General features: G+C 47.4%; 198 protein-coding genes, 1 tRNA gene, 3 pseudogenes, 2 riboswitches and 1 other annotated feature (2 of these 205 only partly in view). Of the genes and pseudogenes, 86 read left to right on the top strand and 116 right to left on the bottom strand.

What is annotated here, in order from left to right:
• Positions 1 to 139, bottom strand: partial view of a tRNA dihydrouridine(16) synthase DusC gene (dusC, locus tag TSUB_RS11680; RefSeq protein ID WP_087016494.1) — the 5' portion only. 821 nt of this gene lie to the left of the window's left edge; only the first 139 of its 960 coding nucleotides appear in the window; its start codon is at positions 137 to 139; the stop codon falls past the left edge of the window.
• Between the two features lie 64 nt (positions 140 to 203).
• Positions 204 to 866 (bottom strand): NAD-dependent epimerase/dehydratase family protein, encoded by a 663-nt coding sequence (locus tag TSUB_RS11675; RefSeq protein WP_087016495.1) that lies wholly within the window; start codon positions 864 to 866, stop codon positions 204 to 206.
• Between the two features lie 375 nt (positions 867 to 1,241).
• Between TSUB_RS11675 and TSUB_RS11670 the strand changes: the two genes are divergently transcribed.
• The gene (locus TSUB_RS11670) at positions 1,242 to 1,865 is read left to right on the top strand and encodes a YecA family protein (protein WP_087016496.1); all 624 of its coding nucleotides are present in this window, start codon (positions 1,242 to 1,244) and stop codon (positions 1,863 to 1,865) included.
• Positions 1,865 to 2,245 (top strand): (deoxy)nucleoside triphosphate pyrophosphohydrolase, encoded by a 381-nt coding sequence (locus TSUB_RS11665; protein WP_087016497.1) that lies wholly within the window; start codon positions 1,865 to 1,867, stop codon positions 2,243 to 2,245. Before TSUB_RS11670 ends, TSUB_RS11665 begins: the two co-directional genes overlap by 1 nt.
• Positions 2,246 to 2,376: 131 nt before the next feature.
• Here the strand turns inward: TSUB_RS11665 and dsbB are convergent, their stop codons facing one another.
• Positions 2,377 to 2,916 (bottom strand): disulfide bond formation protein DsbB, encoded by a 540-nt coding sequence (gene dsbB, locus TSUB_RS11660; RefSeq protein WP_192867812.1) that lies wholly within the window; start codon positions 2,914 to 2,916, stop codon positions 2,377 to 2,379.
• A gap of 207 nt (positions 2,917 to 3,123) precedes the next feature.
• A complete protein-coding gene (nhaB, locus tag TSUB_RS11655) occupies positions 3,124 to 4,707 on the bottom strand; it encodes a sodium/proton antiporter NhaB (RefSeq protein ID WP_087016500.1) in 1,584 nt (527 codons plus the stop codon).
• 798 nt (positions 4,708 to 5,505) lie between these two features.
• Between nhaB and fadR the strand changes: the two genes are divergently transcribed.
• Positions 5,506 to 6,363, top strand: a complete 858-nt coding sequence (gene fadR, locus TSUB_RS11650) for a fatty acid metabolism transcriptional regulator FadR (RefSeq protein WP_087016501.1) — start codon at positions 5,506 to 5,508, stop codon at positions 6,361 to 6,363.
• Positions 6,364 to 6,437: 74 nt separating this feature from the next.
• Here the strand turns inward: fadR and TSUB_RS11645 are convergent, their stop codons facing one another.
• Genes TSUB_RS11645 through TSUB_RS11635 form a run of 3 tightly spaced genes read right to left on the bottom strand, consistent with a single transcriptional unit; the run spans position 6,438 to position 11,215 of the window.
• Entirely contained in the window at positions 6,438 to 7,964 is a 1,527-nt protein-coding gene (locus TSUB_RS11645) for a SpoVR family protein (protein WP_087016511.1), read from the bottom strand.
• A gap of 26 nt (positions 7,965 to 7,990) precedes the next feature.
• Entirely contained in the window at positions 7,991 to 9,259 is a 1,269-nt protein-coding gene (locus TSUB_RS11640) for a YeaH/YhbH family protein (protein ID WP_087016502.1), read from the bottom strand.
• A gap of 21 nt (positions 9,260 to 9,280) precedes the next feature.
• Complete coding sequence (locus TSUB_RS11635; RefSeq protein ID WP_087016503.1) at positions 9,281 to 11,215, bottom strand: PrkA family serine protein kinase; 1,935 nt, start codon at positions 11,213 to 11,215, stop codon at positions 9,281 to 9,283.
• A 125-nt stretch (positions 11,216 to 11,340) separates the two neighbouring features.
• On the opposite strand from TSUB_RS11635, the gene TSUB_RS11630 reads away from it, so the two are divergent.
• Complete coding sequence (locus tag TSUB_RS11630; RefSeq protein WP_159064762.1) at positions 11,341 to 11,562, top strand: hypothetical protein; 222 nt, start codon at positions 11,341 to 11,343, stop codon at positions 11,560 to 11,562.
• A 76-nt stretch (positions 11,563 to 11,638) separates the two neighbouring features.
• Positions 11,639 to 12,016 carry a VOC family protein gene (locus TSUB_RS11625; RefSeq protein ID WP_087016504.1) on the top strand — a complete coding sequence of 126 codons (378 nt, stop codon included), beginning with the start codon at positions 11,639 to 11,641 and terminating at the stop codon, positions 12,014 to 12,016.
• A gap of 30 nt (positions 12,017 to 12,046) precedes the next feature.
• On the opposite strand, the gene TSUB_RS11620 is transcribed toward TSUB_RS11625, so the two are convergent.
• Both TSUB_RS11620 and gap read right to left on the bottom strand, forming a co-directional pair.
• Positions 12,047 to 12,913, bottom strand: coding sequence for a D-hexose-6-phosphate mutarotase (locus TSUB_RS11620; RefSeq protein WP_087016505.1), 867 nt, complete (start codon positions 12,911 to 12,913; stop codon positions 12,047 to 12,049).
• A 280-nt stretch (positions 12,914 to 13,193) separates the two neighbouring features.
• Complete coding sequence (gene gap, locus TSUB_RS11615; protein ID WP_087016506.1) at positions 13,194 to 14,189, bottom strand: type I glyceraldehyde-3-phosphate dehydrogenase; 996 nt, start codon at positions 14,187 to 14,189, stop codon at positions 13,194 to 13,196.
• Between the two features lie 624 nt (positions 14,190 to 14,813).
• Here gap and msrB point away from each other — a divergent pair.
• Entirely contained in the window at positions 14,814 to 15,212 is a 399-nt protein-coding gene (msrB, locus tag TSUB_RS11610; protein ID WP_087019181.1) for a peptide-methionine (R)-S-oxide reductase MsrB, read from the top strand.
• On the opposite strand, the gene TSUB_RS11605 is transcribed toward msrB, so the two are convergent.
• Positions 15,185 to 15,997 carry a DUF2989 domain-containing protein gene (locus TSUB_RS11605; RefSeq protein ID WP_087019179.1) on the bottom strand — a complete coding sequence of 271 codons (813 nt, stop codon included), beginning with the start codon at positions 15,995 to 15,997 and terminating at the stop codon, positions 15,185 to 15,187. The two genes, msrB and TSUB_RS11605, sit on opposite strands and share 28 nt — an antisense overlap.
• A gap of 230 nt (positions 15,998 to 16,227) precedes the next feature.
• Here TSUB_RS11605 and TSUB_RS11600 point away from each other — a divergent pair, with 230 nt between their 5' ends.
• Positions 16,228 to 16,500 (top strand): YeaC family protein, encoded by a 273-nt coding sequence (locus tag TSUB_RS11600; RefSeq protein WP_087019177.1) that lies wholly within the window; start codon positions 16,228 to 16,230, stop codon positions 16,498 to 16,500.
• 51 nt (positions 16,501 to 16,551) lie between these two features.
• Here the strand turns inward: TSUB_RS11600 and ansA are convergent, their stop codons facing one another.
• A complete protein-coding gene (ansA, locus tag TSUB_RS11595; protein ID WP_087019176.1) occupies positions 16,552 to 17,565 on the bottom strand; it encodes an asparaginase in 1,014 nt (337 codons plus the stop codon).
• Between the two features lie 129 nt (positions 17,566 to 17,694).
• Entirely contained in the window at positions 17,695 to 19,542 is a 1,848-nt protein-coding gene (gene sppA / locus TSUB_RS11590; RefSeq protein ID WP_087019174.1) for a signal peptide peptidase SppA, read from the bottom strand.
• 161 nt (positions 19,543 to 19,703) lie between these two features.
• Between sppA and TSUB_RS11585 the strand changes: the two genes are divergently transcribed.
• The 3 genes from TSUB_RS11585 (at position 19,704) to TSUB_RS11575 (ending at position 24,528) form a co-directional block, all read left to right on the top strand.
• Entirely contained in the window at positions 19,704 to 21,740 is a 2,037-nt protein-coding gene (locus TSUB_RS11585) for an NADPH-dependent 2,4-dienoyl-CoA reductase (protein WP_192867835.1), read from the top strand.
• A 162-nt stretch (positions 21,741 to 21,902) separates the two neighbouring features.
• Positions 21,903 to 22,451, top strand: a complete 549-nt coding sequence (locus TSUB_RS11580) for an NAD(P)H nitroreductase (RefSeq protein ID WP_087019170.1) — start codon at positions 21,903 to 21,905, stop codon at positions 22,449 to 22,451.
• A gap of 124 nt (positions 22,452 to 22,575) precedes the next feature.
• Positions 22,576 to 24,528 carry a DNA topoisomerase III gene (locus TSUB_RS11575; protein WP_087019168.1) on the top strand — a complete coding sequence of 651 codons (1,953 nt, stop codon included), beginning with the start codon at positions 22,576 to 22,578 and terminating at the stop codon, positions 24,526 to 24,528.
• 25 nt (positions 24,529 to 24,553) lie between these two features.
• Here the strand turns inward: TSUB_RS11575 and TSUB_RS11570 are convergent, their stop codons facing one another.
• Both TSUB_RS11570 and TSUB_RS11565 read right to left on the bottom strand, forming a co-directional pair.
• Positions 24,554 to 26,173, bottom strand: coding sequence for a GGDEF domain-containing protein (locus TSUB_RS11570; RefSeq protein ID WP_087019166.1), 1,620 nt, complete (start codon positions 26,171 to 26,173; stop codon positions 24,554 to 24,556).
• 285 nt (positions 26,174 to 26,458) lie between these two features.
• Entirely contained in the window at positions 26,459 to 27,154 is a 696-nt protein-coding gene (locus tag TSUB_RS11565; RefSeq protein ID WP_087019164.1) for an SDR family oxidoreductase, read from the bottom strand.
• A 114-nt stretch (positions 27,155 to 27,268) separates the two neighbouring features.
• Here TSUB_RS11565 and TSUB_RS11560 point away from each other — a divergent pair, with 114 nt between their 5' ends.
• Positions 27,269 to 27,547 carry a hypothetical protein gene (locus TSUB_RS11560; protein WP_087019162.1) on the top strand — a complete coding sequence of 93 codons (279 nt, stop codon included), beginning with the start codon at positions 27,269 to 27,271 and terminating at the stop codon, positions 27,545 to 27,547.
• A 19-nt stretch (positions 27,548 to 27,566) separates the two neighbouring features.
• Here TSUB_RS11560 and TSUB_RS11555 read toward each other — a convergent pair whose 3' ends face one another.
• Both TSUB_RS11555 and TSUB_RS11550 read right to left on the bottom strand, forming a co-directional pair.
• Positions 27,567 to 29,387 (bottom strand): DUF3413 domain-containing protein, encoded by a 1,821-nt coding sequence (locus TSUB_RS11555; RefSeq protein ID WP_087019161.1) that lies wholly within the window; start codon positions 29,385 to 29,387, stop codon positions 27,567 to 27,569.
• A gap of 34 nt (positions 29,388 to 29,421) precedes the next feature.
• Positions 29,422 to 29,643, bottom strand: coding sequence for a YejL family protein (locus TSUB_RS11550; protein ID WP_087019159.1), 222 nt, complete (start codon positions 29,641 to 29,643; stop codon positions 29,422 to 29,424).
• A gap of 75 nt (positions 29,644 to 29,718) precedes the next feature.
• Between TSUB_RS11550 and yejK the strand changes: the two genes are divergently transcribed.
• The 8 genes from yejK (at position 29,719) to TSUB_RS11510 (ending at position 40,096) form a co-directional block, all read left to right on the top strand.
• Complete coding sequence (gene yejK, locus TSUB_RS11545) at positions 29,719 to 30,735, top strand: nucleoid-associated protein YejK (RefSeq protein ID WP_087019157.1); 1,017 nt, start codon at positions 29,719 to 29,721, stop codon at positions 30,733 to 30,735.
• Between the two features lie 309 nt (positions 30,736 to 31,044).
• Positions 31,045 to 32,553 (top strand): Hpt domain-containing protein, encoded by a 1,509-nt coding sequence (locus TSUB_RS11540; RefSeq protein ID WP_087019156.1) that lies wholly within the window; start codon positions 31,045 to 31,047, stop codon positions 32,551 to 32,553.
• Complete coding sequence (locus TSUB_RS11535) at positions 32,550 to 35,066, top strand: hybrid sensor histidine kinase/response regulator (RefSeq protein ID WP_087019154.1); 2,517 nt, start codon at positions 32,550 to 32,552, stop codon at positions 35,064 to 35,066. The genes TSUB_RS11540 and TSUB_RS11535 overlap by 4 nt, the downstream gene beginning before the upstream one ends.
• Positions 35,067 to 35,111: 45 nt before the next feature.
• Positions 35,112 to 35,468 carry a nitrous oxide-stimulated promoter family protein gene (locus tag TSUB_RS11530; RefSeq protein WP_087019152.1) on the top strand — a complete coding sequence of 119 codons (357 nt, stop codon included), beginning with the start codon at positions 35,112 to 35,114 and terminating at the stop codon, positions 35,466 to 35,468.
• A 334-nt stretch (positions 35,469 to 35,802) separates the two neighbouring features.
• On the top strand, positions 35,803 to 36,792 hold the full coding sequence (locus tag TSUB_RS11525) for a TRAP transporter substrate-binding protein (protein ID WP_087019150.1): 990 nt from the start codon (positions 35,803 to 35,805) through the stop codon (positions 36,790 to 36,792).
• 43 nt (positions 36,793 to 36,835) lie between these two features.
• The gene (locus TSUB_RS11520) at positions 36,836 to 37,381 is read left to right on the top strand and encodes a TRAP transporter small permease (RefSeq protein ID WP_087019148.1); all 546 of its coding nucleotides are present in this window, start codon (positions 36,836 to 36,838) and stop codon (positions 37,379 to 37,381) included.
• Positions 37,382 to 37,386: 5 nt separating this feature from the next.
• Positions 37,387 to 38,787 carry a TRAP transporter large permease gene (locus TSUB_RS11515; protein ID WP_087019146.1) on the top strand — a complete coding sequence of 467 codons (1,401 nt, stop codon included), beginning with the start codon at positions 37,387 to 37,389 and terminating at the stop codon, positions 38,785 to 38,787.
• A gap of 826 nt (positions 38,788 to 39,613) precedes the next feature.
• On the top strand, positions 39,614 to 40,096 hold the full coding sequence (locus TSUB_RS11510; RefSeq protein ID WP_087022660.1) for a hypothetical protein: 483 nt from the start codon (positions 39,614 to 39,616) through the stop codon (positions 40,094 to 40,096).
• Between the two features lie 96 nt (positions 40,097 to 40,192).
• Here the strand turns inward: TSUB_RS11510 and TSUB_RS11505 are convergent, their stop codons facing one another.
• From TSUB_RS11505 to TSUB_RS11495, 3 genes are all read right to left on the bottom strand, one after another.
• Positions 40,193 to 41,314: a M20 family metallopeptidase gene (locus TSUB_RS11505; RefSeq protein WP_087022657.1), complete on the bottom strand. Its 1,122-nt coding sequence runs from the start codon at positions 41,312 to 41,314 to the stop codon at positions 40,193 to 40,195.
• 105 nt (positions 41,315 to 41,419) lie between these two features.
• Positions 41,420 to 41,875 (bottom strand): YjiG family protein, encoded by a 456-nt coding sequence (locus TSUB_RS11500; protein ID WP_087022654.1) that lies wholly within the window; start codon positions 41,873 to 41,875, stop codon positions 41,420 to 41,422.
• The gene (locus tag TSUB_RS11495; protein WP_087022651.1) at positions 41,875 to 42,591 is read right to left on the bottom strand and encodes a nucleoside recognition domain-containing protein; all 717 of its coding nucleotides are present in this window, start codon (positions 42,589 to 42,591) and stop codon (positions 41,875 to 41,877) included. Before TSUB_RS11495 ends, TSUB_RS11500 begins: the two co-directional genes overlap by 1 nt.
• Positions 42,592 to 43,140: 549 nt before the next feature.
• Here TSUB_RS11495 and asd point away from each other — a divergent pair.
• The 4 genes from asd to TSUB_RS11475 all read left to right on the top strand — a co-directional run bounded on the left by asd (position 43,141) and on the right by TSUB_RS11475 (position 47,229).
• Positions 43,141 to 44,259 (top strand): aspartate-semialdehyde dehydrogenase, encoded by a 1,119-nt coding sequence (asd, locus tag TSUB_RS11490; RefSeq protein ID WP_159064939.1) that lies wholly within the window; start codon positions 43,141 to 43,143, stop codon positions 44,257 to 44,259.
• Positions 44,260 to 44,507: 248 nt separating this feature from the next.
• Positions 44,508 to 44,732, top strand: coding sequence for a FeoA family protein (locus TSUB_RS11485; RefSeq protein ID WP_087022648.1), 225 nt, complete (start codon positions 44,508 to 44,510; stop codon positions 44,730 to 44,732).
• The gene (feoB, locus tag TSUB_RS11480) at positions 44,729 to 46,999 is read left to right on the top strand and encodes a Fe(2+) transporter permease subunit FeoB (RefSeq protein WP_087022645.1); all 2,271 of its coding nucleotides are present in this window, start codon (positions 44,729 to 44,731) and stop codon (positions 46,997 to 46,999) included. Before TSUB_RS11485 ends, feoB begins: the two co-directional genes overlap by 4 nt.
• Positions 46,996 to 47,229: a FeoC-like transcriptional regulator gene (locus TSUB_RS11475; RefSeq protein ID WP_087022641.1), complete on the top strand. Its 234-nt coding sequence runs from the start codon at positions 46,996 to 46,998 to the stop codon at positions 47,227 to 47,229. The genes feoB and TSUB_RS11475 overlap by 4 nt, the downstream gene beginning before the upstream one ends.
• Before the next feature lie 137 nt (positions 47,230 to 47,366).
• Here TSUB_RS11475 and TSUB_RS11470 read toward each other — a convergent pair whose 3' ends face one another.
• A complete protein-coding gene (locus TSUB_RS11470) occupies positions 47,367 to 48,836 on the bottom strand; it encodes an amidohydrolase family protein (RefSeq protein WP_087022638.1) in 1,470 nt (489 codons plus the stop codon).
• A 138-nt stretch (positions 48,837 to 48,974) separates the two neighbouring features.
• On the opposite strand from TSUB_RS11470, the gene TSUB_RS11465 reads away from it, so the two are divergent.
• Positions 48,975 to 49,880, top strand: a complete 906-nt coding sequence (locus TSUB_RS11465) for a LysR family transcriptional regulator (RefSeq protein ID WP_159064938.1) — start codon at positions 48,975 to 48,977, stop codon at positions 49,878 to 49,880.
• A 69-nt stretch (positions 49,881 to 49,949) separates the two neighbouring features.
• Here TSUB_RS11465 and sodB read toward each other — a convergent pair whose 3' ends face one another.
• Positions 49,950 to 50,534 (bottom strand): superoxide dismutase [Fe], encoded by a 585-nt coding sequence (gene sodB, locus TSUB_RS11460; protein WP_087022633.1) that lies wholly within the window; start codon positions 50,532 to 50,534, stop codon positions 49,950 to 49,952.
• Between the two features lie 243 nt (positions 50,535 to 50,777).
• On the opposite strand from sodB, the gene TSUB_RS11455 reads away from it, so the two are divergent.
• Positions 50,778 to 51,116 (top strand): Grx4 family monothiol glutaredoxin, encoded by a 339-nt coding sequence (locus tag TSUB_RS11455; RefSeq protein WP_087022630.1) that lies wholly within the window; start codon positions 50,778 to 50,780, stop codon positions 51,114 to 51,116.
• 112 nt (positions 51,117 to 51,228) lie between these two features.
• Here the strand turns inward: TSUB_RS11455 and TSUB_RS11450 are convergent, their stop codons facing one another.
• From TSUB_RS11450 to rnt, 5 genes are all read right to left on the bottom strand, one after another.
• Positions 51,229 to 52,551, bottom strand: coding sequence for a Na+/H+ antiporter family protein (locus TSUB_RS11450; protein WP_087022627.1), 1,323 nt, complete (start codon positions 52,549 to 52,551; stop codon positions 51,229 to 51,231).
• A gap of 318 nt (positions 52,552 to 52,869) precedes the next feature.
• Positions 52,870 to 53,829 carry a ribonuclease Z gene (locus TSUB_RS11445; protein ID WP_087022623.1) on the bottom strand — a complete coding sequence of 320 codons (960 nt, stop codon included), beginning with the start codon at positions 53,827 to 53,829 and terminating at the stop codon, positions 52,870 to 52,872.
• A 565-nt stretch (positions 53,830 to 54,394) separates the two neighbouring features.
• Positions 54,395 to 56,869 (bottom strand): VolA/Pla-1 family phospholipase, encoded by a 2,475-nt coding sequence (locus tag TSUB_RS11440; RefSeq protein ID WP_159064937.1) that lies wholly within the window; start codon positions 56,867 to 56,869, stop codon positions 54,395 to 54,397.
• 51 nt (positions 56,870 to 56,920) lie between these two features.
• Complete coding sequence (locus TSUB_RS11435; protein ID WP_087022618.1) at positions 56,921 to 58,171, bottom strand: OmpP1/FadL family transporter; 1,251 nt, start codon at positions 58,169 to 58,171, stop codon at positions 56,921 to 56,923.
• A 293-nt stretch (positions 58,172 to 58,464) separates the two neighbouring features.
• Positions 58,465 to 59,136: a ribonuclease T gene (rnt, locus tag TSUB_RS11430; protein WP_087022615.1), complete on the bottom strand. Its 672-nt coding sequence runs from the start codon at positions 59,134 to 59,136 to the stop codon at positions 58,465 to 58,467.
• A 198-nt stretch (positions 59,137 to 59,334) separates the two neighbouring features.
• Between rnt and motY the strand changes: the two genes are divergently transcribed.
• Together motY and TSUB_RS11420 are read left to right on the top strand one after the other, a co-directional pair.
• Positions 59,335 to 60,186 (top strand): flagellar protein MotY, encoded by an 852-nt coding sequence (gene motY / locus TSUB_RS11425; RefSeq protein ID WP_414718381.1) that lies wholly within the window; start codon positions 59,335 to 59,337, stop codon positions 60,184 to 60,186.
• A gap of 285 nt (positions 60,187 to 60,471) precedes the next feature.
• Positions 60,472 to 61,107, top strand: coding sequence for a LysE family translocator (locus TSUB_RS11420; protein WP_087022609.1), 636 nt, complete (start codon positions 60,472 to 60,474; stop codon positions 61,105 to 61,107).
• A 90-nt stretch (positions 61,108 to 61,197) separates the two neighbouring features.
• Here TSUB_RS11420 and TSUB_RS11415 read toward each other — a convergent pair whose 3' ends face one another.
• The 12 genes from TSUB_RS11415 to TSUB_RS11360 all read right to left on the bottom strand — a co-directional run bounded on the left by TSUB_RS11415 (position 61,198) and on the right by TSUB_RS11360 (position 74,495).
• A complete protein-coding gene (locus TSUB_RS11415) occupies positions 61,198 to 62,490 on the bottom strand; it encodes an L-lactate MFS transporter (protein ID WP_087022605.1) in 1,293 nt (430 codons plus the stop codon).
• Between the two features lie 493 nt (positions 62,491 to 62,983).
• The gene (gene gloA, locus TSUB_RS11410) at positions 62,984 to 63,400 is read right to left on the bottom strand and encodes a lactoylglutathione lyase (RefSeq protein ID WP_087016348.1); all 417 of its coding nucleotides are present in this window, start codon (positions 63,398 to 63,400) and stop codon (positions 62,984 to 62,986) included.
• A 104-nt stretch (positions 63,401 to 63,504) separates the two neighbouring features.
• Positions 63,505 to 65,073 (bottom strand): tetratricopeptide repeat protein, encoded by a 1,569-nt coding sequence (locus tag TSUB_RS11405; RefSeq protein WP_087016347.1) that lies wholly within the window; start codon positions 65,071 to 65,073, stop codon positions 63,505 to 63,507.
• 295 nt (positions 65,074 to 65,368) lie between these two features.
• A complete protein-coding gene (gene nth, locus TSUB_RS11400) occupies positions 65,369 to 66,013 on the bottom strand; it encodes an endonuclease III (RefSeq protein ID WP_087016346.1) in 645 nt (214 codons plus the stop codon).
• A 219-nt stretch (positions 66,014 to 66,232) separates the two neighbouring features.
• A complete protein-coding gene (locus TSUB_RS11395) occupies positions 66,233 to 66,931 on the bottom strand; it encodes an electron transport complex subunit E (protein WP_087016345.1) in 699 nt (232 codons plus the stop codon).
• Positions 66,928 to 67,563, bottom strand: coding sequence for an electron transport complex subunit RsxG (gene rsxG, locus TSUB_RS11390; RefSeq protein ID WP_087016343.1), 636 nt, complete (start codon positions 67,561 to 67,563; stop codon positions 66,928 to 66,930). The genes TSUB_RS11395 and rsxG overlap by 4 nt, the downstream gene beginning before the upstream one ends.
• Positions 67,564 to 67,573: 10 nt before the next feature.
• On the bottom strand, positions 67,574 to 68,620 hold the full coding sequence (rsxD, locus tag TSUB_RS11385; protein WP_087016326.1) for an electron transport complex subunit RsxD: 1,047 nt from the start codon (positions 68,618 to 68,620) through the stop codon (positions 67,574 to 67,576).
• 2 nt (positions 68,621 to 68,622) lie between these two features.
• The gene (gene rsxC / locus TSUB_RS11380; RefSeq protein WP_221274524.1) at positions 68,623 to 71,334 is read right to left on the bottom strand and encodes an electron transport complex subunit RsxC; all 2,712 of its coding nucleotides are present in this window, start codon (positions 71,332 to 71,334) and stop codon (positions 68,623 to 68,625) included.
• Positions 71,334 to 71,912, bottom strand: coding sequence for an electron transport complex subunit RsxB (gene rsxB, locus TSUB_RS11375; RefSeq protein ID WP_087016322.1), 579 nt, complete (start codon positions 71,910 to 71,912; stop codon positions 71,334 to 71,336). Before rsxB ends, rsxC begins: the two co-directional genes overlap by 1 nt.
• Positions 71,909 to 72,490 (bottom strand): electron transport complex subunit RsxA, encoded by a 582-nt coding sequence (gene rsxA / locus TSUB_RS11370; RefSeq protein WP_087016320.1) that lies wholly within the window; start codon positions 72,488 to 72,490, stop codon positions 71,909 to 71,911. The genes rsxB and rsxA overlap by 4 nt, the downstream gene beginning before the upstream one ends.
• A 540-nt stretch (positions 72,491 to 73,030) precedes the next feature.
• Positions 73,031 to 73,106: transfer RNA gene (locus TSUB_RS11365), tRNA-Asn, on the bottom strand.
• A 111-nt stretch (positions 73,107 to 73,217) separates the two neighbouring features.
• Positions 73,218 to 74,495 (bottom strand): serine hydrolase domain-containing protein, encoded by a 1,278-nt coding sequence (locus tag TSUB_RS11360; protein ID WP_087016318.1) that lies wholly within the window; start codon positions 74,493 to 74,495, stop codon positions 73,218 to 73,220.
• Positions 74,496 to 74,648: 153 nt separating this feature from the next.
• On the opposite strand from TSUB_RS11360, the gene TSUB_RS11355 reads away from it, so the two are divergent.
• Positions 74,649 to 75,590 carry a LysR family transcriptional regulator gene (locus TSUB_RS11355; RefSeq protein ID WP_087016103.1) on the top strand — a complete coding sequence of 314 codons (942 nt, stop codon included), beginning with the start codon at positions 74,649 to 74,651 and terminating at the stop codon, positions 75,588 to 75,590.
• An 87-nt stretch (positions 75,591 to 75,677) separates the two neighbouring features.
• Here the strand turns inward: TSUB_RS11355 and TSUB_RS11350 are convergent, their stop codons facing one another.
• The 5 genes from TSUB_RS11350 to TSUB_RS11330 form a co-directional block, all read right to left on the bottom strand.
• Positions 75,678 to 76,856, bottom strand: a complete 1,179-nt coding sequence (locus TSUB_RS11350) for a carbohydrate porin (RefSeq protein ID WP_087016105.1) — start codon at positions 76,854 to 76,856, stop codon at positions 75,678 to 75,680.
• 271 nt (positions 76,857 to 77,127) lie between these two features.
• On the bottom strand, positions 77,128 to 77,664 hold the full coding sequence (locus TSUB_RS11345) for a hypothetical protein (protein ID WP_087016107.1): 537 nt from the start codon (positions 77,662 to 77,664) through the stop codon (positions 77,128 to 77,130).
• Positions 77,665 to 77,980: 316 nt separating this feature from the next.
• On the bottom strand, positions 77,981 to 78,514 hold the full coding sequence (locus TSUB_RS11340; protein WP_087016109.1) for a hypothetical protein: 534 nt from the start codon (positions 78,512 to 78,514) through the stop codon (positions 77,981 to 77,983).
• Positions 78,487 to 79,218, bottom strand: a complete 732-nt coding sequence (locus TSUB_RS11335; protein WP_087016111.1) for a winged helix-turn-helix domain-containing protein — start codon at positions 79,216 to 79,218, stop codon at positions 78,487 to 78,489. The genes TSUB_RS11340 and TSUB_RS11335 overlap by 28 nt, the downstream gene beginning before the upstream one ends.
• Positions 79,218 to 80,393 carry a hypothetical protein gene (locus TSUB_RS11330; RefSeq protein WP_087016113.1) on the bottom strand — a complete coding sequence of 392 codons (1,176 nt, stop codon included), beginning with the start codon at positions 80,391 to 80,393 and terminating at the stop codon, positions 79,218 to 79,220. Before TSUB_RS11330 ends, TSUB_RS11335 begins: the two co-directional genes overlap by 1 nt.
• A 114-nt stretch (positions 80,394 to 80,507) precedes the next feature.
• Here TSUB_RS11330 and TSUB_RS11325 point away from each other — a divergent pair, with 114 nt between their 5' ends.
• A complete protein-coding gene (locus TSUB_RS11325; RefSeq protein ID WP_087016115.1) occupies positions 80,508 to 81,014 on the top strand; it encodes a hypothetical protein in 507 nt (168 codons plus the stop codon).
• Between the two features lie 44 nt (positions 81,015 to 81,058).
• On the opposite strand, the gene TSUB_RS11320 is transcribed toward TSUB_RS11325, so the two are convergent.
• The gene (locus TSUB_RS11320; RefSeq protein ID WP_159064738.1) at positions 81,059 to 81,331 is read right to left on the bottom strand and encodes a cold shock domain-containing protein; all 273 of its coding nucleotides are present in this window, start codon (positions 81,329 to 81,331) and stop codon (positions 81,059 to 81,061) included.
• Positions 81,332 to 81,620: 289 nt separating this feature from the next.
• Between TSUB_RS11320 and TSUB_RS11315 the strand changes: the two genes are divergently transcribed.
• The 6 genes from TSUB_RS11315 (at position 81,621) to TSUB_RS11290 (ending at position 91,530) form a co-directional block, all read left to right on the top strand.
• On the top strand, positions 81,621 to 82,973 hold the full coding sequence (locus tag TSUB_RS11315; RefSeq protein ID WP_246616358.1) for a TolC family outer membrane protein: 1,353 nt from the start codon (positions 81,621 to 81,623) through the stop codon (positions 82,971 to 82,973).
• A gap of 138 nt (positions 82,974 to 83,111) precedes the next feature.
• Entirely contained in the window at positions 83,112 to 84,170 is a 1,059-nt protein-coding gene (locus tag TSUB_RS11310) for an efflux RND transporter periplasmic adaptor subunit (RefSeq protein ID WP_087016117.1), read from the top strand.
• Between the two features lie 8 nt (positions 84,171 to 84,178).
• Positions 84,179 to 87,292, top strand: coding sequence for an efflux RND transporter permease subunit (locus tag TSUB_RS11305; protein ID WP_087016119.1), 3,114 nt, complete (start codon positions 84,179 to 84,181; stop codon positions 87,290 to 87,292).
• A gap of 217 nt (positions 87,293 to 87,509) precedes the next feature.
• Entirely contained in the window at positions 87,510 to 88,271 is a 762-nt protein-coding gene (locus TSUB_RS11300) for a hypothetical protein (protein WP_087016121.1), read from the top strand.
• 116 nt (positions 88,272 to 88,387) lie between these two features.
• Positions 88,388 to 89,482 carry a BamA/TamA family outer membrane protein gene (locus tag TSUB_RS11295; RefSeq protein ID WP_159064739.1) on the top strand — a complete coding sequence of 365 codons (1,095 nt, stop codon included), beginning with the start codon at positions 88,388 to 88,390 and terminating at the stop codon, positions 89,480 to 89,482.
• Between the two features lie 155 nt (positions 89,483 to 89,637).
• Entirely contained in the window at positions 89,638 to 91,530 is a 1,893-nt protein-coding gene (locus TSUB_RS11290) for an amidohydrolase (protein WP_087016125.1), read from the top strand.
• A 65-nt stretch (positions 91,531 to 91,595) separates the two neighbouring features.
• Here the strand turns inward: TSUB_RS11290 and TSUB_RS11285 are convergent, their stop codons facing one another.
• The 5 genes from TSUB_RS11285 to TSUB_RS11265 form a co-directional block, all read right to left on the bottom strand.
• Positions 91,596 to 92,477, bottom strand: coding sequence for a LysR family transcriptional regulator (locus TSUB_RS11285; RefSeq protein ID WP_159064740.1), 882 nt, complete (start codon positions 92,475 to 92,477; stop codon positions 91,596 to 91,598).
• 188 nt (positions 92,478 to 92,665) lie between these two features.
• Positions 92,666 to 93,061 (bottom strand): DUF2799 domain-containing protein, encoded by a 396-nt coding sequence (locus TSUB_RS11280; protein ID WP_087016129.1) that lies wholly within the window; start codon positions 93,059 to 93,061, stop codon positions 92,666 to 92,668.
• Positions 93,062 to 93,449: 388 nt separating this feature from the next.
• Complete coding sequence (locus tag TSUB_RS11275; protein WP_202819716.1) at positions 93,450 to 94,691, bottom strand: phosphatidylserine decarboxylase; 1,242 nt, start codon at positions 94,689 to 94,691, stop codon at positions 93,450 to 93,452.
• 218 nt (positions 94,692 to 94,909) lie between these two features.
• Positions 94,910 to 95,392: a copper resistance protein NlpE gene (locus TSUB_RS11270; protein WP_087016131.1), complete on the bottom strand. Its 483-nt coding sequence runs from the start codon at positions 95,390 to 95,392 to the stop codon at positions 94,910 to 94,912.
• A 224-nt stretch (positions 95,393 to 95,616) separates the two neighbouring features.
• Positions 95,617 to 96,249, bottom strand: coding sequence for an energy transducer TonB (locus TSUB_RS11265; RefSeq protein ID WP_087016133.1), 633 nt, complete (start codon positions 96,247 to 96,249; stop codon positions 95,617 to 95,619).
• Between the two features lie 809 nt (positions 96,250 to 97,058).
• On the opposite strand from TSUB_RS11265, the gene TSUB_RS11260 reads away from it, so the two are divergent.
• Positions 97,059 to 97,343 (top strand): hypothetical protein, encoded by a 285-nt coding sequence (locus TSUB_RS11260; RefSeq protein WP_087016135.1) that lies wholly within the window; start codon positions 97,059 to 97,061, stop codon positions 97,341 to 97,343.
• A gap of 251 nt (positions 97,344 to 97,594) precedes the next feature.
• Here the strand turns inward: TSUB_RS11260 and TSUB_RS11255 are convergent, their stop codons facing one another.
• The 3 genes from TSUB_RS11255 to TSUB_RS11245 form a co-directional block, all read right to left on the bottom strand.
• The gene (locus TSUB_RS11255) at positions 97,595 to 97,909 is read right to left on the bottom strand and encodes a hypothetical protein (RefSeq protein WP_159064741.1); all 315 of its coding nucleotides are present in this window, start codon (positions 97,907 to 97,909) and stop codon (positions 97,595 to 97,597) included.
• 337 nt (positions 97,910 to 98,246) lie between these two features.
• On the bottom strand, positions 98,247 to 99,644 hold the full coding sequence (locus TSUB_RS11250) for an amidohydrolase (protein ID WP_087016138.1): 1,398 nt from the start codon (positions 99,642 to 99,644) through the stop codon (positions 98,247 to 98,249).
• Positions 99,645 to 99,880: 236 nt separating this feature from the next.
• Positions 99,881 to 100,849: a sensor domain-containing diguanylate cyclase gene (locus TSUB_RS11245; protein ID WP_087016140.1), complete on the bottom strand. Its 969-nt coding sequence runs from the start codon at positions 100,847 to 100,849 to the stop codon at positions 99,881 to 99,883.
• A 921-nt stretch (positions 100,850 to 101,770) separates the two neighbouring features.
• Between TSUB_RS11245 and uvrB the strand changes: the two genes are divergently transcribed.
• From uvrB to TSUB_RS11230, 3 genes are all read left to right on the top strand, one after another.
• On the top strand, positions 101,771 to 103,789 hold the full coding sequence (uvrB, locus tag TSUB_RS11240) for an excinuclease ABC subunit UvrB (protein WP_087016142.1): 2,019 nt from the start codon (positions 101,771 to 101,773) through the stop codon (positions 103,787 to 103,789).
• A gap of 405 nt (positions 103,790 to 104,194) precedes the next feature.
• Positions 104,195 to 105,670: a sigma-54-dependent transcriptional regulator gene (locus TSUB_RS11235; RefSeq protein ID WP_087016143.1), complete on the top strand. Its 1,476-nt coding sequence runs from the start codon at positions 104,195 to 104,197 to the stop codon at positions 105,668 to 105,670.
• Positions 105,670 to 106,032: an Hpt domain-containing protein gene (locus tag TSUB_RS11230; protein WP_087016145.1), complete on the top strand. Its 363-nt coding sequence runs from the start codon at positions 105,670 to 105,672 to the stop codon at positions 106,030 to 106,032. The genes TSUB_RS11235 and TSUB_RS11230 overlap by 1 nt, the downstream gene beginning before the upstream one ends.
• Here TSUB_RS11230 and yvcK read toward each other — a convergent pair.
• Together yvcK and TSUB_RS11220 are read right to left on the bottom strand one after the other, a co-directional pair.
• Positions 106,000 to 106,878, bottom strand: a complete 879-nt coding sequence (gene yvcK, locus TSUB_RS11225) for a uridine diphosphate-N-acetylglucosamine-binding protein YvcK (RefSeq protein ID WP_087016147.1) — start codon at positions 106,876 to 106,878, stop codon at positions 106,000 to 106,002. The two genes, TSUB_RS11230 and yvcK, sit on opposite strands and share 33 nt — an antisense overlap.
• A 166-nt stretch (positions 106,879 to 107,044) precedes the next feature.
• On the bottom strand, positions 107,045 to 107,620 hold the full coding sequence (locus TSUB_RS11220) for an LON peptidase substrate-binding domain-containing protein (protein ID WP_087016149.1): 576 nt from the start codon (positions 107,618 to 107,620) through the stop codon (positions 107,045 to 107,047).
• A 438-nt stretch (positions 107,621 to 108,058) separates the two neighbouring features.
• Positions 108,059 to 108,191: riboswitch (molybdenum cofactor riboswitch) on the top strand.
• Here TSUB_RS11220 and moaA point away from each other — a divergent pair.
• From moaA to oppF, 12 genes are all read left to right on the top strand, one after another.
• The gene (moaA, locus tag TSUB_RS11215) at positions 108,180 to 109,169 is read left to right on the top strand and encodes a GTP 3',8-cyclase MoaA (protein ID WP_087016151.1); all 990 of its coding nucleotides are present in this window, start codon (positions 108,180 to 108,182) and stop codon (positions 109,167 to 109,169) included. It overlaps the preceding riboswitch by 12 nt.
• A 29-nt stretch (positions 109,170 to 109,198) precedes the next feature.
• A complete protein-coding gene (gene moaB, locus TSUB_RS11210) occupies positions 109,199 to 109,726 on the top strand; it encodes a molybdenum cofactor biosynthesis protein B (protein WP_087016153.1) in 528 nt (175 codons plus the stop codon).
• A complete protein-coding gene (gene moaC, locus TSUB_RS11205; RefSeq protein ID WP_087016155.1) occupies positions 109,714 to 110,202 on the top strand; it encodes a cyclic pyranopterin monophosphate synthase MoaC in 489 nt (162 codons plus the stop codon). The genes moaB and moaC overlap by 13 nt, the downstream gene beginning before the upstream one ends.
• Positions 110,199 to 110,441, top strand: coding sequence for a MoaD/ThiS family protein (locus TSUB_RS11200; RefSeq protein ID WP_087016157.1), 243 nt, complete (start codon positions 110,199 to 110,201; stop codon positions 110,439 to 110,441). The genes moaC and TSUB_RS11200 overlap by 4 nt, the downstream gene beginning before the upstream one ends.
• Before the next feature lies 1 nt (position 110,442).
• Positions 110,443 to 110,883: a molybdopterin synthase catalytic subunit MoaE gene (moaE, locus tag TSUB_RS11195; protein WP_087016159.1), complete on the top strand. Its 441-nt coding sequence runs from the start codon at positions 110,443 to 110,445 to the stop codon at positions 110,881 to 110,883.
• 15 nt (positions 110,884 to 110,898) lie between these two features.
• Positions 110,899 to 111,441, top strand: a complete 543-nt coding sequence (locus TSUB_RS11190; protein ID WP_087016162.1) for a hypothetical protein — start codon at positions 110,899 to 110,901, stop codon at positions 111,439 to 111,441.
• Positions 111,442 to 112,055: 614 nt separating this feature from the next.
• Positions 112,056 to 112,208: a hypothetical protein gene (locus tag TSUB_RS11185; RefSeq protein WP_192867807.1), complete on the top strand. Its 153-nt coding sequence runs from the start codon at positions 112,056 to 112,058 to the stop codon at positions 112,206 to 112,208.
• A 445-nt stretch (positions 112,209 to 112,653) separates the two neighbouring features.
• On the top strand, positions 112,654 to 114,273 hold the full coding sequence (locus TSUB_RS11180; RefSeq protein WP_087016163.1) for an ABC transporter substrate-binding protein: 1,620 nt from the start codon (positions 112,654 to 112,656) through the stop codon (positions 114,271 to 114,273).
• 282 nt (positions 114,274 to 114,555) lie between these two features.
• Positions 114,556 to 115,476: an oligopeptide ABC transporter permease OppB gene (oppB, locus tag TSUB_RS11175; protein ID WP_087016165.1), complete on the top strand. Its 921-nt coding sequence runs from the start codon at positions 114,556 to 114,558 to the stop codon at positions 115,474 to 115,476.
• A gap of 9 nt (positions 115,477 to 115,485) precedes the next feature.
• Complete coding sequence (gene oppC, locus TSUB_RS11170; RefSeq protein WP_087016166.1) at positions 115,486 to 116,403, top strand: oligopeptide ABC transporter permease OppC; 918 nt, start codon at positions 115,486 to 115,488, stop codon at positions 116,401 to 116,403.
• Between the two features lie 10 nt (positions 116,404 to 116,413).
• Positions 116,414 to 117,379 carry an ABC transporter ATP-binding protein gene (gene oppD / locus TSUB_RS11165; protein WP_246616357.1) on the top strand — a complete coding sequence of 322 codons (966 nt, stop codon included), beginning with the start codon at positions 116,414 to 116,416 and terminating at the stop codon, positions 117,377 to 117,379.
• Positions 117,380 to 117,394: 15 nt separating this feature from the next.
• On the top strand, positions 117,395 to 118,390 hold the full coding sequence (gene oppF, locus TSUB_RS11160; RefSeq protein WP_087016168.1) for a murein tripeptide/oligopeptide ABC transporter ATP binding protein OppF: 996 nt from the start codon (positions 117,395 to 117,397) through the stop codon (positions 118,388 to 118,390).
• Positions 118,391 to 118,472: 82 nt separating this feature from the next.
• Here oppF and TSUB_RS11155 read toward each other — a convergent pair.
• Positions 118,473 to 119,288, bottom strand: a pseudogene (locus tag TSUB_RS11155) (MOSC domain-containing protein); the annotation flags it as partial.
• 605 nt (positions 119,289 to 119,893) lie between these two features.
• On the opposite strand from TSUB_RS11155, the gene TSUB_RS11150 reads away from it, so the two are divergent.
• Positions 119,894 to 121,981 (top strand): methyl-accepting chemotaxis protein, encoded by a 2,088-nt coding sequence (locus TSUB_RS11150; protein ID WP_087016172.1) that lies wholly within the window; start codon positions 119,894 to 119,896, stop codon positions 121,979 to 121,981.
• A 57-nt stretch (positions 121,982 to 122,038) separates the two neighbouring features.
• On the opposite strand, the gene TSUB_RS11145 is transcribed toward TSUB_RS11150, so the two are convergent.
• The 5 genes and pseudogenes from TSUB_RS11145 to rluE all read right to left on the bottom strand — a co-directional run.
• Positions 122,039 to 123,133, bottom strand: coding sequence for a ribosomal protein uL16 3-hydroxylase (locus tag TSUB_RS11145; RefSeq protein ID WP_159064742.1), 1,095 nt, complete (start codon positions 123,131 to 123,133; stop codon positions 122,039 to 122,041).
• A gap of 111 nt (positions 123,134 to 123,244) precedes the next feature.
• Complete coding sequence (gene purB, locus TSUB_RS11140; protein ID WP_087016176.1) at positions 123,245 to 124,612, bottom strand: adenylosuccinate lyase; 1,368 nt, start codon at positions 124,610 to 124,612, stop codon at positions 123,245 to 123,247.
• Positions 124,613 to 124,711: 99 nt separating this feature from the next.
• Positions 124,712 to 125,332, bottom strand: coding sequence for a high frequency lysogenization protein HflD (gene hflD / locus TSUB_RS11135; RefSeq protein ID WP_087016178.1), 621 nt, complete (start codon positions 125,330 to 125,332; stop codon positions 124,712 to 124,714).
• A gap of 14 nt (positions 125,333 to 125,346) precedes the next feature.
• Positions 125,347 to 126,453 (bottom strand): tRNA 2-thiouridine(34) synthase MnmA, encoded by a 1,107-nt coding sequence (gene mnmA, locus TSUB_RS11130; RefSeq protein ID WP_087016180.1) that lies wholly within the window; start codon positions 126,451 to 126,453, stop codon positions 125,347 to 125,349.
• 422 nt (positions 126,454 to 126,875) lie between these two features.
• Positions 126,876 to 127,508 (bottom strand): annotated as a pseudogene (rluE, locus tag TSUB_RS11125) (23S rRNA pseudouridine(2457) synthase RluE); the annotation flags it as partial.
• Positions 127,509 to 127,651: 143 nt separating this feature from the next.
• Here rluE and icd point away from each other — a divergent pair.
• Positions 127,652 to 128,902: an NADP-dependent isocitrate dehydrogenase gene (gene icd, locus TSUB_RS11120; RefSeq protein ID WP_087016184.1), complete on the top strand. Its 1,251-nt coding sequence runs from the start codon at positions 127,652 to 127,654 to the stop codon at positions 128,900 to 128,902.
• 324 nt (positions 128,903 to 129,226) lie between these two features.
• Here icd and cspD read toward each other — a convergent pair whose 3' ends face one another.
• A complete protein-coding gene (gene cspD, locus TSUB_RS11115) occupies positions 129,227 to 129,448 on the bottom strand; it encodes a cold shock domain-containing protein CspD (RefSeq protein WP_087016186.1) in 222 nt (73 codons plus the stop codon).
• 217 nt (positions 129,449 to 129,665) lie between these two features.
• Here cspD and clpS point away from each other — a divergent pair, with 217 nt between their 5' ends.
• Both clpS and clpA read left to right on the top strand, forming a co-directional pair.
• On the top strand, positions 129,666 to 129,986 hold the full coding sequence (gene clpS, locus TSUB_RS11110; protein WP_087016188.1) for an ATP-dependent Clp protease adapter ClpS: 321 nt from the start codon (positions 129,666 to 129,668) through the stop codon (positions 129,984 to 129,986).
• 38 nt (positions 129,987 to 130,024) lie between these two features.
• A complete protein-coding gene (clpA, locus tag TSUB_RS11105) occupies positions 130,025 to 132,307 on the top strand; it encodes an ATP-dependent Clp protease ATP-binding subunit ClpA (RefSeq protein WP_087016190.1) in 2,283 nt (760 codons plus the stop codon).
• A 74-nt stretch (positions 132,308 to 132,381) separates the two neighbouring features.
• Here the strand turns inward: clpA and infA are convergent, their stop codons facing one another.
• From infA to aat, 3 genes are all read right to left on the bottom strand, one after another.
• Positions 132,382 to 132,600 (bottom strand): translation initiation factor IF-1, encoded by a 219-nt coding sequence (infA, locus tag TSUB_RS11100; RefSeq protein WP_005298441.1) that lies wholly within the window; start codon positions 132,598 to 132,600, stop codon positions 132,382 to 132,384.
• A gap of 210 nt (positions 132,601 to 132,810) precedes the next feature.
• Positions 132,811 to 133,500, bottom strand: coding sequence for an arginyltransferase (locus TSUB_RS11095; protein WP_087016192.1), 690 nt, complete (start codon positions 133,498 to 133,500; stop codon positions 132,811 to 132,813).
• Positions 133,497 to 134,201, bottom strand: a complete 705-nt coding sequence (gene aat / locus TSUB_RS11090; protein WP_087016194.1) for a leucyl/phenylalanyl-tRNA--protein transferase — start codon at positions 134,199 to 134,201, stop codon at positions 133,497 to 133,499. Before aat ends, TSUB_RS11095 begins: the two co-directional genes overlap by 4 nt.
• A 715-nt stretch (positions 134,202 to 134,916) precedes the next feature.
• On the opposite strand from aat, the gene TSUB_RS11085 reads away from it, so the two are divergent.
• Both TSUB_RS11085 and TSUB_RS11080 read left to right on the top strand, forming a co-directional pair.
• The gene (locus TSUB_RS11085; RefSeq protein ID WP_246616356.1) at positions 134,917 to 135,381 is read left to right on the top strand and encodes a DUF3015 family protein; all 465 of its coding nucleotides are present in this window, start codon (positions 134,917 to 134,919) and stop codon (positions 135,379 to 135,381) included.
• 49 nt (positions 135,382 to 135,430) lie between these two features.
• Positions 135,431 to 137,221, top strand: a complete 1,791-nt coding sequence (locus TSUB_RS11080) for an Lnb N-terminal periplasmic domain-containing protein (RefSeq protein ID WP_087016196.1) — start codon at positions 135,431 to 135,433, stop codon at positions 137,219 to 137,221.
• A gap of 46 nt (positions 137,222 to 137,267) precedes the next feature.
• Here TSUB_RS11080 and cydC read toward each other — a convergent pair whose 3' ends face one another.
• The 3 genes from cydC to trxB all read right to left on the bottom strand — a co-directional run bounded on the left by cydC (position 137,268) and on the right by trxB (position 141,823).
• Positions 137,268 to 138,992: a heme ABC transporter ATP-binding protein/permease CydC gene (cydC, locus tag TSUB_RS11075; RefSeq protein ID WP_087016198.1), complete on the bottom strand. Its 1,725-nt coding sequence runs from the start codon at positions 138,990 to 138,992 to the stop codon at positions 137,268 to 137,270.
• Entirely contained in the window at positions 138,985 to 140,757 is a 1,773-nt protein-coding gene (gene cydD, locus TSUB_RS11070) for a heme ABC transporter permease/ATP-binding protein CydD (protein WP_087016200.1), read from the bottom strand. Before cydD ends, cydC begins: the two co-directional genes overlap by 8 nt.
• A gap of 109 nt (positions 140,758 to 140,866) precedes the next feature.
• A complete protein-coding gene (gene trxB, locus TSUB_RS11065) occupies positions 140,867 to 141,823 on the bottom strand; it encodes a thioredoxin-disulfide reductase (protein ID WP_087016201.1) in 957 nt (318 codons plus the stop codon).
• Positions 141,824 to 142,466: 643 nt separating this feature from the next.
• Between trxB and lrp the strand changes: the two genes are divergently transcribed.
• The 8 genes from lrp (at position 142,467) to TSUB_RS11025 (ending at position 153,577) form a co-directional block, all read left to right on the top strand.
• Positions 142,467 to 142,961 (top strand): leucine-responsive transcriptional regulator Lrp, encoded by a 495-nt coding sequence (lrp, locus tag TSUB_RS11060; RefSeq protein WP_087016203.1) that lies wholly within the window; start codon positions 142,467 to 142,469, stop codon positions 142,959 to 142,961.
• A gap of 113 nt (positions 142,962 to 143,074) precedes the next feature.
• The gene (locus TSUB_RS11055) at positions 143,075 to 146,002 is read left to right on the top strand and encodes a DNA translocase FtsK (protein ID WP_087016205.1); all 2,928 of its coding nucleotides are present in this window, start codon (positions 143,075 to 143,077) and stop codon (positions 146,000 to 146,002) included.
• Between the two features lie 3 nt (positions 146,003 to 146,005).
• Positions 146,006 to 146,599, top strand: coding sequence for an outer membrane lipoprotein periplasmic chaperone LolA (gene lolA, locus TSUB_RS11050; RefSeq protein ID WP_087016207.1), 594 nt, complete (start codon positions 146,006 to 146,008; stop codon positions 146,597 to 146,599).
• Between the two features lie 6 nt (positions 146,600 to 146,605).
• Positions 146,606 to 147,946 carry a replication-associated recombination protein A gene (locus TSUB_RS11045; protein WP_087016209.1) on the top strand — a complete coding sequence of 447 codons (1,341 nt, stop codon included), beginning with the start codon at positions 146,606 to 146,608 and terminating at the stop codon, positions 147,944 to 147,946.
• A 107-nt stretch (positions 147,947 to 148,053) separates the two neighbouring features.
• Positions 148,054 to 149,346: a serine--tRNA ligase gene (serS, locus tag TSUB_RS11040; protein WP_087016211.1), complete on the top strand. Its 1,293-nt coding sequence runs from the start codon at positions 148,054 to 148,056 to the stop codon at positions 149,344 to 149,346.
• Between the two features lie 608 nt (positions 149,347 to 149,954).
• Positions 149,955 to 151,247: a group II intron reverse transcriptase/maturase gene (ltrA, locus tag TSUB_RS11035; RefSeq protein ID WP_221274589.1), complete on the top strand. Its 1,293-nt coding sequence runs from the start codon at positions 149,955 to 149,957 to the stop codon at positions 151,245 to 151,247.
• Positions 151,248 to 151,536: 289 nt separating this feature from the next.
• Positions 151,537 to 152,052: an outer membrane beta-barrel protein gene (locus tag TSUB_RS11030; protein ID WP_159065040.1), complete on the top strand. Its 516-nt coding sequence runs from the start codon at positions 151,537 to 151,539 to the stop codon at positions 152,050 to 152,052.
• Between the two features lie 148 nt (positions 152,053 to 152,200).
• Positions 152,201 to 153,577 carry a magnesium transporter gene (locus TSUB_RS11025; RefSeq protein ID WP_159065041.1) on the top strand — a complete coding sequence of 459 codons (1,377 nt, stop codon included), beginning with the start codon at positions 152,201 to 152,203 and terminating at the stop codon, positions 153,575 to 153,577.
• Between the two features lie 28 nt (positions 153,578 to 153,605).
• On the opposite strand, the gene TSUB_RS11020 is transcribed toward TSUB_RS11025, so the two are convergent.
• The 10 genes from TSUB_RS11020 to TSUB_RS10975 all read right to left on the bottom strand — a co-directional run bounded on the left by TSUB_RS11020 (position 153,606) and on the right by TSUB_RS10975 (position 164,398).
• Positions 153,606 to 154,505: a cation diffusion facilitator family transporter gene (locus tag TSUB_RS11020; protein ID WP_159065042.1), complete on the bottom strand. Its 900-nt coding sequence runs from the start codon at positions 154,503 to 154,505 to the stop codon at positions 153,606 to 153,608.
• 124 nt (positions 154,506 to 154,629) lie between these two features.
• On the bottom strand, positions 154,630 to 155,499 hold the full coding sequence (locus tag TSUB_RS11015; protein WP_087025838.1) for a hypothetical protein: 870 nt from the start codon (positions 155,497 to 155,499) through the stop codon (positions 154,630 to 154,632).
• A gap of 197 nt (positions 155,500 to 155,696) precedes the next feature.
• The gene (locus TSUB_RS11010; RefSeq protein ID WP_087025840.1) at positions 155,697 to 157,535 is read right to left on the bottom strand and encodes a V-type ATP synthase subunit A; all 1,839 of its coding nucleotides are present in this window, start codon (positions 157,533 to 157,535) and stop codon (positions 155,697 to 155,699) included.
• Positions 157,536 to 157,556: 21 nt separating this feature from the next.
• A complete protein-coding gene (locus TSUB_RS11005) occupies positions 157,557 to 158,237 on the bottom strand; it encodes a DUF2764 family protein (RefSeq protein ID WP_087025845.1) in 681 nt (226 codons plus the stop codon).
• A gap of 45 nt (positions 158,238 to 158,282) precedes the next feature.
• The gene (locus TSUB_RS11000; RefSeq protein ID WP_087025847.1) at positions 158,283 to 158,966 is read right to left on the bottom strand and encodes a hypothetical protein; all 684 of its coding nucleotides are present in this window, start codon (positions 158,964 to 158,966) and stop codon (positions 158,283 to 158,285) included.
• An 11-nt stretch (positions 158,967 to 158,977) separates the two neighbouring features.
• A complete protein-coding gene (locus TSUB_RS10995; RefSeq protein WP_087025850.1) occupies positions 158,978 to 159,427 on the bottom strand; it encodes an ATP synthase subunit C in 450 nt (149 codons plus the stop codon).
• A gap of 3 nt (positions 159,428 to 159,430) precedes the next feature.
• Positions 159,431 to 161,236 carry a V-type ATP synthase subunit I gene (locus tag TSUB_RS10990; protein WP_087025853.1) on the bottom strand — a complete coding sequence of 602 codons (1,806 nt, stop codon included), beginning with the start codon at positions 161,234 to 161,236 and terminating at the stop codon, positions 159,431 to 159,433.
• On the bottom strand, positions 161,233 to 161,856 hold the full coding sequence (locus TSUB_RS10985; protein WP_087025855.1) for a V-type ATP synthase subunit D: 624 nt from the start codon (positions 161,854 to 161,856) through the stop codon (positions 161,233 to 161,235). The genes TSUB_RS10990 and TSUB_RS10985 overlap by 4 nt, the downstream gene beginning before the upstream one ends.
• Positions 161,857 to 161,859: 3 nt before the next feature.
• Positions 161,860 to 163,233, bottom strand: a complete 1,374-nt coding sequence (locus TSUB_RS10980; protein ID WP_087025858.1) for a V-type ATP synthase subunit B — start codon at positions 163,231 to 163,233, stop codon at positions 161,860 to 161,862.
• A gap of 733 nt (positions 163,234 to 163,966) precedes the next feature.
• Positions 163,967 to 164,398: an HIT domain-containing protein gene (locus TSUB_RS10975; RefSeq protein WP_087025861.1), complete on the bottom strand. Its 432-nt coding sequence runs from the start codon at positions 164,396 to 164,398 to the stop codon at positions 163,967 to 163,969.
• Between the two features lie 124 nt (positions 164,399 to 164,522).
• Between TSUB_RS10975 and TSUB_RS10970 the strand changes: the two genes are divergently transcribed.
• Positions 164,523 to 165,128: a DUF924 family protein gene (locus TSUB_RS10970; protein ID WP_087025864.1), complete on the top strand. Its 606-nt coding sequence runs from the start codon at positions 164,523 to 164,525 to the stop codon at positions 165,126 to 165,128.
• 102 nt (positions 165,129 to 165,230) lie between these two features.
• Here TSUB_RS10970 and TSUB_RS10965 read toward each other — a convergent pair whose 3' ends face one another.
• Together TSUB_RS10965 and argS are read right to left on the bottom strand one after the other, a co-directional pair.
• Positions 165,231 to 166,250 carry a GGDEF domain-containing protein gene (locus TSUB_RS10965; RefSeq protein ID WP_087025867.1) on the bottom strand — a complete coding sequence of 340 codons (1,020 nt, stop codon included), beginning with the start codon at positions 166,248 to 166,250 and terminating at the stop codon, positions 165,231 to 165,233.
• 118 nt (positions 166,251 to 166,368) lie between these two features.
• Positions 166,369 to 168,099 carry an arginine--tRNA ligase gene (gene argS, locus TSUB_RS10960; protein WP_087025869.1) on the bottom strand — a complete coding sequence of 577 codons (1,731 nt, stop codon included), beginning with the start codon at positions 168,097 to 168,099 and terminating at the stop codon, positions 166,369 to 166,371.
• Between the two features lie 321 nt (positions 168,100 to 168,420).
• Here argS and TSUB_RS10955 point away from each other — a divergent pair, with 321 nt between their 5' ends.
• Together TSUB_RS10955 and TSUB_RS10950 are read left to right on the top strand one after the other, a co-directional pair.
• Positions 168,421 to 169,251: a phosphate/phosphite/phosphonate ABC transporter substrate-binding protein gene (locus TSUB_RS10955; protein ID WP_087025871.1), complete on the top strand. Its 831-nt coding sequence runs from the start codon at positions 168,421 to 168,423 to the stop codon at positions 169,249 to 169,251.
• 36 nt (positions 169,252 to 169,287) lie between these two features.
• Positions 169,288 to 171,963 (top strand): hybrid sensor histidine kinase/response regulator, encoded by a 2,676-nt coding sequence (locus TSUB_RS10950; protein ID WP_087025873.1) that lies wholly within the window; start codon positions 169,288 to 169,290, stop codon positions 171,961 to 171,963.
• A 22-nt stretch (positions 171,964 to 171,985) separates the two neighbouring features.
• Here TSUB_RS10950 and TSUB_RS10945 read toward each other — a convergent pair whose 3' ends face one another.
• Together TSUB_RS10945 and TSUB_RS10940 are read right to left on the bottom strand one after the other, a co-directional pair.
• Positions 171,986 to 173,704, bottom strand: coding sequence for an ATP-binding protein (locus tag TSUB_RS10945; protein ID WP_087025875.1), 1,719 nt, complete (start codon positions 173,702 to 173,704; stop codon positions 171,986 to 171,988).
• Between the two features lie 3 nt (positions 173,705 to 173,707).
• A complete protein-coding gene (locus TSUB_RS10940; RefSeq protein ID WP_087025878.1) occupies positions 173,708 to 174,241 on the bottom strand; it encodes a heme NO-binding domain-containing protein in 534 nt (177 codons plus the stop codon).
• Positions 174,242 to 174,585: 344 nt separating this feature from the next.
• On the opposite strand from TSUB_RS10940, the gene TSUB_RS10935 reads away from it, so the two are divergent.
• A complete protein-coding gene (locus tag TSUB_RS10935) occupies positions 174,586 to 175,587 on the top strand; it encodes a glycosyltransferase family 4 protein (protein WP_087025880.1) in 1,002 nt (333 codons plus the stop codon).
• Positions 175,588 to 175,635: 48 nt separating this feature from the next.
• Here the strand turns inward: TSUB_RS10935 and TSUB_RS10930 are convergent, their stop codons facing one another.
• The 15 genes and pseudogenes from TSUB_RS10930 to TSUB_RS10865 all read right to left on the bottom strand — a co-directional run bounded on the left by TSUB_RS10930 (position 175,636) and on the right by TSUB_RS10865 (position 191,740).
• Entirely contained in the window at positions 175,636 to 177,126 is a 1,491-nt protein-coding gene (locus TSUB_RS10930; protein WP_087025883.1) for a response regulator, read from the bottom strand.
• On the bottom strand, positions 177,123 to 177,821 hold the full coding sequence (locus tag TSUB_RS10925) for a P-loop NTPase family protein (RefSeq protein WP_087025887.1): 699 nt from the start codon (positions 177,819 to 177,821) through the stop codon (positions 177,123 to 177,125). The genes TSUB_RS10930 and TSUB_RS10925 overlap by 4 nt, the downstream gene beginning before the upstream one ends.
• Entirely contained in the window at positions 177,818 to 179,902 is a 2,085-nt protein-coding gene (locus TSUB_RS10920) for an SLBB domain-containing protein (RefSeq protein WP_087025890.1), read from the bottom strand. The genes TSUB_RS10925 and TSUB_RS10920 overlap by 4 nt, the downstream gene beginning before the upstream one ends.
• Positions 179,903 to 179,911: 9 nt before the next feature.
• Positions 179,912 to 180,679 (bottom strand): OmpA family protein, encoded by a 768-nt coding sequence (locus TSUB_RS10915; protein ID WP_087025893.1) that lies wholly within the window; start codon positions 180,677 to 180,679, stop codon positions 179,912 to 179,914.
• Position 180,680: 1 nt separating this feature from the next.
• Entirely contained in the window at positions 180,681 to 180,983 is a 303-nt protein-coding gene (locus TSUB_RS10910; protein ID WP_087025896.1) for an STAS domain-containing protein, read from the bottom strand.
• An 82-nt stretch (positions 180,984 to 181,065) separates the two neighbouring features.
• The gene (locus tag TSUB_RS25250; RefSeq protein ID WP_343231777.1) at positions 181,066 to 181,743 is read right to left on the bottom strand and encodes a sugar transferase; all 678 of its coding nucleotides are present in this window, start codon (positions 181,741 to 181,743) and stop codon (positions 181,066 to 181,068) included.
• A 408-nt stretch (positions 181,744 to 182,151) separates the two neighbouring features.
• Positions 182,152 to 182,877 (bottom strand): annotated as a pseudogene (locus TSUB_RS25245) (glycosyltransferase); the annotation flags it as partial.
• A 78-nt stretch (positions 182,878 to 182,955) separates the two neighbouring features.
• Positions 182,956 to 184,035 (bottom strand): glycosyltransferase, encoded by a 1,080-nt coding sequence (locus TSUB_RS10900; protein WP_087025902.1) that lies wholly within the window; start codon positions 184,033 to 184,035, stop codon positions 182,956 to 182,958.
• The gene (locus tag TSUB_RS10895; RefSeq protein WP_246616354.1) at positions 184,032 to 185,480 is read right to left on the bottom strand and encodes a GumC family protein; all 1,449 of its coding nucleotides are present in this window, start codon (positions 185,478 to 185,480) and stop codon (positions 184,032 to 184,034) included. Before TSUB_RS10895 ends, TSUB_RS10900 begins: the two co-directional genes overlap by 4 nt.
• 2 nt (positions 185,481 to 185,482) lie before the next feature.
• Positions 185,483 to 185,818 (bottom strand): hypothetical protein, encoded by a 336-nt coding sequence (locus TSUB_RS10890; RefSeq protein ID WP_087025904.1) that lies wholly within the window; start codon positions 185,816 to 185,818, stop codon positions 185,483 to 185,485.
• A 53-nt stretch (positions 185,819 to 185,871) separates the two neighbouring features.
• Entirely contained in the window at positions 185,872 to 187,038 is a 1,167-nt protein-coding gene (locus TSUB_RS10885; protein ID WP_087025907.1) for a glycosyltransferase, read from the bottom strand.
• A gap of 3 nt (positions 187,039 to 187,041) precedes the next feature.
• Positions 187,042 to 187,737, bottom strand: coding sequence for an acyltransferase (locus tag TSUB_RS25195; RefSeq protein ID WP_281422910.1), 696 nt, complete (start codon positions 187,735 to 187,737; stop codon positions 187,042 to 187,044).
• The gene (locus tag TSUB_RS10875) at positions 187,700 to 189,049 is read right to left on the bottom strand and encodes an O-antigen ligase family protein (protein WP_087025913.1); all 1,350 of its coding nucleotides are present in this window, start codon (positions 189,047 to 189,049) and stop codon (positions 187,700 to 187,702) included. The genes TSUB_RS25195 and TSUB_RS10875 overlap by 38 nt, the downstream gene beginning before the upstream one ends.
• A gap of 88 nt (positions 189,050 to 189,137) precedes the next feature.
• Positions 189,138 to 190,601: a lipopolysaccharide biosynthesis protein gene (locus tag TSUB_RS10870; protein ID WP_087025916.1), complete on the bottom strand. Its 1,464-nt coding sequence runs from the start codon at positions 190,599 to 190,601 to the stop codon at positions 189,138 to 189,140.
• Complete coding sequence (locus TSUB_RS10865; RefSeq protein WP_087025919.1) at positions 190,598 to 191,740, bottom strand: glycosyltransferase family 4 protein; 1,143 nt, start codon at positions 191,738 to 191,740, stop codon at positions 190,598 to 190,600. The genes TSUB_RS10870 and TSUB_RS10865 overlap by 4 nt, the downstream gene beginning before the upstream one ends.
• Positions 191,741 to 191,905: 165 nt before the next feature.
• On the opposite strand from TSUB_RS10865, the gene TSUB_RS10860 reads away from it, so the two are divergent.
• Positions 191,906 to 192,826: a glycosyltransferase family 2 protein gene (locus tag TSUB_RS10860; RefSeq protein WP_087025922.1), complete on the top strand. Its 921-nt coding sequence runs from the start codon at positions 191,906 to 191,908 to the stop codon at positions 192,824 to 192,826.
• Between the two features lie 343 nt (positions 192,827 to 193,169).
• On the opposite strand, the gene TSUB_RS10855 is transcribed toward TSUB_RS10860, so the two are convergent.
• Both TSUB_RS10855 and TSUB_RS10850 read right to left on the bottom strand, forming a co-directional pair.
• A complete protein-coding gene (locus TSUB_RS10855) occupies positions 193,170 to 194,387 on the bottom strand; it encodes a response regulator (protein WP_087025925.1) in 1,218 nt (405 codons plus the stop codon).
• Entirely contained in the window at positions 194,371 to 195,381 is a 1,011-nt protein-coding gene (locus TSUB_RS10850) for a histidine kinase (protein WP_087025928.1), read from the bottom strand. Before TSUB_RS10850 ends, TSUB_RS10855 begins: the two co-directional genes overlap by 17 nt.
• Positions 195,382 to 195,598: 217 nt before the next feature.
• Between TSUB_RS10850 and TSUB_RS10845 the strand changes: the two genes are divergently transcribed.
• Together TSUB_RS10845 and TSUB_RS10840 are read left to right on the top strand one after the other, a co-directional pair.
• Positions 195,599 to 196,180 carry a VOC family protein gene (locus TSUB_RS10845; protein WP_087025931.1) on the top strand — a complete coding sequence of 194 codons (582 nt, stop codon included), beginning with the start codon at positions 195,599 to 195,601 and terminating at the stop codon, positions 196,178 to 196,180.
• A 100-nt stretch (positions 196,181 to 196,280) separates the two neighbouring features.
• On the top strand, positions 196,281 to 196,607 hold the full coding sequence (locus tag TSUB_RS10840; protein WP_159065043.1) for a hypothetical protein: 327 nt from the start codon (positions 196,281 to 196,283) through the stop codon (positions 196,605 to 196,607).
• Between the two features lie 51 nt (positions 196,608 to 196,658).
• Here the strand turns inward: TSUB_RS10840 and purU are convergent, their stop codons facing one another.
• Positions 196,659 to 197,492 (bottom strand): formyltetrahydrofolate deformylase, encoded by an 834-nt coding sequence (gene purU, locus TSUB_RS10835; RefSeq protein WP_087025936.1) that lies wholly within the window; start codon positions 197,490 to 197,492, stop codon positions 196,659 to 196,661.
• Positions 197,493 to 197,788: 296 nt separating this feature from the next.
• Here purU and TSUB_RS10830 point away from each other — a divergent pair, with 296 nt between their 5' ends.
• The 6 genes from TSUB_RS10830 (at position 197,789) to rnd (ending at position 204,632) form a co-directional block, all read left to right on the top strand.
• Entirely contained in the window at positions 197,789 to 199,708 is a 1,920-nt protein-coding gene (locus TSUB_RS10830; protein WP_087026261.1) for a DNA repair helicase YoaA, read from the top strand.
• A gap of 22 nt (positions 199,709 to 199,730) precedes the next feature.
• Positions 199,731 to 200,411 (top strand): tRNA (adenosine(37)-N6)-threonylcarbamoyltransferase complex dimerization subunit type 1 TsaB, encoded by a 681-nt coding sequence (gene tsaB, locus TSUB_RS10825; protein WP_087025939.1) that lies wholly within the window; start codon positions 199,731 to 199,733, stop codon positions 200,409 to 200,411.
• Between the two features lie 18 nt (positions 200,412 to 200,429).
• A complete protein-coding gene (locus tag TSUB_RS10820; RefSeq protein ID WP_087025942.1) occupies positions 200,430 to 200,729 on the top strand; it encodes a hypothetical protein in 300 nt (99 codons plus the stop codon).
• A 35-nt stretch (positions 200,730 to 200,764) separates the two neighbouring features.
• Positions 200,765 to 201,637, top strand: a complete 873-nt coding sequence (locus TSUB_RS10815) for an alpha/beta fold hydrolase (protein ID WP_087025945.1) — start codon at positions 200,765 to 200,767, stop codon at positions 201,635 to 201,637.
• A 46-nt stretch (positions 201,638 to 201,683) separates the two neighbouring features.
• A complete protein-coding gene (gene fadD / locus TSUB_RS10810) occupies positions 201,684 to 203,357 on the top strand; it encodes a long-chain-fatty-acid--CoA ligase FadD (protein WP_087025948.1) in 1,674 nt (557 codons plus the stop codon).
• A 147-nt stretch (positions 203,358 to 203,504) separates the two neighbouring features.
• Positions 203,505 to 204,632 carry a ribonuclease D gene (gene rnd, locus TSUB_RS10805; RefSeq protein ID WP_087025951.1) on the top strand — a complete coding sequence of 376 codons (1,128 nt, stop codon included), beginning with the start codon at positions 203,505 to 203,507 and terminating at the stop codon, positions 204,630 to 204,632.
• A gap of 308 nt (positions 204,633 to 204,940) precedes the next feature.
• Here the strand turns inward: rnd and gltS are convergent, their stop codons facing one another.
• The 4 genes from gltS to minC form a co-directional block, all read right to left on the bottom strand.
• On the bottom strand, positions 204,941 to 206,167 hold the full coding sequence (gene gltS / locus TSUB_RS10800; RefSeq protein ID WP_087025957.1) for a sodium/glutamate symporter: 1,227 nt from the start codon (positions 206,165 to 206,167) through the stop codon (positions 204,941 to 204,943).
• Positions 206,168 to 206,376: 209 nt separating this feature from the next.
• The gene (minE, locus tag TSUB_RS10795; protein ID WP_087025960.1) at positions 206,377 to 206,640 is read right to left on the bottom strand and encodes a cell division topological specificity factor MinE; all 264 of its coding nucleotides are present in this window, start codon (positions 206,638 to 206,640) and stop codon (positions 206,377 to 206,379) included.
• A 7-nt stretch (positions 206,641 to 206,647) separates the two neighbouring features.
• Positions 206,648 to 207,460 (bottom strand): septum site-determining protein MinD, encoded by an 813-nt coding sequence (minD, locus tag TSUB_RS10790; RefSeq protein WP_087025963.1) that lies wholly within the window; start codon positions 207,458 to 207,460, stop codon positions 206,648 to 206,650.
• Between the two features lie 18 nt (positions 207,461 to 207,478).
• The gene (gene minC, locus TSUB_RS10785; RefSeq protein WP_087025967.1) at positions 207,479 to 208,138 is read right to left on the bottom strand and encodes a septum site-determining protein MinC; all 660 of its coding nucleotides are present in this window, start codon (positions 208,136 to 208,138) and stop codon (positions 207,479 to 207,481) included.
• Positions 208,139 to 208,505: 367 nt separating this feature from the next.
• Between minC and TSUB_RS10780 the strand changes: the two genes are divergently transcribed.
• Positions 208,506 to 208,784: a YcgL domain-containing protein gene (locus TSUB_RS10780; protein WP_087025970.1), complete on the top strand. Its 279-nt coding sequence runs from the start codon at positions 208,506 to 208,508 to the stop codon at positions 208,782 to 208,784.
• A 40-nt stretch (positions 208,785 to 208,824) separates the two neighbouring features.
• Positions 208,825 to 209,784: a lytic murein transglycosylase gene (locus tag TSUB_RS10775; RefSeq protein ID WP_087025973.1), complete on the top strand. Its 960-nt coding sequence runs from the start codon at positions 208,825 to 208,827 to the stop codon at positions 209,782 to 209,784.
• A gap of 57 nt (positions 209,785 to 209,841) precedes the next feature.
• Here the strand turns inward: TSUB_RS10775 and TSUB_RS10770 are convergent, their stop codons facing one another.
• Positions 209,842 to 210,237, bottom strand: a complete 396-nt coding sequence (locus tag TSUB_RS10770; protein WP_087025976.1) for an H-NS family histone-like protein — start codon at positions 210,235 to 210,237, stop codon at positions 209,842 to 209,844.
• Positions 210,238 to 211,591: 1,354 nt separating this feature from the next.
• A riboswitch (Lysine riboswitch) is annotated at positions 211,592 to 211,771 on the top strand.
• An 85-nt stretch (positions 211,772 to 211,856) separates the two neighbouring features.
• Here TSUB_RS10770 and TSUB_RS10765 point away from each other — a divergent pair.
• From TSUB_RS10765 to TSUB_RS10755, 3 genes are all read left to right on the top strand, one after another.
• Positions 211,857 to 213,479: a Na+/H+ antiporter NhaC family protein gene (locus TSUB_RS10765; protein ID WP_087025979.1), complete on the top strand. Its 1,623-nt coding sequence runs from the start codon at positions 211,857 to 211,859 to the stop codon at positions 213,477 to 213,479.
• Positions 213,480 to 213,597: 118 nt separating this feature from the next.
• Positions 213,598 to 214,176: a thymidine kinase gene (locus TSUB_RS10760; protein WP_087025982.1), complete on the top strand. Its 579-nt coding sequence runs from the start codon at positions 213,598 to 213,600 to the stop codon at positions 214,174 to 214,176.
• 279 nt (positions 214,177 to 214,455) lie between these two features.
• Positions 214,456 to 216,003 (top strand): methyl-accepting chemotaxis protein, encoded by a 1,548-nt coding sequence (locus TSUB_RS10755; RefSeq protein ID WP_087025985.1) that lies wholly within the window; start codon positions 214,456 to 214,458, stop codon positions 216,001 to 216,003.
• Positions 216,004 to 216,058: 55 nt separating this feature from the next.
• On the opposite strand, the gene hisIE is transcribed toward TSUB_RS10755, so the two are convergent.
• The 10 genes from hisIE to TSUB_RS10705 all read right to left on the bottom strand — a co-directional run bounded on the left by hisIE (position 216,059) and on the right by TSUB_RS10705 (position 225,588).
• Positions 216,059 to 216,676 carry a bifunctional phosphoribosyl-AMP cyclohydrolase/phosphoribosyl-ATP diphosphatase HisIE gene (hisIE, locus tag TSUB_RS10750; protein ID WP_087025987.1) on the bottom strand — a complete coding sequence of 206 codons (618 nt, stop codon included), beginning with the start codon at positions 216,674 to 216,676 and terminating at the stop codon, positions 216,059 to 216,061.
• Positions 216,673 to 217,446: an imidazole glycerol phosphate synthase subunit HisF gene (hisF, locus tag TSUB_RS10745; RefSeq protein WP_087025990.1), complete on the bottom strand. Its 774-nt coding sequence runs from the start codon at positions 217,444 to 217,446 to the stop codon at positions 216,673 to 216,675. The genes hisIE and hisF overlap by 4 nt, the downstream gene beginning before the upstream one ends.
• Positions 217,447 to 217,456: 10 nt before the next feature.
• Positions 217,457 to 218,191: a 1-(5-phosphoribosyl)-5-[(5-phosphoribosylamino)methylideneamino]imidazole-4-carboxamide isomerase gene (gene hisA / locus TSUB_RS10740; RefSeq protein ID WP_087025993.1), complete on the bottom strand. Its 735-nt coding sequence runs from the start codon at positions 218,189 to 218,191 to the stop codon at positions 217,457 to 217,459.
• Between the two features lie 11 nt (positions 218,192 to 218,202).
• A complete protein-coding gene (gene hisH, locus TSUB_RS10735; protein WP_087025996.1) occupies positions 218,203 to 218,814 on the bottom strand; it encodes an imidazole glycerol phosphate synthase subunit HisH in 612 nt (203 codons plus the stop codon).
• Positions 218,814 to 219,884 carry a bifunctional histidinol-phosphatase/imidazoleglycerol-phosphate dehydratase HisB gene (gene hisB / locus TSUB_RS10730; protein ID WP_087026000.1) on the bottom strand — a complete coding sequence of 357 codons (1,071 nt, stop codon included), beginning with the start codon at positions 219,882 to 219,884 and terminating at the stop codon, positions 218,814 to 218,816. The genes hisH and hisB overlap by 1 nt, the downstream gene beginning before the upstream one ends.
• A gap of 10 nt (positions 219,885 to 219,894) precedes the next feature.
• Positions 219,895 to 220,944 (bottom strand): histidinol-phosphate transaminase, encoded by a 1,050-nt coding sequence (gene hisC, locus TSUB_RS10725; protein ID WP_087026004.1) that lies wholly within the window; start codon positions 220,942 to 220,944, stop codon positions 219,895 to 219,897.
• Positions 220,945 to 220,958: 14 nt separating this feature from the next.
• Positions 220,959 to 222,251: a histidinol dehydrogenase gene (gene hisD / locus TSUB_RS10720; protein ID WP_087026006.1), complete on the bottom strand. Its 1,293-nt coding sequence runs from the start codon at positions 222,249 to 222,251 to the stop codon at positions 220,959 to 220,961.
• Positions 222,252 to 222,257: 6 nt separating this feature from the next.
• Positions 222,258 to 223,154: an ATP phosphoribosyltransferase gene (gene hisG / locus TSUB_RS10715; protein WP_087026009.1), complete on the bottom strand. Its 897-nt coding sequence runs from the start codon at positions 223,152 to 223,154 to the stop codon at positions 222,258 to 222,260.
• A 69-nt stretch (positions 223,155 to 223,223) separates the two neighbouring features.
• Positions 223,224 to 223,361: a sequence feature (His leader region), on the bottom strand.
• Positions 223,362 to 223,891: 530 nt separating this feature from the next.
• Positions 223,892 to 224,368, bottom strand: coding sequence for a YchJ family metal-binding protein (locus TSUB_RS10710; RefSeq protein ID WP_087026012.1), 477 nt, complete (start codon positions 224,366 to 224,368; stop codon positions 223,892 to 223,894).
• The gene (locus TSUB_RS10705; protein WP_087026014.1) at positions 224,368 to 225,588 is read right to left on the bottom strand and encodes an EAL and HDOD domain-containing protein; all 1,221 of its coding nucleotides are present in this window, start codon (positions 225,586 to 225,588) and stop codon (positions 224,368 to 224,370) included. The genes TSUB_RS10710 and TSUB_RS10705 overlap by 1 nt, the downstream gene beginning before the upstream one ends.
• A gap of 204 nt (positions 225,589 to 225,792) precedes the next feature.
• Between TSUB_RS10705 and TSUB_RS10700 the strand changes: the two genes are divergently transcribed.
• Complete coding sequence (locus TSUB_RS10700) at positions 225,793 to 226,686, top strand: sulfite exporter TauE/SafE family protein (protein ID WP_087026017.1); 894 nt, start codon at positions 225,793 to 225,795, stop codon at positions 226,684 to 226,686.
• A gap of 68 nt (positions 226,687 to 226,754) precedes the next feature.
• On the opposite strand, the gene lpxH is transcribed toward TSUB_RS10700, so the two are convergent.
• Together lpxH and TSUB_RS10690 are read right to left on the bottom strand one after the other, a co-directional pair.
• The gene (lpxH, locus tag TSUB_RS10695) at positions 226,755 to 227,480 is read right to left on the bottom strand and encodes a UDP-2,3-diacylglucosamine diphosphatase (RefSeq protein WP_087026020.1); all 726 of its coding nucleotides are present in this window, start codon (positions 227,478 to 227,480) and stop codon (positions 226,755 to 226,757) included.
• 59 nt (positions 227,481 to 227,539) lie between these two features.
• On the bottom strand, positions 227,540 to 228,037 hold the full coding sequence (locus tag TSUB_RS10690) for a peptidylprolyl isomerase (RefSeq protein ID WP_087026023.1): 498 nt from the start codon (positions 228,035 to 228,037) through the stop codon (positions 227,540 to 227,542).
• 592 nt (positions 228,038 to 228,629) lie between these two features.
• Between TSUB_RS10690 and cysS the strand changes: the two genes are divergently transcribed.
• Complete coding sequence (cysS, locus tag TSUB_RS10685; RefSeq protein WP_087026026.1) at positions 228,630 to 230,009, top strand: cysteine--tRNA ligase; 1,380 nt, start codon at positions 228,630 to 228,632, stop codon at positions 230,007 to 230,009.
• A 175-nt stretch (positions 230,010 to 230,184) separates the two neighbouring features.
• Positions 230,185 to 230,686 carry the 5' portion of an HDOD domain-containing protein gene (locus tag TSUB_RS10680; RefSeq protein ID WP_087026029.1) on the top strand. It continues 320 nt past the right edge of the window, so only the first 502 of its 822 coding nucleotides appear in the window; its start codon is at positions 230,185 to 230,187; its stop codon lies beyond the right edge, outside the window.

Below are 230,686 nucleotides of genomic sequence, written 5' to 3'. Positions count from 1 at the left end.
GGAGTCGTCGATCGACAACACGGACAAACTCGGTAACGCAAAGATCATAATCATTGATCTCAGTGAGCATCTCTCGCATCAGTGCGTCTAGGACGCCTTCCATCGGCCCTAAGATAATGCGGCCACGTTTTTCAGTCATGAATTACTCTATGAATCTAACTCTATCAGGCCGCGATTGTAGAGAGGGTGTTGGGGTTTGTCATCTACTTCTGGGCGTGAAGCGTGGTCGCAGAGATAACGGAGACGCCTTTTTTAGGTTCAAACGTGCGGTTAAACAACGCGATAGCGACATCATCAGCATCAATAGGCTCGAAGGCCTTTAGGGGGCCTTTAAGCAGTGGTTTAGCGAGTTGTGTCACTTTATCGACTAAGGCTTCATCAGCACGAGGTTGATCACGTTCACCTCGAAGTGGCCCGGGGCGCACAAAACAGAGATGTTCGAATCCAAGAGACGAGAGGACCTCTTCCATTTTGCCTTTGCAACGCAGGTAGTGGCTAACGTGCCGAGAAGACGCGCCGTGGCTAGAGACGACCCCTAAACGTTTCACACCGAGATAGTGCATTTGCTTGGCAACCTCAATGACTAAATCCACATCGACTGCCTTTAAGGCTGCTTTGCTTCCCGCTTCTCTCAGTGTGGTACCAAGACAAATGAAGCCCGTATCGGGCGCGATATGGTTGTCATCCCATGCGGTGATTGCAAGTTGAGGATGAATAAATTCAACCAGTTGAGTGTGTGGCAGGTGAAGCGATCGCCGGCCAAGGCTATAGATAGTGGCGATATCTTCTTGTTGTAGTAGATGATGCAGCATGCTTTGACCCACCAAGCCACTGGCGCCGGCGATGATAACGTGATGCATGGTCATTTAATGATGTCCTTATTATCAACAACTTGAATATACTCAAACCGCCTCAAGATGCTTGTTCAGCGAGAATTTCTAGGTTTACCAGCGAGGCACTGCTTTGAAGGTTTAGTGGGCTAAATCAAAAAGTAGTAACAAAGGTGGTGAGCCTAGAAAACTCGCCCTTCGGGAAGCGACTAGCGCCTCGATTTCTGCGTTAAAGGTGCTAGAAAGGGAAAGCCATTCCTTCGCACTTTTGCCTTGAACTCGAAGCGCTAGTCAGCTTCTGAATCCTGCATTTTGAGGCGGTTTGAGTATAGAGGTTAACATTGCCCTCCTGTGAACGCTGCTTTTTTTCGATTACACTTGCGCTGTCTGAATAAGAGTAAAGAACAAATCATGATTAACAGCGATGTATTATCCGAACAATGGTCAGAAGTGACCCCTGCCATGTTGGAAGGTGCGTGTTTGGCGGCAAACTGTCATCCAAAGCCTTGTCCTCCGGAGGCTTGGTTAGCCCCTTTGTGGCAGGCAACCCAAGGCGACGATACGGCGCTAACCATTGAAAAAGCGGATATTGAGATCATCAGCCAACACTTTCAATCTCAGTTTCAGCAGATTCAGGGGGGCGATTATCAATGGCCTGCGAGTAACGAACAAGCGTGTCTTGACTTAGCAACGGGTTTTCTGATCGTTTGGCCACTCATAGAAGCCGCATGGCAAGCTGAATCTATTTCAGCGGCGACACAAGCGGTTATTGGTAACGTGCATTTAGGCCTTTACCTCGTTGTTGATGAGCGTGGGACGCTCGATCAGATGGATGCGGCTGGCATGAATCCGTTGCCAGATGTTGCTCAGTGTATTGCTGCCTTACCGCTGTTGATCCCTGAACTGGTGATGGCTGCCGCTGAAGTCTATCAAGGCCATCGAGCACAGGCGGTAAACCCATACAAAGCGGTGGGACGGAATGACCGCTGCCCCTGTGATAGCGGTAAAAAATTTAAACAGTGTTGTGGGGCTTGATGAAAGAAATCCGTGTGGTCGCTGGGGTGATCTGGGCTAATGATAAACTGTTTCTCGCGCAAAGAGCCGCTGAGGCAAGTCAGGCAAACCTTTGGGAACTGCCTGGAGGGAAAGTGGAATCGGGGGAAACCGATGCTGCGGCGTTGACTCGAGAGCTTGAAGAAGAATTGGGCATCAGCGTGGACGTTGAAGGTTTTGTCGGAGAAACCGTGATGCAATACACCGATAAGCGGGTTAGGCTGCTTGCTTATCATGTGACGTGGAAGAGTGGCAACATTTGCTTGCATGACCATCAAGCGCAACAATGGCTATCGCCTCAGGAGGCGTTATTGCAATCGTTGTGTGTGGCGGACATCCCCTTGATCGAAGCATTGCTTTAAGCCATGCCTTGCTGACAAATCTATAAACTCTCGCTGAACAAGCATCTTGCGGCTACTTGTGTATATTGCGTTAACTTATCACTAAAAACGCCCACGAGAATGTGGGCGTTTTTATGTAGATAGGGTGCAGGTTATCCGCGATGCTTCACCATGCCAATGATCTGACTCAAGACAATAATTGCAAACGCGCCGATGTTAAGGGCACTGATAATCTCCAACCATTGCGGCATCGATAGATCCATAAATTGCCAAACGATCTTGCTGCAATCCCCTGTGGCTTCAAAGAACCACGGAACCCATTCATTAAGCGGTGCCCAGTCAGGGAAATTGACGAAAATATCGCATTGAGCGCCAAACAGGTCATTGGGGTCAGGAAATTGATAGCCGACATGTTCATTGGCTAGCTGCCAACTGCGTACTGAACTGTATCCCCAGACACCGAGACCAAGCCAACGCACTATCGGATTCTTCGGGGCGATTAAACCGATTGCCGCACCTAAGCCCATGCCCACCATGGCGACACGTTCGTAAATACACATGACACAGGGGGCGAGCATCATGACATGCTGGAAGTACATGGCAGCCAACTCTAAGGCGATGATGATCAACAGTAAGATAAGCCAAGGTTGGCGGGTCTGGCTCCAACGATAAAGGGCGACAAACATGAGCAGTGATTTCCTTGCAAGTACGTATCAAGCAGCGCTCGGGGAAAAGTGCCTGATTTCCATAAAGTTAATGTTGTACATCAGACCTACTGTAAACGCAAAGGTTCAGCACGTATTGTCTTACTGTTTGTCTGGTTTTGAGGCTTGGGATCAGCATCAAGCTGGAGTTGTACACCAGCTTGGTTAGGTCGACGAACAGTGATTTTGACCTCATTAATGGTGGGATGTCGTTGTGTTTTCAGGGACGAGCGTTTGAGGATGAATCCACCCGAGTTCTAACATCCATTCGGTCATGGGCACCAAGGTGAGTTCTATACAGGCAAGACCGATAAGGGATAAAACCACGGTGTAGGGCAGCGCCATAATGACCATGCGGCTGTATGACAAACGCAGCAAAGGGGCAAGTGTCGAAGTCAGCAAGAACAGAAATGCCGCTTGACCATTTGGGGTGGCGACCGAAGGCAAGTTAGTCCCTGTATTGATCGCGACAGCGAGAATATCGAACTCGTCACGCGTTAACATGCCAGCCAGCAATGCCTCTTTGACTTCAAGTATGTAAACCGTACCGACAAAGACATTGTCGGATACCATGGATAATAACCCGTTGGCAATATAGAACATGGCAAGTTGTTCCGCGCCTTCCAGGTGCAGTACCCAAGTAATGATCGGGGTAAACAGCTCTTGATCAACTATCACAGCGACGATCGCAAAGAAAACCGCAAGGAGCGCCGTAAACGGCAAGGCTTCTTCGAACGCTTTTCCAAGTGCGTGCTCTTCTGTAATCCCAGTAAAAGAGGTGGCCAATACGATGACAGTCAGACCAATGAGGCCAACAGACGCGAGGTGCAGGGCCAAGCCGACAATCAACCATACGGCAATGGCCGCTTGCACCCAGAGTTTAGCTTTGTCTTGCGGACTACGACGGGTCGTTTGGTCGAGATCATATTCAATGAGAATCTGGCGAATTGAGTCCGGTAGTCGTGCGCCATACCCACATATTTTCGTCTTCTCAACAAAGAAACATGTTGCTAAGCCGAAGAAAAATACGGGTACCGTCACGGGTGCCATCCGCAACATAAATTCACCAAAGTGCCAGTTCGCTTGCCCTGCAATGATCAGGTTTTGAGGTTCTCCGACCATGGTCATCACCCCACCTAACGCCGTACCGACACCCGCATGGAGCAGGAGGCTGCGCAAGAAAGCGCGGTAGTGATTTAAATCATCACGGCTGATCTCTTGTACATGTTCATCACTGGTATGATCGTGTTTTGCTTGGAAGTCCTTGCCAGAGGCGACTTTGTGGTAAATGGCATAGAAGCCAGTGGCAACACTGATCACAACGGCGATGACGGTCAGGGCATCCAAAAAGGCAGAAAGAAAAGCGGATGCAACACAAAAAGCGAGCGACAGGACGGTTTTGGAGCGGATGTTAAGTAGGATCTTGGTGAAAATGAACAGGAGCAACTGCTTCATGAAATAGATTCCAGCCACCATAAACACCAGCAACAACAGGACTTCGAGGTTGCCTTCCAGTTCATGCATGACCATTTCTGGACTTGTCATACCAATGGCAACCGCTTCTATAGCCAGTAAGCCGCCGGGCTGAAGTGGGTAACATTTCAGCGCCATGGCTAAGGTGAAAATAAACTGGGCGACCAACACCCAACCCGCAATAAATGGATTTATTTTGTATAACAGCGGATTGATAGCGAGAAAAAGTAAGATAAGCACTTTATACCAGTCTGGGGATTTCCCAAGAAAGTTCTTAATAAAGGCTTGTGAGAATGACAATGCCATAACAGGAAGTTCTCATTTTATGTGTTCAAAAAAGACAAGCAGGATTTCACGCACTCAAACAGAGCGTGAAAATACAGATTGAAGTGCGGCTTCCATACTTGCTATCCCTTTATCCGACGAGCGTTTGCCACTGCGGATAGCCCATCAGCAGTAAGGCGTGGCTGATAGGTATTGCTTTGTTTTTATGTATTCTCAAATAACCTCAAAATGCGTGCGCAGTGAGTCTTTCTAGGGTTGTCGGCAAGGCTCTGTTTTGAAGGTCTAGTGGACTAAACCCAAAAACAGTAACGACGGTGGTGAGCCTTGAACTCGACACGCGAGGCCGCTGCTGAATTCTGCATCTTGAGGGGGTTTGAGTATTGTTATGCGTGTGATGGTAACACTATTTAATGGTTTGAAATATCTTGAAACATATTTCTTTGATTTCACTTTCTGTTAAAACGAGGGAAGGTTCACGCTTTGGGCTGTGGTGCCTTGGTTTTTTAAACGAGACTCAAAGACTTGATCGCATTCTCTACACGTATTTTGTTGACGGGTTTAAGGAGAGGGGATCTGTTTAGTTGGAATAGTGAAGGCGCTAAATTTTACTTTTATGTTGTTTAAGAGGCGGTTATAAGCATCAACTTAAGCGATAGCGCTTGCAAAGTGCGAGTGTCACGTCACTCTCTTGGCGGTTTTCTATGACAGGATTTCGAGATTCACTTTTTAGGTGGTATGATGAGTGGCTTAGCAGGGACAGCAGCAGCGATTGCGCGTATCTGCATCTAGATAACAAGAAGCATTGGATAAACAATCATTATGGTAATTAAGGCGGATAGCCCGGCATCATTTGCTGAAAAATACATTATTGAAAGCATCTGGAACAATCACTTCCCGCAGGGGTCGATACTCCCAGCTGAGCGCGAGTTGTCTGAACTAATTGGTGTGACGCGAACGACATTGCGTGAAGTACTGCAGCGCTTAGCTCGTGATGGTTGGTTAACGATTCAACATGGTAAGCCAACTCGCGTCAATGACTATATGCAAACGTCAGGCTTGAGTATTCTCGATACGTTAGTGACCTTGGATGGACAAGACATTCAAGGTGTTGTTGAAGGCCTACTATCTGCTCGTACTGATATTAGTTGCGTGTACATGCGCTACGCCGTGAAGTCGAATGGTGAGGCAGCACAAAGTACCGTAGCCGCGGTGATTGAAAGCTGTGAGCGTTTGATTGCGGCACAAAGTTTTGAAGCCTATTTAGAGACTTGTGAACCCAGTGAACGCCAAGCTTTACAACAAGAAGTGAAAAAGATTGTTGATAAGTACGGTAAAGATGACCCAGAGCTGTGTGAAGCGATTTGTCGTGGCCGAGCATTCAATTATCATGACTATCGTTTGTTCCAAGGTTTAGCGGCGCACTCGAACAATATGGTCTACGTGCTGACCATTAACGGTCTACGTAAAATCTACACCCGTATCGGTGGTTACTACTTCATGCAACCAGAAGCTTGTGAGTTAGCGTTGAACTTCTATAAAGCAATGCTAGCACTGTGTACCGAACGTCGTGCAGACGCAGTACCCGAAGTGCTGAAAACCTACGGTCGCGAAAGTGGTGGTATTTGGTTTAAACATCGTGAGCAAATCACCCATCTGATGGCGGAAGAAGAGAAATAAGCGCCGTACTGTCTTATTCCGCGGGATAAAAAGGCAAAATCACTGTGATTTTGCCTTTTTTGATCGCTGTGTATTTAGATTTCAGTGTTGTATTGATTACGCTTAGGGCAGGTGCCTAAGATCTGCACGCGACCATCTGGTAGTTCCTCTTCTAAAGTGATATCAAAGCCCCACAAGCGATAGAGGTGTTTGAGTACTTCATCATAGGTCTCGGCTAAAGGAATACGGTCGTGCGGTACATAACGTAACGTAAGAGAGCGGTCACCACGCAGAGCGACGTTCCAAACCTGAATGTTTGGCTCGTGATTACTGAGGTTATACTGTGCCGATAGCTTTTCACGTAGCAGGCGATACCCTTCTTCATTGTGTATGACATCAACTTCGACATAGTTGTGTTTATCATCATCTGTCACGCTGAATAACTTAAAGTCGCGCATCACTTTGGGTGATAAGTATTGGCTAATAAAGCTTTCGTCTTTAAAGTTCTGCATCGCAAAGTGCAGCGTATCTAGCCAATCTGATCCCGCAATATCAGGGAACCAGTGTTTGTCTTCTTCGGTAGGCTCTTCACAAATTCGCCGTAAATCAGTGAACATGGCAAAGCCCAATGCGTAAGGGTTGATACCACTGTAATAAGGGCTGTTATACGGCGGTTGTGCAACAACATTAGTGTGGCTATGAAGAAACTCCATAATAAACCGATCGGTGACCAGTCCCTCTTCATAGAGATGGTTCAAAATCGTGTAGTGCCAAAAGGTTGCCCAACCTTCATTCATGACTTGGGTCTGTTTTTGCGGGTAGAAGTATTGACTGACCTTGCGCACAATACGCACGATTTCTCGCTGCCAAGGCTCGAGTAATGGCGCGTGTTTTTCAATGAAATAGAGTAAGTTCTCTTGTGGTTCTTGAGGAAAGCGTGTGTGCTCCTCTTCCTGTTTTTCTTGTTGAACGGGAATAGTACGCCATAACGCATTGACTTGGGTTTGAAGGTAGTCTTCTCGCGCTTGTTGTCGCGCTTTTTCCTCTGCCATAGAGATACGCTCTGGGCGTTTATAGCGGTCGACACCGTAGTTCATCAAGGCATGACAAGAGTCCAATAACTTTTCGACATCTTCGACACCGTATTTTTCTTCACACTCTGTGATGTACTTCTTGGCAAACAAGAGGTAATCAATAATTGAGTTGGCATCGGTCCAAGCTTGAAAAAGATAGTTACCTTTGAAGAAAGAGTTATGTCCATAGCAAGCATGTGCCATCACCAACGCTTGCATGGTAATTGTGTTTTCTTCCATCAAATAAGCGATGCAGGGATCTGAGTTGATGACGATTTCATAAGCTAGTCCCATTTGACCATGCTTATATCCCTGCTCGGTTTCAATAAAACGTTTACCAAACGACCAGTGGTTGTAGTTAATTGGCATGCCAATCGAAGAATAGGCATCCATCATCTGTTCGGCAGTGATTATCTCGATCTGATTTTGGTAGTAATCGAGACGGTAGTGCTCTGCCACACGGCGTATTTCTGTGTGGTAGTCTTCAAGTAACGAAAAAGTCCAGTCCGGACCATCGCTGAGCGGTGTGTTACGCTTCTTGTTTGTCATCGCAACTTCCCCATAAAATTCGACCACTAACTGACTTGTTTTTTGAATAGCTCTCTGAATACAGGGAATATGTCTTCCGTGGAGCGAATATTCTGCATAGCAAAGTTTTCGTAGTTAGCTTGTAAGGTCTCGTATTCTCGCCATAAGGTTTGGTGAGCGCGGCGAGTAATTTCAATGTACGCGTAGTAGCGCGAGACGGGCAAAATCGATGTCTCAAGGAGCTCGCGACAGCCTGGTGAATCGTCTGCCCAGTTATCGCCATCAGATGCTTGCGCTGCATAGATATTCCACTCAGTGGGTGAGTATCGCTTCTTGACGATCTCATCCATCAATCTCAGCGCACTCGACACTATGGTGCCGCCGGTTTCTTGGGAGTAGAAAAACTCGTGCTCATCGACCTCTTTTGCTTGTGTATGGTGACGTATAAAAACCACTTCGACATTCTTATATGTTCTGTTCAAGAACAAATAGAGCAGTATGTAGAAGCGTTTTGCCATATCTTTCGTGGCTTGATCCATCGAACCCGAGACGTCCATTAAACAGAACATTACCGCTTGGCTACTAGGAATCGCTTTACGCTCATAGTTTTTGTAGCGTAAATCGAACGTATCCAAGAACGGCGTTGCGGCGATTTTATTTTTAAGTGCCTCGATTTGTTGCTTGAGCTCGTCCTCTTCAAACGGGCGCGCAGGTTCGGTGCTGCGCAACTCTTCGAGTTTGGCTTCCAGTTCACGCAGTTCGCGGCGTTTGCCCGCATTCATGGCAGTGCGACGCGCTAGCGAGTTTTGCAAAGAGCGAACGATCGCTATATTGGCGGGCACACCATTGGCCTTGAAGCCAGAGCGGAAGGTTTTCCACTCGACCAGTTTGTTCATCTGATTTTTCTGCAGATTTGGAAGCTCTAGATCCTCAAAGAGGAGATCAAGATATTCATCTTTAGATATCTGAAAAACAAACTCATCTTGTCCTTCGCCATCAGGGCTCGCTTGTCCCTCACCAGCGCCGCCTCCAGCGCCACCTTGCGGGCGTTCAATTTTGTCGCCAGGTACGAATTGGTCGTTACCTGGATGAACCATGTCGCGTCTACCGCCTTTGCCTTGACGAAATTGAGGTTCAGAAATGTCCCGAGAGGGAATGGAGATATTCTCTCCACTCTCTACATCGGTAATTGAACGGCTGTTTACCGCATCGGAAATCGACTCTTTGATCTGCTGTTTGTGGCGGCGCAGAAAACGTTGCCGATTGACTGTGCTCTTGTTTTTACCGTTGAGCCTTCGGTCAATAAAGTGCCCCATCAGCGTCTCCCATCAGCAAGATTAAGACGATTTACGCACGCGTAAATACCATTCAGACAACAGCCTTACCTGTTTGCGGGTGTAGCCTTTCTCCATCATGCGTGCAACGAAGTCATCGTGTTTCTTCTGCTCTTCCGTTGACGTTTTGGTGTTGAAGGAGATAACGGGTAGCAACTCTTCGGTATTCGAGAACATTTTCTTCTCGATCACGGTGCGCAGTTTTTCGTAACTGGTCCAGTTTGGGTTCTTGCCGGAGTTGTTGGCGCGCGCTCGTAAGACGAAGTTGACTATCTCATTCCGGAAGTCTTTCGGGTTACTGATACCAGCGGGCTTTTCGATTTTTTCTAACTCGTTATTGAGCGCAGAGCGGTCAAAAAGCTGTCCGGTTTCTGGATCTCGGTACTCTTGATCTTGAATCCAGAAATCGGCATAGGTCACGTAGCGGTCAAAAATATTTTGGCCGTACTCAGAGTAAGACTCGAGATACGCGGTTTGAATTTCTTTGCCGATGAACTCGACGTATTTCGGGATCAAGAAGCCCTTGAGGTGCTCTAGGTATTTTTCAGCTACATCAGCAGGGAATTGCTCTCGCTCGATTTGCTGCTCTAGCACATAGAAGAGGTGAACGGGGTTCGCCGCCACTTCTGAGTGGTCGAAGTTAAACACTCTAGATAGGATTTTGAAGGCGAAACGAGTGGAAAGACCATTCATGCCTTCATCAACACCCGCATAGTCACGGTACTCTTGGTATGACTTCGCTTTCGGGTCGGTATCTTTGAGCGTTTCGCCATCATAAACACGCATTTTTGAATAGATGCTTGAGTTTTCAGGCTCTTTCAAGCGTGATAGCACACTAAAGCGGGCGAGAATTTCCAACGTACTTGGAGAGCAAGGCGCTTGGTCTAATTCACTGCTCATGAGCAGTTTGTCGTAAATCTTGATCTCTTCTGAGATGCGCAAACAGTAAGGCACCTTGACGATGTAGACACGGTCTAGGAAGGCTTCATTATTTTTGTTATTGCGGAATGTTTGCCATTCAGACTCATTGGAGTGCGCCAGAATCATGCCATCAAATGGCAGCGCAGAGAGGCCTTCTGTACCGTTGTAGTTGCCCTCTTGAGTTGCGGTGAGCAAAGGGTGAAGCACTTTAATAGGGGCTTTGAACATCTCTACGAACTCCATTAGGCCTTGGTTGGCCTTACAGAGTGCGCCTGAATAGCTATAGGCATCAGGGTCATCTTGCGAGAAATGCTCTAGCTGGCGAATGTCGACCTTACCCACCAAAGAGGAAATGTCTTGGTTGTTTTCATCCCCCGGCTCTGTTTTCGCGACGCCGACTTGGTCAAGTATGGATGGACGAACCTTCACCACTTTGAATTTAGAGATGTCTCCCCCAAACTCATGCAGGCGCTTGGCAGCCCATGGGGACATAATCGAACGCAAGTAGCGCTGCGGGATACCATACTCTTTTTCAAGGATGTCGCCGTCTTCTGACGCGTCAAAGAGGCAGAAGGGGTGATCATTGACCGGGCTACGTTCACCGTCAGCGGTGAGAATGTAGATTGGCACCTTTTGCATTAAACTTTTCAGTTTTTCAGCAAGCGAGGACTTACCCCCACCAACAGGGCCAAGTAGGTATAAAATCTGTTTGCGCTCTTCGAGGCCTTGTGCGGCATGTTTGAGGTAAGAAACGATCTGCTCGATAGCCTCTTCCATGCCATAAAAGTCTTCAAAGGTTTTGTATCGGGAGATAACGCGGTTTGAGAACAAGCGACTGAGTCGCGGTACTTGCGCGGTATCAATCATTTCTGGCTCGCCAATCGCCATGAGTAGGCGCTCAGCGGCGTTAGCGTAAGCACTGCGGTCCTCACGGCAGATCTCTAAGAATTCTTGAATCGTCAGCTCTTCATCTTTAGCTGCCTCATAACGCTGGCGGTAATGGTCGAAAATACTCATGGTTTTGCCCCTTAAATCGTTCTCTGATCTACTGGAAAGGACGGCGCACAGTTTCTTTCTCATCCTCTCATTTAAGCCTAGTCTCTGCTGTGATGATTTGCGTGATTAGATTGTGGTACAGCAGATTGGAAAAACTGAAAAATATCAATTGGATTGTTCGCCCCCTGCCTTGGGCTTTATACATAAACTATTTGCCTAAAAAGCGTACTCCGCAAGTAAATAACGGAAAAAAACTATGGCTAATACTTTGTTTAGCAATAAGAAAAGTAGGTGATTGCACCGTGAAGCCAGAGCTGATGGGCATTGAAGAGAGGGAGGGGCAAAGCAGGGTTAGACCAATGGCTTAGTCAATTTGTGTTTATTTTTAGGGATGAAACAACAGAGTTGGCATAAGCTGATTGAGAATGCATATAGGAGCGTATTATGAATCTTTCGTTTGTCGATACCGTCTCGATCCCCGTTGCTGATCAGTCAAAGGCATTGAAATTCTACCGTGATGCGTTGGGCTTTATTTTGTTGAGAGATGTGTCTCAGCACAAAGATCGCTGGGTGCAACTGGTACCGCAAGGAGGACAAACGACAATTTCATTGGTAAAACCGTTTGCTTCGATGCAACCGGGTTGCGTGCAAGGTTTAATGGTAAAAACGGACGATATTCAACGGACGTGTGACGCATTATGTCAGCGTGGGGTTAACGTTTCAGAGATTTGTGCGACGATTGGTGGACGGTTTGCCACGTTCAACGATCCTGATGGTAATGGATGGGTTATCGTTGAAGCACAACAGGTCATGAGTGCCTGACCTGTTGTGAAAAGGCTATTTTATCGACCGTTAACTGGCGCTAACGTTGGTCGCGAGAGTATGGGACTCACCCGGTGCGAGCGTGACGGTTTCGCCACTAATTGTTGACTCGACACAGACCATGGTTTCGTAGCTGTTGTCAGCCATATCACCCATCGCAGTTGATAGCTCAACCCATGGGTTCCAAATGACAGCACAGTTGTCACCGCTATTTTCAACGGTTAGCTGGCGCTGGCCATCAGCAATGACGATGGCGTTTTCTGGTTGCGTGTAAACGCGGTCTGTTTCTGAATCGAAGCGCAGGGTTTCTCCGCCTTCAAAGGTATCGCCATTTTGAAGACTATCAATGTAGCTCGGACCCATACCGGTAATTGCTGTGTTTTGAATAGCATCGACTTGGAAGTAGCTATGCAAGGCGCCGCTGTAATCCCAGCTCTTATCATCGGTGTTGGTGGTGATGAGTTCTACCGACAATGTTTTGCCAATTTTAAAGAGCAGTTGGTTTTTGAACTTGTTAGGCCAGATATCGCGGCTTGCTTCGCTGTCTTGTAGGGTGAGAGAGACAATCACACCTTCATCATTTTCGCGATGTTCGTCCAAGGTCCACAAACTGGTGCGAGCAAAACCGTGAGAAGGATTAGCGACTTTACCAAACCAAGGCCAGCAAACGGGGATACCACCTCGAATGGCTTTAGCCGTATTAAACTCAGCTTTCTCACTCAGCCAGATGATGTCATCGTTGCCCGTCGGCTTATAGCCGATGAGGTGACCACCATGAAGTGAGATCGCGGCTTCTGCCAATGGGTGACGAACTGAGATAACAGGGATGCCGTCGAGATCGCAAATCGTCACGTAATCAGATAGTGCATTGACTGGCTTCAGAGATAATTGGTGCATCAGAACTCCTTGTCTAACAAATCAAGCGTAGGTGGATTGGATGGTTCTCACCTGTGCTAAATACCAGCCTAGAGAAGTGCCGTTTACAACATAGTGCTGTAATAACGTGCTCACCGTGACGAGAAAGCGCTCACAAGGTAATCCTTATGACCACTGATTTACCTTCGCGATGGCGCGCAAAACACAGCGAAAACGAACGGATACGTATGAAGCTGGAAAATATCGAGTCATAAAAAAAGCGGCTGTTAAGCCGCTTTTTATCAAGTCTTAAGACGATTGATTACTTAGAGATGTGAGCAATCAGGTCTAGAACTTTGTTTGAGTAACCGATTTCGTTGTCGTACCAAGATACAACTTTAACGAATTTGTCAGTTAGAGCAACACCCGCTTTTGCATCGAATACTGAAGTTTGAACTTCACCGATGAAGTCTTGAGATACAACTGCATCTTCAGTGTAACCAAGAACGCCAGCCATTTCGCCTTCTGAAGCAGCTTTCATAGCAGCACAGATTTCGTCGTAAGAAGCAGCTTCTTTTAGGTTAACAGTTAGGTCAACTACAGAAACGTTAGCAGTTGGTACGCGGAAAGCCATACCAGTTAGTTTGCCGTTTAGCTCAGGAAGAACAACGCCTACTGCTTTAGCAGCACCAGTTGAAGATGGGATGATGTTCTGAGAAGCACCACGACCACCACGCCAGTCTTTCGCAGAAGGACCGTCAACAGTCTTCTGAGTAGCAGTAGTAGCGTGAACAGTAGTCATAAGACCAGACTCGATGCCCCACTTGTCGTTAAGAACTTTAGCGATTGGCGCTAGGCAGTTAGTAGTACAAGAAGCGTTAGAAACGATGTCTTGACCAGCGTAAGAATCTTGGTTTACGCCCATAACGAACATTGGAGTTGCGTCTTTAGAAGGACCAGTTAGAACAACTTTCTTCGCACCAGCAGTGATGTGTTGACGAGCAGTTTCGTCAGTTAGGAAGATACCTGTTGCTTCAGCAACTACATCAACACCAACTTCGTCCCACTTAAGGTCAGTTGGGTTACGCTCAGCGGTAACACGTACAGTCTTACCGTTAACGATTAGGTTACCACCTTCAACTTCAACAGTACCGTTGAAACGACCGTGAGTTGAATCGTACTTAAGCATGTACGCCATGTAATCTACGTCGATAAGGTCGTTGATCGCTACAACTTCGATGTCGTTACGCTCAACAGATGCACGGAAAACGAAACGGCCAATACGGCCAAAACCGTTAATACCTACTTTGATAGTCATTATAGTTGCTCCACAACTTAATAGTTCTTGATGAAAGTAATTGGTAGTAAAATTACAAAATCCAACGTGACGCTGCAAGCAAAATTCGAACTTTTATTGCTTGAGGTCAAAAATCCTGACGGATTTTGTTTACATCTTGACTACATGATTGATATTTACTCGTCTTGTAACCTGATTCAGGTCACATTAAGCGTTAAGCAAACTATCAATACTCATAGATGCAGTGAGTTGCGGGTAGTTTCATATCGTTTATTTACTACCTGCAATAGTTTCAAGCGAAAAGTATGTGCCACAGTGTTGTAGAAATGCAACTACAACTTTAGTCGAGCTAAGCATTTCATTCGATAATCCTCCCTCAAAAGCCTGCTGTTTTTAACATCTACTATCTGCTTGCCACAGCATACTGTGGTGTTGTTTTGTCTATATTGAGTGAAAGCCACTATAGAAAAGGGGGTATGGGCGTTTGACATCACATTATGTACTAGGATGAGGGGAAAAAGAGAAGAGAGTGTAGTGAAAAAAGAGTAGGTATTATATTGTTACACAATGTGTGTGCTCGCGCCTTTTTTTACTTATATTTTATTGAATTAGAGTACATACCTTAGAAAATATGACAGGCAGAGTATGAACAAAACCGATCAAGAGTGGCGTCAGCAGCTCACAGATGAAGAATATCGCGTGTGCCGTGAGCAAGGCACCGAGGCCCCGTTTAGTGGCAAGTTGCTGCATAACCACAAGGATGGCGTTTACTACTGTACGTGTTGCCGTGCGCCGTTGTTTAAATCAGAAAGTAAATATGATTCGGGTTGCGGCTGGCCAAGCTTTGATGCACCAATTTCGAAAGAGGCGATTCGGTATCTTGAAGACTTCAGCCACGGTATGCACCGCGTTGAGATTCGTTGTAGCCAGTGTGATAGCCATTTAGGGCATGTTTTTCCCGATGGTCCACCAACCACTACTGAGCGATACTGCGTGAACTCGGTTTCGTTGAAGTTTCAAGATGTTGGTGGTGACAACACGTAGTTGCTGCGGCGGTAGTGGCCTCTTTTTAGGTCTTTCGCAATGCGTTTGGCTACATCGTTGAGGTATTTATATTGCTCTTCTGGCATTGGGTAGAGCTGCTCCAAGCGGGCTTGATTAGCCACGGGGAGTTCGAAATGCTGTGCGACCTTTGACCAAGTGTATGCTGCGTAGCGTTGCTTGAGCTGGTGGCTCATTGTTGCCAGTGTGATAATGAGGTCAGGCTCAAAATTCTCTTCCCCTTCAACGAGTTCTAGCCCGCGTTGAAGAATTCGTTGGGTACGTTTTTTATCAAAGCTTGCATAATAACTGGCAAGTGCAAGTTGCAACGCTGGAGTATCTAACTGCGGGGTGCCTTCTAAGGCAAGAAAACTCTGTTTCGCACTTTCGTCACCGTGGCTCCAGCGGTAGTAGATAATCTCTGGATCTGTCGAATCACTTAGCATCAACATTAAGCGCTCGATTTCTTTATAACTCTCTATTAATGCATCCGTACGTAGCGTTTTTCTCTCTTTCAACTCGGTGGGTTCGATTGGCGCGACGAGCTCCAAACAGCGTTGATACTCTTTGGTGAACTTGAGCGCCTTGAAGACATTTTGCTCAGTTGGATCATTTTTTACATCATATCGCTGCCAAATGAGATTGGTGCGTTGAATTCGGCACTGGCCATCACCGTTGTTCAGGTTGGCACACACTTCAGGGTTGGCCTGACAAAGGCTCTCCGTGGTGCGATGTTGCTCTCCACATGCAGTGAGTAAGAGCGCCGCAGTGATCAGATACTTTTTCATAGAGTATTAGGGGTATTCGCCAGTGAAAAACGGTGGAATTCAAGGGTTTTATCATCATGTGTTGTAAAAAGTGAAACCGCAAGCAGTTTGGTGCTTTTCCGTTACGCTTAAGGAGTAAAATTGGGTATCTTATTCAAAAATTAAAATAAACCTGTCAGCTAATTGCGTATGCAAATTTTAAAGCATGGCAATTTGAGGTGGCTTGAGGATAAAAAAGTAAAGGAAGCAAAATGGATATCGAGACGCTATTGAATGCGATGACGCCAGAGATTTTTGATCGCCTTCGCTATGGTGTGGAAACGGGAAAATGGCCAGATGGTACGGCGTTAACGCCGCAACAGCGCGAGCAAGCACAGCAAGCCGTGATGCTATACCAATCGCGTCATAACCATGAAGCAAGCCATATGTCTATCGCTGCCGGCGGCGAGATGAAGATCATGTCGAAAGCTGAAATGAAGCGAAAATGGCAAGGTGGCGAAGATATCGACGTGAAAGCGATCTAACTAAAAAACGCAGCCCAATGGGCTGCGTTTCTGTTTTTAAGTGCGGTGAGATTAGAGTGTCATTTCACCACGCAGGTCTTGTTGCATCTGCGTTCGGATAGTTTCCATCGGCAGATCTTTGCTCAGCAGGTAATGTAGCTTGGCTAAAGCCGCTTCTGGGGTCATATCATAACCACTAAGTACACCTGCATCGGCAAGTGCATTGCCCGTCGCATAACCACCCATGTTCACTTTACCTGATAGGCATTGAGTTAGATTCAGTACAATCACACCGCGCTCGTACGCTTCTCGAATATGACCGAGTAGGGCTGGGTTCTGTGGCGCATTACCCACACCAAAGGTCAACAGGATCATCGCGTTAACGGGTTGGCGCAGTGTATTTCTAATCACCTCGGGTGAAATACCTGGGTACATAGTGATCACGCCAACCGGTTGTGGCGTGATGTGATGGACTCGAAACTCGCCTTCTGGCTTTTTATCCAACTCAACATGGCTACTGACGCGAATGTTAATACCTGCCTCGAGCAGCGGAGGCAGGTTAGGGGAATCGAATGCATCAAAGCCGTCGGCGTGGGCTTTTGTCGAGCGATTACCGCGAATCAGTTTGTTATTGAAGAACAAAGTGACTTCGTTGATCGGATAGTTCGCGGCGATATGCAGGGCATTCAACAAGTTACTTTGGCCATCAGAGCGAAGCTCCGCAATCGGAATCTGTGAGCCAGTGACAATGACTGGTTTGCCAAGGTTCTCTAGCATAAATGACAAGGCAGATGCGGTGTACGCCATGGTGTCAGTACCATGTAGGATGACAAACGCATCGTAGTTGTCATAGTTGTCCATGATATCGTCAGCAATGCGCTGCCAATCTGCCGGGCACATATCCGAGCTATCGATCAGTGGATCGTACTCGTGGATAGTGAACTTAGGCATTTCAGGACGATGGAACTCAGGAAGATTGTCTAATTGGTTTTGCATGAACCCCGCAACAGGCACATAGCCTTGCGCTGATTTTTGCATACCAATGGTACCGCCAGTATAGGCGATGTAGATATGTTTTCTTTCCATTTGGATGTCACAGACTTAGAACAGGTGGGCGCATTATACGCGTGGTACATGGAATACCAAACTGGCGAAAGGCACATTTATTAGAAAAAAAGCCCGCCGAAGCGAGCTTTTTCATGATTTGTGATGGTATTAGCGAATTTCAGCGCAGTTTAAGCAGTAAGCCATCTGACCTTTTGGATCGTTCAATGTGTCCAACAAGGTCATTGCTTGTGTCACCTCTTTTGCGGGCTTAACCAAGCTAGTTGGCATCGCATTGGCAATGCTGTGCGCTAACGGTGCACTCACATTGTTTGCGATCTCTTGTAAGAAGGCTTCCATCGGTGCGAGCGGGCGGCGAATCCAGTTAATGCGATAGGTATCTAATTCTGCCAGTGAGGCGGCTTTTTCAAGGGCGTCATCAAAATCACCAACTTCATCGACTAAACCGAGTCTGAGGGCATCTTGTCCTGTCCAGACGCGTCCCTGAGCAACGTTATCCGCTTCTTCAAGCGACATGTTGCGATGTTCTGCTACTAGTGAGATAAAGCGGTGGTAACCATGCTCGATACCTAGCTGGAAGAGTTCAGCAACTTCCTGCGATAGCGCGCGCGTTACACCGACCCCTGCAAGCGGGGTTGTACCTACGCCATCAGTGTAGATTCCCCAGTTAGCAAGGCTGTCTTCGAAGGTAGTCAGCAGTCCAAAGATACCAATCGAGCCAGTGAGTGTCGTTGGCTGGGCGATGATAGCGTCGGCACTGCTGGCAATCCAGTAACCACCGGATGCAGCGGTTGAAGACATTGAGACGACAACAGGTTTGCCTGCGGCTTTGAGTGCATCGACTTCATTGCGAATCACTTCAGACGCAAACGCGCTTCCGCCCGGACTATTGACGCGAAGAACAACGGCTTTAACAGCATCGTTATTGCGCGCTTGAGCAAGCAGTGCGGCGGTTGTGTCACCGCCGATGGCACCTTGCTGCTCTTGACCGTCCATGATGGCACCGCTCGCAACAACAACGGCGATTTGATCGTTGCTGTAAAGTAGGTTCTCTTGTGGTGAGTAATCGTAGTAGCTAATGCGCTGATAGCTACCATCACCGTCGTCACCAAATAAGCTGACTAGTTTATCAATGGCTTCTTGGCGGGTGGTTAACGTATCTACGAGTCCTTGCTCTAAGCTAAACTTGGCGTAGTTACCGTTCACTTTACGCAGCGCTGCAAGTAGGTCATCTATTTCTGGTGTTAACGCGTCAGCCGTCATCTTGCGGTTACTCGCCACGTCATCCACGTACGCTTGCCATAACTGATCTAGCCATGCAGCATTGGCTTCCCGCGCTTGGTCAGACATGCTGTCTCGGGTATAAGGTTCGACAAAGGATTTATAGGTACCAACGCGAAAAACGTGAGTATTGATATCGAGCTTTTCAAATAATGACTTGTAGTACAGGCGATAGCTGCCATAACCCGTCAGCAAAACGCCACCATCTTTTGACATCATAATGGAGTCCGCGTAAGACGCGAGATAGTACTGGCTCTGAGTAAAAATCTCGCCGTAGGCGTACACAGGTTTCCCCGCCAACTTAAACTCGTCAATGGCCTTACCAATATAGCGTAACTGAGTCAGGCTGGTATCAGAGAGCTGACCTAATGACAGGACTAAGCCAGTGATATTGTCATCTGAGGCGGCAAAACGGATGGTTTCGACAATATCAAAAAGGACATTTTCCTTCGGAGGCTCTTGTCCAAATGCGGATTGCGTCAAGGTATCAAGCGCAGAGCTGTAAGTGCGCTTCTCAACGATTGTACCATTGAGGTTAAGCACCAGTGCCGATGGTGTGTCTAACATCGGCTCTTCCGTATCTTGCTGGGTAAGCGCAAAAAGCATCACACCGATAAAGAAGAAAAATAACAAGTTAATAATGAGTAGGCGAGTAAAGTTGATGCCTTTCCAGATCCAACGGAAAAGGGTCGCAATGCCTTTAAAGAGCAATTTCATAGCCTTAGAGCCTTATAGGTGTATTTGCTTCTATCCTAGCGCACTTGGCTGGGAAAAACAGTGTAAAAATGTAGCTGTGTTATCAATATGTAAACAGTCGTTTGAAATTTGTTAACGCAGCGCCTAAACTGGTCAGACCATACTAGATGAAAGGTGTCGTTATGGCTGGTTATCCAAACTTGTTAGCGCCATTAGACTTGGGCTTTACCACCTTAAAGAACCGGGTACTTATGGGCTCGATGCATACGGGGCTGGAGGATATGCGCGGTGGGTTTCCTAAGTTAGCCGCCTTTTATGCAGAACGAGCGAAGGGAGGTGTAGGGCTGATTGTCACTGGGGGCTTTTCGCCGAACTGGCGTGGCCGACTACACCCAATGGGCGCACAGTTTAGCCATGGTCGCCATCTCAGTAAGCATCGATTATTGACGGACGCCGTTCATCGCCATGATGGTAAGATCGCTCTGCAAATGCTCCATGCGGGGCGATATGCGATGCACCCTTTTGCGGTTGGCGCATCTGCGATTCGCTCACCTATTTCCCGTTTTTGTCCTGCCAAGATGTCTCAACGTCAGATTGCTCATACCATCATGGATTTTGCGAACAGTGCCGCTTTGGCAAAGCAAGCGGGTTATGACGGCGTTGAGGTGATGGGATCGGAAGGCTACTTGATTAATCAGTTCCTTTGCCAAAGAACCAATATGCGCGCCGATAAATGGGGAGGGAATAGTGAAAATCGGATGCGGTTGGCATTAGACATTGTGAAAGCGATTCGCACTCAAGTTGGCCCAGACTTCATTGTGATTTTTCGTATTTCCATGTTGGATTTGGTTGAACAAGGGAGTCATATTGATGAGGTGATAGCGTTAGCGCAAGCACTTGAAAAAGCAGGGGTGACATTGTTGAACACGGGGATCGGTTGGCATGAAGCAAAAGTACCGACGATTGCTACACAGGTGCCACGAGGAGCGTTTAGCTGGGTGACGGAAAAGCTTAAGCAGGCTGTCTCGATTCCTGTTGTGGCCTGCAATCGAATAAACACCCCTGATGTAGCGGAACACATTCTTCAAACCGGCCAAGCCGATATGGTCTCGATGGCGCGTCCTTTTCTAGCTGATCCCGAATTTGTGAGTAAGGCGGCAGCAGGCAAACCGGAGGCCATTAATACCTGTATTGGTTGCAATCAAGCGTGCCTAGACCATGTCTTTGCGATGAAACGCGCGACATGCTTAGTGAACCCTTTTGCTTGCTATGAGACTGAGTTGATTGTTTCTAAAGCCAAAACGCCGACTCGGGTTGCCGTAGTGGGAGGGGGGCCGGCCGGGCTGTCTTGCGCATTGACGGCCGCGCAACGCGGTATGGCGGTGACGTTGTTTGAGCGTAGAGAGGCAATTGGAGGCCAATTTCGATTTGCGATGAGGATTCCCGGAAAAGAAGAGTTTCGCGAAACGATCCGCTATTTCGAATATCAGCTTCACCAACACAATGTTGAAGTTGTGTTGGGTGAGACAGCGACAGTCGATCAGCTCGCCAACTTCGATCATGTCGTGCTAGCAACGGGTGTGAAGCCGCGCGTCCCCGAGATCGAGGGCATTCATCACCCGAAAGTGATTGATTATCAAAATTACATTGATAGTCAACCAGAGCTCGGGCGGCGAGTTGCGATCATGGGCGCGGGTGGAGTTGGGGTGGATGTTGCCTCGATGGTCAGTGAGTCGAGGATGGAAGATGGACAAACGCATAATGAAACGTTGTCTGATTGGTTATCAGAATGGGGGATCGATAAGGATCAGCGCGGCGAAGGTAGCCTCAAACGGCCCTTGCTAAGACCCTCCGCAAGGCAAATCTGGCTGTTGCAACGTAAGCAAGGCAAGATGGGTAAAGGGCCCGGAAAAACAACAGGCTGGATCCACAAAGCTACCCTTGAAAAACGGGGGGTTGAAATGCTTGCTGGTGTTCACTACGAAAAGATTGATGATGAAGGCCTCCATCTCTTAGTCGAAGGGCAGCCACGTGTGTTGGACGTGGATACGATCATTAACTGTACTGGCCAAATCAAAGAAGAGGGCTTAGTAGGGCGGCTCGCAGCAGAAAACATTGTCGCTCATGTCATTGGCGGGGCAAAGTTCGCTGGAGAGCTAGATGCAAAACGCGCTATCCGTGAAGGGGTGATCACTGCAATGGCGTTAGGTGAATCCTAACTGGGTAACTCCCCTAGAGCTATGTTAAGGTATTGTTATATACTCAAGCACCTTGAGGTGGCTTGAGTCTATGCCCAAGTTGTCTCAACAGGCTTGGGTTTCACTATTCTATTGATCTTCGAAGATGAAAGAACGTCATCTTGATATTGTTTTGGAGCAAAAATGGACGCATTGGAACTGTTGCTTGAACGTCGCTCACTACCCAAACTGGTTTCACCAGCACCTCAAGGTCGGGCGTTGGAAAACATTCTGAAGGCGGGTTTAAGGGCACCCGATCACGGCGCGTTAACACCTTGGCGCTTCATTGTTGCTGTCGATGATGGCTTGCAGCGTCTCGCGGATATCTTGGTGGCAGCGGCAACGGCAGATAACGCGGATGAAGGCGTGATTTCAAAGGCGAGTAAAGCCCCATTTCGTGCCCCAATGGTCATCACCGTGGTGGCCAAGGTCTCTGAGCACGACAAAGTGCCAGCGATAGAGCAGATTGTTTCTGCTGGCTGCGCGACTCACGCAATGCAAATGGCGGCGGTCGCACATGGCTTTGGTGGATTTTGGCGCACTGGGAACTGGGCTTATCATCCGGTTGTGAAAAAAGCGTTAGGCTTAAGCGGTGACGATGAAATCGTCGGTTTTCTTTATATCGGTACGCCAAACTGTGTCTCTGCAAAAGTCCCTCAGCGTGATATTGATAAATTCGTGAGTTATTTGTAAGCACAATAGTCGCGTTACCCCACATTGAAAGTGTATTCGAGCCCAGATTGTTCTGGGCTTTTTATTGCTTCTCATACTGGTTTTATATACAGTTTAGCGAACACTACTTTATTGTCACTTTGTTATGTCGCGTCTCTATATCGCAGAAAAACCCAGCCTTGGTCGTGCTATCGCTGCTGTTCTTCCCAAACCCCATAAAAATGAACAAGGTTATATCAAGCTAGGCAATGGCGACATTGTGACCTGGTGCGTTGGCCATTTGCTCGAGCAAGTGGAGCCTGACGCCTATGATGAGCGCTATAAGAAGTGGTCTTTGGCTGATTTGCCGATTTTGCCTGAACAGTGGCAGTTAAAGCCGCGCAGCTCTGCCTCGAAGCAGTTGAGCGTGATTCGAAAATTGGTGAAGTCGGCGAATGAGATTGTTCACGCGGGTGACCCTGATCGTGAAGGACAATTGCTTGTCGATGAGGTGATTGATTATCTAAAAGTACCGCAGACCAAAAAGCGCAGTGCGAAGCGATTACTGATCTCTGATTTAAATCCGCCTGCGGTAAAACGCGCACTTAACCAACTACGTGATAACAGTGAGTTCGTGCCGCTTTCGGTCTCCGCGTTGGCTCGCTCCCGTGCTGATTGGGTTTACGGTATGAACATGTCGCGTGCCTACACCTTGCTCGGTAAACAAGCAGGATACAATGGTGTACTGTCTGTGGGGCGAGTACAAACCCCCGTGCTAGGCTTGGTGGTACGTCGAGATGACGAAATCGCCAATTTTGTTCCTAAGGCTTATTTTGAGCTTGATGCGCTTATTCCCTATGAAGGTGCAGATATCAAAGCGCGTTGGCAGCCGAGTGAAGCCTGCCAGCCATACCAAGATGAAGAAGGGCGCGTGATCTTGCGGTCGTTGGTTGAGAACGTACAGCGCCGAATCGCGAATCAACCCGCAGAGGTGGTGGAGAGTGATCGCAAAATCAGTAAGCAGTCTGCACCATTGCCTTACTCATTGTCTGCATTACAGATAGATGCGGCAAAACGTTTCCAGATGTCTGCTGCGGATGTATTGGCGGTCTGTCAAAGCTTGTATGAGAAACATAAATTGATCACTTACCCGCGGAGTGATTGTCGCTACTTACCTCTGGATCACTATCAGCAGCGACAAAGTGTCATGGATGCTATTGCCAACAACAGCAGTGAACTTTCTAGCGGTGTGCATCAAGCAGATATGAGTTTGAAGTCGAAAGCGTGGAATGACAAGAAAGTCGATGCTCACCACGCCATTATACCAACGCCAAAGCAGCTAAAAAGTGCACAAATCTCAGGTAGAGAAGCGCAAATCTATGGATTAATTGCGCGCCAATACGTGATGCAGTTTTATCCGGCTGCGGAGTATAACGACGCCAAGTTGGTGTTTGAAATTGGTGGGGGGCGGTTTATCGCAAAAGGGCGTAGCCTCAAAAATCCTGGTTGGAAGGCACTGTTGGGTAAAGCGCAACAAGATGACGAAGTGATCGATGCGTTAGTACCTCCGTTGACGAAAGGCACAGTGCTGACCTGCCGTGAGGGGGTGATCTTAGACAAAATGACCGAGCCACCTCGGCACTTTACTGAAGCCACGTTACTGCAAGCCATGACAGGGATCGCGCGTTTTGTGGCGGACAAGTCATTGAAGAAGATACTGCGAGATACGGACGGATTAGGAACTGAGGCGACCCGGGCAGGTATTTTAGATACCCTGTTTAAACGTCAGCTATTATCGCGGCAAGGAAAAACCATACGTGCCACCGAAGCGGGTCGTGGGCTGATCTACGCATTACCAGAGCTTGCTGTTTATCCTGATATGACGGCGCACTGGGAGCATCAACTGCAAGATATTGCTGAAAAGCGTGGCGCGTACCAGCCCTTTATGGCTGCGCTCACTACGCAGATTGGTGAGTTTATGCATACGGCTCAGCATGATGCAGTACCGGCTAGTTTATACTCTTTGCCAGAGGTGAAGCGTCCGGCCTTTAAAAAGCGCAACAGAAAAGGGACGACAAAAGCCTCTACGAGAGGGAAATCGAAACCAAAAGCCAAGTAGTTGAGGTTGATTGAATGCTTACAGTCTATGCCGAGACGCGAATCGCCTCACAAGCTTGGTTTCTACCTTGGGTTTTGGCACGGTAAAGCGCTGTATCCGCCATGACATAGAGTTCTTGTGATTTCTGATTTCGCTGTGGTGTCATTGTTGCGACACCGATACTCACCGTCACTTTTAGTGAACCATCTGGGTGAGGCAGCCCTAGATTTTGCACGGCTTCGACCATTTTTTGTGCCGCATAGTGGGCGGCAGATTGATCGCAGCCCGGCAAGATATAGGCAAATTCTTCCCCACCAAGCCGAGCAAAGAGCGCACCTGCTCTGCGTTCACACTGTTTAAGGGCATGGGCAACTTTAATCAAACATTGATCGCCTTGCTGATGACCGTAGGTATCGTTGTAGCGTTTGAAAAAGTCGATATCGATAATCAACAGTGACAGGGGGAGTTGGTGACGTTCAGCTCTTCGCCACTCTTCTTGCAATACATCATCAAACACGCGTCGGTTGGCGACTGCGGTGAGCGGGTCCTCTTTGGAGAGCCTTTCAAGCTCGGTATTGGCAAGTTCAAGCTGCTTGGTGCGCTCTTCCACACGCTGCTCTAGCTGCTGGTTGAGTGACAAGAGGGCGTCTTCTGCGGCGCGTCTTACCATATGTTGTGAGAGTGTCGCGCCAAACTGCTTGAGGATCTGTTTATGGTAGCCTTGCAACGGCGCGCCTGAGACAAGGTTATCGACCGCGATCCAACCCAGTAAGGTCTTATCATTCCACAGCGCGACATAGCCGTTCCAGCCAAAGCCGACTGGCGACATATCTTGATAGAGAGGCACGTCTTCTTGGAAAAGCAGAAACTGTTTCTCTTCCAATGTTTTCTGAGCAAGCGGGTGATTGGTGAGCGGCGAACTAAAATAGCGCTCATCAATTGTTTCTCCCCTGACATCGGTGCCAAAGCTGCCTTGGACTTCCTTCGCTTCATCATTAAAAAGCAGGACGCCCATGCGGTCAATATGTAGCATACGCTTACCATCTTCGACGGCACAGCGGAGCAGAGATGTCATGTTTTCCGCACGAGATAACATAGAAGAGAGATCATGCAAGGCTTGGAGTTGTTCAAGTAGGGCGCGTTGTTGGTTTTGGCTATTGAAGAGTTCATTTTCGACATTGCGACGAGAAGAGTACTCATCATGGGCGGTTTCATTCAGTAAACGCCCGTCGAGCTCGGAGGCGAGCAACGCGGAGAGAATGTGAAAATCGTCGGCCAGCAAATGTTCGTTTGTTTTCAGATCGATGACCAAACAGCCAAGGGAGCGGGCTTTTCGTTCTAGGGGCAACCAGAGGCGTTGTGTTTTTCCCTCATCAACCAAATTCGGCTTATTGGCACGCATTGCCTGATTAATGAGATAGAAGGGAATGTCGATATTTTGGTCGATGTTAATGGGCGGGTAGTGATATTGAACCTGGGTGGTGTTCATATCAAGTAACAGTTTCCACTCAGATTGATGGGAAACGAGTAGCGTCAATTGAACAGCATTAAAGCTGTCAATAAATTGACAACACATCGACTCACATAAACTTTGCAAGCCTTGGTTCTTGTTCCACTCATTGCTTAAATCGCGATAAAAGCGGTTTACACAAGGACTCAGTGCCATATCGCGCCCCTCAATTTGTCACTCCCAGTCCTCAAGCATGAGTGTGAAACAGTTTTCATTCAAATTTGATATGAGAAACTACTTCGTGCTTAACGTTGTAGTGTGAAAAGTATCATATTGTTGCAGAATTATGGCGGCCCAACTTCAAAGTTATCGATGGGGCTAACAGTTTTTTGCGTCAAAATAGGCTTGTACATTTTGTTGTCGGTCATTTTGAACTCGGCAAATGTTAAATCGTGGTGTCTATATCGCCATGATTAAAGTATCAAGAGGGCGGTATGTTGCTTACCAAGGGATGTTGGTGCCATCATAGTTTATAAAGTGGCCGCTTTGCGCATCAGTGAGGTTTTCAATCACTGAAATAAGGCCGTTCGCACTGACTTCGGGTGAGATAAGGGCATTAGGTCCGCCCATCGCCGTTTGTACCCAACCAGGGTGTAAGGCGACGCACTTTACTCCATCGACATACAAATCGTTGTGAAGACTTTTAGTGACAGAGTTGAGTGCAGCTTTTGACGAGCGATAGATATAACCCCCGCCACTGGTGTTTTCTGTCATGCTACCCACTTTAGAAGAGAGCATCGCAATGGTCGCTTTTGTCGGTCTCAGCCTAGACAGGAAGGTTTCCACCAGTTTTAAAGGAGCGATGGTGTTGATTTCAAGCACGCGGCGCCACTCGTCTATATCTGTGTTGCCCAGCTCATAGCCTTTGGGACCATAGTAGCCAGCGTTGTTGATCAGAAGATCGATGTTGGCGAAAGGGAAGCGTTTTTCAATCTCATGGATAGCAGGGTAGTTGGTGATATCTGCTCGGATAGTAGTGAGATTGCTATCGCTGTTTGCTAGCCCATCAAGCGTGTCGTTGTCACTCGTTTGTCGAGATATTGCCACTACCTGCCACTTTTTTGACAGAAAGGCTTGGGTCATCGCCAATCCAATCCCGCGATTTGCGCCCGTAATCAATACGACCTTTTGCGTCATAATAAATATCCTCTTTATTTCAATATCTTAATCGTTAATTTGAGTATGAGTTGGCAAATTAGCACACTCTTTGCACTAACGCATTATAGAGTGAATTGTAGAAGGATAAGGACAATGAACAGCGCAAAATGGTTAGTACTGAGTATGATGTTTGTCGGCCCATTGTTTGGGTGCGCATCGACAACTCGATTCGAAACCTTGCAGTCACTCGGCTTTGAACGTGAATACCTCGATGGCTATCAAGATGGATGTTTTTCTCGCACGGAAGGCGGAAATACACATCTGAACGATTATCGACAAGACTATGAACGCATGCTCAAAGATGTGCGTTATAACAATGGTTGGAACGACGGTTATCGCCAATGTATGGCAAGCAATCAGCGCCTCTACTAGGCGCTGCCAAAAAGCATGACTATTCGGAATCGTTAGCGTAAAAACGCTTTAGCTCATGCATCACTTGCATTAAGTTTGAGAGCTTGGGACGGGCATCTTTATTCGCGCGATAGTGTGTATCGTACACAGTGTAATTGCCATATTTATCTACGACAGTGGTCGACTTAGGATCGATGAGCACGATGTCTCGACTGTCGCCTGCCAGCACCCACCGTCGCGACGAGTCTTCATCGAAAAGGTTGATACCGCTGCTGTAACTCTCGGACGGCACCGACGCTTGCAGTAGGCTTTCCATCAAGGTTGGTACGATGTCCAAGTGGCTTGTTTGGCGCGTTATGGTGGCTGCTTCTTGCTCAGGCCATTGCATGATCAGGGGCACCTGCAGTTGATAGCGGCTGTAGTTAGAGTTCGCACCCCAACTATTGGTCTTAGTTTCGTTGAACTCTAGGCCGTGGTTAGCAGTAATGATCACTATGGTGTTGTCTTGGGCTGCGGAAACTGCTTCAAGCACAAGGCCAAGCTGCTTATCCAATGAGTAAGCCGCATTTTTGTAATCGGTGAGCAAGGCCACTTCCATCGAGGCTTCGTCGGGTAGGTTAAATTTCCCTGCTGCTGTATCAAGCTGCTCAGCATGCGCAATGCCAGTGAGCTCCAAGTAGCTAAACTGTTTCTCTTCGCTATCAAACCAATCTAACCACGCGGTAATCGCATCTTGATCAGTATGGGTTTCCTGTGCAGTGGCTTCTTTGAGTAGCGGCGCGGAGAAAATGGCTTGGTAGTAAATCGGCGCTGTAAAGTTATCGCCACTGAATAGGCCGAAGGCGTAGTCGTTATCAAGGAGTGCTTCAAAAAGCACAGGCTTAGCGGCAGATGCGCGAACGCTCGGAACGTAGTTACCCGGCAAACCGTAGACTAAACCAAATACGCCAACCATATTGTCATTGCTGCTGCTGTAATGTTGCGTGTAGCGAAGACGATTTTCGGCGAACTGATTGAGGTTTGGCATAATCTCTGCCGTCACCATATCAGCACGTAAGCTGTCGATCATAATCATGACGACATTGTGTTCTGCGTCCATTCGCTCAAATGTGAGCGGTTGACGAGGGTAAGTGAGGCTATCACTCTCTTCTAAACCTAGCTCTTCGCGTCGCTGCGCATACTCTTCACGGTCGAAAAAGCCATGCTTCTCCATGAAGGTCTTCGCTGTCATCGGATAAGAGAGCGGAAAGGTTGAACGTTGCGAGGTGATATTGCTATCAAGTGATGCGTCACCCCACACATAAATAAGGTGGCTCGAGACAAAACAGAGGGTAAAGAATATCGCAATTGGCCCACCGACATGCCTGCGGGTCAATTTACGTAGCTTTCGCCATAGTACTTCAGACAATACCATCTGAAGCAGAAAGATCAGTGGGACACTGACAAACAGGTATTGCCAACGCGCATTGACTTCAGTGCGTTCACCGCTAACAAGCAAGTCCCATACGAGGGGGCTGAGATGTAAATTCAGCGTTTCGTAGGCGTGAGTATCGAGCAACATGACGGTGAGGCCGACAGTTGACACCAGCACGGCAAACAAGCGCATTAAACGCTGTGATGGTACAACAAAGGTCGCAGGGAAGAGGATAAGTAGGTAGATAGCAAAACAAAGGAAGCTGAAATGGCCAAACCAATTTAACCCTAAGTAAGTAAGCCCTAACAAACTGGATGGCATGTCTGAATGGAGGATATAGCGAATCCCCAATGCCATTGCTGCAAATATATTAAAGAAGCAGAACCAGTGTCCCCAGCTAATAAGCTGAGATACCTTTTCACGGTACTGGGGCGAACTATCTACCATAGTGGTCTTGTCATCAATCCTGGTTGCGCTGTGACTATTTTTTGTCTTTTACTGAGCTGCGTAAGGCGGCTGCAAACTTATCTGCAATCGCTTCACGTTGACCATCTGGAACATTGTTGTTGATGATATTGGTAGCGAGATCACCCACGATCATCAGTGACAAATCTGCCGGAGCTCGATGATTTTCCAATACATTTATCATGTCGTTTAGGATAGCTTCAACTTGTTTGTCGCTGTATTTTGACGTAACTGGCATAAGAATTTCGGTTTAAAGTTAACACAAAGCTGCTTATCATAACTCACACTACCCGTTAACTGAAAACATTTCATTATGAGCCTATCGCTTTCTCATCTGATTCTTCACCAGATCGTGAAGAACGAACAAGACGAATTGACCCTTAACTTACGTGGCCATTCTTTGGATAACTCTGCCTCGAGTGAAGAGTTAGTTTCTGAATTACATCGTGTTTTTAATAGCAAAGGCGGCAAAGGTTTTGCTTACTTTGACAGTGAAAGTGACGTTCAACAGTGGTTAGCTGACTATCGCGGCGACGAAATTAATTTTGTCGAGTTTAGCAATCAGTGTGCTGAGCGCTTAAAAACTGAGCTGAGCAAATACCCTTTCGCAGAAGCAGGCACTTTGGTACTTGCACATTATCAGTCGTTGGCGACGGAATATTTGTTCGTCGGCATGCTTAACTCACAGCAAAGTATGCAAGTGACCGAGCAATTGGATATCAATAATGTCGCGTACTTGGATGTGGCGAAAATGGATATCGCGGCGAGGATCGACCTCTCGACGTACGATACAGATAAAGAGTCGAAGCGTTACCTGACGTTTATCAAAGGGCGCGTGGGCCGTAAAGTGGGCGATTTCTTCTTGGATTTCATGCAAGCAGAAGAGGGCATGGATACCAAGCAACAGAATCAAATTCTGATGCAGGCGGTGGAAGACTACTGCACTGATGCCCGTTTAGATAAGGAAGAGAAGCAGCAAACCCGCCAGCAGGTGTACGATTACTGTAATAGCCAGCTTCAAAGTGGCGAAGAGTTGACGGTGAAAGAATTGGCAGGAGAGCTACCGAGTGCAGAATCTGGTGGTGATTTCTATCAGTTTGCCGAGGAGCGAGGCTACGAGCTGGAAGAAGCTTTCCCAGTGGATCGCACTGCAATGCGTAAATTGAAGAAATTCGTCGGTTCTGGTGGCGGTCTATCGGTTTCATTTGACAGTTTGCTGTTGGGTGAGCGTATTTTTTATGATCAAGATACGGATACCTTGACCATTAAAGGCACGCCGCCAAACTTGAAAGACCAACTGATGCGCCGTCTTAACAGCGATGATGAATAAATGATTGTTAGCCCGAATGCCGTTGTCGGCATTTGGGCTTGTTCCTGTCTTATTGCCTGCCCCTATTCAATCTTTCTAGATAAAAATGTGTATTAAATTAGTCTAAACTTGCAGATATAGCTTGATATGAGTCTTGTTGCGCTCGTTGGTGAAGTTAATGCTTACGGTGAGGGTAACTTGGGCAATCTCTATCCTGTTTTACAACGTCGCGGCTGTTAGAACATGGCCTTTGCCAAGCTTTCTTCATAGTCGTTAGAGATAATCTAAGTAGTTGTATATACTCGTGGTTCAACGACATTTGGAAAGAAAATGGCATCGATGGCTCCTAGTTTATTGCGCGCACATAAGACCCAGCACATAGGTCACATCCTAGGTATATTAACAATACTCGCGTTAGGTGTGGCGGTATGGAGTATGCAAGCCGCAAACAGTGCTTACGTGCATTCTCAGCAGCTTAATTTGCTGAATAATCAGCGCAATGAGCTGGTGCGCTCGGTTGTTCTTTTACCTGTCAGTGGGATCGGTGAGTTGCGAGAAGCGGTTGGGTTGTCGTCGGAATTTCGTGCTCAGCTGCTTTCCTTGTCGAGTAGTAACCTTGGACAAATAGATGAAGAGGCCTTAGCGTCGCTAAAGTTGGGTGGAAGCCAATTTGCTGATCTCGCGGATGCCGTATTAGCTGGTGGCTATACCGTTATCGATCTGGCTGCTGAGATGGAACAGTTATACGCCAACCCTGAGTTCAAGCCTCATCAACCTATACTGGACAAAATTGCCGCTTACTTTTTCCTCGAGGTTTTTGGGGCAGATCGTAGTCAGCTTTCTATCAGCCACTCAGGCTATCAAGCGTTTATTTATGAAGTTGAAGCGTATATCCGTCAAACGCCAGCCACAGACCGTCGTCATTTAGAGTCAATGTTGAAAACGCTATCGCCCATGGTTGCTCGCCATAGCCAATATCAGCAGACGGCGGGTGAAGTGATGACTCACCATTTTAACCGCCAACTCCCCGCTTATGAGCGCGATGCCGCCCAACATTTGCAAACGATGCGCACGTTACAACGAGGGGCTTGGATGACGGCGTTTCTTTTAGTGATGTCATTTATGGTGGTGATGCGACAGTCTTCAACTCAGACAGAAAAGCAAGTCGTGGTGAATAAAGAGACGCAAGTTGATAGCCCTGAACCTGCCAAAAAAGCGCACCCTGAGGTGGTTGTTGCGGTGCGACAACGCAAGACTGATTCACTCGAAATAAAGGAAGAGCGTCAATCTGATTCGATAGCCACTCACCGCCCTGATCTGAAACAGAACCCGGTGGAAGAAACCTCGGAGCTTGCGTCTGATCATCATGGCTTTGTCGATGTGATTACCCGTCAAGCGAAGGATTCGGTTAGGCAAAACAATATCCGCCAACAACAGAGTGATGTGGTAGAGGCGCTAGATGTATCACATGAAGAGGTGGCAGAAGCCGCTGTCGCGACCTTTGATATAAACTACATGCTTGATGCGATGGATGATGACACCGAATCGGTGAATATGCTGTTGGGGGTCTTTTTAGAAGAGCACAGCGAAGATGGGGAACGCTTATACCAGCTGCTCGCTGATCATCGAATGGAAGAGGCTGAGCGCCTTGTGCACAGTATTAAAGGCGTAGCAGGAAGTCTTGGGGCAGTGCCATTGCAAACCGTTGCCGCCGAACTGGAACAGTGTATCAAGCGTCAAACATTAGATGATGAAAAAATCGCTGAATTTGTGCATCAGTTGAAAACCCTTTCTGCAGAAATAAAGCTGCATCTCAATGTAGGAGCATTCAGCGGATGAAGCGATCTTTTCAGTCCTTAGCAGTTAAAGGTGGGCTGTTCCTACTGGTCTTATTTTGCAGTTTGTGTGCGGTTATTTTCTACGTTATTGAGACTCGCGGTAAGTTGTTGGTCGAAGAAACGGTTAAGCAACATCTCGCCGCAGAATCCGTTGCGGTCGTCCATACGGTTGGCAACCTTGCATCTAATATCGAAGGCCTTACGACCGTTTTAGCCGGCGAGGCTTCAAAAGGTGACCGAGAAGCTTTGCTTAGCTTGATGGAATCACTGTTTACCAACCCTCACACTGGGAATTTGATCGCTGGGGGAGGCGTTTGGCCTCAACCCTATAAAGGCTCAAACGGCTTCTATTTAGATAGCCTGTTTCTTGCCAAAGATCGTTATGATCATCTTGATTTGATCGATGACTATAACCTTGATCCGGCCAACCCTTATTTTAACGAAGAGTGGTATGTGCCCAACTATTGGCTGTCTCCGGGGCAGATCTATTGGTCACAATCGTATACAGACCCGCACACCCATGAACCCATGGTGACTTGCAGTATGCCTTATTTTATTGGTGATGAGTTTGCGGGTGTTGTCACCATTGATGTGCGCTTAAGCGGCTTGCACCCTTTTCTTGCTGAGAAAGGTGAGAGGATGGGCGGGTATTTGACCTTACTCGATCGAGCTGGGCGTTTTATTTACTACCCTCAGCCTCAGATGGTCATGGAGCACACCGATAATGGGCCAGTACCTGTTACGGCTGATAAGCTAGCACAACGAGATCATCGTTATACCAATCAGGCGCTTAGATTAACGCAATATACGCACACTTTGCGGAGACTTGCGGAGAGCCGTCCAGAAGTACTGGAAGTCGCAAACATGATGCTGAAGCGAAGTAGCAGCATCAACTACAACTATGCGCTGTTGGCGGCATTGGCGATCGTCGAGCAAGGTGAGAACCGTTACCCGTCAGCGGAAGTCATCTTTGACGATGTCTTATCCGGCGACCCCATTTTAGAAGAAGACGCTTATCTCAGTGCGGTGGTGATGCCACAAACACAATGGATTTTGATGATGAGCGTACCTGAGCGCAACCTCAGTGCGCAGGTACGCAAGCTTGAATCGAGTTTACTGAGTGTTCTGCTGCCAGGTGTGTTACTGGCGATGGCATGTGCTTACGTCTTTTTCCATCGCAAGGTGATGCGCCCGCTCAATAAAGTGCAACGCGCATTGGCTGACCAAGAAACATCCGGTGACGTTGCACCACTCCCTGTGTTGTACCGTGATGAGCTGGGTGGTCTTATTGAGTGCTTCAATCAGCGCAGCGAGTCATTAATCGCCACCCGTCAGGAAGCCTTGGCGGCAGCGGAAGCGAAACAGCAGTTTCTCGCCACCATGAGCCATGAAATTCGCACGCCAATGAACGGCATCATGGGAGCGGCAGATTTAATACGCCAAAGTCAGCCGAGTAAAGAGGTCGCTCATTTTGTTGATATGGTCGATCACTCCGCACAAAGTTTGATGCGGTTGATTAACGATATTCTTGATTTCAGCAAACTCAGTGCGAGTAAGTTAGAGCTAGAGGCGGTGCCGTTTAATATCACCGAGGTGGGGCAGTACGTTTATGAGTTGCTGAATCCCATCGCCATAGAAAAATCGGGTCGGGTCGATTTCAAGTATTGGGTGGATGATGACTTGCCATCGGCGCTATTGGGTGACCCGACACGTATCCAGCAAATTTTGATCAATCTTGTTGGCAATGCGCTTAAATTCACCGAGAAAGGCCATGTTTATTTGCAAATCAATTTGGTCTCTATGAGTCAGGATGCGGCAACGTTGAAAATGTCAGTGGTTGATACCGGTGTCGGCATCCCGGCGGAAAAAATGGAAATGGTGTTCGAACAGTTTACGCAGGCGGATCAATCCGTGACGCGAGAGTATGGCGGTACGGGACTTGGACTGGCGATCACGCAGGACTTGATAGAGCTTATGGGGGGGGACCTTGACGTTAATAGTCAAGTTGAGCAAGGCTCTACTTTCTCGGTAACCTTGACGTTCCCATTGGTTGAAACTGCCGTAGCCAATGCGAGCTTGGCTGCCGCAGAGCCTATTGCGATTCCCCGTGGTAAGAGTGTGTTGATTGCTGAAGATAATCAAATCAACCGCAAGATTGCGAAAGCCAAATTGAATCGTCTAGGGTTCATCGTCGAAAGTGCCATGGATGGAAAACAGGCGCTTTCGATGTGTGATACCCGCCAGTACGATGTGATTTTAATGGATATCAATATGCCCTTAATCGATGGCTATACTGTGACGCGGCAACTTCGCTCGCAACCAGGGTTGAATCAGTTGACGCCTGTCATCGCGATGACGGCGAACGTTGGGCAGAAAGACATTGATGCGTGTATAGACGCTGGGATGCAAGCGCATGTGGGTAAGCCCATCGACGATACTCACCTACAGCAATTGCTAGCCCAAATCTTTAGTAGTAAAGCGACGCAGACTGAGACTTCAGCTGACACGCTTTGATCTAGGTCAATGGCATTTACCCCTAAAGGCGGATAATGCGCCGTTATGAAAACGATAGTCCGATTATTGGATCCGCAATTACAAGAGCCTCATGTCATTGCTGCGATGATTCAACAGTATTGCCGTCGTCTACACCGAGGTGCCGTTACTTGTGATGAGTGTAAGGCGCTGGAAGAGTATGTGACGCTAAAAATTAGCCATTGCCGTTCAGGTCGCCATAAAACGGCATGCCTCTATTGTGACTCCCCCTGCATGTCTGACGCGAAACGTTTGCAGCTCAAACATGTTATCACTTGGTCTCTCGACCGCATTGGTTGGCGCGAACCGAGCATCATGTTGAAGTATCACTGGATGTCCGCTTGCCATCGCCATCAACAACTTGACGCCCTTCAAGACAGCTAGTTTAACCTCTATCTCTTCGTATTAAGTGTCGAAATACTCAAGCACCGCAGGATAGCTTGGGTATTAAACACTGTGGATATCAATAGTGCGGCGGATGAGATAGGTGTGTAACTGCATGGTTTGTGTGGGATTTTGCTATCTATTCGCTGCGACCTCTCTCACTCGTTGCAAAAAGGGGTAGGAATCTACACATTTGTCCTGCTAAGACTCTCACTTTCTCAATCTGTCTATCAGAATCCACTTTTCCGATTGAAATGTTTGGTTACATTTGTTGCTGAATTGTAATCAAACTGCTGCGTGATTGCGCAGATTTCAGAGGTAAGAGGAACTCAATATGACACACACTCGTTTTTCGTTATCTGCACTAGCAGCGGCGACGCTGTTTTCGTTTGCGGTGCAAGCAGCGCCAGTCGAGATCAAGTTTTCGCATGTGGTCGCTGAAAATACGCCGAAAGGGCAAATGGCGCTGAAATTTAAATCCTTGGTCGAGTCGACGATGGGAGATAAGTATGAAGTGAAGGTTTACCCTAACTCTCAGTTGTTTGGAGATGGAAAAGAGTTAGAGGCTTTGATCTTAGGAGATGTCCATTTTATTGCCCCTTCTCTTTCTAAGTTCAGCAAATACACTAAGCAGCTTCAGTTATTTGATCTGCCTTTCTTGTTCAAAGATATGGAGGCTGTAGATAGATTTCAGCAAGGGCCCGCAGGCCAATCGTTACTTCGTTCGATGGAAAAGAAAGGTATCTTGGGGTTAGGGTATCTTCATAACGGGCTCAAGCAGCTATCTTCAAGTGATCCCTTACGTGTGCCCGCTGACGCATCTGGCAAGAAATTCCGTATTATGAGCTCCGATGTATTGGCCGCTCAGTTTGAAGCTGTTGATGCCGTCCCGCTGAAAAAGCCATTTTCTGAAGTGTTCACACTACTGCAAACAAGAGCAATAGATGGACAAGAAAATACATGGAGTAACATCTATTCGAAGAAGTTCTTTGAAGTTCAGCCTTACATTACTGAGTCAAATCACGGCGTTCTCGATTACCTTGTCGCGACGTCTGCTTTCTTCTGGAGTGACTTGCCAGCAGAGGATCGCCAGCAGTTGCAAGCCGCACTCGCTGAGTCGATTGCTTACGGCAACGCCATTGCTATCGAGAAAGCACAAGCCGACAAGCAAGCGATCATCGATTCAGGCCGCAGTAAAGTCATCACTATCAATGAGTCAGAGCGTCAACAGTGGGTTGATGCGATGAAGCCCGTTTGGCAAGCCTTTGAGAAAGAGATTGGTGCTGAGCTCATTCAAGCAGCCATTGAGAGTAATCAGGGTTAATCGGCAATGGCCCAGTGGAATCACTGGGCCAGAGGTAGTGGTTATGATTAAAGTCCTACACAAGATTGAAGAGTCGCTCATCGCGCTACTGCTGGTGGCGACGACACTGCTTGTCTTCTATGAAGTCGTATTGCGGTTTGTGTTTAATGAAGGGTTGCTTTGGGCGCAGGAAGCAACGTTATACCTCGCTGCTTGGATGGTGTTGATGGGGGCGTCATGGGGGATTCGTGAAGGGGCACACATTGGGGTAGATGCCTTTGTTAAACACCTGCCAACCATGACTCAACGGGTAGTTAGCTTGATAGCAATCACCCTATGCCTCTTTTACTGTGGCCTGTTTTTATACGGTGGTTGGGTCTATTTAAGCAAAATGAAGATGATAGGCATTGAGATGGAGGATCTGCCTATTCCAAAGTGGCAAGCGATGACCTGTTTAATCTTTGGCTTTGTATTGTTGGCTTGGCGACTCTTGGTGTTGGCGTATCAAATTGTTAAAGGAGAGCGCTCAGGCTTTGGATTTGCTGATGAAGCGAAAGAGAGCATGCACTTAGCGGAAGAGCTATCGTCATCAGCAGAGCGCAAGGAGTAGCGAGTATGACCATTTTTGTACTGTTTAGCTTATTGTTTATCAGCATGCTGATGGGAATGCCGATTGCCATCGCGTTAGGCATGTCGAGTGTGACAACCATACTCTTATTCTCGAATGACTCTCTGGCCTCTGTTTCTCTAAAGCTGTTTGAAGCCACCAGTGAACATTACACGCTGTTAGCGATTCCTTTTTTTATTCTCTCTTCTGCCTTTTTATCAACAGGTGGGGTTGCAAAGCGATTGATTAACTTTGCGATTGATTGCGTTGGGCATATCCGTGGCGGGCTCGCCATGGCATCCGTGATGGCGTGTATGTTGTTTGCAGCGGTGTCGGGGTCTTCGCCCGCCACTGTGGCGGCGATTGGTTCAATAGTGATTGTTGGTATGGTGAAGGCCGGGTATCCCAAAGCACTTGCAGCGGGCGTTATCGCCAATGCCGGCACCTTGGGTATTCTCATCCCGCCTTCCATCGTCATGCTTGTGTATGCAGCAGCGACAGAAGTTTCTGCATCGCGGATGTTCATGGCGGGCTTTATTCCCGGTCTAATGATGGGGGGCATCTTGATGCTGGCTATCTATGTGGTAGCCAGAATCAAAGGATTACCTTCTCAACCTTTCCCTGGGTTTGGTGCCGTTGCGATCTCTGGCGGACGAGCCTTGGGCGGATTGATGCTGATTGTGATCGTGCTTGGGTCGATATACGGTGGTGTCGCAAGTCCCACAGAAGCAGCATCAGTCGCGGCCGTTTATGCGTGGTTAGTGTCTATTTGGGGGTATCGAGATATCGGGCCTCTCAAGGGCGTGAAATGGCGAAATGCTGGCGAAGGGGTGCTTAGCGCACTAGCCCGCAATACCTTTTCACTGCCGTTAGCCATGCTACAGAGCTTCTGGCACCCCGAAGTACGAAGCGTGGTCAAAGATGCGGCTAAGGTCAGCATCATGCTGTTGTTTATCATTGCCAATGCCATGTTATTTGCGCATGTACTCACAACCGAACGTATTCCGCATATGATTGCAGAATCCATTGTCGCGTGGGGGCTGCCCGCGTGGGGTTTCTTGATCGTGGTGAATATTTTGCTGCTGTTAGCGGGCAACTTCATGGAGCCATCGGCGATTTTGTTGATCATGGCACCAATCCTTTTTCCGATTGCAACGCAACTTGGTATCGACCCCATTCACTTGGGCATTATCATGGTTGTGAATATGGAAATCGGCATGCTTACGCCACCGGTAGGCTTGAACCTGTTTGTGACGGCGGGCATTACGGGTGAGAGTATGGGGTGGGCGATCCGGGCAGCGCTGCCTTGGTTAGGGCTATTACTGATCTTTCTTATGCTGATTACGTATATTCCTTCAATATCCCTTTTTCTGCCGGAGTACTTCGACAAAATAAACGGTTATCGCTGATTCTATCCCCTGTGCTGACGTCGCCAAGGCTGACGCACACGACATCATTTGCCAGCTTCGGCTGGCTTTTTTTTATCTGCCGTCCAATTAGTCTACATTGCCTGCCTTTTTGCTCTTCTCGTCTCTGCTAGACTCAGGATTTTTGTTATAGAGTTTGAGCTATGTCTCATTTATGACTCGAAAAACGGAATGAGAGTATCACTTCTTCAGGGGGAATTCTCTTAAATAAGTCATCTTGCGTACGGATTTTAAGCTACGTCCTATTTAGGCACATGATCATTGTGTATGAACCTGAGTGGGTCAATCTGGGCGCCACAAATAGCAAATACTTCTAGTTAAGAAGCATTTTGCTGTATTTGTGCCCTGTATTTGAGCTGCAATTAGCCACTCTTCGCTTGTGAGCAAGTCGTGGTGAAGTCTTATCGAGATCAGTTCGGTTGAATACTGGGTCTTAGATGTAAGTATATGGGGTTGGGTACGAGAGAGCTTGTATCTATCAATGAAAGCGTGCGATGAACGTATTCATTAATGCATATTGGATACCGTATTGAAACCTGATAAATAAGATTATTACTGAAATATGAGGAAATTCAACTAAGTGGGGGAATTGTTATTGCTGTTGACATAGTTGCGACGAAATGCCGATTTTTGTGTCCGCAGAGGTATATAACAGCAACACTTTAATGTTTTAACTATTGCTTGCGATGATATAAACGGATGATCTCGGTCTCATATCAATAAAATAGTCATCAAAACACTTCTAATAGGTACTTTGTTCGTATACTGTCTTGTTTGCTTAGCGATGAGCACGTCAGTAGAGGTAAGAATGGCTAGAATTACTAAGGCGGAAAGGGATAAAAATAAAAACACCTTTGACGCTATTATATTGAACATATTTTTGTCAGAAGGGTGGGATGCCGTCACTCTGACACGTTTATCACAAGAAACGGGATTCAAAAAGAGCACACTGCAGGGATACTATCCAACACGCAATGACATGGGCGATGCCCTGACGTTTAAGATGTTGCCATGTGTTTATGCTGAGTTGGATTTTAGTACGCCGACAACCTTTTTGGAGAGCTGGAACAGCTCACTGAAGCATAATGGGGTATTTCGTTCGGTGTTGAGGGTGCTGTTTACCTCATCGCTTTCAGTGGGTGCTGAGCAGGCGATGCGAAGTGGCATGCAACATCTGGTTAATCGCTGTCGTCGCGAGCTAGGCGAAACAGGTGAGCAGGCTATTGTCGACGTACTTGGGGGCAGTTTGGTGATGCTCTGTGAGTCTGAGAGTTTACTGAAAGGTCACTAAACCGGGTAGCCAGAAAAAGAAAACGCCGACAGCTTGCTGTCGGCGTTTTTTATGTCTGCTTGCAACAGGTGGCAAGTCGTCGCATTTTCCTCGAGGTTACTTCTCAGCAATCTTCTCAAGTACACGCATGAGTAGGCGAATACGTGGCTCAATGGTGTTAAGCACTAAGTACTCGTCTGGGCCGTGCATCTTAGCACCTGCTGGACCTAGGCCATCCAGTGTTGGTACGCCCAATACTGCGGTAAGGTTGGCATCAGAGCCCCCGCCTACGGCTTGCCATGTGATATCGATATCAACATCTTTGCCCGCTTCTTCTACTAGGCCCATCAAGACTTCCGTCTTTTCAGAAGGAACCATAGAAGGCTTGTGTGCTTCACGGACAATTTCAGTGGTTACACCATCAACGAAAGGAACCATGTTAGTCAGTTTTTCGTGGACGTCTGCGTACTCATCGTTGTCCCAGAAGCGAACATCGACAACAAGCTCGGCAAGATCTGGCACAATGTTCGCACCCGCACCGCCTTTCACAACACCAGCGTTGAGAGTGGTACCTGATTCGAAGCTGGTCATTTCATTGATCGCAAGAATCCAGTTTGCCATCTCGGTAATTGCGCTACGGCCATTCTCTGGATCGTTACCTGCGTGTGCGGCTTTACCGTTGAAGGTCATTTTATAGCGAGCCATACCTTTACGCGCTTTCACTAGCGAGCCATCGGCACGTGCCGCTTCAGCCACTAATACGTGCTTGGCGGTTTTCGCTACGTCAATCAACCAATCTTGTGAATGCAAAGAACCGATCTCTTCATCTGGGTTCATGCAGATACAGATAGACATTTTGTCTAGCACGGCTTTATCAAGGTTACGCATTGCATAAACGATGTTCAGCAGACCCGATTTCATGTCTGCCACACCTGGACCGTAGGCATTTTCTTCATCGGTTGTCATTGGACGTGCCGCCACTGTCCCGACTGGGAATACGGTGTCCATGTGGCCGATAAGCAAAACATCGATGCTTTCAGCTTCTGGTTTATTGCGAATCTCAAGACCTGGGCCTGCAATGCCACAATCGACGGTTTTGATATCCCAACCACCCATTGCTTCGTATTTTGCAGCCATACGGCCTGCGATCACTTCGAGACCTTCTTTGGTCAACGTACCACAGTCAACATCGATCAGCGGGCGAAGTTCTTCTAGGTAATCTTGGAGAGAGAAATTCATGTTAGATCCTCTTAGCATTCGTGAATGCACTTACGCGCTAGGGCGCAAAGTTGAATAGCATTTGAAGAAGGGCGGCGAACCGCCCTGAAAGGAATGATACGGGCTTTACACTAGGATGTTCATGATGAACATCGCAATGAAGGCATTGAAGACTGAAATCACAATCATTGGGATGTAGTGACGACCTTCTGTGCCGATTACACCTAGGATACGACCTAGATATTGAACTTGAGAACCCATTAGGTAAATTGCTGGTGCTAGGATTGCAACATGGCTGCCGTCGAGGATACCTGCATCGAATAGCGAGATAACTACACCCACTGCACCACCCATCGACATCCAAGCACCGATTAGCACTGCCGCAGCTTCACCTGGTAGACCAAAGATACCCATGACTGGTGCAAATAGCACACCCATCGCATCAAGTGCACCGGTCAGGTTCAAGATAGCAATGATGATGAATGCCATCATTACGTTAGGAATTGTGCTAGAAGTTGAGATGTTCCAGCCTTTGCGCGCACCTTCAACGAAGATGTCAGTAATCATTTTAGATTGTGCCATTATGCTGCTTCCTCTTGAGTGTTAGCTGATTTTTTCTTGTCAGTCATCTGTAACCAGAAACGGAAGATATTTGCACCAACAAACTTCATCGCAAACATAACAATCACAGCAAGACCGATAGATGAGGTTACTGCTTGATCACCATTTGCGTAAGTAAGCGTGAATAGCACTGCACCTGAAGAGAAGAAGTTAACAATGGTCGCACCCGCTGAGAACTGGAACATCGCAAAGACGTCAGTTTCACGCTGTGTCAGCTTACCTTCTTCCTGCAATTGACGCGTCATTGATGCGCCAGCATCGGTGTTTTGTAGAGAGGCAATCAGCGCTAGGCCAGTGTCGCCAGGAACACCCATAAGTGGACGTAGTAGTGGAGTGAGCAGTTTACGTGCAGCGTCTAGGGCGCCGAAGTGCTCTAGGACATTGATGACACCAAGTGCAAACATAACCGTTGGCACTAGAGTAAGTGCGAACAAGAAACCATCACGGGCACCGAAACCGCCAGCACCGCGCATTGTGGTTTTAGTGACTTCAATCGCTCCATCTGCGCCAGCAGTCACATTGTTTGCCATGGTGCCGAACGCACCATTCAATGTTGTGAAGTCGAATACACCGTACCATTCATTGGTTTGCAGCGCGCCTGAGAAGAAAACGAAAGCGAAAGCCAGAGCTATATAGGCACCGATAGTGACCTTTTTGCTCTCTGCAGCATTACTCATAGTAAAACCTCTGGGTGTTAAAATAGGGGTATTAGTTTTGGTAATGACTGCGTGTCGTTTTGATTCATTCCCTGAACACCAAAAAGCTGAGGTCTATTTTCCTCATTGAGCGAGGGAATGAATTGATCGGGGTCAAATTGTGCTACTGAAATGTTAATTATTGATGGATTTCATGCGTATAGCTAACTTTACACAGTGTTTTTTAGCGTAACTATGTCTGTTTGTAGTTTATTCTAAATTAATGATTTTTATATTTTTGTTGCGGTTGTAAGGCAGGTGTTTCTCTGGTGAATATGTATGAAAACAACCGTGTGGAAAAAAAGTTGGCGGCAATTGGCTGTTTTTTACAGTTGTCGATTCAGCGTTGGTTCAGCAAGATTCTGAAGGCGAAAATTGTTGTCTGCATGTTGAGAGACTGTTTTGGTGCCGAATCGCCAATAAATGGGCTGGGAAAAAGCCCGTGAGAAATGCGCTTTATCGCTTGTTTTTGCGAAGTGAATTAGCGATTATGTCTGTTGGTCAATACAAATTACAGGGAGAGATGTAGCGATGATGAGAGTAGGCTTAGTCGGCTGGCGTGGCATGGTTGGATCCGTGTTGATGCAGCGTATGGTAGAAGAAGGTGATTTTGATGTCATCGAGCCCGTATTTTACTCGACTTCTCAAGTAGGGATTCCAGCGCCTAACTATGGTAAAGATGCGGGTCTGTTACAAGATGCTTTTGATATTGAGAGCCTAAAGCAGCTTGACGCCGTCATTACCTGTCAAGGCGGCAGTTATACAGAAAAGGTTTATCCGGCTCTGCGTGAAGCAGGGTGGAAAGGTTACTGGATCGATGCTGCTTCAACGCTACGTCTCAAACAAGATAGTATTATTACGCTTGACCCCGTTAACTTTGAACAAATTCAACAAGGTATTCACTCTGGTGTGAGTACGTATGTGGGTGGTAACTGTACGGTTAGCCTAATGCTGATGGCGGTAGGTGGCCTTTATCAAGCGGGTATGGTTGAGTGGATGACAGCACAAACCTACCAAGCCGCTTCTGGTGCAGGCGCTAAAAACATGCGTGAGTTGATTGGCCAGATGGGCGTGATCAATGATGCCGTGACGTCTGAACTTGCAAATCCTGCCACCTCTATCCTAGACATCGACCGCAAAGTTGCAGAGACATTGCGATCGACAGACTTCCCAGCTAACGAGTTCGGCGTGCCACTTGCTGGCTCTTTGATCCCTTGGATCGATGTGAAACGCGACAATGGCCAAAGCAAGGAAGAGTGGAAAGGTGGTGTTGAAACCAACAAGATTCTTGGTCTTCAAGATAGCCCAATCCCTGTTGATGGTACTTGTGTGCGAATTGGTGCAATGCGTTGCCACTCGCAAGCCTTAACGTTGAAGCTGAAACAAGCCGTACCGTTGGATGAAATTGAAGATATCATCGCTCAGCATAACGATTGGGTGAAAGTGATTCCAAATGATCGTGACATCACAATGCGAGAGCTAACCCCTGCGAAAGTCACGGGCACCCTGTCTGTTCCTGTTGGTCGTCTACGTAAACTGGCAATGGGTGACGATTTCTTGAATGCCTTTACTGTGGGTGATCAGCTATTGTGGGGGGCGGCAGAGCCGTTGCGTCGTACTCTACGCATTATCCTTAGCGAGAAAGCCTAACGTTCTTCAAATAATCACTCCTTGAATATCAAGCCCTAGCGTTACTCGCTGGGGCTTTTTTATGCGTTCGAAATGTCGTGTGTGAGGTCGGTTTATTAGACTTTATTTAAGTGTAGTTGCATTAAAATCCATGCTATTGGTGCTATGTGTTTATTTTAGTGAGTCAGTATTGACCTAAAACAAATTGTTACTTTATTGTTTGTGAAATAATCAATATAATAATAATTATTCTCATTCAGGGAAGAGCAATGAAGTTAACCGAACTACAATGCAATGTCACCGCAAAGGTGGAGGATATTAGCGATCTGCCCCCTTCAACCCGTAAACGCCTCGCTGTGATGGGGCTGCTACCTGATACCGATGTGACGGTCATTCGACGTGCGCCTCTCGGAGATCCCTTACAAATTCGCGTTCGTGGTGTTGATCTTGCCATTCGTCAGCAACTTGCAGCGGCGATTGAGGTGAGGTTATGAGTTATCAAATCCTTACCGTAGGTAATCCCAACTGTGGCAAAACAACGTTGTTTAATAGCTTAACGGGAGCGCGACAGCAAGTAGGGAACTGGGCTGGGGTCACGGTCGAGAAAAAGACCGGTGACTATGTGTGCCATGGGGATCTTTTTACCTTAACGGATCTCCCCGGTATTTATCATTTAGACAGTCATAGTGACGCCAATAGTCTTGATGAAATCATTGCCGCTCGAGCTGTGTTGGATGCAAAAGCAGACCTGATTGTAAACGTGGTAGATGCGACTTCATTGGAGCGTAGCCTATACACAACCTTGCAGTTGCGTGAGTTAGGTCGGCCAATGGTGGTGGTCCTGAACAAAGTCGATGCCATGAAACGTCAACAGCAGCGAATCGATGTGAGCGCTTTGTCTGATGCGCTCGGCTGTCCGGTATTTGCGATCAGTGCCAATGACTTAGACGCGGTCACGCAGTTAAAGGCAAGTATTCATCAATGTGTGGCAGAGGGTATTCAGCTTGAAGCGCTGGCACTCGATTACGGCAGTACTGTGAATGACGCGATCGACGCCTTACTGCCATGGGTAACTGGGTTGCCTTTCCCTGAACGATCCATGGCGCTGCACTTGCTTGAAAATGATCGTCTTATTGAGAATAGATTAATCACATCACAGCGTGATGAGGTGAAGGCATACCGACAAGCATTGCCTGATGATTTTGATGCTGAGCTAGCGATTGCCGATGCGCGCTATACCTTTATTCATGATCTTTGCCTGCAAGTGAGAAGTCACGAAGGGAAGCTAAGCAAACGCAATGCTGAGCGTCTTGATCAATTGATGTTGCATCGGGTTTGGGGTCTACCGATGTTTTTCTTGATGATGTATCTGATGTTTATGTTTGCCATTAACATCGGTAGCGCGTTTATAGACTTTTTCGATATCGCCTTTGGTGCCATCTTTGTTGAAGGTGTCCACCATCTTTTTGATGCGTTTTTGCCGATGTGGCTAGTGACCTTGCTTGCAGATGGTGTGGGGGCTGGTATTCAAACGGTTGCCACTTTCATCCCGGTCATTGCCAGTTTGTATTTTGCGCTCTCTATTATGGAAAGCTCAGGGTACATTGCCCGTGCAGCATTTGTCCTTGATAAGTTGATGCAAAAAGTCGGGTTACCGGGAAAAGCGTTTGTACCTATGGTACTTGGATTTGGTTGTACGGTACCGGCGGTAATGGCAACACGGACATTAGATCTGGAGCGTGAGCGTAAAATTGCCGCCGCGATGTCACCTTTCATGTCTTGTGGGGCCCGTCTTCCGGTATACGCACTGTTTGCGGCGGCGTTTTTTCCGAGCAGTGGGCAAAATGTGGTGTTCTTACTCTATCTAATAGGTATTTCGGCGGCTATTTTAACGGGGCTTGTGTTGAGAAAAACGCTCTATCCGGGTAATAGCGATAGCTTTGTGATGGAACTGCCCGATTATGAAATGCCCACGGCGCGAAACGTCTTGCTGAAAACGTGGCAAAAGCTGAAGCGCTTTGTGCTTGGTGCAGGAAAAACGATCGTGTTGGTTATTGCGGTACTCAGCTTTCTTAACTCTTTGGGTACTGATGGGACGTTTGGCAACGAAGACAGTGAAAACTCAGTACTCTCACGCGCCGCACAAGTAGTGACGCCAGTGCTGGCACCTATCGGGGTAGAGCAAGAGAACTGGCCTGCAACCGTTGGTGTTATTACCGGTATCTTTGCCAAAGAGGCGGTAGTTGGTACGCTGAATAGCCTATATGCTACGGACGAAGAGCCCAATGAAGGTGAGTTTAATCTGGCCGAACGCTTATCGGAAGCCGTCGCAAGCATTGGTGAGAATCTGGCTGACTTGAGTTTCAGAGATCCTTTGGGCGTTGATGTGGGCGAGTTAGATGATCTTGACGCGGTCGCTGAAGAGCAAGAGGTGGATACCAGTGTTTTCAGTAGCCTAACGACAACGTTCTCGGCAGCCAGTGCATTTGCTTATCTGCTTTTTATTCTTTTATATACCCCTTGTGCCGCTGCGATGGGCGCATACGTGCGTGAATTTGGTCGTCCGTTTGCGCTTTTTGTCGGAGGATGGACACTGCTTGTCGCTTATACGGCAGCGACGTTCAGCTACCAACTTAGCATGCTGGCTCAGCATCCAATGCAAAGTTTGAGTTGGTGCGGTTTGTTTACCCTGTTGAATATCCTCGTATATCGATTGATGAAGCAGGCAGGTGAACGACGTGTGAGTTGGGATTTTGCATGATACTTCAATCGCTAAAAGCGTATTTGATAGAGCAAGGCCGTGTTGAGCGTGCGGTGATCGCGCGGAAGTTCGCACTGAGCCAAGACGGGGTTGATGCCATGTTAGTGATCTGGCAAAAACGCGGCAAGATAAAGCAAGAGATCGTTGGCGGCCAGAGTTGTCTCGACGCAAAGCAAGTCTGGTATCAGTGGATCTCAGGTGATGAACTGGCGATAACGCAGCTCAGTTAACGCAAGTGTACTTAAGTCATCTCAAGAGGCGTGGTCAGTAAGGTCTCGCTATGCTTGTCGGCAAGGCATTGTTTTGAAGTCTAGAGGGTGATTTCAAAAAAGAGCCAGCGATAATGGCTGGCTCCTTGTGGCGATTTTTATAAGGTGGTACCGAGTAACTGGCGTCCTGGTGCTTCGAGGGTGAGATCATCATTATCAATGACAATTTCGCCTTCAATCATGATGTAGTCATAGCCGGTGGCCTCAGCGAAAGGGTTCGTGTATGCCGAGTTGCTTTTGATGTTATCAATGTCAAAGATGAGTAGGTCGGCATCAGCACCCTCTTGGATGCGACCTTTACGCTTAAACACGGGCGCCACCTGCTCAAGACGTCGCGCAGGTAAGTAGCTGCCTTTCATAAAGGCGTCGCTCAAACTAATCACTTTTTCATCGCGTACATATTCACTGAGAAGGCGAGTGTAAGAGCCCGCACCGTTCGGGGCTGCTTTTGTCTCTGCGTTAAATGATGGCATTGCGTCGGTTGCAATCATCATTTCTGGGTGCACCATCGCTTCTCGCAGCCACTCTTCTTTCATGTAGTGGTGGACGACCATGCCATCTGGGCGCGCTTCACGCGTTTTATACCAAGTTTCTTCTGTGAAGAACTCACCTGTTTCTGCCCACTGAACATCTTCATAGGAGATATTGAAAATGGTTTTCCAGTCTCTATTAAAGACATCGGCAGAGATGGATGTTGAGCCAGCGGTATAAGGGAAGATCTCCATAGTGACATCAGCACCATGCTTGTTTGCTTCATCGATCACCTTCATCCAGTTGCCGATTTCACCCATAGCATTGGCGTTGATGTGTGAGATATGCAACGGTGCGCCCGTCTCAATTGCCACATCAAGTACGTCGTGAAGAGGTTGAATATCACCATTAACACCACGGCGAATGTGCGCCCAGATCGGTGCATCACGCTCAGCCGCCACTTCAAAGATCATTCTCATTTCTGCATCACTGACCGCTGGCGACATGTAGTCCAGTAGGAAACCAATGCCTAAGCCACCGTCATCAAGACCTTGATGCAGTAGTTCGCGCATTTGTTCTACTTCTGCGTCTGTAGGCTGTTGAAAAAAGGCTGCACCCGGCACGATTGCACCATTTTCACCAATTAGCCAAGCATGTTCACGACCCTCAATGACCTTCATACGAATAGAGAAGTGAGCAACCGATGCACCATAGTTCAAATAAGGTGCGGCTTTTATGAAGTTACCGTACTCACTGGCTGGGAATGCCCCTGCTTCGAGATCCAGCGCAGTCGTTACGCCATCGCGGAGCTGCAATAAGGCACCAAAAGGTAAGCCGCTGTGGGTATGTAAGTCGATAAATCCCGGGCCGACAATCTTGTCTGTTGCATCAATCTCGCGTTCGCCATTGAGTGTCTCTTCAGACAGTGTGGCAATGCGCCCATTACGAATACCAATATTTAACACGGCATCTGTCTGGGTTTCAGGGTCGATGACGCGACCTTGCGAAATAACTAGGTCGTAGTCGGACGTGTTTGGGGTCGCGAAGGCTGGGTTTAGCGTTGTGACCAAAGCGAGAGCGAGAAGAGAAAGACGCATAGCGGCTCCTTGTCAGAGAATGAACAACATGTCCCCAGTACTTTCGTGGGGCTCTAAACAACAGTGTCATCGTAGGCTGTAACATCCATCAGTACATCTCTATAATGTTGGTAAATTACAAACAAAATGAGGTTTGGTGTGAGCGGATTTACATTTGATCAGTTAGAGGCTTTTGTTGCGGTAGTAAAAAAAGGGTCATTCAGTGCAGCGGCGAGATCCTTAAACAAAGATCGCTCCACCGTCCATCAGCTAGTGGCATACCTTGAAATTGACTGGAATGTGACCCTATTTGATCGCAGTAGTAAGTTCCCGCAATTAAAACCCGAAGCCAAGCGCTTGCTGCAGTACGCGGAATCGTTTTTGGCACAGCGCCAAGAAGTTCAGTACATCGTTGATGGATTGAGTCGTGACTTGGGTGCGCAAGAACTCGTCGTGAGTTATGACCCTCTTATGCCACGTAGTCTGATTATTGAAGCAAAACGGCATATCGCTCAACACTACTCCCGTGCGGCGGTGCATTGGCTTGCTCAAACTAAAGATGTTGCTATTCAAGCACTCTCGGCGCAACAAGCTGACCTCTCTTTGCAGTTTACAACTCCGCGCTCAAAACCGGTTCAGGGGTTATCGGGGATAAATATTGGTTCGCTTGGTTTCGCCACTTACGTGACGAAGGGGAGTGCGCTCTTGCAGAGCCAACCTTGTCCGTTGGCAATAATGCAGCAGCAAATGAGTTTGGTACCGGAAAGCTATATGTTGGCGGGTTTAGAAACGATGGCGACTTACACGTCAAAAATGCAACGTATTGGTGATGTGCACTTATTGGTGGAGACATTGGGTGACATCGCGGGAAGCTGGGCGATTTTACCTCTTTCTACGGCAGCGCCTTTTGTTGAGCGCGGCTTGATAGAGGCATGCGAGGTAGAATATTTGGTATCGCCAACCGCTTGGCCAGTTACCTTGGTCTTGCGTGAGTCGAGTCGGGACAATGTGTTGAACATGGCTGCGAGAAATGCCTTGATTGAGGGAGTAAAGGCGACGATTTAGTGTGTATACAAGAGATAAAAAAAGAGCCAACGTAATGTTGGCTCTTTCGTTATCGTTGCATTGAGAAAATTAGGCTGCGAAGTTTTCCGCGGCGAATTCCCAGTTAACCAATGCCCAGAACGCGCCCATGTAGTCAGGACGTACGTTGCGGAAATCGATGTAGTAAGCGTGTTCCCAAAGGTCAACAGTAAGAAGTGGTGTTACACCTTCGTCTGTCAGTGGTGTTGCTGCGTTAGACGTGTTCACGATGTCTAGGCTGCCGTCAGCTTTCTTTACCAACCAAGTCCAAGATGAACCAAAGTTGTTGATTGCAGAATCGGTGAATTTCGCTTTGAAGTCTTCGAAAGAACCGAAGCTTGCAACGATAGCGTCTGCAAGCGCGCCAGTTGGCTCGCCACCACCGTTTGGTGATAGGCAGTGCCAGTAGAAGGTGTGGTTCCAGATTTGTGCAGCGTTGTTGAATACACCACCGGTTGAGGTCTTGATGATCTCTTCCAGAGATTTGCCTTCAAACTCAGTGCCTGGGATCAGGCCGTTCAGCTTAACAACGTAAGTGTTGTGGTGTTTACCGTGGTGGAAATCTAGCGTTTCTGCTGAGATGTGTGGCTCAAGTGCAGTTTTCTCATAAGGTAGTGCTGGTAGTTCGAATGCCATCGCTCGGCTCTCCATAGTGTGGGGTTGAAACCCCTTTTTTGATCATTGCTTCCAGTTGAATCGGTACGTGCCGACTCAATCAATTTTGACTGACCAAAATAGTTTAGCAAGTTTTTACTTTATTTAAAGGTTTATGGTGTAAAAAATCGTTCAAAAGCCCATATTATTATTAGGCGTTTTTTTTCTTGCTGGCTACAAGTAGAATGACGGTTTACTTAAAGTAACGGTGTCGTAGAGGAAGCTATGGAAACCATCGACAAAATTAAGCAGCAGATTGCAGAGAATGACATTCTGTTGTACATGAAAGGCTCACCAAAACTGCCAAGCTGCGGTTTTTCTTCACAAGCATCTCAAGCGCTAATGGCGTGTGGTGAGAAATTTGCGTATGTAGATATTCTGCAAAATCCAGATATCCGTGCCGAGCTACCCATTTACGCACAATGGCCGACCTTCCCTCAGCTTTGGGTTGAAGGCGAGCTTATTGGTGGATGTGACATTATTTTGGAAATGTTCCAAAAAGGTGAGTTGCAACCACTGATCAAAGAAGCTGCAGAGCGTCGCGACGCGAACGCTGCTGAGTAGTATATGTGTTTGCCGCACATTGACGGCAAGACAAACGTAAAAGGGCGTAGCCACCATGGTGGTTACGCCCTTTTTTCTGCGTGTTGTAACACACAACGCGATCTTTATTGCATTACAGCACCATGGCCGCAATCCAACCAAAGACAATCAGCGGTAAGTTGTAGTGGATAAAGGTCGGTACAACCGTTTCCCAAATGTGCTCATGTTGTCCATCGGCATTCAGACCTGATGTCGGGCCCAACGTCGAATCAGAGGCTGGTGAGCCTGCATCACCCAGAGCGGCTGCGGTGCCGACCAAGGCGATGGTTGCCATTGGCGAAAAGCCGAATGCTGCCGCAAGGGGGATATAAATGGCAGCTAGCACAGGAATGGTTGAGAAAGAAGAACCGATGCCCATGGTAACAAGCAGGCCAACAACCAGCATCAGGAAGGCAGCAAGGCCTTTGTTATCACCAATGGTATCTGAGAGCGTTTGGACCAGTGACTCGACGCCCCCCGTCTCTTTCATCACAGCGGCAAAACCAGCAGCGGCGATCATGATAAATCCGATCATCGCCATCATGTGAACACCACGGGTGAAGACATCTTGGGTGTCCTTCCACTTGATCACACCACAGATCAAGAACACGGTAAATCCGAGCAAACCACCGACAATCATAGAGCCTGACCAGAGTTGTGCCCCAAGAGCAACGACAATGGCTCCGACCGCGACGTAGACGTGGAAAAGATTAATCTCTTTGTGTTCAGGTTCAATCGCAAGAATCTTTGATTCGTCGTATTGGCGAGGTTTACGGTAACTGATGAACATGGCAATCAACAAACCAACCACCATGCCCAGCGCAGGTAAAATCATCGCGACAGGCACCTGCTCGATACTCACGGTCAGACCGTTATCAGTGAGGTTCTTCAGCAAGATGTTGTTGAGGAAAATACCGCCAAAACCAACAGGTAACGCCATGTAAGGCGTGACCAGACCAAAGGTGAGTACGCAAGCAATTAAGCGACGGTCAAGGTGAAGTTTGGCGAACACATGCAAAAGAGGGGGAATGACAATAGGAATAAAAGCAATGTGAACAGGAATCGCGTTCTGGGAAGAAACCGCAAGTAGCAGTAGTGCCGTCAGTAAGGTGTACTTGACGCCGGTCGCCGCTGCTGCATTGGTTTGACCGCTGACTTTTTTAATCACGAACTGGGCGAGTACGTCAGTGATGCCAGAGCGAGAGATAGCGACTGCAAATGTGCCTAGCATGGCGTAGCTCAACGCGGTGGTGGCACCGCCGCCTAAGCCGCCTTCAAAGGCAGAAATCGTATCGGTCAGTGACATCCCACTGATAAGGCCTCCGACAATGGCACTGAAGGTGAGCGCAACAACGACATTGACGCGCAACAAGGCGAGTACAAGCATGACGCACACGGAAATTACAACTGGATTCACAGTTGGCTCCTTTATTTAATTCTCTTTTTAGATGTTGTGTTGAGAGGTGATGCTGTAGCCATAACCTCGATTGAACAGTTTGCGGATATTTTTATTAATGTCGAGGAAAAAGTGTGGTCTAGCGCAACTTTGTTGGTTTTTTATTCAGTCAGATCTGAAGAGGGTGGAATGAAGCGTGGAGTAATGTCGCTTTTGTAGCACGAAGGTTTGTATTGGCGACTCGAATCCGCATTGCTACGCGATGTCTCCGCTTACTTACCCTCAAGCACCTTGAGGCTACTTGAGGGAAGGGTGAGGTAAGAAGGTGATAAAGCGGGATTAGTCGGCGCGTTGTACTGCTCCTTGACGATCAATGACATAACGCGCGAAGTCCTCGGCGAGAAAAAGTGATGCGTCGTAGAATGATCGTGCTTCGTTTTCAATATCGTTAATTGATGGCGAGCGGTTGATATTGCTTTGGTAGCGCGCGCTAAAGTGTGTCAGGCACAACGCGGGTAGCTGTCGGCTGTGGGCATATTTAGCAATCATTTCAGCACTGGAGTGGCCCACATGAGCGCCTACCTTTTTAGCGATTTCATGCGTGTAGGTCGCTTCGTGTACTAAGAGGTGGCAGTGTTCAATGACCGCGTCGAGTAGGGCGGGTTTGTCGTTGTCGCCACAGATCACGACTTTTCTGGGCGGTAAATTACGCTGCAAAAACTCACGGCTGTGTAGGGTGATACCTTGATATTCAACATCGATGCCACGCTGCAAATCTCCCCAGATGGGGCCAGCCGGAATGCCCTTAGCCTTCAGCTTTTGCGTATCCAACTGAGCGCCTTGATCTCGTTCTGTAAAGGCGAATGCATAAGAAGGGACGCGATGGGAGAGCTCAGAAACCGTCACCTCAAATTGGCCAAACATGCGGTGTGGTAGTTCCTCACAAGTGACAAAACTCACCTCGTAAGGGAGATGCAATAGCGTATGGGTTTGAATGGCATCAAACCACGCTTGGACGCCTTGCGGGGCGATGATGGTGAGGGGAGATGTGCGACCGTTCATTGCGGCACTGGCGAGTAAACCGGGTAAACCGTAGCAGTGGTCGCCGTGGACATGGGTGATGAAGATGCCACGTAAGGCATTGACAGAGAGATTGGTGCGTAACAATTGATGTTGAGTACCTTCACCACAATCAATGAGATACCAGTCTTTGCCTTGGCTTTCGCAAAGCGCTATTGCACTGACATTACGCTCTTTGGTTGGCGCACCTGAAGAGGTCCCCAAAAATAACAGTTCCATAGATGAAACTCGCTCCGGTGTTGACGCTCTCTCATCATCTGATTGGCAAGGCTGGCGATGCATAGCTTTGCGGTGACTAACCGTAAACCTTGCCAAACAATGGTCTTCAATCTATCAACGCACACGTTCCTGTTTAGCCTCAGGGGCGCTGATCTGCTATCGCTGTGTGGATGATGGAGGCTGTTATTTGTTTTTTGACACTCCCTTATCTACTCAAGTCACCTCAAGTTACTGCTTTTTAACGTCGTCGGCTAGAACTTCAAAGCAGTGCCTTGATGGCAAATCTAGACACTCTCGCTGACCAAGCATCTTGAGGTAGTTTGTGTAGAGGAGTAACCGTTCTCGTACGGGAAACGCGAGGTTTCTCGTCAATAACAACTATGCCCTAGAGACTAATACATGCGAAGTAACAATAGTGTTAACAAGTGTAGGCTTGCGAGGTAACACGCAGAGAGGGGCAGTGGTGGGTCTCGGCTGACGATAAAAATTTCGTATATGATATTCGTGCTCACAAAAAAGAGCCGCAGATGCGACTCTTTGTAGGGACGGTTTAACGTCTGTTTAGCTACTCGGTACTGGTATCCATAACAGCACTATTGGTAACAACGACCCCTTGCCCTTTTTGGGTTACGAAAGTGGCGATTTGGGTCTGCATCTCTTGGGTAACCGCGGCGTCGGTTAGGGTGCTATTCGGCGCAATCACGGTACTGTGACCGACAGTGATAGGATCCTGAGGTGCAAAGTAAGCGGCCACGCGGGTCGTTTGCTGCGCAACTGTCCCCGTCAGCTTACTTAATGCCATTCTTGCAATCGTCGGGGCGGTACCGCCCGTCGTACTGCCTGCAACACTGTTCGGAATGACGGGGTCATTCGCTGATTGGATTAAGTAAGCGGGCGCTTCAGTATTGTACGCAAAGTTCACCGGATCTACGGGATCGAGTACCGTTTGGGCAGCAAACGCAAAGCTTGCAAAACCAGCGTCAACTGCGGCTTTGCTTGCATCATCCAGCACGCTATAGAAATTACTGAAACACACTTCATTGGTGACTGTAGGCTGTCCATCCTCGTCTAGACATTTTGATTTCTGGAAAGCTTGGTAATTCACGTTCGATGCAATTAACAGGCTGTGCTTCACGGTATTACCGTATGCGCCAGAATTGAGTAGCAGGTCAGCAATACCACCGCCTGGATTGGCAAAAACGCCGGCTTGGGTGGTGAATACCGCGTCCGCCTCTGGTGAGATAGAGGTAGTCACCCCATGATAGGCGGCCAATGCGGTGATACCGCCGAGCGAATGGCCCATGATGGAGATGTTGCTAAGATCTACCGCGTCCAAAATAGGGTGGCCGAGCCCTTTCATTACGGTCAATGCGGTGCGCGCGCCTATGGTGTCCAATGCGCCTTGGCGAAGGTTATCGCGAGCCACATTGAGATACTCCAAATTCATGAAGACAGCAACATTGTCATCGTCGGCAACAGTGCCGTCAGACAGCGCCCGTTCACCGTGTAAAGGTTGGTCGTAGGCGAGAATCGCGTAAGGTTGTTGCTGTGCCTGAAGTGCGATAGCCATATGGTTGGCGGCGAACAGGTAGCTGTTTTCCTTGCGGGATGTGATGCCATGTTGATAGAGCAATACGCCCGGGTTTGCGACGCCCTGTGGGACAAACATGATCACAGGAATGTCGACCACATCTTTAATTTGCGGTACAGGATTATACTGAGTGATCACTCGCTCAGCATCGAGCGCAGTACCGTTTGCTAATGTCAGCGTGACGCCAAGCAGCTTGGCGGCTTCTGTTAAAATAGCCGTGTTATCACCGCTAGATAAGACACTGGTGTCAAACCCAAGCTCGGCAAGTTGTTTACCCAGTGCCGCTTTATCTGCATCACTGCCTGTACTCAGCGTGTTACTCAGCTTGGCAAGACTCGGCATGGCGGCGTGAAATGGGGTCTTTTTCCAAGCTTGGTTTTCCACCGATGTTTCTAAGTAAGAAGGTAGTTTCAGGGTACCTTTATAGACATCGACGTTTAAGCCTAGCTGTTGATAGCCAGCGTAAGTGTTTTTGATTGCTGTTTTACCCGCGGCGGCATTGTCGCCGAGAAACGCACTGAGGCCGGCATCGTCATCAACGGCGGTGGCGAAATCCGTGCCTGTTGGCGCTAGGCTTAAGGTATATAGGCCGGTCAGATCTTTGTTGTTCGGGTTGGCGTTACCTTTCCAGATATCGTTGAGCGTTGCGCCTTGTGCCAAGCCACTCAGAGACTGTGCGATAGCGCCCTTGGTGGCATTAACGACATCACCCACAGCGCCCGTGGTGTACCAGCTAGAGTAGATAACTTCATCTGTCACACCTAAACCAGCCATGGTGGCTTCGATACCGTGTACCAGCGTTTGTGCACGCAGTAAGGCGGCAACCGGCTCGCTGTTCTTGGTTTTCAATGAGGCGTAAGACTCCGTCATGCCGACACTGTCGCCATTGGTATCTTTTAGCGCGTCTGTAATCGCATAGAAGTAATCCGTTTTCTCATCGAGTGCTGTCAAAGGAACAATGGCTACCTGGCCACCTACCAGACTGACAATATAGTCAACACCAAAAGTGAGTAAGCTGGGTGTGGTCACGGCAGCAGATGACGCCTCTGCCGTGGTTGCCAGTGGGTTTGGCACTTTGGCGACGCGAACACCGGACGATAAGGTTGCTGGGTCAAGTGCGACGCCGTTAAACGGAATTAAAATAGGTTGATTGGGACTCCAGCCATCCGTGCGGTTCATGGCGACAATAGGATTGGACAGATCGTTTGCATCACCCGTGACAGGAATATTGAGTGTGCCATCAAAGGTATCGACCAAGAAAAACGATGGGGCAGGCACATTGGCATCAGGGCCTTGCAGCTTGAAGTTCACCTTTGTAGGGGCTTTTAGGCTCTCAGCAATAGCGGTTTCATATCCAATGGTCGGTGTGCCTGAGAGGCTGCTATCATCGCCACAACCCGTTAACCCAAGTGTTGCGGCTACGAGTAGAGCAAGTGTTTGTTTTTTCATAGTGTTGGCTCCATACGCCGACATCATGACTGAGCGTCAAAATGTCACAAATCAGAAGGTGTAGTTAAGCTGAACGCCGGATACAAAAGCATCACCAGTGGAACTGAAGTTGGTTTCACCCAACAGTCCGCTCTCTTTGAAACTGATGTCATCACTGGTGAGGTAAGTCAGGCCGGCATCAAAGCTGAGCGACTCGCTGTACTGCCAAGTGGCACCGACTGAGTACCAAAAGCGATCGCTATCTGGAATGCTGAGCGTTGGTTTACCCCCTTGCTCATCAAGGGCTAGCCCAGCGCGGAAAGTCCAATCGTCACTGTGTTTGTATGTTGCGCCGATAGCATAGCGGAAGGCGTCATCGTACTTCTCCTCTTTAAAGAAGCAGACGTTCTGTAGGCCATTGAAATTACACTTGCTGTTAGTGGCTTTGAGTTCAGTAAATTTACTCCACTCTGTCCAGAACACACTGTAATGGACTGCCCATGTTTCGTTGAGATCGTGATAACCGGAAAACTCAAAAGTAGCAGGAAGTATGACATTGAGATCACCGGTGACTGTCGCGCCTTTCACGCCACCGTCTATGATGATGCCTTGGTGGTCAGTAAATTTACCTTCAAATTCCAGCTCAGTTTCTGCGCGGTAATGGAGACCAAAGCGCGTGGTGTCGCTGACCTCATAGAGCGCGCCAATGTTCCACCCGTAAGCCCAAGTATCCCCAGCCATACTAATGAGCTTATCGCTAGGCTTACCATTGAATGCCCCCGACGCACCACCAAGATGACGGTCTAGCTCAGCATCGCCGTAGATCAAACTCAGACCAAAACCAAGGCTCAGCTTGTCGTTCACTTTAAAGGCAATATTGGGGTTAATGTTGACGGTAATCAGTGAGGTGTTGCCTGCTAAGTCACCGTGGAGGAAGTCATCAGGGTAATCGGTCGCGACACCATATTGGCTGAACATGGCGATGCCCCACCACCATTTTTCATTGATGGGCTTAAGGTAATAGGTTGCGGGGACGGCAGCCATGGGAGCGACATCGTGAGCAGTTTGGTTGCGATCGGTGTCTGTGACGTCGATGTTGGTATCAACAATCATGAGTCCACCAGACAACTGGGCCGTGTCGAAACGCGTCATTGCGGCGGGGTTACGGGAAATTACTGCGGCATTGTCAGCGATGGCGGCTTCGCCGGCATTTGCTCGACCAATACCTGATACCGACTGCTCAGCGACCTGAAAGCCTGCACCGTGCGCATGGAGTGACGCGATGGCTGCGGCTAAAGTCGCCACTTTGAGTTTTACGGACATTGGCTGCCTCTCTCTAGTTTTAGCTTCTTGTCATTTGCTGTCTACTGTTTAAGACACAGCAGCTGCAGAGTGTTAGTTGCGGCGTTTCCTACTGGTTGGAGGGAAAGCTTCAAGAAGTATATGCTTGAATTTCTGATATGTTAAGGAAATGTATAGTAATTATGAAGTTTCAAAGAAGAAGTGAGAGAGGGGTTTTAATATTAGTGTTTTAAACGTTTGTTTGATTTTAATCGGCTGTTTTAAACAGAGCTAAGAGCCTAATAATTAGGGTCTTAGCTCTAAAATTGCGTGTTTTAACTGATAGATTCGTTATCTTCAGCTGTTTGAATATCGCCCAGTGGCCAACCACCTAACTGCTTCCATTTGTTAACAATCTCGCAAAATAGTGTCGCGGTGCGCTCTGTATCATAAAGAGCAGAGTGAGCTTCACGGTTATCAAACGCCATGCCTGCGGCTTGGCAGGCTTTCGCAAGGACGGTTTGTCCAAATGCTAAGCCACTGAGTGCCGCGGTGTCGAAGGTTGCAAAGGGGTGGAAAGGATTACGCTTTAGCTTGCTGCGATCACTGGCAGCAAAGACAAACTTATGATCAAAGGTCGCATTATGTGCCACCATAATCGCGCGTTGACAGCCATGTATTTTTTGCTCTTTACGGATCTGCTTATAGATCTCTTTTAGCGCTTTCTCTTCAGAAACGGCCCCTCGCAATGGGCTAAATGGGTCTCGGATACCGTTAAATTCGAGTGCCTCTTTCTCAATATTCGCCCCTTCAAAAGGCGTGATGTGAAAATGCATCGTTGTTGCTGGTTTCAGCCAGCCGTCTTCATCCATAGTGAGGGTGATTGCGCAGATCTCGAGTAACGCATCGGTTTTTGCATTAAATCCGGCTGTTTCCACGTCTACGACAACAGGTAGGTAGCCGCGAAAGCGTTTTTTCAGTAGATTGTGGTCTGCGATTTCAGTCATCTTTTCATTCTATGGGTGGCTGTAAAGCTCGCCATTATGGCAGATTGGCACGATTATCGCTAACACTCCTTAGTGACGCTGACACGGGCTATGCGCTTTCAGCGTCATCAACACTAAAGAATCTGTATAAGTCGTCGATCTATTGGTGGAATAGGAAATTTAAGGAACACAATGCAACGTCTTGCCTTCTCAACTGTTATGCTGCTTTCGCTTTTCGCTGCGCCACAAACGCTAGCGGGACGGCATTATGTTGCCACGCCAGCGCAATCCGAGTGGCAAGTTGTGGTGGATACGCCACTTGAATGCCGCCTGGTGCACGGTATTCCTAATTATGGTGATGCTCAGTTTAGCTCGCGCGCCAGCAAAAAGATTAACTTGGATTTTGAGCTGAAGATGCGTCGCCCGATGGGGGAGACGCGCTCTGTGAATCTCGTTTCGATGCCTGCGCGCTGGATGCCCGGCGATGTTGCGGAGCGTATTACTCAAATGCAGTTCTTTAAACAGTTTGATGGCTATGTCGGCGGACAAATGGCGTGGGCGTTGTTGTCAGAGCTAGAGATTGGTCGATTTCCGACATTCAGTTACCGGGATTGGGTGAATCGGGATAAACAGATAGAAGTGAGTTTGTCTGCGGTGTCATTTCAGAATTCCTACAACCAGTTCAGCGCCTGTATTGACAACTTACTCCCTTACAGTTTTGAAGATATCTCCTTTACAGTGCTTAACTTTGAACAAGGCAGTGAGGAGTTGAATAAGCCTTCTCAGCAGCGCTTGACGCAAATCGCCGAGTTTGTCCGCTACAGTGATGACATAGATTTGGTGTTGTTGGCCACTTACTCAGATTCTGCTCAGGGTACGGAGGTTTCTCAAGAGATGTCGGAGAAACGTGCCAAGCGACTCGAAGAATTCTTCCTATCGCTGGGTTTACCGCCGGATCGAATTCAAGTCGAAAGTTATGGGCAACGACGTCCCATTGCCGATAATGCCAACCCGATTGGTCAAGCACAAAACCGTCGCGTCGTTATCTCGTTGGGACGGACGATTATCTAAGTTCAACCGTATTGGTTGTGTATAGACTCAAGCATCTTGAGGTGACTTGAGTATAAAGGCATCGCGAAGCAGCGATGCCTTTTTTGTGGGAAGTAAACAGAATCCAATCCGCTAACAATTACTGACAAAACCATTGAGTGAAATATTTGAATGAAAAATCAGGTGTTTAATCCGTTTCTTTCTGGTTAAGAAAGATTGTTCGTCGTGATGGCTGCTTTTCAAGCGATAGGGAGTTGGTAACATTCACCTTAATTGTTTCAAGGCATTTTCATATAAGGACGTGTGATGAATTTCGATACGCTCGCTATCTACGCTGTGGTTTCATTCTTCTACATTATTAGCCCGGGCCCCGCCGTTTTCTTGGCGATCTTTAATGGTGCGATTCGTGGCATGCCTTTTGTTGTTCTTGGTGCACTCGGTAATGTCATTGGTTTATTCATTTTGTCGAGCTTATCGATCAGTGGGTTGAGTGCTGTCTTGATGGCATCTTCAACATTGTTTTTTATTGTCAAGATGGTTGGTGCGGGTTACTTGATTTACCTCGGTATTAAACAGTTGATGACGGCAAAACATGCCAAGATATCGCTGGATAGTTCGCTGGGTGATAATCAAATCAGCTATCGGCAGGCATTAAAGGAGAGCACGCTTGTCGCCGTGACGAACCCTAAGCCCATCCTGTTTTTTGCAGCGCTGTTTCCGCAATTTATGGATACATCGTATCCGGTCATGCCGCAGTTTTTCATCATGACGTTTTTGTTTATGAGCTTCTCTTTCCTCTCGCTGTTTTGTTATGGCTACTTAGCGCGCGCTGCCAAAGGCTTGTTAAGCAGAGGCAATGGTGCAAAGTGGTTTCAGCGTATCAGTGGTGGTATTTTTGTCGCGATGGGGGCGAGTTTGATGCAGTTACGCAGTACGAGTTGATGGGGTGAGATAGCAAAAAAGACGAGCGCAACGCTCGTCTTTTTAGATGTGGAGCGACTCTAGCCTGTTAAAAGGGCTGAGTCTTTGGTGTTATGCTGACGCCATATCTTTTGTTGTTTCTGTCCCTTGCGCGTTTTCAATCGCACGTTGAGTTTTAGCGACATACACTTTCATCGCAACGGCAATCATTAAGGCCACGGTTAGCATACCGACGAAGATGTACATCGTCATGGTGTAGCTACCGGTAAGTTCACGGACAAAAGCAGCCAGTGATGAACCTGTTAGACCGGCTAGCGCCCACGCTGTTAATACATAACCGTGGATTGCACCCAACTGTTTGGTACCAAATAGGTCACCGATATAGGCAGGCAACGTGGAGAAGCCGCCACCGTAACAAGTCATGATTAAGAACACGACAAGTTGGAACATCAGCGCTTGGCTTAGTGAAGGCAGTAGGGTAAATGCCGCAATTTGAATCACAAAGAACGCTAAGAATGTGTTTGGACGTGTCAGGTAGTCAGAGGCGGACGACCAGAATAGGCGGCCAAGACCGTTCAACATTCCCATGATACCGACCATAGTTGCTGCTTGCATTGCACTCAGGCCTGCAATCTCTTGCGCCATTGGCGACGCCGCAGAGATGATAGCGATACCACATGTGATGTTGATGAAAATCATGATCCACAAGCCCCAAAATTGAGGGGTTCTGACGGCATCGTTGGCATCTTGTTGGCTACAATCGCACGCTTTAGGTTTTACTTCTTTCTTAGCAGAAGCCTGCGTCATACAGTCTGGTTGCCAACCTTCTGGAGGACGCTCTAGGTAAGATGCCGCGCTGATCATGACGACGAAGTAGGTACCACCCATGATGAAGAATGTTGTTGGGATACCCACACTACTGATTAAAGCTTGAATGACAGGGCTCGCAATCATAGACGCGAAACCAAAGCCCATAATCGCAAGGCCTGTTGCTAAGCCACGACGATCTGGGAACCACTTGATGAGGGTGGAAACTGGTGTGACATAGCCGACACCGAGTCCGATACCGCCCAATACCCCATAGCTGAAATACAGCAAGTAGAGGCTCTCTAACATGGTGGCGACACCCGCACCTGCTACGCCGGCACCGAAGAAGGTGGCGGCAATTAGGCCAGTAAAGCGAGGGCCTTTTTTCTCAACAACATGTCCCATAACGGCTGCCGAAGCGCCAAGGAAAAAGATTGCGATACCAAAAGTGAAGGAAATCTGTTTGAGATCCCAGCCAAATGCATCATGGAGTGGGTTAGAGAATACACTCCATGCATACACTGAGCCGATGGATATATGGATACCAACCGCAGCGAGGGCAATTAACCAACGGTTTTTCGTTTTAGATGTATTCATGATTGGAGACCAGTTAAATGGGTTACTGATCGTAACGTTAGCCCAAGAGCCAGCGGTTGAAAATCGCTTATTTTCCGATGCGAATTGAAGCCGAAAATGCTGAAATATCTTGTTACAAATAGAATTATTTATTCATATTTATTTGCGGGAAGAGTGAAATAATAGGAGTGATGAATTTAAGGGTAAGCATTTGTATTAAATCACTAAATTTGCTTTTTGATATTTAGAGAGTGATAACACCTCGGAAATTCCGAGTATATACTTCGGCGACGCCGACAATGGAGGAATCCTAGTTTGCATTTTTGGAAGTTGTTGCGCAGATGTTTTAAATCAGATTAATTGATATCTATCTGGATCATATTCAATTTTACTTTATCGGTAAAGCTGAATATCAAATTTTATGATTTTATCTCGCATTTTTTAAATATTTACTGATGAAAAAAGACTGCCGAAGCAGTCTCTTGATCTATTCAGTGCATCAATGTGAGCGAGGTTAACCTTCTAAACCTTGGCTCGCGCTCTTATTCTGGATGAGTTCAATTTTATAGCCATCTGGGTCGGTGACAAAGGCGATGTGTGTCGAACCGCCTAGAACAGGGCCTGGTTCGCGGGTAACATTGCCACCTGCTGCTTTAATGGCATCACAAGTTGTGTAGATGTCGTCAACGCCAATCGCAATATGACCAAACGCGTTGCCCATGTCGTAGCTGTCTGTACCCCAGTTGTAAGTCAACTCGATGACAGCACCTTCTGATTCGTCGCCATAGCCGACAAAGGCCAAGGTGTACTTGTACTCGGTATTTTCGTTTTTGCGTAGTAGTGTCATGCCCATGACTTGGGTATAGAACTCGATAGCGCGGTCCAAATCACCGACACGAATCATGGTGTGAAGAATACGTCCATTAGACATAGAGATTGCTCCAGATAATGTGTAAAAAAGCCACCCACACGTGGATGGCTTATAACTATATACTCAAACTCATGCTAGATAACAGCGTTCAATGTGATTACTGATTACAACAAGTGGTAAGCGAGCTCATCAAAGAGATCCATTGACGCTTGTTGCTCTTCTTGTGTCATGCGGCGCTTGATAATCCGGATGCGTTTTTCTGCATCGCTATCACCGTTCGCCTCAGCAATGTAATACCAAGCAAGGGCTTGGATTTTATCTTTCTCTATGCCTTGTCCTTTTTCGAGCATACGTCCGTAGGCGATCTGCGCCGACGTGTGATTCTCAATGGCAGCGGCTTCGAGGAGTTCGAGCGCCTTGCCATAGTCACGGCGTAAGCCTTCGTCGCCATCTCGATATAGGACACCCTTAAGGTACAGCGCATGGGCGTCACCCTCATTGACCGCTAAATCGAGGTAGTGCATCGCTTTGGTTCTGTTGCGCGTTAACCCTTCGCCATTGAAGTAAGCAACCGACAAGTTAAACATGGCGTCCGAATTGCCAAGATCCGCAGCCTGCTGGTACCAGTAAGCGGATTTTTCGAAGTTTTGCGAGACGCCTTCCCCAGTATCATAAGCGACGCCTAGGTTGTACATTGCGCCATCATGCCCAGCTTCTGCGGCTTGCTGATACCAGTGAGCCGATTGTTTATAGCTTTGCTCTACACCTGTCCCCTCATCGTACATAATCGCAAGCTCAAACATACTGTCCATGTCGCCTGCTTTTGCTGCAATTGTGTGGTACTTGGCGGCTAGTGGGTAGTTGGTTTCTGCCCCCTCACCGTTGTAGAACATGTATCCAGCACTGTATGCGCCATAGCTATCACCAAGATCACCTGCCTTGATGAACCACTTAAGCGCTTCTTCATAATCTTGCTCTAGGTACACGGCCTCGTAGTAGAAATCCGCGATATCTGTCATGACATCTGGGTCGCCAGCGTTGGCGAGTTGTTCAAGTAGTGCGATACCTTTTTCGGCAGCCTCTAGCGTTTCGCTCTCTCTGACCAGCATTAGGCCGACTTCATGCTGTTCTTCTTTGGTGCCATTTTGCGCTTCAGCAAGCAGGGCTAGCAGGGCTGAGTCATCGGCAGAGTCGTCGTTGTAATAGGTATTTTCCCACTGGGCTGCTTTGGCAGGATCTTTCGCTACACCAATGCCTTCCGCATACATATGTGCCACCATTTCGATACTGTCATCGTCGCCACCTTCAGCGGCGATAAGGTAGTACTTAAACGCTTGCTCATAATCAACTGGCGTGCCTTCACCGTTGTAGTACATGAAGCCAGCGCTGTAGGCGCCATAGGTGTCTTCGCGATTTGCCGCTAGTAAGAACCACTTTAGCGCTTCTTCAAGATCTTGCTCAACGTAATCGGCTTCATAGTAAACATCACCGAGATCAGTAATGGCTTCGATGTAGCCGCCGTCTGCGGATTGTTTGAGTAATCGGATCGCTTCATTGACGTCACTGCGGTTTTGCGCATCATAAAGCAGATTGATGCCTTGTTCGCGAAGCGATTTGGTTTCTGCGCTGACGGTTGCAGTGGTAAAGCTGTTTGAGTTTTCAGTGGACGCGCAAGCCGAAGGTAGGAAGAGCGCGCAAGAGATTAAGCCAGCCAAAAGTTGCTTTTTATTCATTATTTCCTCTACGAGATAGTGAGGCGAGTCAAGAAGTCACCGCGTTAGGTGTCACTCATGGTCTCGCGTATCCATGTTGTGTCATGTGCCTGTATGCGCAGGGCGAGAGGGCAATTTATTATTATCATGACAAACTGTGGCTGATTGTAACGAAAGATGTCGCCATTTGCGGCAATAATGACGAGATGACGAATAATTGTTGCGTGTTATTGTGAACTTGGACAGAAACTGAAGAAAAAGAGAGGCAGGAAAGCTCGCCATTGAGGGGGGTAATGACGAGCGACTTTTGTCAACGTTACTCGCCGTCTGGGTAGACTTTCTCTTTAAATTCGCACAGATCTTCGATAATGCAACTGCCACACCGTGGTTTACGTGCAACACAGGTGTAGCGGCCATGGAGAATCAACCAGTGGTGGACGTCGAGTTTGAACTCTTTAGGGACGACCTTGAGGAGTTTTTCTTCTACTTGGTCAACATTTTTACCCATTGCGAACTTGGTGCGATTTGAAACGCGATAAATATGTGTATCGACCGCAATGGTTGGCCAACCAAATGCGGTGTTGAGCACAACGTTGGCCGTCTTCCTACCAACGCCAGGTAGTGCCTCTAGCGCTTCTCGATTCTCCGGTACTTCCCCGCCATGTTGTTCGAGCAATATACGGCAGGTCTTGATGACGTTCTCTGCTTTGGAGTTAAACAAGCCAATCGTCTTGATATATTCCTTGACGCCATCGACTCCCAGATCAAGTAGGGCTTGAGGAGTGTTTGCAACGGGATAGAGTTTGTCTGTCGCTTTGTTGACACTGACATCGGTGGCTTGCGCGGAAAGCAAGACCGCGATGAGGAGTTCAAACGGCGAACTCCAGTTAAGTTCCGTTTCGGGTTTGGGGTTGTTGGCGCGCAAACGCTCTAAGATTTGCACGCGCTTTGTGTTGTTCATAGTGGCTGACGCTTCCGTGTATTATGCTCTTGAGGTGCTTGGTGTCGCTATCTGTACCAGACAACGCACTAGGCTCTTTTTTTGGCATATTGTAACGAGATTCAGCAGATGAGGGTAGGGATAGAAAGGCTCACTGTTTGAAAAGCAGTGAGCCATATAGAGATGAGGTTATGCCTTAAGCTATGAGTGAGAATAAACGTACCTGTTGTGACAGGACTGTTATTGCGGGCTACCTGTCACACGCACCCGTTCGATTTCGGGCTTCGTTGTCTTAGGAGCGGCTTTTTTTAACTGCTCATCAATCAAATTTTTGGCCGCGATAAGGAGTCCCACCCCGATAAAGGCACCGGGCGGTAACATCGCGAGTAGAAAGTTACTCTCTGAGGTAAAGATTTCAATTCTCAGTACTGTTGCCCATTCGCCGAGTAACCTGTCGGCACCATCAAAGAGCGTGCCGTTCCCCAATACCTCGCGTAACGCGCCGAGTGCGACAAGTGCGGCTGTCATCCCCATTCCCATCCAAAAACCGTCAATCGCGGCGAGTTTTGGTGTGTTCTTTGAGGCGTAAGCTTCTGCACGACCAATAATAATGCAGTTGGTGACAATTAAGGGAATAAAGATGCCTAAGGATTGGTACAAGCCAAAGGTATAGGCGTTCATCAGCAGTTGTACACAAGTAACAAGGGAAGCGATGACCATCACAAAGACGGGAATACGCACTTCCTTGGGGATGTATTCACGTACCAAGGAGACGGTGATGTTTGAACCCAATAGCACCAAAGTGGTCGCGATCCCGAGTCCGAGCGCGTTGGTGACGGTGGAAGAAACCGCCAGCAGTGGACAAAGGCCCAGTAACTGTACCAAGGCAGGGTTATTATGCCAAAGGCCATTGGTCATCAATGCTTTATGTTCACTCATTGTGACTCCTTACACTGTTCAGCGGCACGAACTATCGTTGCTTGTTCTGATAAAAAGTAGACTCCGGTGCGTTTGACTGCATTCACAACCGCACGCGGTGTGATAGTGGCACCGGTAAATTGGTCAAACTGTCCGCCATCTTTGCGCACTGCCCATGGTGCTAACGCGCTAGGGTCGATGAGACGACCGACGAAGCTCTCTACCCAATTGCTGACACGGAGATCGATTTTATCGCCAAGTCCGGGGGTTTCGGCGTGCTCCAACACGCGTACACCCAAGACTTCTCCTGATAGCGCAATACCCACGATGAGTCGAATTGTACCGTTGTAGCCATCGGGGGCGATGGTTTCAATCGCGATCGCCGTTGGCTCACCTTGCTTGGTCGCAAGATAAGCAGGCATGGGCGTCTGACTGCTTAACGCATTCGGCGCGGTTAGCATCAAACAGCTGTTCGCGAGGTCGTTGTCATAAATGTCTGACGGAATAACCTCATTCAAGGTTTTGAGCAACTGCTGTTGTTGCTGATGAGCAATCGTCGGTGCAGTAAGGTAATGGGTTACCGCCACCAAGCCAGTTGATAGTACCGCTGCGATGGTAAGCACTTTGGCATTGTTTTTAATCGCATTGAGCATGGATTACTCCTTAATGTCCATAAGTGCGGGGGCGAGTATAGTAATCAATGAGGGGCACCGTCATATTGGCAAGTAAAACGGCAAATGCTACCCCATCAGGATACCCCCCCCAACTGCGTATTAAGAACACCAGTAAACCGATCATCGCGCCAAATATCACTCTGCCTCGAATGGTGGTCGATGCACTAACTGGGTCCGTAGCGATGAAGAAGGCGCCGAGCATGGTTGCGCCAGAGAATAGGTGTAAGAGGGGAGAGCCACTGCTGTCCGGTCCGAACAAATAACTCAGGCTAAACAGCACGAACATGCTACCTAGCATACCTGCTGGAATGTGCCATTGGATGATACGAAGGCGGATTAGGATAAGCCCACCAATGAAAAAGCCGATGTTGATCCAAACCCAGCCAATACCACCAAGATGACCAAAAATGGGGTTCTGTAATGCTTCTGAAGCAGTAAAACCTGAACTTAGCGCCGTTTTCATTGTGTCCAGCGGGGTGGCCATGGTACTGCCATCAATACCGAGCTGAAGTTGATTGGCACTGAAGCCTTCAAGATCAAACCCAGTGAAGACCACAGAAAAGACATCGCCCATACCGACGGGCTCTGCCATCAATGAGGATGGGGGTTGCCATGTCGTCATTTGGACTGGAAATGAGATAAGTAGCACGACATAAGCGACCATCGCGGGGTTAAATAGGTTTTGACCTAGGCCGCCATAAACGTGCTTTGCGATTAGAATCGCGAAGATGCCGCCGATGACAGCAATCCACCAAGGTGCAAGCGGGGGGATGGCGATGCCAATCAGGACGCCAGTGAGTAGGGCCGAGTTATCGCGAAGGTAGGGCCAAACTGGACGACGGCGGCAAGCAACGGCGATAGCTTCAGCAACGACCGCAGTGACAGATGCAATCGCAATTTGAACGAGTGTACCAACCCCAAAGAAAACGCATTGCGCCACAATGCCAAACGCACAACATAAGATGACGGTGCGCATAATTTCATTGGTGCGCTTACGGTTGTGATCATGGGGTGAACTGGCAAATAAAAACGCCACGATTAGTTATCCTCTTGCTTATCTTGTAGGGCTGCTGGCTCGGTTTGCCGCTCTGCTTGTTGTGCCGCTTTGCGGGCTTTAGCACGTGCGACGGCGGCGGCAACCGCCGCTTTTTTCGGGTCGACTGGCTCTGCATCAGTAGCGGTTTCTTCCACTGCTGGCTCGGTTTGCTGCTCTGCTTGTTGTGCCGCTTTGCGGGCTTTAGCACGTGCGACGGCGGCGGCAACCGCCGCTTTTTTCGGGTCGACTGGCTCTGCATCAGTAGCGGTTTCTTCCACTGCTGGCTCGGTTTGCTGCTCTGCTTGTTGTGCCGCTTTACGGGCTTTAGCGCGTGCGACGGCAGCAGCTACCGCCGCTTTTTTTGGATCGACTGGTTCAGCATCTTGCGCAGTGTCTTCCACTGCTGGCTCGGTTTGCTGCTCTGCTTGTTGTGCCGCCTTGCGGGCTTTAGCGCGTGCGACGGCAGCAGCTACCGCCGCTTTTTTTGGATCGACTGGTTCAGCATCTTGCGCAGTGTCTTCCATTGCTGGCTCGGTTTGCTGCTCTGCTTGTTGTGCCGCTTTACGGGCTTTAGCACGCGCGACGGCAGCAGCTACCGCCGCTTTTTTCGGATCCACTGGTTCAGCATCTTGCGCAGTGTCTTCCACTGCTGGCTCAGGTTGCTGCTCTGCTTGTTGTGCCGCTTTGCGGGCTTTAGCACGTGCGACGGCAGCAGCTACCGCCGCTTTTTTCGGATCGACTGGCTCTGCATCAGTAGCGGCTTTTTCCACTGCTGGCTCGGTTTGCTGCTCTGCTTGTTGTGCCGCTTTACGCGCTTTAGCGCGCGCGACAGCGGCGGCAACTGCATCTTTTTTGCTGTCATTTGCAGGGGTAGACTCTGATACGCTCTCCTCAGCAACGGCAGCCTTGCGTGCTTTCGCTCTCGCGATAGCAGCGGCAACGGCCGCTTTCTTCTCGCTGTCTTGCGGCGCGTCAGCGGCTTCTTGTTTCGCAACCTCTTCCATTGCGGCGGCTTTTGCTGCTTTCTTCTCGCGAGCAAGGCGTTTACGCTCTTCGCGTAGTTTCATCATCTCGCTATTGTCTGGCTCGGGTTTGCGCTCAGTTGCTTGGCCTTTCAGTGCTTCAGCTTGCTTGGCTTTGGCTCTCGCAATGGCGGCCGCAACGGCAGGTTTTGGCTCAGATGAGGCTTTTTTCGCTTTTACTCGTTCGATTGCCGCAGCCACTGCGTCGTTATCTTGTGTCTGCATTGCTGCGCGACGATCTGCAGCAGCACGCTTGTGGCGATTCTCTCGCTCTTGCTTGTCTCGCTCCATGCGCGCTTGCTTCGCTTCGTAGCGTTGACGTGCACGTTCCGCTTTTTGTGCATCTGCATCCCGCTCACGAATTTCAGATTTCGCTTGGCGGTAGTACTGAACAAGTGGGATCTCACTCGGGCAGACATAGGCACACGCGCCGCATTCAATACAATCAAAGAGGTTATATTCGTCGCACTTATCGTAGTCTTGGTCTTTCGCATACCATTGCAACTGTTGTGGTAGCAGAGAAGCAGGGCAGGCATCGGCACAGGCACTGCAACGAATACACGCCATTTCTGGACCAGACTCGGGTAGCTCTCTTCGGGTCGGCGCTAGAATACAGTTGATGGTTTTGGTGATTGGCACTGAAGTGTGCGGTAGGGTAAAGCCCATCATTGGGCCACCTAGGATGATACGTTGGCGACGCTTCGCTTTATATTGATAGGTGTTCAATAACGTTTCGATAGGCGTACCGATACGCGCCCAGACATTGCCGGGTTGTTTAAACGCTTCGCCAGTTAAGGTGACAACACGTTCAATCAGGGGTTCTCCGTCAATGATTGCTCGCTTGACTGCAAAGGTTGTACCGACGTTTTGCATCATGATGCCGATATCAGAAGGCAGCCCTTTTGATGGCACTTCTTTACCAGTGACTATCTTTATCAGCTGCTTTTCGCCACCGGAAGGGTACTTAGTCGGAATGACGCGAATCAGCAGGTTATCATTTTGCTGCACATGCTGGGTCAATGCTTTGATGGCTTCAGGCTTGTTATCCTCGATCGCAATGATCGCCATGGCTGGCTTGAGGATATGACTGAGCACTCGCACACCTTCAATCACTTCGTCCGCGTAGTCTTGCATTAAGCGGTCATCTGCCGTGATATAAGGCTCACACTCCGCGGCATTGATGATGAGCAGTTCCGTATGGCCCATTGCGCTTTGCAATTTACGGCTTGTTGGGAAACCTGCACCCCCCATCCCGGCAATACCGGATAAACGGACCTTTTCGAGCAGCTCAGTGGGCTCCGCGTAGCGATAGTTGGGGATAGGGTGAAGTTCTATCCATGTGTCTTGGTCATCGGGTTGGATCACAATACAAAGATCATCTAATCCCGAAGGGTGAGCGATGGTACGTGGCTCAATGGCGATGATCTTGCCTGAAGTCGGCGCGTGTATAGGGACACACATCGCGACATCAGCCTGCGTTAGCGCCTGACCTTTCAAGACATGATCACCCACTTTTACGCTGATATCCCCTTTCGCACCAATGTGCTGCTTTAAGGGAATGATAAGCTCAGTTGGAAGTGGAGCTTGCGCAATTGGGGTTTGATTCGAAAGCGTTTTGTTTTCTGCAGGATGAATCCCACCGGGGAAGTCCCACAGTTTGCCGTTCTTGATTTGCTGAATAATAGAATGCATTAGTGGGTCTTCTCCGTGTCATCCGACGTCAAGGTGGTTACAGGGATGGCAAACTGCTGCCATTTCCAAGTCTCTGGCGTTTGATTGACAGGAATCATCTCAATACAGTCGGTTGGACAAGGATCGACACAGAGGTCACAGCCAGTACATTCATCTTTGATCACGGTGTGAACGGCTTTGGTGCCACCAATGATGGCATCGACAGGGCAAGCCTGAATACATTTGGTACATCCGATACATTCATCCTCATGGATAAACGCGACGGTTTTCTTACTCTTTTCATCATCGTGGGCAGAATCCGTGGCTTCAACCCCCATCAGGTCTGCGAGTTTCTCGATGGTGGGTTGACCACCTGGAGGACACTTGTTGATTTCATCGCCATTGGCAATGGCCTCAGCATAAGGACGACAGCCCGGATAGCCACATTGGCCGCACTGAGTCTGCGGTAAGATGGCGTCGATTTGATCGACGATGGGATCCGCTTCGACTTTAAATCGAATCGATGCAAAACCGAGAATCATGCCAAAGATGGCAGCCAGTACCGCGAGGGCAAGTACCGCTAAAAGAATTGTCGTCACAGTTTTACTAACCCCGTAAAGCCCATAAATGCGAGAGACATGAGACCCGCAGTGATCATCGCCACAGAAGCCCCTTTAAACACATTGGGTACGTCCGCTGCTGCAATACGTTCACGCATGGAGGCAAACAGAATTAACACCAAAGAAAAACCTGCGGCTGCACCAAAGCCATAGACGACTGACTGAATGAAGTTGTGGTTTTCGTTAATGTTCAGTAGCGCGACACCGAGTACAGCGCAGTTGGTGGTGATCAGCGGTAAAAAGATCCCTAACAAGCGATACAAGGTCGGACTGGTTTTGTGTACGACCATTTCGGTGAACTGGACAACAACCGCGATGACAAGAATGAAGCTCATCGTGCGCAGGTATTGAATACCGAGGGGCGCGAGAATATAGGCTTCAACCAGATAAGCGGTAACAGAAGCTAAAGTTAGGACGAACGTTGTCGCCAGCCCCATACCGATAGCGGTTTCAAGCTTTTTTGATACCCCCATAAAGGGGCATAGGCCAAGGAATTTGACCAACACAAAGTTGTTCACCAACACGGTGCCAACTAATAATAATAAGTATTCGGTCATTACGACATCATCTTGCTCAGTGTGATCCGGATATTATCTTCGTTAACGCCTTGCTTAACAACCATAACTGGGCAGGGTTTTTGGGTAAAAAGGCGGTGAAATTGGACGATTTAACCCGGAAGATAAGTTGAGTTGACATTTTTATAAAGATTTTAGTCAGCGGTAGGCAAATTCGGCGACTGATTTATCATCAATTTTCTCATATTGAGATCAATAGCGCCGAGGTCAGCGACATACTGCGCAGCAGCGTGTCGTGGAGTAGAAACGAAAAAAGCCTCGTCGTGGTGACGAGGCTTTTAGGAATTTGGCTCCCCCTGCTGGACTTGTACGGGGCCGCCGAGGTCAGCGACATACTGCGCAGCAGCGTGTCGTGAGGTAGAAACGAAAAAAGCCTCGTCGTGGTGACGAGGCTTTTTAGGAATTTGGCTTCCTCTTCTGGACTTGTACGGGGCCGCCGAGGTCAGCGACATACTGCGCAGCAGCGTGTCGTGAGGTAGAAATGAAAAAAGCCTCGTCGTGGTGACGAGGCTTTTAGGAATTTGGCTCCCCCTGCTGGACTTGAACCAGCGACATACGGATTAACAGTCCGCCGTTCTACCGACTGAACTAAGGGGGAATCGTTGTGTGGGGCGCATATTATCGGCTCAAAGAAACGCTGTCAACACTCGACCGAAATATTTAGTGCGACTGTTGATTCCTTGAGCATTTTCACGCGCCACTGTTGATATTATTGGCTCAAGTGTGTCGAGATAGTGTCGAAGACCGCTAACATATCTAAGTCATACTCTGGCATCGACGAAATTTCCGGTGAGGCCAAACGGACGATAACGACATCGGTAGTAGGATTCATATAGATATATTGTGCATACATGCCTTTTGCCATTATCGCGTCATCATCATTGTTGGTTAGCCAGAAAAAGCTGCTGTATGCTCCGCCCGGAATACGAGCCTCATAAGCACTGTCCGCAAATTTACTCGCATCGCCGGTGGTGATACGGTCATAGACCGACTTATCAAATATACGTTCACCGTTGTATTCGCCCTGATTGACGATCAACTGACCAAATTTAGCGGCATCGCGAGCGGTCATAAACAGCCCGCCAGTGGCCCATGCGAACGTGTTGGTATCTGCCATCAATGTGGTGTGGTTCTCTGCCCCAAGTTGAGACCAGAACTTGTCTGACATCACTTCTTCGAAACGTTGACCTGTGACGGCGCTGATCACCCAGCCAATCGCATCGGTTTGCGGAGAGTTATAAACAAAGTTTTTGCCATGCTCACGATCTTGTTCGATACGCGGCAGAATTCCGAACACCCCATTGGTTGGTTTGCCCGGCATTGGCCAAGTACCCGCGGCATTACCATATTCACGAGCGAATGACGTTTCATCCATCAGCGCTTCCATGCTTTCGTCCCATGCGGTGCCCGCTGTCATGTCGAGCAGTTGTTGAACCGTTGCACTGCCCATTGCTGTCCCTTTCAATTCAGAGACATACTCTTTGGCGCGCTTCGTGGGGTCGATTTTACCCTCAGCAATTAAGATCTCTGCCGTTAAGCCGGTGAATGATTTGGTCATTGATGCTAGCCAGTGCTGGCTGTTGGGTGTCATTCCATTCCAATAGCTTTCGTGGACAAGCTTACCCTTGTGAACGACAACAAAAGCATCGGTATTGTGACTGTGAAGTACTTTTTCAATGGTGGTGCTTTCACCTTTGCTATTGGTGATCGCGAAGGGCAATACATTAGTGTTGTTGCCCATGGGCCAGTCGATGGTAGGGCCACTCTCGACGGGAACCGTGGCTAATAGACTGGTGATGTTTTGAAAACTCCAGCGATTGTAGGGGTACATCACCCAATTTGCTGAAGTGACTTGCGCTTCAGCAACTGGAGGAATTGATGCCATGATGCCGAGATCTTGCCAAGTTTGTTGTTGAGCAAAACTCGTTGCCGTTGTGAGAGAAAGGGCGAATGAGAGTGCTGTTCGGGTGAGTTTATTCATTGTCATCTTTAACTGCCTTACAAAGTCGAAAACATCTGTCCTCACGCGATACCAAAGCGGGAAATTGCGATTGATTGAGGATAGAACTAGCGTACACTGGTATGGTGAGTAGAAAAATTTGAATAAAACTAAAGTAGGATTAGATAATTTCTAATTTAAATGATGGCGCAAGATCTCTTAAATCATCTGGAACTCAAGTCACTACGGATCCTTATCCAGCTACTTGAAACAAAAAGCGTCACCGCAGTGGCAGACACGATGGCCATGCGTCCTCCGAGTGTGACTTACCATCTCAATAAGTTACGCGATACCTTTGAAGATCCTTTGCTTGTGCCCGTAGGGCGTAAGCTGGTGTTAACGCCAAAAGCGGAAGAGTTACATCTTGCTTTAGTACCTGTATTGAAGCAATTGGAGTTAGCACTGAATGTGAATACCTTTGAGCCGGTAAATGCCACTGGTGTCGTGAAGATTGCGGTGCAAGACTTCGGCGCGATAGCGGTTATTCCACGTCTGCTCGATGAGTTAGAAAAGAGTGCGCCCAACATAACAATTGAAGTGGTTAACTGGCCGCAAAATGCCGAGCGTTTGATGCAGTCAGGCGAAATAGATTTGGCAATCAATGCGATTACGCAATTGAACAGCCAATTGCACGGCTATCAGCTTGGCGATATGAGTTTTAGTGTTTTGATGGATAAGCAGCATCCGCTGGCACAGGCTCACTTTAGTGATAGGGCTGTATTTGATTACGCACACGTTCGTGTTCATCCGACCGGTTTAGGTGAAATGCGCATTGATGCGCTTGCTAGGTCACTGAATGTCACTCGTAACGTGTCGTTGAAGGCATCCACTTTTTCATTGGTTGCTCAGGCGATTCAAGACTCTGAGCGTGTTGCTATTGTGGCAACGGGGGCAGCCAATGTACTTAGTCGTGATCGTTTTGCCGTTATGCCTTTTCCGGCGATTGAACCTGTGCCGTTACACTGTTTCTGGCATCAACGGAGTCATCATGATCCCGTGCATAAGTTTGTTCGCAAACATTTGATTGCGATAAGCCAAACACTGTTTAATCACTACATGAATACAGGCGAAGAGTCGGTTTGATAGGGAAGGGGTTTGAGTATAAATTTATTACATATTAAAAAATAAGCTCGCAACGAGACGAGCTTATCGGTGAAGTCAATCAGCGTGTTACAGCTTAATGTTGGTACGTAAACCAACAATAGTCGCATTGGTCTCTTTTTCGGCTGTTAGTGTTTGAATATTACGGTATTGCACATCAGCAGTAAAAGTTAGCCAAGGTAAGGCTTGATAAGCGTAGAAGGCTTCAAAACCATGCTCATCTTTCACATCTAAGCCAAGCTCTTCGGCGCGGGTCTGCATATCATTGGCAATATTGGCGTAGAAATAGCCAAGCCCCCACTTGTCTTGTGGTCGGTTAAAGAACAGCGCGTCACCACCCACACCACCAGCAAAGCTACCACTCAGTAGGTTAGGGTTACCATCTGCTACCGAACCGCGAAGGAATAGGCCCCAAGCATTGTGGCCTTGCTCTACGAAGTTATGGGTGAATTGTGCACGAATATTGTACTTACCAGCGTTAGTTTTTAACTCATCACTCGCAATAGAAAGCCAGTCAGTGCCTTCTTCGGTACTGTAAGTCGCGTTTAAGCCAATTGAGGTGTTACGCCCAAACAGTTGGGTAGGATAGGTTGCACCGATTGAGGCGTTGACGCCATCTTTGAACAGCTCCTTGAAGTTCAGATTGGCTTCATAGCGATCACGAGGGTCGTATAGCATCGCTGTCCAGTTAAGGTGATCGGTTTTAAAGCTATACACGGCACCCGCAAAGCTTGGCGGAGTGACCCCTGAAGGTGGGGCGACGAAGTTAAGGTTGTTGAAGCCATAGCGCGCCGCACCGCCATAAAATGGGGCGCGACTGATCAGTTCAATCGCGTCAATTTTGCCAAGAATCAAGCGGCTACCGTTGTCAAAACCATGGGTATAAAAGAAAGAGGAGACAAACGGAGAGTCGAATTTATCACCATAAAAGGCGGCGTTGGTATGCGTTGCGGTCGTAAAGCCTAGGTCGTTGGCATCATTTTTACGATACACGACTTGTGAATGAAAACTGCCGCCTTCCCAAAGGCCCATTTTCTCCGTACTGGCAGAGATGAAGGCATCTAATCGATGGGCATTTTTTGCTGATGAATCATCGCTACCGCTGGTGACACTCTGTAGGTAATGGGTGTATTCCCCGTTAAGGGTTAACGCACCATCGGTTAACGACCCTCGAGACTGCCAGTCTGCGGCCATTGCAGGGAGTGCACAGGCTAAAAGTAGCGGTGCGGTATATTTAATTTTTGACATATTAATTACCAATACAACATGAACGACTAAAGATGCGCTTCCTAAAGTACAAAAGAAGGCAGCCTGATTTTACGAGCTAGGCGACTCGCTTATAGAGCTAGTCAATAAAAATTGATGAATAAACGAAAGAGACGATCTGCGATAAACACGGCTGTGGCACAGGTAACTATCAGCCCCAGAATTTGTTTCTTCATCTTATTTACCTACTGTCTTCGCTTTTAATTTGACGTCTCTTGGCTAAACAACCGCCACGTTGCCAGCGTTAAAAAGGTTACGCTGGTTGAGCCAAGGTTGTGACTTGATTCAGTGTGAGGTTGTTGCTGCAATTAAAAATCGCGCCAATTGCGTCGCTTGCTTCTTCTAAGTTGAGATAGCCATTTTTGTATGCATTTACAATCGTTGCTGCATTACCTTTATCCAGTGCAGAGATGGCAATTTCTGGGTACTGCTTTTTGAGCAGGGTAAATAGCGGCGTCGTTTCAGGTGCGCTAGATAGCGTATTTTGTTGAATCTTGTTGATGAGCTGTTTAATAGCATCAATGCAATTACCAAGATTGAAATAACGCTCAACATTGACTTTTCGGGCAATGCGTTCACAAAGTGATGCGATGGCCTGTTTTAGAAATGTCAGTAAGTCACGACTGATTTCTGGTTGCATCTGTAGCTGTGCTTTTACATTTGCGAGCTCGGAGATAAAGGTCTCACGGTGCTCTGCGAGTATGATTACGTGCTCGTCCTTGATGTACGTTTCCATTTCGCAGCAGAGCTCAGCTAGATATTGCTTATCTAGCAAGTTCAAACTGGACATGTACACCACCTTATTAACTAAGTGATGTCATAGTAGTGATAGGAAGATAAAAACAAAATGATTTAGGCTTTTTTAGAACCTATATAACCTTCTGATTTTGTTTGTTTTTCATCTGAATTCATCGCTTTTCTTGACGATTCAGAGCAAGGCAAACCTGAATGTGACCTTGCTCTCCTAATGGTGGTGGTGATGTCTGTTTTGTAATTGATAGTTTGTGGTTATTCTTTTGAAGGCGTTCTAGCGCTGTTGTTGTTTGGCTACCTTTGAGGGGAACAAGGTTGGTTGCGGAGCATGCCGAATTGTTTGTTGCTCGCTTTTATTGTGTCCTCACCGCTCTGACGATACCGAGGTAGGGGATTTCAATGATTAACTCGTCTTGTGACACCGCGATGATCTTTCGTGTATCGCCAATCATGCTAACAACAAGATCGGTCGCAAAGTTCTGGGTGACGTATTGAGAAATCTGCGCGTCGACGTGGGCAACTTTAATGCTATTGATATCGACATCAAATTTCACATGGCCTTCTCTCGTGACACCCCAGATCGCGTTATAGTCAATAGAAAACTTTGCCATGTTTCCATCAGCAGGGGTAATGTAGAAATGCATCTGGTTGATGGATTGATTGTTCTTAATCACGGAATCTAACTCAACATCCACGACGCGAATATCAAGTAGGTGATTCAATAACCCAAACTGGCTTGGATAGCCGCGATGCTTGACAGTCCAGCGATGGCCGTTGATGACCTCATTAATTGGGTTCACCGCGCGATAGTGGCGATTAACCACGACACAAACAATCGTCAGCAGTATGAGGATGAGTGTCAGTCTAATATGGGTGCGAATTGACATACGAGTGCTTTTCTCTCTGCGGTAGACCAGTAAAGGGTAGGAAATCGAGTCGCGGTAAACTCACCGATAACAGGTATGATTTCATAGAGTGATTGCTGCTGTGTATCCGTGATCATACTTTGGCACATCGCTACGCTCTCACTGTCTATTTTTACGTCAATAGGGGCATATGTTAAGGGGACAATTTGTATCGAGGGGGTTTGTATATTGGCGTAACCCTTTTGCCAATCGAGATACAAAGGCAAAAGGGAATGATAGATCCCGATCAGACAGAGGATATTAACTGCAAGCAATATTGGACGAGGCGAGTGGGCAATGATCCATTGAATAGCGCGTTGTCGCTTGTCACTTTCTTTTTCAAGACGTTGTTGATAGGCGGTCTCATCGAGCGTTTGCACTTCGCCAATAAAGGCGTAGCCCTTCATGACTTGCGTTTGAATAAAGCGCGGCGCGTCTGGATTATCTTTTAGTTGTTGGCGTAACTTTTTTACGGTGGTGGTCACATTGGACTTGGCACGGGCTTGCTGCCATATTTCCGCTAAAATGGCATCAGTACTTAAGTCTTCACCCGGGTGTAAGACAAAAAAGTAGAGTAATTTCCATTCATTAGAACGTAACTGTATTTCTTCTCGCGTTGACAACTCAATCAGCCGACCACTTCGATGATTAAAGAGATACTCATCGTTGATCAGAAAATAGTGCATTAATGCCGCTCCTGATGCAATTGGGATTCAATGTCAGCAAGTTTGGCCAACAAGGTTTGACTGTACTTAGAGTCTGTCTGATTAGCAACTTGCTTCAACTGGCGCTTTATAAATCGTTGAGAAATGATTAAGCGTTCTTTGTGAAGCTCGGCTTGTTGCTCAGCGCTCGCCTGCCCCCAAATTGCCGTTTTTTGCTTTTCTATACTTTCTAGCTCAGCTTGAATCGCGAGGCGTTTTTCTGCCAGTGTCTTAGGCCGACGACCTCGACCCGTCATATTGGTGGTTGATTCCGATGTCGGTAGAGCGTGTAAGTCGGCACTGAGTTGTAACTCTCGATTAATGAGTTTTTGATATGGGGTCATCTGTTTGCGGCCAGCACTTTGTTGGCGTAAATAACGTTGATGCTGCTGCCATAGCTCATCAGCACTGAGTGGTCGAATGTGACGTTGATTTGCTAGCGAACGGTAGTGTTGGTGAGCATCGAACAGTTCTTGTTCTGCGCGTAACAGAATAACGGGTTGTGGCACTGACGGTCGGCCGGGCTTTGCTTGGCGTTGCATCGCGTAGAGTTTCGCGAGGCGTTGGTGCTGGATAAATAGCAACACATGACGAAAGCGCTCACGCATCGTGATGGCGCCATTGTAGGTGTTATCGCCATGGTGTGATTTGGCAACCTGAGTAAGATAAGCCGCATAGCCACCAAGCCACATCGATTGTTCATCAGCAGAGAGCAGTGGGAGCTCAAATTCAATGATGGCTTTGATATCGTCGGTTTGCAGATGAGCGAAATAATCATCATTGAAAATTGCTCGGACGCTTTCAACCGCTTCATGGCTACTTAATGCGATAAGACGATACATGCCTTTCAAGCGACCAAATGTCAGTGCCAATTGAGGCCGTAGTTCAATCAGACGTTGAGGCGGCTCTGCATGTCGTTGTACTGCAAGTAGATAGTTGTCTAATTCTAGCCACAAGCGTAACTCTTCTGCGATACCGAGTATCGCATGACGTAGTTCTCTGCGTTGTTCGAGAGACAAATTTGGATAAGCGTCGCGAATGTTAGACTCAAAGTTTTGACGCTGTGACTTAAACTGATCAAAAAGTCGTGCGACTTCGATCTGATGACTTTCCAGTTCATCTCTAGCGGGGCGTCCACGGCGAGAATGTGAAGACATGAAGAACTCTATAGCAGCTAACATAATTAATTTATGATATATTAAATTGTTTTTTATGTGCAGCTATTTTTGTCATCAACAGGTCGTACTCGATCAGACTGAAGAGGTGAGTTGATGGAATTGGAAAAAATGAGTCCCCACGTCAGACAAGTTGCAGAGTTTTGTTTGCAACAAGATATAGGGCAAAGGTTAACATTGGAGGAGATCGTCAGTCAGGTCGTCCTTCCTCTCCCTTTAGTGCGTTCTGGTGTGTTGATATGTGAACGGGTCAAGCTCATCGAGACCGAAGCCGTTGGGCAATATCGTATCGTGTCACCGCCGCGGCAATTTCACCCCTATCGTGAAGCGCTGGTGGAAGAAAAGGCTGCGTTGAATGGTGTAGAGCGAGGGCGCGCACCCTTTTTGCCGTTAGATCGCGACGATGGTGTCACGTTTGAAGAAAGCAGTGAGCAGTTGGAGGATGAGCAGATTAAAGTCCTTAACTTGAGGATTCGTGAGCTTCAGCAACGTAACCTGAGCCTCGAGAACAGAAACCTGCAGCTTGAAGAGGAGCTGCGTATGCTTAAAGCGCAGTTTAAACACATTATTACATTGGCAAATGACGCAATTGAATCTGAATAAATTTGCGTGGTGGGATGAAATAACGGCGTGATAGGCGCCGTTTTTTACATCTGTTGTCTGAGGGCCTCTGTTGCCTCTTCATGTGACATCGATTGTGGCACCACTTTTACTGCTTTTAACCCTTCTTCTTCACCGCGATCTTCTATCTCCATATAGACACGTTGTCCGGGAATGAGGCGCTTGTAGCCATCCATTTCGATCGCACTAAAATGAATCATCACATCGATGGCAGCGCAGTCTGGTACGGCGAAACCGAAGCCTTTCTTATCGTTGAACCATTTTACCCGCCCTTTGGCAGTCAATATTGGATTACTCATAGGGATGCTTACATTGCGTGGACTGGCTGTGATTTTAACAGCCTTTTATTAAAAAAGCAGCCCAAGTACATTTATTAAATAGTTTATTAAATAGATAAAAGTTGTGATCCATTCAGCAAGATGATGGGTTTTGATCGGAATATTATGATTTGGCGCAAATTCAGCTTCTGTTCAGGTACCTGTTTAACACCTGAAAAGGTTTAATGACCTTCTATTGATGGTATTTCATCGCTGTTTTTGATGATAGTTATGCCTTTTCTGTTGTTCTTGATGTTTTAGTGGTTTGACAATGATGAATGTGAAAGTTCTGCCCCTGAGTCTGGTGACCTTGGCAGTCAGTTTCTCTGCGACTGCGAAGCCTGTTGACCTGACCGAGTTGTATCAACATACCCTTCAAAATAACCCCGGTTTACATGGCGCAGCGCTATCGCGTGATCTTGCCAATGAAAAAACAAACCAAACCAAAGCGTTGTACCGCCCCCAAATCGATGCTGGCCTACAGTATGGCATGCTGCGTAACGATTGGACGACCTTAACAGAGACGGATGGTCAAGGTGCTGAAGCATCTGTCACGCTGGGCCAAAACCTCTATAACCAAGAGCTCAACGTAGCGAATCGTATGAGTCAGCAAGGTGCAGAACTTGGCGAGGTGGCGTATGAAGTCGCTTTAGATAGCTTAACACTGCAAGTTGCTGTGGCTTATTTCAATGCTGTGAAAGCACAGGAAGCCCTCGAACTGAGCAATGCGACGCAAGCTGCGATTTCAGAGCACATGCGCCAGACAGAGCGCCGCTATGAACTCGGCCTTATTCCTTTGAATGATGTGCAAGAAACGCGTGCTCAATATGATCTCGCTAATGCGGCAGTGATCATGGCAGAAAATGAGGTAGAGAAATCACTGGATACGTTGTTTGAGTTGTCCGGTGAAGAGTATACCTCGGTGAAACCGCTTAACTACGACGCGTTTGATGCGGCGATTCCTCAAGCGCAGCCTGGTTTAAGTTGGGTAGAACAAGCTCAACGCTTCAACCCAGAAATGCGTGTTCAATCTCACCTCATTGACCTCAGCAAAGAACAAATAGCGTTAGCAGAAGCAGGTCATATGCCGTCATTGGGTCTAATGGCGCAGTTCAAATACGCCTTTGCTTCAAAAAGTCGTACGAATCAAATGACGCAGCCTAAAACGGCGTATGCAGACTTGGATGACAATGCTACCGCGATGCTAGGCATTGCAATGACGTTACCTGTCTACCGTGGTGGTGCGACAGATAGCAAGGTTGAACAAGCGCAGATCCAATACCAACAAGCGCTGCAAATTCAAGAGCAAACGTCGCGACGTGTTACCCGTCAAGTCCGCAATGCGGAGAAAGATCTTCACACATTAATCAGTGCCGAACGCGCTTATGAACAAGCCGTGATATCCGCGGAAGTGGCAAAACGCGCCACACAACAAGGCTTTGAAATCGGTACGCGTACCACTGTCGATGTCCTCGCAGCCACGCGCCAAGAGTTTGTCGCTAAGCAAGATCTGAGTGAATCGAGAATTAACTTTATCTTGGCGGCATTGAACTTGAAGTTTATTGCTGGTGACCTTTCGGCGAGTGATATCACTGCGATTAATGGTGGTCTTCAGCGCCAATAATTTCTGTTTTGAGGTTGTGGTGTTGTTTGCTTGTCCATGACCTCCTTTTTGTTGTTAACCCTTTTTTGTTGTTCGAGCGTTTCGTATCGAGATGGTGCTGCCATGTCGACGCTCATGTCGTAAATGAAGAGACCTGTTATGAAAAAACTTTCCCTGACTCTGGTAGCTGCCAGCATGGCGATGACCAGTGCGGCTGGTTTTGCCTCGCCTGCGACACCGGTGACGGTGTTTGAAGCACAAGCACTAGACCACACTCCTGTTACTTTTCAAATTGGCCGTATGGAAGCCGTGGAATCTGCAAAGCTGACCCCGCGTGTGAATGGCTACTTAAAAGCAAAATTCTATGATGATGGTGCCATGGTGCAGCAAGGTGATGTGCTGTTCGAAATTGACCCAACACCCTACAAAGCCGCTTACGACGCTGCAGTTGCGACACTGGCAGAAGCAAAAGCAGCGCTGCAAATCACTGAGCTAAACCATAGTCGTAATCAGCAAATGCTAGAGACGGGTGGTATTGCTCAAGCGCAAATCGATTTAAGCATTGCCGAGCTGCAAATGGCGCGTTCTCGTGTGACGTCTGCTCAAGCGAATGTTGTTGTCCAGCTAGATAACCTAGAACAAACCAAAGTTCGCGCACCTTATGGCGGTCAGCTAGGCAAATCAAACTTCTCCATCGGTGATATGGTCGGCACCGCGATGGGCCCGCTGACTGACATCGTTATGCTTGACCCTATTAACGTCAGCTTCAATGTCCGTGAAAGTGAAATCACGAACTTGAATCTTCGCAATGACGACGCAGTATGGGTCAGTCTTGAGATTGACAACGCTATTCATCCTGCGCTTGGACAAGTGACCTTCGTTGATAACAAAGTTAACCCAACTAACGGCACGATTTCGGTTTCAGCAACCTTTGAAAACGAAGAAGCGGTATTGATTCCTAACCAGTTCGCCCGTGTGGGTGTGAGTGCTGATCACGTCAATGGTGTGCGTATCCCGCATGAGGCCATTCACCAAGATACGGCTTCACAGTATGTGATGATCATCGAAGAAGGTGTGGCGACACGTCGTGATGTGACTGTGGCTGATCGCCAAGGTCAAGATGTGGTTGTTCAAGAAGGCTTGGCCGCAGGCGAGCCTGTGATTATTGGTGGTCTGCAGCGTATTCGCGCAGGCGCTCCTGTTGTTGCTGCTAACTAAGAGTTGTCATGTTAAGTAAATTCTTTATTAACAGACCTAAGTTTGCGTTCGTTATCTCGATTTTCCTGACGCTAATTGGTCTGATTGCGATTAAAACCATGCCGATCTCGGAATACCCGAGTATCACTCCACCGCAGGTGCGTGTTGTTGCTTTTATGCCGGGTGCGAGTGCAGAAACGGTGAAAGAGGTGATTGGTAACCCAATTGAATCGGAAGTGAACGGCGTAGAAGGCATGGTCTACATGCAGTCTCGTTCTTCTAACGATGGACGTTACTTCTTAAACATCACGTTTGAAAACGGCATCGACTCCGATATGGCGATGGTTAACGTCTCCAACCGTGTTGCGACGGCGGAAAACTTATTGCCATTTGAAGTGCGTGCCCGTGGTGTGCGTATTCGTAAGGCGTCTCCCGATGACCTAATGGCGATCTCTTTCTATTCGCCTGAAGGTGCGATGGATGAGCTTGAGCTGAATAGCTGGGTCGAAGCGAACTTCATGGAGCGTTTGGCGCGTGTCCCTGGGTTAGCAACGGCTGACTTGGTGGGTGCAACCTATGGTATGCGTGTGTGGACCGATATCGATCGCATGGCGAGCTTAGGGGTAAGCACTATCGATATCAAAAACGCGATTCGTGAGCAGAATGCGGTAGTACCTGCTGGGCGTATTGGCCAAGGTCCAAGCCGTGAAAACGCGGCGATGCAATACAACTTAATTACGCAAGGGCGACTCAGCTCGGCGGAAGAGTTCCAGCAGATTATCGTTAAAACCAACCCAGATGGTAGTCAAATCTATCTTGGTGACGTGGCGAAAGTGGAAGTTGAACGTCAGTTCTTCGATGCTTACGCGACTTACAATGGTCAACCTGCTGCGCTCGTCACGACATCACTGGCACCGGGTGCGAATGCGCTAGAAGCGGGTGCAGCAACCGTCGCCATTTTGGAAGAGATTGAAGCGCTATTGCCAGAGGGTGTGGTTTACGCCATTCCGTATGATACGACCGTGGCGGTTGAAGTATCGATCACTGAGATTGCAAAAACCTTGATGATCGCCGTACTGCTGGTTATTGCGGTAACCTATCTGTTCCTCGGCAACATCCGCACCACACTCGCCCCAATTGTGGCGATTCCTGTCTCTTTGATTGGTACTTTTGCATTTATGCAACTGGGCGGTTTTACCATCAATACGGTAACGCTGTTTGGTTTGATCCTCGCTATCGGTATCGTGGTCGATAATGCCATCTTGGTGGTAGAGAACGTCGAGCGTATTCTGCATGAAAATGCGGAAATGGACGCCAAAGAAGCGACAGTGCAAGCCATGTTAGAGGTGACGGGGCCAATTGTTGCATCGACCTTGGTTATGCTGGCGGTATTCATTCCGGTGGCGATGCTCCCGGGTATTACTGGCCTGATGTTCGCGCAGTTCTCGATCACCATTTGTATTGCACTGGTCCTGTCAGCGGTTAACGCATTGACCCTATCTCCGGCACTGTGTGCCATGGTCATGAAGCGTGTTGATAAGCCTGCTGGCTGGTTTATCGCCTTCAACCGAGTCTTCGACAAGATCACTGAAGGTTACGGCAAAGTCGTCACTGTGTTTGTCCGTAAATCGATTGTTTTGTTTGTCTCGTTTGTTGTGGCAATTGGTGCCATGGTTGCGATGAATGACAAAGTACCCACCGCTTTCGTCCCGTCTGAAGACAAGGGGGTACTTGCTGTCGCCATGTTCCTGCCAGACAACGCATCTAAAGCACGTACGCAAGAGATTGTGACACAAGCAGAAGCGATTCTAGCCAACGACCCAGCGATTGAAGACTTTGCGGCCGCGGTTGGATTTAACGCATTGTCGGGTGGTGTATCTTCAAACGCAGCAGCGCTTTTCGTTAACTTGAAGAGCTGGGATGAGCGTCTTGCAATGGACGGTGACCATACTCAACAAGCTGTCGCGCAACGTCTTAACATGCAGCTTTACAGTATTGATAAGGCGATGAGTATTGCAATGGGTCTACCACCTATTCCGGGTATCGGTATTGGTGATGCACTTGAAGTGATGATTCAGGATACCGCGGGTCGTAGTGCGCAAGAGCTAGCGACCATGACGTATACCCTGATGGCCGCGGCAAACCAAGCGCCTGAGATCACCAATGCGATGACGACCTACCGCGCCAACGTGCCTCACTTCAATGTCATTATTGACCGTGAAAAAGCGCGCCAAATGGGGGTTGCAGTCGGTGTGATTAATGACGCAATGGCAACCCACCTGGCTTCTGCATACGTGAATGACTTTGCTATGAATGGCCGTAGCTATCGTGTCTTTGTGCAGGCGAAAGGTGAGCAGCGTGATGATCTCGAAGATGTGTTGCGTATTCATGTGCCTTCCGCAACTGGTGCACAAGTGCCATTGTCTGCTGTCGCGACGATTGAGCCGACGCTAGAGCCCGATATGGTCACCAGCTACAACATGCTAACGGCGGCGCGCCTACAGATGAACCCTGCGCCGGGCTACTCATCTGGCCAAGCCATTGAAGCTTTAGAGCGCGTTGCTAATGAAGTGCTGACTGATGGTTACACCTTCGAGTGGACTAACATGGCTTACCAAGAGAAGTTGGCGGGTAACGCGGCACAAATTGCGATGGCATTAGCGCTCGTCTTCATTTACCTCTTCTTGGTTGCTCAGTATGAATCTTGGGCACTGCCTGCGGCAATCATCATTGTTGCGCCAATTGCTGCGGTTGGTACCTTTGCTGCGCTATTGGCGGGTGGTCAAGCGTTGTCAATCTACGGGCAGATTGGTTTGATCTTGCTGGTTGCGTTGGCAGCGAAGAATGCCATCTTGATGGTGGAGTTTTCGAAGATTAAGCGTGAAGATGAAGGACTCAGCATTGATGACGCGGCTATTCAGGGCGGAAAGATGCGTTTCCGTGCGGTGAACATGACGTCTTGGTCGTTTATCCTCGGTATCTTGCCATTGGTGTTTGCTGAAGGTGCGGGGGCGGTATCGCAAAATACCACAGGTCTTGCGCTACTCGGCGGCATGCTCGCGGTATTGTGTGTCGGTTCAATGATGACGCCGGGCTTCTATGCTGTGTTCCAACGTCTACGTGAAAAAGTGAAAGGGAAATAGCTTTTAATAATTATTTAATTAAATAGCACAAAGTTGCTGGTTTATTCTCAAACCAGCCGCTTTTAATTTAATTATTTACCTAATAAATACGTTGTTCAGCTAAGGTTCAGCTTGGAAAGCTGAACATAGCCTTAATCCTTGAGCGCGCTATTTGAGCTGCTGTCCATTTTACTCTCTTTAGCGCGCAATGTTGTTTATGTTGTATTGGTACCCCAAAATGAAAAAACTACTTCTATCGGCTTCTATTCTCGCAGCGCTGTCTGCTGCTCCTGTTATCGCGGAAGACGAGATGATCGATCCGTCTGACTTAACTCGCGTTTATACTCAAGCCGCTTTCTTCGTCACTTCTGATGCTGACGTGCGCATGTCTTCTATGTTCACGGGTGCATGGAGCGAAAATATCCAGTTTGCTGGCTTTGTTGAAGGTAACTTTGGCGATGCGTCGGGCAAAGATGGCGATAACTTCGGCATTAACTACAAAAATGGCCGCGCTCAGTACTTCCAAGTACACACCACCAACAATGCTTACATGCCACGTGCAGGCTTCATGCTTGACGCGATTCACTTCAATGTGAAAGGCGCAGAAGATGCCATGTTAGGTTCTGTGGGTGCTATTGGTTTGATCAATCCAGCCTTTACTGGTGGTGCGATGGTATTCCCTAACGCGAACTACACCTTTGGTGAGATCATGGGTGAGTCAGTTGACGGTTTCATGCTGAACCTATTCGCGACTATCCCTCTGGGTGACGGTGGTGCATTTGTTCAAGCGTGGCCTGAATACATGAATGTCTCTGGCGACAACATTAAAGCTGAGTCAACGACTTACAACGTGATGTTTAACGCGCCAATTAAGTCAAATCGCTCGCAGTGGTTAATGACTAAGCTTGCCTACGGTAATCAAGACATGACCCTAGGCGGCGAGAAGCTTGAAGGTGATTACGAGCTAAAAGCTGAAATCGGCGTGAAGTGGTTCTTCTAAGCAGATATCAATACACAACGCTATTACTTGAATGAATCAGTGATTCAAAAAACAAGTGATTGTGACCCAATCCCCGGCCGCGTATGGTCGGGGATTTTTCGTCGTTGGATTTAATTATGTACAAATTAATTTATCTCTTTCTCGCTGGGGTTTTTCTGAGTGCGGGAATGGCTGAAGGTAAGGAAACCGACGACACTATCAAGGAAGATAAGACATTTGCATTGGCGCCGATGGTGTCCTCAAGCCCCTCGATGGGGACCGGGTTAGGCTTCAATGCCTCTTACCTTTATCAAACCGATGAACAAAGTCGTCCCTCTCAGTTGATGATGGGCGGGCAATACACGACGAATGACAGTTACAACCTCTGGGTAATGAATAATGCCTCATTAAAAAGCGATACTATTCGTAGTATTTCTTTTGTTGGGAATTGGCACGTTAACAACAGCTTTAAGCAAAGCTGCCCAAATGATGCGAATGACTGTGATCCCAATGAAGAGGTGAAATATAACTCGGACAACATCGTTATCGGTCAACGTCTGATGTTCGACATCGGGCATAATTTCTGGTTCGGTGGCGGCGGCTACTGGGGGCGCAACATCGCGAAGGGTCTCAATGCCGCTGGCGACGACTTTGTCGATGCCCGTAACATGAGTAGTACCAACACCGCTGGACTTTTCCTTGCTGTCAGTTACGACACACGTGATAACAACTTCTATCCAATGCAAGGCTCTATGATTGAGTTAAGCCCTTCAATGAGCATCAAAGCCCTTGGTAGTGAATATAATGCAAAACAGCTGCGTGTCGATGCGCGCCATTATATGACCGTGAACCAGAATGATGTCATTGCACTTCAGTCAGTTGCTAATGTTGTCGAGAAAGGCACGCCAGTCTCCGGGCAGTCATTTTTAGGCCGTAATAATGTGCTGCGTGGCTTTAATGCAGGTGAGTACATGGGTGAAGCTTTGTATGCTGCCCAAGCAGAGTACCGTTACCACATTTCTGACAAATGGAAGCTGGTTGGTTTTGGTGGGTTAGGGGCGTTGCGAGGTGAAACCGCACGTCAGTTTGATAACGATAATCTCTACTACTCTGCGGGTGCGGGTGTGCGTTATGCCATTCAGCCTCAGGCACGCGTTCATTTCCGCTTCGATATCGCGATTGGCAATGATGGCAACGATGGCTTTTATGTGGGTATTCAAGAAGCCTTTTAATGCAGACGGCGAATCTGTATCAGTAAACACCTTTCGATCACAAAGTTGGTCTTTTATTCGTTGTTTTTTTACAACGAATAAGGGTTCTTAGAGTTTTTTTCGTTCTTATTTTCTCTCTTACAATATAGTATAACTGTTGTTTAAGGTGTATTGAGATGTTGAATAAGACGTTTAAAAAAGCTGCCCTGGGCGTGTCAATCGCGATAGCAACCCATACCGCGGTTGCGACTGAATTGAGCGATGTGACTTTGTTTACCGCGCAAGAGATCATCACGATGAACAATGACCAGCCTACTGCACAAGCTGTTGCGGTGCATGAAGGCGAGATCATTGCCGTTGGTGAAACCGATGCGTTGTTGAAGCAGTATGGTGAAACGGAAGGCTTTACGCTAAACACGGATTTTGAAGAGCAAGTGTTAACCCCTGGATTTGTTGAACCGCATCTTCATGCTTGGTTATTGGGTATTCTGACCCCGTTGGAGTTTATTACCCCTGCAGATTGGACGCTACCTTGGGGAGATGTGAAAGGGGTGCAAAGCGAAGACGCGTTTATTGCCCGTATCAAAGAGTTAGACGCGGAGCTTGCAGAAGGTGAGCCATTGTGGATTTGGGGATATCATCAATATTTCCACGGTGGAAACATCAATAAATCACTCTTAAACGAGATTTCAAGCGATCGTCCTATTGTGGTTTGGCATCGTTCATTCCATGAAATGTTCTTTAATGATCAAGCGCTGGCGATGTTTGGCTGGACCGAAGCGGACTGGCAAGGTGAGGCTTATGGCTATAACCATTTGGACTGGGAAGCTGGGCATGCGTTTGAGCAAGGTGGGCCGATAATCTTACCAACCGTGATTGGTACGATGGCTCAGCAAGGTTTGATTCATAAAGGCTTTGAGCGCACCAAGCAGTACATGCAATCTGCAGGGGTTACCACTGCTATTGACCCGGGGATCTCCGTGGACGATGACACAATCAAATTGATGGTGAGCATCTTTGAGAGCGGTGATTTCGGTATGGACTATTGGATGATGCCATCAGCTTTCATGCTTAATGCTTTTGCTGGCGGTGATAACGACAAAATACTCGCAATGCATAAGGCACAAGTGACTAACCCGAGCACACAGGGCGAACAGGTGAAGTGGATGCCAAACCACGTCAAGCTTTTTGCTGATGGTGCAATGTATTCTCAGCTCATGCAAATGAAAGACGGTTATACCGACGGTCATGACGGCGAGTGGATGATGTACCCTGACCAATTAGAAAGTATTTGGGGTGCTTATTGGCAAGAAGGTTATACTGCGGTCATCCATGCCAATGGTGACTTAGGCTTTGATACTGCGGTAGGTATTCTTGAAAAGCTTAACAAAGCGCATCCGCGCGATGACCACCGTACAGACTTCCACCATTTAGGGTTCACGGATAAAGACGATATTCCACGCGCGGTAGAAGCGGGCGCAAGCTTTAGTGTTAATCCGTTCTATACCCATGTTCTTGGTGAGAACTATAGCCAGTTTGGTATCGGTCCTGAACGCGCCTCAGAAATGTCTCGTGGTCGTTCGTTCCTTGATGCGGGCGGTCGTCTATCCTTGCATTCAGATGCGCCAATGGCACCGGCGAGTCCGTTGATGATGATGTGGGCGAGTGTGAACCGTACCGGACTTTCTGGCAAAGTATTGGGGCCACAAGAGCGAATTACCGCACAAGAAGCGCTACGTGCAGTGACGCTTGACTCCGCTTATACTGCGCGTTTAGATAATGAAGTGGGCAGTATTGAAGTGGGTAAGCTGGCAAACTTTGCTGTGCTTGAGGCAAGTCCTTATACCGTGAAACCTGAAAATATCAAGGATATTGGTGTAAAAGCGACTGTGTATAAAGGCCATACCTTTGTCTCGGAATCAGGTCGTTCGGCTGGCATTGCCATGGATGATGAAAACTTCATGATCGCGCAACTGCTCAACCGAATGGATGTGGCGCTGGGACGTGGTGTTGACTCTTGTCAATTTTCTACCGAGATCCAACGCGCGTTTAGCACGCTTGCGTTGTAACGAACTGTGACTGCCAAGAAGGCCTCATCGTACTATGAGGCCTTTTTTATGTCGGCTGACAAAGCTTATATAAGGTCTGAGAGGTTATCGATTAACCAACGTTTCACTTGTCCCATATCGACACTATTTTGCCAGCTCAGTACACGTTTCAGTGCAAAATCAGGAATCGCATCAAGGTGAACTTGAATGAGTTGTCCTGAAGCTAAGAATGCTGAGACCGCTGGTAACGGTAGTAATGCCCAACAAGGTTTTTGTTGAATTAACGCAATGGCTTGCTCAATGGAGGTAACGCGTTGTACCCGCTCGATGCGATCCAAACGAATAGCATTTTCTAGCTCAGGGATAGCAATGAGTGCGCGGGTTCGAAAATCATCAAACTTCTCTGCTTCTTTTAAACCACTCTTCTCTGCTTGTGCTTTGCCGACGACGGCAACCAGTTTTTTCTCAGTAAGGTGTTTAAATTGCATGCTTTCTGGTGCATCAAGATTGAGAAAGAGTCGTAAACCTAGTCCAGAAGGATCGCGTTGAAAGTGCTGGTGGTGCTGGTCACCTTGAAGCGAATGCCAGTTGAGTTGCGTATGAGGGAAACGGTCTGCGACAACAGCGTCGATTTTGCACATTTCGTTCGTTGAGATAAAGGCGTCACAGTAGAGATTCAGCTCACTTTCTATATCCGCTTGTATAGAGAGACTGTAATGATAAAAATTATTGTAGTGACGGACTAAGCTTCGCGCTTGACGGTAGAGGCTTTCGCCAGCATCGGTCAATCCAATCGTGCGGCCATGTCTTTCGAAGAGCGTGATGTTTAAATCAGCTTCTAAATTCGAAATAGCGACACTGATCGTGCTTCTATCACGGCCAAGTTTTTTGGCTGCTTTGGTAATGGATTGGAGCTCAACCACGGTGACGAAGTAGTTTATGTGTTCGAATTGAAAAGAATTTAGCACGCGAAAGTCCACAACTTGATTTTGTTTAATTATATACTTAAACCACCTCAAGATGCAGTGTTATATTTCGCTACGGTGCGTTAACACCCCCTTTGCGTAAAAGATGAATGATACCTGAAACAATAAGCCCTTAGCGATATTTGATAATGTTAGACTGGCCCATATTTAAAATAGGCTAGTCTTTTCGTTTAGTGGGTATTGAAATCAATTTGATAGTCGTCGATATGACGGTCATAAAAGGCGTTAAACTTTTCTATTTCATAGTCTACAAAACCGTGGTGGAAAACTTTGGCAAATTCAGGGTTAATGTGGTCGCAAATACCTTGGTATGTTGCGCCTGAAAAAGCCAAGTAATAAGCGTCTTGTTGACAGTATTCGGCTTGCCCTTGACGATAACCGATTAGATACGCGTTATAATCCTCACTGTTGCTGATACTCGCTGCATCCAGTACTGGACGACCTTGCATTGCCCATGCGTGCCCAGTCGCTTGCCAATCATCACTTTCTTCAATGGCGAGGTGTGAAGAGCAAGCCGAGATGGCTAAAATTGAGCCTGTAAGTATGAAAAGCTTAGACATGTTCATATCGCTTCCTTTCTTAGGTTCATATCACTTTGAGGTTGCTTGAACTTAAAGTATAACGAATAAAGCTGAATGAAAAGTGAAGGGAAAGGTAAATCTGTCTATGTTTTTTAATTGTCGTTGGAGTGTTTATTTGAATCATTGAACCGTTTCTTTGGTGCCATGAAGATCTGAGGGTAACATCTCTTTGAAATGTTTAAATACGTTTTAAATGACGGCTTTTCCTATCATTTTGGGTAGATTTAACAATTAAACATGAAGGTTTTATTGAATATCTACTCTGTTTTCGATTGTGTTTCGACTTAAATATGGCCTCAACAAAGAGAATGAAAATCTTTGTTGAGGCGTTTCGACGAACGTAAATTTACATTACTTTGCACATAAATAGACGTTATTTAGCCAGCTTGGTTGCTTGCGCTATTTGTGTTCCGACATGGCGATACTGATCGCCCGTGTAGATATCAGGTTGCGCCCCTTCTTGGTAAAGGACGATGATATCTGAACCACCAAACATGAAGTAGCCGAACTCTTCGCCTTTTTGCATTTGGGTGCCGGGAACTGCAACCATCTGAACAGAAGAGACTTGAGCCATTCCGACTGGCACAACTGCCACTAAACCAATGTCTCCATAAGGCGAGGTCGACGTGTCGATGACGACAATACCGCGCGCCTGAGCGAATTCGTAGCCGTCAGTCGAGTTGTCGGGAGCGTCAAACTGCCCTTGTGTTGCAGAGTGTTTGTCTTGGTCAATGACCACGTTCATATACACTTTGCCGTGAACCGCGCGACACTCCTTTAACTCGCCAGCTACCGGGCAATGGAAGTGGTGATAAGAATAGGGCGCTAAAAAGTAGTGAACAAAGGTGCCATTGGCGAACATATCCGCATAAGGGCTGCCTGCCAAAAGGTCGGTGATATTCCCGAAAGAGTGTGTTTTCTTTAGGGTGATATCCGTGTTGTTTTGCTCACTGCTGAAGACTTCGGATTGCGGGCCAATCTTGTACTGTGCTCGATAAGTGCAGTCTGCGGGACAGGTAATGACGGTATTGGTTGTTGGGCTGGTTATCGGGCGCAGGCCGGGATTGAGGCGGCGGGCAAAAAACTGATTGAAGGTTTTCCAGCCACTGGGGTTGTTTGGTCGTAGCTCGCCATCCACTTCGATCATCGAATTTTCAACTTGATAAAGCGGTGAGTTGTTTCGGAAGTTGTCGAGTTGCTCTTGACTGAATGACGCTTCGGTATTGAGGAACTCTCCCCAGCATCGCGCATATTCCACCATCCATTGACTGAAATCCGGATTGGATTGCATGGTTCGGCCACTGCTATCGAGTTTTTGATTGATTAACCAATAGAAGTGGCACAAGCGATCGTACACTTCTTGTTGTGTCCCTGTCTCCGGATCTGTCCAGGCGGGGTTATCCGTTTGGTCTGGTGCCCAGCGAGCGTATTCGGTTAAGTAGAGCGTATATTCGTAGAGGTTTGCCGGCCACTTGAGGGCTGAAAACAGTGTGCTGTTTAAATGCTGTTCTGCATTGGATTTGGCATACGTCAGTGAGCTTTCAAGGTCCTCTCGTACTGAGCGATTCTCTTCACAGTACATTTCTAGCTTACTGATGAGGTTGTCTGAGTTCATGTCAATCTCCGTCTCATAAAACAATGTTTGTTTCATCGTTCGCGTGAAGCCAGATCGCGATTATTGCAGTTTAGGCGAGTTATTTATGCGCGGGTGTCTATAAAGCTGTTCTTTGGCGACATGAATAGTGGTATGTGATTCGCGTGTGAAAACGGATAATTGAAGAAAGGCCATTAGGAGATGAATGGCCTTTGGCACCACACTTAGCTCTACTGTGGTTACTTTTGGAGTTGATAAAAATCGGCAAGATCACCGTTGATGCGTTGACCTTGTTGATCGAGTTGAATGAGACGATTTTCGGCAACAAAGTACTGTTGAGTGCCGACTGTGATGGTGTTGCCTTTGTCATTCCAAGTAATCTGCCCGTCGTCACTGTATATACGATTCTGTTGATCGCCAAGATAGATTTGTGAGAGCTGATAGTCGCCGCTTGCGGTGACAATTAAGGTGGTGGCGATGCCCTCGCAATCTTGACAAGGAATGGTGCCCGTGTAGGTGCCGTGCCAATCGAGTGCATGCTTTGCGCTGTGAGCTGAGGCTGAGCTTTCTGCTTCACTGACTGGCTCTGGGTGAGCAATATCGGAAGGGATCTCAGGAAGTTGCGCAGGTTGCGCGGTTGGTTCTGTTTCAGTTGCTTTTTGCTCGTTGCAACCTGCCATGATGAGGCTAGCGAGTAGCAGGAGTAATACTGACTTTTTCATTATTTAGTCCTTTGTTGAAAACGCAAAGTAACGATGACGAGTCGCATCGGAATGAAGAGAGTTTGATGCGTACTTTCTGTTGTTGGCGCAAATAGTAGGGACAGAATGAAAATTTCGCGTCAACGCGATGTCAGGATACGGTGAGTAAAAGGGTGATTGAACTAAGTTCACAAAGTGAGAGCGGGAGAAAAGGGGGCAGGCAGACGAATCTGCCTGAGTTTGCGTTACCAGCCATGTTTAGGGGAAAAGGCCAGTGACGAAAAGCGTGCTGCAGGCAAGCTGAGAGGATCGGTTGGCATCGGAAAGTGTGGAACGCGGTGTATGGCATTGATGATAGGCTGACATTGACGTTTGTCACCCTCTGTAATGCTGGCTGCTTGAACGCGTCCAATAGAAGAAAGCTGCAGTGAAACCACACAGTGTGCTCTTAGCGCTTGCTTAATTTGCCTTTCAATAAGGCGGCGATACTCTTGATGTAGTCGGCGAGATTCGTCGGTTTGCTCAATGACATCAGGCGGTGTCATTGGCTCATCTTCAATCACTGTTTTTACTTCTTCGCGTATATTAGCGAGAGGAAGTCGATTCGTTTGAGCGGGCTTAACGCGATCGGAAGAAGGGAAAGGGCTAGTATCGACATTTGGGGCGACGACCATTTCCTCTTTTAGGGTGTTTTCAAGTTGCTCTAGGCGATGTGCTTTTTGTAATTTCGCCGCATCACTGTCACTGAGCACTTGATAAGTGAATCCGCTTTCGAGGGGAATGGCTTTTACGAACTCACCCGACGGGGTGGTAATGACCAAGGTGTTTGCCGAAACCAAAAGTGGAAATAGACTAAAAAAAAATACCAAGCGCTTCATTTCACCTTCCTACTCTAAAGCGTCAAAAAATCAACGCCTATTATGCCCATTTCTGAAAGGGTTGTAGCAGATAGAAATGTGAACTCTGCCGACGAAATCGCCGTATTTTAATGAAACGAGTGTAGACTTGGTCACGTTTTGGGAAGTGATGTCAAAGGTTTGTAGTACTGAAATCTGTCTTACGTCACTTAGTTTGGGAGGGAGTGTCATCCAAGCTTCAACATCGCAGGCTATGTTTGCCTATCTTAGGGCCCTGCAATTGAATGAAAGAGTCTGATTTGAACCTTGATCATCATCGTTTCTGCTCCTTTTTGATGTGTCCCTATAGACCTTCAAAGCCGTGCCTTGCTGACACGCTTAGAAACCCCTGTTGAATACACATTTCGAGGTGGCTTGGCTCTATGACGAGGAAGGCGAATGGTCACTGACTGTCTAAATTATTGCTTATATCCGGTCGTTTGTAAGACATTACGGGTTTTGCTTGGGACTTTTGAAAAATTGATGTAACGCAAAAATAATTTTTCGTGATCACTTCCAAATATTTATTTAGTCTATTAACGGGCTCGGTATCTTAACTACACTGAATCCATAAAAATAAATGACCACATGCTCCAATAGGAGCTGGAGAGTCAGCAGGAATAGAATAAGTTCATTGTATTGAATGGCGAGTCCGTGTAGTGGCCAACATGTATAAAATAAAGTCATTAACTCCTTGTCGTGTTCAGTTTCTTTCTAGGTTAGGTGTTGTTTAATTGTTCAAGTCACCCATGACACGTTGAATACGTGGCAATAGAACGAGGAGAAAACGCTTGGAAAATCAACAAAGCCAACTCAGTCCGTTATTGGTCAAATCTTTGGCGTTTAAGCATGTTACAGAGCGTGATGAGTTTACGATGCTAGATTGCGATATCGACGCATTGCTATTGATTCAGCGTGAAGAGGTTTTTGAATTTCTAAACCGCTTAGACAATGAAAATCAATTACTCTTCACGAGTTACTATACCTTGGCAGTTAATCACCTTTCAGATAAACATGATAGGCACAAGACATTTCCCATAGAGCGCGTATTGCCAATGCTATTAGCAGGGTTTTAATCTCGCAACAATTTAAGCATGGGCGGTATTGTTATAATATAACATTTGATTCGACAGGTTTTCATGCTTAAGCCTTCGAAGCGAAGTATTATTTGAGTCCTGTTATTCCTGTATGGGAACAATATTTCAAATAGTGCGAAAGTTTATCCCTGAAATCTTCTCCTTACTCCCCCCTCCCCCCTATTAGAAGTGCTAGGTCGCTTCTGAATCCTGTACCTCGAGGTAGCGTGAGTAGATGTTCGCAGTGAAAACTAAAATGGCCTAGGTGGCATACCTTTCGCGATCCAATCTTCATAAGGCAGTAAAATATTGAAGTGATAGAGCATGCCTGTCAGTACCACAGAAAACAATGCGGTGATGATGCTGCGTGTTTTGACGGGCAGTCTAAAGCTAAGTGCTAACATGGTATCGAGCATCGCCCAGACTAGGAGAGGTAAGCTATACATTACCACGTTGCCTGCAAAGTAGTTTTCATTTTGGGTCACGAGCCGAAAGAAAATATAGCCCCACATTAATAAGAGGTAGGTAAATGCCAATCCATGGAGGCCGTTTCGAATTCTATTCATTTTATGTCACCGCTTAACATCATTGTTGCCTCATCTGTTCCTGCTTTATAAATCGAGCTTCGCAGATTGGTTTTGAGTGAACGACAACTTTTCAAAAAAGAGAAAACGCTCATTAACTCATTGATATAAAGGATAATATGTTCGTCACTTATCGGATATCATCATCCTAGTTCCCCGGATAAGTACAACAAGTTATAGATCGACATTTCGAAGCGACTTAACGGATTTCTCACCAACAAAAAAATCAGTTACAGGTATAGTTGGGGGGATTTTCTCAAAATGAAGGAAAAAGAAAGGGGCCTCAGCAGTTGGCCCCCTTATGAACTCGCTGTTTGAATTAGCGAATTTCTTCTCCGCTTTCTAACACCGTTTTACGTACTGTTTCAGTGTACTCTAGCAGTTCATTGCGAATCGCATCTTCATCAACGGTGAGCATTTCACGATCTTTCATCAGTAGTTGACCTGCGACCATACTATGACGAACATTTGCTGCATAGGCAGAGTAAACCAGTGCTGAGTATGGGTTGTAAACTGGGACCATGTTTGGTGCTTTGACATCAATAACAATGATGTCTGCTTGTTTGCCAACTTCTAACGAACCAACACTATCTTCCATATGAAGCGCGCGCGCAGCGCCAATGGTCGCCATTTCAATGACGTTGATAGGTGGCATGGCAGCACGGTCATTGTTTACTAGCTTGTGTACTTTTGCGACTTGATTGAACTCGTCAATGGTACTGAGTGTATTGCCTGACATTGGCCCGTCAGTGCCTAAACCTATGCGCAGGCCTTCGTTAAACATTTTAAGCGCGGGGGCAACACCTTTGGCCGATTTAATGTTGGCACTCATGTTATGTGCGATACCGACATCGTGTTTTTTGAGCAGGGCGATGTCTTCATCACTTACTTCAATCGCGTGGGCTGCCACTACCTTATGATTTAGCGCGCCAATATCTGCCATGTATGCCACTGGGGAGAGTCCACCACTGCGCTCTGCAATTACTTCTATTTCGCGATCAGATTCTGCTAAGTGAATAAGAACAGGCACATCGTGTTCTAAAGACAGTTTACTGATTTGCTGCAAGGTTTCTGTACTGTTGGTGTAGGGACCATGCGGGGCGAAAGCGGGAGTAATACGCGGGTGGTCTTTGTACTCTTCAATAAAGTTCAGTGCGTACTGAATACCCGCTTGGGCATTTTTAGCATCAGCAACGGGGAATTGGATGACTGTTTGACCAAGTACGGCGCGCATGCCAATTTCGTCAACCGTTTTAGCAACTTCATCTTCAAAGTAATACATGTCGGCGTAAGTGGTGACACCACCTTTGATCATTTCAACATTGCCGAGTTGCGCGCCAATACGGACCATATCTCGGGCAACCAGTTTTGCTTCCAGTGGGAAAATGTAACGATGCAGGCGATCAGGCACATCATCACCAAGTGAACGAAACACGGTCATAGAGGCATGGGTATGGGTGTTGATGAGACCCGGCATGACGATATCGCCGTCTACGTCCAGCACCGTTTCGGCTTTATATTGCGCGGAAAGATCCGCGTCGCCGACCGCGATGATCTTATCGTCTCTAACGATGACGGTACCGTTCTCGTAAACAGTTTTCTCATTGTTCATGGTGAGAACGGTCGCGTTGTTTATGATGTAGTCGGCCTTTTCAGCGGCCATTGCCAAAGTAGCCGTGCTTGCTAGAGCGAGTGTCAGTAACGTTTTCTTAAACATGGTCAATAGGTATGGTAGAAACAGGGAAGCGGAGTGTAGTGGATGTCTATGGGATACGATATTGCTATCAGTAGGCAAAACGTTTGCTTGGGATCTTGATCACTATGGTTGTGATATTGCTGTAAGGGATGTTTTTGAATGGTTTTATTATTGTAGGGAAATGCCGATCGTTTCTATATCGACCTTCACACGCTACCCTATTCTAGTTGTTAAGATACTGTGGCAATCTGAGCTAGTTATTTTTTCACAGGATGGAGCGGGTTACTCTTGAGTTTTAGCTCATCGTTTATTTGGTAGGCAATACAATTCCGCCCTGATTGTTTAGCGCGGTAGAGCTGTTGATCGGCCAGTGCGATGATGTCAGTGATGTTGTCCCCTGGGGTTGGGTACATGGTTGAGATACCCGCACTGAACGTGAGAATACCGTGATGAGGGGAGGCGGGATTTTTGATTTGTAGGGCATTGATATGGCTCTGCAATCGCATGGCAATATGGAGCGTCGCGACAACGTCCAGGCCCCCGTAAGCCAGTGCAAACTCTTCACCGCCGTAACGGGCGCAAATGTCATTGGCGCGCTTTGCGTAATGCTGCAGTGAATGCCCGATCTTTTCTAAACAATGATCCCCCTCCAAGTGGCCAAGCTTATCGTTAAGCTGCTTAAAAAAATCGAGGTCGAGAATAATCAACGAGAAGGGCTGGTGGAAACGGGTGCAACGGTTCCATTCTGACGTCATTAGTTCAGCAAAATGTCGACGATTTGCGAGACCCGTTAGGGGGTCGGTACGCGATAGGGCTTCGATTTCAAGCTCGGTCATTTTCCGCAGTGTAATATCTTGATGAGAGATGACGATATAGCGCTCATTTTCATGATGCATAACGGAGGTGCGAACGGTAAACCAACGCTGTTGTTTTGGGCTGTGGCAAGGGTATTCAGTATTAAAGGTTTTCACCCGCTCAGCGAGTTGATCGGAGACAGCCTTAAAAACGTCTTTAGCGGTCTCGTCGCCATTAGTCGCACTTTTTCGGCAAACCTCAAGATAATCTATGCCAATCCAAGCATCTTGGGTTTGCAGTTTAGCTTGATTGCAGTTCCCAAACTCAACCCATGCCTGATTGACGTAGACAATTTTGCCGGATTCATCTAATACCGCGATGTGCTCTTCCATGGTATTGAGAACTTGGGACAGGAAAGCAATGTTTAGCATATCGACATCTTTACCTCTAGCATGCTCTGATATTGCGATAGAAAACGCGTGCGATCACCTTTGTTTACCACCGTAAGAAAACTCTAGTACAAACAGACCTTGGTTGCATAACAGTGTGATGCGAATAAAGTGGATGCCTAGAGGCGTAGGGAGCTGTGGACGTTCGTCGATAAATTACTCAAAAAAGTATTTTATTGATTGCAATCGTTAAGCGATCTGCCGTATTATCTTCAACCCGCATTCGGCAAGGCAATGTGAACTTTCGATGACATGCCTGCGTATCGAGCCTTAAAAGCGTCACTTCCACTATATTCAAAGGCACTCCAGCGATTTTTGTCGTTTTCCCTTGTGGTTACTTTTTCCACTGGCTTATCCTCGCTATTCACAGTCAATATTTAGAAGTCATTTCTTTCATATATGTGATGTTTTTTTATCACTCTTTTGATTCTCATCAATAAGTGCGCTTAACGTGTTGAAAATAAAGTATTTTGCCGCGTGGGGATTACTTCGTTGGCATTTAGGCTTTTTAGGTATCTTTTTAATACAAAAGGATTAACATGGTTATCCACAGAATCCGTGGATAAGTCAGTTGATCGACTTAAATCCCCTACCTCCAGTGCCTGTGGATAAAATATGCCTTTATGCACAGTCGAATTTTGTCGTCGCGTTGAGACGAAGGAAGTCTTGCTATTGATGAGGCAAGTCCGATCTCGGATAAGCAAGTTGTGATCTCATCGACGTTTTGAGTTAATGGCTTTTCGGTCCTGCCACTGTCAGTAGTTGTCAGTAGCGTTGTGTACACTAGGCTAACGTGAGCTTTGCCGTTGGATTGACGTTTCACTGAGGCGCTAACGGATAAAGCATTGACAAACTTATTGAGGGGCAGTAATTATCAGCGCTGCTTTTCAGAAAGGAATAGGTATGAGTAAGGCGTTTTCTCTTTCCTCCCCGTTTAAACCGTCGGGCGATCAACCCACTGCAATTAATCAATTGCTTGAAGGGCTTGATAGTGGTCTTGCACATCAAACCCTGCTTGGGGTAACCGGCTCCGGTAAAACTTACACCATGGCGAATGTCATTGCTGAGGCGGGGAGGCCGACATTAATCCTGGCGCCCAATAAAACACTGGCGGCACAGCTTTATGGAGAGATGAAAGAGTTCTTCCCTGACAATGCCGTCGAATACTTCGTCTCTTATTATGATTACTACCAGCCGGAAGCGTATGTACCGGCATCGGATACCTTTATCGAGAAAGATGCCTCAGTGAATGCGCATATCGAGCAGATGCGCCTGTCGGCGACAAAAGCCCTCATGGAAAGGCGCGATGTTGTTATTGTGGCCTCGGTTTCTGCGATCTATGGCTTGGGTGATCCCGATTCTTACCTAAAGATGATGCTTCATGTTCGCCGGGGGGACATGTTGGAGCAGCGGGCGATTATTCGTCGTTTGGCTGAGCTACAGTACACGCGCAATGATATCAATTTTGAACGTGGCACCTTCCGAGTCCGTGGTGAAGTGATTGATGTTTACCCAGCGGAATCTGATCACGAAGCGATTCGTATTGAGATGTTTGATGAGGAAGTCGAAAACATTTCTAGCTTTGATCCCCTCACGGGTGCGATCGCTCAACGCAACCTGCCTCGCTGTACGATTTATCCTAAAACGCACTATGTCACCCCGCGCGAGAAAATCATTGAAGCCATCGACGGCATTAAAGAAGAGTTGGCAGAGCGTCGTGAGTTCTTACTCAAAGAGAATAAATTGCTTGAAGAGCAGCGAATTTCTCAGCGCACCCAGTTCGATATCGAGATGATGCAGGAGTTAGGTTACTGCTCTGGCATTGAAAACTACTCGCGCTATTTGAGTGGGCGAGCACAAGGTGAAGCGCCGCCGACGTTGTTTGACTATCTTCCTGCAGATGGCTTACTGATCATTGATGAATCTCATGTCACGGTTTCGCAGATAGGTGCCATGTACCGTGGTGACCGCTCGCGCAAAGAGACCTTGGTCGAGTATGGTTTCCGCCTGCCTTCTGCATTGGATAATCGTCCAATGAAGTTTGAAGAGTTTGAAGCCCTCGCACCGCAGACTGTGTATGTGTCGGCTACGCCTGGGAATTATGAACTCGAGAAGTCTGACGGCGAAATAGCCGAGCAAGTTGTCCGACCTACGGGATTACTCGACCCTGAGATTGAAGTCAGGCCCGTGGCGACACAGGTTGATGATTTGCTGTCAGAGATTCATCTTCGTACGGCGGAAAACGAGCGTGTATTGGTGACGACGCTCACCAAACGCATGGCAGAAGACTTGACTGAGTATCTCACTGAGCATGGCGTACGTGTACGGTATCTGCACTCTGATATTGATACGGTAGAGCGTGTCGAAATTATTCGTGATTTGAGGTTGGGTGAGTTTGATGTCCTTGTCGGGATTAACTTGCTCAGAGAAGGCTTGGATATGCCTGAGGTCTCGCTTGTTGCAATTTTGGACGCAGATAAGGAAGGATTTTTGCGTTCTGAAAGATCTTTGATTCAAACTATTGGTCGTGCAGCGCGAAATCTGAAAGGCAAGGCTATACTCTACGCGGATAGAATTACCGGGTCCATGTCGAGAGCCATCGGCGAAACAGAGCGCAGAAGAAAGAAACAGCAGCAACACAATGAAGAAAAAGGGCTTGTACCGCAGGCACTTAATAAGCAAGTTGGCGATATTCTAGAGTTAGGTGGCGGTAAGCGCCCGGTCAACAAGGCTGCGCAGCTACACAAAGTGGCAGAGCGAGGGGCAGGGTATTCAACCATGGCACCGCAGGCACTTGAAGCTGAAATTACGCGATTGGAAAAAGAGATGTATGACTTCGCACAGAATCTAGAGTTTGAAAAAGCCGCAGAAAAGCGTGATCAGATTGAGACTTTACGTAAGCAGTTTATCGCTAATAGTTAGTAGTGAGCGTCACTTAGCGCTAGACTAACGGGCTATAGATAAAAAAAAAGCCAACCGACAATATCTTTCGGTTGGCTCATTGTTTGGTGAATATTTTCACAAACAACGTCAGTTGGCTAGGCTGACCCCTAAGGGTCGATTTATATAATGCACACACCGTGCCAACTTTTTAAAGTCTGACTATTTTGATGATCTGTCATTGAACAGGTCAGATGAGTTTTTATTTGAGTCGCTAGTGACTCGTATTGTTTGCTATACAAGTTTGCATTGTTGCGTTTTAAAAATTGCAAATTTGCAATATGCGATTTTTTTCGAATCTGTATTCTCATTTTGCGAAAACTTGTCTTATTATTAATACTAAATTATCACTTTGAATGATGGCGCTGGAATGCCAGAGAGGATTCAATGGAAGCAGAAGCGAAAAAACGTGTTTTGATGGTAGAGGATACCGCCTCTGTCGCAGCGTTGTATAAATCGTATCTTAATCCTTTAGGAATGCATGTTGATATCGTGGGTACTGGTGGTGAAGCGAAGACTTACGTGAGCGAGAATCCACCGGATCTGATCCTGCTGGATTTGCGCTTGCCAGACATTCAAGGCATGGAAGTGCTTGAGTTTGTAAAATCGCTGCATGCAGACCTTCCAGTGATCATCATGACGGCGCATGGCTCTATCGATGTGGCGGTGGAAGCGATGCGTTTGGGCGCGCGTGATTTTCTCATTAAACCCTGTGAAGCGGATGGACTACGCATTACCGTCAGTAATGTCTTTAAGCGCAAGGTTGCGCCACCTGAAGGCGGGGAAGTCATTGCGACCGACGAGACAGGGACAGACGGTACGCATTATCAGGGCTTCATCGGTAAGAGCCTGAAAATGCAGGGAGTATACCGGATCATTGAGTCCGCTGCTGCCAGTAAGGCCACGGTGTTTATCACGGGTGAAAGCGGGACGGGCAAAGAGGTCTGTGCGGATGCGATTCACTCTGCGAGTCCACGTAAAGGCGGCCCTTTCGTCGCGATTAACTGTGCAGCGATTCCTAAAGAGCTGATTGAAAGTGAGCTGTTCGGACACTTAAAAGGCGCGTTCACAGGGGCGGCGGCTGAGCGCAAAGGTGCTGTTGAGCTGGCCCATAACGGAACGCTATTTCTCGATGAGCTTTGCGAAATGGATCTCGATTTGCAATCCAAATTGCTCAGATTTATTCAAACTGGCGTCTTCCATAAACTTGGCTCTTCAAAAGAGATGAAAGTAGACGTACGTTTTGTTTGTGCAACTAACCGAGACCCTTGGGAAGAAGTTAAGGCTGGGCGCTTCCGGGAAGATTTGTACTACCGTTTACATGTGATTCCATTGAAGTTACCCCCTCTGTGTGAGCGTGGTGATGACGTGATTGAAATAGCCCGCTCCTTGTTGGCTCACATGGCAGTGGAAGAGAAAAAACCATTCGTCAGATTTGACGATGAAGTTGTTGATATATTTCGCAAATATAATTGGCCGGGCAATGTTCGACAACTCCAGAATGTGATTCGCAATATAGTTGTGCTCAATAGTGCTGAAGCTGTCGCTAAAGAGATGCTGCCACCACCATTAAATGAAATTTCTGGTGTTAATCTTGCATTAGAAGAGGTTGGAGAGCCGACATTGTCAACGCAAGACGTTGTGCAGAGTCAGCCTTCATCATTAGAAAAGAGTGATGTGACTCAATCGCGGCCAATTCTGCCTTTGTGGCAGGTTGAAAAACAAGCAATTGAAGCCGCGATAGAAGCCTGCGATGGGAACATCCCTCGCGCAGCCGGGCTTCTAGAAGTGAGCCCATCGACAATATATAGAAAGCTTCAAACCTGGCAAGAAACAACAGGTGTCAAAGGGGAGACGGTTTAATGGGTAGCAGTACCATCAATGCCGAAACAATAAAGCGACTGGCTTCAGAAGTTGGTGAAGACACGGTTGGCGTTTTGCTTACGGTGTTTAGCGACGAATTAGAGCAGTACCACGCTACGCTAAGCAATACCCCTACATTGAGTCAAATTCGTGAAATTAGCCATTCCTTAAAGAGCAGCGCGTCAAGCTTCGGTGCAGATGAGTTGGCTGATATGGCGCAAGAATGTGAGTCAAGGGTTAAACAAGGCCAAGACTCTTGGGTATTTGAGCATTTAGAAGCGTTGACGCAACTGGTCCACAGCATGGCAGACCAGTATAAAGCGCTCGCATTAGAGCAAAACGCCGTCAATAGCCTTTCTTAATGCGCCGCGGTCATGCCGCCACTCGTGGTTGTAAGAGGCAAGAGGAGAGATAGCCTGATGATATGTCGGCGCTATCTCTTTTTTTTCGTCTGTAATAATGCCATCAATGGCTCTGCCTTGCATGGCGCGCTCACACCATTTCAGCATCATGGAGAGATCCATCATCCCTGCCGGGCCGGGCTCATCATCAAGGTTGGCAATGAAATAGATTTTGCCTCTAGCATGTTGAAGCGCTTTGCCAATTTCTGTCAGCAAAAGTGGCGGCATTACACTGGTTAAAAAGCTACCTGGTCCAAGTAAAATTAGATCGGCATTATCAATCGCGGAGATGGCTTCTTTCGTTGCGGGTACCGGGGGATCGACATAGAGACGTTGTGGCACGGCACAAAGCTCATCAACATTGGTTTCACCGCAGATGACTGCGCCTTCCGTCGTGACCGCGGTAAGGTCGGCAGCGTGTTCAGACATCGGTAAAATACGTGTTTCTACTTGAAGTAGGTCACAGATAGTGGTGATAGCATCTAGCGGTCGCACGCTTAAATTATCAAGCGCAGTGAGCATGAGATTACCCAGGTTATGGCCATTCAGCTCACCATTACCACGGAAGCGATACTCAAACATCATAGAACCAACCGAGGGCTCGGTGATGAGCTGGTTGATGCAGTTACGGGTATCTCCCCAGGCGATGCCGCCTTGGCAAGCACGAATGCGTCCGGTAGATCCGCCATTGTCTGTGGTCGCGACGATCCCCGTTACTTGGCGGCCATAATCTGAGAGAGCTGAAAGAACGCGTCCTAACCCGTGGCCTCCGCCAACCGCGACAATTTGCTTATTATAGTCAGTCATTTGCCATGTCTTATTGTTTTCTTAAAGTATGATTTTAACGAATTCTTATACCGCAACAAGCTTTGCGTAATAGGAATGTTATGAGTGTGGACTTGTTAGGAGAAAAAGCCCCACTGCCAAAAGGGAAGCAGTGGGGAAAAGGCGTGAACGTTGATGCAGTGGCTGATTAATGTGGGTCTAACATGATGCTCATGAGATAGTCGCTTGTTTCTAAACAATTTGGTCGATTAAGGAGCCATTGTTTTTCGCGCACAGGTACGGGCAATATTTCTAGCCAGCGTTGGCACAACCAGCTTAGGTTACTAAGCTGTTTGTCATCATGAAGATCTGCGAGCTCTGGGTATTTTTCGTACATAATTTCAAGCCGTTCAGCGAGCAGCTGTTGCGTGACAGACAACTTAGCATCGGGCCAACGAGACAGTATTTTGCACTCTCCGTAATAGATGCCTGTTTCTTCACCTTCGCCAAAAGCTTGCACCTCAAAATTGTCGAGTCCAATCACGGTTATTTGTAGTAATCCGTCGACAAGCTCCGGCTCAAAATCTTCGATCTGAACACGGGTACCAATCTCGTAAAATTGTTGTTCGTCACTCGGGTCGTACATACAAACCCCAAAAATCCCATTGTTTTTTAGTGCCTCTTTAATCGTATCCATTTGAATGCCGGGGGCGATACGAATCGGAAGACGTCCATCAGGTAAAATGTGACGGCGTTGAAATAGAATGGGTAATGTTGTGTTCATAACGCTCACCTATATGTCCGTTGTTTTGTATATCCTTTGCAATAGTAATGCCTACTTTTTTGTGTATGTTTTTCAGTGAGTTATAAAACGGTCTTCAAGGTTGAGTAGAAGGCTTTGCAATGTGCACTGTGTTTATATGCATTTTGAAAATATCGAAATGCAAAAATAGAGAGGCTTCGTCACGATGGATTGTTGCGTGGCCAACGAAAATCACTCGTACCGATCAAGGTTAGATCCGCAAGCAACGCGAAGTCGCTTGAGAACAAAGCCCAGTATGCCAAAGTTGCTGTGTTGAAAAGTATGAATCAGGTTTAATATTGTGGTGCGTTGGAAGTGATGCAGTGTGATCTGACATCTAAATCAATGTTTGCGTTGAAATCGGGCAGTGACAATAATATAGAAGATCGACAATTTAACATTTCTCTGCTCGCACGCAGAGATATGCCATAACCCGAGTGGCTTCGACTAAGTGAATCAAGCATATGTTGATGTCGCCGAGACAATGGTCTCCAGGGTTTACCGAGAAATTGGTAGGCCTCCCGAATTGGAAAGGTGTTGTATGGCGCAACAATTTGAAGACCGATTTCATCGGCAGTTTTACTATTTGCGACTGTCGGTGACTGACGTATGTAACTTCCGCTGTCAGTATTGCCTCCCTGACGGCTATCGCCCAGAACCCGGAAAACCGACAGGTTTTTTAGGATTAGATGAGATTCGACGTGTTGTCGAAGGCTTTGCTATGTGTGGAACGAATAAGGTTCGCATCACAGGTGGCGAGCCAAGTATGCGTCGTGATTTTACCGAAATCATTGAAACCGTTGCTTCGACACCGGGTATTCGTGATGTCGCAACCACAACCAATGGCTATAGGCTAAAAAAACAGGTTTCTGCTTGGCGAGAGGCAGGGCTGACAAAGCTAAATGTCAGTATCGATAGCCTTGATCCGAAAATGTTCCACCTAATTACTGGTGAAAATCGATTCCATGATGTCATGGCTGGTATAGATGCGGCATTTGCATCCGGTTTTGAGCAAGTCAAAGTGAATACCGTGTTGTTGAAAAACCGCAATAGTCATGACTTTCGTCAGTTTCTTGCTTGGATTAAAGATAAACCCATTCAATTGCGATTTATTGAGTTGATGCAGACAGGCCAAATGGATCGCTTTTTTGCGCAGTACCACCAGTCTGGGGTTTCGCTGCGCAATCAGTTGTTAGCCGAAGGGTGGCAGCTTGCCCAGAGACGTTTAAATGATGGCCCAGCAGAAGTGTATCAACATCCGGATTATCTCGGTGAGATTGGTCTGATCCTCCCCTATGATGATGGATTTTGCGAAAGCTGTAACCGTCTGCGAGTGTCGGCAAAAGGCAAACTTCATCTCTGTCTGTTTGGTGAAGCTGGGGTTGAACTAAGGGATCTACTGGCAAATGACGCTTCACAAGACGCTTTAATCGCGCGGATTCGAGAGAGTCTGCAAAGTAAGAAAAAGACACATTTCCTCCACCAAGGCAACAGCGGTATGACACCGCATTTGGCGTCTATTGGTGGATAGAATTGAGCGCTAATAATAGGAATAATGAAATGGGACATGCTCCAAAAGAATTCAGCCCCGCCAACATCGCGGTGCTCACGGTTTCTGATACCCGGACTGAAGAGAATGATACGTCGGGCGCGTTTTTGGTTGATGCGCTGAAAAGTGCGGGCCATCATTTAGCGGACAAGAAAATCGTTATCGATGACAAGTATCAGATTCGCGCCTTAGTTTCAGCATGGATCGCCAGTGAAGATGTAGACGCGATCGTGATTACCGGCGGCACGGGCTTTACTGCGCGAGATACCACACCCGAAGCAATCTCAGTGCTGTTTGATAAGCAGGTAGAAGGGTTTGGTGAGTTGTTTAGACATATATCCTACCAAGAGATCGGCACCTCGACGATTCAATCGCGAGCGCTAGCTGGCTATGCAAATCAGACGGTTATCTTCGCACTACCGGGATCGACAGGTGCATGTCGCACTGGCTGGGAAGGCATTATTCAGCAGCAGCTTGATGCCACACATCGCCCGTGTAATTTTATGCCCCATCTGAGAAATCGTTTATGTCAGCGCTAACTCATATCGCCTCTAACGGAGAGGCCAATATGGTAGATGTCTCGTTAAAGACTGACACCGTGCGTATCGCGCGAGCAGAGGCGTATGTCGAAATGGCGGCCGAAACGCTTGAGACGATATTACGCGGCGAACACCATAAGGGCGATGTGTTCGCGACCGCGCGTATAGCGGGTATTCAAGCGGCTAAGAAAACATCAGAGCTCATCCCCCTTTGCCATCCGCTGATGTTAACCAAGGTGAGCGTCGAGTTAGTGCCTGAGCCTAAACTGAATCGCGTGCATGTACAAACGACCTGTAAGTTGACCGGTAAAACGGGGGTTGAAATGGAAGCGCTTACCGCGGCGAGTGTCGCAGCCTTAACGCTTTATGACATGTGTAAAGCAATTCAAAAAGATATGGTGATTTCGGGGTTACAGCTTGTCGAGAAACAAGGGGGCAAATCGGGGCACTATATAAAAGAGGGGGAAAACGCATGATCACAGTGAGATTCTTTGCATCTACCCGAGAGCTCCTCGGTACGGATCTGTTGGAGATAGAGGACGCTTCCTTGTCGGTCGCTGGGTTGCGGGCGAAACTCATATCACATGGTGCTAATTGGGAGCGTGGATTAGCCAATTCTTTGGTCGCTGTGAACCAAGTGATGGTGGCGGATGAGCAACAAACATTGATAGCGGGAGATGAAGTCGCTTTCTTTCCTCCTGTCACCGGAGGGTAAGATGATTTGCGTTCAAGTTGAGGATTTTGACGTCGGCAAGCTGTATGACAAGTTGTGTCGCTCTTCTGACGTGGGAGGGGTGGTGACTTTCGTTGGTCGAGTACGAGATTTCAATCAAGGGCATGACGTCACTGGTCTGTATCTTGAACATTATCCGGGTATGACAGAATCTGCGCTAGAAGAGATTGCCCATCAAGCCAAAGCACGCTGGCCGTTAAGTGAGTTGATTATCGTTCATCGTGTTGGTGAGCTATCACTTACCGAGCAGATCGTGTTTGTTGGTGCGTCGAGTGCCCATCGAGAAGCGGCTTTTTCTGCTTGTCAGTTCGTGATGGATTTTTTGAAAAACCGCGCGCCTTTCTGGAAGAAAGAGTGCACGACAACTGGCCAGCGCTGGGTGGAAGCCGAGCAAAAAGATGCGGATGCATTAAAACGCTGGTAGATCGAGAGAGGCGCGATGGGGTCGCAACGCTTACTTTATGAGATGATGCCAAAAGGCTATGGTACTCCCTTGGTCGAGTCGTTTGATACATGGTTATCCCGTCATCATGAAAAGTTACCCCACTTCCCTCCTTGTGTTTTGGAACAATGGCTATACTCGCACTGGCAAGCGGTCATTTATCGCTGGGGATGGATGGACTTCTCTCATGTAGAGTTTGAAAAATCCGCGCTAACAACGGCGCAATGCCTCATGTTGGTGCAAACGCCTTTCTCTGATGTTATCAATTTGTTGTCGCGTCGGATGCAAGGGCGCTCTTTTCATCAGGATCCTTTGATTGCCTATTTTCGTCGTCATCACACGTGGCGCATTCCTCCCATTGTTTATCAGCATGAGCGTGACTTTGTTCTCGTTGATAATCGTCACTTTCACGCTGGTTATAGCCTAATTGAAGGGCATCATCGTTGGGCCGCATTGCTTGCCGCCGTAGAGGCTGAACACTGTCACCCTAATCAGATTCATGATGTTTGGATGATGAAAAGCAACAAAAAAGGCCCCTGAAAAGAGGGGCCTTGATTGCGCTTTATTTATTCTATTTTTCAGCTTTTGAGTTCTTCTTTGATGTGCCTTTTGCAGGGACAAAGCCGTGGCGAACGCGGGAGCTGCTTGGGTGGGGTTGGTAGCCTACTGGTCTCATTATCTTCTCTATATTGTATTGGTTTGGAACAGAACGGATGTGCCGTAAATTGTGACGCGGCAAGAAAAATCATACGCCTTAGCTGGTGAAAAATCAGGCGTTCGTGTCAGTAAAATCGCCTATGTAAAAAGATAATCTAACCAGTATTTTAATATTCCTTTTGGTTATTTTATCTGAAATGGGTTTTATTCATCTGATTGATATATCTATGCGGAATTACTCCGTCGCTGACTGGCAATATCGCAATCTTGTGCCAAACTTTATTTGATGTTCATGCTTTGGTCATGTTTTCGCCAATGTTCCAGTGTAGGCGAATAAGCACCGAAAGAATAAATATCAGTAACATGAGGCTTGCCAAAGGGAGAGTGGCGGTGCAGATAAATCGCTAACAGTGAGCACCATTTCATGAGCCTATCGAGTGTACTAAAGGAGCTTTTTCTCATTGAGATTTTAAAACAAGGACTCTTGGAGGATAGTGATGAAACATGGTCGCGTTGCGAACAAACGCATTAAGCAAATGATGCATGATCTTGGTCTTGACGAAACTGAAAATAGTGACGCAATGTTGCGAGATCAGCAGAATGACGATAATGATAATCAGCCTTTTGAATCGGAAAACAACGAAAGATAACTCCGTGATCATTGTCCAAGTTTTCTGCACCAATCTAGCGCCTAAGGGCGCTTTTTTAGTGCGCTTGATTACATAACCAGTACCCAGAATGCTGAGTGTTTGTGTATTTATGTTTCAAATGTAAAAAATATGCAGTTTATATTGTTGTTTTGATATCAATTACCGAAATTTTGGGCTGATAATCTGTTTATTCGTACTAATAAAGAAAGATAGGCAACTTATCATTGCACTAAATAGCATTTTATATTGTTAAATCCAGTCATGTTAAGCATGATGTTATTTTTTGTGAGGGTCATGTAGCAAAATGCTTCGATGAATGCTACTGTTTTGAGCGTAATCCACCTTACCATTAGTTTTATTAGTGAATAATGCTGATTTTAGCTGGTTATTTAGACAGTGTAGGGTGGAGCAAGGATGTACAACGCATTGAATTCGGAGCTAATGCATGAACAAGAATAAAATCACCCAAGCGCTACTGCTTGCGACCGGTCTGGCCTTCTCTTCTGCCCCAACTTTTGCCGCTGAAGTCCCTGCAGGTATTCAACTTGCTGAGAAACAAGAACTCGTTCGTGGTAACGGGACTGAAGTTGCCTCTATTGACCCGCATAAAACGGAAGGTGTGCCAGAGTCCAACGTTATTCGTGATTTGCTAGAAGGTCTTGTTAACCAAGATGAAAACGGTGCAACCATCCCCGGTGTTGCAGAGCGTTGGGAAACCGAAGATAACCAAACGTTTGTATTCCACCTTCGTGAAGCGATGTGGTCTAATGGCGATCCTGTCACCGCGGCGGATTTTGAGTACAGCTTTAAGCGTGCTGCGGATCCTGTGACAGCCTCCCCTTATTCATGGTATCTAGACAAAGCACAAATCCTCAATGCGAAAGCGATCATTGATGGTAAAGCAGACAAGGAAACCCTAGGTGTTCGTGCTATTGATGAGCGTACACTAGAAATCAAACTGGAAACGCCAGTCCCTTACTTTGTGAAGATGATGGGGCACACCACGGTAAAACCTGTTCACCGTGGTACGATCGAGAAGTTTGGTGACCAATGGACTCGTCCAGAGAACTTTGTTGGTAACGGTGCTTATACACTAAGCAACTGGGTTGTTAACGAGCGTATTGAACTGACGCGCAATACACAATACTGGGACGATGCAAAAACCGTTATCGAGAAAGTGACCTACTTGCCGATAGAAAACCAAGTCGCGGAAATGAACCGCTTCATGGCTGGCGAGCTTCACATGACAAACGAATTGCCAAATGAGCACTTCCGTCGTCTGCAGAAGAACAATCCTGAGTCAGTGAAGATCGTAGGTAACCTATGTTCTTACTACTACGGTTTTAACAACGAGAAAGCCCCATTCGATGATGTTCGTGTTCGTACCGCGTTATCTTATGCGATCGACCGTGACGTGATCACAAAAGCGTTGCTAGGCCAAGGTCAAGTACCTGCGTACTTCTTCACGCCTGAGATCACTGAAGGTTTTGAACCTGTGATGCCAGATTTTGGCAAACTATCTCAGAAAGAGCGTGTAGAGAAAGCCCAAGCGCTACTCGCAGATGCTGGTTTTGATAAGAGCAACCCTCTGAACTTCACCTTGCTTTACAACACCAGTGAAAACCACCGTAAGCTTGCGGTAGCAATCGCGTCAATGTGGAAAACTGCATTGGGTGTGGATGTAAACCTTGAGAACCAAGAGTGGAAAACCTACCTAGATAACCGCCGTGCAGGTAACTTTGATGTAACGCGTGCTGGCTGGTGTGCTGACTACAATGAAGCTTCAGCATTCCTTGCGTTGATGCGTTCTGATAACGGCAGTAATGACCCTCGTTACGCTAGCGAAGCTTACGATAAGCTCATGGATGCGGCACTGGTTGCAGCCACTGATGGAGAGCGTAATGGTTACTATCAACAGGCTGAAATTCAACTAGCCCAAGATATGCCAATCGCGCCTATCTATCACTACGTGCGTGCACGTCTTGTTAACCCGAAAGTTGGCGGCTACCCAGACGGCAATGCGGAAGACAAGATCTTCACCAAAGATCTCTACCTCATCAAGTAAGCTAAACTCAATCGAGTAGATAGTGATGCTTCTTCACCTTGCCCAGTGCGACTGGGCAAGGTGACCTTGCTTGCTATCCGACTCATGGTTGCTGTTGAGTTTATTTATTGAAAACGCCCATCTCCCCACCTAAATACTGAGGTTCGCCAAGGTGTTATGGATTAATAAAAGCACTAAACAGTGCAATCAAGCGGGGAGTGGTTTTATTATCGCCGTATACACAGTAAGGATATCTGTGTTTTGACGGCTACTGTCACAGAATAGAAAGACAAGGTTGAGTCTATGCTTAAATTCATCGCTAAACGGATATTCGAGGCGATTCCGACCTTATTGGTGCTGATTACGATCTCATTCTTTTTGATGCGATTTGCGCCCGGAAACCCCTTCTCTACGGAACAACCGCTACCGCCAGAAGTGATGGCGAACATTGAAGCCAAATATGGCTTGGATAAGCCGGTATTCGAGCAATACACCACCTACTTAGGCAACATTCTAAAAGGGGACTTTGGTCCTTCGTTTAAATATAAAGATTACACGGTTAACGAGCTTGTATTCAGTGCGTTGCCTGTTTCCGCTAAGATCGGATTCTTTGCGTTTATCTTTACCCTCATTATGGGCGTCACAGTCGGGACGCTGGCTGCGTTGAGGCAAAACAGTTGGTTCGACTATCTGGTGATGTCGACCGCGATGGCTGGGGTGGTTATGCCATCGTTCATCCTCGCACCTATCTTGATTTATATCTTCTCCATTAACCTTGGCTGGTTGCCTGCGGGCGGTTGGCATGACGGCTCATTGAAATATATGCTGATGCCAATGATGGGGATGTCGTTACTCTATGTTGCGACCTTTGCACGTATTACACGGGGTAGCATGATTGAGACCCTTAACAGTAACTTCATTCGTACCGCACGTGCGAAAGGGTTGAGCTACCGTTATATCGTTATCAAACACGCACTTCGCCCAGCGATGATGCCAGTGGTCTCCTATATGGGCCCAGCATTCGTCGGTATCATCACGGGTTCTGTCGTTATCGAAACCATCTTTGGTCTCCCCGGTATTGGACGCCTTTTTGTCAACGCCGCGTTTAACCGCGATTACTCCTTGGTATTGGGTGTGACGATATTGATCGGCACATTGACCATTATCTTTAATGCCATCGTCGACATCGTGTTGGCGTACATTGACCCGAAAATTCGATACTAAGGTGCAGTTATGATTACTAAAAAACAAGAAACACTGGACGCGATCGATAAGTTTTCAGAACAGCTGGAAGTGGAAGGTCGTAGTTTATGGCAAGACGCCCGTATCCGTTTTATGCGAAATAAAGCGGCAATGACGAGTCTCTTCATTCTATTCCTGATTGTATTGGCCGTGCTATTTGGTCCGATGCTAAGTCCTTATGCATACGATGAAACTGACTGGTATGCACTCCACGCTGCGCCGAGCTTTGGTCAAGAAGGTGCGCACTGGTTTGGTACGGATAGTTTAGGTCGTGACCTCTATGTTCGTACGCTCGTTGGTGGTCGCATCTCAATGATGGTGGGTGTATTGGGCGCCTTAGTTGCCGTCGTGATCGGGACACTTTACGGCGCGACCTCAGGCTTCATCGGCGGACGTACTGACCGCATTATGATGCGTATTCTCGAGATTCTGTACTCGATTCCTTTTATGTTCTTCGTGATCGTGTTGGTGACCTTCTTCGGTCGTAACATCATGCTGATCTTCGTGGCTATCGGTGCCATTTCTTGGCTCGATATGGCGAGGATTGTTCGAGGGCAAACGCTAAGCCTGCGCAGTAAAGAGTTTATCGAAGCGGCACATGTCTGTGGTGTGAGTCGTTGGCGTATCATCACTCGTCACATCGTGCCAAATGTACTGGGTATTGTCGCGGTGTATTCAACGCTGCTCGTGCCAAGCATGATTTTGACAGAGTCTTTCCTCTCTTTCCTTGGTCTCGGTGTACAAGAGCCAATGACGAGCTGGGGTGCCTTATTGCAAGATGGTTCTCAAACCATGGAGCTTGCGATATGGCAGTTGCTTTTCCCTGCGATATTCATGGTAACCACCTTGTTCTGTTTTAACTATGTTGGTGATGGTCTACGAGACGCACTCGATCCAAAAGATCGCTAAGGAGAGATGTATGAGCCTATTGGATGTTAAAGATCTGCGCGTTGAGTTTAAGACGCAAGACGGTATTGTCACCGCAGTTAACGATTTGAACTTTTCACTGAGCCAAGGGGAAACCCTTGGTATCGTGGGCGAGTCTGGCTCAGGTAAAAGCCAGACCGTGTTCGGGATTATGGGATTGTTAGCGAAAAACGGCATGATCAGTGGGAGCGCCAAATTCGAAGGTCGCGAGATCCTTAATCTGCGGGAAAAAGAGCTCAATCTTATTCGCGCCGAGCAAATAGCGATGATCTTCCAAGACCCTATGACGTCGCTTAATCCCTATATGAAGGTGAGCGATCAGTTGATGGAAGTGCTGATGCTGCATAAAGGTATTGGCAGATCAGAAGCGTTTGAAGAGTCAGTGCGCATGTTGGAAGCGGTTAAAATTCCAGAAGCGCGTAAGCGTATTACCATGTACCCGCACGAGTTCTCAGGCGGTATGCGTCAGCGTGTGATGATTGCGATGGCGTTGCTATGTCGCCCTAAGCTGTTGATAGCAGATGAACCTACCACGGCATTGGATGTGACAGTCCAAGCGCAGATTATGGATCTATTGAACGAGCTGAAGTCTGAGTTCAACACGGCGATCATCATGATCACCCATGATCTCGGTGTGGTTGCGGGTAGCTGTGACAAAGTGCTGGTGATGTATGCGGGTCGTACCATGGAGTACGGCAAGGTGAATGAGATTTTCTATAAGCCATCGCATCCGTACACGGAAGGGTTGCTACGTGCAATTCCGCGTTTAGACACGGAAGGTGAAGTGCTACCGACCATTCCAGGGAATCCGCCGAATTTACTGCATTTACCGCCAGGTTGTCCTTATCAAGACCGTTGCCACCGCGCCCAAGAGCGTTGTAAAGCAGAAGCGCCAGTACTACAACCTTTCGCCGAAGAGCGACTACGCGCCTGTTTCTCTGATTGGCAGACGTGGTAAGGGAGAATAATAATTATGGAAGCACAGAAGCAATTACTCCTTGATGTAAAAGACTTGAAGGTTCACTTCAGCATCGCATCGAAATCGGCTTGGCCGTGGAGCAAACCAACGGCGTTAAAAGCCGTTGATGGTGTCGATATCCGTCTATATGAAGGCGAAACGTTAGGTGTCGTGGGTGAGTCTGGTTGCGGAAAGTCAACCTTCGCGCGCGCCATTATCGGTCTTGTAGAAGCCACCGATGGTAACGTGGTGTGGTTAGGGCAAGACCTAACCGATTTGCCACACAATGAAATGCGTGAAAAACGCAAAGAAATTCAGATGATTTTTCAGGACCCGCTGGCGTCGCTAAACCCAAGAATGACGGTAGGTGACATCATCGCTGAGCCATTGCGGACTTTCTATCCTGAAAAAACCAAAGATGAAGTGAAAGCAGAAGTTCAGTCGATGATGGCGAAAGTGGGTCTGTTGCCTAATGTGATCAACCGCTATCCTCACGAATTCTCAGGCGGTCAATGTCAACGCATTGGTATTGCACGCGCGTTGATCTTGAAGCCGAAAATGATCATTTGTGATGAGCCAGTGTCCGCATTGGATGTGTCGATTCAAGCGCAGGTAGTCAATCTACTGAAAGAAGTGCAAAAAGAGATGGGCCTCTCGCTTATCTTTATTGCGCACGACTTGTCGGTCGTCAAACACATTTCTGACCGCGTCATGGTGATGTATCTGGGTAATCCAGTTGAGATCGGTGAGGGGGAAAACCTCTTTGATAACCCGCTACACCCTTATACAAAAGCGTTGATGTCAGCGGTGCCAATCCCTGATCCGGATTTAGAGCGCAATAAAGAGATTCAGATGCTCGACGGTGAACTTCCTTCGCCAATGAACCCACCATCAGGCTGTGTGTTCCGCACCCGTTGTCCTATGGCAACGAACGAATGTGCACAAGAAAAACCGCGCCTCAAAGGGGGCGATGAACATGCGGTATCTTGTTTGCATGTTAACCAGTTCTAGCCTGTGACAGGCTGTGGGCGCGGCGAAAGTCGCGCCTTTTTTCTTTTGGCCTCTCGAATAAAACTGAATATACCTAACCGTTATAGCGCGGGCTTTCTTGGTATTCGAGCACGTCAATCGCATCACCGACTGCAATCTTTCCTTCATTCAGCGCAATGAGGTTTTGGCCAAAATAAACACCGCCACGCTCATCTGCTCTAAAAGTCTGCAAGGTCTTCATCGGTTCTTTGTTGCTTCTTAGCTCACCTTGGTTCACGTCAACGGTGGTGAGAATGCAGCGTTGGCATGGCTTTCTATTTTCGAACTCGACATCGCCTATTTTGATTCGTTTCCAACTGTCTTCAGCAAAAGCCTCACAGTGATCAACAACAAGGTTAGTTCTAAATTGATCCATGCTATGGACTTCGCCGCTGCGTCGATTGAGCTCTTCAAGTGATGCTCGGCTAATGACCAGTAACGGATATCCGTCAGCAAAGCTCACATTGTGATTAAAGGAATCCCGGACACGATTGGATTGCTCACCCGTATAGAGTAACTTGACTTGACGCCCAAGGAGTTCACTGAACCAAATATTGGCTTCTTCAGTGGTGGTATAGGCAATGAATTTGTCTTTCCAGACTTGACTCTCGGCATCCTTCATTTCGAAGCTATCGTAACGCAAATAGAGGGGGGATTTATCACCAGCGCTAATCACTAGCCCATCGGCAAGCAAGCTCGCGTTAACCTTAACTAATTGCGGGTATTTTCTTGCTGTCACCATCATGCCGCTCGGTAAGGCAATCATAAACCGACGATCAAATACGATGCCTTGTCGTTCGACCCAAGCGTTCGACAATGAGATCGGGGCAATAGATTTGATAGGAAAGGTATTGATTTGCACGAGTTGTGTATTTGACATAGTTCTATCCATGTATAAGAGCAATAAATAGCATACCTGAACATCGATGAAGCTCAAGGTGTTGCTTCTTTGTCTCAATCGTCAGAGCGAAAAGGAGAGTGCATGGAGATAAGCAGTGAACTGAACGGATTTCTAGCCGTTTGGATCGTGGTCGACGGCATACGTAAACGTCACCATGTACAGCACTATTTATCATTGAAGTCTCCTTATTGATATAGAGATAAACGCCGAGATTAAAAGAATGGCCCGGTCTCACGCTGAAGTGCTTAATTACTTTGTAAAGCTTACATTCAATGGGGTTGCTTATTTGTCGCCAGGAGTTAAAAGTGACTCAAAATGGCTGAGTGGATTATTTAATATTTATGACAATTGCAAAATAAATGATTGATTAACAAGCGCGAAACACTATTTTATTTCCTTTTTAATATTGCGGCTCTGGATAACTTTTACCCAGCACTTGATGTTGGTAACCTTTTGGTTGGCCGACAAAAATTGGGTTTCTTACACGTTTTTTGGACAGTTGGCTATTATTAATGCAGTTTAGTTAGTAATATATTTGTTACTTATGTGAGACTAATGTTAATTTTGGTGTGAAAGGAATTGCTATGCGCTCAATATCAGTACAATGGAAAATAACCCTTGTTTCTGGGCTAGGTTTGCTTTTTGCGGTTATATCGCAATTGGGAATAGGGAGTTATTTTAATCGATTATCTGAAAAAGAGATCAGCGACCAAAGTTATTTAACAGTAAGCACAAAGACCGAAGAGTTGGTCCGAGCTGAGGCGGGTATGCAGTCCGCAATGTTACGAGGTTTACTCGAAGAGGCCGATTTTCGTGCTCAGATGCTCGCGCAGAGCGTCCTTTTTCTCAAATACAATGCTGAAAAAAACTACACCAATAGTGCGGAGTTGCGTGGTTCTATCAGTGAGTTATTGAGCCGTACAGTGGCTGATTTCCCGTCTGTAACGGGGGCATTTGTCGTGTTTGAGCAAAATGGCTTAGACGGCGAAGACAGCTATTATGTTGGTGCGGACTACGCAGGTTCAAATGATTCAGGCCGTTTTTCGACGCGCTGGGATCGCATCGACGGTGAACCCGTGTTATCCATCATTCCAGAAGCCGATATCCAAGGTGGTGACTGGTATCAATGCAGTATTGAGAGTGGTGAAGGCTGTTTTCTGAACCCTGAGTTTACTCAAAATGACGTCACTAGTGCGATTACTGTACCACTTCGTTTAGAGGGTAAGGTGATTGGTGTGATGGGATTAGTCACATCGCTGCAAAGCCTGCAACAAGCCGTGGAAGAAGCGACGAGCTCGCTGATGGGAGGCATAGGTAAAGTGGCGGTGATTGACTCTGAGGGACGTGTTATTGCAGCGGATAAAGCGGCGATGCGTGGTAAGCCTTTGTCTGCACTGACCCCGATGTCGAATGAGATCATGGCATTAATGGGCAGCGGTAAAGACAGTTTGGAGTGGACACCAGATGGTAGTTGGTTGAATACATTTACACCCGTGGATATTGGTCAAAACCGAGTGGGTATTATTATCCAGTTGCCTCAAGAAAAAGTGCTCGCCGATGCTGTCGCGTTAGATCGTCTCATGGCAGAAGAGCGTCGCAGCGCTGAGAGTGTACAACGTGTCGCGGCGGGTGTTGTACTCGTGGTGGCGATGTTGATGAGCTTCATCGCGGCGCGCGCCTTGGTCGCACCTATCTTACTGGTAATGAATCGTTTGAAAGATATTGCCAGTGGCGAGGGGGACCTAACTCAGCGTATTGAAGTGACGGCGAAAGATGAAATTGGCGAGTTGGCGACGTGGTTCAATCGCTTCCTAGATAAACTGCAAAGTACGATTAAGAAGGTTGTGGACTCGGCAGAAGATGTTGATCAAACCGCGAAACAGGCTTCTGATGTAGCAAAAAGCGCTGAGAGTAACAGTGCGTCGCAGTTTAGAGAAGTTGATTTAGTCGCAACTGCAGCAGAAGAGATGACCCATACAGCAAGTATGGTTGTAGACCACACCGAGCGCTCTGCTACGGCTGCGGTAAAAGCCCTTGCGTCTGTTGATCAAGGTGAATCTGTGGTGAATACCTCATCCGAGTCGATGCGTCAGCTAGTTGAAAAGATGGAGTCAGCAGTACCCATTGCGCATGAGTTGGCGAAAGGGAGCGAGAACATCAGTCAGATATTGACGGTGATTGAAGGGGTATCGGAGCAGACCAATCTATTGGCGTTGAATGCTGCTATTGAGGCCGCTAGGGCTGGCGAGCATGGGCGAGGTTTCGCGGTGGTCGCGGATGAAGTGCGCCAACTCGCCCAGCGAACGCAGGATTCCGTTGGGCAAATTCGTGAAGTCATCGAGATCATTCAATCGGGTACATCGCAGGTGGTAAGTGCAATCGAAGACGGCAATCAAGCCGCGATGACTACCGCTGAGCAAGTGCAGCGGGCGGTGACCAGCCTCGAAGAAATCGCAGGTTCTGTGACTGAGATTCAAGGGATCAGCGAGGAAATCTCCCGAGCCGCGCAAGAGCAGCAAGCCGCATCGTCTGAGGTGAATCTCAATGTGAGTAATATTCGAGGCTCAAGCGAGCAAATTCTGCAGCAAGCTGAGACAACGACAAAGGTGAGTCAACATCTTACCGATTTGGCGAATGAACAGCGTCAGTTGGTTGGCCAGTTTAAGGTCTAAACAGTCGGCTTAGTCGGTGGAGTGGATTAAAAAGGGGATGCGATGCATCCCCTTTGTCTATTCGTTAGGGTACCAATACCCCAGGTTTGCCATTTCGGTTAAAAAGGCAAGCACAGCCGGGTGGTCTATTAGCGCGCCTAGCTGCGTGGCAGTAAGAGTAGATTGATTACACACGACCTGACTGAGTGTGTCGACATCAGAAGGTAACGTGAAACTCTCACCATTGACGAAAACCTGCTCTGGTCGATCGGTGTGGTAGAGTGTCTTTAGCCCTGCCACTTTGCAAAGCACTCCCCCCTTATCGAGAAAATCCCTTACTTCAGAAAGCTGCCATGGTGGTTCGGCTGACATCACATCCAGCTCATACGCTGGTTGGCTAAGGTATTCACCCATCCAGGTTTTCAACAAGTCGGTCTGCTCCAAGGTGTGGCGCAAGTGATCTTCGAACTTGGCAAAGTCATCGGCGGAAATGGCTGCAGGCTGATCTTGTAGCGTGATTTGATGGAGCGGTGTTGCCGCGTCAGCATCTTCACTGTGCAGCAGGTGGCTCCCTAAGTGAGAGAACATTTCAGAAGCAGCAGGCGACCTGATGGTTAAGATGTAACTCATACTCTCCGAGTCAGTATTGGGCTTGCTATAAAACCCTGCGGGGATGTAGAGAATATCGCCGCTATGCAATGTGAAACGCTGAGGCTCAGCGTTGTTCTCTTGCCAATTGTGGGGGGCAATCTGCCATTCGCGCTCACCACTGCCTTGAACGATCAATAAATCGTGATCACTGCTATTGGGCTGATGATGTATCCCTGCCATTTCATAGTTGGCGTGGAGGTGAGTAAAAAGCCACTGAGGGAAGGCATTGAACAATGCGCGCAATGGGGTAAGTTCACCATGCCAATGGTCAGCCGCATTGACGGTCAGTGAAAGGGCCGCACTCGCAGGTAAGCTATCGAAATCGATGGGACCGCTGCGCATCTCTACTTCGTGACCGTCAGAAATAATAAGCTGAGAGCCAATCATCTCTTCAACAGCAAGACCTGCCAGTTCATCGGGAGATAGCGGGTTAGTAAATGGACTGATGGCCCCGGCCACATGTGCGGGCTGTTGGCGCCAGTGAGTATTGAGAAAGCCTTGAAAGTCGAAGGTCAATTTCATGGTCGGCATCCTTTGACAAATTTTCATGCATCTTACAGTAGCAACAGAAGATTGTCGTGCGGAAAACAAAAAAGGCTTGCCGAAGCAAGCCTTTCAAATAAAGCGTAACGATTACAGCTTATCAGTGAGCTCGATAGCTTGACCGATATAGTTCGCTGGTGTCATCTGTTTTAGACGTACTTTCTCGTGTTCAGGTAGCTCAAGGCCATCAATAAATGCAGCCATACCTTCCGCGTCAACTCGCTTACCACGTGTTAGCTCTTTTAGCTTCTCGTAAGGCTTTTCGATGCCGTAGCGACGCATTACCGTTTGGACGGGTTCAGCAAGCACTTCCCAGTTCTGATCGAGTTCCGCTAGCAGTGCATCGCGGTTTACTTCTAGCTTGCTGATGCCTTTTAGTGTCGAAGTGTAAGCAATGATCGCGTAGCCACAACCTACACCGAGGTTACGAAGGACGGTTGAGTCAGTGAGGTCGCGCTGCCAACGTGAAATTGGTAGCTTCTGCGCAAGGTGGCCAAAGATTGCGTTTGCAAGACCGAGGTTACCTTCCGAGTTTTCAAAATCGATTGGGTTGACTTTGTGCGGCATGGTTGATGAACCGATTTCGCCAGCAATGGTTTTTTGCTTGAAGTGGCCCAATGCGATGTAACCCCAAACGTCACGATCGAAGTCGATAAGAATGGTGTTGAAACGCGCATACGCATCAAACATCTCTGCGATGTAGTCATGCGGTTCAATCTGCGTTGTGTATGGGTTCCAATCTAGGCCAAGAGACGTAACAAACTCTTCGCTGTACTGATGCCAATCGACTTCTGGGTACGCAGATAGGTGCGCATTGTAGTTACCCACAGCACCGTTGATCTTACCGAGCACTTCGATGTTTTCGACCTGCTTGAACTGACGCTCCATACGGTAAGCCACGTTTGCCATCTCTTTACCCATGGTAGAAGGGGAAGCTGGCTGACCGTGTGTGCGTGAGAGCAACGGAATATCACGGTACTCGTTTGCTAGGCCTTTGATTGCGTCAATCAGGTTACGGATTTCTGGCAACATCACTGTATCACGCGCTTCTTTCAGCATGAGAGCATGAGACAGGTTGTTGATGTCTTCTGAAGTACAAGCAAAGTGGATAAATTCGTTAACAGCGTGTAGTTCTGCAACGTCTGCCACTTTTTCTTTCAAGAAGTACTCAACCGCTTTTACGTCGTGGTTAGTCGTACGCTCGATCGTTTTGATGCGCTGTGCATCTTCTTCACTGAACTCTGCGGCGATTTTGTCTAAATACGCGTTCGCTTCAGCACTGAATGCAGGAACTTCTACGATGGCATCGGTAGCGGCCAGTTTTTGTAGCCAACGGATCTCAACGATAGTGCGGTACTTCAAAAGACCAAATTCACTAAAAATGCTGCGTAGAGCAGTGGTTTTACTTCCGTAACGGCCATCGACCGGGGAAACAGCAGTCAGCGCTGACAGTTCCATGATACCTTTCTCCAGATATATGAAGGTGAATGATTAAAACATTGAGGCGCTAGAGCCTCAAAATTCGTTGCTTAATGCGAGAAACTCAGCCGACGTGACTCAGTTTCTCGCCAAAATAGTTTTCGCTTGTTCGACCATACTTTTGCGGCCGAAAACAATATGACGACGTTTTCCACCGACTTGCTGCCACAAGATGGCGCTACGAATACCCGCGAGGAGCAGTGAACGCACTTTGTGTTGTACGAGTGGAACTTGCAACTGCCCGGGCGCCCCTGTTACTTGGATTCTTGGCCCTATTGGACTAATGACATCTAAGTATATGTCTGCCAAGTTGTTGAGCATTTGTGTTTCTATCAAGGCGTAATGTTCGACTTGACGCGTGATGGTTTCTAGTCGATCACTGAGCTGAGATAGCGCATCTTGTCGATGAGTCAGCTTCTTCGCTAATGCAAGTAAGCTGACGGCGTAACGTGTCATCTCTGCCCCGGTTGGGCTGTTATCAAAGTCGTTTACGATGGCTTTTAGACCCAGCGTCAAGCTCGCTTCGTTATTGTCATACACCGCCAGCGTTGAGTCTGCATTGACGGTAAGAATGCTACGAAGACAAGCATCGAGCTGTTCGTCATCACATCGCCCATCCCGGGCGATTTGTTGAACGAGTTTGATGGCTTGACAGAGACCAGCAAAGGCCAGGGTTCTGTCATAATTGGTGTAAGCCACGTTAAGGTACTCCTTTAAAAGCGCTGCTCTATGATACCGCCACCAAGGCACACTGACTCTTTATAGAAGACAGCGGATTGACCTGGTGTCACTGCAATCTGTGGCTCATCAAAGACCACTTTGATGTTCTCATCATCAATAGGAATGATGGTACAGGCGATATCTTGCTGACGGTAGCGAGTTTTTACCGTACAGGTCACAGGCTCTGTTATTGCTTGGCGGTCAACCCAGTGAAGTTGGCCTGCAATGAGTCCATTTGATTGAAGGCGAGGATGGTTTTTACCCTGACCGACAACCAAGACGTTGCGCTCAACGTCTTTGTCAACGACGTACCAAGGGTCTTCACTGCGGTCTTTCATGCCGCCAATATGCAGACCTTTTCGCTGCCCTAGCGTGTGGTACATTAGGCCCTGATGCTCACCAATGACTTCCCCCTCGGCCGTTTCTATTGGGCCGGGTTGCGCTGGCAAGTACTTCTTCAGGAAGTCTGTGAATTTACGTTCACCGATAAAACAGATCCCTGTGGAGTCTTTCTTATCCGCCGTGACTAGACCTTGCTCTTCTGCAATGCGTCGTACTTCCGGTTTTTCTAATTCACCAACAGGGAATAGACTGCGAGCGACTTGATCATGGCTCAGCGTATAGAGGAAGTAGCTCTGATCTTTATTCCCATCGACACCACGTAGCATTTGCGCCTTTTCACCTGCTTGAGTAGGGAAAGAGCGTCGCACGTAATGGCCCATTGCGATGTAATCGGCCTCAAGCACCTCATCCGCAAACTCTAAAAATGCTTTGAACTTGATCTCTTTATTACAAAGAATATCGGGGTTCGGCGTCCGGCCTGCCTTGTATTCTGCTAAAAAGTACTCAAAGACATTGTCCCAGTACTCTGCAGCAAAATTGATAGTGTGCAAGTGAATCCCTAACTTATCACACACAGCTTGTGCATCGGCCAAATCTTCCGCGGCCGCACAGTATTCTTCATTGTCATCTTCTTCCCAGTTTTTCATAAACAGGCCTTCGACCTGATAACCCTGTTGTAATAACAGGTAAGCTGAAACGGAAGAATCAACGCCGCCGGACATTCCGACAATGACTTTTTTCTGGCTGTTGTCTGACATAGTTCTCTACAAGTAAGCAAGTTAAAACCAAAGCGGAATTGTAGCAAATAAGCGAAAGGGGAGATAGCTGCAAATTTGCTATCTCGTCGCTAGCCTATCTGTGGGTCGACTTTAGTGAAATCGGCGTCGTTATCGTGACGCAAACGTTTGCTTTGGGCGGGACTATACCAGTTCTAACTGAAAATGGCAGTGTTTTTTTGAGGGGCACTGTCTTTCGTTTAAGGTCGCCACTTCTGAATACGATTCGACCCAGCAGCGGAGCCATTGCGATGACGCTTTTCATCGTGAGGCTTGTTCGTATCGCGTGACTTATTCGATAACTTACTTTGGCGATGGGTGTTCCGTTTTGGGCGACGGGCGCGGTGGGTCTCATCATCACGATTAGTACTATATGCTGCGTTTTTGGTCGTTGGCGCGACAGAAGGGGCGTCAACTTCACGCCACTCGCCGGGTGCAAGGTTATCGATTGTCCAATCAGCCATTTTATAGCGGATTAAGCGCAGTGTCGGAAAACCCACATGAGCCGTCATACGACGGACTTGGCGATTTCGGCCTTCCTGAAGTGTGATGGAGAGCCAAGTGGTTGGGATTGATTTCCTCTCTCTCACCGGTGGTACTCTATCCCAAATAGATGGGCTTTCCATCTTCACGACCTTGGCGGGTAGTGTCGGACCATCCTTGAGTGTAACGCCGTTGCAAAGTTGCTGAATGGCATCCTCAGTTACTTCGCCTTCGACTTGTACCCAGTACGTTTTTTCTTTCTTTGAAGACGGCTGAGTGAGACGAGCCTGTAAAACGCCGTCATTAGTGAGTACTAAAAGACCTTCGCTGTCTTTATCTAATCTTCCTGCAGGATAGATGTCTTTTATAGGGATAAATTCCGCAAGCGTACGATCATTCTCTTCACCACTGAATTGTGTCAATACATTGTAAGGTTTGTTAAAGAGTATGACTTTGGTCGGCCCTTGAGGCCGGCGTGGATTTGAACGCTGACGGGATGTACGGCGCGGCTTTTTATGCGACAATGCGGGCCGTGAAGGCGAGGATGTTTTCATAACTTTCTATACGACAAGGGAAATAGTCAATAACGCGATCTCCATTATACAAGAAAGTGGTAGTGTTGGCGCGCGGAAAGAATTTCCAGTATGATTTGCCCGCCTCTTACAAAAAGATAACAAATGGACACTAGGAGATTTAAATGGATAGTAAAGTAGTTGTACCAGCCGAAGGTCAGAAAATCAGCCTGGATGCTGAAGGTAAATTAGTTGTCCCAAATAACCCTATCATTCCCTACATCGAAGGTGACGGCATCGGTGTTGACGTATCCCCAGCAATGATCAACGTTGTCGACGCAGCGGTTGCAAAGGCTTACAACAACGAACGTAAAATCTCGTGGATGGAAATCTACACGGGTGAAAAATCGACTCAGATTTACGGTGACGATGCTTGGTTGCCTCAAGAAACACTTGAGTTTATCCGCGATTACAAAGTAGCGATCAAAGGTCCTCTGACTACGCCAGTTGGCGGTGGTATTCGTTCTCTAAACGTTGCACTTCGCCAAGAGCTGGACTTGTACATTTGTGCACGCCCAGTACGTTACTTTGAAGGTGTACCAAGCCCACTGAAACAACCTGAACTGACAGACATGGTTATCTACCGTGAGAACTCAGAAGATATCTACGCAGGTGTTGAGTTTAAGGCAGGTACTGCTGAAGCCGATAAAGTCATCAAGTTCCTACAAGATGAGATGGGTGCAACTAAGATCCGTTTCCCGCAACAGTGTGGTGTAGGTATCAAGCCTGTTTCTGAAGAAGGCACTAAGCGTCTTGTTCGTGCAGCGCTACAATACACTATCGACAACGATCGTGACTCACTAACGCTTGTGCACAAAGGTAACATCATGAAGTTTACCGAAGGTGCATTTAAAGATTGGGGTTATGAAGTTGCGGCTGAGTTTGGTGCTGAGCTACTTGATGGTGGCCCATGGATGACGTTGAAGAATCCTAACACCGGCAAAGAGATTGTTATCAAAGATAGCATCGCTGACGCATTCCTTCAGCAGATCCTCCTTCGCCCAGCAGAGTATGATGTTATTGCGACCATGAACCTGAATGGTGACTACATCTCTGATGCACTTGCTGCACAGGTGGGTGGTATTGGTATCGCACCAGGTGCAAACATCGGTGATGGTGTGGCACTGTTTGAAGCGACACACGGTACTGCACCTAAGTACGCAGGCCAAGATAAAGTTAACCCAGGTTCACTGATCCTGTCAGCGGAAATGATGCTTCGTCACCTTGGTTGGACGGAAGCGGCTGACTTGATCATTGAGTCAATGGAAAAAGCGATTAGCAACAAGACAGTGACTTACGATTTCGAACGTCTAATGGACGGTGCGACATTGCGTAAGTGTTCTGAGTTCGCTCAAGACATGATCGATCAAATGTAAGCCTTACTTTTCTTCGGAAAGTAATAGAAACAAAGAGCTCAGCTTCGGCTGGGCTTTTTTTGTACTATTAACAAGTAGTTATATACTTAAGCATCTTGAGGTGGCTTGGGAATAGTAGAAAGAAGTGTGTTTACAACAGCTCAGAACAATTTTGCTCGGTTTGATTGCTTGTATTGGGCATGAAGGCATACAATTGCGGGGCTTGATTGTTGTAGAAAGACAACACTGAATGATTGCGGCAACATGCCAATGGAATACGGGTACTAAAAAAGGCGAAAAACATGTTTCGCCCTTTATTCACCAACTAACGCTTTGTGTCTGCAGTTACTTTGCCTGATCTGACTCAACTGGAACGATTTCACTCGCATGAAACCCTTTTGGACCCGCCTGAACCTCGTAGTTCACTTGTTGTCCAGCTTTCAATGTGCGATATCCTTCCATCTGGATAGTCGAATAGTGAGCAAAGATATCGCCCTCACCCTCTTCAGGGCAAATAAAACCGAAGCCTTTTGCGTTATTGAACCATTTAACTGTACCTGTAGCCATGCTATACATCCCTCGTCGCATATCAGTTCCAAAAGCAGGTATCTTAAGTTTAGGCTGCTATATGATACCTGCAAGTAATGCAGTTTTACCTACTACCAGTTACACTTTAGTAAAAACATTTAGACAGTCAAGTGCATATGATAACAAGTACATAAAAACCACGCATGTCACACAACTTTATGTAGCGCGCAACATAACAAATGACTAAGATAAAACTATGAGCAAATTGTACGAATGGGTAATTCCAGACGCGGAAGTCGTTGAAAAAGAAGAGACTAAGGTTTCACCACCTGCTATGTATAAGGTGATTCTGAACAATGATGATTACACGCCGATGGAATTTGTGATAGAAGTGTTACAGCGATTCTTTTCTATGGATGTAGATAAAGCGACGCAGTTGATGCTGACAGTTCACTACGAAGGAAAAGCGGTATGTGGACTGTTTACTGCTGAAGTTGCTGAAACCAAGGTCGCTCAGATTAATATGTATGCTCGCGAAAACGAGCATCCTTTGCTGTGTACCATGGAAAAAGCATAATTTTCAGTACATGTTGTAGCGATTAGGGGAGGTTTTTTATGCTGAACAAAGAGCTAGAAGCGAGTTTGAACAGTGCCTTTGCCAGAGCTCGCGAGAAGCGCCATGAGTTCATGACGGTGGAACATCTTCTGCTGGCGCTCTTAGATAATGCCGCGGCTCAAGAAGCGTTATTGGCCTGCCGGGCGAACTTGGAAGTATTGAAGCGGGAACTTGACTCCTTCATTGATCAAACCACACCTTTGATTCCTGCTGATGATGAGTCTCGTGAGACTCAACCAACACTGAGTTTCCAACGTGTTTTGCAGCGTGCTGTCTTTCATGTCCAGTCTTCTGGACGTAATGAAGTGACAGGTGCCAATGTGTTGGTTGCCATTTTCAGCGAGCAAGAATCTCATGCGGCTTATCTTCTGAAGAAGAATGACATTAGCCGTTTAGATGTCGTTAACTTTATATCACATGGTACGGTGAAGTCTGATTCTAGCAGCAGTAGCAATGATGATGTCTCTCGTACGAATGACTCGATTAACGAAAGCCAAGCGGCGGAGCCGCAAGGTGAAGAACGTTTAGAAAATTTCGCAACCAACCTCAACCAACTTGCTAAATCTGGCGGTATTGATCCTCTTATTGGCCGTGACAAAGAACTAGAACGTACCGTTCAAGTACTGTGTCGTCGACGTAAAAACAACCCGTTACTTGTTGGTGAAGCGGGTGTGGGTAAGACAGCCATCGCCGAAGGGTTAGCCTGGCGAATTATTGAAGGTGAAGTGCCTGATGTGATTCAAGATTGCGTTATCTATTCACTCGATATTGGCTCACTTTTAGCCGGAACCAAGTACCGCGGTGATTTTGAGAAGCGCTTTAAAACCATCTTGAAGCAGTTGGAAAAAGAAGACCACGCGATTCTGTTCATCGATGAGATTCATACCATTATTGGTGCGGGTGCAGCATCAGGTGGGCAAGTCGATGCGGCAAACTTAATTAAGCCGTTACTGAGCAGCGGTAAACTGCGTTGCATTGGTTCGACAACATATCAAGAGTATGGCGCTATTTTTGAAAAAGAGCGTGCGTTGGCACGTCGTTTCCAGAAAATTGATGTGGTAGAGCCTTCTCTTGATGATACGACCAAGATTTTACTCGGTCTGAAACCTAAATATGAAGCCCACCATGAGGTACGTTATACCAGCACAGCGATTCGTGCAGCGGTGGAGCTATCGGCGAAATACATCAATGAGCGCCATCTCCCTGACAAAGCGATTGACGTGATTGATGAAGCGGGTGCGCGCTGTCGCCTCGCGCCAGCCAGCAAGCGTAAAAAAACGGTTAATGTCTCTGACATCGAGGCAATGATTGCCAAGATGGCGCGTATACCAGAGAAGTCGGTCTCCTCATCAGACAAAGAGGTTTTAGAGCATCTCGATGAGCGTCTGAAGATGTTGGTGTTCGGACAAGATGAAGCGATTGAGGTGCTGTGTCAGGCGATCAAGCTTAGTCGAGCTGGGCTGGGTGCCGATAACAAACCTGTGGGTTCATTCTTGTTTGCGGGTCCGACAGGGGTAGGTAAAACTGAGGTGACAGTCCAATTGGCTCGCACGCTCGGGATTGATCTACTCCGTTTTGATATGTCTGAGTACATGGAGCGTCATACGGTATCTCGTTTGATTGGTGCACCTCCAGGTTATGTGGGTTATGACCAAGGCGGGCTATTGACAGATGCGGTAATTAAATCACCACACTCTGTTGTGCTACTCGACGAGATTGAAAAAGCGCATCCCGATGTCTTTAATTTGCTGTTGCAAGTGATGGATAACGGTACGTTAACAGACAACAATGGCCGTAAAGCGGATTTCCGTAATGTTATCTTTGTGATGACCACCAATGCGGGCGTGACAGAGACTGTGCGTAAGTCGATCGGTTTGATTCAACAGGATCATAGTCATGATGCGATGGCGGAAATTAAGAAAGTCTTTACCCCAGAGTTCCGAAACCGTTTAGATAACATCATTTGGTTCAACCATCTAGAGCCGGAAGTGATTATTCAAGTGGTCGACAAGTTTATTGTTGAGCTGCAAGCGCAATTGGACTCGAAAGGTGTGTCAATGGAAGTGTCTGCTGAGGCACGTCATTGGTTGTCGATGAAAGGTTACGATAAGGCAATGGGAGCGCGTCCAATGGCTCGCGTTATCCAAGAGCACTTGAAGAAACCTTTGGCGAACGAGCTCTTGTTTGGGTGCCTCACAAAAGGTGGCACAATCAAAGTGGATGTGGCCAACGGTGAGCTGAAGTTTGACTTCAATACCGATCTTCAACCAGCACATGGTTAAGACGATTAGTTAGCTTGAGCAGATAAAAAAACCCGGTTTTTAAACCGGGTTTTTTTAATCCTGACAGCGTTATATTAACGTGCGCGGAAGACGATGCGACCTTTGGTCAAGTCGTATGGAGTAAGCTCGACAGTGACTTTGTCACCAGTCAGGATGCGGATGTAGTTTTTACGCATTTTACCTGAGATGTGAGCAGTAACTACGTGACCGTTCTCGAGCTCTACACGGAACATGGTATTAGGCAGGGTGTCTAGGACAGTGCCTTGCATTTCAATTACGTCTTCTTTTGCCATTGAATCCTCTTAGGCTGGCCATTTCAAATCGGGCCGATATTGCCTTGAATCTGGTGTTGAGTAAAGTTTAGGGCGCAATTTTACCCTCGACTGCTTTCTTTGTCAGCAATTCATCTCGTTTTTTTCAGGGAGTTTTTATTACATTAGACTTTGAGACTCAGAGTTTGCTGTTCTTCTCGGTGAAGATGTGATTTCAACCCGATATTCAACTCATCCTTCAGTATGCCATTCATCGTCAACCCAGCGTTGGCATGGCTTAAAATTAACTTTGTAATTCATCGCTTTACATTGATCAACTTGGTATCCGAGATATAGCCATGTCTTCTTAGCTTGGCGCGCATACTGCAACTGAAGCAAAATGGCGGCCTTGCCCATGGAAAGGGGCAGTGTGGGGTCAAAGAAGGTATAAAGTGCGCTCATCGCGTCTTTAAACATATCACAGACCGCGATGGCACGTAGTTTACCTTGGTGGTAAATGTGCAGAAACTGCACATCACTCCAACTCGCAGTGATAAATTGAGAGAAATCTTGCTCATTGGGAGGGTACATGGAGCCATCACTGTGTCTGACCGAGATATATTGGCTGTACAGAGAAAACCAGTTTTTATCGAGTGTCGGCTTAAGAACAACATCAAATTGCGATAGTTTTTTGGCAAGTCGCTTTTGGCTCCTGCTGGGCGTGAAGCCTTGAACATCGACACGCACAGGGTGGCAGGCAGAGCAAGACAAGCAATGCGGACGATAAATCATGGCACCGCTGCGCCGAAAGCCGTAATCCATTAATACCCGATAGCCGTGAACAGAGTGCCAATCTTCATCCATGACAACGGCTAAGCGATCCTTTTGCTCAGGCAAGTAGCTACACGGTTTTTCTGGCGTGATACCTATTTGTAAGCTCAAAGTGTGATTTCCTGCTTATTGAAACAGCCATCTGCCAACGTTTTGTCTCGAAGCATTTCTAGTGCTGCCAGAAAAGGTTGGCGTGGCATTTCGACTGCGCCTAAGGATGACAAGTGGTCGTTCATTACCTGACAATCGATTAATTTGCCGTTATGGCGTTCAAAATGATGACAGAAGTACCAAAGCGCAATCTTTGACGCATTGCTTTTTAATGAGAACATCGACTCACCGCAAAAAATTCTGCCGATACTGAGTCCGTATAGCCCGCCAATCAATTGATTATCTGACCAAACTTCGACGGAGTGCGCGGTTCCAGCTTTGTGAAGCTGTTTGTAAGCTTGGCGCATCTCTAGTGTTATCCAAGTTTGTTCAGGCCCACGTGTTGACGCACACAGGTCGATCACCTCATCGAACGCATGATTTAGTGTGACTTGGTATTGGTGTTTGCGTTGGTACTTTCGCGTGCTCTTGCTCGGTGTTAGCTGCTCAGGAATAAAGATGGCTCTTGGAGCCGGGCTCCACCATAAAATGGGTTCTCCAATGCTATACCAAGGAAAAATACCGTGTCGATACGCTTCAAGGAGGCGTGACTGACTGAGATCACCACCGTAAGCGAGCAAGCCATTCGGCTCTTCTAGCGCTTCATAGGGAGACGGAAAGTCGTTGGCTTGGTGGCTGAGTTGCGGCAGGTAGATGGTCATAGCCAATTATATTGTTCTTTATCGGTCTTAATAGGTCGGTTAGACCAAGATTTTAGCTCATTCTAGGTAGAAGTTCATCGACTGGTATGTGGCATTTCTCAATTCGGTTGATTTAGCGTTGGCATAGGGGCTACTCATATAAAGTATAAAGAGTCTGTCGTATGCATACAAAAGCCATCTTCAGAGACAGGTTGCAAATTGAAGTAGCGATTGCTATCAGGTGAAATTAGAACACTCGCCCTTTCGGATGCGACTAGTGCCTAATTTTGTAGGCGTGTGAGGTTTGGCTGAGTATATCGCCCTCCCTCCATGCCTTTTTAATGTTAAGTGTGCCTATGGGAATAATTAACATCCAATGAATGCAGGTTTATCAGCATATTGCTAGATCGTCTTAATTAGAATGGAACTCTAGACAAAGATCTATATCATGAACAGATTATTAGATACTTATATCGATGATCATTAATTTTCAATGCCCTAATTCGAACATGGGATGTATTGAGGCGTCACGCGGATACTAAATTGGAATCGGAGTGAGTGTTTTTGCTCATGGTGTGGTGAATATATTTCAATGTGATATAACATAACGCGTTTTATTATCTGTCGTTGTTTTTAATTGGCAAGTAAATATCGAATGCAAATTGCCGTTTTTTGTTTTAATTTGTAATAATTAGTGTTACCTTTCCGGAAAATTAAAAAACGGAAAGGATAAACAGTGAAAAAAACATTATTGTTGGCAACACTTATGGCGGCTGCTGTAGCACCAGTACAAGCAGAAGACGCGGAATACAAAATCAACCCATGGGTTGATTGTGGTATTGGCGCAATGATTTTTCCAAATACTGCGCCAGGTGCAGTTATCTCTAACGTGATTTGGGATTTAGGTACAACGGCTGTCACATCTGCCGGCTCTTCAGAGCATACTTGCGAGGGCTCTAACGTTAAGGCCGCTGCTTTCATTCAACAGAGCTATGAGCAAATTGTGGTTGACACTGCTAATGGTGAAGGTCAGCACTTAAACGCGATGCTTGAGCTACTTTCTTGTGATGCGGCTAACGTGCCAGCTATTCGTCACGAGATGGCTGAAGTTGTTGGTGCAACTAACTACCAGTCTCAGTCTTACAATGAGAAAGCAGAAGCTTACTTCAATGTAGTGACTAACTATTGTGGCGCAGCTTAAGCCTATTAAGTTGTCGGAGTAGGGTGTCAGTAGTGGCACCCTATATTGTATGAAATACCTTATATTCTTAGCGTTATTTTCTTTTTTCCCTCAGGTATATGCTGTAGAACTTACTCAGTTATCGAATGATAGCCAGTGGTTAAAATTACTCCATTATCGATCCCCCTTGTTTTCTTCTCATAATAAAAGTGAAGCTTCAAATCCAGATTTTTTTATTTCTTCAGAAGGCAAAACTAACGCCTATGATGAACTTTTAGCCACCATAGAAGCAATGAGCCAGCCTTTTTCAGGTGATGATCATGCCATGTGCCGTTTTCCAGCAAGGTACACCTGGTTAGTAAATAACGATGCACTTTCGCCAATGGACATATCGCTGTGTGAGAGTCTCAATCAGTTTAAACATCATGGCTCAGTGAAATCTCTTAGCTTAATGTTTGCAAGTGGGTATTTAGGTAACCCGGCATCTATGTATGGGCATCTGCTTCTCAAGATGAATCTTGAAGAACAGTCAGCAAGTGAATTGCTTGACAGTACTTTAAACTATGGCGCGCAAGTTCCCGATAATGAAGGTGCGCTTGCTTATATCGCACTTGGGATATTAGGTGGGTATGAAGCAAGGTATAGCAGTGGACAGTTTTACCGACATAGCCACATATATAACGAAACTGAGTTGAGAGATCTGTATGAGTATCGTTTGACGCTTACCGATAGTGACGTAGAGTTAATTCTCCACCATCTCTGGGAGCTTAACCAAACCTCTTTTACCTACTACTTCTTTAGGCAAAATTGCGGTTACTATTTTGCCCACTTGCTATCGCTGGTCAGCCAAGACGAGATTTTGACTGCGAAACCTTGGGTGTTACCGATTGATGTTATCGAGAGCTTTAACAGTGGTGTACTAGATTTTGAGTTTGTTAAACGCCACCCTTCTCGACAAAATGTCTTTCAATCTAAGTTTCATCAGCTTGATATGCGAGAGCAAGCCGCTGTTGTCGAGTTAGTCACTCAATCGACGTCGACACGGTTCTCGCAGTTAGAAGACGTAGAGCAAAAGCGTGTGATTGATGTGGCATTAGACTACGTCGCATTCATTGACACTGGTGACAGTGAGTTAATACGCCAAGACCTATTGGTAAAGCGTTTTCAGTTATCGGCCGGACAAGTCGAGTGGGACGAGAAGCCAGTGTTTTATCCGCATCAAGGTCAAAAACCATCCCTTCTATCTCTGACGCCTCTTTGGAGAGAGAGTGAAGACAATGCATTGAACTTACGCTTTCGGATCAGCAACTTTGATCTATTGAATCAGAGTCCATCGGCAATTGTGGGCAACCAACTGGTAATGGGGGATGTTTCATTAGATTTTTACTCAGATAGAGTTAGGTTGAACCACTTCACCGTGTTTGACATCAAGCAGTATGCAGCCCCTTCAACGGGATTGCCTGGAGATAATGATTTTGCTTGGCATGTTGGCTTAGGTGTCGAGAAAGAAGCCGTGAACTCAGAGAAATCAATCGCAAAGTTTCACGGTGGCTATGGGGTATCGACGAGATTGAGCGATTCAAAGATCCTCTACGGATTGGCGACAGCAGCCGTTCAATACCCCTCCCGTTCAGTAAGTTACCTTGCGCTTGGTGGGCGAGCGGGTTTTTTATGGCAAGGTGACACCGTGAGTATGAACGTTGAAATCGACGTATTTAATGATGTGTTAGATGATCGAGCATGGGACTATAAAGTTCTAAGTGAACTGCGTGTTGCGCTTGATAGAGACAGAGAAGTCAGATTGAAGGTTAAACATGACCAGAGCGCAGAAGTTGGCATGAGTTTTAATCTGTACTTTTAGTGAGAGTGAACAAAAAGGAGCATCGATTACGATGCTCCTCTTTTGATCATACCAAGTGCTGCCAGATTTTCTGGTAGCGCGCGGAGTGTTTGAGCAACTCTTGGTGTTCACCTTGCTCAACAATCTCACCAGATTCCATCAGCACAATGTTGTCCATTTCGGGTAAGCCAACAAGACGGTGGGTGATAAAGAAGACCGTTTTCCCTTCACTCTTTTTGAACAGCATATCGAGCAGCAAGCTTTCAGTCTGTTTATCGAGCCCTTCAGTCGGTTCATCCAGTAGCCAAATCGGTGCATCGTGCAATATGGCGCGGGCGATACCCAAGCGGCGGCGTTCACCACCTGATAATTGACGTCCACCTTCACCAATCCAACAATCAAGCCCTTGCTCTGTGAGGAGATTTTCTAGCGAGACATCTCTTAACACATTAGCGAGCTCATCATCTGATGCATTCGGCTTAGCGATCAACAGGTTGTCTCTTAAAGAGCCGTTGAATAGGTCTACCCGTTGGCTGACAACGACCATACTTTGTCGCAAGGTATGCTCATCCCAGTTTTTGAGTGGGATACCATCGAGCGTGATTTCGCCTTGTTGAGGATCCCATTGGCGTGTTAGCAGTTGTAACAGCGTTGACTTACCGCAGCCTGTTTTACCTAGCAGCGCGGTACGGCTAGAAGCTGCAATCGTTAGACTAAGTTCTTTAAGGACAGGCTTGGGGCTGTCGTGATAGTGAAAGCCAAGCTGGTTTATTTCGATAGCGCCCTTAGCGTTGGCAACATGTGTACTGTTGGTAAACGGGGTGTCAGGTGCTGCTTTGAGCAGGACATTGAGACGTTTTGCTGATGTGAGGGTTTTTCCTAAATATTGGAATGCGCCAGCAACCGGCATCAAGATTTCGAAACTGGCGAGCGTTGCGAAGGCAAACATCGCTACAAGTGGGTCCGGTGCTCGCCCCGAAATGCCATCCGCAGCAAACCAAACAATCAAGGTAAGGGTTAAACCCGCAGCTAAGTTCAGTGTTGCCGTAGCGAGCCCTGTTACCATCGCCATCTTACGCTGAGCGTTTAAGAGTGGCTGCTGCGCATCGTAGATTGCTTGTTGATAGCGGTCGGTCGCATTGAAGATCGCGAGCTCGGTACTCCCTTGTATCCAGTCGAGCATGGCGATACGAAGATTTGCGGTACCCATCGTCAGCGATTCACCATGGCGATTGCCTAGCCGATAGAAGATAACCGGAATGATGCACATCAATACCACTAAGATGATACCCAAAGCGATGCCAATGGCGGGCTCAAACCAAAATAGAAAGGCTGAAAGCCCGAGGGTTGCAAGCGCGCCAATAACCAGAGGGGTAATGAGCCGCAGATAGAGGTGATCCATCGCGTCGACGTCAGCAACGAGGCGATTGAGGAGGTCAGCATCGCGTAGGTTGGCATGGCGGCCAGGTATGAGCGGAATAAGCTTACGAAAAACAAACAGGCGAAGGTCGGCGAGGAGTTTAAACGTCGCGTTGTGACTCACGACACGTTCGCCCCAGCGCCCCGCGGTACGCGCCATGGAAAAACCTCGGACACCAGCACCGGGGAGCATGTAGTTGAACGTTTCTCTGGCGATAGTCAGCCCCGCAACAGCAGACGCAGCAATAAACCAACCTGACAGTGTTAATAAGCTAATGGCTGCTGCTAATGTCGCCAGCGCGAGTAGCATGCCTAACGTGAGTCCAAACCAATGTTTGCGATACAGTGCGAGAAAAGGGATTAGATCACGCATTGCTCACCTCCAAGTTATGAGTATGAGAGAGCATCTCTGCCATTAAGCCATTCTCTTTGATCGCACTGAAGGTGCCTTGTTGAGCAATGAGGCCGTCTTTGAGTACTAAGATGGTATCCATTTCCTCCAACTGACTGAGTTGATGGCTAATCATCAAGGTCGTTTTGCTTTGTGTTGCTTCTTGAAGAGAAGTAATGACGGTGCGTTCACTATCAGCGTCAAGACTGGCGGTAGGCTCATCTAACAACCAGAAGTGGCCAGATTGCAAAATAGCCCGTGCCAATGCGATGCGTTGTGCTTGCCCGACGGACAGGCCGCTAGAGCGATCTCCGATCGCTTGCTGGTAACCATTGGGCAGTTCATCGATAAACTCTGACGCATAGGCTTGCTTTGCCGCGTTTTGGATCTCGCTCATCTCCGCATTGGGTTGACTCAGTGCGATGTTCTCAGCAACGCTTCCATGTAATAACATCGGATTCTGACCGACCCAACTCAGTTGTTGACGCCAGTGAGCAAAATCGATCTGCTTGAGTTCTACACTATTGACAGTGAGTGAGCCTTGATAGGGCAAAAAGCCGAGCAGTGCATTCATTATGGTGGACTTCCCAGCGCCACTCTGGCCAACTAGCGCCACCTTTTCACCATCGCGAATCGTGAAGTCAACGGGGCCAACCAACTTAACGCCTTCCGTGCTGTATATTTCAAGATCTTTGGCGATGATATCGAGCTTATCTATTTCGACTTGCTGAGCGCCTCCCTCGATATGTTGGTGAGAAGCCTGCAAAAAGTCCATCAGTGACTCAGCCGAAGCGATGGCTTGTGCCCTCGCATGGTAATACACGCCAAGTTCACGCATTGGTTGATAAAACTCAGGCGCAAGGATGAGGATAAATAAGCCTGTAAACAGGGTGATGCCTGCACCGTAGTAACCGAAGTTGATCTCACCGATAAAAGCAAAGCCAAAGTACACGGCGACCAATGCAACAGAAAGTGCCGCAAAGAACTCCAAAACGGCTGAAGACAAAAAGGCTAACCTGAGGACTTCCATCGTTCGCTTGCGCAGCACATGTGCGGCAACATGCAGGTTATCTGCTTCTTTCTCTGCGTAGTTGAACAATCGGAGTGTTTGCATGCCGCGTAGTCGGTCTAAAAAGTGGCCAGACAGTCGTTGAAGTGCTTTGAAATTACGCTTGTTAGCATCGGCTGCCCCCATACCAACCAATGCCATGAAGACAGGCACCAGTGGCGCGGTGATCAGAAAAATAAGCCCAGCAGCCCAGTTCATTGGAAAGACGACGACAATGATCGCCAAAGGGATGAGGGCGGATAAGCTCATCTGTGGCAGGTACTTGGCAAAAAAGTCCTGCATCTCTTCTATCTGTTCGAGCAGTAGGCTTGACCAAGCGCCCGCAGGGCGACCTTTGATGTAGGCAGGGCCTAGTTGGTTTAAGCGCTCTAGCACTAAGGAGCGAAGATGCAGGCGAACCAACTCGCCGCAGCGAAAACCAGTGAACTCTTTTAACCAGTTAAGTCCAGCTCGAATCACACTACACAGAACGATGCCGAAAAAGGCGGAGACGAGTTCTGTCTTTGGTGTACTTTCGATAATGAGTTCGTGAAGGATATGAGCGAGCAGGCCCGCTTGAACGATGAGGGCGATACCCGCGCCAAAGCCACACAGTACGGTCATTCTGAGCCAGAATTTGGCCGGCTTACTTTGCGCTTTTAGCCACTTAGATAAAACACGTTGGGTTGAGCGTTCCATTGATACCCATTTTCATTAGGGTACAGCATCCTATCGTGCTATACCGTATTTAAGCGAAAGGCCCCGGCAGGGCGGGGCGCTTTATAAAGAAACAACAGTCAGCAATGACTTACTTTTCTAAGGCATCCAGAAAGCGTTCCGCATCCAACGCTGCCATACAGCCAGTACCTGCAGAGGTTATGGCTTGGCGATAGGTATGATCCATCACATCACCTGCAGCAAAAATACCCGGAATGCTGGTTTGGGTTGCATTTCCCTCTAGGCCGGATTTTACCTTGATGTAGCCATTCTCCATTTCGAGCTGGTCAGCAAAAATGCCTGTATTCGGCGAGTGGCCAATTGCGATAAAGGCACCCATAACATCGATGGTTTCAACAGCGTCCGATTGAGTCGCTTTAATACGCACACCTGTCACGCCCATATCGTCACCCACCACTTCTTCTAGTGTACGGTCAGTGTGAAGCACAATGTTGCCGTTTTCTACTTTGTCCATCAGGCGCTTAACAAGGATTTTTTCAGCACGGAAGCTATCGCGGCGGTGAATCAAGTGTACTTCAGATGCAATATTGGAGAGGTAAAGCGCTTCTTCGACGGCCGTATTACCACCCCCGACCACGGCGACCTTTTGATTTCGATAGAAGAAACCATCACAGGTAGCACAAGCGGATACTCCTCGTCCCTTAAAGGCTTCTTCTGAATCTAAGCCAAGGTATTTCGCGGATGCGCCAGTCGCGATGATCAATGCATCACAGGTAAACTCTTGAGAGTCACCCTTGAGTCGGAATGGTCGCTGGCTAAAATCGACTTCGTTGATGTGGTCAAAGATGATTTCTGTCTCAAATCGCTCTGCATGCGCTTTCATGCGCTCCATTAACCCAGGGCCTGTTAAACCTTCAGGATCCCCCGGCCAGTTCTCGACCTCTGTTGTGGTAGTAAGTTGTCCACCTTGTTGCATGCCTGTCACCATGACAGGGTTTAGGTTGGCGCGTGCAGCATAAACTGCTGCCGTGTAACCTGCTGGGCCAGAACCTAATATAAGCAGCGAGCAATGTTTGACTGAACTCATGAAATCTCCAAATACTGAGCGATATTATATGTACAACCCTTCAAACGAAGTGACGAAATGCTGCCAGCAACGCTGATGAATACAGAATGTGCTGCTCGCTAAACGAGACTTTTCCATTCGGTTGAGCGAAACGAAGGGGAAACTGATGAGCTTCATAGTACCTGTTTTCTGGGATCCGATTGTAGAAAAATTGTTGGCTTAAAGGAAGCTTTACAGGGGCGATGATGAGATGAAGCAGATGAGCCTGAGGGACTACTCGGATGAGCTATATGCTACTTTAGAATGATATATGGTAAGAGTGGCTTTTACCTTTACATTTAACTCTGATATGCTCAAAGTGTCTGAGATAAGGAAAGGTAGTACGATTTGCTGACCGAATAATGTCGTTCACGAATCGAGTACCCGATATCAGGTTGGAATACTCTTCAAATTTGTATTCCAGAGAGGCAGTTTTTTCTTCTTTTAACAGGACAAAAATGCAGTTCTCTTACAAAAAAAGTACTTTTTTAGTTAAGAAAACTGGAAAAAGCTGAATTTAACGCATACTATCACATTTCGTATGATTAATTCGTTATTTACCTCTCATTCAAAGCAAAACAATCAGAAATTTGATCTGCATGGAAGTAAGTAAAGGTGGAAAACAATGGTAGATACCAATAAGAAACCATCCAAGGAATTGGACCGCATTGACCGTAACATTCTGAATGAACTTCAGAAAGATGGCCGTATCTCTAACGTAGAGCTATCTAAACGCGTTGGTCTTTCGCCAACACCTTGTTTGGAGCGTGTACGTCGTCTTGAACGCCAAGGCTATATCTCTGGCTACACAGCGTTACTCAATCCTCAATACCTAGATGCGTCGCTGCTTGTCTTTGTTGAAATTACCCTGAACCGTGGTACGCCGGACGTATTTGACGAGTTCAACCAAGCAGTACAAACTCTGGAGGATATCCAAGAGTGTCATCTTGTTTCTGGTGATTTTGACTATCTACTCAAGACACGTGTAGCGGATATGTCAGCTTATCGTAAATTGTTGGGCGAGACCCTTCTAAGACTGCCGGGTGTGAACGATACTCGTACCTACGTAGTGATGGAAGAAGTTAAGCAAACTAACCATCTAGTGATTAAGACGCGTTAATCTCATTTAACGACTTGTCTCTGTCACTGACATTGCGATAATACTCGAGCGGTTAAGTCTATAGTGTGTCTATAGATCTTACCGCTCGATTTTTTGTTTTTGTTGGTCCCGCAATGGAGTGTTCATTGATTAAACTGAAAGGAAAGTACCGCGAGCGTCAACGGTTGACCGGCGGGCAGCGTCTTTTAGAGTGTTTGTTTATCGTTGGTTTACTGGCCGCGATTTTTGTATCTATTGCGTTATTCTCATTTCACCCGGCCGACCCTTCATGGTCTCAAACAGCGTGGCAGGGAGAAATCAACAACGCTGGTGGCGCATTTGGTGCGTTTCTGGCTGACACCTTCTTTTTTTCTTTTGGCATTTTAGCCTACCCAATTCCCTTCGTCGTTGTTTTGACCGCTTGGGTGCTGTTCCGCCGTCGAAGCCGAAACGAGCAACCAAACTACATGATTCTGGGTACACGGCTGTTGGGAATGATATTACTCTTCATCACTAGCTGTGGATTGGCAGATCTCAATTTTGACGATATCTGGTATTTCTCGTCGGGCGGCGTCATCGGTGATGTGGCTGTTAATCTTGTTTTACCCTATTTTAATTTATTGGGCTCTACGCTCGTATTAATGTTTCTTTGGGCTGCGGGGTTTACCTTATTCACAGGGATTTCGTGGTTATCCATCGTGGATTTTTTGGGCGAGACAACGTTGAACAGCGTGTCAGCGCTCGTTAATCGTATTCGTGGCACTCAGCCCGAGTTACATCGTCCTTTTGAAGAGGAGTGGCAAGAAGAGCCCATTGAGCCTCATGTGAAACCACAGGCAGCGGATGACGATGATGTGCTGATGCAACCATCGCCTCTCTCTGCTGCAGAAGCAAAGCCTGTCGGAGAGGTACGTCAAGAGCCCTCGTTGGATATGGGTGCACCTATCATTCGAGCTGAGCCTGCGCCGATATCACAAGGTGCATCTGACGAGCGTGAGCCAGCGCCGCAACCAGTCACTCAACCGAGCAATGAATTGCCGCCTTGGGAAGCGTTACAACCTAAGCCGCCTGTTGTCGATGTGCCTCAAGAGGAAGCAGTTGCTGCTGAGCCAGTGGTCATAGAGAGTACTGCGCAGGCGAAGTCTTTGACCATCGAGCAATTGTCAGAAGCGTATGAAGCTGATGAATCATTTACCATGTACGTTGATGACAATGTGACGCCATCAGATGAGCAAACCATCCAAACAGAGTCCGCAATAGCGGCGGTGACACCCGTTGATCCCGCAATTTCGCCATCTGTTCAACAAGTACCCGTTTTCGTAGATGAAAGCACTTCGATGCAAGGTGAGGCCTTGCCTTCAGTCACCGAAGTTCCTGTTGAAGACACGTTTACACCGCCACCTATTGGTGACACTGGAGGCATGTCTGAGCTTGAAAGAGCAGAGCAAGAATGCACGGAAGTGGAAGAGAATCCTTTCCTTGAAACGGTTCGAGAAGCGCAACAAAGAGAATCGGCGCAACAGAATCCGTTCCTTGTCAGTAACGAGGTCAATCTGCCTGTGCCTGACGAGCCTTTACCCACGATTGATTTACTTGCACCCGCGGTGAGAAATGTCGAGCCGGCCTCAGATGAAGAGTTGCAAGAAGTGGCGCGCTTACTTGAAGCAAAGTTGGCAGACTACAAGATCAAAGTGAAGGTCGTTGGTGTATTCCCCGGCCCAGTCATTACTCGCTACGAGCTTGAATTAGCACCGGGTGTCAAGGTGAGTCGTATTTCTGGTCTCGCCAAAGATCTCGCCCGTTCACTATCTGCCTCTGCGGTGCGTGTTGTCGAGGTCATTCCGGGTAAGCCTTACATTGGACTTGAGCTACCAAACGTTGGTCGACAGACGGTGTTTATGTCTGAAGTAGTGGCCAGCGAAAAGTTCCAAGAGAGCCGCGGCGCTTTGCCTGTAGTGCTCGGTAAAGACATTGCTGGCGAAGCGGTTGTGGCTGATCTTGCTAAGATGCCTCACCTGTTGGTTGCAGGTACGACGGGCTCGGGTAAATCCGTGGGTGTAAACGTCATGATCCTCAGCTTACTGTACAAATGTCAGCCAGAAGATTGCCGTTTCATCATGATCGACCCGAAAATGTTGGAACTTTCAGTCTACGAAGGTATCCCACACTTATTGGCAGAAGTCGTTACAGACATGAAGGATGCCGGCAACGCATTGCGTTGGTGTGTCGGTGAAATGGAACGTCGCTACAAGTTACTCGCTGCGGTCGGGGTGCGAAATGTCGCAGGCTTCAATGCGAAGTTGAAGGAAGCGGCTGATGCAGGTCATCCAATTCATGACCCGCTTTGGAAACCCGGTGATAGCATGGATGAAACGGCACCTATGCTAGAAAAAATGCCGAATATCGTGGTTATCGTCGATGAGTTTGCTGACTTAATGATGGTGGTCGGCAAGAAAGTAGAAGAGTTAATTGCGCGTTTGGCACAAAAAGCACGGGCAGCGGGTATTCACCTTATTTTGGCGACTCAACGTCCTTCTGTTGATGTTATTACGGGCTTGATTAAGGCTAACATTCCGACTCGGATGGCGTTTACGGTATCGACAAAAACGGACTCTAGAACCATTTTGGATCAGGGTGGGGCAGAGTCGCTGCTTGGCATGGGTGACATGCTTTATTTGCCACCGGGGCAGAGTCACACGGTACGTGTTCACGGTGCGTTTGCATCGGACGATGATGTTCATGCCGTTGTGAAAAACTGGAAAGCACGCGGCAAACCTCAGTATATCGATGCGATATTGAATGATGATCAGGGGGCAGAAAGCCTGCTGCCTGGTGAAACCCCTGATGGCGAGGAAGAGCTAGATCAACTGTTTGATCAGGTCGCCGCCTTTGTCGCGGAATCGCGACGCGGCTCGGTATCAGGGGTGCAACGACGATTTAAGATTGGTTATAACCGCGCGGCGCGCATTGTCGAACAATTGGAAGCGCATGGTATCGTGAGTGCCCCAGGCCATAATGGTAACCGTGAAGTGCTAGCACCGCCGCCACCTCCAAGAGACTAATTAATGAAAAAACTTGCAGTAATACTGGCGCTTGTATCGCCAGCCGTATGGGCTTCAGCACAGCAAGCCCTGATTGAGCGTTTGGATAAAGTGGATGCGTTTAGCACCAATTATGTGCAGAAGGTAGTGAGCCCTGAAGGCACGCAAATTGCGAGCGAGACGGGGGAGATGGTACTAAAACGCCCGAACCGTTTCTTTATGCGCACTGAAGTGCCGATTGTACTTTCTACGAACGGTGTGGACTTATGGCATTTTGATGAGTTCCTCGAGCAGGTGACGATTCAACGTTTTGATGATGTCACCGCACACACCCCGTTTATGTTATTGGCAGGAAACCAAGCGTCAGATTGGCAAGATTACACCGTCTCGCAAGATAACGATGTGTTTGCGCTGACGCCAAAATCTGGTGCGAGTAGCAACCAAGCATTGGAAATCACGATTCAAGATAGTGGACGTATCTCTCAGTTTACTTTGGTAGAACAAGATGGGCAGCGGACCAACTATCAGTTTAATGACTTCACCACGACTGGTTTGCCTCATGATGACTTCTTCACGTTTACCGTGCCTGAAGGCGTTGATGTTGATGATCAACGATAATCTATTGTGAATAATCTCTCTCTCGACTTTGCTGATGATTTTCGTCCTTTGGCTGCGCGCATGCGGCCAAGAACGATGGATGAATACATTGGTCAGCAGCACATCTTAGGTGAGGGTAAACCCCTGCGCCGCGCCTTAGAAGCGCATCAAGTCTACTCAATGATCTTGTGGGGACCGCCAGGTACAGGCAAAACCACCTTGGCGGAGGTTGCCGCGCATTACACCAATGCGGAAGTGGAGCGTGTCAGTGCAGTAACCTCTGGCGTCAAGGATATTCGAGCCGCCATCGACAAGGCCCGTGAAAACAAGTTAGCTGGGCGTCGTACATTACTCTTTGTCGATGAGGTACATCGATTCAATAAAAGCCAGCAAGATGCTTTTCTACCGCATATCGAGGATGGCACTGTCACCTTCATTGGTGCAACCACCGAAAACCCGTCTTTTGAGCTCAATAACGCACTGTTATCGCGTGCGCGCGTCTATAAACTGAAATCGCTGACAGCGGATGAAATTCGTATCGTTATCGACCAAGCGTTGTCAGATAAAGAGCGGGGCTTGGGTAACAGTCCGTTGCAAATCTCGGAAGACGTCAAAACAGGCCTTGCCGATCTCGTTAATGGGGATGCACGTATGTCTCTCAACTACCTTGAGTTGTTGGATGACATGTGTGAAGCCGACAGTGATGGCAACAAAATTGTCTCAATGGCATTACTGGCGGAAGTGACCGGAGAGCGAGTAGCAAGATTCGACAATAAAGGTGACCTTTGGTACGACTTGATTTCAGCGGTTCATAAATCGGTACGTGGCTCAGACCCTGATGGTGCATTGTATTGGTTTGCACGCATGATTCATGCTGGTTGCGACCCGTTATATATCGCCCGCCGTTTATTGGCCATCGCCTCAGAAGACATTGGCAATGCGGACCCAAGAGCGATGCAAGTCGCCGTCTCTGCTTGGGACTGCTTCACGCGTATAGGGGCATATGAAGGCGAAAGGGCTATCGCGCAGGCGATCGTTTATCTCGCTTGTGCGCCGAAAAGTAATGCGGTTTACATGGCATGGAAGCAAGCACAAAGAGATGCAAGAGATCTTCCTGATTACGAAGTCCCCCCTCACCTTCGCAATGCGCCGACCAAGTTGATGAAAGATCTCGGTTATGGGGAGGAGTACCGCTACGCCCATAATGAGCCGGGCGCGTATGCGGCCGGTGAGAGCTACTTTCCAGAGGAAATGGCCGGTACGCGTTATTATCAGCCATCAAATCGTGGTTTAGAGATCAAATTGAGTGAGAAGCTGGAATATCTGCGCTCTCTCGACCAAAAAAGCCCGACAAAGCGCTACCCTTAACGGGCCTTTTTTTGATATTGTTTAGCGTTATTCCCCCATTTGCTGGGGCATAATGTTTCAAACCCATTTTTTGTGCATTTTCGCATATTCATGAGCACAGGATTAGCATGCTAGATTCAAAATTACTTCGTACTGAGCTGGATGAGACAGCGGCCAAACTGGCACATCGTGGTTTTAACCTCGATGTGGACACCCTCCGCGAACTAGAAGAAAAGCGTAAGTCCCTTCAGGTGAAAACTGAAGAGCTTCAGGCGCAACGTAACTCCCGCTCCAAGTCCATCGGTCAGGCGAAGGCGAAAGGCGATCACGAAGAAGCTGATAAGATTATGGCTGAAGTGGCGAATCTAGGTAGTGAACTAGACGATGCCAAAAAAGCCCTTGCTGCGCTTCAAGAAGAGCTGAGTGCAATCACATTAACTGTGCCAAACGTACCCGCCGACGGTGTACCCGTTGGTAAAGATGAAGAAGAGAACGTAGAAGTTGCCGTTTGGGGTGAACCTAAACAGTATGCCTTCGAAGTGCGTGATCATGTCGATCTCGGTGAAATGGGCGATGGCCTTGATTTCTCTAGCGCAGTGAAGCTGTCTGGTTCGCGTTTCATCGTGATGAAAGGCCAGTTCGCGCGTTTACACCGTGCGTTGGCGCAGTTCATGCTGAACTTACACACCGAAGAGCACGGTTATACAGAGATGTATGTGCCTTACCTCGTTAATGCCGACAGCCTAATGGGCACGGGTCAGTTGCCTAAATTCGGTGAAGATCTATTCCACACGCAACCAGCGACAGAAGAAGGCCAAGGTCTTTCTCTAATCCCAACGGCAGAAGTCCCACTGACCAATATGGTGCGTGACGTCATTGTGGACGAAGCTGATTTGCCTATTAAGATGACGGCACATACGCCGTGTTTCCGTTCTGAAGCGGGTTCGTACGGTCGAGATACGCGCGGTTTGATCCGTATGCACCAGTTTGACAAAGTAGAGCTGGTTCAAATCACTAAGCCGGAAGAGTCAATGGCGGCATTGGAAGAGCTAACCGGTCAAGCTGAGAAAGTCCTACAGCTTCTTGAACTGCCTTACCGTAAAGTGATTCTTTGTACGGGCGATATGGGCTTTGGTGCGACGAAGACTTACGATCTTGAAGTGTGGCTACCTGCACAGAACACGTACCGCGAGATTTCATCATGTTCTAACTGTGGTGACTTCCAAGCACGCCGTATGCAAGCGCGCTTCCGTCGTAAAGGCGAGAAGAAGCCTGAACTTCTGCATACGTTAAATGGCTCAGGCCTTGCTGTGGGTCGTACCATGGTTGCTATTCTGGAGAACTACCAGCAGGAAGATGGTCGCATTGCGATCCCTGAAGTACTGAAGCCTTACATGGGCGGTGCTGAGTTTATTGGTTAACGACACCAGATGAAGTTTGAAAGCCCTCTTCGGAGGGCTTTTTTGTTGTGCGCCGAGCATGGCGTTGATCTAGGAGGTGAAAGTCCTCTACGGGCTCAGTCGAGCGAGAACCGTTAGCCTATGCAAGGGTGTTCACCGTGAGGTGAAATCTGAAGGAAGCAAATGGCAAAACTTGGTTGTGACGGACAGAAACCTGATAGTAGGCCAGTACAACTTGGGTAACCTAGCAATAGATAGAATAGCCCAATGCCTCGACGGGAAGTGTGTATAGGTAAATCAGGCACGACCAAGGGAAAGAGCAACGTCTTACCTCGGGAGATCTTATTGCTTGTCTCAGTCGAGACTAATACAGCAGTGATGTTGTGTGATGAGCAATGAGAAGTCAGCAGAAGGCATAGTACTTTGAGGAAGTACAACTCAAGGGAAGGCCTGAACTGAATATATCAAGAAGCAGTCACTATTTACTCAATCATGTGGAGTCATAGCAAGATGAATAACATCTCTACGTTCCAAAGGGCAATACCGCAAGTAAAGCTCACGGTCACGAAGAATGACAAGCATGATCGGCGTAGAAAAGAGGACGAGTCTTGGTGACCCCAACTCCGCTGATGGAACAAATCAGCGCCTCAGCGAATCTGAACCATGCTCTTCGACGCGTGAAGAAGAACAAGGGGTGCGCAGGTGTCGACAGGCTCGATATCACAGCGACCATCTCAAAACTTCGACAAGCTTCAAATGGGCAAGCGCTCCGGCAGAGTCTTCTGGACGGAAGCTACCAACCTCAACCAGTCCTTGGTGTAGAAATCCCTAAACCTAATGGTGGTGTAAGGCAACTAGGCATCCCCACGGTGCTTGATAGGGTTGTTCAACAGGCAATGACATCGGTGCTGACTGATATCTATGAGCCTAAGTTCTCCGCCAGTAGTTATGGGTTCAGGCCGAACCGCAGTGCGCATGATGCGTTAGCAGCGGCAAGTCGCTATATCAGGGATGGTCGAGGTTATGTTGTAGATATCGACTTAGCGAAATACTTCGACACAGTGAACCACGATAGGCTGATGTACAGACTATCGCAGGACATTGATGATAAGCGAGTGTTAAAGCTAATCAGGGCATATCTACAGGCAGGCTTAATGCGAAATGGGATAGTTGAACAGAGACAACGAGGCACGCCACAGGGCGGGCCATTATCTCCGTTACTTTCTAATATCGTATTAGATGAACTGGATAAAGAGTTAGAGCGAAGGGGGCATAAGTTCTGTCGATATGCAGACGACTGCCAAATCTACGTTCGTAGTGAGGAAGCCGCCCATCGAGTCAAAGCGTCGATAACGGAGTTCTTGGAGCAGAAGCTAAAGCTCACGGTAAATCGTGAGAAAAGCGCCGCGACAAGAGTGACGGAGCGAGCTTACCTAGGCCATAGCTTCAAGAGAGATGGAGCAATCCTGATATCGAAATCGGCACAAGCTCAAATGAAGAAGCGAGTGCGGAAAATAACGAAGCGAAATCGAGGTCGAGAGTTATCGGAAATCATCACCGAGTTAACCCAATACCTACGAGGTTGGCAGCACTACTTCAAGCTCGCCATACGTAAGAGCGCGATGCAGCGTTTAGACGAATGGATACGACGTCGATTAAGATGCTACCGACTGAAGCAGCGCAAACGCAGATACAGCATAGCGACATGGTTACAGCGACAAGGTGTAACAGAGCGCAATGCGTGGAAGCTAGCGATGTCAGATAAAGGTTGGTGGCACCTGGCGTTAACGCCCCAGTTGAATCACGCCATGCCAGTTAACTGGTTCAATGAGAGGGAATTATACTCGTTGCGAGACGGGTATGAGTCACTGAAAATATATTCGGAACCGCCGTATGCGACCCACGCTTGTACGGTGGTGTGAGAGGACGGAGGCCGTGAGGCCTCCTCCTACTCGATTCTTATAGCAAGAAATGTGTTCGTCGGTTGCGAGCGAAATCCAAACTGTCGCCCAGTTAAGTGAGCGGCTGCAAAGGGCAAATCGGCTTATGAAGTTACAAATATTAAAAGCACTAATAAGTTAATCGATATCTGAAAAACTTTCTTACTATTTTTAACTGGCGTGTCGATTTTTCCGTTCTTAAATCAATAATTTAAGCATGCAAATCTGTATTGTTTTTCCTTGGTTTGAAATCGTAGAAACAGGAAAAATAATGAAAAACAAACTCGCCCTCACTCTTTTAGCTTCATTAATTTCGTCAACTGCATTTGCTCACGTCCAAGGTCATCGAGTCGGTATCGGTTTTAGCTCAATGGAGGCGGATAATCACAGTTATGGAGATGGGTTATTGTTGGAGTATGGCTATGACTTCAATCAGATCTTTGGTCTGCATTTTGTGTACGAAAGAAATAGCGATATCTCGGTTGGTAGTTGGAAAGGCGATGGTGACACATTCAAATTTGGCGCAGATATTGGCTACGCATTTGAGGTCGAAGGCGCTGCAATTAAACCTTTCTTTAGGCTCGGTTTCTTTAGTTATGATGAATCTGGATTTGGCTGTCAATGGAATGGATGCTGGTCAACTAAGTATAGTGACAGCGGCGTATATACAGGGTTAGGTGTGCGAGGCATGATTGGCCCTGGCTACGTTGAAATTGGTAAAGACTTCTTTGACATAGACAATATTGACGCAGACCATTTCCATATTAAGTTTGGGATGAACTTCTAAATTAAACATAGAAAGCGTCGATAGCTGTTTGGATCATGCTTGTTTACCGCGCTGTGTTTTCAGTAATCATTACTTGTTAACACTCGTTTCAGGAAACATTGTATAGAATTGGGAAAGTCTTTAGGTATTTAGGTTTACGATGTCGCCAATGTTTCCCCCCCAAGCATCCTGCCAGTATGAAGATCTGCTGGAAACACTTGAAAAGCAAGTAGTGGATGCCACCCTGTTAGAAAAAATTCGATCAAGCTCGCCAGCGCATGTTGCCAGTTTACTGCGTAGTCTATCTACCGAGGATGCGGGTAGGTTTTGGGCGGTTTTGAGCCCGGAAGATATCCGGCTTGCTGCGGATCTCCTTGACCACCTTCCGGATTTTCGTATTGCCGCAGTGCTAGCGACATTGCCAGTCCCCTTAGCCGCTGATTTATTGCTTTCAATGGAGTCAGATGACCGATGCGATGTGATCGGTCTTTTTGAAGAGCAAGTTCGCCACGAAATCATGGCTGCGCTGCCAGCGGACATCGCACAATCTCTATTGGTCGGATTGCGTTTTGAAGCGGATATGGCGGGTGGTTTGATGAAAACGGAGTTGCTGAAATTCCCGGCATCAGCCACAGTGCAGGATGTCACCACGGTGCTGCAGCATCGTGTCGATGATATAGAGCACGTCGAGCAGCGTTATGTTTACCTCTATGATGATGCTGATGGGTTTCAAGGGGCTGTACCACTGAGATTGCTTCTATTAGCAAACAGCAGTGATAAGCTGGTGGATTGGATTGAAAGTGCGATTCCAACGATAGCGCCGACGGCTTCATTAGTGGAGCTAAAAAGTGCCTTCGATCATGTTCGGTATTCGGTACTGCCTATCATTGATAACGACGGTACATTACTTGGCATCGTAGATCATCAAGACGTGCAAGAAGCACTGTTTGAAGATGCAGAGCGTGACTTAATGGAGCAGGGGGGTATCTTTGGCGGGGAAGAGCTGAGAAGCATGGCTTTTGTTCCCCGTATGCTTAGACGCCTCGCGTTTATCCTACCTTCTATTGTGCTGAGTTATGCAGCGGTTTCAGTTATCGCCTTATATGAGCCTGTTTTGGAAGAGTTAGTGATATTGGCGGCATTTTTACCGTTAGTGGCGAACCTTTCGGGTGCTGCAGGGAACCAAGCCGTTGCCGTATCAATCCGCGAGCTTTCGGTTGATAGAATCAGTGCGCACAGTGTGAGCTATGTAATAAGAAAAGAAGTGCCTGTTGGGATAGCCATCGGACTTTTTGTTGGCGTTATACTAGCTGGATTATCGTTGATACGCGGTGGAGACTCAGGGCTGCTGCTGCCTTTCGTCATTGGGAGTGCGTATTCAGTATCAAGCGTTCTTGCTGTCATCATCGGTGGAAGTTTGCCTCTGCTATTAAAGCGAGTAGGGCTCGATCCCGCAATGCTTGCTAGCCCACTGCTAACCACCTTGACAGACGCGATTGCGTTCTTCTTTGTGTTGTTTATTGCTCAGTCACTGTTATTCGGGTAATCGGAAAGGCCCAAAGGGCCTTTCGCCACTATACCCAACATGTTTGTGCGGTGAAGTTGACATTTATCCAATGCTTTTTGTTTTGCAGCTCGGCCGCTTCAGCAACGGCCATTCGAATCTCATCCATTTTGGCGATATTAATGTTGACCTCATCGGCAGCGAAGAAGTTAAGCTCAATATTGAGTTCGCGTCCAACCGCCACCATACGCAACTTGTACTGGCTATTTAATTGCTTAGCGTACTCTGTTGCGATTTGGTTGATTGGATACGCGATATTATCCGCAATACGCACTAGCATGAGCTCTTTACCGGCACTGAAAAGACTTTTCAGTGGTAAGAAAATAAACACAGAAGACGCTAGCAAAACCATCAAGGGGTCAGCGTACTCTGTAAAGCTATGCCATCTGGTCCCTTCTAATTGATAAGCGACGGTAAACCCCATAAGGACGCCGATACTGAGGAGTAGATCGCCTAGCCATTGGTTTTTCTCTGCGTCGAGAAGTGGCGAGCCAATACGCTTGTTTCGCTCTCTAAGCAGCACAGCAATAACACCGCACCCCATAGTACTGATCGCGGCATAGAGTATCGCTGGGCCGGGTTCTACCGCGGCACCACCAGAAAGTAAGTCTGAGACAGCGCCAGCCATAGAGTAAGAACACATACCAATGAGGGTCAGAGACTTAAAGACAATCAACAGCGGTTCAAAGTGCGCTTTTCCGAATGGGAAGCGAATTTCATCGCGCTCAGTTTGCAATGACATCTGATGTAACACGATTAAAGAGAGGCCACTGAGAGCGACGCTAAACAGTGAGTAGATGCCGTCAAACATGATCATACTGGAATCAGAGAGTATTCCCCAAAAGATCCCAATAACAGAGAAAAAGAGGGTCACGGCGATTGAGATGATAATCAGTTTTCTTTCTTGCATATTCGATGTCATGGATTTGAGTAAAGAGGCCATGCTATCAGGTCATCATTAACCGCTGCTGGATACATCGGTGCTTTTTCAATGTTTATTGAGCGATAAGTTAGCGTAATAGGTGGTGATGAAGTTATTTATCGAACTCCTTTATTCCTGTCGACTTAGGTAAAGTGCGAGAGCCCTCCCTATCAAGCGGCGTTGATCCATCCTCTGTCTTATTCAATCCTAGCTGGCTAGCGAGGGTGACCAGTTCTGACTGAAATAAAATCACTAACGACTCGGAAATTGCGCTGGAGAGTGCGTAGAGCGTTTCCGCGTTATTATCTGCGTATTGATTATGGGCTAGCGATTGAAGTGTGCTCATGAAAGGCGCATCTACCAGTGTTGCGTTGCTTGTGATCATGCTTATTTGACCTAGCCTGCGAAGCAATAGGTTAGCTTGTACAGTAATGTAGTTGTTGCTATTCCCCCCTTCGGTATACGTATGTTCTATGCAAGCGCGAAAGTGCGTGAGCGTATCTAAACTGTCGACGGTGAGTTGCCAAAGTTGTTCATATCGCTTCAATGCTTCTTCTTGCTCGGTCATGGCCAACGTCTGGCATATTACATCATCAATAATGTAAAACCCGTGACGGATTGCTTTGCCGTGCGTGGATTGATTGCGTGATATTGAGTATTGCGACCACGACTGGGTGATCTCCTTTAGATGGGCATGAAAGATCCGAAACATGGGCTTTTGATGCGGTAGGGCCTGCTGACCTAAATGCTGCGCTTGAGTAAGCAGTAACTCAGACTGCGTGCTGATGATGTCTAGCGCGAGATCTTTTTCTTTCAAATGTTGATGCGTGTATGCACGGTGAGCACGTATGCCGTTAATGAGGCTCAATAGTTGGAAAACAAGCGTAAATCGTTCGGCCAATTCAGATTTCTCATTACGCTGTTGCTTATAGAAATAGAGTAGAAGCGTTGTAGTTAAGATGGCGATCAGTGTTAACCACATGACATTTCCTTTCACTAAAGAAGCATAGAAAGAGAAAAGCAAGGGAAGTGCCAATAAAACGATACAATAGAATCAACTAGTTAAGGAGTTAAACAAGGTAAGTGAGTGTTATTATTGCGTCGGAAAAGTGAGGGTGCACCAAAAGAGGGCAAAAAAAAGACCGGATAAACCGGTCTTTTTGATACAGTGACAAGGGATTACGCAGACTCTTTAACAGTGTCTTCTAGCAGCATGTCGATGCGCTGGATGTAATCGTTGTACTCTGCTGTGCTGTCCTTCGCGTAGTGGAAGTTACGGAAGTAACGCGTCATAGAGGTGAAGAACTTACGCGCTTCGTCTTTGTTAGCGAAGTTGTATTCAGTGCGGATGATGTTAACCACTTTACCGAAGACAAATTGCTGACGCTCGAAGCTACAAGAAGAGTCGACATCATCGAATGCATCTTGCTGTAGGTAAACCATATCCAAGAAGAGTGCTTTTTGGTAGGTTACGTAATCTTCTAGAGAGATACCTTCTTCACCAGTTACCTGCATCATCTGACCGATGCTGTCACCTGTTGAAAGTAGCTCTTTCATCTCTTTAACCGTTGGAACCCACTCAGGACTTAGGTTCTCTGCATACCAGTCTTCTAGCTGATCAAGGTAACGAGACCAAGAGATCAACGGGTCGATTGCAGGGTAGAAACGCTTGTAAGCGCGGTCGTAAGACAGACCTAGGAATGTCTTAACAGTACCCAGCGTTGACTGTGTTACTGGCTCTTCGAAGTTACCACCTGCTGGTGATACAGAACCGATCATGGTTAGAGAGCCGTTGTCGCCGTTTTCGTTGTCAACAACACCACAACGCTCATAAACCCCTTTGATTGCGGAGTCCATGTACGCTGGGAAGCCTTCTTCACCAGGGATCTCTTCCAAACGGTTAGACGTTTCACGCATTGCCTGTGCCCAACGTGACGTTGAGTCAGCAAGTAGTAGTACGTTGTAACCCATCTGACGGTAGTATTCACCTAGAGTCAAGCCGGTGTAGATTGACGCTTCACGCGCCGCTACAGGCATTGACGAAGTATTACAGATGATAACCGTACGGTCGATCAGTGTACCACCGTGCTTTGGATCCGGTAGGTGTGGGAATTCTTCGATGGTCTCTACCACCTCACCCGCACGCTCACCACACGCGACAACGATTACGATGTCCGCATCACAGTAACGAGAGATACCGTGCTGAAGTACGGTCTTACCCGAACCGAATGGGCCAGGTACACAACCTGTACCACCACGTGCGATCGGGAAGAACGTATCGATAGTACGTGTTGTCGTGACAAGTGGCTCAGTTGGGAACTTACGCTCTGTCTTACCACCGTTCTGGATCAGCGTGTTAGCAATAGACTTACGTACTGGCCATTTTTGTTGCATGGTCAGTTTGTGTTCTTTGCCACGGCTATCAACAACGTGTGCGATAACAGTATCAACCGTAAAGTTACCTTCTTGAATCCAAGTAACTTCTACTTCACCTTTAATATGGAAAGGAACCATGATTTGGTGAGTAAAGCGACCTTCTTGAACGGTACCTAGAGATTGACCTGCGCGTAGCTTGTCGCCTTTCTTAGCGATAACGTTGAACGCCCAAGTTTCAGTCTTGTCTAGTGCTTCTAGCTGAACACCACGTTTTAGGAACTTACCGTGGATTTGCGCTAGACGCTCTAGTGGGTTTTGTAGACCATCATAAATTTGCGCCAGAACACCTGGGCCTAGGTCTACACTCAACATTTCGCCAGATTGGATAACACCGTCACCCACTGCGACACCGCGAGTATCTTCATATACCTGGATATCTGCTGAATCGCCACGTACACGCAGTACTTCGGCCATTAGAAGCTCGTCCAGATCTTCAGTTTGCTTACGGCTTGGAAGGACGTAAACAACTTCGTTCTTCACTAGCTGACCGTCTTCCTCTGGGTTTAGACGGATAGTCAGCGTATCGCCGATGACTGCCGTTACGTGAGCAGTCGGCTTTTTATTCACTAATTCAGTGCTCATTGAACAACCTGTTATTCGTTATTAATCCGGTAGATCACTGGCGAAGTCGCCGAGTGCGTTTTCTACGAGCTGGTCAAACCGCTCAATGGCAATTTCGCTGTTGTACGTTGTCCAACGCGATACCAGATTCCAGCGTAGTAAGTAGATAACTACGGCTTCAAAGCTGAAACGCTCTTTCGTGCTGATACGGTCAAGTTGTTCCCATACCGCTTGAAGTAGCTCTTTTTCCAGCTCCAGACTCTGATCGTTCTCCATGTAGCGCGCTACATCAGGTAGCCATGGGAACGTAAATTGCAGATTGAAGTACGGAACATTCCAGTTACGACGGATAAATTCATAGCGAGTGCCGAAGCTCCAACGTGGCTCAGAAGGGGCTTTTTCACCCGCTTTTTTGCGACGAAGAGCAGCAACCACTGTGCGCATATCGAGACGCCAATCGATGAGTTCACGCAACACCTGACTGTTTACTTGGTCACGTGTACGCGTTGCAAACTTAATCAGTTCTGCATCATCGGCATCATCTTTGGCCTGATCCCAGTGCATTAATTGTTCAATCATGCCTAGGTATTTTCGTTCATCGAAATTCAGACCACTTAGTCGACGTTCTAGCTGGTAACGCGAAATAGGCGTTACTTTACTGTCAAACAATGAATCGATATGCGGCAGCGAAGTCAACAGACTATGATATGCTTTATCAGACATATTCGCTCCTTGCTAAAGGAGAGGCAGGCATCCTGCCTCATCCGCTTACTTTACAATGCCTTCCAGTAGCGCACGGAAACGTGGCTGCAGGTGGTTAAGCATCATTTGAGTGACAGTTTCGTCAGACAGTTCAACTTCGATATCTTTGTCTTTCAGACGGAAGATAAGCGCTTTGTCGTTGTCTTCATTGACACTGAACGATACGCCTTCACGTAGCATCTCAGCGGCTTGTGCCACAGCAAAGTGCATCAAGGTGCCTTCAGTCAACTCTTCAGGGTTCGAGCTAAGCTCGCTAACACCAACAACTTTGGTTGGTAGTACCACGTCAACCGCTTCTTCGCCGTCTACCGCGTTACGACCTGCTACTTCAAGAATCATCTGCTGAAGTAGTTTTTCGTCAGTCAGCTGTGTACCCACAGTTGCTTGAATCTGCTTCGCGAACTCTTCTTGAAGGAAAGTTTTCAGTTCAAGAATGGCATTACGGTTAGCCATTTCGAACGCTTGCTTACCAGCAGTAGAGATGAAGTCAGCTTCTTTGCGTGCATTGCCAAGGATAAGACCAGCTTTATCACGTGCTTCAGAAACAATTGTTGATGCTTCTTCGCGTGCTTCGCGGATGATTTCATCAGCGGCTTGTTTACCCGCATCTACACCTTCTTGGCGTAGTGTCTCAACCAGCTGCTTAATGCCGGCAGAAACAGGTGTTACATTTTGATTTTCTACAGTCATTTTCTCTTCCCTTAAGCGCCGATGTTAGCACCCATTACTAGCGCGAATACGAACGCAAATACAGAGAAACCTTCTACGATTGCAGCTGGTGCGATAGATAGACCGAATACTTCAGGCTTATTCTTAGACGCGTTGATTGCTGCAGATACTGCTTGACCCTGGTAGATAGCAGAGAATAGAAGTGCAAGACCAGTCATTAGACCGATACCGAATAGACCGCCTGCTGTTGCATCAGAAACACCGATACCAGACAGAGTAAACATAATTACGATACCGTAGATAACCTGAGAAGACGGCATCGCTGATAGACCGATGTATTTACCGTAACCAGATTCTACGTCTAGCATAGCGCCACACGCTGCTTGACCAGCAATAGAACAACCGATAGCTGAACCGATAGCACCTAGTGCAACAGGAGCGAAAGCACCCAACCAACCCAGTGCAATAATTAATGATTCCATTTCTTAATCCTCTTTCTTACGAAAAGCTTTGAATGGGTATCCTTCGTCGGATAGACCCCAGTTAACAAATTCAATTACATTCAGACGCATGCCGTGAACAACACCACTCATAATACAAAGTGCAAAGTTCAGAACATGGCCAAGTAGCAGTATCAGGCCACCGAATAACACACCTGAAACAGGTTGTGCTTCAACGACTTGACCGGCCAGTGAGTTAAATGTCATCGCCAGTGACGCACCTGACAGACCCAATGCGAATAGACGCATGTAGCTGAGAATGTCACCAAACGCGCTGGTGATGTTATAAATCGCTTTAGCACCATCCAGTGCACGTAGTAGTAGGTCTTTGCGGTTATTAACCGGACGATCACTACTGAATACACACACAAGGCCAGCACCGCCAAGCATAAAGATCACACCGAAGAACTTACCAAGCCACGCCCAGATTGTTCCGGTCATACCGAACCACAGCAACATGCCGCCGAACATCAATGCTGCCCAACCCAATGGCGCTAGCGCTTTTGGACTTGGTCGATTGATGTAGGCTGTCATCACGTTGGCGATGATCAGGTGTGCTACACCTATGAAGACTGACAACTTCATCATGGCGTCGTAGTCATTCATATCGATGATATGGAAGAAACTTAAGAAAGATCCTTCACTTGGTGTCATACCAAAGTAACTGCCTGCTAGCACACCCCAGACGATACCAAGACCTGACATAAACAGACCGAGGTTCATCAAGCGTTTGCCAGACGTCGATGCGAGTAACTTGTCTTTAAAGAACAAGATAATCAGACCGAAGATGGCACAGTACATGGCATCGTTCATGATCATTGCGAAGAACAATGAGAATGAATAGAACACCAAATTGCCTGGGTCCCACTCGCGGTAGTTAGGTGTTTGGAAGAAGCCCATGGCTTCCGCACCACCACCAGTCAGATCAGAATTTTCCAACATTGTTGGTGGCTGATCTTCGTCTGATGGCTCTTCAAACACCACGGCCGCACCGTAGGCATCAGCAAGTTCAATCACGGTTTCTTGCGCGTCGACAGGCACCCAGCCTTGGACGAGGAAGAACTCGCCTTCATCCTGCACGCCCGAAGAGGCTAGCAGAAGTTCAGCACGGTCTTGGCTTGCTGCAAGTGACTGGCTTAATGGATAAATCCAGCGAGTCAAAGCTTCTCGCTCTGCATATAAGTCTTCAAGGTGCTGCTCAGAGATTTCCAAGTGCTCTTGAACTTCTGGCAAACAATGCTGACCTACGTGAGAACGTTCAACTGGCAGAAGACCTTCTTCCGGCTCAGATTCAGATACAACGATGATGTATGCATTCTTCTGATCGCGGTGGACTTCTTGCCACGGTAGTTCTAGCTCTGCCAAATCAGAGAATTTCTTCAATGGCACGACATAGAACCAAAAGCGCAAGTTATTGATGCTGCTCAGCTCAGGAAGGTCGAAATCTCCCCAAGGGCGCAATAACTGCAGGCGCTCTTTTAAAAGGTCACGCTTATCTTGCTGTTGGCGAATACTTCGCTTGTTTTCAAGAATTTGTGCAACCAATTCATCAATGTCCACTAGCTCTTTGTCGCGAACTGGACGACGACGACGCTCGACGCGGCTTAGCCACGCTAGCGCTTCACTAGCTTCCGTTGGTTGTTGCATAGCTAGGGCACGGTTAGATTGCGCATTGTCTTCACTAAGTGGGACAAGGTGCATACAACCTAATGCCTGCAGAGCCATGAGAATATCGTCACGGCGTGACGCCTGACCGCCTAAGGTCAATCGATTTAGGCGTTTAATACTCATGCTTGGCCTCCCTGCGTTTTCGCTTGTTGAGCCAACACTTTCTGCTTAGATAGCTTCGCGTTCATAACCGCAGCACGATCCTGATCAGACAGGTAAATGCCAATGCGCTTGATGCTCTCTTTCGTTTCTGGGATCAGAACTTTCGAGAACAGGTTCACACGCTGGCTGGTGATGCGTGTTGCTTCACGGATAAGTTCGTAACGCTTTTGATAAACAGAAAGTTCAACACGTAATCGAACCATCTCTTTCAATTGGCGTACGACGCTATCTACCCAGTGTGGGCGAGCGAGATAACTGTATGGAGTCACTTCAATGTCGATATCTTCGACTAGAGGGACTCGGCAACCAACAATGTTCTGTGTAACGAGCTTGACGTTGTTCACCTTCACAAGGTTATTCACGTTGATCTCTTTACACGCAAGCATAGGAATTGCTTCTTCAACGATTTTGCGCAAATCCGCGACACGTTGTTGGGCTTCATTTAAAGCCACTTCAGCTTTCTTACGCTCGAGCATGAGTTGTTGGCGTTTCAGTTCCAACGCAGGCAGGTAGCGGTTATACGTCTTTAAACTGCGCTTCTGTTTATTCAGCGAGCTTTTGTTCAGTGCTACCTTTGCCATGGATTACTCCTCAGTGGTGTCTGCTGGCAGACCCAATTGCTCTGGGTTTGGCCAGTACTTCTCTAGCAGGCTGTCTTTGATCAGCGTCTCTTCTGGATCAAAACATTCTGCTAGCACTTTCCAACTGAAGTCCAAGGCATCTTCCAACGTCATGTCCACGTCAAGTGTCATGAAGTTGTCGCGGAAGTATTTACCGAACTTGAGGGTCTTTTTATCGTACTCAGATAGCTCGAAAGCCATCGCTTGTTTCTGCTGAGCTTCAACAGAATCAGAGTAGAAACGAATCATCACAGACATAATGGCGCTGTGGTCTTCACGCGTTTCTTTACCGACAACCATCTGCTTCAGACGAGAAAGAGAACCGAATGGGTCCAATACGCCGTCGTGCAGGTAGAACTGACCTTCAGTGATGTAACCGGTGTTATCCGGAACTGGGTGAGTTACGTCGTTACCTGGCATGGTGGTTACCGCGAGTAAGGTAACTGAGCCAGCGCCTTTGTAGTCACAGGCTTTTTCGTAACGCTTAGCAAGCTGAGAGTATAGGTCACCCATGTAACCACGGTTTGCAGGGATTTTATCCATTGCAACACCGATCTCTTTCATCGCATCCGCGTAAGAGGTCATGTCTGTGAGAAGTACCAGTACTTTCTTGCCTTCATCTACCGCGAAGTGTTCAGCAACAGAAAGAGCCATGTCCGGAGCAAGTAGACGTTCTACCGTAGGGTCAGACGCCTGGTTTACGAACATAACGGTACGTGACTGTACACCAGCTTCTTCGAACTGAGTTTTGAAGAAGTGGTAGTCATCGAAGATAAGACCCATACCTGCGAATACAACGACATCAGCTTCTGCTTGAATCGCGATACGTGCGAGGAATTTGTTGTATGGTTCACCTGCGACCGAGAAGATTGGAATCTTCTGAGACTCAACAAGGGTGTTGAAGACGTCGATCATTGGTACGTTAGTACGCACCATACGCGAAGCAAGAGTACGGCGAACCGGGTTTACCGATGGACCGTCAACTTCAACTTTTGGATCGGCTTCCAACTCAGGGCCTTTGTCGATCGGATTACCTGCACCGTTAAAGATACGGCCCAGTACGTTCGGCGAGTAAGTCACCTGCATTGGTTGGTCGAGGAAGCAAACTGCAGCGTCGGTCGAAAGACCTTCACAGCCTGCAAATACCTGAAGTGAAACCTCTTCATTGTCAATTTTGATGATCTGCGCAAGTGAGTAGTTCTCACCATTTTGCTCGATCATTGCGAGGTCGCCGAATTTAGCTTTCGCATTGCTAGAAGAGAGATTGGGCACTTCAACCCTGATTAAATCACCAACAATACTGAGTATGTTGGTATAACGTAGTAGACTCTGTGGCATCCCAATTCCTTGATAACTGCCTGAATAAAGAGTTTTCGATTGATGCTCAATCGTGTTGATTTTGGCGGCATCAATGATACACACCACATCAACGTCCGACTAATCTAAAGCGACAAATTTTCAACTTTTTTCAGACTCTGTTAAGTGACAATCATTTTCGCCACTAATTGTTGACACTTGGTTTCATGTCAGTGGCTCGATTATTGCACCTAAGTCTGAAAGCGAGCTGAACTCTATCGCTAAATTTTGCGCACCCGAATTAATGTTAACGAGAAGTTGCTAGAAAGCGTGTTACCCCTCTTAACGCCGTCAAATAGGTTACTGCTATTTGAGGACAAAGATATGCTAGAGGTTTTTCTGTTCTTGTCAAAATGTAACTGTAAGTAATTCGTTTTTCGGTTCTTTCGAGCTTTTAGTTCGGTATTTCCATACATTTACATTTCTACGCCAAAAGTGTGAGGTAGGTCATATTAATGTAAGTGTTTGATTACAATGCTGAATGATTACTGAACCAGGCAGGGGCGTAATGCAACTGATTCGATTGTTATTAATAATTGTGATCAGTGACTCAAAACGGGATTTATTCCCACGAGATTTCCGAGTTCTTATTTTGCAAGTTTATGTAAATGCATAAAAGGTGACATTCCGTTAGGAAAAGTAATTACTGGGTGATATTTGTACGATGGATGTAAAAACGGGCTAAAAATTGCCCGTTTTTGTAAGCGAGGAGGGTTTATTGATTGCTTGAAAATTGTTCGATCTGAGAGAGTGTGGCTTGAAGTTCTTCTACCAGCGCCTGTTGATTTTGTTCATTCCGCTTAACATTTTCTGTATTACCCCAAATAGGCTTGGGCCATGCAACGTCAGTTTTAAAGCGTGCAATGACGTGCCAATGAAGTTGTGGAACGAGGTTGCCGAGTGCGCCTATATTGATTTTTTCAGCGTGAAAGTCTTGTTCAAGTAACTCAGCAATCAGCGCAGACTCTTTAATGAGCTGTTGCTGGTCTTGTTCACTGAGGTGATGTAACTCGGTGATGTTGTTGATGCGTGGCACCAAAATGAGCCAAGGTCCGATAGCTTCGCGACTCAAAAGTACACGGCAGAGAGGAAAATCACCGATGACGCTGGTATCGGCGTCAAGTTGGCTATGAAGCGTGAAATTCATGAAACGAATCCTTTATATCTGTGTGCATGTCACAGGCTGATGAAAAACAAGGCACCCAGGTTGGCGAATATTGGGAGCCAAATTATCTTATTTAGTACGTTATGCTGCCGAAGTGAGGCGATGTATGCAATCAGAATATCAACCCGTTCTAGACTTTTGGTTTGGCGAGTTAGACGGGGAGGTGACACGTACTAACCGAAATGGCTTGTGGTTTGAAGGAAGTGACGCGAACGATGACACTATCCGTGAGCGCTTTCAGCATCTTATTGGAGAGGCCAGCTTAGGAAACTTATGCCATTGGTGCCAAGACCCGCGGGGAACATTGGCACTGATTATTCTGCTCGATCAGTTCTCGCGAAATATTTACCGCGGTTTAGGTGCTGCTTTTCGGCATGATGCTTATGCGCTGGCGGTGTGTAAAAAGGGACTCGCATCCAATCAAGACGATCAACTGACTCCCATTGAAAGGGTCTTTTTCTATCTTCCTCTAGAACACTCAGAAAACATTGATGATCAAGAAGAGAGCTTGTTTCGATTTGATCAACTCAGGAAAAGCGTACAGATTGCAAATCAACAGCTTTTTGAAGGGTTTTATCAGTACGCTCGAAGACACCACGCGGTGATTAATGACTTTGGTCGCTTTCCACACCGAAATGCGGCATGTGGGCGACTGTCGACACGCGATGAGTTGAGTTGGCTTAACGGCACTGGTGAGCGCTTTGGTCAATAAGCGAAGGTTGTATTGATATCGTGGACAATGAAGCGTTTTCTTAAACAAACAAAATAAATGACCGCCGTTTTGGCGGTCTTTTCAGTTAATACACTAAATGTCTTAATTCAGTGGCATGACACGATTTCGACCGAGTTGCTTAGCCTTAAGAAGCTGTTCGTCGGCGCGGTGGATGAAGGTACGAATTTCGTCGCCAGGTTCACGCACGGCAACCCCGAATGAGGCGGTGATGGAATTGATCTTTGCCCCTCTGCGACGATCTTTGAGTACTAGGCGATCGATCTGCTTACGGATCGTTTCTGCTATTTGACGACACGATGCAATCGTCTTGTTTGGTACAATAATGGCAAACTCTTCACCACCATATCGATAGGCTTGAATGCCGTCACGGTTGTTCTCTTGTAGACGACGGCCGACGGCTTGCAGCACTTGATCTCCGAGCAGATGGCCGAACTCATCATTGAATTTCTTAAAGTGGTCAATATCAAGCAGTAGCAGACCAATTTGGTTACCAGTACGAAAATACGCATCCACATCATTATCAAAAGCACGGCGATTGAGTAGGCCAGTGAGTGCGTCTTCATTTGCTTCTTTGCGCGAGTCTTCTAATGCTTCTTTGAGCTTAGAAATCTCTTGGTGAGCATTCTGGATTTGACAGGCGAATGTCTCTGTACTGCGCTCCATATTCCCTGACTCTTGCAATAGCTCACGGACCAAAGTCATGGTCTCTTCCAGTGACAGCCCCTGCTGTTCCGCTTTGGCTAGTCGTTGAAAAGTGCGGTTTATTGCGCCTTTGAAGCTCTGAGTGTCAGACAGCGTATCTGTCATGGTGTGTGACATGTCGATGGTCATCGCTTCCAAGCTCTGTTTGACTTGATCGAGGTTGCGCTCGGTCTGGCTGGAAAGGTGTTGCGCGAACAGTTGGTCACACTGGGTAGGTGTGATCGGTGCCCCTTGCTTCAACGTGTTGTCGATCGCTTGGTTAAGTTGAGGCGTCTGTTGAGATGCATAGGTGTACCATAACGCGTAATTGGTAGGCGTTGTCGGCACCTGATACTTGATCATAAGTGGTACGGTGATCTTCAACAGCTTGGTTGATTCTTCAAAAAGTTCATTTGCCATCAATGGTTTCTCAGCAAAGCTATGTTGAAAACGTTATAGTTTTCAGTGATATAAAAAAGCCCTCTGATTCATACTAGAGGGCTTTTTACACTTAGTCAAAGTCTGTTACTGAGTAATTTTACATTCGCTCTAGGGTGTTAATACCCAATAGGTCGAGACCTTGCTTGATTGTTTTTGCAGTAAGTAGTGCCAATTTCAAGCGGCTCTGCTTAGTGGCATCTTCTGCTTGAAGGATTGGGCAGGCTTCGTAGAAGCTTGAGAAACTACCCGCTAATTCGAACAAGTAGCTACACATAACGTGCGGATGACCTTCGCGAGCAACGGTGGTCACCGCTTCTTCGAATTGTAGGAGTTTAGAAAGCAGTGTTTGCTCTTTCTCATCACCAATAACGATAGGCGCAGTAAGCTCCGCCTCTGCTAAACCTGAACGTTTGAAGATAGAGGCAACACGCGTATAGGCATACTGCATGTATGGGGCTGTGTTACCTTCAAACGCCAGCATGTTGTCCCAATCGAAGACGTAATCCGTTGTACGGTTTTTGGACAGGTCAGCATACTTCACAGCCGCCATTGCTACCGTTGTGGCGATAGTTCGTTTTTCTTCGGCAGCAAGGTCTGGGTTCTTCTCTTCGATTAGCTTACTGGCGCGCTCTTCCGCTTCATCGAGCAGGTCGACGAGGCGGACCGTACCACCTGCACGGGTCTTAAATGGGCGGCCATCTTTACCTAGCATCATACCAAAGGCATGGTGCTCTAGCGAAACAGACTCAGGTACGTACGCTGCTTTACGGACGATGGTCCAGGCTTGCATGAGATGCTGATGTTGACGTGAATCGATGAAGTACAACACGCGGTCAGCATTAAGCTGTTCGTAACGGTATTTAGCACAGGCTAAATCGGTTGTGGTGTAAAGGAAACCACCATCGCGCTTCTGGATGATAACGCCCATAGGCTCACCATCTTTGTTTTTGTACTCGTCTAAGAACACGACTTGCGCGCCGTCATCTTCTTTTGCAAGCCCTTTTGCTTTTAGGTCAGCGACGATTTCAGGCAACATTGCGTTGTACATTGACTCGCCCATCACATCGTCACGGGTCAGTGAAACGTTCAAGCGGTCATAGTTACGCTGGTTTTGCTCCATGGTGACGTCAACGAGTTGCTTCCACATCTTGGCGCAATACTCGTCGCCACTTTGTAACTTAACAACATAGTTACGCGCACGTTCAGCGAAGGCTTCGTCTTCATCATACAGCTTTTTAGACTCACGATAGAAGGCTTCGAGATCAGCAAGCTCCATTGAAACTTCACCCGACGCTTTTTGTACACGCTCAAGGTTAGCGATAAGCATACCGAATTGCGTGCCCCAGTCACCGATATGGTTTGCGCGGACGACGTTATGGCCGAGGAACTCAAGCGTACGAACGACGGCATCACCAATGATGGTGGAACGCAAGTGGCCTACGTGCATCTCTTTGGCTACGTTCGGGGCAGAGTAGTCGACAACAATGGTTTGCTGTTGCTCTGGGGCGATGCCAAGGCGTTGGTCTTTTAGGGCGTTTTCAGCCTGTTCTGCCAGCCATTGCTTTGATAAGAAAATGTTGATGAAGCCGGGACCTGCGATCTCGGTCTTTTCAGCAATGCCATCAAGATCCAGATGTTCCAAGACATTTTGCGCAAATTCTCGAGGATTGGTCCCTAGCTTTTTCGCTACGCCCATTACGCCATTGGCTTGATAGTCACCGAACTGTGGTTTCGCCGATTGGCGAACAGCGGCTGGGCTCCCTTCTGGCGCGCCAGCGGCAACCAAGGCTGCTGCGACTTTATCATTTATAAGTGCTTGGATATTCAATGGATATTCCTTACTGCAATGCTCATCTATGCAGGTAACAACATCAATGCCCGACATCGCAGAGAGGTAAAAAACCACTCATGCCGCGGGCATCGAGATAAAAAGAGAAAGTTAGCGCAATCATAACTGAGATAGGCGGGGTATTTCTATGGCTAATTGTGATCTCGAATAACAAATTTCAGCCAGTCGAACTATTGACGTCTAAACTTGGCATTGAAATTGATGTTTAAACATCAAACTACGTTTAGCGCTGTTTACAGATGCAGAATGCAACACGGGCGATGTCGTCGTGCCGCAGGGCGAACGGATAAGGAGACAGGCATGATAGCAAAGCGTCGAAATCGTTTGACTAGACCATGGATAGTCGCTGTGTTGGTGGCTTGGAGCTTCGCCTTTGCGGTGCAAGCAAAGGATGAGCAGGTTTTGACTTTCGGTATTGTGCCTCAACAGTCAGCAGCGAAGCTTGCCCAGCAGTGGACCCCATTGATAAACGCCTGGAGTGAACTTACTGGATTGCAAATGCAATTTGCGACCGCACCCGATATTCCTACCTTCGAACAAAGACTCGCCGATGGCGAATACGATTTAGCCTACATGAACCCTTACCATTTTACTCTGTTTAGCCAAGCGCCGGGGTACCACGCCGTCGCTAATGCGAAAAACAAACGAATAACGGGGATCATCGTTGCGCATCGAGATTGGCAAGGCCCTCTTGATGACCTGCAGCAAGCGCAAATTGCCTTTCCTGCGCCACGCGCGTTTGCGGCGACGTTATTGACACAGGCAGAGCTCGGTCAATCCGATATTAGGTTTACGCCGCGCTATGTGGGCTCTCACGATTCCGTCTACTTGGCTGTGGCAAAGGGGATATTCCCGGCAGGGGGAGGCATTATGCGCACCTTTAATAGTATTCCAGAAACGTTAAAAAGCCGCTTAAAAGTGATACACAGAACCGCGAGTTACACACCTCACGCGATTGCTATTCACCCCAAGCACAGCGAAGAAATGCGAATGGCGTTGGTGCAAGTGATCGATTTGCTAAATGAGCATCATCATGCCGCGGCTGCGTTTGAAATGTTGAACATACAAGGGTTACAAGCAGCTCAAAACGAGGATTGGAACGATGTGCTGGCGCTCGGTATTAGCAAATAGCCCCGGTTTGCTGGCATTGGTTGATAAGGAGGGGCGATGAGTTTACGACTGAAAACGATCTTAGGCATCGCCTTAATTGAAGCGCTTGTGCTAGCGCTGTTGATCGTTAGCGGATTAACCTGGCTGAAAGAATCGAATGAAAGGCAACTCGTCTCGAGTAGTCAGCAACTCGCCAGTATTTTCTCCAAAGCCATTCGCGACTCTGTCCTCTCCTATGATCTTGCCTACCTCGACAGCTTTGCTGAGTCTGTCGTTCGCGAGCATAATCTGACTTACATTCGCATCTTTGATCGCAATGGCGTCGAGCTCGCGACGCACGGGTCGCTGGGCGAAGTCGAGCTCAATACCTTACCTACCGCGTCCAGTGATGGCGTTTATGATGTCAGCCATAGGATCGAAGTCGACGGACAACAATACGGCACCGTAGCGTTGGGGGTTCGTTCTGACAACTTACAGCTTCTTCTCCGTTATGCCACTACATCGAGTTTAACGATAGCTGGTATTGAGATGGTGTTGGTGGCGTTGTTCTCATTTGCGTTGGGAACCTACTTGATGAAACGTTTAGAACTACTGAAAAAAGGTGTTGAGGAGGTAGGGCGCGCCGGGCCCGGGACGCAAATTGAGGTTAAAGGCAATGATGAGGTTGCACGAGTATGTCGAGCGTTTAACGAAATGTCGCTTTCGCTGGCTCAAGCGCAAGCAGATGTGTCGAACGAGTATGACAAGCGAGTACAGCTCGATCAGCAAGTGACAGTGCTCGCCCAAGTGGCTCAGCATGCGCGTGATGCCATTGTCATTACGGATGCGAATGGAAAAACAACCTGGGTGAATCGGGCATTTGAGTTATTGACAGGCTATACCTTGGTGGACATCAAAGGGCGTTCTCCCGGCGAGTTACTGCAAGGCCGCCAGACCGATAGGCGCACCATTGCCAAGTTGTCTGAGGGCATTCGCACGGCGAGACCTGTGCGGGTAGAGATTCTCAATTATGATAAGTCGGGGATGCCATATTGGGTTGATTTAGATGTGTCACCAGTCATTGACGACGAGACGGGGGAGGTTGAGCGTTTTATCGCTGTGCAGCGTGAAGTCACTGAGCGACGCTATGTGGAACAGCAGCTTGAGAATGCGTTGGATAGAGCAACAAAGGCAACCAAAGCAAAATCAGAATTTCTTGCCAACATGAGTCATGAGATTCGCACGCCAATGAATGCCATCATGGGGATCAGTGAGTTGATGCTTGAAGAGGTCAATGACACTGGTCAGAAAGAGCAACTGAATATTATTCATCAATCGGCGGGCAACTTAGTCAATATCATCAATGATATTCTCGATTACAGTAAAATTGAGGCCGGCAAGCTGACCTTGATTAATGAGCCGTTTGATTTACGTGAAGTACTAGAAAATAGCATGGATGTTTGTGCCTATCATGCAGAGCAAAAAGGGCTGCATCTTTTGGTCGACATTCCATCGCATCTGAATAGTCGTGTTATCGGCGATAAAGGACGTATCAACCAGATCTTATTGAATCTCATTGGTAATGCGGTCAAGTTCACTTCGTCTGGTCATATCAAGCTGTCGATGCGTTGTGAAGATTTTTATCAACATTCTCGTTTTACGATTGCGGTTGAGGACAGTGGCATTGGTATTCCAGCTGATCGCCTACCACACATAATGCGCGAGTTTGAACAGGTAGATAACTCGGCAACGCGGCAGCATCAAGGCACCGGGTTGGGGTTAGCTATTTGTAATCGGCTGGTATCGCTGTTTGGTGGACAACTAAAAGTAACCTCGCGGGAGGGGATAGGCTCACGCTTTGTTTTCTCTATTGAACTGCCTCGAGATGAAAGCGATACCCCTGAAAAGGTGGCAGCAATAAACTATGCTGCACGCGTGCTGTACGTGGATGACTACCAACCGCAGAAAGAGATCGTCTGCCGTGTTTTGCATGATTTAAATGTTGATGTATTACAGGTCGACAGTGTTGAACAAGCCATGATCGAGCTGTTTGACAATCACGTTGCCGTCGACTGGGTGCTGATAGATGTTGGCCGTGATATTGAAAGCGATAAAATCGAGGCGCTTGAAAATCTCTATCAACATTTTAATCACAAGCCTTTACCCATCACGCTTTGTTCGCCCTATCGACTCAAGATCCCTGCAGAAGACGAAGTGCTCAGCTATCTGCATCAGCCTTTAACCCAGACGAAACTCGCCCAGTTGGTCGACAAAATCTCTGCTGACAATCTGGTGATGGCAGCGGGAACGGGGCAATCAAAAAGCGACGTAGAGGAACTGCCTGCTTTGCGGGTGTTGGTTGCAGAGGATAGCCCCATTAATCGACTGTTAGTTGAGAAAATGCTGGCTGGTAGCAATGTTGATCTTTTTATGGCCGAAAATGGTGAACGCGCGTTAATTCAGTATCAGGCGTATGAGCCGGATATTGTGATTACGGATATCTCGATGCCGAAGATGGATGGTTTTGATCTGACAACCGCGATCAGAAGGCTCCAACGCTCGGGGGATTATGCTTGGTGTCCTATCATTGCGTTGTCTGCACATGCTATGGTCGAAGAGCAGCAGAAAAGCTTCGCGGCGGGCATGGACGATTATCTCACCAAGCCCGTTCGTAAGGCGGATTTGATCGCGATGATTTATCGTTGGTCCGCGGTGGGACGAGGAGACATTACCGCGATTAATCGCCATCGCTAGTCAATTTGCGCCTTGTCTGCGATCACAGTGCCCACTTCTCGATGATGTTCTTTAGTTCAGTGAGTTGATAAGGCTTACTGAGAATGTCATCAACACCAGCGTCAAAACAGGCATCACGCTCTGTACGGGTTGTCCCCGCGGTTAACGCGACAATGGGGGCATCGTATCCCTTTGAGCGCAGAATTTTAGTGGCGGTGATACCGTCCATGACAGGCATACGATTGTCCATAAAAATGAGATCGAATTGGTCTTCGTCGCAAACCTCTAGTGCTTCTTCGCCATTGTTAGCAACAACGGGTTGAATACCGAGTTTTCCCATCATGAGGTTGAATATCATTTGGTTGGTCTTTAAATCTTCGACAACCAGCACATTCAAGTGGCTGAGACGGCGAGATCCGACATTTATTTGGGTTTTGTCTTCGACAGTTTCTTGGTGCTCGGGAATCTGAATTGCCACCGTAAAGGTAGAACCAACATCCGGCTCACTCTTGACCTTGATGCTGCCCTGCATCTGCTTGGCAAGCTTATCGCAAATCGCTAAACCCAGCCCAGTCCCCTCATATTCTCGATTGCTGGAGTTATCCACTTGGCTGAAGGGTTTAAAGAGCTTATCGATATCCTCTTGTTTAATGCCTTTTCCGGTGTCTTCGACAGCAAAAATCAAAGAGGGCGCTTGCCAACGTATTTGCACTTTGACGTGGCCTGTTTCGGTGAACTTAATCGCGTTACCAATTAAATTGACAAAGATCTGTTTGATCCGGTCTTCATCACCAAAGAAATAGCTTGGGGTTGCAGGGTGTATTTCAATGTCAAAGTCTATGCGCTGCTCTGAAGCGCGAATGTAGAAAATTCCAAACAGCTTTTCTTTCAATTTTGCTATAGAAAACGGGGCATTAATCAGCTGCAGCATATTGGCGTTCATTTTGCTGTAATCAAGCAGGTCATTGATGACGGATCGCAACAGCTCTCCCGAATAGTTAATCGTATCAAGTAACTTCTGCTGTTCGTTATCGAGCTCTGTGCCATCGAGGAGCTCTGCACCGCCAAGCAAGCCATTCAGAGGTGAGCGCAGCTCGTGATTGATCATCGCGAGAAAGTCACGGGTTGATTTCTCAGACGCTTCGGCGCGCTCTCGATCGTGAATAGCATTGTTTAGGGTGAGTTGGCGGTTTATCGCCGCACACACCATGTCAGCAAGGATTTGAATCTGTTTTTTTACCGTACTGAGTAACAAGCCATCGACTTTGATCACGCATGCGAGTACGCCAAACTGGCGGTGCCCACTAATCAAGGTATAAGCGAAATGATCATCGCGCTGTATCCACCGCTTTCCGATACGTTTTCCTTGCATGATATCGCGAGGATCATAATCGAAGTGGCCAGAGATAAATTGCCCAGACAGCAATCGTTCATCGGTCTCGTAGATATCAAGCATGCAACCGGGTATCACATGTCTATATGTGAAGTTGTTCACGAGATCGGCGAAGATCGGTGAAGAAAGATTTTGATCGAGTAGCTTTTGACTGGTGCGCAGCACCGCACTCTCCAAGTGGGCTTGTAACGCGATGACGGCTGAGCTTTGGTCTATGCGCAGTTTAAGTTGATTGGCATGTTGTTGAAGCAGCTTTTGTGCGTCAAAAAGCTCGCGGCTCTTCTCTTCGAGTAACTGCTCCGCGGCTTTACGTGCTGCTTTCTCTCGCGCAATTTTTCGTTGCAGGAGCGCCTTTTCATCACTATCCATACATCACCGTTTGTGAATCTCAAACTGAATGTGATCTTGTTTGCCATCAATGGCTAGCATGCTGATGTCAACGGTTTCGTTGAAGTGATTTGCACACCCGCGGATTAAGCCGAGGCAGACGCTGCCCATGCAGCGAGATGAATAGTAGTCCATGACCATTTTGTTTGAATCTATGTGGTGAAATTCAAAGCGCGGTGGTACGGCATCGGGATAGAGTTTAATCACCTCTTTATGGATATAGGCCTCAACAGCCTGTAAGAAGGAGAAGGTGTCGGTATTCGATATCTCGTCAAGTGGCATACTGTTATAGAGAGTGTCGAAAACGGCTTCTCCGAATACTTCTTGAAGGGTATCAACCGAAACATCGGTGAGTTTGCTCAGCTCCACAATCAGTTTGACAAGATTAAGGTGGTCATAACTGCCGACTGAGGTGTATATGCCCTCGTCACCTGCATTTTCTAGCATTTTGTCATAGATGGCTAAGCCAAATTTATCTTCAACTAACTCAAGAAACTCGGTAAATATCATTCCCTTCATGTCGACCTCTCACGATTGTACTGGCGGTTGTTTTTACTAAAACGGGATTCGTTGTTAGTAACACTTCTATTAAAAATCATGCCAATTACGCATATGCTTATAGTTTAGCTGCTGTTGGTCGGATTGGTGAAAATGTCTGGTGCTTTTGTCACCGTTTGCTTAGCCATCTTGAGACGCGTACCGAAATGAGAATATCGCAATGCAAACTGACACTGATTACTGAGCGGGTGCAGCGTAGTTAGCCAACCTAGAAGTCTAAGCTTTTGATTAACAATGGTTAAAAAGTTGGACTGAAAATTGCCTAATCATGGTCATTCAAAAGACGATGTGTGGAAGGCTCAACAATGAAAACAATATTACTTCTCGATTCATCAGGTTTTGGTGGGATAGAAAGCCATGTATTGCAGCTTGCAGAGATGCTAAAAAATCGCAATAAGCAGGTTGAAGTTTGGTTTTATCAACAGTACGCCAACCATCCTTTGTATATCCAACTGCAACGTGCCAATGTCAGTTATGATTTTTTTCAAGGCAGCAGTGTTTTACTGGCGAAAAAGCTCTTATCGCTAAACTCGGAAGACTGTGTCCATGCGCACGGTTATAAGGCCAGTATCATGGCGCGTACTCTGCTGTATTTTTCTGATGTGAAGGTGATCACCACTTTTCATGCGGGTGAAATTGGCGATAAGAAGATCCAGTTTTATGAATGGTTAAACCGAAAAACGGCATTCATGTCAGAGAACATTGCCGTTAGCGAAGCCATACGTGAAAAAGTTGGCGAGCGCTGCCAGTTGGTTAACAATTTTGTGGATACTGAGAGTATTCCCTCTCGCGCGTTCCATTCACCCAATCGTCCACTGAGCTTTGCGTTTGTTGGCAGATTGAGTGAAGAAAAGGGACTGGACCGATTTATTTCGCTTTCAAGTCAGTTTCCTCATTGCCAATGGCATATTTTTGGGGATGGCCCCTTACGTTACCTCATTCCTAACCAAGACAACTTGATAGCCCATGGCGCGGTAGAGTCGATGCGGGACTATTGGTCACACATTGATGTGTTGCTTATGCCATCCCGTCAGGAAGGTTTACCGATGGCGGCGATTGAAGCCATGGCTCATGGTACGCTGGTGGTATCGACAGATGTGGGTAACTTGCATCAGTTGGTTGATAAGCGCTTCTTGGTTGCTGAACCTGATTGGCAGATGATGCCAGTGATTTTAGATGTGATGTGTCAATGGGATACGCTCTATTGGCGCGATTATCAGATTCGCGCCCAAAAACGTATTCAGCAGTCTTTTAGCTCCGATGCGCTATGGAACACCTATCAGGCATTTTATGGCTATCCGGCCTAGGGTGAGATCTGCAAATGCGATGGGCTATCAGCCGCTATGAGAGCCCTGTTATCGCTTAATGTTAACCTTGCTTATGGGGCTGGGTTCAAAAGCGATAGACAATAGACTCCGATCATCGTGATGAGAAAGGTCAGCATGTAGCCATATGTGGCTATGACGAGACGTTAAAGAGGGGGGCCAGTGAGAGTGGGTGAGTGTGGAAGAGTACTCACTGATACCATCACTAAAGCAATGCACGCTATCGTTAGCCGAAAGTTGCCAGCACTCAGTTTCAACCTCAATCTCGGGTTCTGTGCCGAGTAAGCCGATGGTCGCTTGCATTGCTTTGGGCGTATTGCTTTGACAGAGGATATAAGGCGGCATACCCGCGTTTATCACGGTTAGGACGTTGTCTTTATTCACTTCAAGGACAAGCAAGCTAATGAGGTGAGGCTGAATATGGCTGGCACGATAGAGTTCGCGGTTAATCAGTTTAATGAGCGTTGTCAGATCACAATCATGACGTGTTAGTAGGCCTTGAATATACCCGAGCCAAGCAGCACCATTGGCGCGGGCTAAGGGGCCATGTCCCATTTGATCGCCCATTACGAGACGTGTACGCCCATCGGGATAGTGCTGTGTGAGGCAAAAATCGCCACTGAGCTCGGGGTAGCTGTCATAGCAAAACTGCCAACGAGGGGGCGCATCTTCTTCTGGGCTGCTTGCCAACTGCGGCGCTAAGCCGGATAGCAGTTTTTGTTCATAAAGGGTATCAAGGTGCTCATGACGTGACAGGACTCGTGAGAGCGTGTTGATCAGCAGCTCCTTTTGTACCGGTTTAATTAGATAGTCATCAATGGCCTGTGTTGCGGCCAAGTTTCTGGTCGTCTCCATGTCATCGCCGGTTAAAAAGATGAAAGGCAATAGCGCATGGTTAGGCAGACGGCCGACGGAATGACGAAACTCAAAGCCGTTCATTTGCGGCATGTGCAGGTCCGTGATCACCAAGTCGCAAGGGTTAGACTTGAGCCAATGTAAGGCTTCTTTAGCGCTGCTAAAGGTGGTCACTTCGTAGTCTGCTTTCAGATACTCCCTCAGTAAGGTCAATTGACTCGGGCTGTCATCAATGATTAACAGGCTAGGCAGTGCAGGCGTTTCTGGTAACGTAAAAACAAAGCGATTGCTGCCAGCTTGATGCAGATAGTGATTGTTTGGCAGCAACGTAGAAATCAGCGCAAGGCCCATTCCGCCCGTGGAGAGTTCAGTAGGTAGCGCTGCTTGGTCTAGCATCTGTGCCAGATCCTCCCAACCTTGTCCATTGTCGGTAATTTCAAAGCAGAGATCTTGGTGTTGGCGAAAGAACTGCAACGTGACCTCAGATGCTGGGGCGTCTTGATGGCGCAGCAGATTGGTGAGGTATTCCGTAGTGACTAGTTCCAACGACTGGCTGGTGGAGTAAGGTAAAGAGAGCAACAAGCTTTGACGGCGGAGGTACTGGCGAATATCCGCCAATATTTCAAAAGAAAGCGTGAAACTTTTCCAAAGAAGGCGCTGTTTCATTGCTGATATTCTCCCTGTAATAAGGGGCTATTGTTCACTTTGTTGACCAACCAATATCGTAAGGATTCAGGTAGCCAAGGAATGCGTTGATTAATGACTCGCGTTATTTCTTGCGCTAGGCAAGGATAGTGAAGGTCATTGATGACGGTGCCAATGAGTGGCACGTTACCTTGCTCTAAACGTTGAATACTTTGCTGCAGCGCATTCTCGTGAGTATGGGCGGCCGCGAGACACAAGATGGTGCCATCGCTGATCGCACCGATTGCCGCCGCGGGTAAATTACGCCAATTGCTGGCATTTACCGTGCCTGCATCACAAAGGACATAGTCGAACTGCTGCCGCCATTTTGTCATCGCTTTATTCAGCTGTTGAGGTTGGCGGAGGTGCATTAAGGTTGCAGGATCTGCGGGTTGAGGAAGCAGCGTCAAGTAGGCATTGAGGGTGATAAAGGCTTCGGTTTGTCCTTCGCCCTCAAGCTGCCAGCGCATTTTTTCAAAGCCTTGCCCGCTGCCACTGAGGTCAAAATCAACCAACAATACGCTAGCATGTTCGCCACTGAAGCGTTCAGCCAACCAGCGACACACCGTTGAGGTGCCGCACTCGCGATTGGCGCCAGTGACGGTAATGACTTTCGCTTCCGTCTGATAGATTTGTTGGAACAAGAGGTCAAACTCTTGACTAAGCCACGGCTTCATAGTGCGGCCCCTAGTACAATCAGGGTGACAACAGAGAGTACGTCTCGCAACCCTTGGCGAATCTGCGACGGCGCAGAGTCTTCTTTATTGGGGACGTAAACCGTATCGCCGGCTCTGAGCATGGGGAGCGGATGTCCCGCAGGATCATTAACATAGTCTCTGAGATTGAATGCTTGTGATTCATCCCCGCAGCACGAGGAGTTAACGATCATAATGCGCTCAATGTAGGCAATTTCGGTAGGTCCGCCAGCTTCAGCCAGTAGATCAAGGAGAGACATCTCTTGGCTAAAGGTATAGCGGCCGGGCGCCCTGACTTCACCCATTAGTCGCACCACTTTATCGGCGGGTTTATCCAGCCAATCTGCGTCTAACTTCGGTACATAGATAACATCGCCGGGGACGACGGCAGGCAACAAGGATTCATCCCCGGTTTCAAAGTACAGTGCCATGTCAAACTTGCTGACATTCGCCGTGGGTTGATCACGGTGGCTGATACGAATTTGGCGTAAGTTCGCATCGCCATTTGGCCCATCGGCGGCAGCAAGTATATCGAGGATGCCAAGTTCGCTGTTAAAGGCATAGCGCCCTGGCGCCCCGACTTGACCAAACACATAAATCGAGTCTTCGGCTGACTGCCTAACCCAGCTAGCTTTGTTGTCGGTGGGATCTTTGGGGAGCTCATCGACGATAATGGTATCCCCAGCGTAGAGTTCAGGTAGCTTGGCAAAGTCGCCGCCTTCATTAATGAAGGCTTCAAGATTAAATCGAGTGAGGTTGTTGTCGCCTCCTCCTTGACGAAGAATACGAATGTTAGCGAGGTTCGCTTCTTGATTTGGGCCTCCAGCATGGGCCAGTACATCAAGAAAATTCATGCTCTTCTCCCATTCGAAGCGGCCAGGGTTATAGACAGCGCCGATGATTTTAATCGCGCGATCGCCAGTCACTTTGAGCCACGACTTTTCATTGAAATCGATCTTTTCAGGCACAAAAATGACGTCGCCGGGCCGCAAATCAGGCAGCGGGTAGCGGCGAGGGTCTTGGGAAAACTGTACCAAGTTGATCAAGAAGCTATCCCCCGCTTCCCTGAGAACCCGTATTTGCGTCGTATCTGCAAAGCGTGTTGGCCCACCAGCATTGGCCAAAACATCGACAAAGCCCGCGCCCGTACTGTTCTCATAGGCGCCGGGCGATTGTACTTCACCCATGATGTACACGGTGCGTTGTGTGGTACTTATCTCTTCAACTTCGATAGGGGCGAAAATGATACTGCCGGGTTTGATGGCGGGGAGCGTGCTGCTCTCGCCTGAATCGAGATAGGCTTTCAGGTCAAAGAGGGTAGGGGCACCATCGGTAATGACGCGGATTTTGGTGACATCGGCATAGCGCGTGACACCACCTGCCCGCATCACCGCATCAACAACGGTCATGTCATCTTTATAACTAAAGGTGCCCGGGTTTCTAAATTCACCAAACAAGGTGAGGCCATCTTGTTGGTCGGCATCACCTGCCTCGACAAGAGAGGCGGCATCAAAGTTGATTTCGACATTACCCAACTGCGGTGACGCGGCGACAAAGAGCGTATCACCGCCTTCGAGTTCCGGAAGGAGCGACAGATCGCCTGTGTCTAAATAGAGCTTGAAATCGATGCTTGATACTTTACCGTCGCGGGTCAGCTGCATTTTATCTAACTGCGCACCTGGCTTAAGCCCGCCAGCGGCCGTGAGCGCCATCTGTACATTGGCGTCTGGGTCGAGTGTGACGACGCCGGGCTCGTTGACATAGCCGAGTACTCTAACGCGGATTTCACTACTTAACAGGCTAAGACTAAACTCATCAAGATTGCGGTATACCGTTGCGAGCTTTTCTATGATGAGAGCTTGAGCCTCTTCTTCTGCCATGCCTCCCACATAGACTGCACCCACTTCGGGTAGAAGGAGTTGGCCGTTGTCATTGACGACAAAGGGGTCATTAAAGGCCTCTTCGCCCGGCAGTTGTAGGTTGACGACATCGCCCGGTGAAAGCACCTGAGCGTGAATAGAAATAGAAAATAAGAGAAACAGTGCCAGCAGCAGTCTTGTCATTCAGTCTCCCTAGGGCTGCATGTGCCAGTGCCGAATGGCATGAATATGTGGTTCAGGCACGGCGCTTTCTGCCCGCTTAGATAGTTCCGCAACAACGGTACGTTCAGCCAAAGCTTGCGTGCGATCTGCGTCGGATAAGGCATAGATTTCGCCACCGCTGCGCGCTGCAAGTTGCTGAGGCGAGACACCTTGGCTGATTAAAAATTCTTTTACGCGCATTGCTCTCGCCAGCCCTAAATCTTGGTTGTAGCTTTCTGATGCTTTGGCATCGGTATACCCAGTAAAAGTGACAAACCAACTTGGGTGGCGTTTGAGAATAGCTGCACTATGCGTTAATGCTTCGCGATAATCTGGTAGTAGCGCGGTTTGGTCTAGCGCAAACTGATTATCGATCGCCAGATACAAGAGCAGTTGATGTCGTTCCTGCGCCAACGTCGCTTGCGAAATGCATTGCGTATGATCTTCTAACCAGCTTAGTTGATGCGTCATTAAGTGTATCTGTTCATTGGCGTCAATTAAGGTGTGCATCACATCTTTATCAAACCCAGACTCTGCTTCTTGCTTTGCCTTTAAATAGAGACGGTTAAGGACTTCGAGCTGCCCCGGTAAACACACTCTGGCTCCTCGGTTGGCCAGAATGTCAATCTCAAGTGCCAAATGCTCGACTTGATGAATCATCTCGACATCATAATGATTTAACTTTGGGTATTGGCTGCTATCCCAAGATGAGCAGCCACAGATGGCAAGGAGCGGAAAAAGTAGGGCCGATGATTTCATATTAAATCTCCGCACTGCTAATCAAAGGGATGACTTTATCGATACGTAGCATGTTGAGAAGTTGACGAGGTTGACCATTCACATTGAGCAGGCGTAATGAACGGCCACGACTTTTCAAGCGCTTATAGAGAAAAACGATCGCGCCTATGCCGCAAGAGTCGATAAAGCTCACTTCCGTGAGATCAATAATGATATCTTGGCGCTCTGTTTGACTGAGCTCTTCGAGTGTTGATTCCAACTCTTTTGCCGCGTGCGCATCAAATTCATGCTGAAGGGTTAGTGCAATGTCATTGACCTTGTCCATAGTGGGCTCTCCTGTTGAAAGTGTGTGCCTTAATTTATCGATACGGCTAACTATGCTTAAGGACAAACAATAACCGTGCCAATCACTGGCCGCGGCCTGCAATCATGATGTAAATGGTTTTGAATATGATGCGTAAATCCATATTAAGCCATTGAAAAGGCGAGCTTAATGCCGCGGAGTACGCGTGGTCATAGAGCAGTTTATTTTTCACATCGTCTAGGCTTGTGTCATATCCCGCGTTGACTTGTGCCAATCCTGTTATCCCCGGTTTCAATCCTGCAGTGCGCTCTGCATAATAGGGCAACGCATTTTGCAAATTGCCGCAGAACTCGGGTCTTTCTGGCCTTGGCCCTATAAGTGACATGTCCCCTTTAATGACATTGATAAACTGCGGTAACTCATCGAGGCGAGTTTTTCGTAAAAAGTGACCGACTTTGGTCACCCTTGCATCATTCTTTGCGGCCCAGACAGCCCCTGTTTCTTTTTCAGCATACTGCCCCATGGAGCGGAACTTGATCATGTGAAAAAGCTCAACATGGTCGTTGTGAATTTGTCCAACGCGTAGCTGACGGAAAAAGATAGGCCCAGGGGTCTCTAACTTGATTGCGAAGGCGATGAAAGGCCAGATGGGGAGAGTGATCAACAGCCCAATACTACTTAGGACAAGATCAAATAGGCGCTTAAGGGTGAGCGTAACACCACTTTGGTACTGCTCGAGTTTTTGTTCTTTCTTCCAGCCGTCATGAAACTCACCTCGCATGTAACTGAGCATGCCAGTGAGTGATGAAGTATAACCTCGAAAAAGGTAATTCATTTTATTTAAGTAACGGTTGTCATATCCCCATTCTGGCGCAAGTGCTAGGCCATAACCGAGGATTTGTAACAGAACGGCAGTGGTCGCGATAGGCGAGCCTTGCAAAGCAAGCAGCAATGAGGTGATCGCAAATAAGATCAAAATGAAGGGCATTAAGGTGCGTAATCCTTTACCGGACGCAAACACCCAGGCACTGGTAAACAGTTTAGGGCGCAGCAGAAACCGGCAACGGATTAACTGTTGCAGGTTTCCTGCCCCAATGCGCTCGCGTCGTTTCTGATCTTGTTCACCGCTGGTGGGGGCGATTTCAACGCTGTTTATGTTTTGATTGAGCTGGACTTGATAGCCTTGTTCAATAATGGACATGGGTAACATGAAGTCATCATTGATGGTGTCGGTGGGCAGAGGTTTAAACAGTGCAGTGCGCATCATGTAGAAGGCACCACTGCCACCCATCACATTACCTAGGGAAGACTCTGACTGACGAATTTTATTTTGCCATGACCAATATTGCTCTTCGCCTTGCTCTGGATTCGCAAGGAGATATTGACTGGTGATCGCGCCAATCGAGGGGTATTGGAAAGCGGCAATCCCTTGTTTTAAAGCATCGATGGAAATCAGTGCTGAAACGTCAGTCAAAGCCGCGAATGGATAAGCTTGTTGAGCGAGAGCCATGACTTGATTGAGGCGGCGTAGTTTGCCTAAGTTGCTTGGTTCATCAAGCAGAGTCAGGGTGATCTGCGCGAGTTTGAGTTTGGGTATCCAAAGGCGGATCTTATCCGCGGTATCATCGGTGCAACCGTCGCAAGCAATGTACAAATGCAGGCGGCCTTCCGGATAATCAAGGCTAAGGATATTGGATAGCTTGGCATCGATGTACTCGCTTTCGTTATAGGCGCACATCACAATGGCGACATCAGGCCATGCAGTCTTTTGACTGTTTTCAGCATCCGCAGTGATATCGACGCCATGATTGGCTTCAGGCACGTTTGGGGGCGACGATAAGTCGGCAGTCGCGTCACTGTTTGCATTTGGGGAAGGGACAGGGCGCTTTGCATTGATTTGTCCGAGTCTCACCATGACAGGCAGGTAGATGGCATGGTGGTAAACGATCAATAGCGCGAAAAATATAAAAAGTCCCCAAATCATGATGGCCTCCTATTTAGCACAGGCTAACTGTTCATATTGATGGACCATGCTGCGTACATCGGCCGCGTTGACCACGAATTCATGGTTGTTGTTATGTTGTTCTGGGTGATCGATGGCGATGCTTTGGTTTAAAAGGTGCAGTAATGCTTCACTGTCTCCGGCCTCAAACAGGTGGCCAGTGAGGGGGTTGATCAAATCCGGAATGCCTCCAACTCGCGTCGCTATCACACTTTTACCGCAAGCTTGCGCCTCAAGCAGAGCGAGAGGTAAACCTTCTCGCTGTGAGGGCATACAAAACAGATCGATGGCTTGATAAAAAGCGCGCATATTTTGGGTATGACCTAGCCAAATGATCTTATCACTGACCCCTAACCGCATCGCGAGGTCTTGCCAACGGCTGCGCATTTCACCTTCGCCCGCCACGACGATGGTGACGTTTTCAGATAACTGGCCGAGGATGTTAATCACGGTTTCGAGCGACTTCTCTTGGACAAGTCTTCCGGCGCAACCAATTAAGAAACCTGCTTCGGGGAGGCTTAATGCTGTTCGTGCCGCCGCTGCATCTCCCGGCGTAAAATAGTGGGTATCGATACCGTTGAGAATGACTTTTGGAGAATGGCCTCCCAATAAGCGCGATATTTCATCAGCGACGCTGGTGGCATCTGCGACTAAGGTGGTTTTTGAAGACAACATGAGCTTCGTGAGCCAGCGTTGTTTACGATCTTCTAAATGCCATGCGTCATGCTCGGTATGGACATGGCGACGTGAGGAGCCCCAACTAGCGAGTCTGACATAGAGCAGTGGCCCAATATGGTGTGTTTGCACCGCTGACGCGCTGAGTTGTTTTAGCTTACTTTTCAGTGCGGTAACTGTGGACCAGCTGAATCCTTGAGGTTTGTTGAGAAAATGCAACTGATCTTTGAAATCGTTGAGTAGTGGCCAGTTTGTAATGCTGTCTTGCATGTTGCCTTCAAGCGAAATGATATGCATTGGATACTGGGTATGTCGCAACATGTTGAGGCATAACACTTCAATGCCACCGGGACGAAGGTGTTGCACCACTTGGATAATCACAGGGGATTGCGTCATGATTGCCATCCTCGATTAAAGGCGGGAACGCGGCCTAAGGTGGGCACGTTAGCCACGCGGGAGACCTGTACGGAAGAGTAAACGCGGGTATCGATCAGTACCATAAACGTCGCCAAGGAAAGACCAAGCCCTACGCCGCCGATGGTGCCAAGAATAAAACTGACCCACCATGGCCAGTTGGTGGGTAGCGACGGCGTATAAGGGGTATCAATGATCTTGAGCTTGTCTTGCTCTTCGAATCGGCCTAGTTGGCCTGTGACTTGTGCCATTTCATACCGTTCAAGTAAACGGTTGTAAATTTTCTCTTTTACGTCAAAGTTGCGTTCTAACGACTTAAGTTCTTTCTCTAATTCAGCGGAGGCAGACCGTTTTTCAGTGAGGCGAATGATTTGCTCTTCTAAGATGGTGCGTTTTTGTTGCAGCGCTTCGATTTGACTTTCTGCTTGCTGGTATTGCTCTAATTGGCTAATCAGTAGAGGGCGACTAATCGCACCTTCATCTTCACTGACGTTGGTGGCGACCGTCCAGAGTTGATTCAGCTCTTCTTCTGTGAGGTTTTGCTGTTTATCAATCAAGCGTTGAGACTCGTGACGCAACGTATTAACACGGCGTAGTACCGCTTTGACCTCTGAATGATTATCCGTGTAGCGCGCACGTAAAATCGTCAGTTTTGCCTCCGCCTTAATGAGCTCTTCCTCTAGCAGCGCCATAATGGGATTCGACTTGATTAAACGGCTTTTCAACGCTTCTTTTTCGGTTTCCGCTTGCATCAATGTCAGCTCTGTTTCTCGAAGTTGTCCTTCGAGTTGCGCGACATTCTGCGTTTGTGTGCCTTGTATCTGCGGTAGGTTATCGATGTTGTCACGCTTAAAATCAGCCAGTGTCTCTTCTGCGAGTTCGAGCTCTCGCTGCGTGTCTCGAAGTTGTACTTCGAGAAACTCTTCAGAGCTGGCAACAGAGGTTTTTCCTGGTGCTTGAAGACGTTCCAAGAACTGGGTGGATACTGCGTTGAGAATCGGGGCCATCTGATCAGGCTTATCCCAACTGAGCCCTATTTTGATGAGATCAGAACCCGCCAATGTCAGCTTTAAATTGCCAGATAACTTGCTGCGCATGTAAGACTGAGCATTGGGTGAGTCGGGCGGTGCTAGTGCCAAGGTTTCAATGACCTCATTAAGTATGTAGCGACTGTGAATCATGACGCGCAGTGCTTCCATCCGCTCTTCTAGATTGAAAGAGATAGAGAGATCTTCGAGAAAGGGGTTCATGAGCGCGGTCTCTTGAACCAAAATCGTGGTGTGTGAGTAGTAGTTCTTCGGCTTTAAGCTGTTGATAAAAACCGCGATAAAGGGCAGCAAGAGTATCGGCATCAAGATCAGATAACGGTACTTCCAAAGTGCTTGAAGTACCGGGTAAATCTGAGTAAAAAACCGCTGCCGCAACATGATCAAAGCCCTCTTAGGATGACAGTATCTGCGGTTTGTTGCGGTTGGTAATGCTCAATAAGTTCGGTGTTGTGCTGCTGCGCCAAACTGCGAATGGCTTTTAATCGTTGTTGGCTGGTGATTAACGCCTGAAACGGTGTCTCATTGGTCGCCGGGGCGACATCGGCAACACAGGCTTTGGCGTGCTGGAACAGCTCACTCAACGAGGCCTTTTGTTTCGCGGTGAGCGTGACCTGTTCTTCTGCATAATACAGCTCCACAACGGCTGATGATTGTTGCGGCGTCATTCCACACCCAACCAGTAGCACCAAAATTATTGATAATCCTATAATTTTCATCAGTTACCTCCTGCATACCGTTAAGTGTAATAGGCAACTGGCAAGTTTGATGCCTAATTGGTACAGAAGTTAGGCAATGCTGTTTGATTTACATTTAACGCTTTGTTTATTAGGGATAAAACTTGCTGTCCTCTTCGCTCCCAACTTTCAGTTCGCATCTGCATTTGCGCCGTTTTCTTATATTGCAAACGGTGTTGATTATTGAGTTGGCAAAACGCGTCGATGGCTTCACACCATTCAGCAACCGATTTTGCGATTGAGACATGGCAAGGGTATTGGTGAGCGGCAGGGAAATCACTGCTGATGACTGGGCAGCCTGCGGCGAGATATTCTCGTAGTTTTAACGGATTACAGGCGCGGATTTGCTCGTTATCGACAAACGGTAGTATGGCCGCATCCCAGTGTTGTACATACCGTGCGAGTTGATGGTGGGGAACGGCAGGCTTAAAATGCACGTTTGGGCATGGCTCAATTAAGCTGATATCACAGTCATGGCGGCCAATAAGATAAAAATCGACCTCAGGACGCTGAGTGGCCAGTTGATAGAGTAAAGTTTGGTCTAACCAATGGTTGAGGCTGCCATAAAAGCCGATCTTATGACGGCTGCTAGAGGCGGGATACGGGTTTGCTTGAGGGGTAGCGAACAGAGAAAAATCGACACCATGACTGACGAGATGGGTTTTGTGGTTGGGAAAACGCATTGCCAAGGCCGGACTGGCACAAAGAATGATGTCAGCACGCGCGACCATTTTTTTCTCTAGCTGCGCGACGCGCTGATGGTCGACTCCAGCAAGACCGCTAAAGTCATCCCCCACATAGTAAATGACAAGTTCGGCCTCTAGCATGTCGAGATAGTCAACGGCACTCGGCAAAGCTGCCCACACGATGCGTGTGCCCGTTTTGGGAGGAAGCTGCTGTTTTAGTGAGGTGGTATTGCACCATTTAAGTATGGCGTTTTCCGCCAGCGGCCAAACGGCAGGCCGGATGACAGGAAATGGCGCGACGGGATCTCGGGTCGCTTTTTGTCTTGCATCACCGCGAAAGCGTTGCTGCATTTTCTCTGCTACGCGCAGTAAATCCCGTTGGTTAAAGCTGGGTTGACGTAATCCAATGGAGTTAACCCATTGCACGGCAAATTGGCTTTGGAGTGTATTGATGATGTGTTGGCTGCTAGACGGGTGACGTCCCCAATCTTCAGCAAATACGATGAGTTCAGTCATGTGTTAATACTCCAACGTTTTGATCACTTTTGCTGGGTTCCCACCGATCAATACGTTGGCAGGCATGGATTTGGTCACTACGCTTCCCGCGGAGACAATACTGTTCTCGCCGATAGTGACACCTTTTAAAATGGTACTGCCCGTGCCAACCCAAACATTCTTTTTGAGGTGAATATCGCCGATTTGATTATCATCATCGGCGTCGCCATTGGCACGGCGGGCTGGGTCAATAGGGTGGCCGGGATAGCCTGCAAGGAAGATTGACCCCGCTAAGCGAACGTTGTCTTCTAATATGACCTTACGCCCAACCGCAATGGTCGTTTGCCAATTGATGTCGACGTTGTTACCAATGACAAGTGTCGGTTGTTGGGAGCTATTGCGGCCACTAAACGTTGTCGCTCCTGAAATCCGGCAGTGGTCACCCACTTCAATCTGCACGTTTCCTGAAATAAACGGCATCCCAGAGTAAAGATAAAGATGGCGGGGTTTGTTGTTCACTTGACTGAGAAACATCGGCGTGTAGTAGGCTTTTTGTGCAATAGACTGGAAGACGCTAACGATTGAACGGTGGCAATGATAGAGAAAGGTGTGCAAGCCAGGAATAACTGGGATCGCTTGGGCGCGAATTTGCTGATGGCAGCGCTTCAGCTGCATGAACTGCTCAGGGGACAGGTGTCTTTTGAGTGTGGCGACTAACATGTTCATCTTCTCCTGTGAGGCGATCGAGTGCCATTAACAAACCAATCAAAATATAGAGCGGCCAAGTAAAGCCCTGAGTAAGGAAAGTGCCGCCAACGCAAAAAGAGATAGTGCCGAGCCAAAGTCCTTCAGAAAAAGGTTGTAAGTCGTGGCCTTTAAGGCGTTTCAACAATTGATGACTAACTCTTAATGCGCTAACAAGTAACAGCACAAATAGTGCCAACCCTGCGAAACCTGTTTCACCGAGTATTTGGAACCAAGTACTGTGCACCGCATGATTCTTGCCATCCCAGTGAGGGGAGTAGAAATAGTAATTGACGTAGAAGTTGTTGAGTCCCACCCCGGTAAAGGGATTGGATACCGCCATACGAAAAGCGGCGACCCATGCATAGACACGCCCCATCGCCGATGCATCGACCCCTTCTTCTGCGGCACCCCCAGAGCTACGATCGCTGATACCAGCGGCAACCACTAGTACCCCCAAGCTCATGACGCCCATAATGCCGGGGAGGAGGAGGTTCTTGCTACGAATGAGGGTCATGGTGAACACCCCAGCGGCAATGCCTAGCAACCCGCCGCGACTTTGGGTTGCAAGTACCCCCAAGACGAGGATAACAAAGCAAATGGCTGACAAAACGCGACGGAATTTGCTACCTGAAAAGCAATATGCAAGGGCGAAGGAGACGGGGAACTGCAAAACAAGGGCTAGGTCGTTGGGGTCGCCCAACATGGAACCTATGTTACGTCCGATAGTGACGCGTGTTCCTTCAACCAGTCCAATACCATTCGCCTTGTTATCGAGGGCGATGGCCGCAATGAGAATGCCGCAAAGCAGTAACCAGAAGGGGAACTGACGCAATTGATTCAGGTTCGTCGGTAGCCAACTGATGGCAAAAACCATGATGACAATCTTGATGTAGGTGCTATTGAAACTCCCGAAGGCAAGTCCCTTGTTGGTTGCCATAAAGCAGGATATCAGAACCCAAAAAGAGAAAACGCAAAGCATGGTGTGGACTTGGTGCCAGACAAGCTGGCCACGCATCATCCAAAGCTGCCATCCTAACCCAGCCAAACTGGCGAGGGCGAGCAACTGAGGGATCTTGAAGGCCATGAGAACCGGAATGGCTTCGTGAAGACGAAAGTAAGAGAAGAAGATAAACCACACGCAAACAAAATATGCGTTGCGGATAATCACGGGTAACACAAATAAGAAGCAGAGCGCGAGCGCCAAGATACCTTGTAAATACATACCAAGGCTGACGACCAAAATAGCGATCATGGCAGCAATACAATGGCGTTGTGTATCACTCATGCGGCTCTCCGGGACAATGATTAGAGTAAGTGAAGCTGTCTTTCCTCGTCGAAAAATTTAATGTGTCGTGCAGTCCACATAACTCGCGTTATGCGGATACGGCGTGTGTATAACGCTGCCAACTTCTGTAAATATAGAAGACAAGTCCGCCTGCGAATATTGTCAATAATGCACTCGAGAGATAAACAGACAGCCTGTCGCTCGCGTGCAGCTGTATGAAGGTGATCGCTGCCAGTGCAATCCCGCAGACGATGAGGTCTTTATACCGATAGGGGAGATGCAGTCTGCGCTGACTCACATAGAGGAAAAGGCCAAAGCGGATAACTTGAGAAAGCAACGCCATGATGACCGCCCCATAGAGACCGAAAACAGGAATGAGCGTCAACATTAACCCAACCGCAATGAGCGCGCACAAGGCTGACAGTCCAGCTGCAGTGTCTGCGGTTTTATCCGCATAGATACCTAAGTTGAGTTGTGTACTGAGGTACTTAAACCACATTACCCAAGCGAGCAAAGGTAATATCTCGCTGGCTTGGTGATAGTTTTCGGGTAGCCATAGCGTGAGGAACGGACAGCCGATGACAATCAGCAAGGCAGCAATCACAGTGGCGAGCTGGCAGCCAAAAACACTCATATCGGCGGTATAGCGTTGGTCTTTCTCGACACTCGAAAACCGCTTAGGAAACCACCACATACCATAGGGTTCGAGCAATAATGTCGCCGCCAGTGCCCACTGCATGGCTATCGCATAGACCGCGAGTTCGGCAGTACCCACGGCCCCACCGAGTACCCACCGCTCTGCACCAAGCGTCACAAAACCGATCACGCCAGACACCATAATGCCACTCCCATAGCGAACAAATTGTTGCCATTGACCAAGCGAAAAGCCCGGCATGTCGCGATGCAGAAGTAACCACTGGACTGCATTGGCAATCAAACTCGCAATCATGATGCCGTCAACGCCAGAGACTGGGGTTAAGACCACAATGAACAGGCATTGCACGGTGGCGAAAAGAAGTTGGATGATGAGAAAAGGTTTTGCCTTATCTTCCATCCGAAGTCGGGCGAGCTGCAACGCGGAGTGGGTACTGAGCAACACGCTTAGCATCAGGCAGCGCACTGAGAGATCAGACAAGGTGCCCGGTAACCAGTCGGCAATGACACTCGGCCAAATCAGTAAGGGTAGTGTGATGGCTGAGCTCGCCATCACCGTTGTCGTCCAGATACCATCGAACTTTGGGCTAGATAAGCGCTTATTCGCCGATTGCGAAGCAGGGGCGGGACTGAGTTCCTGATGTGCAAAACGGTACAGACAATCGACCATGCCGACGAGCATGATGACAGAGACTAAGTTAGCCAAGGTAATGAGCACCGCATAGTCACCAAACTCTTCAGGTGTTAGCCAACGGGTCAGCAAGGGTTGCAGTAATAGCGCCAGCATCTTACTGAAGACGAGCCCAACCGCATAGGCTGCCATACTCGGGAGCCTGAACGATGTAACCGACGCCCGAATGCGAGCCATATGCTGGGTGGTGGATAGGCGAATATTCATGCGCTTTGTACCAATTGTGACAGTGAGGCTGCGTGATTTGCGGCGTTGTAATTTGAAAACACACGCTCATAGGCCAGTTGGCGAAGCTTTAGCAAGGTTGCTGTTGGTTGTTCGTATACATACTGCATAGTGCTCGCCAACGCGTACGGGTTGCGCATCGGAACCTTGAATCCAGTTTCTTCATCAACAATTTCTTTGCATCCGGCGAGATCTGTTGTGATAACAGGTAATCCAAGTCCCATCGCCTCTTTCAATACCAGCGGTCCTGTATCTCTGTCGCCGTTTTTCGCAATACAAAATGGCGCAACAAGCGCTTTGTAGAGGGGGGCATTTTGCCTGAACCAGTTGGCATTGCGTGAGCCCAGCAGTGTGACTTGGCTACTCAGGTGATTTTCACTGATCCATAAGTGGAGCTTGTCATACAGTGGGCCGTCACCGACGATGTCGAGCTTGGCCGTTTTCGGGAGTTGGCGAAAGGCGCTGATTAAGGTTTCAAGGTCTTTCTTTTCAACCAATCGGCCAATAAACAAGAAATCGCGTAAAGGTACCCATTCGTTATTGAATCTAGGGTAGTGTTCAGACTCCAAGCCGCATGCCACATAATGGATAGGGGTATCGGTCATCTGTTGCAAATGGCTTTGCATATCGTTAGTCACTGCACAGCCAAAGGATGCGTGGTCGAGTTTGGCGTCTAAGTCTTGCGGCGAAGAATAGATGTCAGCGCCATGACCGACAAAAGAGACGGAGATGTTGAGCAATTTGGCTGCGACGATAGCAGTGGCTGCACTATGCCACGCAAAATGCGCATGAAGATGTTCGCATTGTGCTTTTGCGGCCATCTCAGCCAAGATGATGCCTTGCTTAAGGAGAGACAGGTAAGCAAACCCTTCTTGCTCGCTGAGAAACTGATGGCAGCGATGAGCATGGCGTAGCCATCGCCAGCTTCCTTTCGGTAATGTAGCACTGATGTACTGGCACGATTGCGCTAATTCCGTATCGCTAGGCTGACAACCTTGGGTCGCCTCGAAAGCAAAAGGTTGAATTTCATGACCTTTTTCTCGCATTGCCCGCATTTCTACGCCCACAAATGTTTCTGATAACACGGGGAATGCGGGGATCACATAACCAATCTTTTTCATCTTAGCGTCCTTTGTAATGTATTCGATTCGATAACCGAACTAGGCAAAGAGGATGCCAAGATCATAAAAAGGGTCTTGAGTCTATGACGACACGGTCAAGGAATGAGTTGGCACAATAATCGCAGCAGAGGATCTATTAAGTGAAAGCTCATTGGAGACAGAAAGATGATAAATCCTACCGTGACAGTGGTGATGCCGACGTATAACTGCTTGGAAACGTTACCCAAAGCCATAGACACTGTGCGTATGCAAGGTCTTGAGTTAGAGATATTGGTTATCGATGACGGCTCCAATGATGGTTCGGGCGAGTGGCTAGCCGAGCAAGCCGATATCAAGGTCATTAAAACGAATCGTGTCGGCGTGTCTAATGCGCGTAACTTAGCGATTGAAGCTGCGAAAGGCGAGCTGATTGCTTTTCTTGATGCCGACGATTACTGGCATCTTGATAAGTTTACACATCAACTTGCAATGCATCGTGCAAACCCTGAGTTGGTGATGAGTTTTACCGATTATCTTTTTTACATTGAAGGTGAGCGTACTCGGCTGCACTGTTTTCAGTTCTGGCCACGTTTCCATCGTTGGTTAAAGCAGGTGGGTTCCCCTATGACTTACGTGTTTAATGATTTTATGCCCGATTTGTACCGAGAAAACATGGTAGGGACAAGTACGGTACTTGCAAGACGCGATGCATTACTGGCTGTTGGCGGGTTTGATGCGAGTTTAAAATCAGCCTCTGATTGGGACTTATGGTTGAAGCTGGCGGATTACGGCCCAATTGGCGTGGTCAATGAGCCGTTATGCGACTACACCTTTGGCCGTGTAGGCGCAATATCCGGCAATCATGAAAAACGGGCTCAAGCGATGAAATCCATCTTAGATAAACACGCCGCAGCCGTTTGGCGTAATCCCATTTGTCTGTTAGCGGGCTACCAACGCTGGCTATCGGCAAGTGCCGATAATATGCGTTTTAAAAAGGCCTATGGCGGCGCGGTGTTGAGAGAGTTGGCAGGATTTTGTTTAAAACCGGATATTCAAACACTGAAAACAGTCTCAGGCGATACGTTGAAGATGTTGTCTTTAAGGTGATGAAACGAGTCAACTCGGATGTGAAAAAGGCCCATTCACTGATGAAAATGGGCCTTTGTGTTTTAAGCCACTTCAAAATGCCTGACTTCGGGTGAATTTTCTAGGCAGGTTAGCATGGTGACCGTTTTTCCATTTAGCCTATGAGATCGTTTTAAGCTTTTCTTGATACCTCTTGATACCAAGTTTGCTGTTTCTCTCAAAACACGTCGCTTGAGTCGATATCGAAGCGGCTCGTTTATTTCAGTTAAACAAGAGGAATGTAGTGAGGTAATCGCCGTTATTCGAGGGCAGTAAAAAAGGGAGATGCTGAAGTCTGCTTCCCCCTTGTTTTCTTTCTTAGCGTTTAAATAAAGACGGCCAATCGCATGTTGTGTTCAATTTCATAGCGCTTTAAACGCGAAATGAGTGGCGCTGTTAGTGTCATCCCTGATTTGAGTAACACGGCTTCGTTGGTACCCACAATGGCTTGTTTCACCACTTGCCCCTCAACGAGTTCATCAGCCGATAGACAGGCGGAGGCGTCAAGCTCATAGAGGTTGGCATTGATGAATTGCTCAAAGGTTGCCACGATTTGGGGATCGTATTGGCTATGTGCATTTCGGTAGAGTTGTACGAATGCATATTTGCGGCGGTTCCCTGATTCATCGGCTTTTTCTTGAAGCAAATCGAAATCTCGAATAATCCGCAGCGTGCGTGCCAAATAGGGAATGCTGTCCTCACTGAGTCGGTGAGGGTTACCAGAACCATTGTAGTTTTCGTTCAGTGACTCAATGGTACTCGCTACATCCGTTAATCCGGGAATCGCCGAAACGAGTTGTGAGCCGAGTAGAGAGGCTTCGCCATTTTTGTCAGCAATGTCCCCTTCAATCGCGAGCAGGCCGATGTCATACATCAAGGCAGAGAGGTAAAGGGTGGTTGTCTGCTTGCTGGTGAACTGCATGTAGGTAGCGAACTTCATCGCCAGCTTCGAGATGCGCTCGTAATGCTCTTTTTTCGTCGCAAAACGCATCTCAATGAGCTGATGAATGACGGTAATAGTACTTTGGTAAAGCGCTTGCTGTTTCTTTATCTGCTTTTTAGCTTGAGCTTGGGCGCTTTGCACTTGCTTGCGTTGGAACTGGATTGAAGCTTCTAATTTCTGGTGTTGTGAGGTAATTGAGTGAAAACGTTTGATTTGCGCTTTTTCTTTTTCGACGTCTAATGCAATGGCAGTGATGGCTGCGAGTAGCTCGGCATGTTGCCAAGGTTTTGTCAGGAATGCACTCACATGCCCTTCGTTAACTGCACGACGAGCGGTATCGAGATCGGCGTCGCCAGTGATCAATACGCGAGCACAATGGGGTTGTATCTCTTCCACATTCGTCAGTAAGGTAATGCCATCCATGTAGGGCATCGAGAAATCGGTAATCACGATATCAAACTCATTCTCACTGATGAGGTTTAAGGCATCACAAGGTGCTGAGCAGGCGGTCACCACAAAGTGTTTGTTGAGACTGTGCTCTAACAGCATAAGAATCGATTTGTCGTCGTCGACGATAAGCACTTTAGGATGATATTTCATGACTCAGTTCCTTGTGTATGGGCAACTTGATTACAGCGGTAGTGCCATATCCAATTTGATAGTTAAAGGAAAGTTGCGCTGACATGCGTTTGAGCGACTGCTTTAGCAAGGATGTTGTCGCAAGCTGATGCAGCGTTAACGGTGTTTGTTGTTGGCTATTTTCGTCATCGCCACCGTCAGAGATAGCGATGCAAAATGTGTTGTAGCGACAGTAAGTCTTTAAGGTGATCGTGCCGTAACCGTGGGTATGGTTTGTGGCTGTCACTAGTAGTCTGAATAAGGCTTGACGCAGCGTGACAGTATCGCATTTGAGGACAGGTACTTCATCTTCATGATGCTGAACGAGATTTATCTGCTGGTCAAAAAGCGGCGCAGTGAACGACAGCACGGGGGCCAGTACATCTCGGTGAAAATGTTGAAGGACAACACTATTGTGCTCTTTAGACCAGATGGCATCGAGCTCTTTTGGAATCGCATTGAGTTGTTCAAGCTGTGCCTTGATGGCATCTTCACTGCGATGCGTGGACATGATTTGCTGTGTCACTTCTTGAATGCGTTGCGTAATTAAGTTTGAGAAAACGATTTTCTCATTTTGCAAATAGCGATTGATTTCATCGCCCCAGCCTTGATCTTTCTCTGTATTTAGTGAGGGTTGTTGGGCTTGGAACTGGCACCTTTCTGCTATCGCATAAATGTAGAGTTGGATCTGGTTTTGCACTTCTAGGGGCTGTGATCTCGGGGGATACTGCAGCGAGTGGGACATTAAGAAGGTTTCTGTGGTGCTAAGTAGCTGCTGCCAAGGCGAAATAAAAAAGCGTCTGTGTACCATCAGCAGCATGACAAAAACGGGTAAAGTCACAATGGAAATGGTAAAGCTCTTCAATGGGTTGCTGACCACTAGCCACATGGTGACTGCGCCCACAACCGCACTGAGCATGATAATGCTTAGCGCGATAAGTGTTAGTTTGCACTGTGCAGGCTTAGTAAAAGGCATGGTCGCATGTCCTAAAAAGTCACGATACTAGGACTATGCAAAGTTCATACCTACAATTTTCATGCGAGATGATTTAGTACTTTATTTATTAAGTTTATGAAATTTAGGGGTTTTAAGGTTTTCGACGACGCTGAACTTTGGAAAAGATTGGAGTATACTCCAGCACTTTGAGATGGCTAGCGCATGAAGTGCTACTGTGAATCTAGGTGATTTTAAAATGAGTAACACAATGACCCCTCAATCACTGCTGAATGCGTTACCTTTGTTTGCTAGTAACGTAACTGCTTTACTGGAATCACTTTCCATCGATGCCTCGCAGTTGCAGGCAGATCACCTTGCTCTGCGCTTGAATGACCAGTCTGTTGCTGAAGCCTGCTTTGAGCAGTGGTTGGATTACGGAGAACGCATTTCTGCAGCCGTGATTAATGGCCGCCCAATTTGGATTATTAAGCTTGAATCGCCATTACAGATTGGTGCGTGGCAGGTTCCTTGTATTGAGCTGCCTTTTCCAAGTAAAAAACGTTATGTGAATGAAGGGTGGGAGCACATCGAGTTTGTCATCCCCGGGGGGGCAACGACATTGGCGCAGTTGCAAGACGATCTACAGCGGTTGTTTCCGACGCACTCTTTGACGCCTGATGCATTGGTTTCTCAAGGGTTCGAATACAAAGCAAGCCAACCTGAGGCGGAGGGAGAACAGTTACCCAACCCGACGATTGCGATCAAGCGCCAAGGCATTTGCGTTAAGTTTCATGCTCACTCGATAGAAGCAGTCGTGGCGAGTGAACAATCGGTGTAATTGACCATATTTTCTTACATAATCTTGGCATCAATGACTAACGCTTTGATAGTATTTGTGCTCTACTTTTTAAGCGTTCATTGAGTGATAGGTACGATAAGTGTTATTTCGCGTTGTTTTAGTGTTGAGTCTATCTTTGCTGAGTGGCTGTAGTACGCAGTCATTGAATCGAATGGGAATGGGAAATAGCCCGGTGACGGTATATCCACAATACATGAGCAACAGTGAGTTGTGTGAAATTCAAATCTATGGTCGCCCAACGACACAGACGCGAGTGGCTGTTGCAAGCGAATATACGCGCAGAGGCTTGAATGGTGATTATTGCGAACGTTTGTACACTCGTAATGTGGTTGGCAAGCTCTATGACCAGTGGTTATCGCGCCCTGTTGATAATGTCGAGAGCGGTCCAACACCTGAGCAGTATTAAACTGAAAACGGTCACTTTGGTGACCGTTTTTTGTTTGCCTTGAAGACGACGCTATAAAATGACCGTACGATTGCCATTCACAAAAACACGGTCATCAAGCACCTGAGCGAGCGCCTTACTCAATACAGATTTTTCTACGTCGCGGCCCGCGTGTGCTAAATCTTTAGCGCTAAAGTTGTGGTCGACAGGAATCACTTGCTGGTGGATGATCGGCCCTTCGTCGAGATCATTGGTCACAAAGTGTGCGGTTGCGCCAATGATTTTTACGCCACGGTCATAGGCTTGCTGATAAGGTTTTGCACCGATAAAAGCTGGCAAGAAGCTATGGTGAATATTGATGATTTTGCTAGGGAAAGCGGCGACAAAAGACTCAGTGAGAACGCGCATATATTTTGCCAAAACCACGTAATCTGGTGAGTAGCTATTCACAATCTCGATGATTTTCTCTTCATGCGCTTCTCGCGATAAGCCTTCATGACTGACGGTGTGATAAGGAATATCAAATTTCTCAGTGAGGCTCTCTAGTACGTCATAGTTACCGACGACGGCTGCGATCTCGACATCCAGTGCCCCAGAAAACGCTTTCATCAGAATGTCGCCCAAGCAGTGCGCTTCTTTGGTCACCATAATAACAATGCGCTTGCGACCTGAACTTATCAGATCGCGGCAGCTATCATCTGGCAGCGCGCTATCAATATCGGCTAAGAAGGTTTCGTCATTGAAGTAGCCTTCTAACTCTGTGCGCATAAAAAAGCGCTGATTAGTGTTATCAACAAATTCGTTGTTGTGAATGATATTGAGTTGATGCTTGTAACAGATGTTGGTGATTTTCGCGATCAGTCCTTTCGCATCCGTCGACTCGGTGAGAAGTGTTTTGCGTTCCATGTCTTTCCTTATTATCTGTCTCTTGCCAAACGAAAAAGTGAGAGTGAAAATCGCCTGGACAGAAGTTGCTCAACTTCACGTTTTACCTGTTATTTACTGATGGGTCAAAGGTTATGCGATAGATCAGGCCAAGTTCGTACGTTTTAGGCAAAATCGTTACATGAAGATGCAGTTGTAGCGTGGTTTCAGTGCCTTACAGCTGCAAGGTGGGGAACTTGTGACGTGTGGGTGTTAAAGGCATAATGGCCGGCTACGATTTTGACTGCCATGGCCAAAAGGTTCCAGCGGATAACGCGATGATTGATGAGTATTTTTCACCTGATGGTGTGTTAGCGACGGCGATTGACGGTTTTGCCCCCCGTGAACCGCAGCGCATTATGTCGCGCGCGGTATCGACGGCCATTGAAACGCAGACACAGTTGGTGGTTGAAGCCGGTACGGGAACGGGCAAAACGTTTGCCTATTTAGTGCCTGCGTTGACGTGCGGTAAGAAAGTCATCATTAGTACCGGTTCGAAAGCGCTACAAGAGCAGTTGTACCATCGTGATTTGCCTTTGATGGCAAAAGCCTTGGAGTTTTCAGGGATCACGGCACTGCTCAAAGGGCGAAGTAACTATCTTTGTCCAGAGCGCTTGGCCAATCAGATTGATGAAAGTCATTTGGGTGAAAACCTAAACTTCACCGAGTTGGTGGGTGTTAGGCAGTGGGCAAGTGCAACAAAAAGCGGTGATCTGAGCGAGTGCGATGTGCTGAAAGAAGATAGCCCGCTCATCCCAATGATTACTTCCACTAATGACAATTGTCTAGGTAAAGATTGCCCATCGTTTGAAGAGTGTTATGTGGTTAAAGCGCGTCGCCGCGCGATGGAAGCTGATCTTGTTGTTGTCAACCATCATCTGTTTTTGGCTGATGTGGCGATAAAAGAGACTGGCTTTGGCGAGCTGATTCCCGAAGCCGAAGTGTTTGTGTTTGATGAAGCGCATCAACTCCCCGATATTGCCAGTCAGTATTTTGGTCAGTCCCTGACTAGTCGGCAGCTAACCGAGTTAGCAAAAGACATCATGATAGGTTATCGCACCGAAGTACGCGATATGAAGCAACTGCAGAAAGTGTCTGATCGGCTTGGACAAGCGGCCATGGACTTGCGACTCATACTTGGCGATGGCGGCTTTCGTGGTAACTGGCGTGATGCCTTGCAGTCTGCACCGATTGCGAGAGAGGTGGAGCGTTTAAGTGATGCTTTGGCATTGACTTATGATGTACTCAAGCTTGCGCTGGGCCGCAGCCAGCTTATTGACACGGCATTTGAACGCACTGCGATAATAAAAGGGCGTTTAGAACGTGTGTGTGATACGTCGGTGACCGGTTATTCTTATTGGTACGATACGACGCCTCGTCATTTTGGCTTGCATATCACGCCGTTGTCGGTCGCTGAACGTTTCCATCAGCAGATTGAAGAGCAGAAAGGGGCTTGGATTTTTACGTCTGCAACGTTGGCGGTGGATGATGACTTTGGCCACTTTGCTAATCGCCTAGGTTTAAAACCTGCTGAGCAGTTTTCATTACCGAGCCCATTCGACTATCAATCACAAGCCTTATTGTGTGTGCCGCGATTTTTACCAGAGCCGAACAGTTTCGGCTTGGCGGATAAATTAGTCGACATGCTCGCGCCTGTGATAGAAGACAATGACGGACGCTGCTTCTTCCTGTGTACCTCTCATCAAATGGTACGTGATCTGGCGGCAGGGTTTAGAGAAAAGCTCGATCTGCCTATCTTAGCCCAAGGTGATTTGCCAAAGCAGCAGCTACTGAGTCAATACTTAGAGGAAGGCAACGCGGTGTTAGTGGCAACCGGTGCGTTTTGGGAAGGTGTCGATGTTAGAGGGCAAGCATTGAGCTGTGTTATCATTGATAAATTGCCCTTTACTGCGCCTGATGACCCGTTGTTAAAAGCGCGAATTGAAGATTGCCGTTTACAAGGTGGAGACCCTTTTGCGCATGTGCAGATTCCCGATGCGGTAATTACCCTTAAGCAAGGGGTAGGCCGTTTGATCCGTGATAACAGTGATCGTGGTGCCTTGGTGATCTGTGATAATCGTTTAGTTACTCGCCCTTATGGCGCGGTGTTCTTGCGCAGTTTGCCGGATATTCCCCGTACTCGTTCTTTGAGCGATGTACGACAGTTTTTGTTAGATGCAGGTGCATCTTCGATATGATAATGAGCATTCAGAGGTATGAATGACGCTTAAGATTCTTGCTGTTGATACAGCGACGGAAAATTGTTCTGTAGCCCTTCGTGTGGGTGATGATGTGATTCACCGCAGTGCGATAGCACCCCGTGAGCATACGACCAAAATACTGCCGATGGTCGATGAAGTATTGGCTGAAGGTGGCCTATCTTTGAGCCAACTCGATGGTTTGGCGTTTGGACGTGGCCCTGGTAGTTTTACTGGCGTAAGAATTGGTATCGGAATTGCACAAGGTTTAGCATTCGGCGCTGAGTTGCCGATGGTGGGTGTATCAACCTTGGCTGCGATGGCGCAGGCCTGTTACCGTGAGCATCAAGTGGAGTCGGTGTTGACGGCCATTGATGCGCGTATGGGTGAACTATACTGGGCACAGTACCGCCGTGATGATCAAGGGTGGCAGGCCATTGCCCCTGAGATGGTAGCAGCGCCAGAACAGGTTGTGGTTGCTGAGCGTGAAGGCACGTGGGCGACGGCTGGAACAGGATGGGATGCCTATCCTGAGCTCAGTGAACAGTTGGACTTGGCGACGACGCCATCTGGTGTGTTGTATCCTCAGGCGCAAGATATGGTGATGTTAGTTGATCTCAATGAGTCGGTCACTCCCGACAAGGCAGAACCAGTATATCTGCGTGATAAAGTGACTTGGAAGAAGCTACCAGGTCGCGAATAACGCTAAAAAGGGACGGGTATGGTATCAATTCATGGGTTGCCACCAACACTAAGGCAATCACAAAAGGTACAGAATAAAAAGACAAAGAAAAGCGAAGAGAGTGCTTCTGTCGCCCGTCCTTCTGCGGTAGCTACTGCCGTATCTCGAGGTATTCGCCGCAGTGAAGAAGCGGAGACTGCGATGCGAGAGCAAGCACGTATTCAATACGATGCGCCAGATCGAAAACATCAACAAGCGCTATCCTCCTACCATGATGTACTAAACCAACGTCGTCGAGATGAACTCTCGGAGATGTTTGGTGTTGATATCTATGTATAACAGTTAGCGCTTACTCACTTTCAATCCTGTCAAAAATGAAATCAGATTCCATCAACTTACCTTCTGGGCAGAGGATTGCCTTCCTCGGCACCAGAGATATCGATGCCAACAAACCTAGTGTTATTGCTCTACATGGTTGGCAAGATAACGCTGCGTCGTTTCATAGCATGACTGAATTGTTACGAGATGTGTGTAACTTGTGGGTTATGGATTTGGCGGGGCATGGCTATTCATCACCAAGAAGTTACGATAATTTCTACTATTTTCACGATTATGTCGACGATTTGGCGCAATTTATCGACAAGTTACAACTTTCTTCACTTCATCTGGTCGGACATTCTCTAGGTGGTCTGATCTCAACTTGCTACGCTGCCGCGTTTCCCGCTAAAGTTCGGTCACTCTTTTTAATTGAATCGCTGGCACCGCTTTTCGAATCAGAGAATAATGTCGTACAGCGCCTGACTAAAGGGATTCAAAGCCGCAGGATTTGGCGTGAGAAATCGGTGAGGGCGATGCAATCTAGAGCACAAGCGTTGCAGCTCCGCCAGCGGGTGACACCGTTAGAGGAGTCGCTGCTCTGGCCAATGATAGAAAGAGGTACCCAAGAGACAGAGCAAGGTGTTTTTTGGCGTCATGATGTACGGTTGAAAGCAGACTCTCTGTTTCGATTGAGTGAAGCCCAGTCGAGGGCAATAGTGAAGGCCATTCAATGTCCAGTGACAGCGGTATTGGGCTTGGATGGATTTGAAGAACTTAAACAACAACAACGACAGGCATGGTTTTCTCATTTGCAGGTACATCAGGTACCCGGAGGTCACCATTGCCATTTGGAAAGTCCAGCGTTGGTTTCGCAACGCTTGATAGAACATATTCAGCGACATGAGAAAGCGGCTCACTTTTCGAAGTGATGCAGAGTGTCGATTGAAAAGCATAAATTTTATAAAGGAGAGCGCCGTGGATAAGGTGTGGTCGAAACTCTACCCATCAGACGTGCCTGCGGAGATTAATCCGGACAGCTACCCGTCATTGGTCGATATGTTTGAAAAGTCGGTGCAGAAGTACGCTGACCAGACGGCCTATGTCAATATGGGCCAAGTCATGACGTTTCGTAAGTTAGAAGAGCGCAGCCGTGCGTTTGCTGCTTACTTACAGAATGACTTGAAATTGCAGCAGGGAGACCGTGTTGCGATCATGATGCCGAACTTGTTGCAATACCCGATTGCGCTATTTGGTATCCTGCGTGCAGGTTTGGTGGCTGTGAATGTTAACCCGCTATACACCCCACGTGAGCTTGAGCATCAACTGAATGATTCAGGGGCAAAAGCGATAGTGATTGTCTCTAACTTTGCTCACACGCTTGAGAAAGTGGTTAAAAACACCTCGGTTAAACACGTGGTATTAACCCGTCTTGGCGATCAGCTCTCTCGTCCAAAGTCGACCTTAGTGAACTTTGTAGTGAAGTACATTAAGAAAATGGTGCCTAAGTACCACTTGCCTGATGCAATCTCTATGCGTTCTGCGCTTCGATTAGGGCGCCGCATGCAGTATGTGAAGCCAATCATCGAATCTGATGATACCGCCTTCTTGCAATATACCGGTGGCACAACCGGCGTGGCTAAAGGCGCGGTACTGACACATCGCAATATGATTGCCAATGTTATGCAGGCAAAAGCCATGTATTTGCCAGTGCTGACGGAAGGGCGAGAAGCGATCGTCACCGCTTTGCCGCTGTATCACGTGTTTGCGTTAACCGTGAATGGTCTGTTGATGGTTGAGATGGGTGGTCAGAACCTATTGATCACCAACCCGCGTGACATTCCAACGTTTGTGAAGGAGTTGAAGAGTTTCCCATTTACCGCCATTACAGGCGTGAATACGCTCTTCAATGCACTGCTGAACAATGAAGATTTCCACGAGTTAGACTTCTCTAAATTGGGGTTGTCTGTTGGCGGTGGCATGGCTGTGCAACGCGCTGTTGCTGAAAAGTGGCAGAGTGTGACAGGTAACTACTTGCTAGAAGGCTACGGGTTAACGGAATGTTCGCCGCTAGTTGCGGCTTATCCTTGTGATCTGGTCGAGTACAATGGCTCGATTGGTATTCCTGTCCCGTCGACAGATGTGCGCATTGTGGATGAAGAGGGCAATGTTCTTGGCAATGAAGAGATTGGTGAACTGCAAGTTCGCGGCCCACAAGTGATGCAGGGCTACTGGCAGCGCCCGGAAGCCAGTAAAGAAATTCTAACTGAAGATGGTTGGTTGTCGACAGGCGATATTGTGCGTTTTGATGAGCATGGTTTCTTGCATATTGTTGATCGTAAGAAGGACATGATCCTCGTCTCTGGCTTCAATGTCTATCCGAATGAAATTGAAGATGTGGTTGCTTTACACGATAAGGTGCTGGAAGTTGCTGCCATTGGTCAAGCTCATGAGGTGTCAGGTGAGGTGGTTAAGATTTGCGTCGTGAAGAAAGACGCCTCGTTGTCCCGTGAAGAGTTGCTGGGCCATTGCCGTAAGCACCTGACAGGTTACAAGGTACCCAAAATTGTTGAGTTCCATGATGAGTTGCCGAAAACCAACGTTGGAAAAATCCTTCGTCGCGAGCTTCGTGAAAAATCATCCGCAGAGTAAAATTGGCGTGAGCTAGATTAAGCTGTTGAATAAAAACTGCAGTTTAGCGCGGCTAGTCATCCTATTTTGCGTTACAATGATACTTAAAAAGAAAATGCCGACGTTTTTGTCGGCTTTTTAATACGTATGTGTATTTGAGGGACCTGTGTGAAATTTGAGATTGTCAGTGACTATGATCGTTTGAGCCAGCTTTGTGAAACGGCCGCTAGGAAGTCGGTTGTGATGGTGGATACTGAATTTGTCCGTACGCGTACACTCTATCCGCAGCTAGGCCTCGTTCAGCTTTTTGATGGTGACAATCTTGCGTTAGTCGACCCGATTAAATGTGTGAACTTGGATCCCTTGTGGGATCTTATGCGCAATGAAAGCGTCACCAAAGTGCTGCATGCCTGCGGGGAAGATCTGGAAGTGTTTCTCCATGTTGCTGGGTTTATGCCAACGCCTATGATTGATACGCAAGTGATGGCGGCATTCTTAGGTCATGGTGTCTCCATGGGGTTCGGGAACTTAGTAAAAGAGTATCTCGGTATTGAGTTGGAAAAAGGTGAAGCGAGAACGAATTGGCTTGCCCGCCCACTGACGGACAAACAACTCGATTATGCGGCGGCAGACGTCTTTTACTTACTTCCTTTGTATGAGTGCTTGAAAGAGAAAGTTGAACAAGCGGGTTGGTTTGAAGCCATGCTTACCGAATGTGTCAGTGTAGCGGGTAAGCGCAATAAGTCCCGGCCGACGTCGGAAGCTTACTTGGATATCAAGAACGCTTGGCAACTTACTCCACGTCAGTTAGCCATTTTGCAAAAGGCGGCACAGTGGCGAGTTGAAGAAGCACGTAAGCGTGACCTGGCCCTTAATTTTATCGTCAAAGAAGTGAACTTATGGAAGCTGGCGCGCTATACCATTAAATCGAAAGGCTTTATGGCTAAGCAAGGATTCGAAAAGATGGAGATTCAACGCCACGGTAGTCGATTGATAAAAATGGTGTTGGATGTTGAGAAGCTTCGTGAGTCTGAGCTCCCGCCGAAAATTTACCGTTTGGTTGATCTACCCGGCTACAAGCAGCAGGTTAAAGCCATCAAAGATGTTGTGGTTGAAATTGAATCCGAAACCGGATTAGCGCAAGAGTTCCTTGCCTCTAAAAAACAGATTAACCAATTGATCGGCTGGTATCGAAAGTATGATCAACATCCAGATAAAAAGCCGGATATGTTATTGAGTTGGCGACAACCTTTGTTTGAGGCGCGCGTTAAACCCATCATTGATGAGTTTAATTAGCCATTGAATGTTGGCAACAAGCCAGTCTTGTGCTTACCTATTGAACCCTGCGACGGCGCAGGGTTTTTTATTACTTGTTTGCACAACTAAATCGGTATACTTAATCCAGTTCAGGAACTGTTTTACATGCCTCAGCTCTTTATTTTGCTTGGTAAGCGACTTTATCAGGATCAACTCACACTCGAAGGTAAAAGCCGTGTTGATGGGTTGGTCTCGCATTTCAATTTCAGCAGCAGTTGGTGCAGTTGAATCGTTATCTGGATCCTGAGCAGAATCCAGTAACGAAACAAGTAACATTGATTTAAAGGCTAGCCTAATAACTTCAAGCAGTAGGGGATAAGCACCGCGTTCACTAAGTCAATAAAGAATGCGCACACGAGAGGCACAATTATGAAGGCCTTGTGAGAGTTACCATACTTTGTCGCTACCGCAGACATATTGGCCATTGCAGTCGGTGTTGAACCAAGAGAAATACCGCCAAAACCGGCACAAATCACAGCTGCATCATAGTTTTTCCCCATTGCAGGGAAGACCACGAAGAGTGTCACTAGAATGGCGACGACAAACTGCGCAGAGAGAATAGCAAAGATTGGGCCTGCGAGATCGATGAGATTCCAAAGCTGCATGCTCATCAAGGACATGGCTAAAAAGGTCCCGAGGGCGATGTCAGCAATGAGTGCCACAGAGGGTTTGCGAGCAGGCCATTTTGTACCCGTAATGCGAGGGTACGAGTTTGGCACCAAATTCGAGATGAGTATGCCAGCAAAGAGGCAGGTCACAAACAGCGGTAAAGCGAGCCCGAGTTTCGCAATACCTTCATTGAGCGCTAAACCAAGAATGATACAGATATGAATGGCCAATATCGCGTCTAGGAAGTCGTAAGAGGTGAGGCGCGGCTCAGGTTTATCTTCCGCGATACCCACATCAAGCGCTTCCACTTTTTCTGGCTTAAGTTGATAGCGGTTGATCAAGAATTTCGCTATCGGGCCACCCATGATACTGGCAAGAATTAATCCGAATGTTGCTGAGGCAATGCCAATCTCCATCGCGGTTGACAATCCAAACTGCTCGCCAATTTTGGGCGCCCAAGCGATGGCGGTGCCGTGTCCGCCAATGAGTGACACTGTGCCACTCAGTAAGCCTGCAACAGGCTCTAACCCAAAGAGCGAGGCGACACCTATGCCCGTTATGTTCTGGATAATCATGTAGACAATAGTGACAGCAAGTAAAATAAGTAACGGCTTTCCGCCAGAAAGGAGATCTTTCAAGCTCGCGTTAATGCCGATGGTGGTGAAAAAGTAGACGAGCAGCATATCTCGAGTGACAAGATTGAAACTGACTTCAATCTGAGTGAGATAGAAGAAAGCGGTCAAAATCACTGAGACGAGTAGACCACCAGATACGGGTTCTGGAATACTGAATTCTTTTAAAAGGGCATTGGTTTGATTGAGGCGACGCCCTAAGAACAGCACGATAATGCCAAGGGTAACAGCCCAAAAGGAGTTAACGTGTAAGATTCCGTCAACGAGCTCCATGTTATTTCCTTCCTAGTGCAATGAGTTTAGTGAAATGATAACGGCTCAACCATGTTAAGTGAATGTAAACTTCGGTATTTATTGGGTATTTTTATTCTTGAGGTGGTAGCCAGCTTTTGAGGCGCTCAGAGTATAAAGTGTTTAGCTTAATCTAAGATAAACAAAACCCCGCGAAAGCGGGGTTTGAGAATTGTGGTGATGAAGTGGACTTATTCTTTATCTTCAGGCAAGGTCACATTCAACTCGAGAACAGCTAAGTCACTCTCTTTTTGGTCAAGGTGCACATTGACTTGATCTGGGTCGATATCAACATAGCGTCGAATCACTTCTAGAATATCTTTTTTCAATGCAGGAAGGTAACTTGGCGACTTGTTACTACCCGATCGGCGTTCAGCGACGATGATCTGCAAACGCTCCTTAGCAACATTCGCGCTTTTCTCGCGCTTAGGGCGGAAAAATTCAAGTAAAGCCATGGTTAAATTACCCTCCAAACAGTCGTTTTAGGAAGCCTTTCTTCTCCTCGGAAAGGAAACGTAGTTCACGCTCTTCACCTAACAAACGAGAAATCGCGTCATCGTAAGCTTGGCCTGCAATCGATACTTCATCGTGGATAACGGGCTCACCACGGTTAGAGGCATTCAATACTGACTGACATTCAGGAATGACGCCCAGCAATGGAATGTGAAGAATCTCTTCTACATCTTCAACACTTAGCATATCACCATTGATTACGCGACCTGGATTGTAGCGAGTCAGCAATAAGTGTTGTTTAACCGGTTCCATCGCCTGTTCTGCGCGCATAGACTTAGAATCAAGAATGCCAAGAATTCTGTCTGAATCTCGTACCGAAGAGACTTCAGGGTTAGTCGTAACAATCGCTTCATCTGCAAAGTACAAGGCCATCATTGCACCAGCTTCGATACCTGCTGGTGAATCACAAATAATGAAATCAAAGTCCATTGCTTTCATTTCATCTAACACACGTTGCACGCCATCTTTGGTGAGTGCGTCTTTGTCGCGGGTCTGAGAGGCAGGCAAGACAAAAAGGTTGTCGACACGTTTATCTTTGATCAACGCTTGGTTAAGTGTTGCTTCTCCATTGATGACGTTGACGAAATCATAGACAACACGACGCTCACAACCCATGATAAGATCTAAGTTACGCAAACCTATATCAAAATCGATAACAGCGGTTTTCTTGCCTTTGAGTGCTAGACCTGTCGCAATGGCGGCACTGGTAGTAGTTTTTCCGACTCCGCCTTTACCGGAAGTCACCACGATAATACGTGTCATGGGTATTTAATCCTTTTTTTAAACGGACAATGGGGCGATATGCAAGTTTTCTTCGTTGAGAGATATCTTGACGGACGCACCCCATTGTTCACTATTAATCTTGTCGCTCAACCAGTAGTTGCCGGATATAGAGACCAGCTCTGGTTGTAAGTTTTGGCAAAATATATTTGCTTCTTGTTGACCACTCGCCCCGGCTATCGCACGACCGCGCAACGTGCCATAAATATGAATACTGCCATCAGCAATCACTTCAGCACCAGCGCTGACGTGATTAAGTATGACAAGATCACTATTTTTTGCGTAAATTTGCTGCCCTGAACGTACTGGGGTTGAAATAACCTTGGTCGGTGCGAGTTGCGGCGCTTTACTCGCAGGCTCTTTAGCGGCAGTCATTAATGCCAGTTGTGCCTCTTTTACTTTCGGGCGAAGTGATGCTGGGCAGCCACTCACTCCGACCGGAATCATGCCAGCTTCAAGTACAGCGGCTTTGATAGCTGGAAAGTTTAAATCTTCATGGCACTGGCTTATATCGATAATAACGGGTGCAGAAGCGAAAAAAGCGGGGGCTTGGGTGACTTTTTCGGCTAGAAAGTCTCTAATCGCCGTTTCGTCTTTATCAAACAGACGAAGGACAGAAAGGGTGAAACTACTACCTTTCAATTCAGCAATTTTACTCATAACCATTGAGACCTTGTATCAGTACCTGATAGGGTTTAACGAAGCAAGACACCATGTTATATATGTTGCGGAGTCACAGCAAGCTATCCGTTGCGTTTAGGGGAAAAAGCCTTTTTTTTGTGAAGCTATTAAACCTATTTGGGGAAACCGTTGTCATAAACGGTGCCTCACACCAATACGATTTCATACGCTTATTGTGTGACTGCAATTATTGAGGTGGTTTATCAATACATCTCGATAAGCGTAGAGATGCATTGTCATAAAAGTGAAATGATATTTGTGGTGATGGATTAGACAGTGATTGACGCTGCAAGACTATTCAATTTTGTGCTCAAAATTGGACGATACGGTAAATTTGGAAAAAGATATGCATTGTGCTGTTTATAAAAGCGACAAAAAAATAGGGTCTTACCTTTTTGTTGAGAAAAAAGATGATTTTAGTCGTGTCCCTGATTCTCTGTTGGGGATGTTTGGCCATCCTTCACTTGTGATGGTTTTCGATATCGACAAGCGTGAATCTTTGGCACAAGCAAATATTGAGACAGTAAGAGCCGCATTGAAAGAGGAAGGGTATTACCTGCAACTGCCTCCACCTGCTGTTAACTTACTGGATGAGTACAAAGAAGCCAAAAAACGAGACAACTAAACCGTTATACGATTAAGGGTAACACCAAAGGTGGGCTAGGATGGTTAAAAAGAGTTTACTGAGTTTATGCTTGTTAGCTGCAAGCGCGAGTGTGTCAGCTCAGGTATCCTTTGATGATTATGTTTTGCAGATGCAAGACTACGCCAAGGAAAAAGGAATTAGTGAACAGACAATTTCAACGGCTTTTCAAGGTGTGAAACTGTATGAGTCTGCTATCTCAGCGGACAAAAATCAGCCGGAAAGAAGATTAACTTTAGATGAATATTTGAAGAAATCTGTACCTCAGTGGAAAATAAATCAGGCGAATCAACGCTATCAAAAACATAAAGCTGTTTTAAATAATATCGGTGAGACTTATGGCGTTTCACCCAAAATTATTGTCGCTTTATGGGGAGTAGAGAGTAATTTCGGTAAGTTCTCTGGTTCATATGATGTTATTTCTGCTCTGACGACAATGGCTTATGAAGGTCGACGTGAGGATTTCTTTAAGTCTCAACTTATTGATGCGCTCACCATTTTGGATCAAGGGCATATAGAGCGTCGCAATATGAAAGGGTCTTGGGCAGGTGCAATGGGGCAAAGTCAGTTTATGCCTAGCTCTTACCTCGCTTATGCCGCTGATGGTGATGGTGATGGTGTGGCGGATATTTGGAATAATCCCGCCGACGTATTCGCGTCAGCAGCCAATTATTTGAGTACGGTCGGTTGGCAGGCTGGATATCGTTGGGGACGGCAAGTGACGTTACCTGAATCATTTGATTTGTCTTTGATCAGTTCAAAAAAGGAAAATGGTAAAGGTTTGCAAGAGTGGGCTGAACTCGGTGTCATGCGTCATGGCGGTGCTGATTTGCCTGTTGACGAGATTTCTGCATGGTTAATTGAGCCACAGGAAGGGCGATATTATCTCGTTTATGACAATTACCAGGCGCTGCTAGATTGGAATCGTTCTCATCATTTCGTTTTCTCTGTCGTGCAATTAGCCGCTTCTATCCGAGATTAACTCAGAAAATAAAAAAGGCCCATCAGGGCCTTTTTTGAATCTATATGACAAGCGCAATTAGATTAGGAAGTCGTCTAGTGACTTGCCTTCGTCTAGTGCTGTTTTGATCACAGATGGAGTACGGCCTTGACCAGTCCAAGTTCTTTCTTGGCCATTTTCGTCAACGTATTGGTATTTTGCAGGGCGAGCAGCTCGCTTAGCTTTTGGTGCTTTACCTAGTAGAGCAACTAATTCTTCTGGATCGATACCGTCTTTGATTAGCATTTCACGGTACTGAGCTAGTTTCTCTTCACGCTCTTTTTCCTGTGCACGAGCTTCAGCTTCAGATTCTTCACGCTCGTTAACTACAGTCGTTAATTTTTCTAGTGCTTCTTGAAGTTGCTCTAGAGTTAATTCACGAGATAGTGCACGTAGGCTACGTAAGTTCAAAAGTGCTTTAAACGCTTCAGGCATGTTTATTTCCTACTCATTAAATTGCATCGCAGGATGCTGTTAGTTATTTTGTCTGTTCAATAATAATACGAAATCAAACAGGTTGCCAAGTCATTGAATGTAAATTTACTTATTTCTTTCGAATTTGACCTTATTTGAGCTGTTTTTTGCCTAAGAAAAATCATGTCATTAATATGATTCTCAGTTTAAAAGGAGAATATCGTCGACCGTATAAATCAGAAAATCTTGCACGTCCCAGATTAGAAGATATGCGCATATTTATGATTAGCGTTATAAATCAAAGAAAAATGTATGAAATTGTGATCTTATGCAGGGGTATTAGCGTAATGAAGGCGTGAATTTTCACTGACCTTGCATCTCTCTGCGGAGAAAAAAGCCCCTCCACCAAGCAAGGTGTTTAATTATTGAGATAAGTCTTTCTAATTGTAAGCGACTATTGCTTGCCTTTACCTGACTCAGTTGCACGTTAAAGCTTGTGCACATGCGAAAGACTATATCACCCATACGTCATTGCCTATGCAGTTTATAGAAATTAACATACTTTTGTGTACGTTAAGGAGAAAGCGGATGGCTGTGAATAAGGGATATGCGAAGACTGCGCATAGGAAGCATTGAGAAGTGATACTTATTATTTCGACTATCCTGCTTACCTTATTGCGTTTTTGCCACTCCCATCCACCGTCTTACCTTGAGTATATACGTTACTCGCTGATTCCAATCTATTTTTTACGTTTGCAGTTCATAACAAATTTATACTCAAACCACCTCAAGACGCTTGTTCAGCGAGAGTTTCTAGGCTTGTCAACAAGACACTGTTTTGAAGATCTAGTGGATTAATTAAAAACAGTAACGACGGTGGCGAGCCTCGAAAACTCGCCCTTCGGGAAGCGACTAGCGCCCCGATTTCTGCGTTAAAGGTGTTTGAAAGGGAAATCCATTCCTTCACACCTTCGCCTTGGTATCTTTACCTTGACTTCGACGCGCTAGGCCGCTTCTGAATCCTGCATCTTGAAGTGGTTTGAGTATATAAAGGACGAGGGATACGTCTTGAAGTTGTTTGAGTATAGCGAGGTGCTGAGTTGGCTGTTTTTGATTTGTTAACCGTGCTAAGGAAGTGTTCTCGTTGGCTAGATAAAGCAGGACAGAGATGTTTCACATAGCTGCTTGATGTTATTGATAAAATTGATAGATATGAAATATTGCTCATCGACGTTAATGCTGGATGGGAAGTAATAAATGTTAATTTATATCGCTTATTGTTTGTTGTGTGGTTTGAATTTTCATCAGTTGGTGTTTTCACAGCACAATATCTATTGCAATGTGCGGTTGGTCACGTAAAATGGCCTCATCCTTAACTAAGGGTAGAGGCGCACTGGTTATCAGTAGCAAGTAGTAGGGTGATGCTTATGATCACTTGCGAAAGGAATCCGTGCCGAAGTTAGTCAGACTCATCAAGTCGATTAGCTGGGGAAATATCGAATAGGTATTTCACTGCCATAGTCATATACATTCACTATGGAGCGCTACTGTTGGGTATAGGTGGGTAAATTCTCTCCTTTATTCTCTCATCACGCTTATGTGTACAGTAGATCTCCGAGCAATTGGTTGCAGCAGAGATCATGGAACTCATTGATTTTTCAAATTCATATATTTCGTTATTGCCCGCATTGACGGCATTAACTCTTGCGATTCTGACACGTCGTGTGTTGGTGTCATTGGGCGTAGGTATCGTACTAGGAGCACTCCTTCTTAATGGCTTCTCTTTTTCTGGTACGTTCTCTTACGTGTTTAACACATTCAAGAGTGTTGTTGTTGAAGCAGAAACGGTTACCGAAAACGGTAAAGAAGTCACCAACTATGCGTTGAACGCGTGGAACATGAGTATTGTCGCTTTCCTCGTGTTGCTAGGCATGATGACGGCACTATTGACGCTTTCTGGCGGCACACGTGCTTTTGCTGAGTGGGCGCAAACCCGTATTAAGTCCAAGCGTGGTGCAAAGCTACTGACCGCGTTTTTGGGTGTGTTTATCTTTGTTGATGATTATTTCAACAGTTTGGCGGTAGGCTCTATTTCTCGCCCTGTCACTGACCGTTATTACGTCTCACGTGCTAAGTTGGCCTATCTACTCGATTCTACTGCAGCACCTATGTGTGTGTTGATGCCTGCTTCAAGCTGGGGTGCTTACATCATTACGGTGATTGGTGGCATTTTGGTGACGCATAACGTAACAGAGTACAGCGCATTGAGTGCGTTTGTTACTTTGATTCCGATGAACTTTTATGCGGTGTTTGCGTTGTTACTGGTGTTTGCAGTGGCTTGGTATCAAATTGATGTAGGCCCAATGCGTCGTCATGAGCAAGTGGCACAACGTGGTCAAGGTTACAACGAGAACGATGATGCAAGTAGTGATCTCAATGATGAACTCGGCATTACAGAGAGTGCGAAAGGTCGCGTCAGTGATCTGCTGATGCCTATCATTGTACTGATTGCTGCGACAGTGTTCTTTATGGTGTTTACTGGCTACCAGAGCTTGGCGAATGACGGTGAAGCCTTTTCTTTGCTGGGTGCTTTTGAAGAGACAGATGTCGGCATGTCGTTGTTCTGGGGTGGCTTAATTGGTTTAGCGGCCGCGTTGGTGCCTGTGTTGCGTCAGAAGTTGCCTATGGGTGACGTGACAGCGACATTATGGATTGGTGCAAAGTCGATGTTTGGCGCCATCCTGATCCTCTTCTTTGCTTGGAGCATCGGTAGTGTCATTGGCGATATGGAGACGGGTAAGTTCCTGTCTACCTTAGTAGAGGGTTCGGTTAACCCCGCTTTCCTACCTGTTATATTGTTCTTGTTAGCGGGTGTAATGGCGTTTTCTACGGGTACTTCGTGGGGAACCTTCGGCATCATGTTACCTATCGCTGGTGATATGGCTGCAGCGACAGAAATTGCGTTGATGCTACCTATGTTGGGTGCGGTGCTTGCGGGCTCTGTGTTTGGTGACCATTGCTCACCAATCTCTGATACCACCATTCTTTCTTCAACGGGTGCTCGTTGTAACCATATTGACCACGTACAGACTCAACTGCCGTACGCCGTCGCTTCAGCCATCGTCGCGAGTGTCGGTTTTGTGGTCCTTGGTTTCACATTGTCGCTGTTCACTGCATTTATTGCCGCAACACTGGCATTCATTGGGGTATGCGTTGGCTTGATTCAGATGTCGCGTAAGCCAGTGACTAAGCAAACCGCTTAAACGCCAGACAACTTTTAGATTGTATTGGACAATAAAGCTCGCTTCGGCGGGCTTTTCTGTTTTTATTCTCGCCATTTTTCGGTAGGATGCGCGGCGGAAATATGGAGGGTAGCCTCAGATGGCACAGTTGTACTTTTACTATTCAACGATGAATGCAGGTAAGTCGACCACTTTATTGCAGTCATCTTTTAATTATCAAGAACGTGGCATGAACCCTTTGGTTTTAACTGCGGCGATTGATGATCGTGCTGGCGTGGGCGTGGTCAGTTCTCGCATCGGTCTTCAGTCTGAAGCCGAACTCTATGCACCAGGTGACGACCTGTTAGCGAAAATTACAGACATGAATCACAATCAAAATATTGACTGTGTCTTGGTTGATGAGTGTCAGTTCTTAGATAAGAACCAAGTCTATCAACTAACCGAAGTGGTTGATAAGTTGAATATCCCTGTCCTTTGCTATGGTTTGCGCACAGATTTTCAAGGTGAATTGTTTGCGGGTAGCAAGCATTTGCTGGCGTGGGCAGACAAGTTAGTCGAGCTAAAAACGATTTGTCACTGTGGCCGAAAAGCAAACATGGTCTATCGTACAGACGAGCAGGGTAACGCGATTGTTGATGGTGATCAGGTGGTGATTGGTGGCAATGAACGCTATGTTTCTGTTTGTCGCCTGCATTACAAGGAAGCGCTAGGACGTTAGGGCGCGATATCTGTTTGTATAAATTAGGGTTAAGCGAGTCTTGACGACGAACGCGATCGGAAGAGGCATTCGCTTGGCGATGAACAGCGTATTTGATGTGATCAAATGCGCTGTTTTTTTATGTGGCAAGCTCATCTCTCATTATCTGCTGTGATCGATTCCTTAAATATTAGCAAGACACTCTAAAACTTTGGTCAAAACTACGCTTCACCCCGAGTTTCTTTCCGGTTGCTGTTTAGGCTGAAATAACGCAAATGAAATAGCGATAGTGAGGAAAGCATGATGGATAGACGCAAGCGCATCGGGATCAACATGGTGCTGTGGATAGTAGCAGCGAGTTTTGTCTTCTATTCTGCTGGCGGTGCGTCAGCGATCGTGATAACGGCGCTGGGCTTAATCAGTGTGTTTGCTAGCCTGTTTCTGACCGAGAAGGCGGAAAGCGTAGAGAAGAACCGTGAAGAAACCGTTTTGATACCAGCGAAACTCTCCACCTCACTGTCTCATAATGCGGTGAGTACCGCGGAAGTCTCTTTTGCGATTGATCAATTAAAGCCTAAGCTTGAGCGGCAATTATCGTCTGTCGTCCATATTTCCTTCACCTCTTCTGAAATTGCTAAAACACTTGGCGTGACAGCTGAGGCTGCGCAACAAGCCTCATTAGCGACAGTCGAAATGCGTGAAATCAGTACGCAAGGAGAAGCAAATTTACAAGAAGCCATGACTGAAATGGAACAAATACATACACAAACATCGGCTTCTCTTCAGCAGATAGAAAGCTTGGATGCGCAAGTTAATCGAATAAAAAGTGTCGCTCAAGTGATTGATGAGATAGCATCGCAGACCAACTTACTCGCCTTGAATGCGGCGATTGAGGCGGCGCGAGCAGGTTCTCAGGGAAGAGGCTTTGCCGTTGTCGCCGATGAAGTCCGAGGGTTGGCAGAGCGGACGTCTCAAAGTACCAATGAGGTGGCGCATATCGTCCATCTCATTTTGAATGAGACAGGGGAGATGATGGATACCATACGTCAACTCGCTCATGATGTAGAGCAAGGAAAAGAGAGTATTAGTCACGTTGCTCAGAGTCTGCAAGCAATGGCGCAGCAAGCTGAGCGGGTTGAACAGCAAGTCACGCAGATAACTGATGGCGCGATTTTAAACGAGCAAGGCTTGGTACAGATATCGCAAGCCATTGATGAAGTGAAGCATGAGCTTGATGGCAGTGATAAGGATCTGCTCGTGCTGCAAGACGAAGCCATGCGCTTAATGGAAATGGCAGAATCGTGTAATGCGGTGATGGTCGAACTTGATAGCCAGAGTCCACATCGCCCCTTCTACACCAATGCGGCAAAATGTGCTGAAGAGATAGCGGCGCGATTTAGTGCCGCACTGGTGAGTGGTGAAATTACCGAAAGTGCGCTTTTTAGCCGCACTTACGAACCGATAGCGAACACGTCTCCTCAAAAGTATCGAACAGCCTTTGACGAGTTTTGCGATAGGGTGCTGCCCGATATTCAAGAGCCCTATTTAAGATTTAGAGATGAGGTAGTGTATGCGATTGCTAATGATAGTAAGGGGTATGTTCCTACGCACAACAACGCATTCTGTAAGCCGTTGACGGGTAATGCCGAAGTGGATCAATGTGCCAATCGCACCAAGCGCATCTTTGATGATAGAACAGGTCAGCGTTGTGGTGCGCATACCGAGAAAATGCTGCTGCAAACTTATAAACGTGACACAGGTGAAATCATGCATGACATCTCTGTGCCGATTTTTGTTAACTCACGTCATTGGGGAAGTTTAAGGATGGGATACACGCAAGCTTCTTGAACCAGCTTGAGTAAATACGCCACCTTAGGTGGCGTATTTTTTGCGTTAACGGCAGTTATTTCTTTGCATGTCGCTCAGCAAGGCGCTCAGTGATCGTGGAGAGTGACATTCCTTGGTCTTGCAGTAGCACAAGCAGGTGATAGATAAGGTCTGCCGACTCATCGACTAACTCCGCCTTATCACCCGACGTTGCCGCAAGCGCGACTTCAACGCCTTCTTCACCGACTTTTTGCGAAATACGTTTGGTGCCACGGGCATAGAGGCTGGCGGTATAAGAGCTGTCAGGATCGCTGCCTTTTCTTGAGGCCAAGACTTGCTCCAATTGATGAAGAAACACCAATGAAGGTGGCGCAACATCATCGCCATCAAAGCAGGTCGTTGTGCCTAAGTGGCATGTAGGGCCAATCGGATCAACTTGAACCAGTAAGGTGTCACTGTCACAATCGAGGGCGATTGATTTCAGTTGCAGTACGTTTCCAGAAGTTTCGCCTTTCGTCCAAAGTCGCTGTTTTGTGCGAGAAAAGAAAGTCACTTGCTTCGTTTCAAGTGTCTTCGTTAACGCACCTTTATCCATGTAGCCTAACATTAAGACTTGGCCACTGTTGTTATCTTGAATGATTGCCGGGATCATCTCATCGACTTTTTCCCAATTTATACGTTCGATAAGACTCATACTCGGATCTCCACTTGTTGTTGTTTTAAGTATTGTTTTAGTTCACCGATGTTGATGATCTGTTTATGAAAGACGGAGGCGGCTAAAGCGCCGTCTACATTGGCCTTATTAAACGCATCCGCAAAGTGGACCATTTCTCCCGCACCGCCTGAGGCAATCAAAGGTACGTGACAGACTTCGCGAACCATGTTGAGCTGATCGAGGTCGTAGCCGTTACGCACGCCATCTTGGTTCATCATGTTCAATACGATTTCGCCTGCACCGCGTTTTTGTACTTCTTGCACCCAATCACGCGTTTCCCACTGCGTGGCCTTGGTACGGCTTTCATCACCGGTAAATTGGTACACTTGGTATTTACCCGTGTCAGCATCAAAATAGGAGTCGATACCGACCACAATACACTGCACGCCAAACTTATCTGCAAGCTCGGTGATCAGGTTTGGGTTGGCTAAGGCTGGCGAGTTAATCGATACTTTATCCGCACCAAATTGTAAAATGCGTGAAGCGTCTTCAGCTGATTTGATACCACCGGCGACACAAAATGGAATATCAATGACTTCTGCAACACGGGACACCCAGCTTTTATCGACCACTCGGCCATCGCTGGAAGCGGTAATATCGTAAAAAACCAGTTCATCGGCGCCTTCTTCTGCATAGCGTTTAGCCAGTGGAACAATATCGCCTATGATTTCATGATTTCTAAATTGCACGCCTTTGACAACTTGTCCATCACGCACGTCGAGACAAGGAATAATTCGTCTAGCTAACATCTTTCACTCCTTACTCTGCCCAAACGCGGAAGGCGTCTTCAGCATTGAACTTACCATCGAGCAGGGCACGACCTACAATAACGCCTTGCACACCTGAACCCTTCAATGCGGCAATGTCTTCCAGTGAGCCAATACCACCAGAGGATTGAAACGCGACTTGAGGGTATTGCGCGCACAAGTCACGATAGAGGTCGACATTCGAGCCCGCGAGCGTGCCATCCCGAGAAATGTCGGTGCAGAGGACATGTTTTAGACCGACGGTTAAGAAATCGTCTAAAAGCGCTTCGATGGTGACGCCTGAATCTTCTTGCCAACCAGAGATGGCAACATGACGGTGCCCCTCACTATCAATGTTGACATCCAGTGCCAATACGATGTGTTCAGCACCGTATTTCTCCATCCAGCTCTTCACCAGCTCTGGCTGTTTTACTGCGGTTGAACCGATAACGACGCGCTCTGCGCCGGCATCAAGAAGGTCTTTGACATCTTGCTCACTGCGTACGCCCCCACCAATTTGAATGTTGGCAGGTGTACTCGCGAGTAGGCTTGCGATCAAATCGAGTTGTCGCGCCGACGTATCTTTTGCGCCAGTTAAATCAACCAGGTGTAGCCAATTCGCGCCAGCTTGATGATAGATAGCAAATTGTTCCGCAGGATTGACGGGATATTCGGTAACTTGTCCATAGTCACCTTGATAGAGACGGACTACTTGGCCGTCGATTAAGTCTAAAGCGGGAATGATCATGACGTTCCTTATCACATCTCTAAAAAGTTCTTAATCAGCTGAGCACCAGCTTTGCTGGAGCGCTCTGGGTGAAATTGCACCCCATAATAGTTGCCGCTCTGCAGTGCAGCCGTGAAAGGCGTACCGTACTCACACTGTGCGATAGTGTTGTCATCGGTGACAGGCATCGCATAGCTATGAACAAAGTAGAAGTAGCTGCCCGCTGGGATATCTTTAAACAACGGGTGGCCTGCTTTTGGTGTAATGGTGTTCCAGCCCATGTGAGGAAGTGGTAGCCCCTCTGCTTGCATCTTTTCTATCGGCGCATCACACAAGTTCAGGCAAGGGATTGTTTCTTCGCCTGCAGCACCATGCTCTTGAGAAACACGACACAGTAACTGCATGCCGAGACAAATACCGAGAAGCGGTTTGTCGACCTGTTTTACAAGTTCGACAAGGTCACGTTCCTCGAGGTTTTTCATCGCCTCACTTGCTGTTCCCACTCCCGGTAAAAAGAGCTTATCAGCGGCTAAAACAACATCGGGATCTTTGCTGACAGTCACTTGATATCCAAGACGTTCAATGGCAAACCTCACTGAAGAGACGTTCGCACAGCCAGTATCGATAATAACGACGTTTGCCATTAAAGCACCCCTTTACTGCTTGGTAGTTCGTTACCTTCTACGCGAATCGCTTGACGTAAGGTACGTCCGAATGCTTTGAATAAACTCTCTACGATGTGGTGGTCGTTGTCACCATCAGAAGACAAGTGCAAGGTACAAGCTAATGTATCAGTGAGAGAGCGGAAGAAGTGAGAGACCATCTCTGTTGACAGATCGCCAACTTGCTCGCGACTGAAGACTGCATCAAATTTGAGGTATGGTCGGCCGGAAAGATCCAGCGCACATTGCGCCAGGCATTCATCCATTGGCAAGCTAAAGCCGAAGCGACCAATACCACGTTTATCGCCAAGTGCGATTTTCAATGCTTCTCCTAGCGCCAGGGCGGTATCTTCAACACTGTGGTGATCATCAATGTGAAGGTCGCCATCCACCTGACAGATCATCTGGAAACCACCGTGAGTGGCGATTTGATCTAGCATATGATCAAAGAAACCGAGTCCAGTTTCTATTTTGTTACCACCCGACTGATCAAGGTTGACCTTCACTTTGATGTCAGTTTCTTTGGTAGTACGAACAACTTCTGCGATGCGAGGTTGTGTGGTGAGATCTTTGACGATTTGTTGCCATCCCATGGTCTCAGGGTTGTATTGAATGCCCCGAATTGCCATGTTTTCCGCAAGTGCAAGGTCAGTTTGACGGTCGCCTATCACGGCTGAGGTGGTGAAATCAACACGGCCTTGCTGAAGGTAGGGCTTCACCAACCCGAGCTTGGGTTTACGACACGTGCAATCATCTTCTTCGAAATGAGGGCAGATAAGCACGTCGGCAAATTTCACACCTTGAGACTCAAAGATCTCCATCATCATATTGTGTGGCGCATCAAACTCATCTTGAGGGTAGCTGTCCGTGCCCAAACCATCTTGGTTAGTGACCATGACGAGAGTGTAGCCTGCGTCCTGCAACTGCAGTAGTGCGGGAATGACATAAGGTTCTAGCTTGAGTTTATCTAAGCGGTCGACTTGAAAATCCACAGGTGGCTCAACAATGAGGGTGCCATCTCGATCAATAAATAGAATTTTTTCTTTGCTCACTACAACGTCCTTATTGCTCTAGCTGTTGGCGGATAAAGGCCAGTGTTTTTTCACATTCGTCTCGGTTGCCAACGCTAATACGAATGCAGTTTTCAATTGGGCTTCGACGTAGAATAATGCCATTGTCCCACAGGGTGCTGAAGAGTTTTTCGCCATCAGGAAACTGGACGAGTAGGTAATTGCCATACCCATCAAAGACGGTCACACCCGGCAACATACTCAAACCTGCCTGCAAGTAGGCGCGATTGGCATTGAGGTCGAGTACTTGGAATTTAGTGCGCGCTAACCCTGCTTCGGAAAGCGCTTGAACCGCAATATCGGTCACAGGAACCGGCACGGGATAAGGCGCAATCACTTTCAGCAATAGCTCGATGATTTGGGGATTAGCAAGTGTAAAACCGCAGCGTAGACCTGCGAGCGCAAAGGCTTTTGATAGGGTGCGGAGTATCGCCAAATTTGGGTAACGGGATAGCAGCTCAACAACAGACTCTTCCATACAGAAGTCGATGTAGGCTTCATCGACCACGACAATCGCTTTGTTGGCCGTCATGTCGAGCAAGGCTTCGATGTCACTTCGCTTCAGTAGGTTGCCTGTCGGGTTGTTTGGACTACAAACAAACACCAGCTTTACACTATCGAGGTTAGCCTGAATCGTATCTAAATCAAGTTGCCAGTCAGCCGTGAGTGGTACTGTTTTGGTGGCAACATCAAATGTTTGCGCGCTGATGGCATACATACCGTAGGTCGGTGGACAATACAGGATGCTATCTTGGTTGGGTTCACAAAACGCGCGGACCAGCAGTTCTATGCCCTCGTCGGCTCCGCGTGAAGTTAGTACATACTTACTATCGACGCCCGCGTACGCGGAGTAGGCATTGATTAGCTCTTCTGGCTGACAGGTGCTGTAGCGATTGAGGCGGTCGCAGTTAACACTGTATTCGTTAACATAGGGTGACTCGTTAGCATTTAGCCAAATATCACCACTCCCCCCTAAACGACGAGCTGACATGTATGGGGTCAGTTCGCGAACGGTTTTTCGAGCTAGGTTTTCAATACTCATCTTGATGCCCTTATCTATTGATTACGTAGCTTTTCAACACGAAGAGTGACGGCACGTTTGTGAGCGTCGAGGCCTTCAGCATCGGCAATGGTCTCGACAATAGGAGCAATGGCGAGCAAGCCGTCACTGCTGAGCTCTTGAACTGTCATTCGCTTGGAGAAATCGGCTAAGCCTAGGCTAGAGTAAGTGCGTGTATAGCCATAGGTTGGTAAAACGTGATTGGTACCCGACGCATAGTCACCGACCGATTCAGGCGACCACAGGCCCAAGAAAATGGACCCAGCATTGTCCAGTTCAGGTAGCAAAGCGCGAGGATTTTCGGTCTGTACAATGAGGTGTTCAGGGCCATAACGATTGGAAATGGCGATGCATTCTTCAATGGACTCTGCCACAACCAGTAAACTGGAACCCAAGGCTTGACGGGCAATGTCAGCACGACTGAGGGTTTTAAGTTGTTGTTGGATAGCATCCGCAACGCGGTCAGCTAAGCTAGGCTCTGGCGTCACGAGCACAACTTGTGAATCTGGGCCGTGCTCCGCTTGACTCAGTAGGTCTGCGGCGATGAAGTCAGGGTCGGCGCTGTTATCGGCAATAACAAGGACTTCTGAAGGCCCTGCTGGCATATCAATGGCTGCGCCACGGAAGTCATTGCTGACTTGACGTTTTGCTTCAGTGACGTAGGCGTTGCCTGGGCCAAAAATCTTATCCACTTTCGCGACTGTTTCCGTACCGTACGCCATGGCGGCAACCGCTTGTGCCCCACCTAGATTGTAGACTTCATCGATCCCACACAACTGAGCGACATAGAGAATCTCATCGGCAATCGGTGGGGGTGAACTCAGTACTACGCGCTTACAGCCGGCAATTTGTGAGGGCACACCGAGCATCAACACCGTTGAAGGGAGCGGGGCGCTACCACCGGGGATATAGAGGCCAACAGCGTTGATAGGGCGCGTAACTTGCTCACAGACCACACCAGGCTGGGTTTCAACTTTAATGGCTTGAGGTTTCTGTGCGGTATGAAATGAATAAATATTCTTATATGCCGCTTGAAGCGCTTGTTTCATCTCTTCAGAAAGTCGCGCTGATGCCGCGGTGATTTCGTCTGCGCTAACCCGAATGCTGTCCGGTTTAACCTTGTCGAATTTTTCGGTGAGTGCAAGCAGTGCGGCATCGCCGTCTTTTTGTACTTGCGCAATAACATCATTGACGGCGGCGGTAATGTTTGCGCCTTCCGTGATTGCAGGCCTTTCAAGTAGGCCTGCTTGTTGATATTCGCTGAGTGATTGCCAAACAACCGTTTTCATTTCTACTTACTCCATCATCTTTTCAATTGGCAACACAAGAATTGAGCTGGCACCAAGCGATTTAAGTTGCTCCATGGTTTCCCAGAATAAGTTTTCCGCACTTACCAAATGTACGGCGACTCGGCTGTTATCTTCTGAGAGAGGCAGTACTGTAGGATCTTCAGCGCCCGGTAGCAGGGATTTGATCTCTTCCAGACGCTCAGTGGGTGCATGTAGCATGATGTATTTTGATTCTTTAGCTTGAATCACGCCTTGCATACGCGTCAGTAACTTTTCAATGAGCGCTTGTTTTTCTGCTGAGAACTCACCGCTACGCTGAATCAACACTGCCTTTGACCGTAGGATGACTTCGACTTCTTTTAGACCGTTTGCTTCTAGCGTTGCGCCTGTTGAGACAAGATCACAGATAGCATCAGCAAGGCCAGCACGAGGGGCAACCTCCACAGAGCCTGTTAGCATACAGGTGCTAAAACCGACGCCGCGCTCTTCCATGTAGCGTTTAACGAGGTGTGGGTAAGTAGTGGCAATGCGTTTGCCTTCTAGGTCTTGAGGTCCGTTGTAAGCAGCGTCTTTGTTGATAGCGATTGAAAGTCGGCAGCCACCAAAATCAAGACGGCGTAGTGTGGTGTATTCGGCATTACCGCCTTGAGCAATACGGTCGAGTGCGACTTCTTCGAGCTCGTTCTCGCCAATCACTCCGAGGTCAACAACGCCATCCATAATGAGACCCGGAATGTCATCATCACGAACAAGTAGCAAGTCGATTGGCATGTTTTCAGCGTGAACGATCAGGCGCTCACCAACCATGTTAATTTTCACACCACAACGTTTTAGGAGTTCTTGACACTCTTTTGCTAAGCGTCCTTTCTTTTGAATGGCGATACGTAGTCGTTGATTTTGCATTTCCCTATTCCTTTTTGCCGATTGCTTGCTTCGTGCGTAATTTTTGTTTGCCATTTATCTGGCGCTGAAAGTAAAAAACCCTCGGAAGAGGCTCTTCCGAGGGTCGTTATTCTGTAGATATCCGTACCGTTGGAAGAGAGTTTTCTAGTCTTCCTGCGGACGATGCGTATCCTCCCGAAAGACTAGTCAGGATGATGATGGTGATGATGAATGACCATTTGGCTACGCATAAATATTCTCTATTGATGAAACTTGATGTCTGGTTTCACACTAACCAAGCTGCTGTAAGATTGCAACCCAAAATTTAAAAAAGGGGAAAAATTGGTAAACGTTTCTGTGAAATTAGTCAGGAAAGATTCGCCACTCAACCGAAAATTCAAAGAGAAAGTCACGATGGAAAACATGAGTGGCGATATTTAGCTCTAACTTTGGTTGCAGTTGCAAAGGATTGTCTTGTTGTCGCTAAATGTATATATCCAAGAGTCCTTTACGTTTCTTGCGCTTCCGAGGCTTCTCTTCTTCCTGTTTGTCGCTTTTGGTTACAACCCGCACCTGATGGTGCTTCTCACTACTGCTCTCGGCAGTCGGCTGCGTCTTGTGTGTCACAGCCTTGTAATGGGAGGGATAAATAATCATACAACCGTCCGATACAAGGAACACGTCTTTGTATCGGTAGGGTTGAGCAAAACTTGAACAATATTTACATTGCTGAGCCAAGGCGGTAGGTCAGTCGCACGTCAGTGGCGGATACTGCAACACTTCTTGAACTTTTTGCCACTCTCGCATGGACAACTATCGTTTCGTCCTATTTTTTGCGGCGGCGTTGGCGTAGCCGGGTATTCCCCATCGATGTAATACCATTGGCCATTCTCAAACAGGAATCTAGAGCGTTCTTCGAGAAAGTAGCAAGTACCGTTATCAAGGTAGCGAGCAATGAAATGCACATAGCCTTCATGCCCAATCACTTCGGAAGCGTCGACGACATCAAGCTTCAACCAGAGGCTATTAACAGACTCTGCGATGGCTTGGCGATGCTGTTCTGCATGGCAACTTGGGTGGTAGGTTGCGACGACATAGTCGACATTTTTAATGCAGTGCGCGGTATAGCGTGATCGCATCAGTTGTTCAGGGCGATGTGCATTTTGGGGGTTGGAGATAATAGGCTGACAACAGTCAGCAAATGCTTGCTGACTGCCGCAAGGACACAATGACATTACTGTTGGCTCTTATTGACGAAATCTTGGGTCCATTCTAATGAATCGACATAGCAATCGGCAATGCGTGTTTCGTCTAATCGGTAATGCTGGCAAATCAGCTTGATTCGATGCCAATCAGCGCGATCGTAAGCTTTGGCTAATGCGACAATACCGCCGAGTCTGCCTTTGCTTTCAATGAGTGCCGATTTAACCGCACTGCTTAATGGAAGCTGCGAGAGCAGTGTCTCAATGGGTTGGTCGAGTAGTGAATCTAGCAGTGAGAACAAACCGGTTAAGAAGGCCTCTGAAGGCTCCATGCTGAGATAGGGCGCAACCAGTTCACAAAAGCGTGCACGTTGAATCGAGAGCAAATAGAGCGTGTTGCCTTTACCATCTGTCGCATACGCTGTGGCAACGAGGTAGACAAAACGCCTTAAGCGATTCTCCCCCAAGAAGACGAGGGCTTGCTTAAATGAGACGATGGGCTTGCTGTCGACCGCCGTCATGGTATTCACGTAGCGCAATAGCTTGTAGGAAATAGACACATCACTACTCACGATGCTTTCCACTTCTGCAAAGTCGACGTTGGTCTCACTGATGGCTTTAAACAAGCGCATGGTTGTCATCGCTGAGGGTGATAGCGAGCGCTGTTCAATGATTTCAGGCTTGGCAAAGAAATAGCCTTGGAAGTATTCGAAACCAATATTAAGGGCGGCTTGAAATTGCTCATGCGTCTCCACTTTTTCCGCGAGATACTTAATATTGAAATGGCTATGGAGATGAATGAATTTACGCGCTTCATCTAAGCTCGTGCTGAGGAGATCAAATTTAATAATACTGATGTACGGAAAAAATCGGCGCCATTCTGGTGTGTTTTCAAAGTCATCGAGTGCAAGTGTATATCCACGCGCGTGGAGCTTCTTCACCGCATTGAAAAGCGCATCATTGGGTTCGCAATCTTCCAGTATTTCAATCACGAGGTCAGTCTTTGGGAAGAGCGTTGGCGTTAGGTCAACCAAGCTTTTCTCTGGGAAGTTAATAAATGCGAGTTCGCTATTTTTTTTGTTTGAGGTGTTGTTTTGCAAAGAGGTGATACGCTCAATTAACAAGCGTGACGTTGCGTACTCAGCAGAGACCTGAGGAAACGCATTATTTGGCCCATCGCGAAACAACAGTTCATAGGCAACAGTTTCTAGTTTTGAATTGAGAATAGGTTGCCGTGCGACGAATGAATTCATTGTTTGTTGAACCTTTAAGGATAACAACAGGTAGTTAACCTAAGTGGCTAATAACCCTAGTCCTTCTGCCGGATTTTTTAACGGAGTGCAAAAGATTGTAACAGGATTTAGCAGCCAAAAGGATGTTTAGTTGATTTAGATTATTGCCTACAAATGCCAACTTGATCACAATAGCGCACTTTTTTAATTCGAGTAAGTTATTTAATGTCGATGTTGCATATTCTGCAGGCGGGGTTGCTGGCAGGTGGGGCGGTGTTTATTGCGATGCTTTTTAATGCATGGCGTAAGCAACGCGCGCAGGAAGCGCAGACAAAAGTGTGGTCAATTGCGTTGATCGGAGGGTTTGCTAACTTCTGTGATGCGTTAGGCGTGGGGAGTTTTGCGATTAAAACCGCAGCGTATAAACAGCTAAATTTGGTTGATGATAAGTTACTTCCTGGCACCTTAAATGCGCAAGCAACCCTTGCCACGGTTGCTCAGTCATTGCTTTTTTTGACTGCGGTGAATGTCGATAGTACGACACTATTTAGCTTGATTGCGGCGGCTTGTTTAGGTGCAACTGTGGGGGCGAGGTTTGTCGCGAATTTGGATAGACAGATGATTCGACTGATCATGTCCATCGCTTTGCTTATTGTTGCCGGATTAATGTTTGCAGGCCGATTAGAGTTATTCCCGCTTGGTGGAGAGGCGCTTGGATTGAGCGGCACTAAGTTACTGATTGGCATTTTAGGTAACTTTATTTTTGGTGCTTTGATGACGGTTGGCATCGGTTTATACGCACCCTGTATGACAATGATTTACCTACTAGGAATGAACCCATTGGCCGCGTTTCCGATCATGATGTGTTCGTGTGCGTTCTTGTGTTTTTTCTCTGCTGGGAGTTTTATTCAGCGAGGTGCATTCAATAGCCGAGCCAGTGTTGCTGTTGCTATTTCGGGACCGATTGCAGTCTTGGCAGCGGTGTTTATTGTGAAGTCGATGGACTTGGACACCTTAGCATGGCTAGTGGCATTTGTTGTCCTTTACACTGCGGTAACTATGTTTAGGTCGTGGCAGAATGATCGGAGTGCGCAGCCTGAGCAAGCCGTGTCTTCGTGAGTTTAAAGAGGCGTTAAGCGCCTCTTTGTTATTGCTCAGACGTTCCTTGAGTGATGTACAATACAGGGTTACTGGGTTTCAAACGCCAACGACATGAGGGCTTTCTCACCATTGTCACTGCATTTGAGCACTGAACCCTGCTCGTACCAATCACCGAGCACGATGCGCTCACCGAATTGATGTTGATGAATGTTGGGACGGTGGGTGTGGCCATGAATCATATGAGCGACATTATGGAACTGGAATCGTCGCTCAACCTCATCAAGGGTGACATCCATAATGTTCAATGATTTCGTTTGCTTTGTTTTACCGCTACTGGCGCGAATCTTGTTGCCAATTTTTACCCGATAGGCGAGGGGTAACCGCATAAAAAGCCATTGTAGCCATGGCTGGTGGACACGCTTTCGGTACTTTTGATATTGCTCATCACCGAGGCACAAGGTGTCACCGTGGAGGATAAGAGTGGGTGTGCCATACAGATCAATCACAGTATGCTCATCCAAAAGGGTCATGCCCGTCTCTTTGGCAAAACGCTTACCAATCATAAAATCCCGGTTCCCATGGATGTAGTAGCAAGGAATACCGGTGTCAGTGAAGGCTTTAAAAGCCGTTTTGATGGTTTCTAAAAACGGATTTGTTTCGTCATCGCCAATCCACATCTCGAAAAGATCTCCGAGGACGTAGAGAGCGTCAGGCTTTTTCGCTGTCATATCGCGCATAAAATGCAGGAAGCAGGCGGTAATATCGGGGCGAGAATCACTAAGGTGGAGATCGGCAATAAAGTATGTATTCATTTTAAAGAGTGCTAGTCATGAGTATCAGGGCAACGCATGTTGCCCTGAGTAAAGGCGGATTACTCTTCAACAGTGACGCTGTTAATCAGTACTTCCTCTACAGGAACGTCTTGGTGAACGTAACCGTAGTTGCCCGTTGCCACACCTTTGATTTTGTTGACAACATCCATACCTTCTACCACTTCACCGAACACACAGTAGCCCCAGCCTTGTGCATTCTCAGCTTTGAAGTTGAGGAAGTCGTTGTCGTTAACGTTGATAAAGAACTGTGAGCTCGCAGAGTGCGGCTCCATAGTACGTGCCATGGCAATCGTACCCGTTTTGTTTTGGAGACCGTTGTTCGCTTCGTTTTTGATTGGCGCGCGAGTCTCTTTCTCAACAAGGCCAGAAGTCATGCCGCCGCCTTGGACCATAAAGCCGTCGATGACACGGTGAAATAGCGTCTCGTTATAGAAACCGTCACGGCAGTATTGTAGGAAGTTCGCACAAGTTTCAGGTGCTTTTTCACTGTTAAGTGCAATTTTAATATCACCAAAAGTGGTGTGCAGCGTAACCATTTAAATATCCTTCTGAGAAGTGTTGATCTATAGCTTGGTCTTAAATAGTAACCTGAAGGGGAACATATACTCAAGCTACCTCAAGATGCAGGATTCAGAAGCAAACTAGCGTGTTGAGTTCAAGGCAAAGGTGTGAAGGAATGGTTTCCCTCTTTTGAACACCTTTAACGCAGAAATCGGGGCGCTAGTCGCTTCCCAAAGGGCGAGTTTTCTTAGCTTGCCACCTTTGTTACTGCTTTTGATGTAGTCCACTATATCTTCAAAGCCGTGCCCCGATGGCAAACCTAGAAACCCTCACTGAACAAGCACCTTGAGGTGGCTGAGTATAAGCCAATCTTGTGGTTGCATTCGCCTCGTTTGGTGGGGTTGGACGGATAAAAGATCAGCACCGTCACTTTTTTCTGGCTGGCGGACGGAGTTTTGCTTGCGATCCCCCGTCAGAACGGGTGTAATTGCTGATTACACTTGGGCTATCTTAAGGTGCTCGTGCAGTGAGTGTTTTAAGGCTCGCTGTTAGTGAAGCATTTTGAAGAGGCGAGAGTTATACCCAGAACAAATTGTCATTCCATCAACCATAGAGTCATGAAGAAATATGTTGAAGATCTATAACACACTGACGCGCCAAAAAGAGGAATTTAAGCCAATCCATGCCAACAAGGTAGGCATGTATGTGTGTGGAGTGACAATTTACGATTTGTGTCATATTGGGCATGGGCGCACCTTTGTCTCTTTTGATGTGGTATCGCGCTACTTGCGCTACAGCGGTTACGACCTCACCTTCGTACGCAACATCACCGATATCGATGACAAGATTATTAAGCGTGCCAATGAGAATGGAGAGAGCTGCGAGTCTCTAACTGAACGTTTAATTGCTGAAATGCATGCCGACTTTGATGCGTTAAACCTCAAGCGTCCTGACATTGAGCCGCGAGCGACTGAGTTTATTGCCGAAATCATTGCACTCGTTGAGCGATTGATTGCGCGCGGTTTTGCTTACGTTGCCGATAACGGTGATGTGATGTTTGAAGTCGCGAAGTTCAACGAGTATGGCAAGTTATCGAAGCAAGATCTTGATCAGCTTCAAGCTGGTGCACGAGTGGATATTGAAACCGCTAAACGCAGTCCGCTCGATTTCGTATTGTGGAAAATGTCTAAACCAGGCGAGCCTACATGGGAGTCACCATGGGGTGCAGGTCGTCCAGGTTGGCATATCGAATGTTCAGCAATGAACTCGGCGATTCTTGGCGATCATTTTGATATTCACGGTGGTGGTTCTGATCTTCAGTTCCCACACCATGAGAATGAAATTGCCCAATCATGCTGTGCGCATGGCACCGATTATGTCAATACTTGGATGCATAGCGGCATGGTGATGGTTGATCGTGAAAAGATGTCTAAGTCACTAGGAAATTTCTTCACGATTCGCGATGTATTGAACCATTACGACGCTGAGACAGTGCGTTATTTCTTGATGTCTGGTCACTATCGTAGCCAGCTAAACTACAGCGAAGATAACTTAAATCAGGCGCGTTCAGCACTGGAGCGTTTATACACGTCGCTTCGTGGCCTTGATCATGTTGAAGCTGCCGGTGGTGAAGAGTTTGTGACACGCTTTAAAGAAGCAATGGATGATGACTTCAACACACCAGAAGCTTACTCGGTACTGTTTGATATTGCGCGAGACGTTAATAAGCTAAAAACGGAAGATTTAGCAGCGGCTTCGGCGCTAGGTGCCCGTCTACGTGAGCTTGCTGGCGTACTTGGCTTGCTTGAGCAAGATGCAGAATCATTCTTACAAGGTGATGCGGCGCAAGGAGACGATGTCGCTGAAATTGAAGCGCTGATCGAGCAACGTGTCACAGCTAGGGCAGCGAAAGACTGGGCCGCCGCAGATGCCGCTCGTGATAAGTTGACCGAAATGGGCATTGTGCTGCAGGAGAGCCCTCAGGGCACGACGTGGACGCGTAAGTAGCAATCCATCAATCTATTCCTTTCAAGCCGGGATCTTTCCCGGCTTTTTCTTGTTTACGACAAAATTGTGCCTAGTAAATAAGACTTAATCCCATATAAAAATTACAATTTTTCCGTTACTTTCCTAAATATGTCCTATAGTGATTTTATAAGATTCTATCTCAGAGGAGTGACATATGAGCGCGTCGGCGATGCTTTCTCGGGTCAATGAATTGCCCAAAATCCCTAAAGTACTGCAAGAATTGGTTGAGATGGTGAATCAGGAAGAAGTTGACTTGATGCAGCTATCAAAAAAAATCTCAATGGAGCAGGTAGTCAGTGCACGTATTTTGCGTATGTCTAACTCCGCACACTTTGGTCGTAGTCGTACGATTGCTTCTGTAGACGAAGCGGTGATCCGTTTGGGCGTTGAACCGATCAGAACACTACTCGTTGTTTCTGTACTCGTGAGTGCGTTTCCTAAAGTGAAAGGGCTCGATATGTCCGTTTACTGGAATGACACCTTTGAAATCGCAACGATCGCCAGTAACGTCGCGAAGAAAGCGGGTTTAGACGGCAATCAAGCGTTCACCGCTGGGATGCTACACAATATCGGCGAGCTCATGATTCATACCTTGGCAGAAGAAGAAGCGATGCAAATCGTGCAGCGTGTCGAGAAGGGCGAAGAAAAAATCTCGG

This window comes from Thaumasiovibrio subtropicus (assembly GCF_019703835.1).
Classification (GTDB): domain Bacteria; phylum Pseudomonadota; class Gammaproteobacteria; order Enterobacterales; family Vibrionaceae; genus Thaumasiovibrio; species Thaumasiovibrio subtropicus.
This window is presented reverse-complemented; position numbering and strand designations above follow the sequence as displayed.

Coding starts and splice junctions, on each gene's coding strand:
- ltrA (WP_221274589.1), top strand. CDS start 149,955: ATGGAACAAATCAGCGCCTCAGCGAATCTGAACCATGCTCTTCGACGC.
- TSUB_RS11445 (WP_087022623.1), bottom strand. CDS start 53,829: ATGGAACTGTTATTTTTGGGGACCTCTTCAGGTGCGCCAACCAAAGAG.
- TSUB_RS11605 (WP_087019179.1), bottom strand. CDS start 15,997: ATGAAAAAGTATCTGATCACTGCGGCGCTCTTACTCACTGCATGTGGA.
- mnmA (WP_087016180.1), bottom strand. CDS start 126,453: ATGTCAGACAACAGCCAGAAAAAAGTCATTGTCGGAATGTCCGGCGGC.
- minD (WP_087025963.1), bottom strand. CDS start 207,460: ATGACACGTATTATCGTGGTGACTTCCGGTAAAGGCGGAGTCGGAAAA.
- TSUB_RS10910 (WP_087025896.1), bottom strand. CDS start 180,983: ATGGACAAGGTCAATGACATTGCACTAACCCTTCAGCATGAATTTGAT.
- TSUB_RS11600 (WP_087019177.1), top strand. CDS start 16,228: ATGGATATCGAGACGCTATTGAATGCGATGACGCCAGAGATTTTTGAT.
- TSUB_RS11555 (WP_087019161.1), bottom strand. CDS start 29,387: ATGGTAGATAGTTCGCCCCAGTACCGTGAAAAGGTATCTCAGCTTATT.
- TSUB_RS10940 (WP_087025878.1), bottom strand. CDS start 174,241: ATGAAGGGAATGATATTTACCGAGTTTCTTGAGTTAGTTGAAGATAAA.
- TSUB_RS11255 (WP_159064741.1), bottom strand. CDS start 97,909: ATGAATAGAATTCGAAACGGCCTCCATGGATTGGCATTTACCTACCTC.
- TSUB_RS11585 (WP_192867835.1), top strand. CDS start 19,704: ATGGCTGGTTATCCAAACTTGTTAGCGCCATTAGACTTGGGCTTTACC.
- TSUB_RS11510 (WP_087022660.1), top strand. CDS start 39,614: ATGGCTAGAATTACTAAGGCGGAAAGGGATAAAAATAAAAACACCTTT.
- TSUB_RS11475 (WP_087022641.1), top strand. CDS start 46,996: ATGATACTTCAATCGCTAAAAGCGTATTTGATAGAGCAAGGCCGTGTT.
- TSUB_RS11000 (WP_087025847.1), bottom strand. CDS start 158,966: ATGACTGTAGAAAATCAAAATGTAACACCTGTTTCTGCCGGCATTAAG.
- hisF (WP_087025990.1), bottom strand. CDS start 217,446: ATGTTAGCTAGACGAATTATTCCTTGTCTCGACGTGCGTGATGGACAA.
- nth (WP_087016346.1), bottom strand. CDS start 66,013: ATGAACAACACAAAGCGCGTGCAAATCTTAGAGCGTTTGCGCGCCAAC.
- TSUB_RS11440 (WP_159064937.1), bottom strand. CDS start 56,869: ATGAAAAAACAAACACTTGCTCTACTCGTAGCCGCAACACTTGGGTTA.
- TSUB_RS11405 (WP_087016347.1), bottom strand. CDS start 65,073: ATGAATAAAAAGCAACTTTTGGCTGGCTTAATCTCTTGCGCGCTCTTC.
- TSUB_RS11180 (WP_087016163.1), top strand. CDS start 112,654: ATGAACAAGAATAAAATCACCCAAGCGCTACTGCTTGCGACCGGTCTG.
- TSUB_RS11435 (WP_087022618.1), bottom strand. CDS start 58,171: ATGTCCGTAAAACTCAAAGTGGCGACTTTAGCCGCAGCCATCGCGTCA.
- TSUB_RS11525 (WP_087019150.1), top strand. CDS start 35,803: ATGACACACACTCGTTTTTCGTTATCTGCACTAGCAGCGGCGACGCTG.
- asd (WP_159064939.1), top strand. CDS start 43,141: ATGATGAGAGTAGGCTTAGTCGGCTGGCGTGGCATGGTTGGATCCGTG.
- TSUB_RS10950 (WP_087025873.1), top strand. CDS start 169,288: ATGAGTTTACGACTGAAAACGATCTTAGGCATCGCCTTAATTGAAGCG.
- TSUB_RS11245 (WP_087016140.1), bottom strand. CDS start 100,849: ATGCTAAACATTGCTTTCCTGTCCCAAGTTCTCAATACCATGGAAGAG.
- yejK (WP_087019157.1), top strand. CDS start 29,719: ATGAGCCTATCGCTTTCTCATCTGATTCTTCACCAGATCGTGAAGAAC.
- moaC (WP_087016155.1), top strand. CDS start 109,714: ATGTCAGCGCTAACTCATATCGCCTCTAACGGAGAGGCCAATATGGTA.
- TSUB_RS11150 (WP_087016172.1), top strand. CDS start 119,894: ATGCGCTCAATATCAGTACAATGGAAAATAACCCTTGTTTCTGGGCTA.
- cydC (WP_087016198.1), bottom strand. CDS start 138,992: ATGCGTGATCTAATCCCTTTTCTCGCACTGTATCGCAAACATTGGTTT.
- TSUB_RS11540 (WP_087019156.1), top strand. CDS start 31,045: ATGGCATCGATGGCTCCTAGTTTATTGCGCGCACATAAGACCCAGCAC.
- TSUB_RS11645 (WP_087016511.1), bottom strand. CDS start 7,964: ATGACAAACAAGAAGCGTAACACACCGCTCAGCGATGGTCCGGACTGG.
- moaB (WP_087016153.1), top strand. CDS start 109,199: ATGGGACATGCTCCAAAAGAATTCAGCCCCGCCAACATCGCGGTGCTC.
- TSUB_RS10955 (WP_087025871.1), top strand. CDS start 168,421: ATGATAGCAAAGCGTCGAAATCGTTTGACTAGACCATGGATAGTCGCT.
- TSUB_RS11675 (WP_087016495.1), bottom strand. CDS start 866: ATGACCATGCATCACGTTATCATCGCCGGCGCCAGTGGCTTGGTGGGT.
- TSUB_RS11670 (WP_087016496.1), top strand. CDS start 1,242: ATGATTAACAGCGATGTATTATCCGAACAATGGTCAGAAGTGACCCCT.
- TSUB_RS11550 (WP_087019159.1), bottom strand. CDS start 29,643: ATGCCAGTTACGTCAAAATACAGCGACAAACAAGTTGAAGCTATCCTA.
- TSUB_RS11360 (WP_087016318.1), bottom strand. CDS start 74,495: ATGACAATGAATAAACTCACCCGAACAGCACTCTCATTCGCCCTTTCT.
- TSUB_RS11635 (WP_087016503.1), bottom strand. CDS start 11,215: ATGAGTATTTTCGACCATTACCGCCAGCGTTATGAGGCAGCTAAAGAT.
- TSUB_RS11415 (WP_087022605.1), bottom strand. CDS start 62,490: ATGAATACATCTAAAACGAAAAACCGTTGGTTAATTGCCCTCGCTGCG.
- TSUB_RS11005 (WP_087025845.1), bottom strand. CDS start 158,237: ATGTCTGATAAAGCATATCATAGTCTGTTGACTTCGCTGCCGCATATC.
- TSUB_RS10690 (WP_087026023.1), bottom strand. CDS start 228,037: ATGGTTACGCTGCACACCACTTTTGGTGATATTAAAATTGCACTTAAC.
- TSUB_RS11275 (WP_202819716.1), bottom strand. CDS start 94,691: ATGAACTCAGACAACCTCATCAGTAAGCTAGAAATGTACTGTGAAGAG.
- TSUB_RS11665 (WP_087016497.1), top strand. CDS start 1,865: ATGAAAGAAATCCGTGTGGTCGCTGGGGTGATCTGGGCTAATGATAAA.
- TSUB_RS11505 (WP_087022657.1), bottom strand. CDS start 41,314: ATGAATTTCTCTCTCCAAGATTACCTAGAAGAACTTCGCCCGCTGATC.
- TSUB_RS10870 (WP_087025916.1), bottom strand. CDS start 190,601: ATGAATATTCGCCTATCCACCACCCAGCATATGGCTCGCATTCGGGCG.
- gltS (WP_087025957.1), bottom strand. CDS start 206,167: ATGGAGCTCGTTGACGGAATCTTACACGTTAACTCCTTTTGGGCTGTT.
- minC (WP_087025967.1), bottom strand. CDS start 208,138: ATGAGTAAAATTGCTGAATTGAAAGGTAGTAGTTTCACCCTTTCTGTC.
- TSUB_RS10775 (WP_087025973.1), top strand. CDS start 208,825: ATGGTTAAAAAGAGTTTACTGAGTTTATGCTTGTTAGCTGCAAGCGCG.
- TSUB_RS10935 (WP_087025880.1), top strand. CDS start 174,586: ATGAAAACAATATTACTTCTCGATTCATCAGGTTTTGGTGGGATAGAA.
- rsxA (WP_087016320.1), bottom strand. CDS start 72,490: ATGACCGAATACTTATTATTATTAGTTGGCACCGTGTTGGTGAACAAC.
- oppB (WP_087016165.1), top strand. CDS start 114,556: ATGCTTAAATTCATCGCTAAACGGATATTCGAGGCGATTCCGACCTTA.
- TSUB_RS11290 (WP_087016125.1), top strand. CDS start 89,638: ATGTTGAATAAGACGTTTAAAAAAGCTGCCCTGGGCGTGTCAATCGCG.
- TSUB_RS11530 (WP_087019152.1), top strand. CDS start 35,112: ATGAAAACGATAGTCCGATTATTGGATCCGCAATTACAAGAGCCTCAT.
- sppA (WP_087019174.1), bottom strand. CDS start 19,542: ATGAAATTGCTCTTTAAAGGCATTGCGACCCTTTTCCGTTGGATCTGG.
- nhaB (WP_087016500.1), bottom strand. CDS start 4,707: ATGGCATTGTCATTCTCACAAGCCTTTATTAAGAACTTTCTTGGGAAA.
- TSUB_RS10860 (WP_087025922.1), top strand. CDS start 191,906: ATGATAAATCCTACCGTGACAGTGGTGATGCCGACGTATAACTGCTTG.
- TSUB_RS11535 (WP_087019154.1), top strand. CDS start 32,550: ATGAAGCGATCTTTTCAGTCCTTAGCAGTTAAAGGTGGGCTGTTCCTA.
- TSUB_RS11265 (WP_087016133.1), bottom strand. CDS start 96,249: ATGAAGCGCTTGGTATTTTTTTTTAGTCTATTTCCACTTTTGGTTTCG.
- TSUB_RS10820 (WP_087025942.1), top strand. CDS start 200,430: ATGGTATCAATTCATGGGTTGCCACCAACACTAAGGCAATCACAAAAG.
- TSUB_RS11350 (WP_087016105.1), bottom strand. CDS start 76,856: ATGTCAAAAATTAAATATACCGCACCGCTACTTTTAGCCTGTGCACTC.
- clpA (WP_087016190.1), top strand. CDS start 130,025: ATGCTGAACAAAGAGCTAGAAGCGAGTTTGAACAGTGCCTTTGCCAGA.
- TSUB_RS10945 (WP_087025875.1), bottom strand. CDS start 173,704: ATGGATAGTGATGAAAAGGCGCTCCTGCAACGAAAAATTGCGCGAGAG.
- purB (WP_087016176.1), bottom strand. CDS start 124,612: ATGGAACTGTCAGCGCTGACTGCTGTTTCCCCGGTCGATGGCCGTTAC.
- oppC (WP_087016166.1), top strand. CDS start 115,486: ATGATTACTAAAAAACAAGAAACACTGGACGCGATCGATAAGTTTTCA.
- TSUB_RS10875 (WP_087025913.1), bottom strand. CDS start 189,049: ATGAGTGATACACAACGCCATTGTATTGCTGCCATGATCGCTATTTTG.
- TSUB_RS11355 (WP_087016103.1), top strand. CDS start 74,649: ATGATGGCGCAAGATCTCTTAAATCATCTGGAACTCAAGTCACTACGG.
- cydD (WP_087016200.1), bottom strand. CDS start 140,757: ATGGAACGCTCAACCCAACGTGTTTTATCTAAGTGGCTAAAAGCGCAA.
- TSUB_RS11420 (WP_087022609.1), top strand. CDS start 60,472: ATGAATTTCGATACGCTCGCTATCTACGCTGTGGTTTCATTCTTCTAC.
- TSUB_RS10705 (WP_087026014.1), bottom strand. CDS start 225,588: ATGAATTCATTCGTCGCACGGCAACCTATTCTCAATTCAAAACTAGAA.
- TSUB_RS11030 (WP_159065040.1), top strand. CDS start 151,537: ATGAAAAACAAACTCGCCCTCACTCTTTTAGCTTCATTAATTTCGTCA.
- TSUB_RS10900 (WP_087025902.1), bottom strand. CDS start 184,035: ATGACGCAATCCCCTGTGATTATCCAAGTGGTGCAACACCTTCGTCCC.
- TSUB_RS10990 (WP_087025853.1), bottom strand. CDS start 161,236: ATGAGTATTAAACGCCTAAATCGATTGACCTTAGGCGGTCAGGCGTCA.
- TSUB_RS10895 (WP_246616354.1), bottom strand. CDS start 185,480: ATGTTGCGGCAGCGGTTTTTTACTCAGATTTACCCGGTACTTCAAGCA.
- TSUB_RS11495 (WP_087022651.1), bottom strand. CDS start 42,591: ATGAGTAATGCTGCAGAGAGCAAAAAGGTCACTATCGGTGCCTATATA.
- TSUB_RS11345 (WP_087016107.1), bottom strand. CDS start 77,664: ATGTCCAGTTTGAACTTGCTAGATAAGCAATATCTAGCTGAGCTCTGC.
- TSUB_RS10815 (WP_087025945.1), top strand. CDS start 200,765: ATGAAATCAGATTCCATCAACTTACCTTCTGGGCAGAGGATTGCCTTC.
- TSUB_RS11335 (WP_087016111.1), bottom strand. CDS start 79,218: ATGCACTATTTTCTGATCAACGATGAGTATCTCTTTAATCATCGAAGT.
- TSUB_RS11020 (WP_159065042.1), bottom strand. CDS start 154,505: ATGCAAGAAAGAAAACTGATTATCATCTCAATCGCCGTGACCCTCTTT.
- TSUB_RS10765 (WP_087025979.1), top strand. CDS start 211,857: ATGGAACTCATTGATTTTTCAAATTCATATATTTCGTTATTGCCCGCA.
- TSUB_RS11235 (WP_087016143.1), top strand. CDS start 104,195: ATGGAAGCAGAAGCGAAAAAACGTGTTTTGATGGTAGAGGATACCGCC.
- TSUB_RS11015 (WP_087025838.1), bottom strand. CDS start 155,499: ATGTGGTTAACACTGATCGCCATCTTAACTACAACGCTTCTACTCTAT.
- hisIE (WP_087025987.1), bottom strand. CDS start 216,676: ATGAGTCTTATCGAACGTATAAATTGGGAAAAAGTCGATGAGATGATC.
- TSUB_RS11395 (WP_087016345.1), bottom strand. CDS start 66,931: ATGAGTGAACATAAAGCATTGATGACCAATGGCCTTTGGCATAATAAC.
- TSUB_RS10980 (WP_087025858.1), bottom strand. CDS start 163,233: ATGCCACAGAGTCTACTACGTTATACCAACATACTCAGTATTGTTGGT.
- TSUB_RS11520 (WP_087019148.1), top strand. CDS start 36,836: ATGATTAAAGTCCTACACAAGATTGAAGAGTCGCTCATCGCGCTACTG.
- TSUB_RS11080 (WP_087016196.1), top strand. CDS start 135,431: ATGAAATACCTTATATTCTTAGCGTTATTTTCTTTTTTCCCTCAGGTA.
- TSUB_RS11190 (WP_087016162.1), top strand. CDS start 110,899: ATGGGGTCGCAACGCTTACTTTATGAGATGATGCCAAAAGGCTATGGT.
- TSUB_RS10915 (WP_087025893.1), bottom strand. CDS start 180,679: ATGAAATCATCGGCCCTACTTTTTCCGCTCCTTGCCATCTGTGGCTGC.
- trxB (WP_087016201.1), bottom strand. CDS start 141,823: ATGAGTTCAGTCAAACATTGCTCGCTGCTTATATTAGGTTCTGGCCCA.
- tsaB (WP_087025939.1), top strand. CDS start 199,731: ATGACGCTTAAGATTCTTGCTGTTGATACAGCGACGGAAAATTGTTCT.
- TSUB_RS11565 (WP_087019164.1), bottom strand. CDS start 27,154: ATGACGCAAAAGGTCGTATTGATTACGGGCGCAAATCGCGGGATTGGA.
- TSUB_RS10885 (WP_087025907.1), bottom strand. CDS start 187,038: ATGACTGAACTCATCGTATTTGCTGAAGATTGGGGACGTCACCCGTCT.
- TSUB_RS11250 (WP_087016138.1), bottom strand. CDS start 99,644: ATGTTTAAGAAAACGTTACTGACACTCGCTCTAGCAAGCACGGCTACT.
- TSUB_RS10710 (WP_087026012.1), bottom strand. CDS start 224,368: ATGTCATTGTGTCCTTGCGGCAGTCAGCAAGCATTTGCTGACTGTTGT.
- TSUB_RS11515 (WP_087019146.1), top strand. CDS start 37,387: ATGACCATTTTTGTACTGTTTAGCTTATTGTTTATCAGCATGCTGATG.
- purU (WP_087025936.1), bottom strand. CDS start 197,492: ATGGAACGCAAAACACTTCTCACCGAGTCGACGGATGCGAAAGGACTG.
- moaA (WP_087016151.1), top strand. CDS start 108,180: ATGGCGCAACAATTTGAAGACCGATTTCATCGGCAGTTTTACTATTTG.
- TSUB_RS11220 (WP_087016149.1), bottom strand. CDS start 107,620: ATGAACACAACATTACCCATTCTATTTCAACGCCGTCACATTTTACCT.
- icd (WP_087016184.1), top strand. CDS start 127,652: ATGGATAGTAAAGTAGTTGTACCAGCCGAAGGTCAGAAAATCAGCCTG.
- hisA (WP_087025993.1), bottom strand. CDS start 218,191: ATGATCATTCCCGCTTTAGACTTAATCGACGGCCAAGTAGTCCGTCTC.
- TSUB_RS11230 (WP_087016145.1), top strand. CDS start 105,670: ATGGGTAGCAGTACCATCAATGCCGAAACAATAAAGCGACTGGCTTCA.
- gloA (WP_087016348.1), bottom strand. CDS start 63,400: ATGTCTAATGGACGTATTCTTCACACCATGATTCGTGTCGGTGATTTG.
- TSUB_RS10975 (WP_087025861.1), bottom strand. CDS start 164,398: ATGAATTTCACGCTTCATAGCCAACTTGACGCCGATACCAGCGTCATC.
- TSUB_RS11185 (WP_192867807.1), top strand. CDS start 112,056: ATGAAACATGGTCGCGTTGCGAACAAACGCATTAAGCAAATGATGCAT.
- TSUB_RS11470 (WP_087022638.1), bottom strand. CDS start 48,836: ATGCGTCTTTCTCTTCTCGCTCTCGCTTTGGTCACAACGCTAAACCCA.
- TSUB_RS11640 (WP_087016502.1), bottom strand. CDS start 9,259: ATGGGGCACTTTATTGACCGAAGGCTCAACGGTAAAAACAAGAGCACA.
- hisH (WP_087025996.1), bottom strand. CDS start 218,814: ATGGCAAACGTCGTTATTATCGATACTGGCTGTGCGAACGTCTCTTCA.
- TSUB_RS10700 (WP_087026017.1), top strand. CDS start 225,793: ATGTCGATGTTGCATATTCTGCAGGCGGGGTTGCTGGCAGGTGGGGCG.
- hisC (WP_087026004.1), bottom strand. CDS start 220,944: ATGAGTATTGAAAACCTAGCTCGAAAAACCGTTCGCGAACTGACCCCA.
- TSUB_RS11200 (WP_087016157.1), top strand. CDS start 110,199: ATGATCACAGTGAGATTCTTTGCATCTACCCGAGAGCTCCTCGGTACG.
- feoB (WP_087022645.1), top strand. CDS start 44,729: ATGAGTTATCAAATCCTTACCGTAGGTAATCCCAACTGTGGCAAAACA.
- TSUB_RS11305 (WP_087016119.1), top strand. CDS start 84,179: ATGTTAAGTAAATTCTTTATTAACAGACCTAAGTTTGCGTTCGTTATC.
- oppD (WP_246616357.1), top strand. CDS start 116,414: ATGAGCCTATTGGATGTTAAAGATCTGCGCGTTGAGTTTAAGACGCAA.
- hisG (WP_087026009.1), bottom strand. CDS start 223,154: ATGCAAAATCAACGACTACGTATCGCCATTCAAAAGAAAGGACGCTTA.
- infA (WP_005298441.1), bottom strand. CDS start 132,600: ATGGCAAAAGAAGACGTAATTGAAATGCAAGGCACTGTCCTAGACACC.
- TSUB_RS11025 (WP_159065041.1), top strand. CDS start 152,201: ATGTTTCCCCCCCAAGCATCCTGCCAGTATGAAGATCTGCTGGAAACA.
- sodB (WP_087022633.1), bottom strand. CDS start 50,534: ATGGCATTCGAACTACCAGCACTACCTTATGAGAAAACTGCACTTGAG.
- TSUB_RS10780 (WP_087025970.1), top strand. CDS start 208,506: ATGCATTGTGCTGTTTATAAAAGCGACAAAAAAATAGGGTCTTACCTT.
- rsxG (WP_087016343.1), bottom strand. CDS start 67,563: ATGCTCAATGCGATTAAAAACAATGCCAAAGTGCTTACCATCGCAGCG.
- TSUB_RS10865 (WP_087025919.1), bottom strand. CDS start 191,740: ATGAAAAAGATTGGTTATGTGATCCCCGCATTCCCCGTGTTATCAGAA.
- TSUB_RS10760 (WP_087025982.1), top strand. CDS start 213,598: ATGGCACAGTTGTACTTTTACTATTCAACGATGAATGCAGGTAAGTCG.
- gap (WP_087016506.1), bottom strand. CDS start 14,189: ATGACTATCAAAGTAGGTATTAACGGTTTTGGCCGTATTGGCCGTTTC.
- TSUB_RS11010 (WP_087025840.1), bottom strand. CDS start 157,535: ATGAGCACTGAATTAGTGAATAAAAAGCCGACTGCTCACGTAACGGCA.
- cspD (WP_087016186.1), bottom strand. CDS start 129,448: ATGGCTACAGGTACAGTTAAATGGTTCAATAACGCAAAAGGCTTCGGT.
- minE (WP_087025960.1), bottom strand. CDS start 206,640: ATGGCTTTACTTGAATTTTTCCGCCCTAAGCGCGAGAAAAGCGCGAAT.
- fadR (WP_087016501.1), top strand. CDS start 5,506: ATGGTAATTAAGGCGGATAGCCCGGCATCATTTGCTGAAAAATACATT.
- TSUB_RS11625 (WP_087016504.1), top strand. CDS start 11,639: ATGAATCTTTCGTTTGTCGATACCGTCTCGATCCCCGTTGCTGATCAG.
- TSUB_RS11620 (WP_087016505.1), bottom strand. CDS start 12,913: ATGCACCAATTATCTCTGAAGCCAGTCAATGCACTATCTGATTACGTG.
- lpxH (WP_087026020.1), bottom strand. CDS start 227,480: ATGAATACATACTTTATTGCCGATCTCCACCTTAGTGATTCTCGCCCC.
- TSUB_RS10845 (WP_087025931.1), top strand. CDS start 195,599: ATGAGTAACACAATGACCCCTCAATCACTGCTGAATGCGTTACCTTTG.
- TSUB_RS10965 (WP_087025867.1), bottom strand. CDS start 166,250: ATGGCAAATGAACTTTTTGAAGAATCAACCAAGCTGTTGAAGATCACC.
- msrB (WP_087019181.1), top strand. CDS start 14,814: ATGAACAAAACCGATCAAGAGTGGCGTCAGCAGCTCACAGATGAAGAA.
- TSUB_RS11500 (WP_087022654.1), bottom strand. CDS start 41,875: ATGGCACAATCTAAAATGATTACTGACATCTTCGTTGAAGGTGCGCGC.
- oppF (WP_087016168.1), top strand. CDS start 117,395: ATGGAAGCACAGAAGCAATTACTCCTTGATGTAAAAGACTTGAAGGTT.
- cysS (WP_087026026.1), top strand. CDS start 228,630: ATGTTGAAGATCTATAACACACTGACGCGCCAAAAAGAGGAATTTAAG.
- rnt (WP_087022615.1), bottom strand. CDS start 59,136: ATGACTGAAATCGCAGACCACAATCTACTGAAAAAACGCTTTCGCGGC.
- motY (WP_414718381.1), top strand. CDS start 59,335: ATGCTGCTTTCGCTTTTCGCTGCGCCACAAACGCTAGCGGGACGGCAT.
- TSUB_RS10855 (WP_087025925.1), bottom strand. CDS start 194,387: ATGAAATATCATCCTAAAGTGCTTATCGTCGACGACGACAAATCGATT.
- TSUB_RS11580 (WP_087019170.1), top strand. CDS start 21,903: ATGGACGCATTGGAACTGTTGCTTGAACGTCGCTCACTACCCAAACTG.
- TSUB_RS11485 (WP_087022648.1), top strand. CDS start 44,508: ATGAAGTTAACCGAACTACAATGCAATGTCACCGCAAAGGTGGAGGAT.
- TSUB_RS11315 (WP_246616358.1), top strand. CDS start 81,621: ATGATGAATGTGAAAGTTCTGCCCCTGAGTCTGGTGACCTTGGCAGTC.
- TSUB_RS11270 (WP_087016131.1), bottom strand. CDS start 95,392: ATGAAAAAGTCAGTATTACTCCTGCTACTCGCTAGCCTCATCATGGCA.
- TSUB_RS11295 (WP_159064739.1), top strand. CDS start 88,388: ATGTACAAATTAATTTATCTCTTTCTCGCTGGGGTTTTTCTGAGTGCG.
- clpS (WP_087016188.1), top strand. CDS start 129,666: ATGAGCAAATTGTACGAATGGGTAATTCCAGACGCGGAAGTCGTTGAA.
- TSUB_RS10830 (WP_087026261.1), top strand. CDS start 197,789: ATGATTGATGAGTATTTTTCACCTGATGGTGTGTTAGCGACGGCGATT.
- TSUB_RS11455 (WP_087022630.1), top strand. CDS start 50,778: ATGGAAACCATCGACAAAATTAAGCAGCAGATTGCAGAGAATGACATT.
- yvcK (WP_087016147.1), bottom strand. CDS start 106,878: ATGACTGACTATAATAAGCAAATTGTCGCGGTTGGCGGAGGCCACGGG.
- TSUB_RS11570 (WP_087019166.1), bottom strand. CDS start 26,173: ATGGCACTGAGTCCTTGTGTAAACCGCTTTTATCGCGATTTAAGCAAT.
- TSUB_RS11575 (WP_087019168.1), top strand. CDS start 22,576: ATGTCGCGTCTCTATATCGCAGAAAAACCCAGCCTTGGTCGTGCTATC.
- TSUB_RS10995 (WP_087025850.1), bottom strand. CDS start 159,427: ATGGAATCATTAATTATTGCACTGGGTTGGTTGGGTGCTTTCGCTCCT.
- TSUB_RS10925 (WP_087025887.1), bottom strand. CDS start 177,821: ATGAAGCCGTGGCTTAGTCAAGAGTTTGACCTCTTGTTCCAACAAATC.
- aat (WP_087016194.1), bottom strand. CDS start 134,201: ATGACCATCTACCTGCCGCAACTCAGCCACCAAGCCAACGACTTTCCG.
- TSUB_RS11310 (WP_087016117.1), top strand. CDS start 83,112: ATGAAAAAACTTTCCCTGACTCTGGTAGCTGCCAGCATGGCGATGACC.
- uvrB (WP_087016142.1), top strand. CDS start 101,771: ATGAGTAAGGCGTTTTCTCTTTCCTCCCCGTTTAAACCGTCGGGCGAT.
- TSUB_RS10755 (WP_087025985.1), top strand. CDS start 214,456: ATGATGGATAGACGCAAGCGCATCGGGATCAACATGGTGCTGTGGATA.
- TSUB_RS10985 (WP_087025855.1), bottom strand. CDS start 161,856: ATGGCAAAGGTAGCACTGAACAAAAGCTCGCTGAATAAACAGAAGCGC.
- ansA (WP_087019176.1), bottom strand. CDS start 17,565: ATGGAAAGAAAACATATCTACATCGCCTATACTGGCGGTACCATTGGT.
- TSUB_RS11560 (WP_087019162.1), top strand. CDS start 27,269: ATGAACAGCGCAAAATGGTTAGTACTGAGTATGATGTTTGTCGGCCCA.
- moaE (WP_087016159.1), top strand. CDS start 110,443: ATGATTTGCGTTCAAGTTGAGGATTTTGACGTCGGCAAGCTGTATGAC.
- TSUB_RS11320 (WP_159064738.1), bottom strand. CDS start 81,331: ATGAGTAATCCAATATTGACTGCCAAAGGGCGGGTAAAATGGTTCAAC.
- TSUB_RS11330 (WP_087016113.1), bottom strand. CDS start 80,393: ATGTCTTCACATTCTCGCCGTGGACGCCCCGCTAGAGATGAACTGGAA.
- TSUB_RS10850 (WP_087025928.1), bottom strand. CDS start 195,381: ATGCCTTTTACTAAGCCTGCACAGTGCAAACTAACACTTATCGCGCTA.
- TSUB_RS11145 (WP_159064742.1), bottom strand. CDS start 123,133: ATGAAATTGACCTTCGACTTTCAAGGCTTTCTCAATACTCACTGGCGC.
- TSUB_RS10970 (WP_087025864.1), top strand. CDS start 164,523: ATGCAATCAGAATATCAACCCGTTCTAGACTTTTGGTTTGGCGAGTTA.
- TSUB_RS10770 (WP_087025976.1), bottom strand. CDS start 210,237: ATGCCTGAAGCGTTTAAAGCACTTTTGAACTTACGTAGCCTACGTGCA.
- TSUB_RS11055 (WP_087016205.1), top strand. CDS start 143,075: ATGGAGTGTTCATTGATTAAACTGAAAGGAAAGTACCGCGAGCGTCAA.
- rsxC (WP_221274524.1), bottom strand. CDS start 71,334: ATGCATTCTATTATTCAGCAAATCAAGAACGGCAAACTGTGGGACTTC.
- TSUB_RS25250 (WP_343231777.1), bottom strand. CDS start 181,743: ATGCGAGGTGAGTTTCATGACGGCTGGAAGAAAGAACAAAAACTCGAG.
- TSUB_RS25195 (WP_281422910.1), bottom strand. CDS start 187,737: ATGTTAGTCGCCACACTCAAAAGACACCTGTCCCCTGAGCAGTTCATG.
- TSUB_RS10890 (WP_087025904.1), bottom strand. CDS start 185,818: ATGAAAATTATAGGATTATCAATAATTTTGGTGCTACTGGTTGGGTGT.
- lolA (WP_087016207.1), top strand. CDS start 146,006: ATGAAAAAACTTGCAGTAATACTGGCGCTTGTATCGCCAGCCGTATGG.
- hisD (WP_087026006.1), bottom strand. CDS start 222,251: ATGAAAACGGTTGTTTGGCAATCACTCAGCGAATATCAACAAGCAGGC.
- TSUB_RS10930 (WP_087025883.1), bottom strand. CDS start 177,126: ATGAAACAGCGCCTTCTTTGGAAAAGTTTCACGCTTTCTTTTGAAATA.
- TSUB_RS11340 (WP_087016109.1), bottom strand. CDS start 78,514: ATGTCAATTCGCACCCATATTAGACTGACACTCATCCTCATACTGCTG.
- TSUB_RS11325 (WP_087016115.1), top strand. CDS start 80,508: ATGGAATTGGAAAAAATGAGTCCCCACGTCAGACAAGTTGCAGAGTTT.
- TSUB_RS10920 (WP_087025890.1), bottom strand. CDS start 179,902: ATGACAAGACTGCTGCTGGCACTGTTTCTCTTATTTTCTATTTCTATT.
- TSUB_RS11280 (WP_087016129.1), bottom strand. CDS start 93,061: ATGAACATGTCTAAGCTTTTCATACTTACAGGCTCAATTTTAGCCATC.
- TSUB_RS11300 (WP_087016121.1), top strand. CDS start 87,510: ATGAAAAAACTACTTCTATCGGCTTCTATTCTCGCAGCGCTGTCTGCT.
- lrp (WP_087016203.1), top strand. CDS start 142,467: ATGGTAGATACCAATAAGAAACCATCCAAGGAATTGGACCGCATTGAC.
- serS (WP_087016211.1), top strand. CDS start 148,054: ATGCTAGATTCAAAATTACTTCGTACTGAGCTGGATGAGACAGCGGCC.